The sequence below is a fragment of the Pseudomonas sp. ACN5 genome, from assembly GCF_002303975.1.
In the GTDB taxonomy this organism is placed as follows: domain Bacteria; phylum Pseudomonadota; class Gammaproteobacteria; order Pseudomonadales; family Pseudomonadaceae; genus Aquipseudomonas; species Aquipseudomonas laurylsulfatiphila.
In genome coordinates this window covers 403700-577636 of record NZ_MRCP01000003.1, presented here as the reverse complement: position 1 = coordinate 577636, position 173937 = coordinate 403700, and the positions used below count along the sequence as shown (strand labels likewise).

The 173937-nt window shown below is 60.8% G+C and carries 150 protein-coding genes, 2 tRNA genes and 5 pseudogenes (1 of these 157 running past the window's edge); 85 read left to right on the top strand and 72 right to left on the bottom strand.

Annotated elements, in window-relative coordinates; all coding sequences use genetic code 11:
- Positions 1–237: 237 nt before the first annotated feature.
- Positions 238–1731, bottom strand: coding sequence for a CoA-acylating methylmalonate-semialdehyde dehydrogenase (locus BSF40_RS08670; RefSeq protein WP_008021905.1), 1494 nt, complete (start codon positions 1729–1731; stop codon positions 238–240).
- A 177-nt stretch (positions 1732–1908) separates the two neighbouring features.
- Positions 1909–3258 carry an aspartate aminotransferase family protein gene (locus BSF40_RS08665; RefSeq protein WP_095964807.1) on the bottom strand — a complete coding sequence of 450 codons (1350 nt, stop codon included), beginning with the start codon at positions 3256–3258 and terminating at the stop codon, positions 1909–1911.
- Between the two features lie 139 nt (positions 3259–3397).
- Here BSF40_RS08665 and BSF40_RS08660 point away from each other — a divergent pair, with 139 nt between their 5' ends.
- From BSF40_RS08660 to BSF40_RS08635, 6 genes are all read left to right on the top strand, one after another.
- Positions 3398–4318 carry a LysR family transcriptional regulator gene (locus tag BSF40_RS08660; protein ID WP_015093347.1) on the top strand — a complete coding sequence of 307 codons (921 nt, stop codon included), beginning with the start codon at positions 3398–3400 and terminating at the stop codon, positions 4316–4318.
- 211 nt (positions 4319–4529) lie between these two features.
- Positions 4530–5180 (top strand): TetR/AcrR family transcriptional regulator, encoded by a 651-nt coding sequence (locus BSF40_RS08655; RefSeq protein WP_095964806.1) that lies wholly within the window; start codon positions 4530–4532, stop codon positions 5178–5180.
- Between the two features lie 18 nt (positions 5181–5198).
- A complete protein-coding gene (locus BSF40_RS08650) occupies positions 5199–5780 on the top strand; it encodes a YigZ family protein (RefSeq protein ID WP_095964805.1) in 582 nt (193 codons plus the stop codon).
- A gap of 581 nt (positions 5781–6361) precedes the next feature.
- The gene (locus tag BSF40_RS08645) at positions 6362–7927 is read left to right on the top strand and encodes an ABC transporter ATP-binding protein (RefSeq protein ID WP_095964804.1); all 1566 of its coding nucleotides are present in this window, start codon (positions 6362–6364) and stop codon (positions 7925–7927) included.
- 11 nt (positions 7928–7938) lie between these two features.
- Entirely contained in the window at positions 7939–9045 is a 1107-nt protein-coding gene (locus BSF40_RS08640) for an ABC transporter permease (RefSeq protein ID WP_095964803.1), read from the top strand.
- The gene (locus BSF40_RS08635) at positions 9045–9971 is read left to right on the top strand and encodes an ABC transporter permease (protein ID WP_095964802.1); all 927 of its coding nucleotides are present in this window, start codon (positions 9045–9047) and stop codon (positions 9969–9971) included. The genes BSF40_RS08640 and BSF40_RS08635 overlap by 1 nt, the downstream gene beginning before the upstream one ends.
- On the opposite strand, the gene BSF40_RS08630 is transcribed toward BSF40_RS08635, so the two are convergent.
- Entirely contained in the window at positions 9968–10438 is a 471-nt protein-coding gene (locus BSF40_RS08630) for a hypothetical protein (protein ID WP_095964801.1), read from the bottom strand. The two genes, BSF40_RS08635 and BSF40_RS08630, sit on opposite strands and share 4 nt — an antisense overlap.
- 109 nt (positions 10439–10547) lie before the next feature.
- Between BSF40_RS08630 and BSF40_RS32680 the strand changes: the two are divergent.
- The 3 genes and pseudogenes from BSF40_RS32680 to BSF40_RS08620 form a co-directional block, all read left to right on the top strand.
- Positions 10548–10676 (top strand): annotated as a pseudogene (locus BSF40_RS32680) (MerR family transcriptional regulator); the annotation flags it as partial.
- A gap of 19 nt (positions 10677–10695) precedes the next feature.
- Positions 10696–11385 carry an SDR family oxidoreductase gene (locus BSF40_RS08625; protein ID WP_095964800.1) on the top strand — a complete coding sequence of 230 codons (690 nt, stop codon included), beginning with the start codon at positions 10696–10698 and terminating at the stop codon, positions 11383–11385.
- A 254-nt stretch (positions 11386–11639) separates the two neighbouring features.
- Positions 11640–12998, top strand: a complete 1359-nt coding sequence (locus tag BSF40_RS08620) for an 8-oxoguanine deaminase (protein WP_095964799.1) — start codon at positions 11640–11642, stop codon at positions 12996–12998.
- Between the two features lie 198 nt (positions 12999–13196).
- Here BSF40_RS08620 and BSF40_RS08615 read toward each other — a convergent pair whose 3' ends face one another.
- Positions 13197–13442: a hypothetical protein gene (locus tag BSF40_RS08615; protein ID WP_095964798.1), complete on the bottom strand. Its 246-nt coding sequence runs from the start codon at positions 13440–13442 to the stop codon at positions 13197–13199.
- A gap of 101 nt (positions 13443–13543) precedes the next feature.
- Here BSF40_RS08615 and BSF40_RS08610 point away from each other — a divergent pair, with 101 nt between their 5' ends.
- The 3 genes from BSF40_RS08610 to BSF40_RS08600 all read left to right on the top strand — a co-directional run bounded on the left by BSF40_RS08610 (position 13544) and on the right by BSF40_RS08600 (position 16773).
- The gene (locus BSF40_RS08610; protein WP_095964797.1) at positions 13544–14626 is read left to right on the top strand and encodes a BMP family ABC transporter substrate-binding protein; all 1083 of its coding nucleotides are present in this window, start codon (positions 13544–13546) and stop codon (positions 14624–14626) included.
- A gap of 145 nt (positions 14627–14771) precedes the next feature.
- On the top strand, positions 14772–15737 hold the full coding sequence (locus BSF40_RS08605; RefSeq protein WP_095964796.1) for an isopenicillin N synthase family oxygenase: 966 nt from the start codon (positions 14772–14774) through the stop codon (positions 15735–15737).
- An 82-nt stretch (positions 15738–15819) separates the two neighbouring features.
- A complete protein-coding gene (locus tag BSF40_RS08600; RefSeq protein WP_095964795.1) occupies positions 15820–16773 on the top strand; it encodes an adenosine deaminase in 954 nt (317 codons plus the stop codon).
- 101 nt (positions 16774–16874) lie between these two features.
- On the opposite strand, the gene BSF40_RS08595 is transcribed toward BSF40_RS08600, so the two are convergent.
- Positions 16875–17609 (bottom strand): helix-turn-helix transcriptional regulator, encoded by a 735-nt coding sequence (locus BSF40_RS08595; RefSeq protein WP_095964794.1) that lies wholly within the window; start codon positions 17607–17609, stop codon positions 16875–16877.
- Positions 17610–17924: 315 nt separating this feature from the next.
- The gene (locus BSF40_RS08590; RefSeq protein ID WP_095964816.1) at positions 17925–18854 is read right to left on the bottom strand and encodes a LysR family transcriptional regulator; all 930 of its coding nucleotides are present in this window, start codon (positions 18852–18854) and stop codon (positions 17925–17927) included.
- A gap of 125 nt (positions 18855–18979) precedes the next feature.
- Between BSF40_RS08590 and BSF40_RS08585 the strand changes: the two genes are divergently transcribed.
- Together BSF40_RS08585 and BSF40_RS32675 are read left to right on the top strand one after the other, a co-directional pair.
- Positions 18980–19993: a zinc-binding alcohol dehydrogenase family protein gene (locus tag BSF40_RS08585; protein ID WP_015093332.1), complete on the top strand. Its 1014-nt coding sequence runs from the start codon at positions 18980–18982 to the stop codon at positions 19991–19993.
- Between the two features lie 237 nt (positions 19994–20230).
- The gene (locus tag BSF40_RS32675; RefSeq protein ID WP_007971850.1) at positions 20231–20404 is read left to right on the top strand and encodes a hypothetical protein; all 174 of its coding nucleotides are present in this window, start codon (positions 20231–20233) and stop codon (positions 20402–20404) included.
- 8 nt (positions 20405–20412) lie between these two features.
- Here BSF40_RS32675 and BSF40_RS08580 read toward each other — a convergent pair whose 3' ends face one another.
- Together BSF40_RS08580 and BSF40_RS08575 are read right to left on the bottom strand one after the other, a co-directional pair.
- On the bottom strand, positions 20413–21609 hold the full coding sequence (locus BSF40_RS08580) for a multidrug effflux MFS transporter (protein WP_095964793.1): 1197 nt from the start codon (positions 21607–21609) through the stop codon (positions 20413–20415).
- Positions 21610–21699: 90 nt separating this feature from the next.
- Complete coding sequence (locus tag BSF40_RS08575; protein WP_095964792.1) at positions 21700–21897, bottom strand: heavy-metal-associated domain-containing protein; 198 nt, start codon at positions 21895–21897, stop codon at positions 21700–21702.
- A gap of 148 nt (positions 21898–22045) precedes the next feature.
- Here BSF40_RS08575 and BSF40_RS08570 point away from each other — a divergent pair, with 148 nt between their 5' ends.
- The 3 genes from BSF40_RS08570 (at position 22046) to cueR (ending at position 25424) form a co-directional block, all read left to right on the top strand.
- Positions 22046–22429 carry a hypothetical protein gene (locus tag BSF40_RS08570; protein WP_095964791.1) on the top strand — a complete coding sequence of 128 codons (384 nt, stop codon included), beginning with the start codon at positions 22046–22048 and terminating at the stop codon, positions 22427–22429.
- Between the two features lie 191 nt (positions 22430–22620).
- Positions 22621–25014, top strand: coding sequence for a heavy metal translocating P-type ATPase (locus BSF40_RS08565; RefSeq protein ID WP_095964790.1), 2394 nt, complete (start codon positions 22621–22623; stop codon positions 25012–25014).
- The gene (cueR, locus tag BSF40_RS08560; RefSeq protein ID WP_095964789.1) at positions 25011–25424 is read left to right on the top strand and encodes a Cu(I)-responsive transcriptional regulator; all 414 of its coding nucleotides are present in this window, start codon (positions 25011–25013) and stop codon (positions 25422–25424) included. Before BSF40_RS08565 ends, cueR begins: the two co-directional genes overlap by 4 nt.
- A gap of 195 nt (positions 25425–25619) precedes the next feature.
- Here the strand turns inward: cueR and BSF40_RS08555 are convergent, their stop codons facing one another.
- Positions 25620–26513 (bottom strand): PA4780 family RIO1-like protein kinase, encoded by an 894-nt coding sequence (locus tag BSF40_RS08555; protein ID WP_095964788.1) that lies wholly within the window; start codon positions 26511–26513, stop codon positions 25620–25622.
- A gap of 344 nt (positions 26514–26857) precedes the next feature.
- On the opposite strand from BSF40_RS08555, the pseudogene BSF40_RS33475 reads away from it, so the two are divergent.
- Both BSF40_RS33475 and BSF40_RS33470 read left to right on the top strand, forming a co-directional pair.
- A pseudogene (locus BSF40_RS33475) lies at positions 26858–28048 on the top strand (cache domain-containing protein); the annotation flags it as partial.
- Between the two features lie 90 nt (positions 28049–28138).
- The gene (locus BSF40_RS33470) at positions 28139–28906 is read left to right on the top strand and encodes a methyl-accepting chemotaxis protein (RefSeq protein ID WP_371319548.1); all 768 of its coding nucleotides are present in this window, start codon (positions 28139–28141) and stop codon (positions 28904–28906) included.
- Between the two features lie 163 nt (positions 28907–29069).
- On the opposite strand, the gene BSF40_RS08545 is transcribed toward BSF40_RS33470, so the two are convergent.
- Complete coding sequence (locus tag BSF40_RS08545) at positions 29070–30347, bottom strand: acetyl-CoA C-acetyltransferase (RefSeq protein ID WP_095964786.1); 1278 nt, start codon at positions 30345–30347, stop codon at positions 29070–29072.
- A 263-nt stretch (positions 30348–30610) separates the two neighbouring features.
- Here BSF40_RS08545 and BSF40_RS08540 point away from each other — a divergent pair, with 263 nt between their 5' ends.
- Entirely contained in the window at positions 30611–31963 is a 1353-nt protein-coding gene (locus tag BSF40_RS08540) for a 3-oxoacyl-ACP reductase (protein ID WP_095964785.1), read from the top strand.
- Between the two features lie 2 nt (positions 31964–31965).
- Positions 31966–32820: a MaoC/PaaZ C-terminal domain-containing protein gene (locus BSF40_RS08535; protein ID WP_095964784.1), complete on the top strand. Its 855-nt coding sequence runs from the start codon at positions 31966–31968 to the stop codon at positions 32818–32820.
- Positions 32821–32906: 86 nt separating this feature from the next.
- On the opposite strand, the gene BSF40_RS08530 is transcribed toward BSF40_RS08535, so the two are convergent.
- The 3 genes and pseudogenes from BSF40_RS08530 to BSF40_RS32980 all read right to left on the bottom strand — a co-directional run.
- The gene (locus BSF40_RS08530) at positions 32907–33170 is read right to left on the bottom strand and encodes a DUF6124 family protein (RefSeq protein ID WP_095964783.1); all 264 of its coding nucleotides are present in this window, start codon (positions 33168–33170) and stop codon (positions 32907–32909) included.
- Positions 33171–33701: 531 nt separating this feature from the next.
- A pseudogene (locus BSF40_RS08525) lies at positions 33702–33878 on the bottom strand (LuxR C-terminal-related transcriptional regulator); the annotation flags it as partial.
- 49 nt (positions 33879–33927) lie between these two features.
- Positions 33928–34159: pseudogene (locus tag BSF40_RS32980) on the bottom strand (prepilin peptidase); the annotation flags it as partial.
- Positions 34160–34302: 143 nt separating this feature from the next.
- On the opposite strand from BSF40_RS32980, the pseudogene BSF40_RS08515 reads away from it, so the two are divergent.
- Together BSF40_RS08515 and BSF40_RS08510 are read left to right on the top strand one after the other, a co-directional pair.
- Positions 34303–34437: pseudogene (locus tag BSF40_RS08515) on the top strand (pilus assembly protein); the annotation flags it as partial.
- Positions 34434–37175: an ATP-binding protein gene (locus BSF40_RS08510; RefSeq protein ID WP_095964781.1), complete on the top strand. Its 2742-nt coding sequence runs from the start codon at positions 34434–34436 to the stop codon at positions 37173–37175. The pseudogene BSF40_RS08515 and the gene BSF40_RS08510, both read left to right, overlap by 4 nt.
- A gap of 136 nt (positions 37176–37311) precedes the next feature.
- Here the strand turns inward: BSF40_RS08510 and BSF40_RS08505 are convergent, their stop codons facing one another.
- From BSF40_RS08505 to BSF40_RS08490, 4 genes are read right to left on the bottom strand one after another with little or no spacing between them, the layout of a single operon-like run.
- Complete coding sequence (locus BSF40_RS08505; protein WP_095964780.1) at positions 37312–37875, bottom strand: DUF4136 domain-containing protein; 564 nt, start codon at positions 37873–37875, stop codon at positions 37312–37314.
- 37 nt (positions 37876–37912) lie between these two features.
- On the bottom strand, positions 37913–38515 hold the full coding sequence (locus tag BSF40_RS08500) for a DUF4136 domain-containing protein (protein ID WP_095964779.1): 603 nt from the start codon (positions 38513–38515) through the stop codon (positions 37913–37915).
- Between the two features lie 12 nt (positions 38516–38527).
- Positions 38528–39277, bottom strand: a complete 750-nt coding sequence (locus tag BSF40_RS08495; protein ID WP_095964778.1) for a methyltransferase domain-containing protein — start codon at positions 39275–39277, stop codon at positions 38528–38530.
- Complete coding sequence (locus tag BSF40_RS08490; protein ID WP_007971343.1) at positions 39277–39579, bottom strand: MazG-like family protein; 303 nt, start codon at positions 39577–39579, stop codon at positions 39277–39279. The genes BSF40_RS08495 and BSF40_RS08490 overlap by 1 nt, the downstream gene beginning before the upstream one ends.
- 261 nt (positions 39580–39840) lie before the next feature.
- On the opposite strand from BSF40_RS08490, the gene BSF40_RS08485 reads away from it, so the two are divergent.
- Both BSF40_RS08485 and BSF40_RS08480 read left to right on the top strand, forming a co-directional pair.
- Positions 39841–40134, top strand: coding sequence for a hypothetical protein (locus tag BSF40_RS08485; protein WP_007971346.1), 294 nt, complete (start codon positions 39841–39843; stop codon positions 40132–40134).
- A 178-nt stretch (positions 40135–40312) separates the two neighbouring features.
- Entirely contained in the window at positions 40313–41662 is a 1350-nt protein-coding gene (locus BSF40_RS08480) for an MATE family efflux transporter (protein ID WP_095964777.1), read from the top strand.
- Positions 41663–41673: 11 nt separating this feature from the next.
- Here BSF40_RS08480 and BSF40_RS08475 read toward each other — a convergent pair whose 3' ends face one another.
- The 6 genes from BSF40_RS08475 to BSF40_RS08445 form a co-directional block, all read right to left on the bottom strand.
- Entirely contained in the window at positions 41674–42474 is an 801-nt protein-coding gene (locus tag BSF40_RS08475) for a DUF4123 domain-containing protein (RefSeq protein ID WP_095964776.1), read from the bottom strand.
- On the bottom strand, positions 42471–43790 hold the full coding sequence (locus BSF40_RS08470) for a type VI secretion system Vgr family protein (protein WP_095964775.1): 1320 nt from the start codon (positions 43788–43790) through the stop codon (positions 42471–42473). The genes BSF40_RS08475 and BSF40_RS08470 overlap by 4 nt, the downstream gene beginning before the upstream one ends.
- Before the next feature lie 231 nt (positions 43791–44021).
- Entirely contained in the window at positions 44022–45935 is a 1914-nt protein-coding gene (gene speA, locus BSF40_RS08465; RefSeq protein WP_095964774.1) for an arginine decarboxylase, read from the bottom strand.
- A gap of 219 nt (positions 45936–46154) precedes the next feature.
- Positions 46155–46526 carry a translation initiation factor Sui1 gene (locus tag BSF40_RS08460; RefSeq protein WP_095964773.1) on the bottom strand — a complete coding sequence of 124 codons (372 nt, stop codon included), beginning with the start codon at positions 46524–46526 and terminating at the stop codon, positions 46155–46157.
- Between the two features lie 332 nt (positions 46527–46858).
- Complete coding sequence (locus BSF40_RS08450) at positions 46859–47416, bottom strand: NUDIX hydrolase (protein ID WP_095964771.1); 558 nt, start codon at positions 47414–47416, stop codon at positions 46859–46861.
- A gap of 3 nt (positions 47417–47419) precedes the next feature.
- Complete coding sequence (locus tag BSF40_RS08445; RefSeq protein ID WP_095964770.1) at positions 47420–48487, bottom strand: DUF2333 family protein; 1068 nt, start codon at positions 48485–48487, stop codon at positions 47420–47422.
- A 483-nt stretch (positions 48488–48970) separates the two neighbouring features.
- On the opposite strand from BSF40_RS08445, the gene gcbA reads away from it, so the two are divergent.
- The 14 genes from gcbA (at position 48971) to BSF40_RS08375 (ending at position 67664) form a co-directional block, all read left to right on the top strand.
- Positions 48971–50641, top strand: a complete 1671-nt coding sequence (gene gcbA, locus BSF40_RS08440) for a diguanylate cyclase GcbA (protein WP_095964769.1) — start codon at positions 48971–48973, stop codon at positions 50639–50641.
- Positions 50642–50693: 52 nt separating this feature from the next.
- Positions 50694–52640, top strand: a complete 1947-nt coding sequence (locus BSF40_RS08435) for a methyl-accepting chemotaxis protein (protein WP_095964768.1) — start codon at positions 50694–50696, stop codon at positions 52638–52640.
- Positions 52641–52812: 172 nt separating this feature from the next.
- Entirely contained in the window at positions 52813–54567 is a 1755-nt protein-coding gene (locus BSF40_RS08430) for a protein-disulfide reductase DsbD (RefSeq protein WP_095964767.1), read from the top strand.
- Between the two features lie 132 nt (positions 54568–54699).
- Entirely contained in the window at positions 54700–55155 is a 456-nt protein-coding gene (gene aroQ / locus BSF40_RS08425) for a type II 3-dehydroquinate dehydratase (RefSeq protein ID WP_007971361.1), read from the top strand.
- A 24-nt stretch (positions 55156–55179) separates the two neighbouring features.
- Entirely contained in the window at positions 55180–55644 is a 465-nt protein-coding gene (gene accB, locus BSF40_RS08420) for an acetyl-CoA carboxylase biotin carboxyl carrier protein (RefSeq protein ID WP_095964766.1), read from the top strand.
- A gap of 17 nt (positions 55645–55661) precedes the next feature.
- Complete coding sequence (gene accC / locus BSF40_RS08415) at positions 55662–57020, top strand: acetyl-CoA carboxylase biotin carboxylase subunit (RefSeq protein ID WP_095964765.1); 1359 nt, start codon at positions 55662–55664, stop codon at positions 57018–57020.
- Positions 57021–57293: 273 nt separating this feature from the next.
- Positions 57294–58172 carry a 50S ribosomal protein L11 methyltransferase gene (gene prmA / locus BSF40_RS08410; RefSeq protein ID WP_095964764.1) on the top strand — a complete coding sequence of 293 codons (879 nt, stop codon included), beginning with the start codon at positions 57294–57296 and terminating at the stop codon, positions 58170–58172.
- A gap of 30 nt (positions 58173–58202) precedes the next feature.
- Positions 58203–59456 carry a DUF3426 domain-containing protein gene (locus BSF40_RS08405; RefSeq protein WP_095964763.1) on the top strand — a complete coding sequence of 418 codons (1254 nt, stop codon included), beginning with the start codon at positions 58203–58205 and terminating at the stop codon, positions 59454–59456.
- Between the two features lie 184 nt (positions 59457–59640).
- Positions 59641–60651 carry a tRNA dihydrouridine synthase DusB gene (gene dusB / locus BSF40_RS08400; RefSeq protein WP_015093302.1) on the top strand — a complete coding sequence of 337 codons (1011 nt, stop codon included), beginning with the start codon at positions 59641–59643 and terminating at the stop codon, positions 60649–60651.
- On the top strand, positions 60648–60968 hold the full coding sequence (gene fis, locus BSF40_RS08395) for a DNA-binding transcriptional regulator Fis (protein ID WP_015093301.1): 321 nt from the start codon (positions 60648–60650) through the stop codon (positions 60966–60968). The genes dusB and fis overlap by 4 nt, the downstream gene beginning before the upstream one ends.
- Positions 60969–61050: 82 nt before the next feature.
- Positions 61051–62658 (top strand): bifunctional phosphoribosylaminoimidazolecarboxamide formyltransferase/IMP cyclohydrolase, encoded by a 1608-nt coding sequence (gene purH, locus BSF40_RS08390; RefSeq protein ID WP_015093300.1) that lies wholly within the window; start codon positions 61051–61053, stop codon positions 62656–62658.
- Positions 62659–62828: 170 nt separating this feature from the next.
- Complete coding sequence (gene purD, locus BSF40_RS08385) at positions 62829–64124, top strand: phosphoribosylamine--glycine ligase (RefSeq protein WP_095964762.1); 1296 nt, start codon at positions 62829–62831, stop codon at positions 64122–64124.
- 100 nt (positions 64125–64224) lie between these two features.
- Positions 64225–67002, top strand: a complete 2778-nt coding sequence (locus BSF40_RS08380; protein ID WP_095964761.1) for a hybrid sensor histidine kinase/response regulator — start codon at positions 64225–64227, stop codon at positions 67000–67002.
- 65 nt (positions 67003–67067) lie between these two features.
- Positions 67068–67664 (top strand): MarC family protein, encoded by a 597-nt coding sequence (locus tag BSF40_RS08375; RefSeq protein WP_007971378.1) that lies wholly within the window; start codon positions 67068–67070, stop codon positions 67662–67664.
- A 6-nt stretch (positions 67665–67670) separates the two neighbouring features.
- Here BSF40_RS08375 and BSF40_RS08370 read toward each other — a convergent pair whose 3' ends face one another.
- The 6 genes from BSF40_RS08370 to cobG all read right to left on the bottom strand — a co-directional run bounded on the left by BSF40_RS08370 (position 67671) and on the right by cobG (position 73854).
- A complete protein-coding gene (locus BSF40_RS08370; RefSeq protein WP_095964760.1) occupies positions 67671–68390 on the bottom strand; it encodes a hypothetical protein in 720 nt (239 codons plus the stop codon).
- Between the two features lie 54 nt (positions 68391–68444).
- Complete coding sequence (locus tag BSF40_RS08365; protein ID WP_256585597.1) at positions 68445–69260, bottom strand: hypothetical protein; 816 nt, start codon at positions 69258–69260, stop codon at positions 68445–68447.
- Between the two features lie 215 nt (positions 69261–69475).
- Positions 69476–71182, bottom strand: a complete 1707-nt coding sequence (gene cobJ, locus BSF40_RS08360) for a precorrin-3B C(17)-methyltransferase (RefSeq protein ID WP_095964759.1) — start codon at positions 71180–71182, stop codon at positions 69476–69478.
- Complete coding sequence (locus BSF40_RS08355; RefSeq protein WP_095964814.1) at positions 71182–71913, bottom strand: precorrin-2 C(20)-methyltransferase; 732 nt, start codon at positions 71911–71913, stop codon at positions 71182–71184. The genes cobJ and BSF40_RS08355 overlap by 1 nt, the downstream gene beginning before the upstream one ends.
- Positions 71913–72539, bottom strand: a complete 627-nt coding sequence (locus BSF40_RS08350; protein WP_007979603.1) for a precorrin-8X methylmutase — start codon at positions 72537–72539, stop codon at positions 71913–71915. Before BSF40_RS08350 ends, BSF40_RS08355 begins: the two co-directional genes overlap by 1 nt.
- Positions 72532–73854, bottom strand: a complete 1323-nt coding sequence (gene cobG, locus BSF40_RS08345) for a precorrin-3B synthase (protein WP_095964758.1) — start codon at positions 73852–73854, stop codon at positions 72532–72534. Before cobG ends, BSF40_RS08350 begins: the two co-directional genes overlap by 8 nt.
- 277 nt (positions 73855–74131) lie before the next feature.
- Between cobG and BSF40_RS08340 the strand changes: the two genes are divergently transcribed.
- From BSF40_RS08340 to ureC, 24 genes are all read left to right on the top strand, one after another.
- Positions 74132–74779 (top strand): hypothetical protein, encoded by a 648-nt coding sequence (locus BSF40_RS08340; protein WP_095964757.1) that lies wholly within the window; start codon positions 74132–74134, stop codon positions 74777–74779.
- A gap of 158 nt (positions 74780–74937) precedes the next feature.
- The gene (gene cbiE, locus BSF40_RS08335) at positions 74938–76149 is read left to right on the top strand and encodes a precorrin-6y C5,15-methyltransferase (decarboxylating) subunit CbiE (RefSeq protein WP_095964756.1); all 1212 of its coding nucleotides are present in this window, start codon (positions 74938–74940) and stop codon (positions 76147–76149) included.
- Entirely contained in the window at positions 76142–77239 is a 1098-nt protein-coding gene (locus tag BSF40_RS08330) for a cobalt-precorrin-5B (C(1))-methyltransferase (RefSeq protein ID WP_095964755.1), read from the top strand. The genes cbiE and BSF40_RS08330 overlap by 8 nt, the downstream gene beginning before the upstream one ends.
- Complete coding sequence (locus tag BSF40_RS08325; protein WP_095964754.1) at positions 77236–77964, top strand: cobalt-precorrin-6A reductase; 729 nt, start codon at positions 77236–77238, stop codon at positions 77962–77964. Before BSF40_RS08330 ends, BSF40_RS08325 begins: the two co-directional genes overlap by 4 nt.
- A gap of 376 nt (positions 77965–78340) precedes the next feature.
- Entirely contained in the window at positions 78341–78739 is a 399-nt protein-coding gene (locus BSF40_RS08320) for a DUF2946 domain-containing protein (RefSeq protein ID WP_015093286.1), read from the top strand.
- A 47-nt stretch (positions 78740–78786) separates the two neighbouring features.
- Entirely contained in the window at positions 78787–79266 is a 480-nt protein-coding gene (locus tag BSF40_RS08315) for a copper chaperone PCu(A)C (RefSeq protein ID WP_095964753.1), read from the top strand.
- A 21-nt stretch (positions 79267–79287) separates the two neighbouring features.
- Positions 79288–79731: a DUF2946 domain-containing protein gene (locus BSF40_RS08310; protein ID WP_095964752.1), complete on the top strand. Its 444-nt coding sequence runs from the start codon at positions 79288–79290 to the stop codon at positions 79729–79731.
- A 239-nt stretch (positions 79732–79970) separates the two neighbouring features.
- A complete protein-coding gene (locus BSF40_RS08305) occupies positions 79971–82040 on the top strand; it encodes a TonB-dependent copper receptor (protein WP_371918065.1) in 2070 nt (689 codons plus the stop codon).
- Positions 82041–82168: 128 nt separating this feature from the next.
- On the top strand, positions 82169–83548 hold the full coding sequence (locus tag BSF40_RS08300; protein ID WP_095964750.1) for a PepSY domain-containing protein: 1380 nt from the start codon (positions 82169–82171) through the stop codon (positions 83546–83548).
- Between the two features lie 180 nt (positions 83549–83728).
- A complete protein-coding gene (locus tag BSF40_RS08295) occupies positions 83729–84517 on the top strand; it encodes an ABC transporter ATP-binding protein (protein ID WP_095964749.1) in 789 nt (262 codons plus the stop codon).
- Positions 84514–85473 carry an ABC transporter substrate-binding protein gene (locus tag BSF40_RS08290; protein WP_095964748.1) on the top strand — a complete coding sequence of 320 codons (960 nt, stop codon included), beginning with the start codon at positions 84514–84516 and terminating at the stop codon, positions 85471–85473. Before BSF40_RS08295 ends, BSF40_RS08290 begins: the two co-directional genes overlap by 4 nt.
- On the top strand, positions 85470–86480 hold the full coding sequence (locus tag BSF40_RS08285) for an iron ABC transporter permease (RefSeq protein ID WP_095964747.1): 1011 nt from the start codon (positions 85470–85472) through the stop codon (positions 86478–86480). Before BSF40_RS08290 ends, BSF40_RS08285 begins: the two co-directional genes overlap by 4 nt.
- Positions 86481–86681: 201 nt before the next feature.
- Positions 86682–87104 carry a hypothetical protein gene (locus BSF40_RS08280; RefSeq protein WP_095964746.1) on the top strand — a complete coding sequence of 141 codons (423 nt, stop codon included), beginning with the start codon at positions 86682–86684 and terminating at the stop codon, positions 87102–87104.
- A 328-nt stretch (positions 87105–87432) separates the two neighbouring features.
- A complete protein-coding gene (gene urtA, locus BSF40_RS08275) occupies positions 87433–88698 on the top strand; it encodes an urea ABC transporter substrate-binding protein (RefSeq protein WP_007979634.1) in 1266 nt (421 codons plus the stop codon).
- A gap of 163 nt (positions 88699–88861) precedes the next feature.
- On the top strand, positions 88862–90364 hold the full coding sequence (urtB, locus tag BSF40_RS08270) for an urea ABC transporter permease subunit UrtB (protein WP_095964745.1): 1503 nt from the start codon (positions 88862–88864) through the stop codon (positions 90362–90364).
- Positions 90364–91443, top strand: a complete 1080-nt coding sequence (gene urtC / locus BSF40_RS08265) for an urea ABC transporter permease subunit UrtC (protein WP_095964744.1) — start codon at positions 90364–90366, stop codon at positions 91441–91443. The genes urtB and urtC overlap by 1 nt, the downstream gene beginning before the upstream one ends.
- Entirely contained in the window at positions 91440–92309 is an 870-nt protein-coding gene (gene urtD, locus BSF40_RS08260; protein WP_095964743.1) for an urea ABC transporter ATP-binding protein UrtD, read from the top strand. The genes urtC and urtD overlap by 4 nt, the downstream gene beginning before the upstream one ends.
- 108 nt (positions 92310–92417) lie before the next feature.
- Positions 92418–93116, top strand: a complete 699-nt coding sequence (gene urtE, locus BSF40_RS08255) for an urea ABC transporter ATP-binding subunit UrtE (RefSeq protein ID WP_095964742.1) — start codon at positions 92418–92420, stop codon at positions 93114–93116.
- 165 nt (positions 93117–93281) lie between these two features.
- Positions 93282–94121 (top strand): urease accessory protein UreD, encoded by an 840-nt coding sequence (locus tag BSF40_RS08250; protein ID WP_095964741.1) that lies wholly within the window; start codon positions 93282–93284, stop codon positions 94119–94121.
- A 157-nt stretch (positions 94122–94278) separates the two neighbouring features.
- A complete protein-coding gene (locus BSF40_RS08245) occupies positions 94279–94581 on the top strand; it encodes an urease subunit gamma (protein WP_015093271.1) in 303 nt (100 codons plus the stop codon).
- A gap of 9 nt (positions 94582–94590) precedes the next feature.
- Complete coding sequence (locus tag BSF40_RS08240) at positions 94591–95124, top strand: GNAT family N-acetyltransferase (protein ID WP_095964740.1); 534 nt, start codon at positions 94591–94593, stop codon at positions 95122–95124.
- A gap of 6 nt (positions 95125–95130) precedes the next feature.
- Positions 95131–95664: a GNAT family N-acetyltransferase gene (locus BSF40_RS08235; RefSeq protein ID WP_095964739.1), complete on the top strand. Its 534-nt coding sequence runs from the start codon at positions 95131–95133 to the stop codon at positions 95662–95664.
- Positions 95664–95969 (top strand): urease subunit beta, encoded by a 306-nt coding sequence (locus tag BSF40_RS08230; RefSeq protein ID WP_095964738.1) that lies wholly within the window; start codon positions 95664–95666, stop codon positions 95967–95969. The genes BSF40_RS08235 and BSF40_RS08230 overlap by 1 nt, the downstream gene beginning before the upstream one ends.
- Before the next feature lie 110 nt (positions 95970–96079).
- Positions 96080–97780: an urease subunit alpha gene (gene ureC, locus BSF40_RS08225; protein ID WP_095964737.1), complete on the top strand. Its 1701-nt coding sequence runs from the start codon at positions 96080–96082 to the stop codon at positions 97778–97780.
- A 66-nt stretch (positions 97781–97846) separates the two neighbouring features.
- On the opposite strand, the gene BSF40_RS08220 is transcribed toward ureC, so the two are convergent.
- Complete coding sequence (locus BSF40_RS08220; RefSeq protein ID WP_095964736.1) at positions 97847–103117, bottom strand: dermonecrotic toxin domain-containing protein; 5271 nt, start codon at positions 103115–103117, stop codon at positions 97847–97849.
- A gap of 248 nt (positions 103118–103365) precedes the next feature.
- On the opposite strand from BSF40_RS08220, the gene BSF40_RS08215 reads away from it, so the two are divergent.
- Positions 103366–104493, top strand: coding sequence for a sensor histidine kinase KdpD (locus BSF40_RS08215; RefSeq protein WP_095964735.1), 1128 nt, complete (start codon positions 103366–103368; stop codon positions 104491–104493).
- 167 nt (positions 104494–104660) lie between these two features.
- On the opposite strand, the gene BSF40_RS08210 is transcribed toward BSF40_RS08215, so the two are convergent.
- Positions 104661–104966: a chaperone modulator CbpM gene (locus BSF40_RS08210; RefSeq protein ID WP_007979663.1), complete on the bottom strand. Its 306-nt coding sequence runs from the start codon at positions 104964–104966 to the stop codon at positions 104661–104663.
- Between the two features lie 27 nt (positions 104967–104993).
- Complete coding sequence (locus tag BSF40_RS08205) at positions 104994–105941, bottom strand: DnaJ C-terminal domain-containing protein (protein ID WP_007979664.1); 948 nt, start codon at positions 105939–105941, stop codon at positions 104994–104996.
- Between the two features lie 297 nt (positions 105942–106238).
- Here BSF40_RS08205 and BSF40_RS08200 point away from each other — a divergent pair, with 297 nt between their 5' ends.
- Positions 106239–107504 carry an Hsp70 family protein gene (locus BSF40_RS08200; RefSeq protein ID WP_095964734.1) on the top strand — a complete coding sequence of 422 codons (1266 nt, stop codon included), beginning with the start codon at positions 106239–106241 and terminating at the stop codon, positions 107502–107504.
- A 110-nt stretch (positions 107505–107614) separates the two neighbouring features.
- Here BSF40_RS08200 and BSF40_RS08195 read toward each other — a convergent pair whose 3' ends face one another.
- From BSF40_RS08195 to BSF40_RS08185, 3 genes are all read right to left on the bottom strand, one after another.
- A complete protein-coding gene (locus BSF40_RS08195) occupies positions 107615–108628 on the bottom strand; it encodes an AI-2E family transporter (RefSeq protein WP_015093263.1) in 1014 nt (337 codons plus the stop codon).
- A gap of 257 nt (positions 108629–108885) precedes the next feature.
- A complete protein-coding gene (locus tag BSF40_RS08190) occupies positions 108886–109194 on the bottom strand; it encodes a PsiF family protein (protein ID WP_095964733.1) in 309 nt (102 codons plus the stop codon).
- A gap of 64 nt (positions 109195–109258) precedes the next feature.
- Positions 109259–110053 carry a helix-turn-helix transcriptional regulator gene (locus tag BSF40_RS08185; protein WP_095964813.1) on the bottom strand — a complete coding sequence of 265 codons (795 nt, stop codon included), beginning with the start codon at positions 110051–110053 and terminating at the stop codon, positions 109259–109261.
- Between the two features lie 97 nt (positions 110054–110150).
- Here BSF40_RS08185 and BSF40_RS08180 point away from each other — a divergent pair, with 97 nt between their 5' ends.
- Positions 110151–111038: a DMT family transporter gene (locus BSF40_RS08180; RefSeq protein WP_095964732.1), complete on the top strand. Its 888-nt coding sequence runs from the start codon at positions 110151–110153 to the stop codon at positions 111036–111038.
- 89 nt (positions 111039–111127) lie between these two features.
- Here BSF40_RS08180 and BSF40_RS08175 read toward each other — a convergent pair whose 3' ends face one another.
- The 3 genes from BSF40_RS08175 to BSF40_RS08165 all read right to left on the bottom strand — a co-directional run bounded on the left by BSF40_RS08175 (position 111128) and on the right by BSF40_RS08165 (position 113070).
- Entirely contained in the window at positions 111128–112018 is an 891-nt protein-coding gene (locus BSF40_RS08175) for a triacylglycerol lipase (RefSeq protein ID WP_095964731.1), read from the bottom strand.
- A 107-nt stretch (positions 112019–112125) separates the two neighbouring features.
- The gene (locus tag BSF40_RS08170; protein ID WP_095964730.1) at positions 112126–112431 is read right to left on the bottom strand and encodes a multidrug efflux SMR transporter; all 306 of its coding nucleotides are present in this window, start codon (positions 112429–112431) and stop codon (positions 112126–112128) included.
- Positions 112432–113070, bottom strand: a complete 639-nt coding sequence (locus BSF40_RS08165) for an FMN-dependent NADH-azoreductase (RefSeq protein ID WP_095964729.1) — start codon at positions 113068–113070, stop codon at positions 112432–112434.
- A gap of 109 nt (positions 113071–113179) precedes the next feature.
- On the opposite strand from BSF40_RS08165, the gene BSF40_RS08160 reads away from it, so the two are divergent.
- The 3 genes from BSF40_RS08160 (at position 113180) to BSF40_RS08150 (ending at position 115807) form a co-directional block, all read left to right on the top strand.
- Positions 113180–114094, top strand: coding sequence for a LysR substrate-binding domain-containing protein (locus tag BSF40_RS08160; protein ID WP_172435675.1), 915 nt, complete (start codon positions 113180–113182; stop codon positions 114092–114094).
- A gap of 199 nt (positions 114095–114293) precedes the next feature.
- Entirely contained in the window at positions 114294–115070 is a 777-nt protein-coding gene (locus tag BSF40_RS08155) for a hypothetical protein (RefSeq protein WP_095964727.1), read from the top strand.
- A gap of 74 nt (positions 115071–115144) precedes the next feature.
- Complete coding sequence (locus BSF40_RS08150; protein ID WP_095964726.1) at positions 115145–115807, top strand: hypothetical protein; 663 nt, start codon at positions 115145–115147, stop codon at positions 115805–115807.
- A gap of 52 nt (positions 115808–115859) precedes the next feature.
- Here BSF40_RS08150 and BSF40_RS08145 read toward each other — a convergent pair whose 3' ends face one another.
- Positions 115860–117929: an AsmA family protein gene (locus tag BSF40_RS08145; RefSeq protein ID WP_095964725.1), complete on the bottom strand. Its 2070-nt coding sequence runs from the start codon at positions 117927–117929 to the stop codon at positions 115860–115862.
- Between the two features lie 387 nt (positions 117930–118316).
- Between BSF40_RS08145 and BSF40_RS08140 the strand changes: the two genes are divergently transcribed.
- The 7 genes from BSF40_RS08140 to BSF40_RS08110 all read left to right on the top strand — a co-directional run bounded on the left by BSF40_RS08140 (position 118317) and on the right by BSF40_RS08110 (position 123652).
- Positions 118317–118829 carry a hypothetical protein gene (locus BSF40_RS08140; protein ID WP_095964724.1) on the top strand — a complete coding sequence of 171 codons (513 nt, stop codon included), beginning with the start codon at positions 118317–118319 and terminating at the stop codon, positions 118827–118829.
- A gap of 171 nt (positions 118830–119000) precedes the next feature.
- Entirely contained in the window at positions 119001–119633 is a 633-nt protein-coding gene (locus BSF40_RS08135) for a TetR family transcriptional regulator (protein ID WP_095964723.1), read from the top strand.
- 303 nt (positions 119634–119936) lie between these two features.
- On the top strand, positions 119937–120437 hold the full coding sequence (gene ureE, locus BSF40_RS08130) for an urease accessory protein UreE (protein WP_095964722.1): 501 nt from the start codon (positions 119937–119939) through the stop codon (positions 120435–120437).
- Positions 120434–121108, top strand: a complete 675-nt coding sequence (locus BSF40_RS08125) for an urease accessory protein UreF (RefSeq protein ID WP_095964721.1) — start codon at positions 120434–120436, stop codon at positions 121106–121108. Before ureE ends, BSF40_RS08125 begins: the two co-directional genes overlap by 4 nt.
- Positions 121109–121131: 23 nt before the next feature.
- Positions 121132–121746 carry an urease accessory protein UreG gene (gene ureG / locus BSF40_RS08120; RefSeq protein WP_095964720.1) on the top strand — a complete coding sequence of 205 codons (615 nt, stop codon included), beginning with the start codon at positions 121132–121134 and terminating at the stop codon, positions 121744–121746.
- Between the two features lie 26 nt (positions 121747–121772).
- Positions 121773–122345, top strand: coding sequence for a HupE/UreJ family protein (locus tag BSF40_RS08115; RefSeq protein WP_095964719.1), 573 nt, complete (start codon positions 121773–121775; stop codon positions 122343–122345).
- Between the two features lie 173 nt (positions 122346–122518).
- Positions 122519–123652: an AGE family epimerase/isomerase gene (locus tag BSF40_RS08110; RefSeq protein WP_095964718.1), complete on the top strand. Its 1134-nt coding sequence runs from the start codon at positions 122519–122521 to the stop codon at positions 123650–123652.
- 102 nt (positions 123653–123754) lie between these two features.
- Here BSF40_RS08110 and BSF40_RS08105 read toward each other — a convergent pair whose 3' ends face one another.
- From BSF40_RS08105 to BSF40_RS08060, 10 genes are all read right to left on the bottom strand, one after another.
- On the bottom strand, positions 123755–124660 hold the full coding sequence (locus BSF40_RS08105) for a cation diffusion facilitator family transporter (protein ID WP_095964717.1): 906 nt from the start codon (positions 124658–124660) through the stop codon (positions 123755–123757).
- Positions 124661–124832: 172 nt separating this feature from the next.
- Entirely contained in the window at positions 124833–125603 is a 771-nt protein-coding gene (locus tag BSF40_RS08100; RefSeq protein WP_095964716.1) for an SDR family oxidoreductase, read from the bottom strand.
- Positions 125604–125897: 294 nt separating this feature from the next.
- Entirely contained in the window at positions 125898–126146 is a 249-nt protein-coding gene (locus tag BSF40_RS08095; protein WP_083884527.1) for a hypothetical protein, read from the bottom strand.
- A 295-nt stretch (positions 126147–126441) separates the two neighbouring features.
- The gene (locus tag BSF40_RS08090) at positions 126442–127158 is read right to left on the bottom strand and encodes an ABC transporter ATP-binding protein (protein WP_007979701.1); all 717 of its coding nucleotides are present in this window, start codon (positions 127156–127158) and stop codon (positions 126442–126444) included.
- On the bottom strand, positions 127155–128027 hold the full coding sequence (locus BSF40_RS08085) for an ABC transporter ATP-binding protein (protein WP_095964715.1): 873 nt from the start codon (positions 128025–128027) through the stop codon (positions 127155–127157). Before BSF40_RS08085 ends, BSF40_RS08090 begins: the two co-directional genes overlap by 4 nt.
- On the bottom strand, positions 128024–129307 hold the full coding sequence (gene livM / locus BSF40_RS08080; protein ID WP_095964714.1) for a high-affinity branched-chain amino acid ABC transporter permease LivM: 1284 nt from the start codon (positions 129305–129307) through the stop codon (positions 128024–128026). The genes BSF40_RS08085 and livM overlap by 4 nt, the downstream gene beginning before the upstream one ends.
- 3 nt (positions 129308–129310) lie before the next feature.
- Complete coding sequence (locus BSF40_RS08075; protein WP_008048116.1) at positions 129311–130225, bottom strand: branched-chain amino acid ABC transporter permease; 915 nt, start codon at positions 130223–130225, stop codon at positions 129311–129313.
- 250 nt (positions 130226–130475) lie between these two features.
- Complete coding sequence (locus BSF40_RS08070; protein ID WP_095964713.1) at positions 130476–131609, bottom strand: ABC transporter substrate-binding protein; 1134 nt, start codon at positions 131607–131609, stop codon at positions 130476–130478.
- A 363-nt stretch (positions 131610–131972) separates the two neighbouring features.
- The gene (locus BSF40_RS08065; protein WP_095964712.1) at positions 131973–133256 is read right to left on the bottom strand and encodes an FAD-binding oxidoreductase; all 1284 of its coding nucleotides are present in this window, start codon (positions 133254–133256) and stop codon (positions 131973–131975) included.
- 142 nt (positions 133257–133398) lie between these two features.
- Positions 133399–134889, bottom strand: a complete 1491-nt coding sequence (locus BSF40_RS08060) for an aldehyde dehydrogenase family protein (protein WP_007973303.1) — start codon at positions 134887–134889, stop codon at positions 133399–133401.
- A gap of 174 nt (positions 134890–135063) precedes the next feature.
- Here BSF40_RS08060 and BSF40_RS08055 point away from each other — a divergent pair, with 174 nt between their 5' ends.
- The 3 genes from BSF40_RS08055 to nadE all read left to right on the top strand — a co-directional run bounded on the left by BSF40_RS08055 (position 135064) and on the right by nadE (position 138247).
- Positions 135064–135975 carry a LysR family transcriptional regulator gene (locus tag BSF40_RS08055; protein ID WP_095964711.1) on the top strand — a complete coding sequence of 304 codons (912 nt, stop codon included), beginning with the start codon at positions 135064–135066 and terminating at the stop codon, positions 135973–135975.
- A 207-nt stretch (positions 135976–136182) separates the two neighbouring features.
- Positions 136183–137415, top strand: coding sequence for a nicotinate phosphoribosyltransferase (gene pncB / locus BSF40_RS08050; RefSeq protein ID WP_095964710.1), 1233 nt, complete (start codon positions 136183–136185; stop codon positions 137413–137415).
- 4 nt (positions 137416–137419) lie between these two features.
- A complete protein-coding gene (nadE, locus tag BSF40_RS08045; RefSeq protein ID WP_095964709.1) occupies positions 137420–138247 on the top strand; it encodes an ammonia-dependent NAD(+) synthetase in 828 nt (275 codons plus the stop codon).
- Between the two features lie 174 nt (positions 138248–138421).
- Here nadE and azu read toward each other — a convergent pair whose 3' ends face one another.
- Entirely contained in the window at positions 138422–138868 is a 447-nt protein-coding gene (gene azu / locus BSF40_RS08040; RefSeq protein WP_015093240.1) for an azurin, read from the bottom strand.
- A gap of 344 nt (positions 138869–139212) precedes the next feature.
- Here azu and BSF40_RS08035 point away from each other — a divergent pair, with 344 nt between their 5' ends.
- Positions 139213–139800: a TIGR00730 family Rossman fold protein gene (locus tag BSF40_RS08035; RefSeq protein WP_007973290.1), complete on the top strand. Its 588-nt coding sequence runs from the start codon at positions 139213–139215 to the stop codon at positions 139798–139800.
- A gap of 68 nt (positions 139801–139868) precedes the next feature.
- A complete protein-coding gene (locus BSF40_RS08030; protein WP_007973286.1) occupies positions 139869–140048 on the top strand; it encodes a hypothetical protein in 180 nt (59 codons plus the stop codon).
- 233 nt (positions 140049–140281) lie between these two features.
- On the opposite strand, the gene BSF40_RS08025 is transcribed toward BSF40_RS08030, so the two are convergent.
- From BSF40_RS08025 to rnr, 11 genes are all read right to left on the bottom strand, one after another.
- Complete coding sequence (locus tag BSF40_RS08025) at positions 140282–141172, bottom strand: transglutaminase family protein (RefSeq protein WP_095964708.1); 891 nt, start codon at positions 141170–141172, stop codon at positions 140282–140284.
- A complete protein-coding gene (locus tag BSF40_RS08020) occupies positions 141172–143658 on the bottom strand; it encodes a circularly permuted type 2 ATP-grasp protein (RefSeq protein ID WP_095964707.1) in 2487 nt (828 codons plus the stop codon). The genes BSF40_RS08025 and BSF40_RS08020 overlap by 1 nt, the downstream gene beginning before the upstream one ends.
- 88 nt (positions 143659–143746) lie before the next feature.
- Positions 143747–147019, bottom strand: coding sequence for a DUF2126 domain-containing protein (locus BSF40_RS08015; RefSeq protein ID WP_095964706.1), 3273 nt, complete (start codon positions 147017–147019; stop codon positions 143747–143749).
- Between the two features lie 362 nt (positions 147020–147381).
- Positions 147382–149685, bottom strand: a complete 2304-nt coding sequence (locus tag BSF40_RS08010; RefSeq protein WP_095964705.1) for a YgiQ family radical SAM protein — start codon at positions 149683–149685, stop codon at positions 147382–147384.
- Positions 149686–149873: 188 nt separating this feature from the next.
- Entirely contained in the window at positions 149874–151271 is a 1398-nt protein-coding gene (gene dnaB, locus BSF40_RS08005; RefSeq protein ID WP_095964704.1) for a replicative DNA helicase, read from the bottom strand.
- Between the two features lie 133 nt (positions 151272–151404).
- Positions 151405–151851 (bottom strand): 50S ribosomal protein L9, encoded by a 447-nt coding sequence (gene rplI / locus BSF40_RS08000; RefSeq protein WP_007973276.1) that lies wholly within the window; start codon positions 151849–151851, stop codon positions 151405–151407.
- 19 nt (positions 151852–151870) lie between these two features.
- Complete coding sequence (locus BSF40_RS07995) at positions 151871–152764, bottom strand: hypothetical protein (protein ID WP_015093234.1); 894 nt, start codon at positions 152762–152764, stop codon at positions 151871–151873.
- Positions 152765–152800: 36 nt separating this feature from the next.
- The gene (gene rpsR, locus BSF40_RS07990; protein ID WP_002551829.1) at positions 152801–153031 is read right to left on the bottom strand and encodes a 30S ribosomal protein S18; all 231 of its coding nucleotides are present in this window, start codon (positions 153029–153031) and stop codon (positions 152801–152803) included.
- Positions 153032–153059: 28 nt separating this feature from the next.
- A complete protein-coding gene (gene rpsF / locus BSF40_RS07985; RefSeq protein ID WP_007973274.1) occupies positions 153060–153482 on the bottom strand; it encodes a 30S ribosomal protein S6 in 423 nt (140 codons plus the stop codon).
- 306 nt (positions 153483–153788) lie between these two features.
- Complete coding sequence (gene rlmB, locus BSF40_RS07980; RefSeq protein WP_007973273.1) at positions 153789–154556, bottom strand: 23S rRNA (guanosine(2251)-2'-O)-methyltransferase RlmB; 768 nt, start codon at positions 154554–154556, stop codon at positions 153789–153791.
- Positions 154553–157180 carry a ribonuclease R gene (gene rnr / locus BSF40_RS07975; protein WP_095964703.1) on the bottom strand — a complete coding sequence of 876 codons (2628 nt, stop codon included), beginning with the start codon at positions 157178–157180 and terminating at the stop codon, positions 154553–154555. Before rnr ends, rlmB begins: the two co-directional genes overlap by 4 nt.
- A gap of 224 nt (positions 157181–157404) precedes the next feature.
- On the opposite strand from rnr, the gene BSF40_RS07970 reads away from it, so the two are divergent.
- The 4 genes from BSF40_RS07970 (at position 157405) to BSF40_RS07955 (ending at position 160622) form a co-directional block, all read left to right on the top strand.
- Positions 157405–157491: transfer RNA gene (locus tag BSF40_RS07970), tRNA-Leu, on the top strand.
- Positions 157492–157659: 168 nt separating this feature from the next.
- Positions 157660–157746, top strand: a tRNA-Leu gene (locus tag BSF40_RS07965).
- Between the two features lie 309 nt (positions 157747–158055).
- Positions 158056–159066 (top strand): iron ABC transporter substrate-binding protein, encoded by a 1011-nt coding sequence (locus tag BSF40_RS07960; RefSeq protein ID WP_095964702.1) that lies wholly within the window; start codon positions 158056–158058, stop codon positions 159064–159066.
- The gene (locus BSF40_RS07955) at positions 159066–160622 is read left to right on the top strand and encodes an iron ABC transporter permease (protein WP_095964701.1); all 1557 of its coding nucleotides are present in this window, start codon (positions 159066–159068) and stop codon (positions 160620–160622) included. The genes BSF40_RS07960 and BSF40_RS07955 overlap by 1 nt, the downstream gene beginning before the upstream one ends.
- 120 nt (positions 160623–160742) lie before the next feature.
- Here the strand turns inward: BSF40_RS07955 and BSF40_RS07950 are convergent, their stop codons facing one another.
- The 11 genes from BSF40_RS07950 to tsaE form a co-directional block, all read right to left on the bottom strand.
- On the bottom strand, positions 160743–162677 hold the full coding sequence (locus tag BSF40_RS07950) for a methyl-accepting chemotaxis protein (RefSeq protein WP_095964700.1): 1935 nt from the start codon (positions 162675–162677) through the stop codon (positions 160743–160745).
- 138 nt (positions 162678–162815) lie between these two features.
- Positions 162816–164105, bottom strand: coding sequence for an adenylosuccinate synthase (locus tag BSF40_RS07945; RefSeq protein WP_007973267.1), 1290 nt, complete (start codon positions 164103–164105; stop codon positions 162816–162818).
- A gap of 54 nt (positions 164106–164159) precedes the next feature.
- The gene (locus BSF40_RS07940) at positions 164160–165347 is read right to left on the bottom strand and encodes an ATP phosphoribosyltransferase regulatory subunit (protein ID WP_007973265.1); all 1188 of its coding nucleotides are present in this window, start codon (positions 165345–165347) and stop codon (positions 164160–164162) included.
- Between the two features lie 312 nt (positions 165348–165659).
- Positions 165660–166529, bottom strand: a complete 870-nt coding sequence (gene hflC / locus BSF40_RS07935; protein ID WP_007973264.1) for a protease modulator HflC — start codon at positions 166527–166529, stop codon at positions 165660–165662.
- Complete coding sequence (hflK, locus tag BSF40_RS07930; protein WP_007973262.1) at positions 166529–167704, bottom strand: FtsH protease activity modulator HflK; 1176 nt, start codon at positions 167702–167704, stop codon at positions 166529–166531. Before hflK ends, hflC begins: the two co-directional genes overlap by 1 nt.
- A gap of 96 nt (positions 167705–167800) precedes the next feature.
- A complete protein-coding gene (gene hflX, locus BSF40_RS07925; RefSeq protein WP_095964699.1) occupies positions 167801–169102 on the bottom strand; it encodes a ribosome rescue GTPase HflX in 1302 nt (433 codons plus the stop codon).
- A gap of 12 nt (positions 169103–169114) precedes the next feature.
- Entirely contained in the window at positions 169115–169375 is a 261-nt protein-coding gene (gene hfq, locus BSF40_RS07920; RefSeq protein ID WP_003221112.1) for an RNA chaperone Hfq, read from the bottom strand.
- 93 nt (positions 169376–169468) lie between these two features.
- A complete protein-coding gene (gene miaA, locus BSF40_RS07915; RefSeq protein WP_095964698.1) occupies positions 169469–170440 on the bottom strand; it encodes a tRNA (adenosine(37)-N6)-dimethylallyltransferase MiaA in 972 nt (323 codons plus the stop codon).
- Positions 170440–172350, bottom strand: coding sequence for a DNA mismatch repair endonuclease MutL (gene mutL, locus BSF40_RS07910; RefSeq protein WP_095964697.1), 1911 nt, complete (start codon positions 172348–172350; stop codon positions 170440–170442). Before mutL ends, miaA begins: the two co-directional genes overlap by 1 nt.
- Entirely contained in the window at positions 172347–173777 is a 1431-nt protein-coding gene (locus tag BSF40_RS07905) for an N-acetylmuramoyl-L-alanine amidase (protein ID WP_095964696.1), read from the bottom strand. The genes mutL and BSF40_RS07905 overlap by 4 nt, the downstream gene beginning before the upstream one ends.
- Positions 173778–173937 carry the final stretch of a tRNA (adenosine(37)-N6)-threonylcarbamoyltransferase complex ATPase subunit type 1 TsaE gene (tsaE, locus tag BSF40_RS07900; protein ID WP_095964695.1) on the bottom strand. 311 nt of this gene lie beyond the right edge of the window, so the window shows 160 of its 471 coding nt (coding positions 312–471); its start codon lies off the right edge, out of view; its stop codon occupies positions 173778–173780.

The window sequence follows — 173937 nt, the reverse complement described above, 5'->3', positions numbered from 1 at the left end:
CACCTCTTTTTCAACTTCCCTGGCGCTTCGATGACCTGAAGCAACCTGCTGCCGAAAACTGCGTAACTCTTTGTTTACCAAGGAGTTTTCCGTTTCGACTGCGCCGGAAGTGGGGCGAATTATAGGCCTCCAGAATCTGCCGTCAACACCTATTTTCACAAATCTGTCATATAGGTCAAAAAAGCCCGAAAACGCGAAGGCCGACCCCAAGGGGTCGGCCTTCTTTTGCCCTTCTACTTACAAGCTGGGGAACGCGAACTGCGAAGCTTCATGGCTCGCACGCTGCGGCCAGCGCTGGGTGATGGCCTTGCGACGGGTGTAGAAACGTACACCATCCGGGCCGTAGGCGTGCAGGTCGCCGAACAGCGAACGCTTCCAGCCGCCGAAGCTGTGATAGGCGACCGGCACCGGCAACGGTACGTTGACGCCGACCATGCCGACTTCGATCTCGTCGCAGAACAACCGCGCCGCTTCGCCGTCACGGGTGAAGATGCAGGTGCCGTTGCCATACTCGTGATCGTTGATCAGCTGCATGGCTTCTTCCAGGCTGTTGACCCGAACAACGCACAACACTGGCCCGAAGATCTCTTCTTTATAGATACGCATCTCTGGCGTGACGTTGTCGAACAGGCAACCACCCAGGAAGAAGCCTTCTTCATGACCGGCCACGGTCAGGCCACGACCATCCACCACCAGCGTCGCGCCGGCGGCTACGCCGTCTTCTACATAACCGCTGACTTTGTCACGAGCCTGGCCAGTCACCAGTGGGCCCATGTCCAGACCGCAGGAAGTACCGGCACCGATTTTCAGCGCCTGGATTTGCGGAACCAGTTTGGCCACCAGAGCGTCTGCGACCTGGTCACCGACACACACGGCCACGGAGATCGCCATGCAGCGCTCACCGCAAGAACCGTAAGCCGCGCCCATCAGTGCGCTGACAGCGTTGTCCAGATCGGCATCCGGCATCAGTACAGCGTGGTTCTTCGCACCGCCCAGGGCCTGAACGCGCTTGCCGCGCTTGGTGCCTTCGGAATAGATGTATTCAGCAATCGGCGTCGAACCGACGAAGCTCAGCGCCTTGACTTCCGGCGCTTCGATCAACGCATCCACCGCAGTCTTGTCGCCGTGCACCACGCTCAGTACGCCTTTAGGCAAACCGGCTTCCAGCAGCAACTGGGCAATCAGCAGCGTCGAGCTCGGGTCACGCTCGGACGGCTTGAGGATGAAGCAGTTGCCGCAGACGATCGCCAGCGGGTACATCCACAGCGGCACCATGGCCGGGAAGTTGAACGGCGTGATACCGGCGACAACGCCCAACGGCTGGAAGTCAGACCAGGCATCGATGTTCGGGCCGACGTTGCGGCTGTACTCGCCCTTGAGGATTTCCGGAGCCGCGCAAGCGAACTCGACGTTCTCGATGCCGCGCTTCAATTCACCGGCAGCATCTTCCAGGGTCTTGCCGTGCTCTTCGCTGATCAGTTGCGCGATACGTGCTTCGTTTTGCTCCAGCAGTTGCTTGAAGCGGAACATCACCTGGGCACGCTTGGCCGGTGGCGTGTTGCGCCAGGCCGGGAATGCAGCCTTGGCCGCGTCGATGGCGCTCTGGATGGTTTCGCGGGTCGCCAGCGGCAACTTGTGAATAGCCTGACCGGTAGACGGGTTGAACACATCAACCGCGCGACCGTTCTCGGTCACCAGTTCGCCATTGATCAAATGCGGAATAACGCTCATGGAAGCTCCTGAAAAGTTGTCCACAGGCGCCTACGAAATGACGCCTGCTATATAGATGCTTTGTGTAGGAGCGAGCTTGCTCGCGAAGATAGTGAGGGCGCCGCGTTCATCCAGGCAGCCCGCATCATCGTTAACGTCCATCGCGAGCAAGCTCGCTCCTACGGGTGTGTTGTCAAATCAGTCGATCTTGCCCAGCACTTCGCCGACCGCGTCGAACAGGCGATCCAGGTCCTGCGGCTTGCTGTTGAAGGTTGGGCCGAACTGCAGGGTGTCGCCGCCGAAGCGGACATAGAACCCGGCTTTCCACAGCGCCATGCCGGCTTCGAACGGACGCACGATCGCGTCGCCGTCACGTGGTGCGATCTGGATCGCACCGGCCAGGCCGAAGTTGCGGATGTCGATAATGTTCTTGGTGCCTTTGAGGCCGTGCAGCGCATTTTCGAAATGCGGTGCGACGTCGGCCACGCTCTGCACCAGGTTTTCCTTTTGCAGCAAGTCGAGTGCTGCCAGGCCCGCCGCGCAAGCCACCGGGTGTGCCGAATAGGTGTAGCCATGGGGGAACTCAACCGCGTACTCAGGCGTCGGCTGATTCATGAAGGTCTGGTAGATCTCGGAGCTGGCAATCACCGCGCCCATCGGGATCGCGCCGTTGGTGACTTGCTTGGCAATGCACATCAGGTCCGGGGTCACGCCGAAGGTGGTGGCGCCGAACATGGTGCCGGTACGGCCGAAACCGGTGATCACTTCGTCGAACACCAGCAGGATGTTGTGCTGGTCGCAGATTTCACGCAGACGCTTGAGGTAGCCCTGTGGCGGAACCAGCACGCCAGCGGAACCGGCCAATGGCTCGACGAATACCGCCGCGATGTTCGACGCATCGTGCAGTTCGATCAGCTTGAGCAGTTCGTCAGCCAGGGCGATGCCACCCTGCTCCGGCATGCCACGGGAGTAGGCGTTGCTTGCCAGCAGAGTGTGCGGCAGGTGGTCGACGTCCATCATCGCCTGACCGAACAGTTTGCGGTTGCCGTTCACGCCGCCGAGGCTGGTGCCGGCAATATTCACACCGTGGTAGCCACGGGCACGGCCGATCATTTTGGTCTTGGTCGACTGACCTTTCAGGCGCCAGTAGGCACGGACCATCTTCACCGCGGTGTCAGCGCACTCGGAGCCCGAGTCGGTGAAGAACACGTGGTTCAGGTTGCCCGGGGTCAGGTCGGTGATTTTCTCGGCCAGCTGGAACGACAGCGGATGACCGTACTGGAAGGCTGGCGAGTAATCGAGGGTGCCCAGTTGCCTGGCGACCGCTTCCTGGATTTCCTTGCGGGTGTGACCGGCGCCACAGGTCCACAGGCCCGACAGCGAGTCATACACCTTGCGGCCCTTGTCGTCGATCAGCCAGCTGCCTTCGGCGCCAACGATCAGGCGCGGGTCGCGCTGGAAGTTGCGGTTGGCGGTGTAAGGCATCCAGTGAGCATCGAGCTTGAGCTGGCTGGCCAGCGAAGTCGGGGCGTTTTCAGGCAAGTTCATGGGCAAAACCTCGCAAGGCAATAGGCGGCGTAAAGATTGAAAACCGTTGTTGCAGCTAAATTGCCACGGGGATAAAGTCTGTGAAATGCAACTCTTCTAATGTTCAGTCAGCCAATCACTAAACTTTTGAGTAACCCGCATGAGCGCTCGCCGTCCCGATCCGCTGGCCCAGGTCAGCGACTTTGATATTCGCCTGCTGAGGATCTTTCGCAGCGTGGTGGAATGCGGCGGCTTCTCCGCGGCTGAAACCGTGCTGGGCATTGGTCGTTCAGCGATCAGCCAGCAGATGAGCGATCTGGAGCAACGCCTCGGCCTGCGCCTGTGCCAACGTGGACGCGCCGGTTTTTCCCTGACCGAGGAAGGTCGCGAGGTCTATCAATCGGCGTTGCAACTGTTGAGTGCGCTGGAAAGCTTCCGCACCGAGGTCAACGGCCTGCACCAGCACTTGCGTGGCGAATTGATCATTGGTCTGACGGACAACCTGGTCACCCTGCCCCACATGCGCATCACCCATGCCCTTGCACAGTTGAAAGAGCGCGGCCCGGACGTGCAGATCCAGATCCGCATGATCGCGCCCAATGAGGTCGAACAAGGCGTGCTCGACGGTCGCCTGCACGTCGGCGTGGTGCCGCAGGCAAGCGCACTGTCGGGGCTGGAGTACCAACCGTTGTATAGCGAACGCTCGCTGCTGTATTGCGCGGTCGGCCATCCGCTGTTTTATGTTGACGACAAACAACTGGACGACGAACGCCTGAACAGTCAGGACGCCATCGCCCCCACCTTCCGCTTGCCAGCGGAGATCCAGGCCCACTACCAGGCGCTCAATTGCACCGCCAGCGCCTCGGACCGCGAAGGCATGGCCTTCCTGATCCTGACCGGACGCTATATCGGTTACCTGCCGGATCACTATGCGAGTCTTTGGGTACAGCAGGGCCGGTTGCGAGCGTTGAAAGCCAAAACGCGCTTCTATGACCTGAGCCTGGCCTCGGTCACACGCAAGGGGCGTCGCCCGCATCTGGTACTGGAGAGTTTTCTCGAGAGCCTGGCCGCGACGCGTTGAAATTTTGGATTACAGAAACCTGTGGGAGCGGGCTTGCTCGCGAAGAGGCCGGTACATCCAGCATCAAAGTTGTTTGACACACCGTCTTCGCGAGCAAGCCCGCTCCCACATTAGATTGCGGGGCAGGGTTTTATTGTGTGAGGACTTGTCTGAAGCCGATGGGTACGTTATCAACGCACTGGCCGTCCCACCCACCAGTTCGGAAGTGCTTATGACCTTTGAAGTCCCAGCCCACGGCGGAAAACCCGTCAGCCGCATTCGTCAGAAGAACGAAGAGACCATCATCAAAGCCGCCGAAGACGAGTTCGCCCGTCACGGGTACAAAGGCACGAGCATGAACACCATCGCCCAGAATGCCGGGCTGCCCAAGGCAAACCTGCATTACTACTTCACCAACAAGCTCGGTTTGTACGTGGCGGTGCTGAGCAACATCATCGAGTTGTGGGACAGCACCTTCAACACCCTCACCGCCGAGGATGATCCGACCGAGGCCTTGACCCGTTACATTCGCGCCAAAATGGAGTTCTCCCGCCGCCAGCCGCAAGCCTCGCGAATATTCGCCATGGAAGTCATCAGTGGCGGTGAATGCCTGACCGAGTATTTCAACCAGGACTATCGCGCCTGGTTCCAGGGCCGTGCGGGCGTGTTCCAGGCCTGGATCGACGCCGGTAAAATGGACCCGGTCGACCCGGTGCACCTGATCTTCCTGTTGTGGGGCAGCACCCAGCATTACGCCGACTTCGCCACGCAGATCTGCCGCGTCACCGGGCGCACCCGGTTGACCAAACAGGACATGGAAGACGCCGGGGACAACCTGATCCGCATCATTCTCAAGGGCTGCGGCCTGCAACCTGCCATTTAAGTAGCCATTCAGGTACGTATGCCTTTTACCCTCAGCGGTTTTTGCGAATACCGCGAAGAGATTCGCAAGAGCCGCTTCATCACCTTCGCCGCGCCGATCTCCAGCCCGGTCGAGGCCCAGGCGTTCATTGAACAGCACAGCGACTTGAATGCCTCGCACAACTGCTGGGCGTGGAAGCTCGGCGATCAATATCGCAGCACCGATGATGGCGAACCCGGTGGTACGGCAGGTCGGCCGATTCTGGCGGCGATAGAGGCACAGGATTGTGATCAGGTCGCGGTGCTGGTGATTCGCTGGTACGGCGGCATCCAACTGGGCACCGGTGGTCTCGCCCGGGCCTATGGCGGCGGTGCGAACAAATGCCTGCAAGCGGCGCCAAAGGTTGAGTTGATCAGCCGGGTGCCGTTGCGATGCACTTGCGGGTTTGCCGAGCTGGCGTTGGTCAAGCTGCGGGTGGCGGAGGCAGGTGGACTGGTTGTGGATGAAAGCTTCACCGCCAATGGGGTCGAGTTGCAGTTGGCCGTGGGCGACGCGCAGATCGATACCTTGCAGTCACAGCTGGCCGATTTGAGTCGCGGACGTATTCTCTTGCAGCGCTGAAAACAAGAGCAAAAGATCGCAGCCTTCGGCAGCTCCTGCATGGGATCGTGCTGCGATCTTTTGGAGCACGCCGCTTTTCCACTTATTCCATATTTGCCCACATCTGCTGTGCACCCGGCTGTGGATAACCTGAGCACATACCGCTGTAACCCTTCTGTCATGCGGCTTTGCGGACTTTGCTCAATTTTCGTCCAATCTGCCATCAAGCGCATCAAATTCAAGCAAAAACAAACAGTTACGGCGGTTTATCACCTTTAGAAGAAAGCCACCCAGTGCTTATGCCCATGCCTTGAGCTTGCGCACAAATACTGTGGAGCAATCTGTGGATAACCCGTTCATGGCCGTCTCGGCACCCTGCACGGTATGGCCTGTGGTCGATTGATCATTTTTTGAGCAAAACCCCACGAGCAAAATCAGGGCTTGATTTGCACCCTTGCCCCCATGTGGTGCCGGGTTCTGCGTGGTTCATTTGAAAACTGCATACTCAACGCCTCTGCTCGAAGGACTTCGATGTTTTCCTGACCTAGTGGCCAGAAAATTGCTTTATCCACAGGCACAAGTCCAACAGCACCGAGCCTGTCATGCCCAATCACGCTCCAATCCCGGATCCGGTTCCGCGCCTGCAACTGCGCAGAATCAGCAAACGCTACCCCGGTTGCCTGGCCAACGATGCCATCGACCTGACCATTGCCCCTGGCGAGATCCATGCCCTGCTTGGCGAAAACGGCGCGGGCAAAAGCACGCTGATGAAAATCATCTACGGCGTCACCCAGGCCGATTCCGGCGAGGTGATCTGGCAAGGTCAGCGGGTAACCCTGCGCAACCCGGCCCAGGCGCGAGGTCTGGGCATCGGTATGGTGTTCCAGCACTTCTCGCTGTTCGAAACCTTGAGCGTGGCACAGAACATCGCCCTGGCCATGGGCGCGGCGGCAGGCACACCCAGACAACTTGAGCCGAAGATTCGCGAGGTGTCGCGACGCTATGGCATGGCGCTGGAACCGGAGCGACTTGTCCACAGCCTGTCGATCGGGGAACGGCAACGGGTGGAAATCATTCGCTGCCTGATGCAGGACATCCGCCTGTTGATTCTCGATGAACCGACTTCAGTGCTGACGCCGCAAGAGGCCGACGACTTGTTCGTCACCCTGCGCCGGCTCGCCGCCGAGGGTTGCAGCATTCTGTTCATCAGCCACAAGCTCGGGGAAGTCCGCGCGTTGTGCCAGAGCGCGACGGTACTGCGCGGCGGACGCGTGACTGGACATTGCGTGCCCGCCGACTGTACGGATCAGCAACTGGCGCGCCTGATGGTCGGTGAGGCGGCGCAGCTGAACGCAAACTATCCGAAGGTGACCGGGGGTGATGCGTTCCTTGAGGTACATGGATTGTCCTGGCACAACCCGGACCCGTTCGGGTGCTCGCTCAAGGACATCAATCTTGAAGTGCGCAGCGGCGAAATCGTCGGTATCGCCGGTGTCGCGGGCAATGGCCAGGACGAGCTGCTGGCTTTGCTCAGCGGCGAACAACGCCTCAATCGCAACGAAGGCGCAACCCTGCGCTTTGGCCAGGAACCGGTTGCCCATTTACACCCTGACGCACGTCGCAGACTTGGCCTGAGCTTTGTCCCTGCCGAACGCCTGGGCCATGGCGCGGTGCCAGCGTTGAGCCTGGCAGACAACGCGCTACTGACCGCTTTCCAGCAAGGACTGGTGAGCAAGGGTCTGATCCGGCGCAGCAGAGTCGAAACGCTGGCCGAGGAAATCATCCGCCGTTTCGGGGTCAAGACACCCGATAGCCAGACCCCGGCCCGCAGTCTGTCCGGCGGCAACCTGCAGAAATTCATCCTCGGCCGGGAAATCCTCCAGCAACCCAGGCTGCTGGTCGCCGCGCACCCGACCTGGGGTGTGGACGTCGGCGCGGCCGCCACCATTCATCGCGCCTTGATTGCCTTGCGCGATGCCGGCGCAGCGATCCTGGTGATTTCCGAAGACCTCGACGAACTGTTCCAGATCAGCGATCGCCTTGGCGCCTTGTGCGGCGGTCGCCTGTCGGCACTGAACGCCACGGTCGATACGCGCCTGAGCGATGTCGGCGGCTGGATGGCCGGCCAGTTCGCTGCCCCTCAATCACTCGCATCCGCCACGCGCTAACGGAGTGTCACATGCTGCTTTCTCTTGAACCCCGTGGCCAGCAATCGCGGCTGATGCTGTGGTGCTCGCCGTTGCTGGCGGCTGCGCTGACCCTGGGCTGTGGATCGTTGTTGTTCATCGCGCTCGGGCATGACCCGCTGCTGACCTTGCACACACTGCTGATCGCTCCGGTCAGCGACCTGTATGGCGTCTCTGAATTGTTGGTCAAAGCCCTGCCGATTCTGCTGTGCGCACTGGGCCTGGCCGTCGCCTACCAGGCGCGCATCTGGAACATCGGTGCCGAAGGTCAACTGCTGCTCGGTGCATTGGCCGGCAGTGCGCTGGCGGTCAACATCATTGATATGCAAAGCCGCTGGGCGCTGGTGGCGATTCTGTTAACCGGCACCCTGGCCGGTGCCGCCTGGGCCGGCCTGACGGCGTGGTTACGCACACGCTTCAACGCCAATGAAATCCTGACCAGCATCATGCTCAACTACATCGCGCTGAACCTGTTGCTGTTCTGCGTTCACGGTCCGTTGAAGGATCCCGCCGGGTTCAACTTCCCCGAGTCAGCGATGTTCGGGGATGCCAGCCGCTTGCCGCTCTTGCTGGAGGATGGCCGGGTTCACGCCGGGGTGTATTTCGCCCTGCTCGCCTTAGTGGCGATGTGGGTGCTGTTGCAGAAAAGTTTTGTCGGCTTCCAGATCAAGGTGCTCGGGCTGGATAAGCGGGCCGCCGGTTTCGTCGGTTTTCGCGAGAAGCGCCTGATCTGGCTCGCGCTATTGATCAGCGGCGGTCTGGCCGGCCTTGCCGGTGTGTGCGAAGTCACCGGGCCGATCGGTCAGCTGGTGCCGCAGGTCTCGCCGGGCTACGGCTATGCGGCGATCACCGTGGCGTTTCTCGGTCGCCTGAATCCACTCGGGATCCTGTTTTCCAGCCTGTTGATGGCGCTGCTGTACATCGGCGGCGAAAGCGCACAAATGAGCCTGAACCTGCCACAAGCGATCACCCAATTGTTCCAGGGCATGATGCTGTTTTTCCTGCTGGCCAGTGACGTGCTGATCCTCTACCGGCCGCGCCTGAACCTGCGCTGGACCCGTCGTGCCCGAGCCACCGCCGTACACGCAGGAGCGTTGTGATGGATATCGATCTGCTGAGCAATATTTTCTACGCCATGGTCCGCTGCGGTACGCCGTTGCTGCTGGTAGCGCTGGGAGAACTGATCTGCGAGAAAAGCGGCGTCCTCAACCTGGGCCAGGAAGGCATGATGCTGTTTGGCGCGGTGATCGGTTTCATCGTCGCGTTCAACACCGGGCACCTGTGGCTCGGCGTATTGCTGGCGATGTTCGCCGGGATGCTGCTGTCATCGCTGTTTGCGCTGGTGGCACTGGTGTTCAATGCCAATCAGGTGGCCAGCGGTCTGGCCCTTACGATTTTCGGCGTGGGCCTGTCGACCTTTGTCGGTGCGGCCTGGGTCGGCAAGCCGCTGGCGGGTTTCGAACCCTTGGCGATTCCCTATCTGAGCGAAATCCCGCTGTTCGGGCGGATGCTGTTTGCCCAGGACCTGTTGGTCTATCTGTCGTTCGCACTGTTTGCGCTGGTGGCCTGGGTCATTCTGAAAAGCCGTGTCGGGCTGATCATTCAAGCCGTCGGGGAAAATCCCGCTGCCGCCAGTGCCATGGGTTTGCCGGTGTTGTCAGTGCGTACGTTGGCGGTGTTGTTTGGTGGCGCAATGGCCGGGTTGGCCGGGGCCTATCTGTCCCTGGCGTACACGCCGATGTGGGCGGAGAACATGAGCGCAGGGCGCGGCTGGATTGCCCTGGCGCTGGTGGTGTTCGCCAGTTGGCGGGTGTGGCGCCTGCTGCTCGGCGCGTACCTGTTCGGGCTCGCCAGCATCCTGCACCTGGTGGCGCAGGGATTGGGGCTGGCGATTCCGTCGAGCCTGCTGGCGATGCTGCCGTATGCCGCGACCATTGTAGTGTTGGTGCTGTTGTCACGGGATGCGCTGCGGACGCGGTTGTATGCGCCGGTGTCGCTGGGGCAGCCGTGGCAGGCCGGGCATTAGGTGGTGACCGGGCCGGCCCCTTCGCGGGCAAGCCCGCTCCCACATTTGACCGGGTTCGGGCTTGCTCGCGAAGGGGCCCGAACAGGCAACACCTGAGCCACGCCCCACGCCAATTCAAACACCAGAAAAACCACCAACAATGAACTCGCACCCTGGATCAGGGCATAGGCCTGCCAGGCCGAGAACAGGAATCTGGCCACGGCGTCATACCGTCCGAAAACCTGCTGCGGATCACGAATCCGCAGCACCGCCCATACGCAGACGATCGAGCCCAACAGGTTCGCCATCAACATATGCACCGGTTCGAACGCTGGCAGCTCACCCGGCAAACTCAACGCCTGGCTCAGCGCAGTCAAAACCCCATGCAACGCCGCAAAACTCCACGGCGTGACAAACGCGACCGTCACAATCAGGTCGTACCAGGCACTGCCTTGCACCAACCGGCGATATTGCGTTGTAGTCCACATCGTCATTGCTCCATCAATTCAGGGAGCAACAAGGCTAAAGCCTGGAGTATGCTCCAGGGTCAAGCCCCTTCGAGACGTCATGATGCGCATCGGTGAATTAGCCCGGGCCAGCGCCGTCAAGCAACTGCTGCAAAACAAACTCAAACTGATCGAAGCCCGCATGGCCGAACTCGGCGCGCTACGCGAGGAGTTGCAACAACGGCTCGGGCAACAGTGTCCATTGAATCCACGATCCTGAATTTTCAAGGAAGCCACTCATGTCCAAGGCAAAATCCGCACTCATTATCGGCGCCTCCCGGGGGCTTGGCCTCGGGCTGGTGAAAACCCTGCTGGCCGATGGCTGGCAAGTCACCGCCACCGTGCGCGACCCGCAAAAAGCCGAGGCCTTGCAGGCCCTGGGCAAGGTGCGGATCGAACAGCTCGACATGGACGATCAGCCCGCGGTGTCCGCCCTGAGCCAACAACTCAAGGGCGAGGTGTTTGACCTGTTGTTCGTCAATGCCGGGGTCAAGGGGCCGGATGTCCAGACACCCAACGGTGGTGCGACGATGGCCGACGTCGGCCAGCTGTTTTTCACCAACGCCGTGGCGCCGATCAACCTGGCCCAGCGTTTTGTCGAACAGATCCGCCCGGACAGCGGCGTGCTGGCGTTCATGAGTTCGGTGCTGGGCAGCGTGACCATGCCCGATGCGCCGGAGCTGGCGCTGTACAAGGCCAGCAAGGCGGCACTGAATTCCATGACCAACAGCCTCGTCACTCAGTTGGGCGATACAACGCTCACTGTGCTGTCGCTGCACCCGGGCTGGGTGAAGACCGACATGGGCGGAGAAGGCGCGGACATCGACGTCGAAACCAGCACCCGCGGCCTGGTCGATCAGGTGAATGCGTATGTCGGCAAGGGCGGACACCACTTCATCAATTACCGGGGCGAAACCATTCCCTGGTAACCCCTCAGATCAAAATGTGGGAGCGGGCTTGCTCGCGAAAGCGTCGTGTCAGCCAACATCAACGTTGCAGTTGCACCGTCTTCGCGAGCAAGCCCGCTCCCACAGTATTACTCTTCGTCTGGTCGGGTTGGGCTTGCCCACCAGAGCGTTTTGATCGAAACTGCCCACCTCGCCTCCCCGGCGAACCTGGATCAGCAGACAGGGCAACACTGAGCTGGCAACCCTGAACCCAACTTTCAGAGGAGCCGGCCAACATGCCTGCGACCCGTACCTGGTTAAAAAATCCCCTCGCCATTTTCACCTCCAACGGTCTCGATGCCCGTGGCGGCCTGGTGCTGCAAGACGGCTTGATCGTCGAAGTGCTCGGCGCCGGCCAGCAACCATCCGCGCCGTGCAATGAAGTGTTCGATGCCCGCGAGCATGTGATCCTGCCGGGCCTGATCAACACCCATCACCATTTCTATCAAACCCTGACCCGCGCCTGGGCGCCGGTGGTCAATCAGCCGCTGTTCCCGTGGCTGAAAACCCTGTACCCGGTCTGGGCACGCCTGACCCCGGAAAAGCTCGCCCTCGCCACCAAGGTCGCATTGGCCGAATTGCTGCTGTCCGGCTGCACCACCGCCGCCGACCATCACTACCTGTTTCCGGAAGGTCTGGAAAACGCGATTGACGTGCAAGTCGAGAGCGTTCGTGAACTGGGCATGCGCGCCATGCTCACCCGCGGCTCCATGAGCCTGGGCGAAAAGGACGGTGGCCTGCCGCCGCAACAGACCGTTCAGGAAGGCGAAGTGATCCTCGCCGACAGCCAGCGGCTGATCGCCGAATACCACGAGCGCGGTGACGGTGCGCAAATCCAGATCGCCCTGGCACCGTGCTCGCCGTTCTCGGTGACCCCGGAAATCATGTCGGCCAGCGCCGAACTGGCCAACCAACTCGACGTGCGCCTGCACACCCACCTGGCAGAAACCCTCGACGAAGAAGATTTCTGCCTGCAACGCTTCGGCCTGCGCACCGTGGACTATCTGGACAGCGTCGGCTGGCTCGGCCCGCGCACCTGGCTGGCCCATGGCATCCATTTCAACCCGGACGAGATCGCCCGCCTCGGCGCCGCCGGTACCGGTATCTGCCATTGCCCGAGCTCGAACATGCGCCTGGCCTCGGGTATCTGCCCGAGCATCGATTTGACTGACGCCGGCGCCCTGCTGGGCCTGGGCGTGGACGGTTCGGCCTCCAACGATGCCTCGAACATGATGCTCGAAGCGCGCCAAGCCCTGTACATCCAGCGCCTGCGCTACGGCGCCGAGAAGATCACCCCGGAACGCGTGCTCGGCTGGGCAACCAAAGGCTCGGCCAGCCTGTTGGGCCGTACCGATATCGGTGAACTGGCGGTGGGCAAGCAGGCCGACCTGGCACTGTTCAAGCTGGATGAACTGCGCTTCTCCGGTAGCCATGATCCGATCTCGGCCCTGCTGCTGTGTGGCGCCGATCGCGCGGACCGGGTGATGGTCGGCGGCAAGTGGCGGGTGATTGACGGGCAGGTCGAGGGGCTGGACCTGAAGGGCTTGATTGCCGATCACAGCCAGGCGGCGCGACAGTTGATTGCCGGGACCTGACACAACACCGATTGAAACTGTGGGAGCGGGCTTGCTCGCGAAGGCGTAGTACCAGTCAATACTCATGTGACTGACACACCGCCTTCGCGAGCAAGCTCGCTCCCACATTGGTTTTGCGGTGCTCTTAGAGTCCCAACAGCGACAACATGATAAACGTCGCAAACAACACGAAATGAGTCATGCCTTCGATGGCGTTGGTTAGGCCGCGACGATGAAGGCGATCAACGCCAACAGCAGGAAGCCTTCTTGCTTGAGGGTGGTGAGCATGGCGAGCCTTTTTGCCGAGTGGTGCCGATGAGCTACGGACTGCGGGGTGACGTTAACGTTTCGTTTTACCTTAGCGCACCAGAGGGTGGCGTGAGGTTGGTCAGATGCACTGCGTTGGCTCTGGTGTTGAAAAAGATCGCAGCCTTCGGCAGCTCCTACAGAGCTACGCGAAGCCATGCAGGAGCTGCCGAAGGCTGCGATCTTTTGATTTTGTTGTCCGGTTGGTCAGCCATTTGCATTGCCCCTGCCAACCACAGAACAAAATGGAGCTCCAGTTCATGCACAACCGTCCGTTGAAGAAGCTGCTTTGCGCCGTTACCGCCGCCATCGGCCTGAGCGCGAGCCTGAGTGCCAGCGCCAACGACCCGCTGAAAGTCGGCTTCGTTTACATCGGCCCGATCGGCGACCACGGCTGGACGTATCAGCATGAACAGGGACGCAAGGAGCTCGCGGAAAAATTCGGCCCGCAGATCACCACCCACTATGTGGAGAACGTGGCCGAAGGGGCCGACGCCGAGCGGGTGATCCGCAACATGGCCAAGGACAAATACGACCTGATCTTCACCACCTCCTTCGGCTACATGAACCCGACCGTGAAAGTCGCCAAACAGTTTCCCCAGGTGACTTTCGAACACGCCACCGGCTACAAGCAGGCCAGGAACCTCGGCACCTACCTGGCACGCACCTACGAAGGTCGCTACGTCGGTGGCTTCCTCGCGGCGAAGATGACCAAGACCAGGAAGATCGGCTATGTCGCCTCGTTCCCGATCCCGGAAGTGATCCGCGACATCAACGCCATCCAGCTGGCCTTGAACAAGTACAACCCCGGTACCGAAATCAAGGTGGTGTGGGTCAACTCCTGGTTCGATCCGGGCAAGGAAGCGGATGCCGCCAACGCACTGATCGACCAGGGCGTGGACGTGGTGTTCCAGCACACCGACAGCCCGGCGCCAATCCAGGCCGCCGAACGTCGCGGCGTGTATGCCGTGGGCTACGCTTCGGATATGGCGCACTTCGGGCCGAAGGCGGTGCTGACCTCCATCGTCAACGACTGGGGGCCACACTACATTCAGGCAGCCCAAAGCCTGATCGACCATGACTGGAAGTCCCAGGACTACTGGGGCGGCTTGAAAGAGGGCACGGTTGAGTTGCCGATCAGCGACCTGGTGCCGGCTGCGGTGAAAAGCGAAGCCGAACAGCTCATCGCCAATATCAAGAGCGGTACGCTGCAGCCGTTCACCGGGCCGATCAAGGATCAGGCCGGCGTCGAAAAAATCCCGGCGGGCGTGAGCGCGACCACGGCGGAACTGGCGTCGATGAACTACTACGTGGAAGGCATGAAGGCGGAAATACCGAAGTAACACTTCAACCACCAAACAAACCCCCTGTGGGAGCGGGCTTGCTCGCGAATGCGGTCTGTCAGACAACGGAGATGTTGGATGTACCGGCCTTTTCGCGAGCAAGCCCGCTCCCACATTGGAAATTCATCGCTTTCAAGGATTGCGCATGACCAGCCTCCCCATCATCGACATCGCCCCGCTCTACAGCGACGACCAGAACGCCTGGCCAGCCGTGGCCGCACACATCGACCACGCCTGCCGCGAGTGGGGTTTCTTCTACATCAAGGGCCATCCAATCAGTGCCGCGCGCATCGACGCCCTGCTCGACCACGCCAGACGCTTCTTCGCCCAACCCACTGCCGAAAAACTCAAGATCGACATCACCCAGAGCCGTCACCATCGCGGCTACGGCGCCATCGCCACCGAACAGTTGGACCCGAGCAAGCCCAGTGACCTCAAGGAAACCTTTGACATGGGCCTGCACCTGCCGGCCGGCCACCCTGATGTACTGGCGAAAAAACCCTTGCGCGGCCCCAATCGCCATCCCTCCCTGCCCGGTTGGGAAGCGCTGATGGAGCAACACTACGTCGACATGCAGGCCCTCGCACAAACGCTGTTGCGGGCAATGACCATTGCGCTGGGGATTGAGCGCGATTTCTTCGACACTCGCTTCAATGACCCGGTCAGTGTGTTGCGAATGATCCATTACCCGCCGCGTCACACGGCCAGCTCCATCGAGCAGCAAGGCGCCGGCGCCCATACCGACTACGGCTGCATCACCCTGCTCTATCAGGACGCCGCCGGTGGGTTGCAGGTACGCAACGTCAAAGGCGAATGGATCGACGCGCCCCCCATCGACGGTACGTTCGTGGTCAACCTCGGCGACATGATGGCGCGCTGGAGCAACGACCGTTACCTGTCGACGCCGCACCGGGTGATCAGCCCGCTCGGCGTGGATCGCTATTCGATGCCGTTCTTCGCCGAGCCGCACCCGGATACCCGCATCGAATGCCTGCCCGGTTGTCAGGATGCATTGCACCCGGCGAAATACCCGGCCACCACCTGCGCCGGGTTCCTGCTCTCGCGCTTCGCCGATACCTACGCCTATCGACGGGAACAGGCAGCGGTGTGATGAACCGCCTGGTCAGGTTTTACCAATTGTTGCGGCAACCCTCTGTAGAATGGCGACCATTGCACCTGATGAGAAAAGAATCATGTATGACTGGCTGAACGCCCTGCCCAAGGCAGAATTGCACCTGCACCTGGAAGGTTCGCTGGAACCCGAGCTGTTGTTCGCCCTGGCCGAGCGCAACAAGATTGCCTTGCCATGGAGCGACGTCGAAACCTTGCGCAAGGCGTATGCCTTCAACAACCTGCAGGAGTTCCTCGACCTGTATTATCGGGGGGCCGATGTGCTGCGCACTTCCCAGGATTTCTATGACCTGACCTGGGCGTACCTGCTGCGCTGCAAAGAGCAGAACGTGATTCACACCGAACCGTTCTTCGACCCGCAGACCCACACCGACCGTGGCATCCCGTTCGAAGTGGTGCTCAACGGCATCGCCGCCGCGCTGAAGGATGGCGAGCAGCAGTTGGGAATCACCAACGGTTTGATCCTGAGCTTCCTGCGCCATCTGAGCGAAGACGAAGCGCAGAAAACCCTCGACCAGGCGCTGCCGTTCCGCGACGCGTTCGTCGCCGTGGGCCTGGACAGCTCCGAGATGGGCCACCCGCCGAGCAAGTTCCAGCGCGTGTTCGACCGTGCCCGTCACGAAGGCTTCCTGACCGTCGCCCACGCCGGTGAAGAAGGCCCGCCCGAGTACATCTGGGAAGCCATCGACCTGCTGAAAATCCAGCGCATCGACCATGGCGTGCGCGCCATCGAAGACGAACGCCTGATGCAGCGGATCATTGACGAGCAGATCCCGCTGACCGTGTGCCCTCTGTCGAACACCAAACTGTGCGTGTTCGATCACATGTCGCAGCACAACATTCTCGACATGCTGGAACGCGGTGTAAAAGTGACCGTGAACTCCGATGACCCGGCGTACTTCGGCGGTTATGTCACGGAGAACTTCCATGCCCTGCACACCCACCTGGGGATGACCCAGGACCAGGCCAGACGCCTGGCGCAGAACAGTCTCGATGCGCGGTTGGTAAAACCCTGAGCAACACCGCAAATCCAACTGTAGCTGGCTTGCCAGCGATGGCGCCCTCTCATTCAACAATGATGGCGAATGTGGCACCGCCATCGCCGGCAAGCCGGCGCCTACAGTGCCATTTCCAACTCGGTTTCCAGGGCAAAGCGATGAATTTCCCGTTGCCCGGAGGCCGTCACCTGCAAGGCTCGGGAATCGTTGGGCAGGCTCAGCCACCCCGACTGCAAGAACAGCTGCAACAAGGCGGCCCCCAGCGAGCCGCCCATGTGCGGGCGTCTTTCGCTCCAGTCAGGGCACGCGCAGGCAACCCTGCCGTTGTGATGGGCCAGCGCCTGGATGAACACTCCCCGTGCCGCCAACTCCGTCGCGCCCTTGAGCGTGACCGTAACCCGCTGATCCGAATGTTCGATCCAGCCCGCTTCCAGCAGTCGCTGATACAGGTCGGCGGACAGGGTACCCCCCAAGTGATCGTCGCACAGCCGGGCACTCAGCAGTGACGAGCGCACTGCCCGGGGTTTGACGAGTGGCGCATTACGCTTGAACACCTCCGGAATATCCTGGTGCGCGCTGGCGAAGGTCGCGCTGGCCAGCGCTTCGATTGCCGCCCCGACCTCGGGGGCAGCCATGCGGAAGAAGCGTTTGCGGCCACGGTTTTCAACCCTTAACAGACCTCCAGCGGACAAACGTCCCAGGTGTGCACTGGCCGAAGACGGTGACAGGCCGGCCAGCAATGCCAGCTCTTCGGTTGCTCGCGCCGAACCATCCATCAAGGCCCACATCATTGCGCTGCGCTTTGGGTCAGCCAGCAATGTGGCGATCTGGCTGATGCAAGGTGCATGTTCCATGTATTCACTCCCTGTTGAATCGTTTCGTCTTCTGACCAGAAACATCTTGACCAGTAATGTGTCGTCGGCCAATCCGTGGAAACTGCCATGAATCCGGCAACGCCTTGCTCACCCATTAGCGCTGCCTGGCCGATGCCGCGAAGGTCAGAAGGATGACCGTGCTGCCGGGCCGACTCGAACGTGGACCCGCCATTGGGGATCGACGCTACTTACATGATGAGAGCGCTAGTATATGCGGGTTGGTCGGCGGATCCTGTCCTCCGCCCGGCATAGGTGGTGATAGTTCCTGAGGGAAATTTCTCTTTTTTTGTGCGACTAATGATCGATATCCGAAAAGCCCGGAAATTGACTGCTCAATAGAGCGCATCGGCTGACAAGCATTTCGCGCAACAGGTTCACCGGCTTACTCAATTGCGCGCGATGGGCGCACAACAGATTCAACGGTGCGCGCTCGCAGAGCAGTTCCGGCATCAGCACCTTCAAGCGCTCGGCCAGTACATCGGCGGCGACATCGAGCCAGGATTTGTAGGCGATCCCGGCACCGGCCACGGCCCAAAGGCGAACGACATCCGCATCGTCACTGAAGCGATCGCCGCTGACGGTCAGGCTGACTTCGCGTTTGCCGTCGTGAAAACTCCAGTGATCGTGGACCCTGCTGCCGAGCATGTACAACAGGCAATTGTGCTGTGCCAGTTGCTCCAGATGTCGCGGTTCGCCGTGGCGAGCCAGATAGTCGGGAGCGGCGCACAACACCCGGCGGTTCTGCGGGGCGATGGGCAGCGCCACCAGGCTGGAGTCCTCCGGTTCACCGTAGCGCAGGGCAATGTCTACCGGCTGGCGGAACAGGTCGGCGATGCGATCACCCAGCAGCAGGCGCACGGTCAGTTTCGGATGCTCGCGCTGAAACTGGTCAAGCCAGGGCAACAGCAGATGGCGGCCAAAGTCCGACGGCGCCGACAGTTGCAGAACCCCGCTGACCTGGTCCTGACCGCTGGCCAGTAATCGCCGGCCCTCGTCGAGATTGCTCAAGGCCGCGCGGGCGTATTCGAGAAAGCCCTCGCCCTCGGCGGTCAAGCGCAAGCTGCGGGTCGAACGGGCCAATAGACGGGCGCCCAGTTGCTGTTCAATGCGCTTGAGCGCTGCACTGGCCACCGCCGCCGACATGTCCATGCCCCGCGCCGCGGCGGACAGACTGCCCAGGTCCGCCGCCCGGACAAACAACTGCAAGTCATCGAAACGCAGCATCAAGTGCACCGATTATCAAAAAAACATTGAAAGAGACTGCTCTTTTAGCCGGTTTTATCTTCCGGAGAAATAGCCAATCATCTACCCCATCGAATCGCTTCTTTATTAGTGTTCAGGAGTCGTCCATGAAAGCCATTGCCTACTACGCCTCGTTACCGATCAGTGATGACAAAGCCCTGCAAGACATCGAGTTGCCGGAGCCGGTTGCCGGCCCTCGCGACTTGCTGGTGGAAGTCAAAGCCATCTCGGTCAACCCGGTGGACACCAAGGTGCGCCAGAACGTCCAGCCCGAAGGCGGTGCAGCCAAGGTGCTGGGCTGGGACGTGGCTGGCGTGGTCAAGGCGGTGGGCAGTGAGGTGACGCTGTTCTCGGTCGGCGACAAGGTGTTTTACGCCGGCTCCATCGCCCGGGCGGGGGGCAACAGCGAATTGCATGTGGTGGACGAACGCATCGTCGGCCACATGCCCAAGACCCTGGGTTTCGCCGAGGCCGCCGCCCTGCCGCTGACCGCGATCACGGCGTGGGAACTGTTGTTCGAACGCCTGCAAGTGCGCGAAGGCAAAACCGACGAAGGCCAGAGCCTGTTGATCGTCGGCGCGGCAGGTGGCGTGGGCTCGATTCTTACGCAACTGGCTCACCAGCTGACGGCCCTGAAAGTCATCGGCACCGCTTCGCGTGCGCAGACCCAAAGCTGGGTGAAAGAGCTGGGTGCCGACCTGGTGATCGACCATGGCCAGCCACTGAGCGAAGCACTCAAGCGGGCCGGTGTGGATCAGGTCACCCACGTCGCCAGCCTGACCCAGACCGACCAGCACCTGGACCAACTGGTCGAGGCATTGGCGCCCCAAGGCAAGCTGGCACTGATCGATGACCCCAAGTCGCTGGACGTGACCAAGCTCAAGCGCAAGAGCCTGTCGCTGCACTGGGAGTTCATGTACACCCGTTCGCTGTTTGAAACCGCGGACATGATCGAGCAGCACAACCTGCTCAATCGCGTCGCCTGGCTGATCGATGCCGGAACACTGAAAACCACGGTGGGCGAACACTTCGGCACGATCAATGCGGCCAATTTGCGCCGTGCCCATGCCCTACTGGAAAGCGGCAAGGCCAAGGGCAAGATTGTGCTGGAAGGGTTTTGAAACGCTGTAAAAAATCCCTTTCCGGTTTCATCCTTTCTGCGTTTTTTCGTCTGCGACCGGAACGTCCCGGTCGCAGACAACCCCTTTGGACGCCATCGAAAAGTCGTGTTTTTTTTAGTTACAAACCGTCAGTCCGACAGTTGATCCTTGTCACAATGGTGCTCGTATTCAGGACTACAATCGAATCTCCTGCGAGGCAGTCTTTTGCGTAACGTCTTTTACAAGAGGAGTTCGGCTGTGAAGATCCTGATAAAAGAATTGGCAAAATCCCAGTGGCAAGTCCGCTTAGACCAGCATGCGGTGACGTTCCGCAGCGAAGCAGAAGCTCGCGCTTTCACGCGTACCCTCGAAGCCCGTATCCAGGCCCCTCACCAGATCCCCATCCTCCACCCGCAGCGTGCTGCCGGCTGATTCCGGCCTCAAACCTGGGCTTGCGCCAGCGCCCGGGCATTTTGCAAACGCCGGGTGAGCACCGCAGCGCTCACCACCAGCATTCCGCACAGGCTGATGACCATGGCCATCGGCACGGCGCTGCCATCGTGCAAAACGCCCACCAGCGCGGAGGCGCCGGCCGCCACACTGAACTGCAGGCAACCGAGCAGCGCCGACGCGCTGCCGGCCCGTGCGCCCTGCCCGCTCATCGCGCAGGCGGCGGCGTTGGGGCTGATGCAACCGAGGCTGGAAATACAGACGAACAATGGAATCAGCAGCGGCCACAGGTGGGCCGTATGCAGAGCGCTGACAGCGAGCAGGGTCAGACCGGCCGCGAGATAAACCCACACCGCGCGCGCCAGCAAGAAGGTCGGGCCACGTTTGGCCAGCAGCCGCGCGTTGACCTGCGCCACCAGAATGAAGCCCGCCGCATTGGTACCGAACAACCAGCCGAAATGCTCGGCCGGAACGCCGTAGAGCTTGATGATGATGAAGGGTGAACCGGCGATGTAGGCAAACATCCCGGCGATGGCGATGCCCCCGGTCAAGGCGTGGCCAAGAAATATCGGGTCGGCCAGCAACCGACCGTACTGGCGCAGCGCGCCCGACAGCGGTTGGCGCGGTATGTGGGCCGGCAAGCTTTCCGGCAATCCCGTGGCCACCGCCAGCCCCGCCAACGCACTGAACCCGGTCAAGGCCAGGAAGATCGACTGCCAGCCAGTGGTGTTGACCAGCAACCCACCCAGCAAGGGCGCGAGGATAGGCGCGAGCCCCATCACCAGCATCAACTGTGAAAAGACTTTCGCCGAGCCCACTGCATCACATTTGTCGCTGACTACCGCCCGGGAAATCACCATGCCCGCGCAGCCACCCAAAGCCTGGACGAAACGGGCACCGATCAGCCACTCCAGATTCGGCGCATAGGCGCACGCCACCGAGGCCGCGGTGAACAGGCCGACACCGGTGAGCAACGGAATGCGTCGCCCGAAACGATCCGCTACCGGGCCATAGGCCAACTGACCGATGGACAAGCCGAGGAAGTAGGCCGCCAACGTCATCTGGACGTGATTTTCGTCCGTGCCGAAAGCCAGCGCCATGGCCGGGAAGGCCGGCAGGTAGAAATCGATCGCCAGCGGACCGAAGGCGCTCAAGGCGCCGAGAATCAGAATGGTACGGAAGTTCATCAGGCATCCAGTGAGGCAGGAGTCGGCAGCCCGACAGTCTAGCCGCGCATGGACGCCTTGAACATTCCGGTAGCTCGCTAACTATCAAAATCAGGCCAGTTTGGCGCCATACCCCTCCTCGCTGATCGCCTCGATCACTTGCTGGGCAGTCAGCGCACTTTCGACACCGACTTCTTTAGCCGCCAGATCGACCCGCACACTGGCCGCCGGGTCCTTGGCCTGCACGGCCTGAGTGATGGCCTTGACGCAGTGGCCACAAGACATGCCTTCAACGTTGAACACTTGCATGGGATGACTCCTTTTCCGAGGGTTGAGTCCAGCTTCGAGCTTGCCACCATGGCAAGGTCAAGTTCTGAAATTAGCTGCCGGGCTGGCAATCGGCGCGACGCTCGGCCAAGCTGCGTCCATCAATGACTCGAACTCAGGAGATTCAGCCATGCGCTGGTCGGTTTTCAGCCTGTTTGGCTTTCTCAGCCTTTTCTCCGCCGTGCCTTCGGTCAATGCTGCCGGTCAGGATTATGGCGTGCTGATCATTTCCCGCGAGCGCCTGGAAGTCGCGACCAGCTGCGAGATCGGTGTGTACATCCAGGACCAATTGGCAGCGCGGCTGTTTCAGGAGCAGAGCACCTCGTTCAACCTGCCGCCCGGCATCGTCTCACTGCGCCTCAAGTTACTCCCGGGGCAGATGCCGGGTTGCAATCCGGGCATGCTCGCGCCGGGCTCTCAGGACATCCAGCTCAAGGCCGGGGATGTGCTCAAGTACCGGATCGCGATGACGCAGGAAGGGATGTACCTGAAACGCGCCGGTCTCGGCTACTGACCCACAACCCTTGTGGGAGCGGGCTTGCTCGCGAAAGCGGTGTGTCATGCAACATTGATGTCGACTGACACGACGCCTTCGCGAGCAAGCCCGCTCCCACATTCACTCAGTGGCACGTCTAAGATTGGCACTTGACCTTGCCAGCATGGCAAGGTTGATCCTGTGGTCATCTACTACAGGGAGTGCGACCGATGTCCGAATCCACCACGTTCGACCTGCCGATTGCCGGCATGACCTGCGCCAGTTGCGCCGGGCGTGTCGAGCGCGCCTTGAGCAAAGTCATTGGCGCCAGTGCCGTCAGCGTCAACCTCGCCACGGAACAGGCCCGGGTCCAGGCACCCAGCGACAGCCTGCCAGCCCTGATGGATGCCGTGGCCAAGGCCGGCTACAGCGTGCCGCAGCAAAGCCTGGAACTGAGCATCGACGGCATGACCTGCGCGTCCTGCGTCGGTCGGGTCGAGCGGGCGCTGGGCAAGGTGGCGGGCGTGAAAAGCGTCAGCGTCAACCTGGCCAACGAACGCGCCCACCTCGAACTGCTCGGTCAGGTCGATCCGCAAACCTTGATCGCGGCCGTGACCAAGGCCGGTTACACCGCCAGCGTATGGGAAGCCGAACACCCGCCGGCCGACAATCAGCAACAGCGCCTGCATCGCGAACGCCTGGCCTTGATCATGGCCATCGTCCTCGCCTTGCCGCTGGTCTTGCCGATGCTGCTGCAACCGTTCGGCGTGCACTGGATGCTCCCGGCCTGGGTGCAATTCGCCTTGGCCACGCCAGTGCAATTCATCTTCGGTGCACGGTTTTACGTCGCTGCCTGGAAAGCCGTACGCGCCGGGGCCGGCAACATGGATTTGCTGGTGGCCCTGGGCACCAGCGCCGGTTATGGCTTGAGTGTGTATGAATGGGCCACCGCCGCCGGGCGCATGCCGCACCTGTATTTCGAAGCCTCGGCGGTGGTGATCGCCCTGGTATTGCTGGGCAAGTACCTGGAAAGCCGCGCCAAGCGCCAGACCGCCAGCGCCATCCGCGCCCTCGAAGCCTTGCGCCCGGAACGGGCGATTCAGGTGCTCGATGGCCGCGAGCAGGAAGTCGCCATCAGCGCCCTGCGCCTTAATGACCTGGTGATGGTCAAACCCGGAGAGCGCTTCCCGGTCGATGGCGAAGTGATAGAAGGCCAGAGCCACGCCGATGAAGCCCTGATCAGCGGCGAAAGCCTGCCCGTGCCCAAACAGCCCGGCGACAAAGTCACGGGCGGCGCGATCAACGGTGAAGGCCGGTTGCTGGTGCGTACCCAGGCCCTCGGTGCGGAAACCGTACTGGCACGGATCATCCGCCTGGTGGAAGACGCCCAGGCCGCAAAGGCGCCGATCCAGAAACTGGTGGATAAAGTCAGCCAGGTGTTCGTGCCCACCGTGCTGCTGATTGCCCTGGCAACCCTGATCGGCTGGTGGCTGTATGGCGCGCCGATGGAAACCGCGCTGATCAACGCCGTCGCGGTGCTGGTGATCGCCTGCCCTTGCGCACTGGGCCTGGCCACGCCGACGGCGATCATGGCCGGCACCGGCGTGGCGGCACGCTACGGGATTCTGATCAAGGACGCCGAAGCCCTGGAGCGTGCCCATGAGGTCAGCGCGGTGGTGTTCGACAAGACCGGCACCCTGACCTCCGGCGCCCCGCGCATTGCTCATCTGAGTGCCATCGACGGCAATGAAGCGAGCCTGCTGCAACGGGCCGGCGCCCTACAACGCGGCAGTGAGCATCCGCTGGCCAAGGCTGTTCTGGATGCCTGTGCCGAACGCCACTTGACGGTGGCCGACGTCAGCGACAGCCAGTCCCTGACCGGCCGCGGCATTGCCGGCACACTGGAGGGGCGTCGCCTGGCCCTGGGCAATCGTCGCCTGCTGGAGGACAGCGGCTTGAGCGCCGGACCGTTGGCTGACTCGGCGATCGCGTGGGAACAAGAAGGCCGGACCTTGTCCTGGCTGATCGAACAATCCCCCGATCCCCACGTGCTGGGCCTGTTCGCCTTCGGTGACACCCTCAAGCCCGGCGCGCTGCAAGCGGTGCAGCAACTGAGCGCACGGAACATCAGCAGCCACCTGCTGACGGGCGATAATCGCGGTAGCGCCAAGGTGGTGGCCGAGGCGTTGGGCATCCAGGACGTGCATGCCGAAGTGTTGCCGGCGGACAAAGCCGCGACGGTCGCCGCACTGAAAGAAACCGGCGTGGTGGCGATGGTCGGCGACGGCATCAATGACGCCCCGGCACTGGCCGCCGCCGACATCGGCATCGCCATGGGTGGCGGCACCGACGTCGCCATGCACGCGGCCGGCATCACCCTGATGCGTGGCGATCCGCAACTGGTACCGGCTGCATTGGAGATCAGTCGCAAGACTTACGCCAAGATTCGGCAGAACCTGTTCTGGGCCTTTGTCTATAACCTGATCGGCATTCCGCTGGCGGCGTTTGGCTTCCTCAATCCAGTGCTGGCCGGTGCAGCCATGGCCTTGTCGAGCGTCAGCGTGGTGAGCAATGCGCTACTGTTGAAAACCTGGAAACCCAAGGACCTGGAGGACAACCGATGAACATCGGCCAAGCGGCCCGCCACAGTGGCCTGAGCGCAAAGATGATCCGTTATTACGAATCCATCGGCCTGCTCAAGGCGGCCCATCGCACCGACAGCGGTTACCGGGTGTATGGCGATGACGATCTGCACACGCTGGCGTTCATCAAGCGCTCGCGGGACCTGGGGTTTTCCCTGGAAGAAGTCGGCAAGTTGCTGACCCTCTGGCAAGACCGCCAGCGCGCCAGCGCCGATGTGAAGGCTTTGGCCCGTCAGCATATCGATGAGCTGAACCGGAAGATCCGTGAATTGGGGCAGTTGCGTGATACGTTGCAGGATCTGGTTGAACACTGCCATGGCGACCATCGGCCGGATTGCCCGATTCTGAAAAACCTTGAGTCGGGATGCTGTGCCGAACCGGTTCGCCCCTGAACCATTGATGCTAAATGCAGCGACGCCTTCGCGGGCAAGCCCGCTCCCACAGGGTTTGTGAATGTATGGAGCAGATGTGGGCAACTCGATCCTTGTGGGAGCGGGCTTGCCCGCGAAGGCGGACTGTCAGGCGACAGAGGTGTTGGATCTGCCCCCACAAAAAACCCGGCCGAAGCCGGGTTTTTCTTCAGCCGATCACTGCATCCACGGCGGAGGCGGTTCTTCGGTCTTGCCCGGCGGCGCATCGTCCGCCGCGCGAGCCGCTTGCTTGCGTTCTTCATCCAGGCGTGCGGCCTCGATTTCGCGCATGATGCCGCCCACATCGGCCAGCTCTTGCGTGTCGGCGAACTCGCCGGTCAGGACACTGGCCGGGTGCAAGGTGCCGGCCTCGTACAAGGCCCACATTTCCTTGGCGTATTTGGTCTTTTTCAACTCCGGCGCAAACCGCCCGAAGTAGGACGCCATGTTGCCCACGTCGCGCTCCAGCATGCTGAACGCGTGGTTGTTGCCCGCCGCGTCCACTGCTTGCGGCAGGTCGATGATCACCGGGCCGGTCGGCGTCAGCAGCACGTTGAACTCGGACAAGTCGCCGTGCACCAGACCGGTACACAGCATCAGCACGATCTGCGAAATCAGGAACGCGTGATATTCGCGGGCCTGGTCCGGTTCCAGCACCACATCGTTCAGACGCGGCGCGGCATCACCGTACTCGTCGGCCACCAGCTCCATGAGCAGCACGCCTTCAAGGAAGTCGAACGGTTTGGGTACCCGCACACCGGCATTGGCCAGGCGGAACAGCGCCGCCACTTCAGCGTTCTGCCAGGCGTCTTCGGTTTCCTTGCGGCCAAACTTGGAACCCTTGGCCATCGCCCGGGCCTGACGGCTGTTGCGCACCTTGCGGCCTTCCTGATACTCGGCCGCCTGACGAAAACTGCGTTTGTTCGCCTCCTTGTAGACCTTCGCGCAACGTAACTGGTTACCGCAGCGCACCACATAAACAGCTGCTTCTTTACCACTCATGAGTGGGCGCAGCACCTCGTCGACCAGACCGTCCTCGATCAGGGGTTCAATGCGTTTTGGAGTCTTCATCAGCTTTTATTGTGGGTCCTTTATTACCAAACACGCGAAAGTCATTCGTTATACGGCAATCCACTCACGGGGGGGAGGGGTTGCCGACTTATGATCATTGCAGAAGCACACAATGTGCCGATTTCATCGGATAAAACCGACGACCGCCACGGATCGTTCCAGATCATAGCCGAGCCTGCGTCACTTGTTGTGCAAGGGCAAAGAGGGCAATTGCGACAGAAGCTGACTCCACAGTTCGTACCTTCCGTAGGATTTTTCCCAACAGGCCTCAATTTCCTCCGACAACAGCCGAAGTCCTTAGTGACAAAGTGATTTGTCCGACAATCGCTGCCACAACAAAAGCGATGCCGCACTCAAGGACCCGGGTTGACCAAGAACGATTACGGCTGCCAATAAACCGCGAGTCATCTGCACTGCGTGGGCCTACAAGAAAATCTGGAGCGCGGATGAACATCAAACAGAAGTTGACCTGGGCGTTTGCAATCATCGCCTGCCTGCCCGTGGTGCTGGTCGCCACCCTCGTTGTGCTGAACCTGCGCAGTGATGCCAGAGACGAATTTATCGACGGCAGTGCCCGAGAGATTCGTCAGGTCAGCAACGCCATGCAATTGTTCTTTGACAGCATCAGCCAGAACGTCGATTACCTGGCCAAGCAGCCGCTGATCCGAAACTCCGACGACAGCCTCAAGACTTACATGGCCGCCAACGCCGAGAGTGTTCCCCAGGGCGAGATGGACAAGAAGGTCTTCACCCTGCTCCAGGACCTGGGCAACAGCCACCCGTCCTACGCCTATGCCATCCTTGGCACGGCGGCGGGCGGCTACGTGTCGTGGCCGGATGATCCGAAGCTGAACAACTACGACCCACGCCAGCGCCCCTGGTACAAGGCCGCCCAGGCCAAGCCGGGCAAGCCGTTTCGCACCGAGGCTTACTACTGGGCCCAGGACGACGCGACCTACGTCAGCACCGTGCGCACCATCGACAACAAGCTGGGCACCAACGGTGGCGTGGTCAGCATCGACGTGACGCTCAAGCAGCTCACCGAAATCGTCAAACAGATCAAGCTCGGTGAAACCGGCTACCTGATGCTGCTGGAAAACACCGGCACGGTCCTGGTGGATCCGAAACAACCGGAACACAACTTCAAACCGCTGAACAGCCTGGGCGAGGGCTACGCGCAACTGGCCAAGGCCGGCAAGGGCCTGGTGGAAGTGGAGTTGAACGGCGAGCGCTACATGGCCAACGTCTGGCCGTCGGAGCAACTGGGCTGGACCTTCATCGGCCTGATCAAACAGAACGACGTGATGAACTCCGCGACCCGGTTGACCTGGTTGATCGCCATCATCGCCGCCGTCCTGGCCGTCATCTTCGCCATCGTCGGCGCCAGTTTTGCCAGCCTCATCGTGCGTCCGATCCGCAGCGTGGCCAGCGGCCTGGAAGGCATCGCCCAAGGCGAAGGCGACCTGACCCAGAACCTGCAAATCCGTGGCAACGACGAAACCGCGCAGTTGGCCAACTGGTTCAACCAGTTCCTGACCGCGATTCGCAACCTGATCCAGAACATCGGCGGCGCGGCGGGCAAGATCCTCGCCACCTCCAAGAGTTCGACCCAGGTCTCCAGCGACATGGCCGAAGCCGCCGGACGCCAGCGCGAAGCGGTGGACATGGTGTCCACGGCGTTCCACGAAATGGTCGCCACCGCCAACGAAGTTGCGCGCTCTTGCAGCCAGGCGGCGGAATCCGCCGACAGTGGCCAGCGCCAGGCGCGCGAAGGTCAGCAACAGATCGATGCGGCGGTGAACAGCGTTGATCGCCTGAGCCAGGAAATCGAACAGTCAGCCCAGTCGATGCAACAACTGGAGCGCGACAGCAACGACATTCAGTCGATCCTGGGGACCATCCGTTCGATCGCCGAACAGACCAACCTGCTGGCGCTGAACGCCGCGATCGAAGCGGCCCGGGCCGGTGAACAAGGCCGCGGCTTTGCCGTGGTGGCCGACGAAGTACGAGCCCTGGCCAAGCGCACGGCCGACTCCACGGCGGAAATCGACGGACTGCTGGGCAACCTGGCCAAACGCACCAGCCAGGTGACCCAACAGATGCACGCCAGCCTGGAAGTGTCCCAGCAATCGGTGACGCGCATCGGTGAGGCGCGCAACAGCTTCGGGCAGATTCGCGAGTCGGTGGATGTGATCCGTGACATGAACACCCAGATCGCCACGGCGGCGGAACAACAGCATCAAGTGGCCGAAGACATCAACCGGCACATCAGCCAGATCCATGGCGATGCGCAACTGGTGGCGGAATTGGCCAACTCGGCACGCCTGGACTCCCAGAGCCTGGCCGGGCTGTCGAACGAGCTGGACGGGCTGGTGCGCAGGTTCCGCACCTGATTCGCAACAACACCACTGAAGGTCGTCTGTAAACACGACACTTGTGAACATAGGAGATCAATTGTGGGAGCGGGCTTGCTCGCGAAAGCGGTATGGCAGTCAACATTGATGTTGAAGCTGATGCCCTTTTCGCGAGCAAGCCCGCTCCCACAGTTGTTTTAACTCAGCGTTCGATGATCGCGGTCACACCCTGCCCACCCGCCGCACAAATCGAAATCAGCCCCCGCCCCTTGCCCGCCGTATCCAGCAACTTCGCCAGGTTGGCGACGATGCGCCCACCGGTGGCGGCAAACGGATGCCCTGCCGCCAGTGAACTGCCCTTGACGTTGAGCCGACTGCGGTCAATAGAGCCCAACGGCGCATCGAGCCCCAGACGGGTTTTGCAGTACTGCGGATCCTCCCACGCCTTCAATGTGCACAGCACTTGCGCGGCGAAAGCTTCGTGGATTTCGTAGTAGTCGAAGTCCTGCAAGCTCAGGCCATTGCGCGCGAGCAAACGCGGCACGGCGTAGACCGGCGCCATCAACAACCCTTCGGCACCGTTGACGAAATCCACCGCCGCCGCCTCGCCGTCACGCCAATACGCGAGAATCGGCAACCCTCGCGCCTTCGCCCATTCCTCGCTGCCCAGCAGCACCAGTGACGCCCCGTCGGTCAGCGGCGTGGAGTTGCCCGCCGTCAGGGTGCCCTTGGCGCTTTTCTCATAGGCCGGCTTGAGTGCGGCGAGCTTTTCCAGGGTCGAATCCGGGCGCAGATTGTTGTCGCGGGTGAGCCCCAGGAACGGCGTCATCAGATCGTTGTGCCAGCCTTCGGCATAGGACGCCGCCAGTTTCTGATGGCTCTCAAGCGCCAATTGATCCTGGGCTTCGCGCGGGATGTTCCAGGTCTGGGCCATCAGCTCGCAATGTTGCCCCATGGACAACCCCGTGCGCGGCTCACCGTTGCGCGGGAACTCGGGGATCAGATGTTTGGGGCGCAATTGCAGGAAGGTCTTCAGTTTGTCGCCGGTGGTTTTCGCGCGATTGGCTTGCAGGAGGATTTTGCGCAACCCTTCACTGACGCTGATCGGAGCATCCGAGGTGGTGTCCACGCCACCGGCGATGCCGCAGTCGATCTGGCCCAGGGCAATCTTGTTCGCCACCAGCAACGCCGCTTCCAGCCCGGTGCCGCACGCCTGCTGGATGTCGTAGGCCGGGGTGGCGGGCGACAACCGCGAGCCGAGCACGCACTCGCGTGTGAGGTTCATGTCCCGCGCCAACTTGAGCACGGCGCCGGCGACCACTTCGCCGATGCGCTGGCCATGCAGGTTGTAGCGCTCGATCAGACCCTCGAGGGCAGCGGTGAGCATCACCTGGTTACTGGCCGTGGCGTAGGGGCCGTTGGAGCGGGCGAAAGGAATCCGGTTACCGCCGATGATCGCGACGCGGCGCAGCTGGGTCATGAGGAACTCCTGATGAATTATCTGAACTGAACACTGCCCCTTGTGGGAGCGGGCTTGCTCGCGAAGGCGTCGTGTCAGTCGACATCAATGTTGCATGACACTCCGCTTTCGCGAGCAAGCCCGCTCCCACAGGGACTGCGTGCACCATAAGTCCTGCGACAAACTAATCTGCTGTAACCAAGCGTAGGCCTTATCTCGTGGATCGAACGACTGATCGCCATTCATGGTCCACACTTTGAACCTCAGCTTTCGGAGCGCGTTCCATGTCTGACCGCTATATCGACTTCGCCAATTCGTCCATCGGCCATCGCCTGGTCGGTGCCCTGGGGTTGCCGGCACCGACTCGACTGGAGCGCTGGCAGGCAGGCCGGCTGCGGCCCGTGGAAGGTGCGCTGCTGATCGGCGGCGGGCCATTGGCGGAACACGTCAGTGCCTTCGCCAACCGCCTGACCGACGCGATCTACAGCTACGGCACCGAGCCTTCGATGGCCACGGCCTGGATTCCCGGCCACGGACCGAAACTCAAGGCCGTGGTGTTCGACGCCAGTGACCTGCTGCACACCGATCAGCTCAAGCAACTGCGTGAGTTCTTCCAGCCGTTGATGAAGAACCTCGATCACTGTGCGCACCTGGTGATTCTCGGACGCGATCCGCAAACCCTGCGTGACCCGTTCGCCGCCAGTGCCCAGCGTGCCCTGGAGGGATTCAGCCGTTCCCTGGCCAAGGAATTACGCAGCGGTGGCACCCTGCAATTGATCTACGTCGGCGAAGGGGCCGAGGCGCAACTGGAAGGTCCGCTGCGGTTTTTTCTCTCGCCCAAAAGCGCCTTCGTGTCCGGGCAGGTCATTCGCCTGAATCCGTGCTCGACGCCCGTCAGCGACTGGACGCGCCCGCTCGCCGGGCGTAAGGCACTGGTTACCGGCGCAGCACGCGGCATTGGTGCCGCCATCGCCGAGACCCTGGCCCGTGACGGTGCCGACGTCATCCTGCTCGACGTGCCCGCGGCCAAAACCGATCTCGAAGCCCTCGCCGCACGCCTCGGCGGGCGCAGCATCAGCCTCGACATCTGCGCCGAAGACGCCGCCGCGCAGTTGATCGAACAATTGCCCGACGGCCTCGACATCGTGGTGCACAACGCCGGCATCACCCGCGATAAAACCCTGGCCAACATGACCCCGGACTTCTGGGACGCCGTACTGGCCGTCAACCTCAACGCACCGCAAGTGCTGACCAAAGCCCTGCTCGATAGCGGCGCCCTGCACGACAACGCCCGGGTGATTCTGCTGGCCTCCATCAGCGGCATCGCCGGCAATCGCGGGCAAACCAACTACGCCGCGAGCAAGGCCGGGCTCATAGGCCTGGCGCAAGCCTGGGCGCCGCTGCTCACCGAACGCGGCATCAGCATCAACGCCGTGGCACCGGGATTCATCGAAACGCAAATGACCGCGCACATCCCCTTTGGCCTGCGTGAAGCCGGACGGCGCATGAGCACCCTCGGCCAGGGCGGCCTGCCACAGGACGTCGCCGAAGCCGTGGCCTGGCTCGCGCAACCGGGCACCGGCGCATACACCGGGCAAGCGTTGCGCGTATGCGGGCAAAGCGTTCTGGGGGCTTGAGGATGATCACCGACTGGCACACTCTCAACCGCGAACCCAGCCTCCCGGGGTTGTACGCACGAGCGGCGACACGGCGAAAAATCACCGGCACCACCCTGCCCGATTCGGGTTTGCGCTGCTGGGTCGACGTCGATCCCAGACGCCTGGCGGCCTATCGCAAGGTCTGTGGCTTTGCCGACAACGGCCTGCTGCCGCCGACCTATCCGCATATCCTCGGCTTTGCCTTGCAGATGCAATTGCTCACGGCCAGGGACTTCCCGTTCCCGCTGCTGGGCCTGATTCACCTGAGCAATCGGATTCGTCTGCTACGCCCCATGGGCGGGGTGAATCGGGCGCGTGTCAGCGTGCAGGTGCAGAACCTGCAACCCCACGCCAAAGGCGCGACGTTCGATTTGCTGACCACCCTCGACGATCAACTGGGGCCGTTGTGGGAGGCACAAAGCCGGATGCTCTGCCGCGGCGTCAAACTCGAGGGCGAACCACTTGAGGAGAACCTGGTAACGAGTCTGGACATGAACGAAGTCGAACACTGGAAAGCGCCCTCGGACATCGGCCGGCAATACGCCAAGGTGTCCGGCGACTACAACCCGATCCACCTGAGCGCGGCCAGCGCCCGACTCTTCGGCTTCCCGACCGCCATCGCCCATGGCCTGTGGAACAAGGCGCGCACGTTGGCGGCACTGGCCGGGCACCTGCCTGTGGCGAACGTCGAGATCGCCGTGCAGTTCAAGAAGCCGGTGCGGTTGCCCGGTGAGGTGACGCTGCTGGCCAGCGAGCCGGGGGCGAGCGGGGACTTTCAGTTGGTGGGTGTCGGAGAGCTGGAGCATATGGTCGGGCATTGGCGGCCGGTGGCCTGACAAGGCCGATGCCTGTGGCGAGGAAGCTTGTCGGGCGGGCGCTACGCACCCGAGCGGGAGGACTCCCTCGCCACAAAGCTCCGTGGTCAGTCTTGCGGATCGAGATTATCCAACGCCCGGTTCACCGCCATCTCACCCAGCATGATCACCTGCGCAATCCCCAGCAGCGTATTGCGCTGCGAGCCCTGCAGAAAACCCGCGAAATCACTCGCCATCACACTCGCCGACGCCAGTGATTCACAGGCGTGGGCCAGCAGGGTTTCGGTGTCGATGTTCGGGGCGATGACGAACATCGTGCTGGGTTTGTGCACGGCGGGTTGTTTGGGTGGATTGGGGGTGGGTTTAATCATCGTTGCACCTCTGGGATGAAATGGAGCCACGTCCAAATTGCCGCGAAGCAAATTGGGGTGGCAGCTGTACGCGGGTTCGCGGACCGATCCCAGAGGCAGCTCGGCATACCCGAAGGTATCCCGCGCACAGTCGCCATGACACAGAACGACAGACACAAGAAAGTGTTGTCGTCAGGTGGAGCGATTATGCCTTAGGAATCGAGCCGCGACGCCCGGACGCTGAATTTTCAGCGACCGACAAAGGCTAGAGATCGCGCTTCCGACGGACAACCTGAAAAGCGTGTCAGAGGTGTCCTCGGGACTTGAGGAAAACTACACAGGATTGGTTGACTGTAAGACCGCCTTCGCGGGCAAGCCCGCTCCCACAATGGGCCGGGGTAAACCCACGCCTCTTACCACTCATCAGGCAGAGCGTTAGCTCGCCTGCAGCTCTTGATCTTGATCCAACCGCCCCCTCGGGAGGCCTCGTGAGTCGCCGTCAGGGCGAAACCATAAGCGGCCATTACCGCAGAAACGGATATGTACACAAAATCAGTGCGCCGCAAACCACTGCCGCATCCCGGAATTACTGGGCGACAAGGCCAACGCCAACTGCGTCCGCTTATGCATATGCGTCAACCTCAACACCTGCGACACATACAACTTCACCGTGTTCTTGATAATCCCCAACTCACACGAAATCTGATAATTGGTCTGTCCCTTGCCCGCCTGCCTGAAAAGTAGACGTAGTTTCCGGCTGTGAACATATAAGGGCCGACTAGTGGAGCCAGGTGAATGTCAGCATCAGCCCCACCCGCACGAACGGTGCAAATGACTGTTTCTTTGACATTTCAGGCGCCATATAAAAAAGCAGGTTCTAAGCCCCTGACTCACAGGAGCCAGACTCTTGACGCTAGCAGCAGCCAGAAAACACTGGCCAATCCAGCACCCGTAAACGTGCCGGGCACGTGCATACCGTCCGTCGCAAGACCCGGGGCGGCCATGAGTTTAAAGCTCTGCACTCGGTAAAAACCTCCGTTTTGGCGGAATGATTCTATGCTGACATTACTCAGTGATAGTCAGGGTAGACGCACTCATGAAAGCCAGACTCCCCCACAAACAAAAAGGTGCCGCCGCGATAGAGTTCGCCCTGGGATTGCTGACCGTCGCCATTCATTACCCCGCCAATAAAATCAGCGCCGTCATTCCGTTCCTGAACCTGCCCGGCATCGGTCGGGTACCCAATCTGCCGGCGACCCTCACGGCCAGTGCGAGCCTGCAATTTTGAGTGCCGGGGATAAATTGTTCGGGCGCCTGCTCCACCGCCACCCGCCGCCCCCACCGGAGCCGCCGGAAACACTGCGGGTGCACAGCTTCGGATTGCAGATGCAGCTCAATGCCGATGGGCGTGTCGTTCAATTGAGCGGTCCGCTGCGGCACTTGCTGGCCCAGCATCCCCCCGGCACACAGGAACCACACCTGCTCGACTTCCTGTTGCCCCACAGCGGCCTCGTCATCGAAGGCGCGCCGGCGCACTGGCAGGGACAAACCCTGGACCTGGACTTCTACAGTCTCAATGGTCCGCCCCTGCATTTGCGCGGCTGGGTGCAACCCTTGGCCGATGCCTGGCTGTTGCAGATGCTCGACATCGGCGACTTGTTGCTCGAACGCCGGCAATCGCGCAACCGCGAGCAATGCCAGGTGCTGGTGCTGCAAATCGCCGAACAGCTGCGCCTGTGCAGCCTGACACGTCTGCCCGAGATGCTGGGCGAACAACTGCAAAGCCTGGCCCAGCGTTTTCAGATCCCCTGCATTGCCCTGGCCTTGCTCGATGAGCAGGAGCAGGGTTGGCAGATTCACCAGCACTACACGGCTTTCGATGCACCGCAGCTATGGCAAAACGACCAGCGCCTGGGCACGGGGCTGGACAGTTTGAGCGGCTCGGCACCCCAGTACCTGATCCCGCGCGAACACCCGCGCCTGCAAGGCACGTTCGGCAATAACGATGGCTTCGCCGTGCCCTACCACGATGCGCAAGGGGTGGTCGCCTGGTTGCTGTGCGGTTTCTACACGCCGCAACAACGCGCCCCCGATGTCACCGAACGCGATTGGCTGCAAATCACCGCCGCGCTCGCCAGCCCCTTGCTTGAACGCTTGCGCGAGCACCGACATCACCTGCAACTGGAACGCCTGGAGTCGCTGCAAGCGTTGCTGGGCACAGGCTGGTGGGAAATTTTCAGCGACAGCGAAGAGGTGCAGTTGGCACCTTCGCTGGCGACGAACCTGAACCTTGGAACATCGCGTTTATCGGTACAGGACTGGCTCGACCAGGTGTATCCCGCCGACCGCGAAGAGCTGCGCATCCGTCTGCAGGACTTGCAGGTGTCGGGCATGCCACTGCTGTTGTGCGTGCGCCTGTATCGCCCCGACGATGCACTCGAACCCGTCTGGTATCGCCTGCAAGGCCAAGCGCTGGGCGTGGGCAAAAACCGTCGGCTGGTGGGTTTCATGCACGACATCAGCGACATCAAGAATCAGCAGCAGAGCGCCGCCGCTGCCCATGCACGCCTGGACAATCTGATCGCCAGTTCACCGGCGGTGATTTATGTACAGCGCTATGACGAAGGCGCTCTGCAACCGGTGTTCTTTAGCGACAGCCTGCTCCCGTTGCTCGGCTGGACCCTGGCCGACTGCGCACCCGGGGCGCTGGTGGAGCGGGTACACCCCGACGACCGCCTGCAGTATTTCGAGCGCACGCGACGGCTGCTGCGTGAAGGCTCGGTGCGCGCCCGCTATCGGCTGCGCGACAGTCAGGGTGACTATCACTGGCTGCTGGATGAAGCGAAATTGTTGCGCGACGACCTCGGCTTGCCGGTGGAAGCCGTGGGCTTGTGGCTGGACGTCACCGAAGCGACCCTGGCGGCCGAGCAGGTCAGGCAGAGTGAGGAACGCTACCGAATTCTGGTGGAAGACTCGCCGGCGATGATCTGCCGCTACCAGCCGGACCTGACCCTGACCTTCGGCAACCGCCCGCTGGCCACCTATCTGGAATTGGCGCCCGAGCAATTGCCGGGGGTGAATCTGGGCAACTGGATGTCCGGGGAACAGCGCGAGGCATTCACCCGGCGGCTGAACCAGTTGAGCCCGGAGTTTCCGGTCAGCACCGCCGAGATCAACCTGCAACTGCCCGGGCGCGAACACGCCTGGTGGGTCTGGTCCGATCGCGGGGTATTCGACGAACAGGGACGCTTGCTCGAGGTCCAGGCCGTAGGACGCGACAACACCGAGGTACGACGCTCGCAGCAGCAGCTCACACAAAGCGCGAAAATGGCCACCCTCGGTGAAATGGCCACCGGCCTGGCCCATGAGCTCAACCAGCCGTTGAACGTGATACGCATGGCCATCGTCAATGTCCTCAAGCGCCTCAGCAACGGCGACGTACAGGTCGACTACCTGATCGACAAGCTCACCCGCATCGACAGCCAGGTGCAACGCGCCGCGCGGGTGGTGGACCACATGCGGGTGTTCGGCCGCCGCTCGGAAATCGAGCAGCAACCGTTCAACCCGGCCCAGGCCATCGAAGGCACACTGGCGCTGTTGTCCGAAGGGATGCGCGGCAAAGGTGTCGACCTGCGCATCAGCGAGACCGGTTTTGATGTGCTGGTGCGCGGCTACGTCGATCAGCTTGAGCAGGTGCTGATCAACCTGATGGTCAACGCCCGGGATGCATTGCTCGGCAAGCGCGAGGCCAACCCCGATTTCAAACCGTGGATTTCGGTGTACGCCGAACGGGATACACACGCGGTACGCCTGTGGGTCGAGGACAACGGCGGCGGTATCGACCCGCGTTTGCTGGAGCGGATTTTCGAGCCGTTCTTTACCACCAAACCGGTGGGTGTCGGCACCGGTCTGGGGCTGTCGGTGAGCTATGGCATTGTCGAGAACATGGGCGGCAAGCTGAGCGTCAGGAACTCCGCCGAGGGCGCGCGTTTCTGCATCGAACTGCCGATTGTGCTGACGGACTAGATCACCTGGGCTGGGCGTCCCGTGTGACAACCGAGGTTGGCACCCACCTCGACCTGGTTCAGGTCGATCCCCAGGCTCGCAAGTGTCGAGCATAAAAACCCCTGTGGGAACACAGGGGTTGAGAGACTGGCTGATTCTAAGTGGCGTGCGGTGGATAGTTGGCCAATATCCGCGTGACTGTTTCCAGGATGGCATCACGACGATCCGACGGGTTCGGTGTGCGGCTGAGTATCTGTTCGTCACTGCCACGCCACACCAGTTTGCCGTCCTTGCCATCGAGCAGGTCGATCTGGATGGTCGCTACCTTGTAGCTGACATTACGGGTTTCGTTATACATGGGCGCGCCGTAGTAGCCATACCACGGGTACCCCCACCCGCCGCCGTAGTTGGTGGTCACCTGCTGTTGCCGCTCTTCGACAATCAGGTAGGTCTGCACATTCAAGTCACCCTTGGCACCCGCGGCGGCCGGGCGCAGACCGCGCTGGTCCAGTTGATCGGCTACCGCCTGACGGATGCGCTGTTCGGTCAGGTCGCTCTTGATCCGTGGATCATCGGGACGGTATTGCAGGGCGGGTTCTTTCCACGTCCAGCTGCGATAGGCAGCAAAGTCGCGGCTGGCGTCGAAGTCATGATTGACCTGGTTGGCGGCGCAGGCACTGAGCAGCGCGACCATGGCCAGTAGTATGAAACGGCGGAACATGATGGTTCTCCTGCGAAATGCTTCTTATCTACAGAAGCTAACTGGGAGGATACGCCGACATCGCCTTTTCCACAGCCTCCCGTATGGCATCGGCGCGCTCGCTTTCGCTGCCCCGGTTGCCGGTTTCAGCGCTGGAGCTCCATATCGGCTGACCGCTTTTGGCGTCAAACATGTCCACCTGAACCACCACGACCTGTTCCGAATAGGTGCGTACGATCGGCACGCTGCCGTACATGCCGTACCCCGGTCCGTAGCCACCGTAACCGCCGTAGTAACCGTAATCGTCCTGAACCTGGCGCAAGCGGGTTTCCAGGCGCAGGTCGGCGCTGACAAACAGGTCGGCCGGACGATTGTCGTGCAACGGGCGCAAGCCGCGTTGGTCCAGCGCATTGCTGACCGCTTCGGCAACCTGCGCCGAGTCCGCCCAGGCCGTGCCCGGTGGCAGATGCCCGTCGAGCCAGGCCCAACTGCGGTAGCGCCCATAGTCACGGGGTGCTGCCGGATAAGCGCTACGGTCGAAAGTCTTGGCGGCCTGGGGCGGTGCCGGAGGCAAAGGGTTGGACGTGGCGACATAAGGGTTGCTGCCCTGACAGGCGGCCAGCCCCAGGCAGAACAGCAGTACACCTGAATGACTTTTCATTGCGTGCTCCGATCAGACAGGCCGACAGATCCAGTGCAAGTAACGTCCAAGCCCGGCATAGGCTGGATGACGGCGGTGGGCCAGTTCCATTTCCAGCAGGTCCACCAACTCGGCGCGAGCCTGGAATTCCACCGGCATGTAATCGTGAAAAACCCGCACGCCACTCTGGGTTTCGACCCGCCATAGACCTTCAAGTTGCGCCGCCAGTTCACGCGGATCAAGGGGCTGCTGCGGGGTCAGGCTCTGTTTTTCACCGGCCATGTCGTTCTTGCGCATCTTGCGGAAATGGCCCTTGAGCAAGTTGCGGTAGATCAGCGCATCGCGGTTGTAGAACGCCAGGGACAGCCAACCATCGGCCTTGGTCAGTTGATGCAGCACCGGCAGGATGGCGTGGGGTTCGGCCAGCCATTCCAGCACGGCGTGGCACAGCACCAGGTCGTAGGGCTCGGTGAGCTGCCCTAGCAGTTCCTGCCAGGGTGCCTGAATGAAGGTGGCGCTCTGTCCGGCATCGGCGAAGCGTTGGCGGGCGCCTTCGAGCATCGGTTCGGCAGGTTCGGCGAGGGTCACCTGATGGCCACGCTGGGCCAGCCACAACGACATGTGGCCAAGGCCCGCGCCGATGTCCAGCACACGCAGCGGGCGATCGGGCAAGGCTTCGGCCAGATCGGCCTGCAACACCGCCAGACGGATCGCACCTTTGGCACCGCCGTAGATTTTTTCGGCGAAACGGGTCGCCAGTTGATCGAAATGACGGTCGCTCATCAGCTGAACCTCCGCTCGCTGTCCGCCAGTTTGCTGCGCACCACGGCCTCCATGTCCAGGCCCAGCTCGCTGCACAGCAGCAACAGATAAAGCACGATGTCACCGACTTCCTGCCCGGCATGGGCGAGTTTGTCCGCCGGCAACTGGCGTGACTGGTCTTCGGTCAACCACTGGAAAATCTCCACCAGCTCGGACATTTCCACGCTCGCGGCCATGGCCAGGTTTTTCGGACTGTGAAATTGCCGCCAGTCATTGCGGTCACGGATGGCGTGCAGGCGTTCGGTCAGTTCAACAAGGTTCATCGGGCTCTCCTGAAGGCGTATAGCTTCGGGGGGATGACGAGTGAAGGCAAGTGACAAAGATTGAGCGGTTGGCATTGTCTTTTTGTGGGAGCGGGCTTGCTCGCGAAAGCGGTTGTCCAGTTAATAATGATTCGACTGACACGCCGCCTTCGCGAGCAAGCCCGCTCCCACAGTTACGGTGCAACCCTCTATGCTGGTGGGAACTCGGCAGCATGATCGACAACCCAAGGCTCAATTCTCTTTAATCAGGACGTTCACTCCATGCAGGTAGAAGGTTTTTCCGAATGGCTCGGCCAGGTACTCGGCTCGATCATCCGCTTCATCGTTGATGGCCTCAGTGGGCTGTTCAATCTGTTGAGCAACGCCAGCAGCAATTTTGTCGAAGGCTTGTCCCAGGCGCTGGGCATGGAGACTTCGGTCGTCAGCATCGTGACCTTGATCCTCGGTCTGATTCTGCTGTGGACGGCGATCCGCGCCTTTCTCAATGCATCCTTCATCATGGGGATCATCTGGTTGATGCTGGGGCTTTGGCTGCTCAGCTGGATCATCCACTGACCCCACCGGACACTGTGGGAGCGGGCTTGCTCGCGAAGAGGGAGTGTCAGTCGAATCAATATTGACTGGACGACCGCTTTCGCGAGCAAGTCGGATCGCCGCACCGCCGCTCCCACAATTGAATACACGGCATGCTCTGAATCTGCCGCTACAATGCCCGCTCCCCCAAGGAGCCTGCATGTCCGACCTGACCGCCGACTGGCGCGACCGCCCTACCCATCGCCGGGTCTGGGCACTCGCCGCGCCGATGATTCTTTCGAACATTTCCGTACCGCTGGTGGCACTGGTCGACAGCACCGTCATCGGTCACCTGCCCCACGCCCATCAACTCGGCGCCGTCGCGGTCGGGGCCAGTCTGTATACCTTCCTTGCCTGGGCCATGGGTTTTCTGCGCATGGGCTCCACCGGGTTCGCCGCCCAGGCGGCCGGACGCGGGGATGGTGCGGCCTTGCGGCAGATTCTGTTGCAAGGCCTGTTGCTCGCCTTCGGCCTGGCCCTGGTCCTGGGTGCTGTGGGCGTGCCGTTGAGCACAGCGGCGCTGCACTTCATGCAACCGTCGGCGGAGCTCGATCAGCTGACCCGCGAGTTTTTCCACACCCGCCTGTTCGGACTGCCCGCCGCGCTGGCCAGTTATGCACTGGTCGGCTGGTTTCTCGGCACCCAGAATGCCCGGGCGCCGCTGGCGATTTTGCTGAGTACCAACCTGGTCAATATCGCCCTGAACCTGTGGTTCGTCCTTGGCCTCGAATGGGGCGTGGTCGGTGCCGCCCGGGCCTCGGTGATTGCCGAATGGACGGGGGCGCTGATCGGCTTGCTGATGACCCGCAAGGCCCTGCGTGCCTATCCCGGGCATATCGTCTGGGCGGCATTGGCGCTGTGGCAGAGTTGGCGGCCATTGCTGGCGGTCAACCGCGACATCTTCATCCGCAGCCTGGCGCTGCAATCGGTGTTTTTTCTGATCACGGTGCAGGGCGCGCGGCTGGGCGACGCCACGGTCGCGGCCAATGCCCTGCTGCTCAACGGTTTGCTGCTGACGGCCCATGCCCTTGATGGCCTGGCCCACGCCGTGGAAGCGCTGTGCGGGCACGCCCTCGGCGCCCGCGACCGCGATGCCCTGCGCCGATCATTGGTGGTGGCGGGCGGCTGGTCGTTGCTCGCGAGCCTGGGCTTTGCCGCGCTGTTTCTGTTCGCCGGGCATTTGTTCATCGAGATGCAGACCGACATTCAAAGTGTGCGCGACACCGCGTTCATCTACCTGCCCTACCTCGCCGTACTGCCGCTGATTGCCGTCTGGAGTTACCTGCTCGACGGCCTTTTCATCGGCGCCACCCGCGCCAGGGAAATGCGCAACGGCATGCTGCTGACCGTGGTGCTGGTGCTGCCTTTCGGCTGGGCACTGCAAGGCTGGGGCAACCATGGCCTGTGGATAACCTTTTTGCTGTTCATGCTGCTGCGCAGCCTGACCCTCGGCGTGATCGCCTGGCGCCTGCGCCGTCACGATGGCTGGTTTGCCGGCAGCACTCACTGAGTGGCTCGAGTTCATGGCCAGGGTTGGTCGTTCTGCCACCGGTGGCGCAGGCTATCGAGGCGCTCCTGCTGAGTCCTGCCCGGCAATGGCTGCATGGGCACGGCGTCGGGATACTGCAAACGTAGCCATATCCAGCCATCCAGTACCGGGCGCTCGCTGAAACCCAGCGCCAGTCCTTCCTGCACACGGGCCCACAGGCGGGAGAAATCGGCCCCGGTGGATCGGTTCCAGCGCCAGGCATGTTGTTCAAGCAGGCAGGTTTGCAGTTTTTCCTGTTGCCCGGCACTGAGGCTCTCCTCGACGGCCAACGGGCTGACCGCCAGCCCGGGGTTGGATAAACGCTGCCACCCCTCGCATCCCGTTGCGCGATCGGCCCAACTGCCGCCGAACCAACGCAACTGCTGGATGGGCCCTAGCCAGCGACTCAGTTCAGCGGCATCGCAAGCATCGAAAAAATAGCTGGCCGTGATCGGGTTGTAATAGTTCAAAAGGGCCCGGTGCAAGCCAAGCGTAACCGTAAGCATGCGCCGTAAATGCGCGAGCAACGGCGCAGCGCCGGCCTCGCTGACCATCAGCAATCCGGGCCAGCGTTGGCCGTCGACGATGCACAGATCGGCCAGTGCCGGGCAGGTGCGCAGATCGACCAGGACCGGCCCCTGCGCTCGCAGCGCATGCCACTCCGTCCTTTCGAACAACCCATACCACCGGGCTTGTGCAAACATCTGCCGAAGCGTGACACCCGCCTGCGGCGTGCCCGGCACATCCAGCAACAACCACTGCGGGGGCGCCTCGGGCGTGCGTGCGACGATCATGCTCCAGAGCTCTGGCCAAGCTGCGTCGCCAGACGACAGGTGCACAACGCCTGTGCGCAATGATTGAAACTGCCACCGCCGGGCAGCAGGCACAGCATCAGCAGCGGTTCTGCCGAGTGCAACCATTGCTCCAGGCCCTCATCAGGGGTACAGATGACCTGGGGAGTGTCCGCGCTCATCTCCTCGATCGTTGCCGGCGCATGCAACACCCCGGTTATCTGCGGCTGATCGGGATCACCTTCGACAAAACTCACGACCAGCTCGGTTCCTTCGCGCAATGGCGAGTACGTCTCGGCCTGCAACGGCCCGGCCAATGGCAGCCAACAGTGACTGGGCGCTGCCCCCTCGCCCTGGTAAAGCCAGTCGAATTGCACCGGTACCGGCCTTGCCGGGTCGGGGCCTTGCTCATCGACCTCGACGACCCACGCCCGCTGCAGGCTGTGCATCTGGGGTTTGCTCGTCGCGCAGGGCAGCTCGAAGCGGGCCGGCCATTGCAGGGCACGGGCCTGGTTGTAGTAGGGCGTCGCCGTATCCTGGCTGCCCCAATGTTCAACGTGGGTCACCAGCCAGAGCCGATTGCAATCGGCAACCGGATGACCGGACAGCGGCATCACCCGACCGCTGCGCAAGGTCGCCAGGTCTGTCCGGCACTCGACACATTGCGCCGCTGTCGCAGCGCTACGCTGGCGTTCGAGCTGCCGCACTGCCGGCCGATCGCCCTCGCAGCGCAATACCGCAGGCTCTGCGGTGCGAAAATGTTGCTGATCGTCGCTGAACACCACGCAGCCCCCTCCGACCCAGTTTTCGAAGTGGTAATGCAGTCCTTCCTGGGCGCACAGTCGCTGGACAAATTGCAGGTCCGACTCTTGATATTGCGTGCAGAAATCCCGGGGCGGGTGGTCGCCGCTCAGCGCCAGGCGTCGATCTTTACCGGTAATGCCGTGCTCCTTGAGCACCTGATCGAGGATTTGCGGCACCGAACGGGCACTGAAGATTCGTTGGCTGAAGCGCTGGGCCAGACAAGCCAGTCCTGGTCCCAGGCGCACCTGGCATAGTCGGGGCCCCGAGGCATGATCACGCTGGACGAGTTCATGCAATTGTCCATGCACATGGTTTCCGGCTGGCCCGAAATGCAAGGAGGCCGGGCGGTACAGCAAACTGGCAAGGTCAAGCACCGGGTCATCGATCAGCAGCTCCAGGTCGAACACGAACGGCTCGCTGATGGCTTCTCTACCGGTAAAGGCCAGGACCTCAAGGGAGTCGGGCAAACCTGCAACATCCAGACGAAATAACGGTTCGCTGACTGGATTGAACATCGGCGTTTCTCTACGGGAGGGGCGGCCGGGGATTCTCGCTGAGAGACATGGCCGAGTAGAGTGCCGAAATACAACTTAGGAAATAACCTACGCGAAAAGAAGACCAAATGCGCTAAGTAGTCGAAACGCAGGTAATTTCCCATGGAATCGGAGAATTGCCGCACCAGGTCATCTGAAATTTCCGAGGCAGAAGGAAAATTTTCAGACAACCTGATGAGCGTGGAACTTACCTCAGGAAGACAGGTAAGACGAACGGGTCAGACCCAGACGCAAGGCATCGAGGAACTGCGTGCGCTCGGTTGCGCTGATGCGGGCACTGGCGCACTTGTCGCGGTAGTGAGTCATCAACTCCTCCGGCGACAAGTGCACGTAACGCAGCATGTCTTCGATGGTGTCGTGGGTTTCGATACCGGCGTGGTACACGCTGCCGTCGGCGTTCTGGTAGATATTCACCGAGTCGGTGTCACCGAACAGGTTGTGCATGTCGCCAAGAATTTCCTGGTAGGCACCGACCAGGAACACACCCAGCAAGTAGTCCTCACCTTCCTTCAGCGCGTGCACCGGCAAACTGGTTTCGATGCTTTGCTCGTCGACGTACTGGTTGATCTTGCCGTCGGAGTCACAGGTCAGGTCTTGCAGCACCGCACGACGCAACGGCTCTTCGTCGAGGCGGTGCAGCGGGATGATCGGCAGGACCTGATCGATGGCCCAAGTGTCCGGCAGGCTCTGGAACACCGAGAAGTTGCAGATGTACTTGTCGGCCAGTTTGTCGTTGAGTTCGTCCAGCACCTGACGGTGGGAACGCTGGCGCGCCTTCAGCGAGTTGTGCAGGCGACGGCACACGGCGAAGTAGCATTGCTCGGCCAGGGCTTTCTCGGCCAGGGTCAGCTTGCCGTCGGCGTACTGGGAGGCAACATCGCTCATGTAGTGCGTGGCGCGCCAGTAGGTTTCGGTGACCATCTCGATGTCGGTCGGACCCAGAAGGTCCACCAGCCACTGTACGGTTTCCGGCAGCGCTTCCTTGTTCTCGATCTGTGGCACGTCGTCGTTGTGTTTCTCGACGTCGGTCACCTGGATCACCAGCATGGCGTGGTGCGCGGTCAGGGAACGGCCGCTTTCGGAGAAGATGTTCGGGTGCGGCAGGCTCTGCGCATCGCAGAACTCCTTGAGCATCCCGACCACGACACCGGCGTAATCGTCCATGTCGTAGTTGATCGAACTGGCGTTACGCGAGTGCGTGCCATCGTAGTCCACGCCCAGGCCGCCACCGACATCGATGTGGTCCACCGGCAGGCCGAGGTTGCGCAATTCGCCGTAGTAACGGATCGCTTCCTTGAAGCCGTGCTGGTAGTCCGCCAGGTTGGCGATCTGCGAGCCCATGTGGAAGTGCAGCAGGCGAATGCCCTGGTCCAGGCCGGCCGCGCGGAAACGCTCGACCACCGAAAGCAGTTGCGCCGCCGACAGGCCGAACTTGGATTTCTCGCCGCCAGTGTCTGCCCACTTGCTCGACGCCAGGGACGACAGGCGCACGCGCAGGCCGACCTGAGGCTTGACCTTGAGCGAGGCCGCTTCTTCGATCACCAGGCCGACTTCGGATTCTTTCTCGATCACGATGAACACGTTGTGGCCGAGCTTCTGGCCCATCAGCGCCAGGCGGATGAACTCGCGGTCCTTGTAACCGTTGCAGACGATGGTGCCGCCCTTCGGCGCCAGTGCCAGCACCGCCAGCAGCTCAGGCTTGGACCCGGCTTCCAGACCGATGGAAACGTTCTGGGTGGCGATGATGTTTTCGATCACCGCTTCCTGCTGGTTCACCTTGATCGGGTACAGCGCGGTGTACTTGCTCTGGTATTCCAGACGCTCGATGTTGGCGTCGAATGCGCCCGTCAGCTGACGCACGCGGTCTTGCAGAATGTCCGGGAAACGGACCAGCAACGGCAAGGACAGGCCACTTTTGCGCAGCTGGTCGACTTGCTCGAACAGGTCGATAGGCGAGCTGCTCGGACCGTTCGGACGAACTTCGACGCGACCGGCGTCATTGATCGCGAAATACCCGGCCCCCCAATGGCGAATCCCGTAAACACTGCGGCTGTCCGCAACTGTCCATTGGCTGCCATCGTCTTTGCGTGTGCGTCGTACGGACATCGAAGTCCCCTATAAAGAAGTCATAGTGCGTCGCCTGGATTCAGGCCGGCGCAGTCTAAAGAATGAAAATGACGGTTCGTCAACGAGGCAATAGACCCCGCCGACCGCAGTGAGTTTAGAAACCGGTCATGAACAGGCTCTGTGAAAACCATGTGGACGGCGCCAGGCCTGAATGCCATCAGGACCGGATCAAGCCGAGGGTGGTTTTCACAGAGGCTGCTAGCCGCCGGATTTCTTCGCCTTGAAACCGAGCTTGATCAGTTCTGCCAAGAGTAGCTCGACATGATCGCCCTGGATTTCGATGACACCGTCTTTCAACGCCCCACCGGTTCCGCAACGCTTCTTCAACGTCGTGGCCAGTTCCTTGAGCGCATCTTCAGCCAACGGTACACCGGTAATGGTGGTCACCGTCTTGCCGCCACGGCCCTTGCTTTCGCGACGCACGCGCGCAATGCCGTCGCCGGCCGGGATAACGGTCTGTTTGCAGATGCAGGCGTCCACCGGTTTACAGCATTCCGGGCAATGACGACCTGCGTCGGTGGAAAATACCAGGCCGCCCAGGGCGGCGAAGGATGCGGCTTTTTTGGCCACCGGCAATCCTCTTCGGAGGACAAAGACTGGTCGCAGCACTTGGGAAGGCTATCGACCGCGAAGCCCCACTCAGGCAGGGGCAGCGCTACTGAAACGGCAGAGCTTTTTCGAAACACGCTAACGTCCATCGGACAAAACGCGTCTTCTCTGTAGGAGCGAGCTTGCTCGCGATGAACTCAAGGACGACGCGTTCATTCTGGATGCCCGCGTTATCGTTGACGTCCATCGCGAGCAAGCTCGCTCCTACAGTTACAGCGATACCGTTACAGTTTAAAAAGGTCGCGCAGTGTAACGGCAAAAACGCCGATTGCTAAGAGCCAATCGGCGCCAATTTATAGCTGTTTTGCGACGTTGCTTTGTTGAGCCTTCAGATAGCGCTTCAACGCCGCCAGAGAGTCCGGGCAGTAAGGCTTTTCCGCGATCTCCAGCATGACCTGATCGATGGGGATAAAGCGTGCTTCGAGCACCTCTTCCGGTTGCAGGGTCAACGGGCCGTCCCACACCGCCGAGAACGCCGAGCACCACAGGCGATTGCCCGTGTCCTCGAAGAAGAAATGGTCATGGGCGGTCAGCTCCACGCCACTCACGCCCAGTTCTTCTTCCAATTCCCGGGCCGCCGATTCGGCGTAGGTTTCACTGGCGAGCACCATGCCCCCCGCCGCCACGTCCCAGTAACCGGGATAGATCGCCTTGCTCAGGGTGCGGCGATGCACGCACAGCTCGCCAGCGGAATTGAACAACATGATGTAGGTACCGCGCCCGATCAGCCCGCGCTCGCGCAAATCGGAACGGACCAGGGCGCCCAGCAGGTTGTCCTGCTCGTCTACCCAGGCGATCTGTTCGGCATCGGAAGCCGCGCGGTGTGCGGCTTCTCTGGTGTTTTCGACCATGACTCAGCCCTGATTGAGCAGTTGACGCAAATCGATCACCGCGGCGTTGGCCCGGGAAATGTAGTTGGCCATGACCAGCGAGTGGTTGGCCAGTACGCCGAAGCCACTGCCGTTAAGGATCATCGGGCTCCATACCGGCTCCTGCGAGGCTTCCAGCTCACGAATGATCTGACGCACGCTGACCGTGGCGTTTTTCTTGGCCAGCACATCGGCGAAGTCGACTTCGATGGCGCGCAACAGGTGCGACAGCGCCCAGGCCTGGCCGCGGGCTTCGTAGAACACGTTGTCGATCTGCAGCCATGGCGTTTCGACGATTTCCTCGTCGACTTGCGGCGCCACACCCGGTGTCACTACCTCGGTCTTCAGCGCAGTGTTGAGCTTGACCCGACCCACACTGGCCGACAGCCGTTGCGACAGCGAACCCAGGCGGGTACCGACATCACCCAGCCAGTTGTTCAGGTTGTCGGCACGGGCATAGAACAGCGCGCTCTTCTGGTTCGGATCGGACAGGCGCGCCTGATAGCGGCTCAGGGAGTTGATGCCTTCCTGGTACTCGGACTCACTGGACGGCAGCACCCAGCTCTTGTTGTCGAAGTTGAAACGCGGCTCGGCCTTGGCCAGGTCGGCGTCTTCGGCGGACTGCGACTGCGAACGGGCGAAATCTTTGCGCAACGCCCGGCTCAGGTCGCGGACCTGCACCAGCACGCCATATTCCCAGCTCGGCATGTTGTCCATCCACAGGCCTGGCGGGAAACGGTCGTTGGATATATAGCCGCCTGGCTTGGTCAGCAAGGTGCCGGCGACGGTCTTGAGGGTTTCCACCGTGGTGTAGCCGACGACCATCTGCTTGCCTTCTTTCTCGGCCGCCAGTTGTGCGGTCTGCTGGACCGGGAAGAGCGCCGGCTCCTGGCTCCAGTACCAGCCCAGGACACTCGCCACCAACAGGTAGATGCCCAGCAGAGTGGCCAGCGCCCGGCTGAACAACAGACCGCCCAGGTAACTGCGGGCCTCCGACTTCGGTTCAGCAGTACGTTCAGGCGCACTGCCTGTGCGGTTCTTCCAGTCCAGCATGGCGATATCCTTTCAATCTCTTGAGTTCAACGGTTCGACCACAACCATACAACAACGTGCCTTGGCCCGGCACCCGCCATTGCACCGATGCGGAAAATTACCAAGCTTGTGGATGAAAAATGTTCCTGGCCTCCCGACGACGCTACGACCTTCAAAATCCGGCTAATGCCCTGAACTACCGCCTAAGGGAATCCCCTACCCCCCGAAACCGAAAAAAAGGGCCACTGCGCAGAGGCTGGAAAATCATGAATCTCCAAATGCAGGTCACACTTCAATTGCCGCCCCACGCCCACCAAGTGCCCTGAATAAAGCGCTTCACACCCGCACACCGCGACTTTAAAGGCCAAAACCAGACTGATCGGTCACAAACTGAATGAGGTTGCATTGCAGATTATTGACGTACAGCACTCATGTAACGGAAAAGTGATGCTAGCATAGAGCCACCAGTCGACCTCAGTGTGCACCCTAACTAGTAGTCAGGATATGACCGAGCCAGAAGACCCCAGCCGCGAGCGCCTCAAGCACCACTTTGCCCAGCGGGTAATTCATCAGGCTCGTCAGATTCTTGAGATATGGCAGCGCCTGCAACGCAGCGAGTGGTCCACCGCCGACCTGTCGGAACTGAGCGAGGCCAATCTGCGCCTGCTGCGTTTCGCCGAGCGCTTCGAACAACCGGAACACACGCAACTGGCGCGTCATATCGGTCAATCCCTGGAGGCGGTCGACGCCAACCGCGGACGCCTGAGCAGCGGTCTGATCACCGACCTCAACCGCTTGATGCAGCGCCTGTCACGCACCGGCCTGCGCCATGGCGACCAACTCGATCAAACCTTCCTGCCGCCACTGCGCAAGCCCATCTATGTGATGCTGCAGGATCACGACCGCGCCGAGCGCCTGGCCAAACAACTGGAATTCTTCGGGCTCAGCGCCCAGTCCCTGGACAGCGTAGACGCGTTTCGTTCGTCGATGGTCGAGCGCTTGCCCGCGGCGATTGTCATGGACGTGGACTTCAGCGGCCCCGGCGTCGGCCTGAAGCTGGCCGCCGAAGCCCAGGAAGGCCTGGACCATCGCTTGCCGCTGCTGTTCTTCAGCCTGCACGAAACCGACACACCGACCCGCCTCGCCGCCGTGCGCGCCGGAGGCCAGGAGTTCCTCACCGGCACCCTCGAAGCGTCGAGCCTGCTGGAGAAAATCGAAGTCCTGACCTGCGTCGCCCAGTACGAACCTTATAAAGTGTTGATCATTGACGACTCCCGCGCCCAGGCCCTGCACACCGAGCGCCTGCTCAACAGTGCCGGGATCGTCACCCGGACGTTGATCGAGCCGATCCAGGCCATGGCCGAACTGGCGGACTTCCAGCCGGACCTGATCATCCTCGACATGTACATGCCGGCCTGCACCGGTACGGAACTGGCCAAGGTGATCCGTCACAACGACCGTTATGTCAGCGTGCCGATCATTTACCTGTCGGCCGAAGACGACCTGGACAAGCAACTCGACGCCATGAGCGAGGGCGGCGATGACTTCCTGACCAAACCGATCAAGCCCCGGCACCTGATCACCACCGTGCGCAACCGCGCAGCAAGGGCCCGCAACCTCAAGGCACGGATGGTCCGCGACAGTCTCACCGGCCTGTACAACCACACGCACATCCTGCAATTGCTCGAAGACTGCTCGTTCCGCGCCCGTCGCGAGAACAAGCCACTGAGCTTTGCCATGCTCGACATCGACCATTTCAAACGGGTCAACGACAGCCACGGCCACCCCATGGGCGACCGGGTGATCAAGAGCCTGGCGCTGTTTCTCAAGCAACGCCTGCGCAAAACCGACTTCATCGGCCGCTACGGTGGCGAAGAATTCGCCATCGTCATGCCGGACACCGATATCGAAGCGGCCTACAACGTGCTCGATGAAATCCGCCAGCGTTTTGCCGAGATTCATTACCCAGCCCAACCCAAGGACCTGTGGTGCACCTTCAGTGCCGGGGTGGTGGAGTTCTGCGAAAGCTCCGACAGCCTGATGATGGCCAGCCTGGCAGACGAGGCGCTGTACCGTGCCAAGGGCGGCGGACGCAATCGCGTACAGGCCGCCCGCACATCAAAGCAAAGTGCCACTTTTTCATCGGAATCGACCGATTCGGTCATAACCCTGTAACAGAAACGCAATAACTTCAGGCGCTTACCATTTCTGCCGTTGGTAGTCCTTAATGCGCCTGAAGCTGCTGACCAATCTCAATACCCTCCTTTTGGTGGCCGTGTGCGTGGCCCTCGGCGCTACGCTGTGGTGGTCGCAAAAAGCCCTTGAGCGTCCGTATCTATTAATGGAGCGCTACCTGGGCCTGTCGCAGCAGTTTCAGAATGAAGTCGCCCGCAGCGTCGAGGATTACCTTGGCAGCGGCGATGCCCTGCGCCTGAACAGTGCCGCCCAAGGCATCGACAGCCTGCAAAAACAACTCGGCGAATTGCCACCCGCCCTGGCCGAGGCCTTGCGCCCGAGCCTGTCGACCCTTGAAGAATTCAGCAAAACCGACCTGCTGGCCGCCGGCAAACTGGCCGGCGATCCGCAGGCCCTGCTGCTGCAGGCCGAACGGGAACTGGGTGCCAGTCTCGATCAGCTCAGCCAGTACGCCAGTGGCAATGCCGCCTATCTGACGCCGCTGCTCATCGCATCGCAGCACCTGGGCAAGTTGTCCCTGGCGCGGGACAAACTGGTCAGTAGCGGCCGCAGCGAGCTGGCCGCCGACGTCGAACGTGAAGTGACCAACATCCGCACCCAGGCAGAAAAGCTCGATGCCCTGCCCTTGCTGGGGGTGACCTCCAGCAGCGAATCGAACGCCGATGATTTCGCCGCGATGATGGGTCTTGAGCACCAGGAAAAAACCGTCGCCGAAGATGCCGGCGTCGGCCTCAAGCGAGAGCTCAACAGCCTGCTCACCCGCTACCCGGCCGAGCTCGCGCGCACCCGCGATCAAATCGGCAAACGCGCTGACCTGAGCAGCGCGACTCACCTGAAAATCGCCGACGTGCAACAGGCCATCGCCGGACTGGAACCGGTGATACGCGCCCAGCACGGGCAGATCCAGGGTGAAGTACGGCTGATGCAAGGCGTGATGATCGGCTTGATTCTGTTGATCGCGCTGCTGATCGACACCTTGCAGCGCAAACTGGCCCGGACCCTGACCAACCTCGCCCCGGCCCTGTCGACCTGGGCCGAAGGTGACTTCAGCCGCGACATTCAACTGGGCAACACCAACCGCGAACTGCATGACATTGAAGCCTCGCTCAACCGCCTGCGCGCTTATCTGGTGGACCTGGTAGGGACCATCCGCCTCAATGCACAGCAAGTGGCCGGCAGCAGCCGCACCCTGGCGGACCTGAGCAATGATTTGCATGACGGTGCGCAACATCAGGCCGGCGACACGGCGCTGATCCGCGACTCTCTGAGCGAACTGGAAGCGACCATTCAGCAAGTCGCCGGTGACGCCAGCCAGGCCGCCGACGCCAGCCGCCACGCCGGCCTGGCCGTGGAGCACGGACAGAAAGTCATCGGCCTGAGCCTTACCGGCCTGCATGCGCTGGTGGATGAAGTGCAAGGCAATGCGCAAATGATCGAACACCTGGCCGAGGAGTCGGCCACCATCGGCGGCGTGTTGACGGTGATCCGCTCGATCGCCGACCAGACCAACCTGCTGGCCTTGAACGCTGCCATCGAGGCGGCCCGGGCCGGGGAAATGGGCCGCGGCTTTGCCGTAGTGGCGGAAGAGGTGCGCTCACTGGCGCAACGTACCGCCGGGGCCACGGCAGAAATCCAGACGCTGATCGCCGGGCTGCAAACCGCCGCGCGGCAGTCGGTGGAAGGCATGCGTGCCCAGGTCGAACACGCCGAAGCCACGGCCAGCCAGGCCCAGGCCGCCGATGGCGCGCTGGATAAAATCGTCGGGGCGATCCAGACCATTTCCGACACGGCGGTGCGCATCGCCGATGTCACCGCCCAGCAAAGCGGCGCGGTCAGCGAGATTCGTGATCACAGCGAGCGGATTCATCAGTTGGGCGGGGATAACTTGCTGCGCATTGGCGAAGGTCGTGAGCAAGGGGAGAACCTGCTGGTGCTGGGTGGGCGATTGCACACCGCCGTTCAAGCCTTCCGCGTCTGACCGACCGCCTTCGCGAGCAAGCCCGCTCCCACATTTGATCTGTGCACGACACAAATCCCCTGTGGGAGCGGGCTTGCTCGCGAAGGCGCCAGATCAATCACCACAGATTCCCAGCCTGCACACCCCGCTGCTGTCCGCTATCATCCCCCCAATTCCGATACGCGAGATCGTCATGCGCCGTTTGCTCTGCCTGCTGCTTTTAGTGTTCGCCCTGCCGGCCAGCGCCACCGGCTTGCTGGAAAATCGTCCCAATTCGACCCTGGGCTCGATCAACAACAGCGCCGACTTCCTGCCCGTGCGCGAAGCCTTCCAGTTGAGCCTGGTAGAAAGCACGCCGCAATCGATCAAGCTGCGCTTCGTCGCCACTGAAGGCTATTACCTCTACCGTCACCGCTTCCAGTTTCGCGCCGATCCGGCCGAAGTCGTGCTCGGTGCGGCGAAACTGCCCGATGGCCAGAAAAAGCACGATGAGTACTTCGGCGACGTCGAGGTGTACCACGGCATTCTCGACGTCGAACTACCGCGCACCGATCAGCGGGCCTTCACCCTGGCCGTGACGTATCAGGGTTGCGCCGACAAAGGCCTGTGCTATCCGCCGGAGACCGAGCGCCTGAGCATCGACGGCAGCGGCGCGGCGACGACGACGACGACGGCATCTCAATGGAGCTGGCGCGAACTGGCATTGTTTTTCCTCGCGGGCCTGGGCCTGACGTTCACACCCTGCGTGCTGCCCATGCTGCCGATCCTGTCCGGGGTGGTGCTGCGCGGCCAGGTCGGTGGCTGGCGCGGTTTCAATCTGTCACTGGCCTATGTCCTGCCGATGGCCGCGTGCTTTGCCCTGCTCGGCGCGCTGATGGGCCTGTTCGGTGCCCAGCTCAATCTGCAGGCGCGGCTGCAATCGGCCTGGGTGCTGGTGCCTTTTGCGATGTTTTTTGCGCTGTTCGCGCTGGCGATGTTCGGCGTCTTCGAACTTAAGCTGCCGCACGCCATCAGCAGTCGCCTGGACCGCATCGCCGGTCGCACCGAAGGCGGGTCACTGTGGGGCGCCGCGGTGTTGGGCGTGGTCTCCAGCTTGCTGGTTTCCCCCTGCGTTTCGGCACCACTGGCCGGCGCGTTGCTGTACATCAGCGCCAGTGGCGATGCGCTGGGCGGCGGCCTGAAACTGTTCATGCTCGGCCTCGGCATGGGGGCACCGCTGTTGCTGGTGGCCACCGGTGGCGCAGCCTGGTTGCCAAAAAGCGGTCCGTGGCTGGTCTACGTGAAAAACGCGATTGGCGTGTTGTTGCTCGGGTTGGCCGTCGGCCTGCTCAGTCGCGTCCTGCCGGGCCAGGTCACCTTGCTGCTGATCGGTTTGCTGGCCGGCGGTGTCGGCCTGTTCATGGGGGCGCTGGAGTTCGTCTATAAACCACCACGCAAACGTCTCGGACAGCTGCTCGGCATGTTCCTGGTGTTTTACGGGCTGGCCTGCTGGTACGGCGCGTTCAGCGGCCAGACCGACCCGTTCAACCCGATAGGCCAGCCTCGCATCGTCGACAACCGCGGCCAGGAGCAAACCACCAGCGCCTGGCAAACCGTCAGCACGCCAGCCGATCTGGACCGCGCACTCGCCGACGCACGCTCCTCCGGCACACCGCTGCTGCTCGACTGGTATGCCGACTGGTGCATCAGTTGCAAAGTCATCGAGCGTGAGGTGCTGGACGACCCTGTCGTCATCGAACGCCTCAAGGGTTACCGGCTGATCCGCTTCGACATCACCGCCAGCAACGCCGAGCAACGCGCCTTGCTCGACCGCTACCAGTTGTTCGGCCCCCCGGCCCTGATGTTTTTCGGCAAGGACGGCGTCGAACGCGTCGATGTGCGGGTGATCGGCGAGATCAACGCCAGGGACTTCGCCGAACGTGTTACCAGGGCGAATGACCGCATTTAATCAAGCAGTCATATATTTCGCGCAAACATCGGTCATCGTGCTGCCTATTGCAGAGAACTGGACAGTCACAAAGGCTTTGCGGCATAGTCGCCGGGTTCTGACAATTGCTCACAGAAAATAAAGGAACAGCCGATGGCGACCCTACTGGTTCTGCACGGACCCAACCTGAACTTGCTCGGCACTCGTGAACCGGGCACCTACGGCGCCACGACGCTGGCGCAGATCAACCAGGACCTGGAACGCCGTGCCCGCGAAGCCGGTCACCATTTGCTGCACCTGCAAAGCAATGCCGAGTACGAATTGATCGACCGTATTCACGCTGCCCGCAGCGAAGGCGTGGACTTCATTTTGATCAACCCGGCAGCTTTTACACATACAAGTGTCGCATTACGTGACGCGCTGCTGGCGGTGAGCATCCCATTCATCGAAGTGCATTTGTCCAACGTGCACAAACGCGAACCTTTCCGCCATCACTCTTACTTCTCCGACGTAGCGGTGGGAGTGATCTGCGGCCTTGGCGCCAGCGGTTATCGACTGGCCCTGGAGGCCGCCCTGGAACAGCTTGAACAACAAGTTAACCGCCCCTGACCGACCCTTGGGAGTTGATGATTCATGGATATCCGTAAAGTTAAGAAACTGATCGAATTGCTGGAAGAGTCCGGCATCGACGAGCTCGAGATCAAGGAAGGCGAAGAGTCCGTACGCATCAGCCGTCATAGCAAGACCCCGGCTCAACAGTACTACGCGCCGGCTCCAATGCATGCTCCGGCTGCTGCGCCTGTCGCTGCCGCCGCTCCGGCTGCCGCTGCCGCACCTGCTGCTGCCGCCGCACCAGCGCTGAACGGCACCGTTGCCCGTTCGCCGATGGTCGGTACGTTCTACCGCAAGTCTTCGCCAACCTCGCCGTCCTTCGTTGAAGTCGGCCAGACCGTGAAGAAAGGCGACACCCTGTGCATCGTTGAAGCCATGAAGATGATGAACCACATCGAAGCTGAAACCAGCGGTGTGATCGAATCCATCCTCGTCGAAGACGGCCAGCCGGTTGAGTACGACCAACCGCTGTTCACCATCGTTTGAACCGCGGAGAGCCTTTGATGACTGCGAAGTTGGAAAAAGTTCTGATCGCCAACCGCGGTGAGATCGCCCTGCGGATCCTGCGCGCCTGCAAAGAAATGGGCATCAAGACCGTCGCCGTTTACTCCAAGGCTGACAAGGAACTGATGCACCTGGGACTGGCAGACGAATCCGTCTGCATCGGTCCGGCATCGGCCGCCCACTCCTACCTGCACATTCCGGCAATCATTGCCGCAGCCGAAGTGACTGGCGCCACCGCCATTCACCCGGGCTACGGCTTCCTTGCGGAAAACGCCGACTTCGCCGAACAGGTCGAGAAATCCGGCTTCGCGTTCATTGGCCCGAAAGCCGAAACCATTCGCCTGATGGGCGACAAGGTATCGGCCAAGCACGCCATGATCGCAGCTGGCGTACCGACCGTTCCGGGTTCTGACGGCCCGCTGCCGGAAGACGAAGAAACCGCTCTGCGCATTGGTCGCGAAGTGGGTTACCCGGTGATCATCAAGGCCGCTGGCGGCGGCGGTGGTCGCGGCATGCGCGTTGTGCACAAGGAAGAAGACCTGATTTCCTCGGCGAAACTGACCCGCTCCGAAGCAGGCGCGGCGTTCGGCAACCCGATGGTCTATCTGGAAAAATTCCTGACCAACCCACGCCACGTGGAAGTCCAGGTTCTTTCCGATGGCCAGGGCCAGGCTATCCATCTGGGCGACCGCGATTGCTCGCTGCAACGTCGTCACCAGAAGGTTCTTGAAGAAGCGCCGGCACCGGGCATTGACGAGAACGCACGTCAGGAAGTCCTCGCACGCTGCGTCAAGGCGTGCATCGACATCGGCTACCGTGGAGCAGGCACTTTCGAGTTCCTGTACGAAAACGGTCGTTTCTACTTCATCGAGATGAACACTCGTGTCCAGGTAGAGCACCCGGTTTCGGAAATGGTCACCGGCATCGACATCGTCAAGGAGATGCTCAGCATCGCCGCCGGCAACAAGCTGTCGTTCACCCAGGATGACGTGGTCATCCGCGGTCACGCGCTGGAATGCCGGATCAACGCCGAAGACCCGAAAACCTTCATGCCGAGCCCTGGCACGGTCAAGCATTTCCACGCTCCAGGCGGCAACGGCGTTCGCGTCGACTCGCACCTGTACAGTGGCTATGCCGTTCCGCCGAACTACGATTCGTTGATCGGCAAGCTGATCACCTACGGCGCAACCCGTGACGAAGCCATGGCGCGCATGCGCAATGCGCTGGACGAGATCGTGGTTGACGGGATCAAGACCAACATCCCGTTGCACCGCGACCTGACCCGCGATGAAGGCTTCTGCAAAGGGGGCGTGAACATTCACTACCTCGAGCACAAGCTGGCTGGCGAGAAGCACTAAGCTTTAGCTGGCACATGACAAAGCCGCCTCCGGGCGGCTTTGTTGTATCTGGACATTTCATCAGATAGGTGGCTTTGCACAATCCCTGTGGGAGCGGGCTTGCCCGCGAAGACGTCGGCACATCCAACATCAATGCGACAGACAGTACGCATTCGCGAGCAAGCCCGCTCCCACAGGCACAGCGGACTCCCACAAAACCCCCGCTCTCGCGTAAACTTGCGTCCTTCTCGCAGCCCGCCTGGCTGCAATCAACATTTTTCAAAGGTGCCCGCCATGCCTTGGCTGCAAGTACGTCTCGCCATCAGCCCAGAACAAGCCGAAACCTATGAAGACGCTTTCCTTGAAGTGGGCGCCGTGTCGGTGACCTTCATGGACGCCGAAGACCAGCCGATCTTCGAGCCGGAACTCAATACCACGCCGCTGTGGTCGCACACGCACCTGCTGGCCCTGTTCGAAGGTGGCACCGAGCCCGGCCCGGTACTGGCCCACCTGGAGCTGCTGACCGGCAGCCCGCTGCCTGAACACCACAGCGAAGTCATCGAAGACCAGGATTGGGAACGCAGCTGGATGGACGGATTCCAGCCAATGCGTTTCGGCCAGCGCCTGTGGATCGTGCCGAGCTGGCACGCCGCGCCGGAACCTGACGCAGTGAACCTGTTGCTTGATCCGGGCCTGGCGTTCGGCACCGGCACCCACCCGACCACCGCACTGTGCCTGGAATGGCTCGACGGTCAGGACCTGAAAGACTGCAACGTGCTGGACTTCGGCTGCGGTTCGGGGATCCTGGCGATCGCCGCGCTGTTGCTGGGCGCCAGGGAAGCCGTGGGCACCGACATCGACGTGCAGGCGCTGGAAGCGTCCCGCGACAACGCCGGGCGCAATAACATCGCTGATGAGTTGTTCCCACTGTATCTGCCGGAAGATTTGCCGCAGGTTCAGGCCGATGTGCTGGTGGCCAACATTCTCGCCGGCCCGCTGGTTTCCCTGGCGCCGCAGCTGTCCGGCCTGGTCAAGTCGGGCGGTCGCCTGGCGCTGTCGGGCATCCTCGCCGAACAGGGTGACGAAGTCGCTGCCGCCTACGCCAAGGACTTCGATCTGGATCCGATCGCCAATCGCGATGGCTGGGTGCGCATCACTGGCCGTCGGCGCTAGAATGTCCGCCTGCATAATCCGGAATGCCGCATGACCGATAGCTTCGTCACTCAGTGCCCGCATTGCCAAACCAGCTTCCGCGTCAGCCATGCCCAATTGAGCGTGGCTCGCGGCGTGGTTCGCTGCGGCTCCTGCCTGCAGGTGTTCAATGCCGCCAGGCAATTGCTTGAGCAGGCCGGCAAGGAACCACCGGTAGCGGCGCCGCTACCGCCTGTGCAGCCTGCCGAACCGCTCGAGCCATCGGCACCGCGCGCCATCAGCCAAAAGCAATGGAGCGTGACTGAACTGGACCTGGACAGTCTCGACCTCGACGAAGAACTCGCCCGGCTCGAACAGCGGGAAATCCAGCCGGCCACCGAGCTCGGTCGCCATCGCGACGACTCGCTGAGCGCCCGCCGCGACAGCACCGGGCAGGATGATGAGGAGCCGTGGTCCGACAGCCTGTTCAGTGAGTCGGCGGCCGATCGCGCGCAAGTCGACGAACCGTTAGACCACCCTGAATTGCCAGAGCCGACGGTTGAACCGGGCAAAGTCTCGCGCACCGAACCTTCGCTGTCCCTGGAACCGGTCGATCTCGACGACGAACTGCAGCCACCCCAGTTGCGCTTGCATGACCCACTCGATGCGCCACTGCACCACGAACGCCTGTCGGCCGCCGACGAGAACGAAATCGACGACAACCTGCCCTCGATCGAACCGTTGCGCAAGCGACGCGAACGCAGCGAGGCAGGCCCGCGTGCCGAAGTGCTGCAAGACCTGACCGACGACCCGCTGCAACTGGACTGGCAAAAACGCCGCTCGCCCTGGGGCCGACGGCTGTTGTGGTTGCTGCTGGTGCTGATTGCCGCTGGCGCGCTCGCCGGCCAGTACATCGCCTACCATTTCGACGAACTGGCGAGACAGGATCAATATCGCCCGTGGTTCCAGCAACTGTGCCCGCAAATCGGCTGCACGGTGCCCTCCAAAGTCGACATTGCAAAAATCAAAAGCAGCAACCTGGTGGTGCGCAGCCATCCTGAATTCAATGGCGCGCTGGTGGTCGATGCGATCATCTATAACCGTGCAACCTTTTCCCAGCCCTTCCCGCTGCTGGAACTGCGCTTCGCCGACCTCAATGGCCACCTGATCGCCAGTCGCCGCTTCAAACCCGGCGAGTACCTCAATGGCGATCTCGAAGGCATGGCGGAAATGCCTCCGCAGACGCCGATCCACATCGCCCTGGACATTCTCGACCCCGGCGCCAAGGCCGTGAACTACAGTCTGAGCTTCCACTCTCCGGAGTGAAACGCTTCATCGCTCCCCGATTGAAGTCGGCTTTCTGACTCCCCCTGGCCAACCAAACCACGGGTAATAACAGAATAACTGTTCAGATTTTGTTCAATTCAGCCTTTATCCAGTCATCGAGAGCGGGTATCATGCCCACCCTTTTTCGAACTCTCATGATCCGGCCCCACAACAGGGAAGTCCTATGTCGGCGGTACGCATCGGCCCATATACATTGCATAACAGCTTGATTCTCGCCCCCATGGCGGGTGTCACCGATCAGCCCTTTCGTCAGCTGTGCAAGCGCTTGGGCGCGGGACTGGTCGTCTCGGAAATGGTCACCAGCGACATGAGTTTGTGGAACACCCGCAAATCGCGCATGCGCATGATCCACACGGGTGATCCCGAGCCACGCTCGGTACAGATCGCCGGTGGGGACGCGCAGATGCTGGCGGACGCTGCCCGTGCCAACGTTGAAATGGGCGCACAGATTATTGATATCAACATGGGCTGCCCGGCCAAGAAAGTCTGCAACAAGGCTGCCGGCTCTGCACTGCTGAAGGATGAAACCCTGGTAACCGAGATCCTGCAGGCCGTCGTGGCTGCGGTCGATGTGCCGGTTACCCTGAAGATCCGGACCGGCTGGGACCGGGACAACAAGAACGGCCTGACGGTGGCGAAGATCGCCGAGCAGGCAGGCATTACGGCGCTGGCAGTGCATGGCCGCACCCGTGCCGACCTGTACACCGGTGTTGCCGAGTACGACACCATTGCCGCGATCAAGCAGGCGGTGTCGATTCCGGTCTTCGCCAACGGCGATATCGATTCGCCGGAAAAAGCCCGGTACGTGCTCGACGCGACCGGTGCCGATGGTTTGTTGATTGGCCGGGCTGCCCAGGGGCGGCCATGGATTTTTCGCGAGATCGACCACTTCCTGCGTACCGGCGAGAAACTCCCGGCGCTGGAACTGATCGAGGTGGAACGCATCCTGCTAGAGCATCTGGCTGCCCTGCACGCCTTCTATGGCGATGTCATGGGTGTACGCATTGCTCGAAAGCATGTGGGCTGGTATCTCGCAACCCTGCCGGGCGCCAGGGAGTTTCGCGCCCACTTCAATCGTTTGGATGGTACGGATACACAATGCGCCAACGTTCGGGCGTTTTTCGCCGAGCGTTACAAGAGCCTGACAGGGGACGGAGAGTGGGTGGCCGCATGACGATGATGACCGAGACTTTAGTGAGTGGAACAACACCCGTGAGCGACAACGTGAATTTGAAACAGCACCTCAATACACCGAGCGAAGAGGGCCAGACCCTTCGCGGGAGTGTCGAGAAGGCGCTGCACAATTATTTCGCCCACCTTGAGGGCGCTGCCGTCACTGATGTGTACAACCTGGTGCTCTCCGAAGTCGAGGCTCCCCTGCTCGAATGCGTGATGAACTACGTCAAGGGCAACCAGACCAAGGCCAGCGAGATGCTCGGACTGAACCGGGGCACGCTGCGCAAGAAACTCAAGCAGTACGATTTGCTGTAAGCATTCAATCAAACCAGAAAGGCGCCCGCGTAAAACCGGTCGCCTTTTTTGCTGACTTCCTTTGCTTTTGATGGAAATTGAGATGACCGACCAGACTACCCGCCTGCCGATCCGCCGCGCCTTGATCAGCGTTTCCGACAAGACCGGGATCCTCGAATTCGCCAAGGAGCTTGAAGCCCTGGGCGTCGAGATCCTCTCCACCGGCGGGACGTTCAAGCTGCTGCAGGACAACGGCGTTGCCGCAGTGGAAGTCGCGGATTACACCGGTTTCGCCGAAATGATGGACGGCCGGGTGAAAACCCTGCACCCGAAAATCCACGGCGGGATCCTCGGTCGTCGCGGTATCGACGACGCGATCATGAACGAACACGGCATCAAGCCGATCGACCTGGTCGCAGTCAACCTGTACCCGTTCGAAGCCACCATCAACAAGCCAGGCTGCGACCTGCCGACTGCCATCGAGAACATCGACATCGGCGGCCCGACCATGGTTCGTTCGGCCGCGAAAAACCATAAAGACGTAGCGATCGTGGTCAATGCCAGCGATTACGCCAGCGTCCTTGAAAACCTCAAGGCCGGCGGCCTGACCTACGCTCAGCGCTTCGACCTGATGCTCAAGGCGTTCGAACACACCGCCGCCTACGACGGCATGATCGCCAACTACATGGGCACCGTGAACCAGGCGGCCGACACCCTGAGCACAGAAGGCCGCAGCGAATTCCCGCGCACCTTCAACAGCCAGTTCATCAAGGCCCAGGAAATGCGCTACGGCGAGAACCCGCACCAGAGCGCGGCGTTCTACGTGGAAGCCAAGCCTGCCGAAGTCGGCATCGCCACCGCGACCCAGCTGCAAGGCAAGGAGCTGTCGTACAACAACGTGGCCGACACCGACGCTGCACTGGAATGCGTGAAGAGCTTCGTCAAGCCGGCTTGCGTGATCGTCAAGCATGCCAACCCCTGCGGCGTGGCTGTCAGCCCTGACGCCGAAGGCGGCATCCGCAAGGCCTACGACCTGGCCTACGCCACCGACACCGAATCGGCTTTCGGCGGCATCATCGCCTTCAACCGCGAACTGGACGCCGAGACCGCCAAGGCCATCGTCGAGCGCCAGTTCGTCGAAGTGATCATTGCCCCTAGCGTCAGCGAAGAAGCCCGCGCCATTGTCGCCGCCAAAGCCAACGTACGCCTGCTGGCCTGTGGCGAGTGGTCGGCTGACCGCGCCGCTGCCTGGGACTACAAACGCGTCAACGGCGGCCTGCTGGTGCAGAGCCGCGACATCGGCATGATCGGCGCCGACGACCTGAAAGTGGTGACCAAGCGCGCACCGACCGAACAGGAAATCAACGACCTGATCTTCGCCTGGAAAGTCGCCAAGTACGTGAAGTCCAACGCCATCGTCTACGCCAAGAATCGCCAGACCATCGGTGTCGGCGCCGGCCAGATGAGCCGCGTGAACTCGGCGCGCATTGCTGCCATCAAGGCAGAACATGCCGGCTTGCAGGTAGCCGGTTCGGTGATGGCTTCCGACGCATTCTTCCCGTTCCGCGACGGTCTGGACAATGCGGCCAAGGCGGGCGTGACTGCCGTGATCCAGCCAGGCGGCTCGATGCGTGATGCTGAAGTGATTGCAGCGGCCGACGAAGCCGGCATCGCGATGGTATTCACCGGCATGCGCCACTTCCGCCACTGATACGACGATCAACTGTGGGAGCGGGCTTGCTCGCGAAGACGGCGGCACATTCAATATTGATGTGACTGAAACACCGCTTTCGCGAGCAAGTCGAATCGTCGCACCGCCGCTCCCACATAAGAGCATCCCAGCGGTGCTATCAAGAATTAGCGTCATCCGAGGTTTTTGAAATGAATGTTTTGATCATTGGCAGCGGCGGCCGTGAACACGCCCTGGCCTGGAAAGTGGCTCAGGATCCGCGCGTGCAGAAGGTGTTCGTGGCGCCGGGCAACGCCGGTACCGCCATCGAAGCCAAGTGCGAGAACGTTGCCATCGACGTACTGGCGCTTGAGCAACTGGCAGACTTTGCCGAGAAAAACGTTTCCCTGACCATCGTCGGCCCTGAAGTGCCGCTGGTTGCCGGTGTTGTGGACCTGTTCCGCAGCCGCGGCCTGGATTGCTTCGGCCCGACCGCTGGCGCTGCGCAGCTGGAAGGTTCGAAAGCCTTCACCAAGGACTTCCTGGCTCGCCACAAGATCCCGACTGCCGACTACCAGAACTTCACCGAAATCGAGCCTGCCCTGGCTTACCTGCGTGAAAAAGGCGCTCCGATCGTGATCAAGGCCGACGGCCTGGCCGCCGGCAAAGGCGTGATCGTCGCCATGACCCTGGCCGAAGCCGAAGACGCCGTGCGCGACATGCTGGCGGGCAATGCCTTTGGCGATGCCGGTTCGCGCGTGGTCATCGAAGAGTTCCTGGACGGCGAAGAAGCCAGCTTCATCGTCATGGTCGACGGCAAGAACGTGCTGCCGATGGCCACCAGCCAGGACCACAAACGCGTCGGCGACGGCGACACCGGTCCGAACACCGGCGGCATGGGTGCTTACTCCCCGGCGCCAGTGGTCACCGCCGACGTGCACAAGCGCGTCATGGACCTGGTGATCTGGCCGACCGTGCGCGGCATGGCCGAAGAAGGCAACGTCTACACTGGTTTCCTGTATGCAGGCCTGATGATCGACAAGGCTGGTAACCCAAAAGTCATCGAATTCAACTGCCGTTTCGGCGACCCTGAAACCCAACCGGTGATGCTGCGCCTGCAGTCGAGCCTGGTGTTGCTGGTCGAAGCCGCCCTGGCCCAGGCGCTGGATAAAGTGGAAGCGCAATGGGATCCACGTCCGAGCGTCGGCATCGTTCTGGCCGCTGGTGGCTATCCTGGTGACTACGCCAAGGGCACAGCCATCAAGGGGCTGGATGCAGCCGCCGCACTGGAAGGCAAGGTTTTCCACGCCGGTACGGCGCTCAAGGACGGTCAGGTAGTGACCGCCGGTGGTCGTGTGTTGTGCGCCACAGCCATGGGTGCCAGCGTCGACGCTGCACAGCAGCAGGCCTACAAGCTGGCGGCAACGATTGACTGGGAAGGCTGTTTCTATCGCAAGGACATTGGCTACCGCGCCATTGCCCGCGAGCGCGGCGAAAGCCAGGAATAAGGTAGACACCGCACCAGGCAATGAACACGGTTCATTGCCTGGCTATTCCGGCGCCGCGCATCGTTATATTCTGGCATCAACCTATCGAAGGGATTTCGCCGTGCGCTGGCTCAGGATTGCCATAAGCTTAACCGTCACATTGCTGACCCTGCTCTGCATGCTACCGGCCCAGGCCGCGCAAGGCAGTGGCTGGGCGGTATTGCTCGACGAACAGGGCGACCTGCAACTGAGCGACATCCGTTCCGCACGCTACACCAATCAATTCAGCCCCATCGAACTCGATCGCATTACCGCGGCTGAACCCGATGGGGCGCTATGGTTGCGATTCAAGCTTGCACCGGGCAAGCACGAACAGGTGCTGCGATTGTTCGCGCCTGACCTGCGCCAGTTCAACATGTACGTACTGGACGGCGACAAGCTGATCGACCAATCCAGCACAGGCAACGAACAGCCCCAATCCGAGCGTCCATTGCCCAGCAGCGACTTCATGCTGCCGCTGCCGCAAAGTGACAGCCCGCTGGACGTCTACCTGCGACTGGCCTCCGACCACCAGTTACGACCCTACATCACCCTGCAATCGGCGGTCATCGCGGCTGCCAACCAGAACCAGACGCTGATCTATGGCCTGCTGTTCGGTTGCATCGCCATGCTGATCCTGCACAACCTCATCCGCTACGCCTACACCCGCTCGCACAGCGCCCTCTGGCTGGCAACGTGCGAAGGGCTGTTGATGCTCAGCCTGCTGCTGTTGCTGAACCTCGCCGGCCCCTGGCTACCGGACTGGCACGCACTGCAGACGCCGGGGGCCTACCTGGCATTGCTGCTGACGGCGCCCTGCGGCCTGATGCTTGCCTATCGTTTCTTCTCCCCGCTCGGGCCGCACCCGCTGAACCGGTTGCTGCTCGGCGAGGTCCTGCTCATCACCGCTTGCGGCCTGATGCTGCTATTCGTCAATACCTTGCCGCTGAACTTCATTACCTACGGCCTGGTAGCCCTGGCTGGCCTGACCATGCTGTTCATCAGCGCCTATCACTGGCAAAAAGGCTATCGCCCGGCGCGTCTCTTCGTGGCGGCCATGGTGGTGTTCAACCTCGGGACCCTGGTCATCCTGCCTGCGCTGTTGGGGCTGACCCTGGTCGAACCCCATGGCCTGATCACGACCTTGCTGGTATTCATCTGCATCAGCGGCCTGCTGATGAGCATCGCGTTGAGCGAGCGCCAGCGCCGCATCACCGAAGACCGTTTCAGCATCAGCCGCGACCTGGCGGCCAGCAATGCCGAGGTCAACGCCAAGGCCGAGTTCCTGGCGAAGATCAGCCATGAAATCCGCACCCCGATGAACGGCGTTCTCGGCATGACCGAGCTGCTGTTGGGCACCCCGCTGTCGGTCAAGCAACGCGACTATGTGCAGACGATCCACAGCGCCGGGAACGAGCTGCTGACACTGATCAACGAAATTCTCGACATTTCCAAACTCGAGTCCGGGCAGATCGAACTGGACGATGTGCAGTTCGACCTCAACGCGCTGATCGAAGACTGCCTGAGCATCTTCCGCGCCAAGGCCGAGCAGCAAAACGTCGAGTTGATCAGCTTCATCCAGCCGCAAGTGCCTCGAGTGATCAGCGGTGACCCGACACGCCTGCGCCAGACCCTGTTGAGCCTGCTCGAAAACGCCCTGAAAAAAACCGACGAAGGCGAAATCCTGATCGTCGTGGCGCTCGACGAGCGCAACACCAAACCGCGCCTGCGTATCGCCGTGCAGGACAGCGGCGAGCCGATGGACGCCGATGAACGCGACGCCCTGATGCACGCCGAACTGCACAGCCGGCATTTTCTGTCGGCCACCCACCTGGGCGGCAACCTGGGTCTGGTGATTGCCCGGCAACTTATACGCTTGATGCAAGGGGAATTCGGCATCAAGAGTGGCAGCAACCAGGGCAGCACCCTGTGGCTGACCCTGCCGCTGGATCCGGATCGCCTCGAACACCCGACCTCCGACCTCGATGGCCCGCTGCAAGGTGCACGGGTATTGGTGGTGGACGACAACGACACCTGTCGCAAGGTGCTGGTGCAGCAATGCAGCGCCTGGGGCCTGAACGTCAGCGCCGCGCCTTCCGGCAAGGAAGCACTGGCACTGTTGCGCACCAAGGCGCATTTGCGCGATTACTTCGATGTGGTCCTGCTGGACCAGAACATGCCCGGCATGACCGGCATGCAACTGGCGGCCAAGATCAAGGAAGACCCGAGCCTGAACCATGACATCCTGCTGATCATGCTCACCGGCATCAGCAATGCGCCGAGCAAGATCATTGCGCGTAACTCCGGGATCAAGCGCATCCTCGCCAAACCGGTGGCCGGCTACACCCTCAAGACCACCCTGGCCGACGAACTGACCCAACGCAACAAAGGCCTGGTCGTCACGCAATCACTGCCAAGCGGCCCGCCCCCGCCGGTCAAGGTCCCCAGCGATTTCCGCATTCTGGTGGCCGAAGACAACAGCATTTCGACCAAGGTGATCCGCGGCATGCTGAGCAAGCTCAACCTGCAACCGGATACCGCCTGCAACGGCGAAGAAGCCTTGCAGGCGATGAAAGCCCAGCGTTACGACCTGGTGCTGATGGACTGCGAAATGCCGATCCTCGACGGCTTCTCGGCCACCCAGCAATTGCGTGCCTGGGAAGTCGGCAACCAGCGGGTCCGTACCCCCGTGGTGGCATTGACCGCCCACATCCTGGCCGAACACAAAGAGCGTGCGCGCCAGGCCGGCATGGACGGACACATGGCCAAACCGGTCGAACTGTCACAACTGCGTGAATTGATCGAACACTGGGTCGCCCAGCGTGACCAGCAGAATCGCGCAACGACCCAAACGTCCTGAGCCGACAGACTGCGCAACCCCTGATAGACTCCCCCTCGACTTCCCTCGCCAGTGAGCCCGGCACCATGCTCCATGTGTTGTTCAGCGTTTACCTGAAGATGCTGGTGCTCTACAGCCCATTCTTCGTGTTGTCCTGCTTCATCAGCCTGACCCGTGGTTATTCGCGCAAGGAACAGCGTCGACTGGCCTGGAAAGTTGCAGTCGCCACACTGGTCTCCAGTGTGCTGCTGTACTTGTTCGGCCGAGTGATTTTCAGTGTTTTCGGCATTACCGTGGATGCGTTCCGCATCGGTGCCGGTAGCGTCCTGTTCATCTCGGCACTCGGGATGGCACAAGGTAAATCGGCAGTACAGACCGACAACGTGCAGCAGGATGTGACCATCGTCCCGCTGACCATTCCACTGACCGTCGGCCCGGGCACCATCGGTGCGTTACTGGTGATGGGCGTGAGTCAGCCGCACTGGGACGACAAACTCACCGCCATTGTCGGCATTGCCATGGCCAGTTTTACGGTGGGCGTGGTGCTGTTTTTGTCCAGTCGAATCGAGCGCATTCTCGGTGATCAGGGATTACAGATCGTCAGCCGTTTGATGGGGCTATTCGTATGCGCACTGGCGGCGCAGATTATCTTCACCGGGGTGAGGGGCTATCTGGTGCCTTAGCCCCCTCTAAGCAAGCTGCACCGCGTGTTCGCCGACCTTGATGCACAGTGCCTGCCGTTGCGGCCCTAGCCACCGCACTGTGTCTTCTCGGAATGCCGTGTATTCGTTGACAGCAAATCGGGCGTGAAGAAATGAAGTCATCACACCTCCCGCTACGCGATTCAAAGCGAAGTCTTGCCCGATAAACTGGCCTTCAATCGGCTGATCTGTTTCAAAGAACACGGTGGCCAATGTTAAAAAACCATCAGCCTCGACTACGCCTGCCAGCACTCTCACACGATGAGTACGCTTGAGATTGTCTTCGATACCGACTGAATGAGTCCCACTCTCCAATATCGATTGCTCACGGAAAACCCCAGCCCCCAGCGACTGTACCGGCAGTTGCGCAATCATGCGCAGAGCACTTCCCATCAGAAGGACTTGCTGAGCGGACAGCCTTGATTGAAAGGCTGCATGCACAGCGTCATACACGGAAAAAATCGTAACGCCTGATCGAGGGAACATTCCTGAGGTTGCCCCCTGGTCATGGAACTGCCAGCCACAAGCGCCCAGCGTATCCACGAATACTTCGGCCCATTTGACGTGGGCGTGACCATTCGGAAAATCTTCCTCGGCGGTGAGTTGCGCAAACAAGACAGTGTCAAGGCTGTCCTGCAGGGCCGCAGGCGACAACGCCTTCGACATCAGCAAAACGCTGCCTGAATTTATTACTACGGAGTACGTCATTCGCTTTCCTTGATTCAGGAAAGCCAAAGGCCGAAAACCTCTGGCCTCGTTCCTTCACTTGCGCCGGCTGAACCGCCTGACCAACACATCTTTTCGGTGCTCGCCAAGGTACTCTTCGATGTCCGACTTGATTTCCGCATAACGGGCAGGGTTGAACGTTACAAACGACTTTCCGTGAAAGATTTCCAGGGAAGAAGTCCTCCAGTCGACAAACAGCGCACCGCCATCATCACTACCACCCTGATGATCAACCGCGCCTACCGCGATCAGGATAATTCCGTTGGCCATTTGCTCGCAGGGGATAGTGGTCAGGCGTACGCCTTCCGTATTCTTCGCTTCAAGGTTGAACAGATTTAGTGCATCTGGCTCTTTCTTCAATGCATCCAGCGTGGAGTTGGTGATTGCACTGAGCACAGTTGCGCCAGGAATTGCGGCCTTTGCAGCCTCGATGGCAGCCTGGATAATATCGACCATGACATTATCCATCGTGATCTTCAGCGAAGTGGCACTGTACTTTGAGTAACCTTTATCTGGAACGAAACACCCCAACTCTTCCAGACACTTGGTAAAGGCGTGATACCAAGCCTTGGGATCCTTATTCCCGGGCACTTCGTAATTGGCTTCCATCTTCGACATGGTTATCAGGTTTTCAATGATCGCCATGTTCTCGATGCTGATCTTGTCACCGTAGCCAATCAGACTATTGCCCAACACCAGCGCGTCCAATTCCTTGGTAGGACTCGAAGCGACCGACGACATCAACGACATTGTGCGCGGCCGCTTGGCCATGGCACTTTTACGCATCTTAATGCATGCCCTTACAAAATCAGCACTTTTCGAAAAGCTTACAGAGCTTTCAAAATCATCCACAAGTAATACTCCTTTATTTATTAACAAGCGCTCCATCCAGAAGCGCCTTAAAACTAACGCAGTTCACTCCAACCATCAACCACAACTAAATACAACATATGTATATCAATCATTACAAACTAGCGAGACACGTATTCAACAACAAACAGACACCACCAACCAGGCCATTATTAATTAATAATGGCCTGGCGTTATTCAGCAGTCCGGAATAGTAACTATTGAATGGGGGTAAGCTTGTCGCCATAACTGCGTGGCGTGTACACCCAGGTACTACCGTCCAGGCGAGGGAACACACGAGTTGTCGAAGACCCGATGAGCACCATTGTCCGCATGTCCACCTGATCGACACCCAGTTGACCCAGCGTGGTCACCCGTAACGTCTGACCCGGACGGCCAATATCCCGCCCCAATACGACGGGAGTTCCCGGCTCACGGTGCTGGCTGACAATCTCCAGCGCCCGGCCCAATTGCCATGGGCGTGAACGAGAGATCGGATTGTAGAAAGCCAGCGCAAGATCAGCTTGCGCGGCCAGGTCCAGACGTTTTTCAATGATCGACCAGGGCTTGAGATTGTCTGACAGCGACAGCACACAAAAGTCATGCCCCAACGGCGCACCGGCCTGGGCGGCCGTCGCCAGCGAGGCTGAGACACCTGGCAGGATTTCGAGATCGACGTTGTGCCAGGCAGCATCGCTGGACTCGTGAAGCGCCTCCAGCACAGCCGCGGCCATGGCAAAGACCCCCGGATCACCGGACGACACCACCACCACCGAACGCCCTTGAGCCGCCAGTTCGAAGGCGTGACGGGCACGCTGCATTTCTTCGCGGTTATCCGTGCAGTGCAACACCTGGTCAGCCCGGAATGGCCCGGCCATGCGTACGTAAGTTTCGTAGCCGAGCACATCGTTGGCGCGAGCCAGTTCTGCCTTCACCGCCGGCACCATCAAGTCGGCAGCGCCTGGCCCGAGGCCAATCACCGCCAGCCGTCCGCGCGGTCGGCCGATCTGCGATGGCTCCAACGGCTGCTCGGCGACTGCAATGGCAACCACGTCATCGCCGACGATGGATACAGGCCTGATGGCATGATGCACCAGCTCACTCGCCGCACCTGCAGCGCTGACAAAACGCAACGGCACACCCAGCTCGAGCGCCGCTTCGCGCAACGTGGAGCCGACCATTTCACTGTCGGCGGCCAACAGGCAAGCCACCGATTGCACTGCGATTCCGGCCTGACGCAAAGCCTGGCGAATGGCGGCCGATGCATTGGCCACTTCGCCCGCCACGGCAACCAGCACGTTGCGTGGATAGATCCGCAATTCGTCGGCCGCTGGCGCTCGCTCGGCATGACCGACGTGAACGATCAGTCGCGCGTGTTCATTCTCAGGCAATTGCGCTTGCGCCAACCACGGTGCAGAACCTTCGATGCGCACCGTTTCACCCGCCAGCAAATCGGACACGAAACGCTTGCCCAATTCCAGATCGCCCAAGACATACCCACTGGGCGGATTGAGCAGGCAGGTGCCGAAACGCAGTTCACCGCTGGTGGTGATCGCCGCCGAGACTTCCAGTGCGGCGGCAATCTCGCGCGCCATCACATTCACGCCGCCAAGACCACCAAGCAGAGGCACCACCGCACTGCCGTCTTCGGCCACGGCCAGCACTGGCGGCTCGGCGCCTTTTTCCAGCAGCAACGGCGCCAGCGTTCGGATCACGATCCCGGCTGCGCACAAGGCTATGATCGGTGTGTCCTGTTGATAAAGCTCACGCAGGGTCGCACCGAATTCACGGTAGACGCGATCAGCGCCCTCCACCCGCCCGGTCAGGCCGTGGATCAACGCTCCCGGATAAAACTGCTGAATTTTCTGTGCGGTCGCGAGGCTGCCATTGCCGAGAATGACAATCGCCGGAACTGGACGGGTCATCAGCCTTGCCACCTTTCACCGGGAACGATGATCAACGAGAAGTACGGCGAAGACATCGGCTCGACCTGATCCAGCGGCACGATCTTCTGGTTGGCCATGGTTGCGCGTTCGACGTACAGCGCTCGCTCGGCCAGGCCGAGTTCCTCCAGCACCTGGCGGACCTTGGGAAAATTGCGTCCCAGTTTCATGATCACCGCCGCATCGGCATCGGCCAGGCGACGCTTGAGTTCGTCGTGCGGCAGCACACCGGACAACACCGACAGACTCTGATTGCGATACACCAGCGGCGCACCGAGCACCGAAGCACCGCCGAGCATCGAACACACCCCAGGCACGACTTCAGCCTGATAACGCTGGGCGAGCCGGTCGTGCAGGTACATGTAGGAGCCGTAGAAGAACGGATCGCCCTCGCAGATCACTGCCACATCGCGACCTGCGTCGAGATGCGCGGCCAGTTCTGCGGCAGCGTCATCATAGAAGTCGCTGATCACTTGCTCGTAGGACAACGGCGCTGGCAAGGCTTCAGTGGTCACCGGGTACACCAGTGGCAACAAATTCTGTGCGTCCTGCAGGTGGGCTTCGATGATACCGAAGGCGTTGCCCTTCTTGCCCTTGGCGACGAAGTACGCTACTACAGGCGACTCGCGCAGCAGTCGCAACGCCTTGACGGTAATCAGTTCCGGATCACCGGGACCGACGCCAAGGCCGATCAAACGTCCAGGTTGCTGCATCATTCGATCTCCGTGGCGAGGGCATTGACGGCGGCGGCAGCCATGGCGCTACCGCCCAGGCGACCCTGCATGATGACAAACGGCACGCCACGGCTGTCAGCCGCCAGCGCTGCCTTGGATTCGGCGGCGCCGACGAAACCTACAGGGAACCCGAGGATCAGCGCCGGTTTCGGCGCACCGGCGTCGAGCATTTCCAGCAAATAAAACAATGCCGTCGGGGCGTTGCCGATGACCACCACGCTACCTTCCAGATGGGGACGCCACAGTTCCAGCGCAGCGGCTGAGCGGGTGTTGCCCAACTCACGGGCCAGTTCCGGAACGCTTTCGTCGCGCAAGGTGCAGATCACCGGATTGTTCGCTGGCAACCGCGCGCGGGTCACGCCTTCGGAGACCATTCGCGCATCGCACAAAATCGGCGCGCCGGCCGCCAACGCATCACGCCCGGCCTTGCCCGCCCCTTCGGAAAACTGCAAACCGTCGATGGCCTCGACCATGCCGCAGGCGTGAATCACACGGACCGCGAGTTTCTCCAGATCGGCAGGAATTCGGTCGAGGTTGGCCTCGGCGCGAATGATCGCGAAGGAGTTGCGATAGATCTCCTGACCGTCGCGGATGTAATCAAGCATCAAGGGGGCTCCGTGAGCGAGCGTCGAGCAAGGCCGCGACCGCTTCAATAGTAAGGTTGTGTGCGTGCAGCGCGCCGATACCCGGCTGCGCTGCGTCGCGAAAATATAGATCGTAGTGACCGGGGGCGACGGCCAGCAACGTGACGGGCGCGATATGCGCGGCGGCGCAGGAACGCGGGCAACCGCTCAGGTGTATGTTCAGCGCCGGTCCGTGGCGGCGCAGCAGCGCGGCCAACTGCAGGGCATCGCCCTTGGTCTCGGCCAGGCCTTTGGCGCAACCGTTTGAGCCGGTGCAGGCGATCAGCCGGGACAATGGCTGATCGGCTTCGCACTGCAGACCCAGACACTGCAGTCGCCGAATGACCTCAGTGGCATTTTCCGCGCGAACATTGGGCACCAGCAGACTTTGCCAGGGTGTGAAGCGCAGACTCGAATCACCGAGCTCGCAGGCCACTTGCGCCACGCCCCGCAGCATCGTCGGATCGAGCCGTCCCAGTGGCGGGACAGCCCCCACATAGACAACGCCGGAGTCGGCCTGGGGATGGGCGCCGATGTGCAAATCGCTGCCAGCCGAAACCCGCTGCCAATCGACAACCGCTTGCATCGATACACACTCAGCCAGCCGAAGCAGAACGTGCTCGATGGAGTACTCGGTCAGCAAATGACGCATCCGCGTCTGCTCGGGGCGCGCCCGTTCAAGGAACAACTCAAGCACCGCGACTACCAGGGCATGGCCATCGTCGAGCGCGACCGAACCGGCCGGTTGGTCCGTCGGGCATCCAGCCAACCCAAACGCCAGCCGTTGCTCACCGTTTCGCTCGAAGGCCGCGAGCCACAGGTCGTGGGGATGCTCAAGCATCGCCAGAGCCTCGCCGCCATCGAGTTGCACAGCGAACTTGGCACTGAGATCGTGAAAGCGTTCCTGCTGTTGCACCGTGGCCAAAATCCGATCGGCCAGCGCACGGGTATCGAACAGCATCTGCCGATCGAACCCGGCGGCAGGGCTGAGCATCAGATTGCGAACATCATCACCCGCCGCATGGCTCGGGCCCAATCCTGCGGCAAGCAGGCAGTCGATCAAGGCGGCCTGTTCGTTGCCGATGCCACGAATCTGCAAGTTGCCGCGGTTGGTCGCCTCGATCACACCACCGGCATATCGCTCGGCTGCATCGGCCACCGCGAAGGCCTGCTGTACGCGGATGGAACCACTGCTGAGTTTGATTCGGCAAATGCCGCCGTCCAACGCCTGGACGATACGCAGCAACCCGGGACAGGCCGAAGGGCGTAAAGGGTTGGATTTCTGACGAGGATTCACTGGATGACCGGTACGAGGCGAAGGGCAGCATTATGCCTGCTTTGTCAGGCGGGATGAAAAGTCCAGGCAGATGGACGACGAAAAGCGCCTGGCTCCGGCGTCAGAGTGTTTGTTCTGGCGCACGGGTCGTACTGACTCATGTCAGGCATAAACGCCGCAAAAAACACTCACAACAAAAATCAACTTCACAACCCGCTCTTATTTCAACCCTCTATCGACTCCTGTACTTTTAATTCGCAAACAGCAATAGCAAACAGCTAACTATCAGGAGCAACCCATGAGCAAAAACAGCCTGTCTGGAGCATTAACCGGACACAGCCTTACTTCATGCATAGACGAACTTTCACTGCAAGATCACAACGACCTTACCGATTGCACACAAATAGCCACAAAATCCGCTGACATGCTTTGTAGTCGCTTCACTGATTCGTCAACGTGGCTGCATGAGTATGTAAATACGCTGGATTTCCTGGGTTGGTCTGTCTTTGAAGACGCGATTTTCACCCGCACCCGTAGCGTCATTTCACAAAGCGTTGCGCACTTTCTGGTGCAAAGCGCTGAAGGCATGCGGGACTCCCGACAAGGCAATGCCATGATAGACACGCTCGACGCGCTGAAGCCCGACAAATCGGCGCTGTTTTCACTGGATAAAGAGAGTCTTATGGGAGAAGGTTTTCAGGTAATACCTGCACGCTACGATTCAAGGGGGTTCCTTGAAATAGCCGTCTTTAATCTTGAATTGGTAGTAACCACAAGAAAAAGTGGTTTTTTGTTCTGGAACTGGGAAGATCAGGATGCACAAATCACCCAGCGACGGGCCAGCCTTAAACTGGACAGATACAAACTCGAAAATAAAAAACCGCTGATTGAAAAAAAGCTTCGCGAGATCACCATGAAGAGATTCGAACTGCGCAAGCCATCATAAGATTGAATATCCTGACACTTGAACGGTGTCATCACGGTCAAAAGCACGCCTTCACCCGATGACAACAGGCGAATGCCGCGCCGCGGTATGATGCGCAACCGCCAGCCCGGCACGGACCGGCTCCGTGATTTGGCTTCGATTGATAGATGAGGAACAGCATGACCCCCTGGCTGACAGTAGTAGGCATCGGAGAGGAAGGCTTCAAGGGGCTTGGAAAAAATGCCCGACATGCTCTGCTGAAGGCTTCGCGGATCATTGGCGGTCAACGACAACTGGATCTGCTGCCAGCCTGCATCCGTGGCGAACGGCAAGTGTGGCCAAGTCCCTTTTCCCTTGAACCGGTCCTGGCCCGACGTGGCGAGCCCGTCTGCGTCCTGGCCAGCGGTGATCCAATGTTCTATGGCGTCGGCGCCAGCCTTGCCCGACAACTCCCTGCCAGCGAAGTGCTGACGCTTCCCGCGCCCTCCTCATGCTCACTGGCAGCAGCGCGAATGGGTTGGCCCTTGCAGGACGTGGTCACCCTTTCGGTGGTGGCCCGGCCGCTCGCCGCACTCAACGCCCACCTGTCCAGCGGCGTGCGCTTGCTGGTATTGAGCAACGACGGCCGCAGCCCCGCGGCCATCGCTGCACTGTTGCGCGAACGAGGCTTCGGCCCCAGCCGTCTCACCGTGCTGGAACACCTGGGCGGCGAAGCCGAGCGGCGTATCGACAGCATTGCCAGCGACTGGAACGCCCCGCTGATCGCCGACCTGAACCTGGTCGCCATCGAATGTGTCGCTGAACCGAATACACCTCGCCTGTCCCGACTGGCCGGACTGCCGGACTCCGCCTTCAGGCACGACGGTCAATTGACCAAACGCGATGTGCGCGCCATCACCCTCGCACGTCTGGCCCCGATCCCCGGCGAACTGTTGTGGGATGTCGGTGCCGGCAGTGGCTCGATCGGCATCGAATGGATGCGCACCCACCCCGGTTGTCGCGCATTGGCCATCGAGGCGGATGACGGCCGCCAGGCGTTGATCGAGCACAACCGCGATGCCCTCGGCGTTCCCGGCCTGCAACTGGTTCGCGGCAATGCGCCGCAGGCCCTGGCCGGCCTGGAGCGACCGGACGCGATTTTCATCGGCGGCGGTGTCACCCGTGAAGGCGTGCTGGATACGTGCTGGGCCGAACTCAAACCCGGTGGCCGGCTGATTGCCAACGCAGTCACCCTGCAAAGTGAAATGACCCTGATGGCCTGGCGCGAGCAACACGGCGGAGAGCTGACGCGAATTCATATCGCGCAAGCACAACCGCTGGGCGACTTTGACACCTGGCGCCAGGCCCTGCCGATTACCTTGCTGGACGTGACGAAGCCTTTCGATGCGTGACGAAACCGCCGAACAACCCGCCCCGCTGCGCAGTGGCCTGACCACCGGCAGTTGCGCCACCGCTACCAGCCTCGCTGCCGCACGCTTGCTGTTGGCCGGTGTAACAGCCGACGCGGTGGACATCGTGCTGCCCAAAGGCAAGCACGTGCAGATGCGCCTGGAGTTCTGCCGCCTCACCGAGGACGGCGCCGAAGCGGGAACCCTCAAGGACGCCGGCGACGATCCCGACGTGACCCATGGCGCCCTGCTGTACTCCCAGGTGCGCCTGAGCGCCGAGCCGGGGATTCGCTTCCATGCCGGCCGCGGCGTTGGCACCGTGACCCGGCCCGGGCTGGTGCTGGGGGTCGGCGAACCGGCGATCAACCCGGTGCCACGCAAAATGATCGGCGATCACCTGGCCCGGCTGGCCGACGAGCTCGGTTATGCCGGCGGTTTCGACGTGACGGTCAATGTCGAGAATGGCGAGGCACTGGCATTGAAAACCATGAACCCGCGCCTGGGCATTCTTGGCGGACTGTCGATACTCGGCACCAGCGGCATCGTCCGGCCGTTTTCATGCGCGGCCTACATTGCCTCGATCCACCAGGGCATCGACGTGGCAAAAACCAACGGTTACCTGCACATCGCCGCCTGTACCGGCAACGCCAGCGAAGACACCATGCGCCAGGTCTACAACCTGCCGGAAATTGCCCTGATCGAAATGGGCGACTTCGTCGGTGCCGTACTCAAGCACCTGCGCAAAGTGCCCGTGGACAAGCTCAGCCTGTGCGGTGGTTTCGGCAAGATCAGCAAACTGGCAGCCGGGCATATGGATTTGCACAGTCGTCATTCGAGCATCGACCTGCCGCAACTGGCGCAATGGGCCGCACAGGTCGGTGCCGATACGGCATTGCAGCAAAGCATCCGCGAGGCCAACACCAGCCAGCAGGCACTGGCCATGGCCGCCGCAGCCGGGGTCGCCCTGGGTGATGCAGTCTGTCAGCACGCCCTGGACTTTGCCCGCAGCGTGGTGCCGGCGCAGGTTCAGGTGGAAGTCTTTGCCATCGATCGCCAGGGCGGGATTGTCGGCCATGCAGGCGCTTTTCAATGAAGCGCATCCTGTTGCTCGGCGGTGTGACCGAAGCCTTGGCCATTGCCCGCACGCTGGGGCCGCAGCACATCTATAGCCTGGCCGGTATCGGTCGGGTGCCCACGGACCTGCAATGTCAGATCCGCGTTGGCGGTTACGGCGGTGCCGAGGGTCTGGCGCAATTTATTCGCAATGAGGGTATCGGACTGCTGGTCGACGCCACTCACCCCTACGCCGCCCAAATCAGCCAGAACGCTGCGACCGCCGCGCGCTTGAGCGGTATTCCCTGCTGGGCGCTACGGCGTCCGGCCTGGCAAGCCCGGGCGGGTGATGACTGGCGGGAAGTCAGCGATTGGGCCGAACTGATCGAGGCCCTGAAACCCTTCCGCCGACCGCTGTTCACCCTCGGCCGCGAGCCCCTGCAACACCTGGATGAAATTCCTGCGGAGCAATTCTGGACCCTGCGCGCGCTGGATATCTATCCGGGCAACGAGCGCTGCGAAGTGATCGGCGCACGGGGACCGTTCCTGATCGACGATGAGCGCGCGTTGTTCGAACGTCGGCAGATCGACGTATTGATCAGCAAGAACAGTGGCAGCACGGCGACCGAGCCGAAGCTGGAAGTGGCGCGTGAGCGTGGGGTGCCGGTGATTGTTTTGAAGCGGCCGGTGTTGCCTGGGGTTGAGCGAGAGTTTGCGGCGGTGGCCGTGATACTGCAGGTAATGGCAGAGCAGCAATTGATCTGATTTTTGCGAACACGTCAGGACGCCTTCGCGGGCAAGCCCGCTCCCACAGTGGACCTCACTGAGCACAAATCCATGGCCAGACAAAGAAACCTGTGGGAGCGGGCTTGCCCGTGAAGGCGCCATCAGTGGTGACGCAAAGATTGGAACCTACCCGTCACTCCGACTTTACGTACAAACCTTTAAGGAACGACTGAATCTCTGAGATTCTGAACAATGTTTAAGCGGTGCTAGCATTCTGGAATTCGCGGCTATCATGAAATCAATGACCGCGGTGCAACGCACTGCGACACCAAACCGCACACCGCGTTTTTACTTATCGGCCCTGATCAGGCTAAATAGCCCGCGCCTGATCGCCCACCCAAACGGATTTTGTCCCATGTCCCGACAACGGCTCGCAATTGCCTGGATAGCCTGCTTCGCAGTGCTGTTCAATTTGCTCGCCATGCCGATGTCCGGAGCGATGGCGCAAACGTCGAAGTCACCTGCCGAACAGTTGTTGTGGGGCAGCTTCTGCAGCGCCAGCGGCACCAGGATGGTGGCGATTTCCATCGGCGACCTTGAACAGAAAGCCCCGCAGAACGACGATCATTCCAATATGCAGCATTGCTGGTGCTGCTCGGGTTCTGCGCCATTGGTGGCGTTGCCGGGACATTCGCCACAGCTGTATTTCGCGCACTTCGAATCCAACCGAAGCTTGCCTGCCACCTCGCTCGACAGCCCGTCACCGCGCCAGCAATGGCCGAGTCTCAACCCCCGCGCGTCCCCTCTGGTGTGATTTTTTCTCGCAATTGACCTGCGTTTAAATCGTTCCGGAGAACTGCCATGTTGAACAAACTCATCGTTCTGGCCGCGTTGTTGCTGCCTGCCTGCTTTGCCAATGCCCACGAATACAAGGTCGGCACGCTGGAAATCGCCCATCCGTGGTCTCAGGAGTTGCCACCCAATGCGCCCACCGTTGCGGCGTATTTCGTGATCGACAACGAAGGCATGACCGCCGACCGCCTGCTCAGCGTCGATACCCCCATTGCCGGCGAAGCGCAATTGCATGAGCACGTGATGCAAGGCGACATGATGAAAATGCAGCACGTACCAAGCGTGGAAGTGCCCGCCGGTGGCGAGGTCACTTTCGCACCGATGGCCTATCACGTGATGTTGCTGGGTCTCAAGGACCGCAGCCTGCTGGTTGACGGCAAGCGCTTCCCCATGACGCTGCACTTCGAGAAAGCCGGTGACGTGACGGTCGAAGTCGCGGTGCAGAAGCAGGCGCCGGACGGCATGCAAGCGCACATGCACAATCCATAATCGCCTGAACTGAAAACGCCCATGCGCCCGCTTAGCGCCAGGTCATCCAGGCCACGCAGTCAGGCATTGAGCCTGACACGCGGCAGCTGGATCAGCCTGTTCGCCATGCTGATGATCTTTATCGGTCCGCTGATTTCCCAGTCGATGCCGATGGATTCGCGCGCCATGTCGATGAGCATGCCTGCAGGTATGAGCATGGACATGTCGGCGATGGAGCATGCCGACCACGGCAAGCAAACCTCTGCCGAGCATTGCCCGCCTGCCCCGGGGCACCATGTGCTGTGGGAAAAGTGCGGCTATTGCAGCCTGCTGTTCAATTGCCCGGCGCTGACCGGCGGCGTGTCCTTCGCCAACTTCGTCATTGCACCCGTCAACACCTTCACCACACCCTCTCCGCGCCTGGGCCATGCCCGGCTAACCGTCTTCCCCGGCGCCCGCACCCGCGCCCCGCCTTCCGTCGCGTAAACACCCACCTCCGATCTCACACGGTCCGCAAGACAACCCAAGCAACCGGTGGGAGCGGGCTTGCCCGCGAAGAGGGAGTGTCAGTCAACGTTGATGTCGCCTGGCACACTGCTTTCGCGAGCAAGCCCGCTCCCACAGGGAAAGCTTCAGGCTGCCGGCCGTGTCGTTTACGACTGTTCGATGGAAATTTCATGTCCAGGTTTTCTGCTGACACAGGCTTGAGCCCAGCTCAAGTCTCCATGGCCCAAAACGAATCCGGCATTCGTTTCAGGCACGCCACTGCAATTTTGTGCAGTGCATTGCTGGCGCCTTCCGCGCTGGCCGATGAACACGCCGGTCACACTGAAGAACTGAGTCCGACGGTGATTACCGCCGTTGCCCCCAGCTCGCCATTGACCATCGTCACCAACCCCAAGGACCCGCGCCAACCGGTGCCGGCCAGCGACGGCTCGGATTATCTGAAAACCATTCCGGGCTTCGCCCAGGTGCGCAACGGCGGCACCAACGGCGACCCGGTGCTGCGCGGCATGTTCGGCTCGCGCCTGAACATCCTCACCAACGGCGGCATGATGCTTGGCGCCTGTCCTGGGCGGATGGACGCGCCGACCTCCTACATTTCGCCGGAAACCTACGACAAGCTGACCGTGATCAAAGGCCCGCAAACCGTGCTTTGGGGGCCGGGCGCTTCGGCCGGCACCATCCTGTTCGAGCGCGAGCCGGAAAGCTTCGGCGAACTCGGCACGAGGGTGAATGCCAGCGTACTGGCCGGCTCCAACGGGCGCTTCGACAAACTGGTGGACGCCGCTGCCGGCGGGCCACTGGGCTACGTGCGGGTAATCGGCAACACCGCACATGCAGACGACTACCAGGACGGCAACAACGACACCGTCCCATCGCGTTACGACAAATGGAACGGCGACGTCGCACTCGGTTTGACCCCGGATGCCGATACCCTGCTGGAGCTGACCGCCGGCAAGGGTGACGGTGAAGCGCGCTACGCCGGGCGCAGCATGGACGGTTCGCAGTTCCTGCGCGAAAGCCTCGGCCTGCGCTTCGAGAAATCCAGCATCGGCGATGTGCTGGATACAGTCGAGGCGCAGGTCTATTACAACTACGCCGACCACGTGATGGACAACTACACCCTGCGCACGCCGTCCGGCACCGGCATGATGGCCGGCCCCATGGCCTCCAACGTCGACCGCCGCACCCTCGGCGCACGGATCAAGGCCACCTGGCGTTGGGCTGATGTGCAGCTGATCAGCGGCATCGACGCACAGACCAACGAACATCGCCAGCGCAGCGCCATGGGCATCGACACCTACAAGGACCTGCCCTACACCAAGGATGCCGACTTCCATAACTACGGTGCGTTCGGCGAACTGACCTGGTACGCCACCGACCGTGACCGCTTGATCAGCGGCGCACGCCTGGACCGCGCCTCGGCCAAGGACTATCGGCAGACCATCGGCTCGGGAATGATGACCCGCCCGAATCCGACCGCCGACGACACCCGCGCCGACACCCTGCCAAGCGGCTTCATCCGCTACGAGCATGACCTGGCCGACAGCCCGACCACCTTGTACGCGGGCCTCGGTCACACCCAGCGGTTCCCGGATTACTGGGAGCTGTTTTCACCCAAGTCCGGCCCCGCCGGTTCGGTGAATGCCTTCGATTCGATCAAGCCGGAAAAAACCACCCAGCTCGATTTCGGCCTGCAATACAAGACCGAAACACTCCAAGCCTGGGCCTCGGGTTACGTCGGGCAGGTGCGCGATTACATCCTGTTCAACTACACCCCGACGATGATGGGCACGACCTCGCAAGCCGAGAACATCGACGCACGAATCATGGGCGGCGAACTGGGCGCCGCGTACAGCCTCACTGAACACTGGAAAGCCGACGCGACCCTGGCCTACGCCTGGGGCAAGAACAGCAGCGATGGCTCTGCATTGCCGCAGATGCCGCCGCTGGATGCCCGTTTCGGCCTGACCTACAGCGAAGACAACTGGAGTGCCGGCGCACTGTGGAGAGTGGTCGCCGCACAAAACCGTATCGACCAGAACAAGGGCAACGTGGTCGGCAAGGACTTCGGCAAGACGCCGGGGTTCGGCGTGTTCTCCCTCAACGGTGCCTATCGGATCAACAGCAACTGGAAGGTCAGCAGCGGCGTCGACAACCTGTTCGGCAAGGCTTACGCCGAGCACTTGAACCTGGCAGGGAACGCCGGTTTCGGCTACCCCGCCAATGACCCGCAAGCCATCAAGGAGCCGGGGCGCACGCTCTGGACCAAGGTGGATATGAGCTTTTAAGAGCATCGCGGGCAAGCCCGCTCCCACATGGACAATGTTGAACCTGTGGGAGCGGGCTTGCCCGCGATCGGTTGCGCAGCAACCGTAAAACAAACAACTAAAAAATCCAGCCAAGCGGAGCACACGTGATGAAACAGCCAAAAGTGAACTTCTACAACCTGGCCTGGCGCTGGCATTTCTATGCCGGATTGTTCGTTGCGCCATTCATGGTGATGCTGGCCCTGACCGGCACCATTTACCTGTTCAAGCCGCAACTCGACTCGCTGATGTACAGCAGCCTGCTCAACGTGCCGGCCGGTCATCACACTGTCCCGGCCGACGACCTGCTCAAGCGGGTAAAAGATGCGTATCCCCAGGCCACGATCAAACAGTACCTGCCACCGGTCAATGCCGAACGTAGCGCCCAGTTCGTCGTGCTCAACGACGGCAACGAGCTGAACGTTTTTGTCGATCCGTACCACGGCGACATCCTCGGCGAGCAAGATGCCAAGAAGAACCTGCAAGCCATTGCGCGCGCGATTCACGGCGAGCTGATGATCGGCACCGTCGGCGATCGGCTGATCGAACTGGCCGCCGGTTGGGGTGTGGTGCTGGTGGTGTCCGGGGTATTCCTGTGGTGGCCGCGCGGTCAGGCCGCCGGCATTCTGTGGCCACGCCTGAGCAGTCGCGGGCGGGTGCTTTGGCGTGACTTGCATGCCGTCACCGGATTCTGGGGCGCCTCCCTGCTGCTGGTGATGCTGCTCAGCGGCATGACCTGGACCGGCTTCTGGGGCCAGCAATACGCTGCCGTGTGGAACGTCTTTCCGGCGGCAATGTGGGACAACGTACCGAAGTCCGACGTCGAGGCGCGCAGCCTCAACAGCGCCACCCGCCAGACCGTGCCCTGGGCCATGGAAAACACGCCGATGCCAATGTCCGGCGACCACGCCGAGCACATGGCCCACGACGGTGCGCACGCCGGCCCCGCCGCGCCGACTATCAGCCTGCAAGACGTACAAAACATCGCTACGCAGAGTAAGGTCGAACCGGGCTACAGCATCACTTTTCCGAAATCCGCAACCGGCGTGTTCACCATCTCGGTGTTCGCCGACGACCCGCGCAATGACGCCACGTTGCACATCGACCAGTACACCGGCAAGGTTCTTGCCGATGTGCGTTTCGAGCACTACGGCGCCGTCGCCCGCGCCACGGAAATCGGGGTGATGCTGCACGAAGGCAAGATGTTCGGCACGCTCAATCAAATCATCGTTTTGCTGATCTGCCTGATGATCCTGCTCAGCGCGGTCAGCGGCGTGGTGATCTGGTGGAAGCGTCGTCCGCAAGGAAAACTCGGCGTACCACCGCTGCGCCACGACCTGCCGAAATGGAAAACCGCCATGGTGATCATGTTCGCCCTCGCGGTGGCCTTCCCGTTGGTGGGCGCTTCGCTGGTGGTGGTGTGGGTGCTGGATCGTGTGCTGCTGTCGCGTTTTACCCGGCAGACTGAGAACGCCTCATCTTCATCATGAAACAGCTGAGATGCGCGGGGCTCAAGGGGCTGTAAACTGCCCCGCACGTCACCCTCTAGCATCAAGGGTGTCCTTTCGGGCCTCTTCGCGGGCAAGCCCGCTCCCACAGGATTCACGCAACTCCTGTGGGAGCGGGCTTGCTCGCGAAGAGGCCATCAGCTTCACCTCAAGAGTAACGGCATGACCTCGCTGCACCTCACCAACCTCACCTGGTCCCCACTGGGCCACGGCCATTGCCACCATCAGTTCCAGCTGCGTGATGCCTCCGTGCACGTGGCCGCGGGTGAGTTCGTCGGGTTGATCGGCCCCAACGGCAGTGGCAAGACCAGCCTGTTGCGTTGTGCCTGGCGCTTCAGTAAACCGGAGCACGGTGAGGTCAGGCTCGATCACCAGAATGTCTGGAAGCAATCCTCGCGCTGGTGTGCGCAACGCATCGCCGTGGTCTTGCAGGAGTTCCCCGACGCCTTCGGCCTGACCGTCGAGGAAGTGGTCGCCATGGGCCGCACGCCGCACAAAGGCCTGTTCGATGGCGACACGCTCGAGGACTCGACACTCATTCATCAGGCGCTGGAGTCCGTCGGCCTCAAGGGCTTCGATGACCATGAGTTCGCCACCCTCTCAGGCGGTGAAAAACAGCGGGTAATCCTCGCCCGCGCCCTGGCCCAGCAACCGCAACTGCTGATCCTCGACGAGCCGACCAACCACCTCGACCCACGCTATCAGCTTGAGCTGTTGAAGTTGGTCAAGCACCTGAACATAGGCACCCTGGCGAGCATCCACGACCTCAACCTGGCGGCGGCTTTTTGTGATCGGCTGTACGTGATCAACCATGGCCGCATCGTCGCCAGCGGCACGCCGCAAGAGGTGCTCACCACCGCCCTGCTGCGCAATGTGTTTGGCGTCGAAGCGCTTATCGATGACCATCCGCTGCACGGCTACCCACGAATCACCTGGATAACCCAACCATGAATTTGCGTTCCCTGCTGCGCTCCGGCCTCTGCCTCGTGATGCTGTCGATCAGCGCCCAGGCCTTGGCCGAAGCCACCCATTACCCGCTGACAGTCAAAAGCTGCAACCGCGAAGTGACCTTCACGCAAGCACCGCAACATGCCCTCAGCCACGACATCAACATGACCCAGATGATGCTCGCCCTCGGCCTCAAGCCGCGGATGGCCGGCTACAGCGGCGTCAGTGGCTGGAAGGCCGTGACACCCGACATGCAGTCGCTGCTCGACGGTCTGCCGGAGCTGGCGGCCAAGTACCCGTCGGTGGAAACCCTGCTCGATGCCAACGTCGATTTCCTCTTCGCCGGCTGGGACTACGGCATGCGGGTCGGCGGCGATCTCACTCCGCAAACCCTGCAGCCGCTGGGCATCAATGTGTATGAGCTGAGCGAATCCTGCGCCTTCGTGATGAAGCGCCCACCAGCCAGCCTCGAAGACACCTACAACGACCTGCGCAACCTCGGCAGGATCTTCGACGTGCAGGACCGCGCCAACGCCCTGGTCGCCCACATGCAGGCGCAAGTAGCGGACATTCGCAAAACCCTGCCCGCGCAAAGACCGCGGGTCTTCCTGTACGACAGCGGCGAAGACCGGGCCATGACCTCAGGCCGCCTCGGCATGCCGCAAGCGCTGATCGACGCCGCTGGCGGGCGCAACATCCTCGATGATGTCGACGCAAGCTGGACCCGGGTCAACTGGGAAAGCGTGGTCGAACACAATCCACAGGTGATCGTGATCGTCGACTACAGCGAAATCACTGCCGAACAGAAGATTCAGTTCCTGCTGGCCAACAAGGCCCTGCAATCAGTGGACGCGATCAAGCACCGGCGCTTCATCGTCATCCCGTACGTACAGGCCACGCCGGGCATCGATAACGTGCTGGCGGTCGCCACCCTGGCCAAGGGCTTTCACAGCGAATGATCAACCGTCGCTACGCCCTGTTGCTGATCGTCCTCGGTACCCTGTTGCTGGTGTCGTGCGTAGTGTCCCTGGGTTTCGGCCCGGCGCGGGTACCGCTGGACGTGGTGTGGCGCATCCTGCTGCACAAGCTGTTCGGTTTCGGTGTGCAACACTGGAGCCCCGGGCAGGAGCATATCGTCTGGCTGATCCGCGTCCCGCGCATGCTGCTCGGTGCGTTGGTTGGCGCAGGGCTGGCACTGATCGGCGCGGTGCTGCAAGCGGTGACGCGCAACCCCCTGGCTGACCCGCATTTACTCGGCGTCACGTCCGGCGCGACATTGGGCGCGGTGATCGTGGTGTTGCATATCGGAGAAATCGTTGGCCTGCTGACCTTGCCGATCGCCGCCTTCATCGGTGCATTGCTGAGCATGCTGGTGGTGCTGATGATCGCCAGCCGCCACGGTCGCCTCGACAGTGATCGCCTGTTGTTGTGCGGCGTGGCGGTGTCGTTCGTGATGATGGCGATCGCCAATTTGTTGCTGTTCCTGGGCGACCATCGAGCCAGTTCGGCGGTGATGTTCTGGATGCTCGGTGGACTCGGGCTCGCGCGCTGGGAATTGCTGGCGGTACCGACCGCCAGTGTGTTGTTCGGGCTGGTGTTGCTGCTGGGCATGGCGCGACCGTTGAATGCGCTGATGGCCGGTGAGCAGACGGCAGTGACCCTGGGCCTGGATGCGCGCACCGTGCGCCTGCGGGTATTTCTGATTGCATCGCTGATGACCGGGGTGCTGGTGTCGATCAGCGGCTCGATCGGTTTTGTCGGGCTGATGGTGCCGCACATCGCGCGGCGTCTGGTCGGAGCTGAACACCGAAGAGTGCTGCCAGTGTGCGTGTTGCTCGGCAGCGTGTTTCTGGTCTGGGTCGACGTCGCCGCCCGGACGATGATCGCGCCCGAAGACTTGCCCATCGGGGTGGCCACGGCGGCGATTGGCGGGTTGTTCTTCATCGGTTTGATGCGACGTCGTTAACGCCATGTTTAATTAAAACAACATTCAAAACTGCATCTATGCCTGGAAAAACCTCGTATTGAGTTAGCACTTAACAAATCCATTACCACGCTCATACTCCGCTCCCGCGAGTTGAATAATAAAAAATACTCGCGCACTTCAACAACGATTGTTCCTACAGCTTAATCGTCACAACTCCTACAAGAGCGGAGAGAGGTAAACATGTTAAAAAAACTCATCATATCCACCGTACTTGTTTCAACGCCTGCATGGGCCGCCAAGCCACCCTTTACTGGCGTTGACTACAGCGGCCGATATCAATGCACCGGGATGGACAGCCATATCGGTGCGTTTGAAGGTGTTGTCGACATGAAATTCAATGCCGAACAAAGTACCGGCGAACATGGCGCCTACGGTATTACCCTGACGTTGCCCGACAACTCCCGGTATGACGGCTTTGCCGCCGCCAACTCGAGTTCCCTGGCGATTTACTTTGCCCATACGGATCCGTCGCTCAAGGACTACGGTGTCGGGATAGCGAACATCGCTTCCACGCCTGACGGAAAAACTTCATTCACCAAGTACTACTACGGCCCGGAGTACAAAGGTGGCGGACATGGTTTTGAAACCTGCATCAAAAGCTGAGCTGATGCGCCGCTGACCTTGTGGGAGCGGGCTTGCTCGCGAAGAGGGTGTGTCAGACAACATCAATGGCATCTGAAACACCGCATTCGCGAGCAAGCCCGCTCCCACAATCGATTGTTGTTGCTCACACAATCTGCGCCCCAATCTGGCGCAACGCTTCGCACCAACACGCCTGCCGCGATCCTTCCTGGTGCGCCATCAATCCGCACAACCGCTCTAAAACGCTATTCCCCTACCTTTCCCCGACCGGGCACAGCCCTTGCTAAAGACCCTTCAGTAGTCCGCATCTGCCAACCAAGAAAACTCATAAGTTCATGGAGATCGCACAATGAAGCGTCGCAGTTTGATCAAGGCTTTCACTCTCTCGGCATCCATTGCCGCAATGGGCATGACCTGGACCGTCCAGGCCGCCGAGACCATCAAGGTCGGTATTCTGCATTCGTTGTCCGGGACCATGGCGATCTCCGAAACGTCATTGAAAGACATGGCGCTGATGACCATCGACGAGATCAACGCCAAGGGCGGCGTGAACGGCAAGATGCTGGAGCCGGTGGTGGTCGACCCGGCGTCGAACTGGCCGCTGTTCGCCGAAAAGGGTCGTCAGTTGCTGACCCAGGACAAGGTCGCCGTGGTGTTCGGTTGCTGGACTTCGGTGTCGCGCAAATCGGTACTGCCGGTGTTCGAAGAGCTCAATGGCCTGCTGTTCTACCCGGTGCAGTACGAAGGCGAAGAGATGTCGCCGAACGTGTTCTACACCGGCGCCGCGCCGAACCAGCAGGCGATCCCCGCCGTTGAATACCTGATGAGCGAAGAAGGCGGCAGCGCCAAGCGCTACTTCCTGCTCGGCACCGACTACGTCTACCCGCGCACCACCAACAAGATCCTGCGTTCGTTCCTGCACTCCAAAGGTGTGGCCGACAAGGACATCGAAGAGGTCTACACCCCCTTCGGTCACAGCGACTACCAGACCATCGTCGCCAACATCAAGAAGTTCTCGGCGGGAGGCAAGACCGCCGTCATCTCCACCGTCAACGGCGACTCCAACGTGCCGTTCTACAAAGAGCTGGCCAACCAGGGCCTGAAAGCCACCGACGTTCCGGTCGTGGCGTTCTCGGTCGGCGAAGAAGAACTGCGCGGCATCGACACCAAGCCACTGGTGGGCAACCTCGCTGCGTGGAACTACTTCGAATCGGTCGAGAACCCGGTGAACAAGAAGTTCGTCGATGACTGGAAAGCCTACGCCAAGAAACACAACCTGCCGGGCGCCGACAAAGCGGTGACCAACGACCCGATGGAAGCCACCTACGTCGGCATCCACATGTGGGCGCAAGCGGCAGAAAAAGCCAAGTCCACCGACGTCGACAAAGTCCGCGAAGCCCTGGCCGGCCAGACCTTTGCTGCGCCGTCCGGTTACACGCTGACCATGGACAAGACCAATCACCACCTGCACAAGCCGGTGATGATCGGTGAGATCCAGTCTGACGGTCAGTTCAACGTGGTGTGGCAGACCGAAGGACCGATCCGCGCCCAACCGTGGAGCCCGTTCATCCAGGGCAACGACAAGAAGCCGGAGTATGCGGTGAAGAGCAACTAAAGCCATTGGGTGTCGGGGCCGAACATGGAGTTCAGACCCGACACGATTCCTGTGGGAGCGGGCTTGCTCGCGAAGACGGCGGCACATCCAACAACTATGTGACAGACACACCGCTTTCGCGAGCAAGCCCGCTCCCACATTTAGTCCGCGCAAGGCCAAGCATATGCCCACTGCCCTCTACCGCTTCCTCCTCGCCATCGCACTGTTGCTGCCGATGGCCACCCACGCCGGCGACGCCGAAGACTTCGTCGCCGCCAATTCCGTGCAGCAAGCCAAACTTCTGGAAGCCTGGGCCGCGCAACCCGATCCGGCCCGTATCGAGTTGATCGATGCCCTGCAACAAGGCGAACTGACCATCGACGGGCAACCGAAAACCCTGCGCCTGAACAACCGCCTGCGAGGCCTGATCGACTCGGCCCTGGCCAGTCATCAGTTGCTCGCCGCCGACGCCAAAATCCGTCTGGCCGCCGCGCAGCAATTGCAGAAGAGCGCCAAACCGGCGCAGTTGAAATTCCTCGACCAGCAACTGGCGGGCGAAACGGATGAAGGCGTCCACGCCGCCCTCAGCCTGGCCCTGGCCAATCTGCAACTGGTCGACGGCGATCCGGCCGTGCGCCTCGCTGCCGTACGCCTGCTCGGTGAAACCGGCGATCCGCTGGCCCGCACCCGCCTCGAAAGCCTGCTGGAGCCGGGCGTTGAAACCGACGCGATGGTGCGCACCGCCGCTGAAACCAGCCTCGCCCAGGTCAAGCGCAAACTGCTGGTCGGCGAGATGCTGGGCCAGGCGTTTAGCGGGATGTCCCTCGGTTCGATCCTGCTGCTCGCGGCATTGGGCCTTGCGATCACCTTCGGCCTGCTCGGTGTGATCAACATGGCTCACGGCGAGATGCTGATGCTCGGCGCCTACTCGACCTATGTGGTGCAACTGATGTTCCAGCGCTTCGCTCCGCAGGCCATCGAGTTCTATCCATTGATCGCGCTACCCGTGGCATTTTTCGTCACCGCCGCCATCGGCATGGCGCTGGAGCGCACGGTGATTCGCCACCTCTATGGCCGCCCGCTGGAAACCCTGCTCGCCACCTGGGGCATCAGCCTGATGCTGATTCAGCTCGTTCGGTTGCTGTTCGGCGCGCAGAACGTCGAAGTGGCCAACCCGGCCTGGCTGTCGGGCGGGATTCAGGTGCTGCCCAATCTCGTACTGCCCTACAACCGCATCGTCATCATTGCCTTTGCGCTGTTTGTGGTGGTGCTGACCTGGCTGCTGCTGAACAAGACACGCCTGGGCCTGAACGTGCGAGCGGTCACCCAGAATCGCAACATGGCCGCCTGCTGCGGCGTGCCCACCGGACGCGTGGACATGCTCGCCTTCGGTCTTGGCTCGGGCATCGCCGGCCTCGGTGGCGTGGCCCTGAGCCAGATCGGCAACGTCGGCCCGGACCTCGGCCAGAGCTACATCATCGACTCGTTCCTGGTGGTGGTGCTCGGTGGTGTCGGCCAGTTGGCCGGTAGCGTGCTGGCGGCATTCGGCTTAGGGATAGCCAACAAGATTCTCGAACCGCAGATCGGTGCGGTGCTCGGCAAGATCCTCATCCTCGCGCTGATCATTCTGTTCATCCAGAAACGTCCGCAAGGCCTCTTCGCACTCAAAGGACGGGTGATCGACTGATGAACCAACCCCTGCTCGTTACCGCGACCCAAAAAGCCGGCCCCAAAGTCTCGATTGCCATCGGCGCAGTGATCCTCATTGTGTTGCTGGCGTTACCGCTGCTGTCGTTGTTATCGGTGGACAGCACGCTGCATGTTTCAGCCTATACGCTGACGTTGGTAGGCAAGATTCTCTGCTACGCCATCGTCGCCCTGGCGCTCGACCTGGTCTGGGGCTACGCCGGTCTGCTGTCCCTGGGGCACGGCCTGTTCTTCGCCCTCGGCGGCTATGCCATGGGCATGTACCTGATGCGCCAGGCTTCGGGTGATGGCTTGCCGGCGTTCATGACGTTCCTGTCGTGGACTGAAATGCCGTGGTTCTGGACCGGCACCAGCAGCTTCCTCTGGACCCTGTGCCTGGTGGTATTGGCGCCGGGGTTGCTGGCATTGGTGTTCGGTTTCTTCGCCTTCCGTTCGCGGATCAAGGGCGTGTATTTCTCGATCATGACCCAGGCCCTGACCTTCGCCGGCATGTTGCTGTTCTTCCGCAATGAAACCGGTTTTGGCGGCAACAACGGCTTCACCAACTTCCGCACCATTCTTGGCTTTGGCATCACCGATCCGGGCACCCGCGCGGTGCTGTTTTTCGCCACGGTGCTGTTGCTGGTGGCGAGCCTGTACATCGGCTGGCGCCTGGCGCAAAGCAAGTTCGGGCGGGTGCTGACCGCACTGCGCGATGCGGAGAACCGCCTGATGTTCTGCGGCTACGATCCGCGCGGGTTCAAGTTGTTTGTCTGGGTGCTGAGCGCGGTGTTGTGTGGCCTGGCCGGTGCGCTGTACGTGCCTCAAGTCGGCATCATCAACCCGAGCGAGATGTCGCCGACCAACTCGATCGAAGCGGCTGTGTGGGTCGCGCTCGGCGGGCGCGGCACCTTGATCGGTCCGTTGCTCGGTGCCGGTGTGGTCAACGGCATGAAGAGCTGGTTCACCGTGGCGTTCCCCGAGTACTGGCTGTTCTTCCTCGGCGCGCTGTTCATCGTCGTGACCCTGTACCTGCCCAAAGGCGTGATCGGTCTGCTGAAGAAAAGAGGTGAATCATGAGAATCACGGCAACCGCTGAATTCATGCTCGAACCGGCGTTTTTCCCCGTAGAACCCAACAAGGACGCCGGCAGCAGCCGCGACGCCATCGGACTTGGCCAGCGCGCCGGCAAAGGCCTGAATACGCGCCACGGCACCATCCTGACCCTGGAAGACATCAGCGTCAGCTTCGACGGCTTCAAGGCGCTGAACGATTTGAACCTGTACATCGGCGTCGGCGAACTGCGCTGCATCATCGGCCCCAATGGTGCGGGCAAGACCACGCTGATGGACGTGATCACCGGCAAGACCCGCCCCAGCCACGGCAAAGCCTGGTTCGGCGAAACCCTGGACCTGACGCAGATGAGCGAAGTGCAGATCGCCCAGGCCGGCATCGGCCGCAAGTTCCAGAAGCCGACGGTGTTCGAAGCCTTGAGCGTGTTCGAGAACCTGGAACTGGCGCAGAAAACCGACAAGTCGGTGTGGGCCAGCCTGCGGGCGCGCTTGAGCGGCGAGCAGAAAGACCGCATCGCCGAAGTGCTGGACACCATTCGCTTGACCAACTCGGTCAATCGCCCGGCCGGCCTGCTGTCCCACGGCCAGAAACAGTTCCTGGAGATCGGCATGCTGCTGATGCAGGACCCGCAATTGCTGCTGCTCGATGAACCGGTGGCGGGCATGACCGACGCCGAAACCGAATTCACCGCCGAGCTGTTCAAGCGCCTGGCCGGCAAGCACTCGCTGATGGTGGTGGAACACGACATGGGCTTCGTCGGCTCGATTGCCGACCACGTCACCGTGTTGCATCAGGGCAGCGTGCTGGCCGAGGGCTCACTGGAGCAGGTGCAGGACAACGAGCGGGTGATCGAGGTGTATCTCGGTCGCTGACGCGACAGCTACAAGCTTTCAGCTACAAGCGGCAAGTTAAGAGCGAAAAGCGGTCCGGCTTTTTCTTGCAGCTTGTAGCTTGCCGCTTACAACTGCCCGGAGGGCCCTATGCTACAAGTCGAAAAACTGCACCAGTACTACGGCGGAAGCCACATCCTGCGCGGCCTGACGTTTGACGTGAAAATCGGTGAAGTCACCTGTCTGCTCGGGCGCAACGGCGTGGGCAAGACCACCCTGCTCAAATGCCTGATGGGCCTGCTGCCGGCCAGGGAAGGCGCGGTGAACTGGGAGGGCAAACCCATCACTGCGTTCAAGCCGCACCAGCGAGTGCATGCCGGCATTGCCTACATACCCCAGGGCCGGGAGATCTTCGGCCGCCTCACCGTGGAAGAGAACCTGCTGATGGGGCTGTCGCGGTTTCCCGGCGGCGAAGCCAGGGAAGTCCCGGCGTTTATCTACGAGCTGTTCCCGGTGCTGCTGCAAATGAAGCAACGCCGGGGGGGTGACCTGTCCGGCGGCCAGCAACAACAACTGGCCATCGGCCGCGCGCTGGCCAGCCGCCCTCGCCTGCTGATTCTCGACGAGCCCACCGAAGGCATCCAGCCGTCGGTGATCAAGGAGATCGGTGCCGTGATCAAAAAGCTCGCGGCCCGGGGCGACATGGCCATTTTGCTGGTGGAGCAGTTCTACGATTTCGCCGCCGAACTGGCTGACCAATACCTGGTGATGTCCCGGGGTGAAATCGTGCAACAGGGGCGTGGTGAAAACATGGAAACAGAAGGCGTACGCGGGCTCGTTACCATCTGAGCCGTCACGCTCCGCTTCTTTTGCCACGGCACCAATTTGTCGCGCCGAATTTGCGACTGCGCACGCTATTGGTGCATCACGACACTAAACAGCCACCTCCTGCCTGCAATGCCTTGCGGCACAGCCTTTGCAAACATCCTGATGACCTCTCGACAAGCATTGACTATGACTCTTCCGGCTTCAGGCGTTTTGTTTACCCCCAGTTGGCATGCCGAACTGGAACTGGGCTACGCCCGATTCGACAACACCACGCGCCCGGTCCAGCGCCGGCACAAAGGTCCGCTGCGGGTACAAAAACACCTGTATGCCGAGGGGCCGGAAGTCTGCCAGCACATCATCGTCCACCCACCCGGCGGAATTGCCGGCGGCGATCGACTGGACATTTCGGCCAGCGTCGAGGGCAATGCCTGGGCGCAAATCACCAGCCCCGGCGCGGCCAAGTGGTATCGCGCTGCCGGCCCGGCCTTTCAGCAACTGAAGTTGAAGGTGGCGGCCGGTGCGACACTGGAATGGCTGCCCCAGGAGACGATCATTTTCAGTGCGGCCCAGGCTGAACTCAGCACCTTCATCGACCTTGAAGGCGATGCGCGTCTTTTCTACTGGGACGTCGTGGCCCTGGGCCGTCCGGCCAGTGGCGAGCGCTTCGACCTTGGGCATTTCCAGGCACGACTGGATGTGCGCCGCGACGGCCAGTTGCTCTGGCATGAACGTCAGCGCATTGTCGGAGCGGACGGTTTACTTGATTCGCCCATCGGGCTCGACGGGCAACCGGTGTTTGCCACGTTATTGGTGACGGGTGAAATCGATAGCGAACTGCTGGAGTCCTGCCGCTCGCTGCCCAACGACGTGCGCGGGGATTTGACCCAGTTGCCGGGGTTGCTGGTTGCACGGTGCCTGGCGAGTGAGGCGTTGTTGGCGCGGGGATGGTTGATTGAACTTTGGAAGTTGTTACGCCCCGCCCTTCTGGGTCGCGAGGCCGTATCACCCAGAATATGGAGCACCTGAAATGCGATCGAATGTGGGAGCGGGCTTGCTCGCGAATGCAGTGGGCCAGTCAGCATTGATGTTGGATGACACTCCGCATTCGCGAGCAAGCCCGCTCCCACAGGAATTGTGTTCTCAAATTGAATGACTGTTTAACTGCCGATTATGGATGTCTACGATGGACCTGACCCCACGCGAAAAAGACAAGCTGCTGATCTTCACCGCGGGCCTGGTGGCCGAGCGGCGTTTGGCGCGCGGCGTGAAACTCAATTACCCGGAAACCATGGCCTATATCTCCGCGGCCCTGCTCGAAGGCGCCCGTGACGGCCAGACCGTGGCCGACCTGATGCACTTGGGCACCACCCTGCTGACTCGCGAACAAGTGATGGAAGGCATCCCGGAAATGATCCCGGAAATCCAGGTCGAGGCTACCTTCCCCGATGGCACCAAACTGGTCACCGTCCACCAACCCATCGCCTGAGGCCGCGCCATGACTTACCACATCCGCGATGCCGTGCCTGCCGACTTGCCGGCCATCTGTGACATCTACAACGACGCCGTGCTCAACACCACGGCGATCTGGAATGAACAGGCGGTCGACCTCGGCAACCGCCAGGCATGGTTCAGCGCCCGGCAATCCCAGGCTTACCCGATTCTGGTGATCGTCGATGGTGAAAATTCGGTACTGGGCTATGCCTCATTCGGTGACTGGCGACCTTTCGACGGTTTCCGCCACACCGTCGAGCACTCGGTCTACGTGCGCAGCGACCAGCGCGGTAACGGCCTCGGCCCACAACTGATGGAAGCGCTGGTCGAGCGCGCCAAAGGCTGCGGCAAGCACGTGATGGTCGCCGCCATCGAAAGCGGTAACGCCGCGTCCATTCGCTTGCATGAGCGCATCGGCTTCATCACCACCGGGCAAATGCCTCAGGTCGGCACCAAATTCGGCCGCTGGCTGGACCTGACGTTCATGCAACTGACCCTCAACCCCGGCGCGCAGCCGCCAGGCATCAACCAGGAGTAATACCCGATGAACGCCGCCCAACTGCGACGCGTCAACGTTGAAAGCTTTGCGCACTATCGTCAGGGCCTGATCGACCTGCTGCTCGATGCCGTCGGCTACGGGGCCAGTGTCGGCTTCATGGCCGGCCTCGATGCGACCCAGGCCCACGCCTATTTCGATGAGGTCCAGGACAACCTGAACAAGGGCAATCTGTTGCTGTGGGTGGTGGTCAAGGACGAACAGGTGCAGGCCAGCGTGCAGTTGGGCTTGTGCCAGAAAGCCAACGGTCTCAACCGCGCTGAAGTGCAAAAGCTGCTGGTGCGCGAACATGCCCGGCGTCGCGGTCTGGGCCAGCAATTGATGAACGCTCTGGAGGCCGCCGCCCTGCAGCACAAGCGCGGCATGCTGTACCTCGACACCGAGGCCGGTTCGCCCGCCGAAGCCTTCTACCAATCGCTGGGCTATACCCGCGCCGGTGAAATTCCCGACTACGCCTGCGACCCGAGCGGCCGCTACAAACCGACTGCCCTCTATTACAAGATTCTCCAAGGAGCCCAATGATGATTCCCGGTGAGTACCAGATCCAGCCCGGCGACATCGAACTCAACGTCGGCCGCCGCACGATCAGCCTGAAGGTGGCCAACAGTGGTGATCGGCCGATCCAGGTCGGCTCGCATTATCACTTTTTCGAAACCAACGACGCCCTGGCGTTCGACCGTGCCGCCAGTCGTGGCATGCGCCTGAACATCCCGGCCGGCACGGCGGTGCGTTTCGAACCGGGGCAGAGTCGGGAAGTCGAGCTTGTCGAGCTGGCGGGGTTGCGTCGGGTTTTTGGGTTTGCGGGAAGAATCATGGGCGACTTATAGGTCGACTTCAGCTGCAAGCTGCAAGGAAGAGCAGTTTGTGGCGCCCCCTATCTGTTTTTACTTGAGGCTTGCAGCTTGAAGCTTGCAGCTCAATTACGAGGAACGAGTAATTGAAGATTTCCCGTCAAGCCTACGCCGACATGTTCGGTCCCACCGTTGGTGACAAGGTGCGCCTGGCCGATACCGAGTTGTGGATAGAAGTGGAACAGGACTTCACCACCTACGGCGAAGAAGTGAAATTCGGTGGCGGTAAAGTCATTCGTGACGGCCAGGGTCAGAGCCAGTTGCTGGCCGCCGACGTGGTCGACACCCTGATCACCAACGCGCTGATCGTCGATCACTGGGGTATCGTCAAGGCCGACGTCGGCCTCAAGGACGGGCGCATCGCGGCGATCGGCAAGGCCGGCAACCCGGACATCCAGCCCAACGTCAACATCGCCATTGGCGCCAGCACCGAAGTCATCGCCGGTGAAGGCATGATCCTCACCGCTGGCGGCATCGACACCCACATCCACTTCATCTGCCCGCAGCAGATCGAAGAGGCATTGATGAGCGGTGTCACCACCATGATCGGTGGCGGCACCGGACCGGCTACCGGCACCAATGCGACCACCTGCACCTCCGGGCCGTGGCACCTGGCGCGCATGCTCCAGGCCGCCGACGCCTTCCCGATGAACATAGGCCTCACCGGCAAGGGCAACGCCAGCTTGCCGGAGCCGTTGATCGAACAGGTCAAGGCCGGTGCCATCGGCCTCAAGTTGCATGAGGACTGGGGCACCACACCCGCGAGCATCGACAACTGCCTGAGCGTGGCCGACCGGTTCGACGTGCAGGTGGCGATCCACACCGACACCCTCAACGAATCCGGTTTCGTCGAGACCACCCTCGCCGCCTTCAAGGGCCGCACCATTCACACCTATCACACCGAAGGTGCCGGTGGCGGTCATGCGCCGGACATCATCAAGGCCTGCGGCTTTGCCAACGTGCTGCCGAGTTCGACCAACCCGACCCGGCCGTTCACCCGCAACACCATCGACGAACACCTCGACATGCTGATGGTCTGCCATCATCTCGATCCGAGCATTGCCGAGGACGTGGCCTTCGCCGAAAGCCGCATCCGCCGTGAGACGATTGCCGCCGAAGACATCCTCCACGACCTCGGTGCGTTCTCGATGATCAGCTCCGACAGCCAGGCCATGGGGCGGGTCGGTGAAGTCATCACCCGCACCTGGCAGACCGCCGACAAAATGAAAAAACAACGCGGGCCGCTGCCCGGCGATGGTGAGGGCAACGACAACTTCCGCGCCAAGCGCTACATCGCCAAGTACACCATCAACCCGGCGATCACCCATGGCATCAGCCATGAAGTGGGTTCGGTGGAAGTGGGTAAATGGGCGGACCTGGTGCTTTGGCGGCCGGCGTTTTTTGGCGTGAAACCGACGTTGATTCTCAAGGGCGGTGCCATCGCGGCCAGCCTGATGGGCGACGCCAATGCCTCGATCCCGACACCGCAACCGGTGCACTACCGCCCGATGTTCGCCAGCTACGGCGGCTCGCTGCACGCCACCAGCCTGACCTTCATCAGTCAGGCGGCGCAGGAGGCAGGCTTGCCTGATGCGCTGGGTTTGAAGAAGAAAATCGCGGTGGTCAAAGGTTGCCGCGACGTGCAGAAAACCGACCTGATCCACAACGACTACCTGCCGAACATCGACGTCGATCCGCAGACCTATCAGGTCAAGGCCGATGGGGTTTTGCTGTGGTGTGAGCCCGCTGAGACGTTGCCGATGGCCCAGCGTTACTTCCTGTTCTGAACCGGCAACCACGACACGAGCAAAGGCCTCGCACACCCTGTGGCGAGGCCTTTGTTTTTTCCGTGATTACTGAACGGATTCAATCCGCAGCCGATCCAGCTTGGCCCGAATCATCGCTTCCCGTGTCAGTTTTTTCAGCAACTGCGTAATTTGCAGATCGATGTCATCCAAGGCTTGAACATATTCCTCGTCAGTCATCAGCTTGCCGTTCGCAAAGTCAGTTTCACTTTTGCCCAACTCACTGCACAACCCCTTGATTTCCGCCTCCACCGCCGCCTTTCCCTCGGCAGTGAGCCGCGTACCTTCGGCCCTGCGCTGCAACGCATCCTGTAAATCGATAGTGGCGTCGATCCTGCGCTTCAAGCCGTTCAATTCTTCGCGGTAAGTAGTCTCCAGCCAGGTTCGCCAGAGCGGTTGCTCGAAGACGCGATCAATCAGCAGATCACCTTCCTCCAGTGCCTTGATCCGCTGGAACGCTGCTTCGATCATCTCCTTGCTCACACCGGCGATGTTGCGAAACTGCATGCCCCGCGCCTGCCACGGCAGATCCAGACGCTCTGCCAGATCGGTCATGTAAGCCAGGTGCACTTCCACTTCATCGATAGTGCCGGTCGCATCGCCATTGGCGTCGTAGCGACGGAACCGTTCGCCGTTAGCCAACCGCTCAGACACCCGCTGACGGGCAATGGCGCCGAGTTCATCGAGCCGGGACTTGCCCAGGGCCAGTTCCAGCAATTGCGCCTCGATCAGGTCCGCACGCACCAGGGCGTAGGCTTCATGCACCATCACCTGCACGCCCATGGCATTGAACAGTTGCGTGCCGCCATCCACGCACTCGGTGGGCGTTGCCGCCTCGTTGAACAGTTTGCTTCGCAGTTCACTGTCGCTGGCCATGGCTTCGAGCATGCGCCAGACCTTGGTCGTCAGTTCCGTCTGATACTCACCGCCGGCCTTGAAGTCGGCGGACTGGGTGAGCTTGCGCAGTTCATTGAAAAACGGCACCGAACCAAACTCGTCTTCAACGTCGTTCCAGACTTCCTGTTTTCCCTGCCATTGCCGCTCGGTCATGCCCATATCCCAATCCGCGCTGTCGAGTACGCCTCGGGGCGGATAAGGACGCTCCGGGTCCATTCCGACCGACTCGATGTAAGACTTAAGGATCTCGAGATTCTCCGACGAGATCCAACGCGGGCCCCGGCTGATTACGGTGCGCGCCAGTAGCTCTGCGCGAAATGAACCGGGTGCGACCTCGGGTATCCGACTGATCGGGTTGCCGCTCAAGTCAAGGTAGATACTGCGCGGTCGCGATTGCGAAAACAGCCCGACGGGCCAGCTGTCCAGTCCGGTTTCGCCCAGCAACAACACCTGCAAATGCGGCATTCGGCTGATGTTCGGAATGAGCTTGAGCGGGTTGCCGCGCAAGCGCAGGACTGTCATGCGCGTCAGGTTTTTCAGGTGATCGAGCGCCAATGCATCCAGTTCAATGTTATTGCGGTCAAGAAACAGGTGAGTGAGATGACGCATGTCTTTCACCGCCTGCGGAAGCGTCGTCAGCAGGTTGTCTTGCAGATTGAGGTGGCGCACCTGATGGAACGGGTCGAGGAACGACAGGTTCCCGGAACGCAACTGCCCACCGCGCAGGCTCAGGCTGGTGACATGATCGAAGTTGGCCTCCAGTTTCGGCAGGGTTTCCAGCAGTCGGTTCAGTCTGGGAATGTTGTCCAGACTCAACGCCTGCGGCCGCACTACCCCGAAAGCCTCGATGCCCTCCGGCCCGGTGCGCTGCCAGCTTTGCCTGAGCGTTTTGTAGATGTTGTTTCGCGCATGCCATTCCGCCACGCCCGCCGGGGTAAAACGAGCGGATTGCGTCGGCGAATTCATCCAGCGTTGCAGGGCGCGGTTCAATTGGTTGAACTCGGCCTCCAGCACGGTCAGCCGCGCATGCACCGTCCCTTCGCCCTGACCGAAACCCGCCAGCAGTGTCTCCACTTCCTCCGAGGTAAAATCCGGATACAGTGCATGAGCCCGTTGTCGCAGCCCCACGCCTTGCGATGCTTGTCGGGCATAGCCACGCATGCCGCCACGCAAGCGCATGACGCTCGGGTCGTAAGCCGGCCTGGTGATCGGGTTGTCCCGCAGAATCAGCTCAAACCGGGATCGATCCAGCGGCTGCGTCCTGACCGCTTGCTCAAGGCGTGAAGACTCATGGATTCCAAAGCCAAGCGCTGTGCGCTCGGAGTCGGGCAAGGCATGCAGCACCGCCGCGTACAGATTGTCCGCACCGTGCAGCTGTTGATCGCTGCCGTCCCGTGCCTCGTATTGGCCATCCTCACCCAGGACCAGCACTTTGCGGGTCGTCGCGTCGACGGGGCCGAGACTGTCGGTCAGCGATCCCGTGAATGAATACTCACGGATTTCCAGACGCAGATCCGCCGGCCAGCCCGGCAATGCGGCCAGCGAGTGCAGCTCCAGGCGTGCGGTATCGCGACTGTGCAGTCCGTCGAGGTACAGGCCTTCATAAGCCCGTGTCACACGCAGTTGTTCCGCCGCCTCCCGAGCTTGTTGAGCCAGTCTCAACGGAACACGTTTTTTTTCGTTCAAATGCTGCACATCCGAGGGATGCGCTTCACTCAGCAACTCCTGCGCCTGACTGACAGAGATATCAGCCCCATCATCCTTGAGCATGTTCACCAACGGGTCGTCCGACCGGGTACGGCGCTTGTACAACAGGTCGAACAACTGACTTTTGCGCTGACGCGCCAGCGCCGCCCATTGATCACACAGTGCCTGTGCACGTTTCGCCTGGTCACCGGAATACCCTTCTCCAAGCAGTTCGCGTAGCGCTGTTTCGTCAAGGAAACCGACCACCCGTTCAGGCAACTCACCCGCAAGCAGTTCAGACCAGGTCATCTGCAAGGTATTGGTCGCTGAAGCATTGGCGTAGCCTTCCTTGATCGATACACCGGTCAGGCCCGGTCCCTGGAAGACTTCAATGGCCTTGTCGCCGGGCCAGCCGCGCAATTCCGTCATGAGTCGAAGCGAGTAATCCGCCCAATCGTTACTGATCCGATGGGCCAGAATCTGTTGCGCACCGGCTTCGGCATCGGCATGGGCCTTGAAGCGCTTGAGGGTATCGGCCAATGACGCGGGCGGGGTTTCATGTTCGACATGAAGTCGGCGCAGCACGTTTTCATGTACGCCGCTGGCAGTCAAAACCTGCTCCAGGGTCTCATCGGACAGCCCCTCCACCGAAGCGCCCAGACGCCTGAGCACTACACGCCGATCCCATTCGAGCGGTTGATCGAGTTCGGTCTTCCAGCTGCCGGCACCGTTGTGCTCCAACAGCGGCTGATAGGCATCGGCGCGAGTCGGGTGTTGCAGCCGGTGCTGGCCGGTTTCCGGGTCTTGCCTGACGGCATAGCATTTGTCATCGAGGCGCAGCAGGTCTTGCTCCTGATAACGGTACAGCCCTGTGTCACCGGCCTTCGCCCCATCGGGCAATGTGATCGATTGCTCATAGGGCGCAAGGTCAGGGTTCCACAACCGCTCCTTGCCGCCGACTTCCACTGGCTTGAGCCCCTCGACAAACGGCGACACCTTGATCGGTACGACAGCGGTGCCGGGCAACACATGTCCGGCGCCCATCAGTGTCAGTTGCGCGAAGTTGATCAAGACCCCGTTGAAGTACGCCGAAGCCTGTTCCTTGTCACCCTTGCTCCAGTCCTCGACGCCTTCGGCAACCTCGGCGAGCATTTGCGCGACCATGATGCCAAGCATGGCTTCACCCAGGCCCGGCACCAGCATTGCGGCGAAATTGAAAACATTCCAGCCGATCGACAGGTAACCGGTCAGGCGCTTGAAGCGTGCGTTGGCATCTTCGTCGCCGGTCGGTACGGCGATCAGCCGGGCATCGGCGATGGCCTTGTTCCGCCGCGCCACAAACAGGGTGATCCACAGATCATCCGCGATCTGGTTGGTCACCGGTTCTGCATCGGGATTTTCGACCGCCGTTTCACGCCACCACGGGCCCATGTCCAGCGGTTCGCGCTCATGCCAGGTGTAGGTCGTGAGACGTTCTTTGACCCGGGCGAAAAACAGCCCCTTGTCCTTCTGCGCCACAAACCGGCTGAAAAACGCCTGGTAATCCGTATTTCTCAACTGCCCCAGGAGCGCCTTCATGAACGCGGTCAGTGAGGGATACTCCTTCAACGGATGGTCAGGATCATCGGGCACATAGGCGATCAACGGACCGCTTACACGACTCTGTTGATAGATATCGTCGCGGCGCAACAGTTCATCGCTCAACCCCTGCGGCCCATTGGCGAAGAAGGCTTGCAGCAGTTTGAATTGATCGTATTCCCGGCCCGGCAGAACAGGAATGCGGCGCGACCAGTCGATCCAGAATCTCAACAGGGCCGGCGTCAACGCTTCAACTTCGCGCTTTATTTGCGATGGCTCGCTGACCGCGCTGAACAACACGATGCCGGTCAACCGAAAACCCATCAGCGACAAGCGATGAGCATGCAACGGCCGGTCGTACAGCGTGACGTTTGCCTGCCCCTCACGCACCTGGCCCAGTTTGCCGTAGGCATAGTCACTGATATCGCCCTTCAATCGGGCAATCAGTGCGGCCACATGAAAGGCCGCTTGTTCACTGGCCACCGAGTCTTGTTGCAAGGTTCGCCGTGCTTGCGGGGTATCGGGCAACAGGACGGACTTGATGTGCCGCTGGTATTGCCCGCCGATGTCCAGGCTGCGGCACAACGCGGCAAAATCCGGCAGGGCAATGGCCGATTCCAGGCTGAGACTGCCCCGGCTGTCCTTACGGTAAATACCGGAGCTGTTTCGGAACGCCCCTTCGACGGTTTCAGCTTCCTCGAAGTTGTGCAGCGCCGCCTCCAGCAAGGTGGACTGGCGGACGCGACTGGCGCCGGTGTCGATGCCGAATATGATCGTACTGGGCACCTCGAGCTGCACGCTGAGTTCGTCGACGCGTTCAACGGAGCTGAAATTCGCCTGCAACATCTCACTGACCAGTGGTTCGGCGAAGGCCTCAATGTCGTGTTGCAAGCTGCCCAGGGTTTTGTCCAGTACGCCCTGCAAACGCCAGCGTTCCTCGATCAATTGCTTCAAGTACTGGCGGTCGATGACCCGTGCTCCGCTGTACCATTCGGGCATCGCCGGCCTCAGGGTTTCAAGGGATTTGAGCCTTGCAAGCGGGGCATTTTTCAGGGCACCCGGTATCCCGTCGAATACGCGACGGTAATGCACGCCCTGGTGTTCGACGCCTGTGGTTTCAATCGTTTGCTGTGAATGGCTTCCATGCAATTCAGACACTGTTACATCACCTTGATGGCTGGATTTGAACCCACAGCTTCGCCAACCCGCCCGCCAAACAAAAGCCCAAATAACCGTTGGGCCGCCCCTGGAAAAAGGCTTCCACCGTTCGAAATTCAAAGAGCCTTCAATACATAAGTACCGCCACAGTGGCCTGGACTTATGCCACCGAACGAGCGGTCGTGTTTTTTCCGGCAAAGGGACTACTATTCGATTCGCTGCCCCCGATTCATGCTCAGGTAACCGCCATGCGTCTTTCCGAATTCATCGTGCTACAGGTTGATCGCATCGTCGATGAGTGGGAGCAGTTCGCCAAAACCATCACCCCGGCCGCCGAGTCCATGGACAGCGCCGCCTTGCGCGACCATGCCCGGTCGATCCTGCTGGCCGCGGCCCGGGACATGTGCAAGCCCCTGACACCCTCCGAACAAGCGGCCAAGGCACGCGGCGAAGGCCCGGAGAAAACCCCGAGCCTCGACGAGGCCGGTGCCAGCCATGGCGAGTTGCGCCATACCGTGGGTTTTGATCTGGTGCAGATGACCAGTGAATTCCGTCATTTGCGCGCCTGTGTCATCCGCCTGTGGGTCAACAGCCTGCAATCGCCTGACCTGGCCTACTTCCAGGACATGATCCGCTTCAACGAAGCCATCGACGAAGCCCTGGCCGAATCCACCGCCGCCTATGCCGAAATGGTCAACCGCTCCCGTGACATTTTCCTCGCGATCCTCGGTCATGACCTGCGCGCGCCCCTGCAGGCGGTGAGCATGTCCACCGAAATCCTGCTGCGCAAAGCCGCACTGGAAGGTGATGCGCTCAAGTGCGCGATCAATATCCAGCGCAGCACCGGACATCTGGCAGTGATGGTCGGGGATTTGCTGGAACTGGTGCGCAGTCGCCTGGGCAAACATCTGCCGATCGAACCGGCGCCCATGGACCTGGCTGAAGCGGCACGGGACGCGATTGCGCGGGCCTGTGCCGGTCAACCGGAGTGCGATCCGACCCTGACGGTACAGGGTGACACCCGCGGTACCTGGGACCCGCGCAGGGTCGATCAGATGCTGCAAAACCTGATCGGCAATGCCTTGCAGCATGGCTCGAGCAAACGTGAAGTGACCTTGACCCTCAAGGGCGAGGCCGACGGCGTTCGGCTGACGGTGCAGAACGACGGAGTCCCCATCCCCTGCGATGCGATCCCGACCATTTTCGACCCGCTGGTGCGCAGTGCCAGCGAAGAACTCGGCGAGCCCACTACCAGCCTTGGGTTGGGGTTGTTTATCGTCAAGGAAGTGGTCGACGCCCATCAGGGGACGATTGAAGTCAGTTCCAGTGAGAGGGATGGCACGACCTTTACCGTGGTGTTGCCGAGGACAATATAGAGCCATTGTGGCGAGGGGGCTTGCCCCCGTTGGGCTGCGCAGCAGTCCTGAAACCAGACACTGCAGTTTTGTCAGTTGTACCCAGTCGTTCGATTGGCGGGCGCTTTGCACCCGAACGGGGGCAAGCCCCCTCGCCACAGAGTTAGTGTTGGTTACTACTTGAGGAACTACTCCACCAACAACCGCCCCAACCGCTGCTTGAGCATGCGGTTCTCGGCGCGCAGCTGCTGCACTTCTTCGAGCAGGTCCAGCGCCAGGGCGACGCCTTCCCACTCCAGGTCAAGGTCGCGCCGCAGCTTGGCGGCACGCTTGGCCAGGGTCAGCTCATAGTCGTTGAAAACCCAGTCCTTGGGCTGAGCGCCCTGAGGTTCGAGGATGCCGTGCTCGACGATTTCGATCACGTAGACGTCCGACAGCTCGGTCGCCTCACAGAATTCTGCCATGTCCAGTTGAACGATCAGGGGACTGCTCATTGTCAGTGACTCCTTGGTTCTAAGGGATCAAAAATGCTCTCGCGGGTCGAACGCGGCTTTTTTCGCCAGTTCCTGCCACAGGGCCTTGATGTCATCGTCGGATTTCTTCGGCATCACGGCCTTCAATTGCACGAACAGGTAACCGCGCTCACCGGCCTTGTTCATCAGCCCATGGCCCTTGGCGCGCATGCGCTGGCCGTTCTGGCTGCCGGCCGGCACCTTGAGGTTGATCTTGCCGGTCAGGGTCGGCACGGCGACTTCGGCCCCCAGCGCCAGCTCCCACGGAGCCAGTGGCAAGGTGATGATCAGGTTATCGCCTTCGACGTCGAATTTCGGGTGCGGTGCGAAACGGATCGTCAGGTACAGGTCGCCATTGGCGCCGCCACCCACACCCGGAGCGCCCTGCCCCTTGAGGCGAATGCGCTCGCCGTCGGCCACACCGGCCGGAATCTTCACGTTCAGGCTTTTGCTGGTGTTGCTCACATGCTGGCCGGCCGCGTTGTACTGCGGTACCTGGAAGGTGACCTTCTTCGACTCGGTCGACAGTGTTTCTTCGAGAAAAACCCCAAGCTCCATTTCCACGTCCTGCCCTCGACGTCCGGTGCTGCGACGCGACTGTCCACCACCACTGAAACCAGGCCCACGGTTGCCGAAGATCGAACTGAAGAAGTCCGAGAAATCGCCCGTGTCCTGACCACCGCCACCGAAACCGCCACGGCTCTGCCAGCCCGGTGGCCCCTGGAACGGTTGGCCGTGCTGGCCATAGCGGCGCAGATCATCGTATTCGGCGCGCTTGTCGGCGCTTTTCAGCGCTTCATAGGCTTCCGAGGCGTCCTTGAACTTGGCCTCGGCGTCCTTTTCCTTGCTGACGTCGGGGTGGTATTTGCGCGCCAGCTTGCGATAGGCGGCCTTGATCGCCTTATCGTCTGCGGTCGGCTCCACACCGAGAATCTTGTAATAGTCTTTGAAGTCCATCGCGGGAATCACCATCCGTTATCAAATCGCGCCACGGGCCACAGCATGCGCTTGTTTGCAGCCGTTGGTTTGACCGATCTCAAATTTGTGACCGGGCGGCGCGGCAGAAGTTTATCGGCAGCCGGCGGGGCTTCTTGCGAGCACGCCCGCGGCTGTCCGGTTGATGCAGGGTAGTTTGGGGGGGATGCCCCATCTTTCAAGGCATTGTTTGCGAAGAATTAGCAGATAACCGGCCTTCGAATCTGGCGCGCACTGGCATACACTGCGCGGCCGTTTTTTAACCGGAACCTGAAAGACATGAACAACGCATCTCCAGCCCGTGCCGTGGGTATCGATTTTGGCACGTCCAACTCCACCGTCGGCTGGCTGCGCCCCGGCGTGGAAACGCTGATCGCGCTGGAGGACGACAAGATCACCCTGCCGTCAGTGGTCTTCTTCAATATCGAAGAACGTCGCCCGGTGTACGGTCGGCTGGCGCTGCACGAGTACCTGGAAGGCTACGAAGGCCGCCTGATGCGCTCGCTCAAGAGCCTGCTGGGCTCCAAGCTGATCAAGCACGACACCAGCGTCCTGGGCACGGCCATGCCGTTCAAGGACCTGCTCGGACTGTTCATTGGCCAGCTCAAGAGCCGTGCCGAAACCGCCGCCGGTCGGGAATTCGAAGAAGTGGTGCTGGGTCGTCCGGTGTTCTTCGTCGACGACGACCCGATGGCCGACAAGGAAGCCGAAGACACCCTGGTCGACGTGGCGCGCAAGATCGGCTTCAAGGAAGTCTCGTTCCAGTTCGAACCGATTGCCGCGGCATTCGACTACGAGTCGACCATCGAGAAAGAAGAGCTGGTACTGATCGTCGACATCGGCGGTGGTACGTCCGACTTCTCCCTGGTGCGCCTGTCACCGGAGCGGCGCGCTGTGGATAACCGCCAGGACGACATCCTCGCCACCGGCGGCGTGCACATCGGCGGGACCGACTTCGACAAACAACTCTCGCTGGCCGGCCTGATGCCACTGTTCGGCTATGGCAGCCGGATGAAGAGCGGCGCCTACATGCCCACCAGCCATCACATGAACCTGGCGACCTGGCACACGATCAACTCGGTGTACTCGCAGAAATCGCAACTGGCCCTGGGCAGCATGCGCTACGACATCGAGGACACCGGCGGCATCGATCGCCTGTTCAAGCTGATCGAACAGCGCGCCGGCCACTGGCTGGCGATGGAAGTGGAAGAAACCAAGATCCAGCTGACCCACGCCGACAACCGCCACGTGCCGCTGGACCGCATTGAAGCGGGCCTGAGCGTGGACTTGAGCCGTGCGCTGTTCGAGTCGGCCATCGACAACCTGCTGGAGCGGGTGCGCAACAGCGTCACCCAATTGCTGACAGACGCCGATGTCCGGGTCGATCAGGTCGACACGGTGTTCTTCACCGGCGGCTCGAGCGGCATCCCGGCGCTGCGCAACAGCGTCTCGGCGATGCTGCCGAAAGCGCGGCATGTGGAAGGGAATATCTTTGGCAGTATCGGTAGTGGTCTGGCGATCGAGGCTGCGAAACGTTACGGTTGAAAAGCAGCTGTGAGCTTCAAGCTGCAAGCTTCAAGTAGGAGCAGGTGCGGTGTTCGCTCCTGGCTTTGACTTGCAGCTTGCAGCTTGAAGCTTGAGGCTCGTAGCTGCTCTTAAACCATCCCCACCTGCTTCAACTCACTCTTCAGATACGCGTAGTAAATCGGCCCCGCCACTACCCCCGGCAGGCCGAACGCGGCCTCGAACACCAGCATCGCCAGCAGCAACTCCCACGACTTGGCACTGATCTGCCCGCCGACGATGCGCGCGTTGAGGAAGTATTCGAGCTTGTGGATAACAATGAGGTAACCCAGCGCCGCGACGGCGACCCAGATCGACAGCGACAGACCGACGATGGTGATCAGGGTGTTGGACATCAGGTTGCCGATCACCGGCAGCAAGCCGAGCAGGAACGTCAGCACGATCAGGGTTTTGGTCAGCGGCAGCTTGATGCCGAACATCGGCAGGATCACCGCCAGGAAAATACCGGTGAAAATGGTGTTGAGCAGGGAAATCTTGATCTGGGCGAACACGATGTTGCGAAACGCCTGGACCAGCAGGTGCAGACGATCAAACAGCGCCGCCGCCAGCGGTTTGCGCTTGGTCAGATCCGGTACACGCTGCAACGCAATGATCGCGCCCAGCACCATGCCGATCAGCAAGGTCACGAACATGTGTGCCGCATCCTTGCCCACCAGTTGCAATTCGCTCAGGTGCTTGCTGACCCACTCGCCAATGGCCACACGAAACTCGGCGGCACTGGCCGGCAGGTAGGCGTCGATGAACGGCGGCAGTTGCCCGCGTGCGCGGTCGACCACCCCCATGAATTTGTCGAGGGAGGCGCCGGGGTTTTCCGCCTCGTGCAACAGGAAGCTGAAGGCACCGGCAAAGATCAGCGACAGTACGCTGACAATCAGCGTCCCCAGCAATGCCACCGCCAACCAGCGCGCACGCCGGCCTTCGATCAGCCGTTGCAGTTGCGGAGTGAGCATGTTGACCAGTTCGAACACCAGCAATCCGGCGAGCAGGCTCGGCAGCAACCGCAGCGGCAGGACCAGCAGCAGCCCGCCAAAAATGATGACCCAGCTGATGACCAGCAAAACTTGACGCTGAGAAAACGTTGGCATACAGCCTCAAAAACGAACGGCGTAAAAAGGATTGGCAGTCTGCCAGCGATCCGGTGCGAGCACTAGGGATTGTGTGGCTCGACCTTGGTCGGGGGCTGGGCAAATTTTGACATTCCCCAGACAGCCCATACATCGCCGATCACCTGTGGGAGCGGGCTTGCTCGCGAAGGCGCCATCACCTTCAACATTGTTGTGACAGGTACACCGCCTTCGCGAGCAAGCCCGCTCCCACACTCGACTGAGTTGATCCCTGTGAATTATTTTTTCTTCAGGCAATCACTCATGAACGCCTTGCGCTCATCACCCTTGAGGGCTTTGGTGGCGGCGTCGGCGTTGCAGGTTTTCATTTTCTCTTGCTGCGGTGTCAAGGCCTTGCCGGCATCGTTTGCCGCCGGAGTAGCCTTCAGGCAGGTACTCATGAAGGCTTTGCGCTCATCGCCCTTGAGGCTTTTGGCCGTGGCGTCGGCATTGCAGGTAGTCATCTTTTCCTGTTGGGCTGTGGCGGCGAAACCCTGGGAGCAGAGCAGCAAACCGATCATCAACAACGGGACACGCAACATCGTCATGGAGTTTTCTCCTTGTTGCCACACCGAGGTGGGCGGCCTCGTACTGGAGTGTAGACAACCCCTGTTACACCTTCCTGTTCTCCAGATGGCTGCGCCGGTACTGCTCCGGCGTACACCCGGCCTGGCGCTGGAACATCGCGATAAACGCCGAGCCGGTGCTGTAGCCCATGTCGAAAGCGATTTCCTGAATGCTGCGCTGGCTGTCCAGCGCTTCGATCGCCGCCAGAAAACGCAGGCGCTGGCGCCACTCACCGAAGCTCATGCCCAACTCCCGCATGAACTGCCGTGCCAGGGTGCGTTCGCTGACATGGATGCGTGCGGCCCATTCCGCCAGCGGCCGGTTATCCCCAGGCTCGGCCTGCAATGCTTCCAGAATCCCCAGCAATCCGGGGCTGCTGGCGTAGGGCAGATAGCACTCGTGCACCGGGGCCTGTTGCAGTTGATCCACCAATACCTGGGCCAGACGCTGGTCCGCATCGCGCTCGGGAATTTGCACGTCCCGGGCGGCGAAGTCCTTGAGGATCGCCTTGAGGATGTCGCTGATGGCCAGGGTACAGGCTCGCGACGGCAGATCAGCGCACACCTTGGGCGCCAGGCACACGGCGCGGTAGTTGACCGGTTGGTGGCTATAGAAACTGTGCTCGATCTGTGGCGGCACCCACACCGCGTATTGCGGAGGCGACATGAAGCGGCTGCCCTCGACATCCATGTGCAGCACGCCGTGGGCTGCATACTCCAGCGTCCCCCAGGGATGCCGATGGGGGGCGGCGTATTCGTGGGCGTCAAAATCGGCGTAGCGGAAGTACACCGCCGACGGCAGTTCGCTGAAATCCAGCAGGTCGATGTGTTTACTGCTCATGCTGTCCGTCATCAGGGGCGAGTTGTCCGGATCGAAGTATAGGCTTGTATCCAGACAAGCGGATAATTGCTCTTCATTAACGTTCTGGTTTTTCCCGATGCAATACGCTTACCCCCTGCTGGCCATTTTCATCTGGGCCGGCAACACCGTGATCACCAAAATGTCGGCCGGGGCGATCTTCCCCGCCGAGATCGGTTTCTACCGCTGGCTGCTGGCCGGGTTGCTGTTCACGCCCTTCATGCTCAAACCAGTGCTCGCCCATTGGCCGCTGATCCGCCCGAAACTGGGCAAGATCTTTGTCCTCGGTGTTCTCGGCATGGCGGTCTATCAAAGCCTGGCGTACTTCGCCGCGAGCCTGACCTCGGCCACCAATATGGGCATCATCCTGTCGCTGATGCCGCTGATGTCGCTCGCGATGGCGATCATCAGCCTCGGCCAGCGCCTGACCATGGGAGCCCTGGCCGGAGCGGTGCTATCGTTCGCCGGTGTCCTGGTGGTGGTGTCGTCCGGCAGCCTGGGCACATTGCTCGAACACGGGGTCAACCTGGGCGACGCGATGATGCTGATCGCCACCCTGGCCTACGCGGTCTACAGCACCCTGTTGAAAAAATGGCAGCTGAAACTGCCGCCGCTGGTGCTCTTGTATCTGCAGGTGCTGGTGGCCGTGGTGGTGCTGTTTCCGCTGTTCCTCGCCTCACCGAAAGTCGGCCCGACCCTGCAGAACATCCCGCTGGTGCTGTACGCCTGCCTGCTGGCTTCGATGGTCGCGCCGTTGGCGTGGATGCAGGCGGTGGTACGTTTGGGTCCGAGCCGGACCACGCAGTTCTTCAATTTGCTGCCGTTGATTACCGCATTGATTGCAGCGGTGGTGCTGCATGAACAACTGGCGATGTACCACTTGGTGGGCGGGGTGTTGACCTTGGGCGGGGTGATTGTTTCCGAGCGCTGGACGACAGTGTTGGGGCGTAAGGTCAGCGTTGCCTGATCCAGCGCCTTCGCGAGCAAGCCCGCTCCCACATTTGGAATGCATTCCCATGTGAGAGCGGGCTTGCTCGCGAAGAACGATAACGCGGTCTAAAGTCCAGCCGCGCTTAGCCGCGCCGCATGCTCGACAAACAACCGGACCGGCACAGCCCCCTTGCCCACCAGCCCCAGCGACTGATTGACGATATCGAAGTGATCCAGTGGGTACTCATCGCCAATCACCGTGCCCAGGTGTGAGCTGTAGCGCCCGACCAAGCCGTCGCAATGCCCGGCTTCACGGATGAAGGTTTTGGCGAATAACCGACAACTGCGGTTGGTACCGTCCAGCAGATTGCGTCCGCGATCGGTAATGCCCGGCTGCAAAGTGCCGGACCAGGAGTAATAGCGCACACCGTTGACCTCCTCCGGCCCGTGACCGCCCCAGGTTTCAGGCAAGCCCTGTGGATAACGCTGGTTGAACAGCGCGACGCCAGCGGTGGTGAGGGCGTGATGGGAGGCATGGATATCCACCGGCAACTTCGGCCCGTGGTAACCGGTATCCAGCCACCCCATCAGCGTGCCGACCATTCGCAGCAAAAAGCACAACAGACGGCCACGCACGCTGTCATGGGGATAGTGTTGATGCAGGTAGTCGGCGAGCTCCGAACCATGGTTCGGCCCCGCCACAGAGGTCACCGATACCACCAGGTCCGGGCGTTTGGCCGCGGCGTAACGGGCGGTCAGCGAGCCCTGGCTATGGCCGATCAGGTTGACCTTGTCGGCCCCGGTTTCCCGCAGGATTTCGTCGATACGTGCCAGCAATTGCTCGCCGCGTACTTCGTTCGAATTAAGCGGCGAGACCTGCACAGCGAACACCACAGCCCCACCACGGCGCAGTGCCTCGACAATCCCGTACCAGTACGGATAAAGCACCAACCGGATGAACCCGAGCATTCCCGGGACCAGCACCAGCGGGTAACGCGGGGCAGAACCTTGCGACATGGGTGGACTTCCTTGTGGTCGGGTGGTGACGCAAGGCGGTAGGCAAGACATCCGCCAAGCTACGCCTGCGAAGATGACAACTCGACGACAAGTCTATGTCATTCGCCCTACTTCAACCCCGCTACGCCCGCCACGATCAGCCCGACCGAGACCAGTTTGATCACGCTCAGGCTTTCCCCCAGCAGCGCGAACCCGAGAAACACCGTGCCCAGCGAACCGATGGCGGTCCAGATCGGGTACGCGATGCTCACGGGTAACTCGCGCATGGCCAGGGTCAGGAAGTAAATCCCGCCCACAGCGGCCACCACCGTGATCAGCGAAGGCCAGAGCCGGGTGAAGCCCTCGGCGTACTTCATGCCCATGGCGAAGGTGACTTCGAACCCGGCGGCGACCAGCAGAAAAAGCCAGGCCATCTAGAACTCCCCGGCCAGCGCCAGCAAGCGCTGCTCAGCCTCGGCGGCAGAGATTTCAAAGCTGCGTTCGGCGGACTCCTCGCCCTCGGCAGCGACCACTGTGACATCGGTGATGCCGATGAATCCGAGCACCGTGCGCAGCAGCGTATCGGCATGGTTCATGGCTTCCAGCTCGCCGCCCGGACCAAAACCGAAGCCGCCACGGCTGGTGATGATCAGGGCTTTTTTGCCTTGCACCAACGGTTGGTACTGGGCCACGCCATTGTCCAGGGTGTGATCGAAGGTCACCCCTACCCGCACGATCTGATCGATCCAGGCCTTCAAGCCACTGGGTACGCTGAAGTTGTGCATCGGTGTGGAAATCACCAGCACATCATGGCCGAGCAGTTCGCCGACCAGTTCGTCGCTGAACGCCAGGTCGGCCTGCATCGACAGCGGCCGAGCGTCGGGCTCGGGGTAAAACGCGGCGGCCACGAACGCCTCGTTGACCGGCGGGATCAGCGCCCGGCCGACTTCGCGCCGGGTCAGTGGCGAGTGCGGATGACGGGCCTGCCAGGCCGTCAGAAACACTTCGGCCAAACGCCGGGAGTGCGAACGATCGCCACGGGGGCTGGCATGAACAGCAAGAATTCTACTCATCTGTCTCTCCTCAGGGCTAAACTCAAACGGCTTGTGGCTTGCAGCTTGAAGCTCGTGGCTGCACCCCTTCAAATGAGTAAAAATCAGCCAAGGTGAATCTATTTCACCTGTGGAGTTTCCGATGTTCGCCTCGCTGCCCTTGACCGCCCTGCGCGCCTTCGAATCCGCCTCACGACTGTTGAGTTTCAAGGCCGCCGCCGAAGAACTGTCCGTCACCCCGACGGCGGTGTCCCATCAGATCCGTTCCCTGGAAAGCTGGCTCGGCGTGCCGCTGTTCGAACGCCTGCCACGCCAGGTGCGCCTGACCGAGTGCGGCGAACGGCTGTTCCAGAGCCTGCACGGGGCGTTCCTCGAGGTGGCGCAAAGTGTCGATACCCTGCGCCCGCAACGCAGCGGCGCCAACCTGACGGTCTCCACTACCGCAGCCTTCGCCGCACTGTGGCTGGTACCTCGGTTGGGACGCTTCTACGCCCGACACCCGAACATCAACGTGCGCCTCGACACCCACTGCGAAGTCATCGATTTGCATCAGGACGCCAGTGTCGATCTGGTGCTGCGCTACAGCCTCGACGATTACCCCAACCTGTACGGCCAGTGCCTGTTCGATGAGTCCTTCGGTGTCTACGGTTCGCCCGAACAAGTGGCGCTGGCGGTCAATCGTGCCCCGACGCTGATCAGCGTGCGCTGGCACAACTCCAGACTCTATGCCCACGGCTGGGAGGCCTGGTGCGCGCAATCGGGCGAAACCTGGCTGAGCGGTCGGCCAGCGGTGCGCGAATACGACGAAGAGCATTACGCCCTGCAAGCGGCCATTGCCGGGCAGGGTCTGGTGCTGGCGAGCAATATTCTGGTGTCCGAGAGCGTGGCCAGTGGATTACTGGCGCCTTATCGCGGGGACGTTCAGGTGGATGGCGCCGGATACAGTGCGCTGTGTGTTCCGGGACGCGAACGCCATCCACCGGTGCGGGCGTTTTTTGGGTGGTTGCGTGAGGAGGCATTGGCATCCGGTCATTCGTTGCGATGAACGCTCATCGAGCGACGAAAATAACGACATTAGTTACCAGACATACTGTTCACAAACTTAACCCGACCAACTCCCCACACCAAAACAGCAAGGCACGATATTTATCAAGTTACAACCACACCATGGACTAAACTCTCCCAGCCCTTATATTAAACTGACAGACAAGAAGTCTGCAAAACATATTAAGGACTAAACAACCATGCACTTTGAACAACAACTTGAATTTCTGGACAGCCTGCCCGCCCTGCCTGCTCGACGTGCTCGACGTGCTGCCTATGCTCAAACTCAAAGCGTCTCAGACGAACTTCCAATTGATCCAAACAAGGAAAGTGGCACCGTCGGCCCGGACATGATGAACATCTATGTACCCGGTGTATCGGTGCAAAACCGTGAAGATGTAGACAACTGCAAATTACTGATGCAAAACGCAGCATCGCAAAAATACGACATGATTAAAGAGTTGCATCAGTGGTACAACTTTTACACAGAAGGCCTGCGTAACCTCGGATGGACGATCAACAAGATTTACGCTCAGGACATAATCATTGAAAGAACCGGCCTTACCATGGATGCCGTCGCTTTTGACATACTTCAGAAGCTGGTCGGGGTAAACGCTCCTCGCTTGGCAGAACTGACTGGCAAAGCCGTGGAGGGAGTGAAAGGTGAGGACGGCCTGATCCAGATCTACAATCGTAACGCTCAAAAAGGTTCTCAAGCGGTATTTGATATTTCCCCAGTCTGGCAAACCCGGGAAGGCTCTCCGATGATGATCCTCAGCTGTACAAGTGTGGATGTCAGGGAAAGTACTCGCGGTATTCTTTGGTGGAAATCGACAACTAAATCCACCACCGTAAAATCGCAGGCAACACCGGTTTACCTCAACACTCAAGTCTATTCAAAAGTACGAAACAAGGTTCTTGAGAAACTGGGAAATGCGGCCGAAGAGTTCCTCGATGGAATTCCAGGTTTCCAATAACCAAAAGCTTTCAAATTGGCGTTGAGGTCGAATCGAGACCTCAACCCAACCGCCCCAATTGATCCGAGGCCTACATGGAATCTTTAAAATCCGATACTTACATCGTCAATGGCAATATCACGATTTTTTTTGGTACTCATGCCGAGCAATTCAAAAAAGATATTTTACACTCCAGCTTGCTGGGTCAGTTGATTGCGGACCATTCCCCCAACACCTGGCTCTCTTCCTATATAACCACACTGGGCAAATTTTACTGGGCAATCAATAAAACCAACCCCCACAATTTTCCCAACGAAACAACCAGCCTGCTAAATATCGCATCCACAGCCTTGCCTGATGCAATACAAAAAGAACGATTACAGCAACTGAGCGATGCATTATCTTCCATCGCACAGTTAGCCGCTGATACACCTGCAGGTGAAACGCTCCTGAACAGGGTTCAAAAGCAAAATGCACCCGTCGACGGTGAAGCACCCACGTTCACCGTGAGCACACTGTTCACTCTGGTTTGCGAAAATAAAAAAATCCTTTCACTCCAAATATCGCTCGAAACTACTCGCGCAGTAGGACTTGCCGTCTTTGAACAACCAATCTCTGACAAGATCATCCTGGGTGATATCGAATCCGTTTTGTGGACAACCTATCTGTCGGAAGGCAACTACGCCAAGATTCGGGATCAGGTCATTAGTAAGCTTGGAAGCAAGCCTCACACCTGCCTGTTTCCCATCGAAGCGTAACCGCTCATCACGCTATTGGCTCTCTGGTCCAATAGCGTGCACACAAACTCTTCTATTGCTTGACCGTCTTCGGCGCCTTGCCCGACTTCATCTGCTCCAGCAACGGCGCGCATTGATTCGGCTCACCACCGCTCGGTGCCACCAGCGCCAGCAACCCTGCCGCCGGTGCGGCAATCACACCCAGCGCCACCATTCCGGCGCCGCGCAGCATCAACGGCACGGCCTTGACCCCGGCATCGGGCTTCATGAACTTGCCGCGCACATACAGCGGCGAACGCAATGAAATCAGGCGCCAGCCCTTGGATTCCGGGGTGATGGTCAGGTCCAGTTGTTCCGTCGCCATGTTAGCGGTGCCGTCGATGTAGACGATGGCGTTCTCGGTGTCGAATACGAACAGCCGGGTGGTTGCCAGGCCGGACTGGATACCGAAGTCGGCGGCCGCGCAGTTGATCTTCACTTCCTTGTCGCCAAAGATCTTGCCAACCACGTAGTTGCCGACGTTCAGGCCCGCCAGTTCCATCAATTCGCGACTGATGGCGCCATCGTTGATCAGCATTTTCAGATTGCCATTGGCGCTGCCCAGCAGCCTGGCCACCGAATTGCCGCGCCCGCTGATATCAGCGTCGCCATTGAGCTCGCCAAAACTGGTTTTCATCGGCTCAAAGCCGGGGAACAACTGTTTGAGCTTGAAACCCCGCGCCGTGAGCCTGGCGTGGCCTTCCAGGGGATCGGTGTGGCCGTTCAGGCGAATCTGCGCGTCCAGCTTGCCACCGGCCACGCCGAAGCGCAGCGGTTCGAGGCTGAGCACGCCATCGGTTAGCACCAGATGGGTATAGAGGTCATTGAATGGCAATTTTTCGCTGTGCACGATGCGCTTGCCGGTGAACTCGACATCGGCGTCCATATCGCGCCAGCGGTCTGTCTTGAACTCTTCGACCGGCAACACTTTGTCCACCGGTTGTTTGCTGTCACCGCCACGGGCCTTCTGTTTGGCGTTGGAATCAGCGCCAATCAGCGGCGCCAGGTCAGCGAACAGCAATTGATTGGACAGTAGCGAGCCGCTGAGTTTTGGCCGTGGCTGGCTGGCTACGTAGGTCAGACTGCCGTGGATGTCACTCTCGCCGATCTTGCCGTTGAATTCCTCATAGCGAAACACCGCGCCACCTGGCTCGTGCAACTTGGCGATCAGATGGCCGTCGGTGGCATAGGGTGGGGTGTCCGGCAGGATTACGCCGGTCAGTGGGTAGAGGTTGCCCAGGCTGGTGCCGGCCAGTTTCAGGCGCAGGTCCAGGGCGCCGAGATTCAGCGGATCGGTCAGGGTGCCAGCCAGTTCGACGCTGGAATCGGCGATCTTCACCTGCGCCTGAAGCGGAAACGGGCGTGCCGCATCCTGCAACGCCAACAACCCGCCAATCTTGCCCTGGCCCGCGAGTTTCTGGCCGTGGTACTGGCCGTTGACCTTGAGGGCGAACGCATAATCCTGGGGGGACGAGCCCTTTTCCTGCACGGCTTTCGCCGCTTTGTCGCCGACGATATCGCTGAACGGAATCGGCTTGCCCAACGGATCGATCAGCACGTCGAGCTGCGTCTTCAGGCTCTGGTCGTCGAGGGTGACGTGGCCCTTGTCGAAACCGATCGCACCGATATCCACCACCCAACTGGAAGGCTCGGCGTTCGGGTCCTTGGGATCGAATTTGAACGTCCAGTTGGCGCGCCCGTCAGCCAGGCGTTGCAGCTGCGCATTCGGCTCGGCGAGGTCGATACGCGGGATCACCACCCGCTGCGCCAGCAAAGCCAGGGGTGAAATGCGCAACTCGACACGCTTGAGAGTGGCCATCTGCGGTTGCTTGGACCAGTCCGGATTGCCCAGGCTGATGTCCTCGGCCACCACATGAGGCCATGGCACCCAAGCGCGCCAGCCGCTTTCATCGGGCTCGGTCTGCCAGACCACCGACAGATTGCCGTTGATGGCAAAAGCGCGGTGCAGTTCTTCGGAAACCTTGGCATTGAGCGGCGGTTTGATCCGGTTCCAGTCGAAGAACACGATGATCAGCACCAGCAACGCCAACAAGGTAAGGAAGGTGGAAAGGGTCCAGACAAATGTCTTTTGGGTGCGCGTCATTGCACAGGGCTCCTGATACGACTGTGTGCCCCGACTGCGACGCACAGGTGAAACGGTGAGCCGGAAGCGGCTCGCCATGAAGTCTACGACTGATAAAGACCCGGCAGGTTTAATCGATAGACCGATTTCGCCGAATTCAGCCAGTCCAATACTGACCCATCAGTCATTCAGCGTTACCGACCCCGCACTTTTACACGTCACGAGTGAGTCGAAAATACCCAAACCAGTGCCAGACAACTCGTCGGAAACGCCCGGCCTAGAGCCTCCCCAGCAAACAATCAATTCCGTTGATTATTACCATTGCGTTTATGAACTTTTATATCGACTTATCGAGAGTAGCATTGCCCTCGTACCCACTTTTTCGCACCCCCGAGGAGCACAACAATCATGAAACGCCAATTACTGCTTAGCCTTTCACTCTCGATGCTGGCCAGCACTGCTTTTGCCCTGCCAGCAGCTGACCAGGCCACCCCACAAGTGAAACAAGACCACTCGGTGTTCAGCCAGACCGTCGCCGCCGATGGCTCCGACCGTACTCCTCAGGGTCAAACCCTTGCCGAAGGCGGTAATGATCGCCTGAAAGAAAAAGGCCTGATCACTCAGGATGGCTCGGACCGTACTCCACAAGGCCAGACCCTGGCTGCCGATGGTTCGGATCGCACCCCACAAGGCCAGACCCTCGCCGCAGACGGTTCGGATCGCACCCCACAAGGCCAGACCCTCGCTGCCGACGGCTCGGATCGCACTCCACAAGGTCAAACCCTCGCTGCCGACGGTTCCGATCGCACTCCACAAGGTCAAACCCTCGCTGCCGACGGTTCCGATCGCACTCCACAAGGTCAAACCCTCGCTGAAGGCGGTGGTGACCGTGTGATCGAACGCAACAGCGCTCTGAGCTAAGCCCCATGGCCGCCCAGAAAAAAAGCCCAATCCCCGGATTGGGCTTTTGACTTTTCAGCACTGCGCTTTATAGATGCCGCACTTCCCCGCTTGATCCCTCACAGCCGTTCGACGCCGGCAAAGCCGATTTGCTAGAGTGCGCCGCGTCCTTGTCCAGAAAACGCCCTTGCGATGCTGCCCCGCGCCGAACAGAAACAACAGACCCGTAATGCCCTGATGGACGCTGCCCGGCGCCTGATGGATGGCGGCCGAGGATTCGGCAGCCTGAGCCTGCGTGAAGTCGCGAAAACCGCCGGCATCGTTCCGACCGGTTTCTACCGCCATTTTGCCGATATGGACGAACTGGGCCTGGTGCTGGTCCGCGAAGTCGGCCAGACCTTCCGCGAAACCATTCGCCTGGTACGGCACAACGAATTCGTGATGGGGGGCATCATCGATGCCTCGGTGCGGATTTTTCTCGACGTGGTCAGCGCCAACCGCTCGCAGTTCCTGTTTCTCGCCCGCGAGCAATACGGCGGTTCGCTGCCGGTGCGCCAGGCCATTGGCCGTCTGCGCGAAGGCATCAGTTCGGACCTGGCGGCGGATTTGTCACTGATGCCGAAACTGCAGCACCTGGACATCGCCGACCTGAGCGTCATGGCGGATCTGATCGTCAAAAGCGTGTTCGCCACCCTGCCGGACATCATCGATCCGCCCGCCGAGGCCTTGCCTGAGCACCTGACGCCCCAGGCCAAGATCACCCAGCAACTGCGTTTCATCTTTATCGGCCTCAAGCATTGGCAAGGGCTCGGCAGCACCGAGTAACCTCTTGAGCAAGCCCATATCCCTGTGGGAGCCGGCTTGCTCGCGAAAGCGCCGGCACATTCAACATTGATGTGACAGGTACACCGCCTTCGCGAGCAAGTCGAATCGTCGCACCGCCGCTCCCACATTGAACCTCAGCGCCTCAGCTTGGTGCGCAAATCAAAATAAACGCACCAACTTCAACCAAAAAACCCACTTAATCGATCCCCCTCCTACGTCTCCGTCAGCCATTTCCTACGCATCATGTCGATTGGCAAGCCCCTTGCTCTAGCCTGAGCATCGTCCATTGCTGGAAGCCTTCCGATGCTGGTGATTCATCGCAGAATCGACCCTCAACCCGTCTGGGCCGCGGAACTGCACCTGACGTTCGAAGCCCGCAGCAAAAGCCGTTTGCGCTGTTTCAGTGCCGAGGGCGAAGACGTCGGGTTGTTTTTGGAGCGCGGCCAACCGCCCCTGCATGACGGCGAATGCCTGCAAGCCGAAGACGGGCGAATCGTGCGTGTCTGCGCCCGCCCCGAACAACTGCTGCACGTCACCTGCGCCAATGCCTTCGAACTGACCCGCGCGGCCTATCACCTGGGCAACCGCCATGTCGCCTTGCAAGTCGGCGACGGCTGGTTGCGCCTGCTCGACGATTACGTGCTCAAGGCCATGCTCGAACAACTCGGTGCCATGGCCTCGAACATCGAAGCGCCATTCCAGCCGGAACATGGCGCCTACGGCGGTGGCCATCATCATTCGCGCCACGGTGATGAAGACTTCAACTACGCGCCGAAACTGCACCAGTTCGGCGTACGCCCATGAACCCGGCCTGGGCGCTGCTGCGCCTGGCCAGTCCGCAATTGCCGATTGGCGGCTACAGCTACTCCCAAGGGCTGGAAATGGCTGTGGATAACGGCCGGGTAAACGACCCCGACAGTGCGCGACGCTGGATCGGCGATCAGTTGCTGTTGAATCTGGCACGCTTCGAAGCGCCCTTGCTGCTCGCCCATTGCGTGGCCGCCAGCGAGGACAACTGGGGCCAATTACTGCAACACTGCGAGGAACACCGCGCCAGTCGCGAAACCCGCGAGCTGCATCAGGAAAGCCGGCAGATGGGTTACTCGTTGCAGCAATTGCTCAACGGCTTGCCGGAACTCGACTCAGCCGCCCGCGCCTTCCTCGAACAACGCAGCGAGCCCCATCTGGCCCTGGGATGGGCCTTGGCCGCGCGTGCCTGGCAGATCAGCCCGCAGGACGCCTTGGCTGCGTGGCTATGGAGCTGGCTGGAAAACCAGTTGGCGGTGCTGATGAAGACCTTGCCACTGGGCCAGCAAGCCGCCCAGCGCCTGACCAGCGAACTGTTGCCGCTGCTTCAACAGGCGCAACAGAACGCCACTCGAATCGATCCCGATCACTACGGCAGCGCCGCTTTCGGCCTGTCCCTGGCGTGTATGGCCCATGAGCGCCAGTACAGCCGTCTGTTCCGTTCCTAGGGCCTGTTATTTTGGAGAATCACATGAACACTCAACCCCTGCGCGTGGGTATCGGCGGCCCGGTCGGCTCCGGCAAAACCGCCCTGACCCTGGCCCTGTGCCTGGCCCTGCGCGAGCGCTATAACCTGGCCGTGGTGACCAACGACATCTACACCCGCGAAGACGCCGACTTTCTGGTGCGCAACGAAGCCCTGGCGCCGGAACGCATCATCGGCGTGGAAACCGGCGGCTGCCCGCACACGGCCATCCGCGAAGACGCATCGATCAACCTTGAAGCCGTGGATCAACTCAATCGCCGTTTTCCGGGCCTGGACCTGATTCTCGTGGAGTCCGGTGGCGACAACCTCTCAGCGACCTTCAGCCCGGAACTGTCCGACCTGACGATCTACGTGATCGACGTTTCGGCCGGCGACAAGCTGCCGCGCAAAGGTGGGCCGGGGATCTGCAAATCCGACCTGCTGGTGATCAACAAGATCGACCTGGCGCCACTGGTCGGTGCCTCGCTGGAGATGATGAACAGCGACACCCAGCGCATGCGCAACGGCAAGCCATTTGTCTTCAGCAACCAGAAAACCGGCCAGGGTCTGGAACAGATCATCGCCTTCATCGAACGCCAGGGCTTGCTGAGCGCGGCCTGATCACCCCTTCAACAAGGAAGCTTTCCATGACACTGAAACACATTCTGGGCGCCCTGGCCCTGCTGCTGACGCCAGCCCTTGCCCTCGCCCATCCGGGGCACGGCGACAATGGCTTGATCGCCGGTATCAGCCATCCGCTTGGCGGTCTCGATCACCTGCTGGCGATGCTCGCGGTCGGCCTGTGGGCCGCACAGCAACAAGGTGCTGCACGCTGGGTGCTGCCATGCACCTTCGTCGGGACCCTGCTGATTGGCGGGATGCTGGGTTTTGAAGGAATCAACCTGCCTGCCCTGGAGAGCGGGATTGCCGCTTCCGTATTGGCCTTGGGGCTGGCGGTGGCGCTGGCTGTGCGTCCACCGTTGGTGATGGCGGTAGGTGCGACAGCCTTGTTTGCACTGTTTCATGGTGTCGCACATGGGCTGGAACTGCCGGACATGTCGAGTCCATGGACCTTTGCCGCAGGCTTTGTCGCCGCGACGGCGGTGTTGCATGCGGCGGGTTATGCGCTGGTGCGGACATTGCCGCAGGCGGCAGCACCGCTGATTCGACTGGCGGGCGCGGCTTCGGCGGCGACCGGGGTGTGGTTGCTGGCGGGTTGATTCTCTAGCGCCTTCCACCGCCTCTTCGCGAGCAAGCCCGCTCCCACATTGGAATGCGTACACCTGTGGGAGCGGGCTTGCTCGCGAAGGCGGCCTGACAGACACAACCTCTCTCAAGTCAGCCTCTCTGCTAACATGTCGCGCAATCGCCCTTGCCGTGACGACGCCAGCCAATGCCACCTGTTCCCCGCTCCGCCTCCCAGCCCGAATTGACCGCCCTGTTCGCCTCGGTGCAGCAGCATTTCCTGAACGTCATCGTGCCGCTCTGGCAAGGTCCGGGCTGGAATGCCGACATGGCGTTGCCTTATGAGGCGCTGGATGCCGGACACCACCCGCTGCCACCGCAACGCTACCGGGCCATGGCCTGTGCGCGGCAGTTGTATCTGTTTGCCAGCCTGATCGGTCAGGTGCCGGGCGCCGAAGAGCGTGCCGCCGCCTTGTTCCGCTCGTTGCAGCGGCACTTCCACGATGCAGAGCACGGCGGCTGGTTCTACAGCGTCGATGCTCAAGGGACGCCGCTGGATCAGCGCAAGGACCTCTATACCCATGCGTTCATCCTGTTCGCCTGCGCCCATTACTGGGACAAGGTCCGCGAGCCGCTGGTCGAGTCGGTACTCAACGCCTCGCTGGAAGTGATCGCGCAGCGTTTCGCCACGGATGACGGTCTGTATGAAGCCACGCTCGACCGCGACTGGGCATCGCTGGGCAGCGGCCCCTTGCAAAACCCGCTGATGCACCTGGCCGAAGCATTCCTCGCCACCCTGTCGGTGCGTGAAGACCTCGATGTGCAACAAGCACTCACCGAGTTATGCACAGCCATGCACGCGCGTTTTATCGATCCGCAGCACGGCGTGTTGATGGAAAAGCCGCTGGGGTCTGTGGATAACTGGTTTGAACCGGGGCATCAGTTCGAGTGGTATTTCCTGCTGGAATCCTCGGCACTGCTGCGCACTACGACCCTGCATGCCGATCTGGAAAGGGCCTTCGCCTTTACCGAGCAGTTGGGCGTCGATCAGCAGACCGGTGCGGTGCGGGCCATGCTCGACCTCGAACCAGGTGGTGGCGTCCGGGATGCCACACAGCGTATCTGGGCCCAGGCCGAGTACCTGCGCGCCCTGACGCTGCGTCCGGACAGCGAAGCGGATGTATTGCGTCAGTTGCAGGCGTTGCAGCAGCGTTCGCTGCATACCGGCGGCTGGTATGAATGCCGTGACGCCCACGGTGAAGTCAGCCGCCGCGACATGCCGTCGACCACGCCTTATCACCTGGCGACCTGTTATCGCGGGTTGGCTGAATATCTCGGCTGACTGTTTGGTTGCTTTCGCGAGCAGGCTCGCTCCCACAGTAGATCGCATTTCAATGTGGGAGCGAGCCTGCTCGCGAATGACCTCAAAGAGGTCACCTAACTGTCACTCAATCCACTTGCGATCCCCGGTAAAGCTGATGGTCAGCCATCGCGCGGCATCCGGCTCGCCAAGCTTCGCGGAAATTTCCTCGCGTAAGCTGTCCAGTTGCCCCACGCCGTCCAGCCAGTAATCCTTCGGCAATACGATGTGGATCTCGATAAAACACGCCCTGCCGTGCTTCTGCACATAGGAAATGTAGTCGTCGAAACCATGCTCGACCTTCGCCACCTCCATCACCTGACGCACCTTGTCGTCCAGCTGATCCGGGACGATCCCCAACACATCGCGCAAGGCCGGTCCGAGGATTTTGAGCGCAGGGGGGAGCATGCCCAAGGCCAGCAGAATCAGGATCATCGGGTCGACATACACCGCCCACTTGTCGTAACCCTGAGTCTTGAGCAGCAGCGCGATGAGGAAACTCACCAGCAAGCCCGCCGACAGCATCGCGTCCACCAGCCAACTGATGTTGTCGAACTGGATCAGCGATGAGTTGAGCGTGCGGTTGCGATGGCGGACGTAGAAAAAATAAATGAGCTCGACGACCGTGAACACTGCCGCATAGACGATCACCAGTCCGAGTTCGACCTCGCGGCCACCATTGATGATGCCGAACACGCCGTTGAGAAAGGCGTAAATGGCGACCAGAAAAATGAAGCTACCCTCGATCACCAGCACCATGGGTTCCAGGTGCCAGGAACCGAACTGGAAGCGCTGGTTGCTTTCCTTGGCAATCAGCCTGGCGGTGATCAGCATCAGGACCTTGATGAAGGCCGCGATCAACGAAAAGAAGCCATCGAACAGGATGGATTGGGCACCCGACACAAAACCGGTGATGATCCCGGCGAATGTCACGGCGAGCATCAGGAAGGTCGATTGTTTGAGCAGCGCCTGCTCGCCTCGATTACTCACTGGATCTCCTCTGGAACCTCTAGACCGCAGGGTGCGGCGGGGTTGTTGGGAGAGGAGTCTAGCTGATGTCCTGATTTGTCTGTTCCGGCCCCTTCGCGAGCAAGCCCGCTCCCACAGGTTTCATGTGATCCCTGTGGGAGCGGGCTTGCTCGCGAAGAACGATGACTCGGTATTAAGCCTTGCCACCACTGCGATCAATAGCAAACCCGGCCCAGGTCTGGCTCACCGGCATCAGCTCCAGGCTGTTGATGTTGATGTGCGCAGGCGCATTGAGTACCCAGAAGATGGTCTCGGCGATGTCTTGCGGCTGGATCGGCTCGGCACCGGCGTAGGTGGCGTTGTAGCGCTCCTGGTCACCGGCAAAACGCACCAGCGAAAACTCGCTCTCGCACAGGCCCGGTTCGATGTTGCTGACCCGTACGCCTGTGCCCTGCAGGTCGCAGCGCAGGTTCAGGGAGAACTGTTTGACGAACGCCTTGGTCGCGCCATACACATGGCTGCCCGGGTACGGATAGTTGCCGGCAATGGACCCCAGATTGACGATGCCGGCGCCACGACCGTGGGCGATCAGGCGTGGCAACAGCAGACGGGTGCTGTACATCAGGCCTTTGACGTTGGTGTCGACCATGGTGTCCCAATCGTCCAGGTCGCACTTGGGTGCCGGATCGACGCCCAGGGCCAGCCCGGCGTTGTTGATCAACCCACGCAGCTTGGCAAAGGACGGCGGCAGATTGGCAATCGCCTCCTCCATGGCCTTGCGATCACGCACATCGAGCACCAGGCCATGGACTTCGGTCTGCTTCGACAGCTCGGCGCACAGCGCATTGAGGCGCTCTTCACGACGGCCTGTCAGCACCAATTTCCAGCCTGCGTCGGCAAAACGACGGGCACAGGCTTCACCAAAACCGGAGGTCGCGCCGGTAATAAACAGGGTGTTGGACATCGTGTTCTCCTTGCTTCGGCTGATCGCCAGCCATTGGAATGGTAAGTCAGCAGGCAGAATGCCCGGCCTTGCCCATAGCGGCAACCGCACTTTCTGTACAAAAAACGAACAACCATCGCAAGCCCTTGGCCAGCCTGGCTTGCAGCCATGTGCGCGCACGTTATCCACAGGCCGGTCCACAGTCTTTGGGGGCAAGTGGAAAAGCTGCAAGCCGCTGTCCACAAGGCTTTGCGCGGATTTTTGAAACTTTTTTGCTTGACCCTCAATAGCCTGCCGTGTAGCCCCTGGGGATTTTCATGACTGACGGGTCAATCCAGCGATGGCGCCAAGCCAGTAACCACGGCCTTCAGCCGGGTCTTTCCAGAGTTTAATCACAGACTTATCCACAGGCTTGTCCACGCTGATTCCACCCACTTTCATCTCGAACAAAAAGGTTGACAAAGCGCTCTTCAAGTTGCGCAAAAACACTTGATCAAAAACTGAACACGCCTCTGCAGGCCACGGTTTAAAAGGCCTGCAGCCAGCTACTCCCACGTTATTCACAGCCGGCTCCACAGCAAACGGGGACAAGTCAAAACCGTGACAAAACAACTATTTGCAGCGGCTTTATGTCGCGCTTCGGGAGCTCTTGAATATTGTTTTCCACAATTTCCTGCGATCCCTGTAGAAGCGAGCTTGCTCGCGATGTTCGTGAACGATAACGCGGGAAACCAGACACCCCGCAGCGTTCTCCGGTTTATCGCGAGCGAGCTCGCTCCTACAAGGAAATTGGCGGTGTTTGGAGTGTAAAAAAGCCCCGGCGATTGCGCGCCGGGGCTTGTGCATAACCCACTGAAACTCAGTGGCCGCCGAGGTAAGCGTTACGCACATCCTCGTTGACCAGCAGCTCCTTGCCGGTGCCGGTCATGCGGATTTCGCCGTTGACCATAACGTACGCCCGGTCCGACAACCGCAGGGCGTGGTTGGCGTTCTGTTCTACCAGGAAGATGGTCATGCCGGTCTTGGCCAGTTCTCGCAGGGTCGCGAAGATCTGTTTCACCACGATCGGCGCCAGCCCCAGGCTCGGCTCATCGAGCAGCAACAACTTGGGCCGGCTCATCAGGGCGCGGGCGATGGCAAGCATCTGCTGCTCGCCACCGGACATGGTCATCGCCCGCTGGGTACGCCGCTCTTCCAGCCGCGGGAACAGCTCGAACATGCGTTGCATGTCTTCCTTGGCGTACTTGTCACCGATAGGGATGGTACCCATCAGCAGGTTTTCTTCGACTGTCATGTCGGGGAACACCCGCCGCCCTTCCGGCGATTGCGCGATGCCGTTGGAGGCGATGTAGTGGGACGACTTGTGGGTAATGTCCACGCCCTGATAAAGGATCTGCCCGTCGGCGGCCCGTGGCTGGCCGAAGATCGACATCAGCAGGGTCGATTTGCCGGCGCCGTTGGAGCCGATCAGGCTGACGGTCTCCCCTTCGTTGATATGCAGCGAGACGCCTTTCAGGGCCTGGATCGGGCCGTAGAACACGTCCAGGTCCTTGAGTTCGAGGATGGGTTTGCTCATACCACCTCCTCTTCGTCGGCGCCCAGGTACGCGGCAATCACTTTCGGGTCGTTGCGGATGTCGTCGGGACCACCCTCGGCGATGACGATGCCGTGGTCCAGCACCACGATGTGATCGGAAATGCTCATTACCATGCCCATGTCGTGTTCGATCAGCACCACGGTCAGATCGTGCTCATCGCGCAGCAGCCGGATCATCGCGCTCAGCGCTTCGGTTTCCTGAGGGTTGAGGCCGGCGGCCGGTTCGTCGAGGCAGATGATCTGCGGACGGGTGCACATGGCGCGGGCGATTTCCAGGCGGCGTTGCTGGCCGTAGGACAGTTCACCGGCCAGACGGTTGGCACAGTCCACCAGGTCCACCACTTCCAGCCAGTAGAAGGCATGGTCCAGCGCATCGCTTTCGGCCTTGCGATAGCCCTTGGTGTTGAGGATGCCGGCCAGCATGTTGCGGTTGACCCACATGTGCTGGGCCACCAGCAGGTTTTCCAGCACCGACATTTCCTTGAACAGGCGAATGTTCTGGAACGTCCGCGCCAGGCCGGCACGGTTCACCAGGTGGGTGCCGCCGAACATCTTGTAGCGCAGCCGGGTGATGAAGCTTTTTGGCGACACGAAATCGGTCGGCTTGAACGATTCGCCCAGCAACTTGATAACGTTGGTCTGTTGCCCGCGCACGTTCAGTTCGATCTTGCCGCCGGAGGCCTTGTAGAACCCGGTCAGGCAGTTGAACACCGTGGTCTTGCCGGCGCCGTTGGGGCCGATCAGGGCGAAGATCGAGTTGCGCTTGACCTTCAGGCTCACATCATTCAATGCCTTGATGCCGCCGAAGTGCATCATCAGCTTCTCTACGGAGAGTACGACTTCGCTCATGGCGCTACTCCTTTACGCGGCGTCACACCGGTACGGCTGATCCGAATCAGGCCGCGCGGTCGCCAGATCATCATCAACACCATCAGGATGCCGAACAGCAGCACGCGGTACTCGGCGAAGCCACGCAGCAGTTCCGGAGCGACGGTCAGCACGAAGGCTGCAATCACCACGCCTATGGTCGAACCCATGCCGCCCAGTACCACGATGGCGAGGATCAACGCCGATTCGAAGAAGGTGAACGAGGTCGGGTTGACGAAGCCCTGATAGGTGGCGAAGAACACCCCGGCCAGACCGGCCGTCGAGGCACCGATGGTGAATGCCGAGAGCTTGACCAATACGTGGTTCAGACCCATGGAGCGACAGGCGATTTCGTCTTCACGCAGGGCTTCCCAGGCGCGGCCGACCGGCATGCGGGTCAGGCGATGCTTGATGTACAGCACAGCCAGCACCACCAGGAACAGCACCGCGTAGATGAAGTAGTACTTCACGTCGGGGTTGTAGGCGATGCCGAAGAACTCATGGAACGGCACACCGCCGTCCTTGGCTCGCTTGCCGAACTCCAGGCCGAAGAAAGTCGGCAGCGGTGCCGGCATGCCGTTCGGGCCTCCGGTCAGCGACAACCAGTTGTTGAGGATCAGGCGGATGATTTCACCGAAGCCCAGGGTCACGATCGCCAGGTAGTCGCCGTGCAGGCGCAGCACCGGGAAACCGAGGATGCAACCGGCCAGGCCGGCGATGATCGCCGCCAGCGGCAACACCGTCCAGAAGCCCAGCCCGAGGTATTGGTAACCGAGTGCCAGGCCGTAGGCGCCGATGGCGTAGAACGCCACGTAACCAAGGTCGAGCAGGCCGGCCAGGCCAACCACGATGTTCAGCCCCAGCCCCAGCAGCACGTAGATCAGCCCGAGGATGACCACGCCCAGCAGGTAGGAGTTGGAGAAAAACGGAAACACCAGGGCAATCAAGATCACCAGCGGGATGATCCAGCGCAGCCGCGACTTGTAGTCAGGCGCCAGCACATGCACCCCGGAGCCTGTCGTTTCAAAGCCTTCGAGGATTTTCAGGCCCTGGGCTGTCTGCAGGAACATGCTCAGGGCAAAACGTCCGGCCATGACGATCGCCACGATCCACGCCACCCGGGTGGTTTCCAGGTTGAAGCCATAGCCATCGAGAACGACACCGACAATCGGCCCGAACACAATCAGGGCAATGAGACCGGCAAGAATCGCGTCAACCAGGCTTTTTTTGATATCGATTGTTTTATGAGTGGTTGAAGACATCGCTTACACCTTCGACACAAGAGGACGGCCGAGCAGGCCTTGAGGCCGAAAGACCAGAACGAGGACCAACAGCGAGAAGCTGAAAACGTCTTTGTAGTCCGAGTTCACCAGGCCGGAAAACAGCGACTCGGAAATCCCGAGAATGATCCCGCCGAGCATCGCGCCAGGCAGTGAGCCAATCCCGCCGAGCACCGCGGCGGTGAACGCCTTGATCCCGATGATGAAACCGGCATAGAAGTCGAATGTGCCGTAGTTCATGGTGATCAGCACGCCGGCCAGGGCCGCCATCGCTGCACCGATGATGAACACGTAGGAAATCACCCGATCGGTGTTGATCCCCAGAATCGAAGCCATCTTGCGGTCTTGCTGGGTTGCACGGCACATGCGGCCGAGCTTGGTGTACTTGATGATGTAGGTCAGCGCGGCCATCCCGACAAACGCGGCGACCAGAATGAAGACCTTGGTGTAGGTCAACTGAACGAAACCGGTACCGATATCAACGCGCCAGGCACCCGAGAGTAAAGTCGGAACGCCTTGTTGCTTCGCGCCTTGGGAGATCTGTGCGTAGTTTTGCAGGATCAGGGAAATACCGATCGCACTGATCAGCGGTGCGAGTCGAGTGGAGTTGCGCAGGGGCTTGTAGGCGACACGCTCGATGACCCAGCCATACACCGCCGTGACGACGATGGTGAAGATCAGCGTGCCAAGCATCAGCAGCGGGAAGGATTCGATACCGAAGTAAGCCAGCAGAGCCAGACTGATTGCCGCGAGGTAAGCGGAAATCATGTAAACCTCGCCGTGGGCGAAGTTGATCATGCCGATGATGCCATAGACCATTGTGTAGCCGATGGCGATCAGGCCATAGACCGACCCGAGGGTCAGGCCGTTGACCAGTTGCTGCAGGAAAATACCATCCATAACGCAATCTCACGCAATGAGAACCTGCACAGGTGGCTGTGCGGTTCTTCTAAGGAAAATACAGATATACGTCGGAGCAATGACAACCACGATCAGGCTGGCCACCACCGCCCCCTGTAGGAGCGAGCTTGCTCGCGAAGAACCTGAGGACAACGCGTTGAACCAGCAAACACGCGTTATCGTTGACGTTTTTCGCGAGCAAGCCCGCTCCCACAAGGGATCAGTGGGGTTCAGGTGATCGAGTCAGCCCTTACTTCTGTTTTTCCAGCTGGTGGTATTTGCCGTCCTTGTCCCACTGGTAAACCACGTAGTCGGAGACTTTCAGGTCGCCCTTGCTGTCCCAGGTCTTCTCGCCCATGACGGTCTTGACCGGGTTCTTCTTCAGCCATGCGGCCGCTTCTTCACCCTTGTTGGACTTGGCGCCGTTGAAGGCTGCGGCCAGGGTCTGGACCGAAGCGTAAGCGTACAGGGTGTAGCCTTCAGGCTCGGTACCGGCCTTGCGGAAGGCGTCTACCACGGTCTTGCTGTCTGGCAGCAGGCGTGGGTCGGCGCCGAAGGTCATCAGCACGCCGTCAACGAATTGCGGACCGCCAGCGGTGGTCACCAGTTCGTCGGTCACGATGCCGTCGTCGGACATGAACTTGACGTCTTTCAGGCCCTGTTCACGCAGTTGACGCACCAGAGGACCGGCTTCCGGGTGCAGGCCACCGAAGTAGACGACGTCAGCGCCAGCGCCGCGGATCTTGGTCACGATGGTGCTGAAGTCTTTCTCGCCACGGGTCAGGCCTTCATACAGCACAGGCTTCACGCCACGCTTCTCAAGCTGAGCCTTGGTGGCATCCGCCAGGCCCTGACCGTAGGTGTCCTTGTCGTGCAGCACGACCACTTTCTTGCCCTTGAGCACGTCGACGATGTAGTCGCCGGCCACGATGCCTTGCTGGTCGTCACGCCCGCACATACGGAACATGGCGCTCAGGCCGCGCTCGGTCACAGCCGGGTTGGTGGAGCCTGGAGTGATGGCGATGATGCCGGCTTCGTCGTAGATCTCGGAGGCCGGGATGGTCGACGAGGAGCAGAAGTGACCGACCACGCCGGCGACTTTCTGGTTGGTCAGGTCCTTGGCGACCGTCACAGCCTGTTTCGGTTCACAGGCGTCATCGCCCTTGACCAGTACGATTTTTTCCCCGTTGACCCCGCCCGACGCGTTGACCGCATCGGCCGCCGCTTGTGCACCCTTCATGTACTGTTCGCCAAATGCCGCGTTGGCGCCTGTCATTGGTCCCGCTACGCCGATCTTGATGTCAGCCTGAGCAAACGCAGAAACACCCAGCGCAGTTGCCACTGCGAGGGCCAGAAAGCCTTTCTTGTAAAACGTCTGGGACATGAGGTGGTGCTCCATGGTTTTTTTAATTGGCACTGCGACTTCAATGAATGCTCAGAGCAAGGGCCGTGCCATCGGTTTTTTATTCTGAAAAAAGTCGCTGCTTTCTTGTTATTTCGACTGTTTCGATCCCATTTTCATTGGGCGTGCAACCGTCTAAACCGCGGAAGGTAAAACCATTATTTTTTTGAGGCGCAACCCGCCTGCGCCATCATTGCAACCGCGGCTTTAAACGACGTGCAACCAGCCTGTAACAACGTGCGTCACCGAAGTGCACACTGCTGGTGCGAGACTGCTACAACCCGCACCACTACAGGCTAGCTGCAGATCGAAAAAGCGCCGCTTCCCCACTGCAAAAATCAACATTCAGATCACGATCCGCAGGCACTGGCCTGCGTGATACAGCGAGAATCCCGCCTCATACAGACAGCTGCGCAACCCCACCCCGGCCAATGGCTGCATGGGCGCGAAAGGAATCGGTAGCGCTTGAGGATTTCCGTTACACAGGTAATCGGCAAAGGCCTTGCCGACCACCGTTCCCGTGGTCACGCCCCGCCCGTTGTAACCGGTGACTGCCACCAAACCGGGCGCTGGCTCGAACAGGCGCATCAGATGATCGGGGGTGAAGGCGATGCGGCCGGTCCAGGTGCACTCCCATTCCACCGGTTTGAGGTACGGGAAATAGTGCTGCTGCACGCGGTCGGCCCAGGCCTTGAGGAACCAGGTCGGCTTCTGATTGCCATTACCCAGGCTGCCCAGCAGCAGGCGACCGTCTTTATCCCGGCGGATGCTGCTGAGCACCTGTCGGGTGTCCCAGGAGCCCTGGCCACCGGGCAGAATTTGCCGGGCGGCTTCTTCGGTCAGCGGCACCGAGGCCACCTGATAGTAATAACCGGGGAAGAAATTGCGCCGCAGTTCCGTCCAGTCGCCTTCGGTGTAGGCATTGGAGGCAATCACCACTTTCTCGGCCATCACCGAACCCTGGGCGGTTTGCACCGACCAGCGCTGGCCCTGGCGTTCGAGGCGGGTGACCGGGGAATGATCGAACAATTGACCACCCAGGCCGATAGCCGCCTTGGCCAGCCCGGTGGTGTAAGCCATCGGGTTGAGCGTGCCGGCGCGGCGATCGAGCAATGCCGCGGCGATCTTTTTCGTGCCGGTGGCTTGCTCGCAGGCCTGACCGGTGAGCAGCTCAACCGGCGCACCGCGACGTTTCCATTGTTCTTTACGACTGCGCAAGTCGGCTTCGCCACGGGCGTTGTGCGCCATGTGCAGCGTGCCTTCGCGGCGCAACTGGCAATCGATGTTGTATTTGTCCACAAGGCTGAACACCAGGGATGGCGCCGCGCCCAGCATACGGTTGAGCTGGCTGCCGACCTCAGTGCCGAACCCGGCTTCGATCTCGTCCGGGGGAATCCACATCCCGGCATTGACCAGCCCGACATTGCGCCCCGAGCCACCATGGCCGGCACGATGGGCCTCCAGCACACAAACGGTCTTGCCTTGCTCCAGCAGATGCACCGCCGCCGACAAACCGGTAAACCCGGCGCCGATGACGCAGACATCCACCGTGACCTCCCCCTTGAGGGCCGAATTGTCCGGCCTCTGTGGCGTCAGTTTTTCCCACAGACACTCTTCGCGTAACGGCATTGCCAGACTCCAACAGAAACCTAACCAACACACAAATCACTGTAGGAGCGAGCTTGCTCGCGAAAAACGTCATGGCAACGCGTTTTAAACAGCAAGCCCGCGTTATCGTTGACGATCATCGCGAGCAAGCTCGCTCCTACAATTAATCGAAGGTGATGCCCTGCGCCAACGGCAACTCCAGCGAATAGTTCACGGTGTTGGTCTGGCGGCGCATGTAGCCGCGCCATGCATCGGAACCGGACTCACGACCGCCGCCGGTTTCTTTCTCACCACCAAACGCGCCACCGATTTCCGCACCGCTCGGGCCAATGTTGACGTTGGCGATGCCGCAATCGCTGCCCACCGCCGACATGAACTGCTCGGCTTCACGCACATCGGTGGTGAAGATGCACGAGGACAGGCCTTGTGGCACGGCGTTGTTCAGGCGCAGCGCTTCCTGGAAGTCGGTGTAGCCGACCACGTACAGGATCGGGGCGAAGGTTTCGTGGCACACGACGTCGCTCTGCTCCGGCATTTCGACGATGGCCGGCGAAACGTAGTAAGCGTTCGGGAACTGGTCTTCCAGCTGACGCTTGCCGCCGAAGACCTTGCCGCCTTCGCTCAAGGCCTGCTCCAGCGCATCCTGCATGTTGTCGAAGCTTTGCTTGTCGATCAGCGGGCCGACCAGGTTGCCTTCCAGCGGATGGCCGATACGTACTTTCGAGTACGCGGCTTTCAGGCGGGTGACGATTTCTTCTTTCACCGATTCATGAGCGATCAGTCGACGCAGGGTGGTGCAGCGCTGACCGGCGGTGCCGACGGCGCTGAACAGAATCGCGCGAACAGCCATGTCCAGGTCGGCGCTCGGGCCGAGGATCATGGCGTTGTTACCGCCCAGTTCGAGAATGCTGCGGGCAAAGCGCGCGGCCACTTTCGGTGCCACTTCGCGGCCCATACGGGTGCTGCCGGTGGCGCTGATCAGGGCTACACGCGGGTCGTCCACCAAGGCTTCGCCGGCATCGCGACCACCGATCACTACCTGGCACAAATTCGCAGGTGCATCGCTGAAGTTCTTCACGACGCGGTCGAACAGCGCCTGGCAGGCCAGCGCGGTGAGCGGGGTCTTTTCCGACGGTTTCCACACCACAGGGTTGCCGCACACCAGTGCCAGCGTGGTGTTCCAGGCCCATACCGCAACCGGGAAGTTGAAGGCACTGATCACCCCGACAACGCCCAGCGGGTGCCAGGTTTCACGCATATGGTGGCCAGGGCGCTCGGAGGCGATGGTCAAACCGTACAACTGACGGGACAGGCCGACGGCGAAGTCGCAGATGTCGATCATTTCCTGAACTTCACCCAGGCCTTCCTGAGTGATCTTGCCAGCTTCCCAGGACACCAGCTCGCCGAGGTCGGCCTTGTATTCGCGCAGCACTTCACCGAATTGACGCACCAACTCACCACGGCGCGGTGCCGGAACCTTGCGCCACAGTTCGAACGCATGATCTGCGCGACTGATGTGCTGCTCGACTTCAGCGGCGCCTTCCCAGTTCACGGCGGCGATCCTGCTGCCATCGACCGGCGAATGCACCGGCACTTTGCCGTTCTGGTACAGGGCCGGGTTCACACCTAGACGATCAAGCAATGCGGCAACCATGGGTCACTCCTCAAGCAAAAGACAGAACACGTGCAGCCGGAAAATCACGGCTGATCAGGCCTGTAGTTTTAGCTGCCCGGAGGTTACTCAACAAACGACCTTTAAGAGAGATATCATTCCGTTTATTCATGCTGTGCATTGCTGGCAATAAGAAACAAGAACCAAGGACCGCCCATGCTGAATAAACGCTACCTGCCATCGATCGCTGCGTTGCAGTGCTTCGAAGCCGTCACCCGGCACTTGAGCTTCACCCGGGCTGCCGAAGAGCTGAACCTGACCCAGAGCGCCGTGAGCAAACAGGTCGCGCAACTCGAGGAGCTGTTGCAGCACCTGCTGTTCCGTCGGGTGCGCCGCCGCCTGCAGATGACGCCGGCCGGCGATCTGTACCTGGTCGAGGTGCGAAAAATCCTCACTCAGGTCGAGATGTCGACCCACTACTTGCGTTCCTACGGTGGCGAAACCGAAGTCCTGCGGGTTTCGACGCCGCCCACCTTCGGCGCGCGCTGGCTGGTACCGCGCCTGAAAGGCTGGCGTCTGCGGCACCCGTCGATCCATCTGGACCTGTGCAGCGAACAGGAAGCCGACGACCTGCTGCAAGGTCGCAGCGACCTGGCGTTCTACTTCGGCCAGGGCTCGCGGCCCGGCACCGAATGCCTGAAGCTGTTTGGTGAAGAGCTGGTGCCAGTGTGCGCCCCGGGTAGCCTGCCGGATACGCCGTTCACCGACCCGACGCAACTGACCGACCTGGTCCTGCTGCAAAACGCCTCCCGCCCCCAGGCCTGGCATGACTGGTTCGACCACCAGGGCTACCACACCGAGCACAGCTACCACGGCCCGCGTTTCGAAACCTTTTACATGTGCATCCGCGCCGCCCAGGTTGGCTGCGGCGTGGCGCTGCTACCGCGCTTTCTGGTGGAAGAGGAACTGGCCGACGGCAAGCTGGTCATTCCCTGGCAGCATGCAATGCCCAGCAGCGATGCCTATTACCTTGCGTACCCGGAGCACTCGGCGGAAGTGCCCAAGGTGCGGGACTTTGTGAAATGGATGCTGGAGCAGATTGATAGCCCGGAGGCGGTGCCGCATTAGGCCCTTGCACACCCCCTGTGGGAGCGGGCTTGCTCGCGAAGGCCGAGTGTCAGGCAACATCATTGTTGGATGTGAAACCGCTTTCGCGAGCAAGCCCGCTCCCACAGGGATCAGTTTTGATCCAAGAAATCGCTGGCAATCCTGCCCCCTGATATGCGCCACTAGCGCCATTGATCAATACCGCTGCAACGCTGGAGACCCCCCGTTATGAGCGAGAGTGTGTTTGCCGATCGCATCGTGCAGAACCTGCTCGACACCGACTTCTACAAGCTGACGATGATGCAGGCGGTGCTGCACAACTACCCCAACGTCGAAGTCGAATGGGAGTTTCGTTGCCGTAACGGCGAGGATTTGCGCCCCTACCTGGCGGAGATCCGTTTCCAGATCGAGCGCCTGGCCGAACTGAGCCTGAGCGCCGATCAATTGAGCTTTCTGGAACGCATCAGCTTCCTGAAGCCGGATTTCCTGCGCTTTCTCGGCTTGTTTCGCTTCAACCTGCGCTACCTCCACACCGGTATCGAAAACGGCGAGCTGGTCATCCGCCTGCGCGGCCCCTGGCTGCATGTGATCCTGTTCGAAGTGCCGCTGCTGGCGCTGGTCAGCGAGGTACGCAATCGCTATCGCTATCGCGAAGTCGTGCTGGAGCAGGCCCGCGAGCAGCTCTACCGCAAGTTCGACTGGCTGAGCGCCAACGCCAGCAGCGATGAATTGTCCGAGTTGCAGGTGGCCGATTTCGGCACGCGCCGCCGGTTCTCGTATCGCGTACAGGAAGAAGTGGTGAATGTGCTCAAGCACGACTTCCCCGGACGCTTTGTCGGCACCAGCAACGTGCACCTGTCCCGGGAGCTGGACATGAAACCGCTGGGCACCATGGCCCACGAATGGATCATGGCGCACCAGCAGCTCGGCCCGCGGCTGATCGACAGCCAGATCGCCGCACTCGATTGCTGGGTCCGCGAATACCGTGGCCTGCTGGGGATTGCCCTGACCGACTGCATCACCATGGATGCCTTCCTCGGCGATTTCGATCTGTTTTTCGCCAAGCTTTTCGACGGTCTGCGCCACGATTCGGGCGATCCGGTGGTCTGGGCGGAAAAAGCCATCGCCCACTATCACAAGCTCGGTATCGACCCGATGAGCAAGACACTGACCTTCTCCGACAGCCTGACCCTGCCCAGGGCCCTGGAGATATTCCGGGCGCTGCGCGGTCGGATCAATGTCAGCTTCGGCATCGGCATCGGCACCAACCTGACCTGTGATATTCCGGGTGTCGAACCGATGAGCATCGTGCTTAAAATGGCCGCCTGCAACGGCCAGCCGGTGGCGAAGATCTCCGACGAGCCTGGCAAGACGCACTGCAAAGACCCGAATTTCGTCGCGTACTTGCGACACGTTTTCCAAGTACCTGCCGCCCTTTCAAGTCCATCAAGCAAGGAGTGAATTCATGCAAGCCGTACAGCGTGAGATTGCTGAACAGCTCAAGGTCCAGCCGCCATTCGCCGACGAAGCCGCCCTTGAGGCCGAAGTCGCCCGGCGGGTGACTTTCATTCAGGACTGCCTGGTCAACTCCGGGCTCAAGACCCTGGTCCTGGGCATCAGTGGCGGTGTCGACTCCCTGACCGCCGGCCTGCTGGCCCAACGGGCCGTGCGTGAACTGCGCCAGCGCAGCGGTGATGCCGCGTACAAATTCATTGCCGTGCGCCTGCCCTACGAAACCCAGTTCGATGAACACGACGCCCAGGCTTCGGTGGACTTCATCAAGCCGGACGAGCGCCACACCGTGAACATCGGCCCGGCGGTCAAATCCCTGGCCAGTGAAGTGGCGGCCTTCGAAGGCAAACATGCGGTGTCGGTGGACTTCGTGCTTGGCAACACCAAGGCGCGCATGCGCATGGTCGCCCAGTACACCATTGCCGGCGCGGCCCATGGCCTGGTGATCGGCACCGATCACGCGGCGGAAGCGGTGATGGGGTTCTTCACCAAGTTCGGTGACGGCGCCTGCGACCTGGCGCCACTGAGCGGTCTGGTGAAAAACCAGGTCCGCGCCATCGCCCGCAGCTTCGGCGCGCCGGAATCGCTGGTGGAAAAAGTCCCGACGGCGGACCTTGAAGACCTGTCGCCCGGCAAACCGGACGAAGCCTCCCACGGCGTGACCTATGCCGAGATCGACGCGTTCCTGCACGGCCATCCGGTGCGTGAGGAAGCGTTCAAGATCATTTGCGACACCTACAACAAGACCCATCACAAGCGTGTGATGCCATTTGCGCCTTGAAGCGTGAGTGAATGAAAAAGCCCGCTGAAGTGTTGAGCTTCAGCGGGCTTTTTCTTTGGCCAACATATGTCGATGCTTCTGGCCCCTTCGCGGGCAAGCCCGCTCCCACATTTGATCGCGGTCTAAATGTGGGAGCGGGCTTGCTCGCGAAGAACGATGACGCGGTGTACCTGATTACTTCAGGGTCACGGTGCCTTTCATCATCGAGATGTGGCCCGGGAACGAGCAGAAGAACCCGTACTTTTCACCGGCCGCGAGCTTGGACACGTCGAAGGTCACCGAATCGGTTTCCTTGGCGCCGATGATCTTGGTGTGGGCGATCACACGAGCGTCGCCTTCTTTCAGGTAGTTCTTGTCGATGCCGGCGCTCAGGCCATCGGTGGCGATCGGCTGCATGTCGGCTTCTTTACTCAGCACCCAGTTATGGCCCATGACGTTCTTCGGCAAGCTGCCGGAGTGCTTGAGTTCCACGGTAAACGTCTTGCAGCTCTTGTCGATTTCGATGGCCTTCGTGTCGAAAGACATCTGGTCGGTGGAGTCGACAGTGACTTTGCACTCGGCAGCCATCAATTGGCTGCTGGCCAGTGTCAACAGGGATACCGCAACAAGTTTGGCAAACATGGTGAATCTCCAAGGCAGGGTTAACGAAATCGCGAATAAACAGAAGACTGCCTGAAAACTTCGCAAGTTCATATGACTTGAATCAAAAATTGTATACAACTTTCGCGCTATGGCACCGATGCGAAATATCTAACGGCCAAGTGTCTGGCCCGGGCCTATCATCAGGCCGTCCCCCTTCAAATGGAATGCCTGTCATGTCGATCAACAGCCTGTTGTGCAGTTTGCTGGCCGCCTACGCCTGCGGCGCCAGCGGTACGTACGAAACGCCAAAACACCAAGTCTAGCCCTTGGAGTGCCGCGCGCCTGCCTTTACTCTGTGGCCCTGATTGACCATGGAGCAAGGCATGTCTTTAACATCCGTTTGTGTATTTTGTGGCGCCAGCACCGGCACCCACCCGGCTTACCGCGAAGCAGCCGTGGCCCTTGGCCGGGCTCTGGCCGAACGCAAGCTGACCCTGGTGTATGGCGGTGGCGCCGTGGGGCTGATGGGCATCGTCGCTGATGCGGCCCTGGCGGCCGGCGGAGAAGTGATCGGCATCATCCCGCAAAGCCTCAAGGACAAGGAAATCGGCCACAGCGGCCTGACCCGCCTGGAAGTTGTCGATGGCATGCACGCGCGCAAGGCGCGGATGGCCGAACTCAGCGATGCCTTTATCGCGCTGCCCGGTGGCCTTGGCACCCTCGAAGAACTGTTCGAAGTCTGGACCTGGGGCCAGCTCGGCTACCACGGAAAACCGCTGGGATTGCTGGAAGTGAACGGTTTCTACAGCAAATTGACGTCTTTTCTTGATCACATCGTCGGCGAAGGCTTCGTTCGCGGCCAGCACCGTGACATGCTGCAGGTGAGCGAATCACCGCAAAACCTGCTCGATGCGCTGGATGCCTGGCAACCGTCCGTAGCGCCAAAGTGGGCCGAGCAAAAACCCAGCTAACGGCTCGGCACCGATACAGGGCAGAATATGCGCCGCTCAACCTCACCTTCGACCCCAGAGGATCGCCCATGGCTAAACCTAATTATTCCTTCGCCAAACGTCAGAGAGACTTGGCCAAGGAGCAGAAGAAAGAGGAAAAGCTTCAGCGCAAGAAAGCTACAGCTGAAGAAGCGGCACTGAACCCTGAGGGTGAAGTGGCGGCAGAAGACGATGTTGATGCACCAAAAGACTCGGCGCCCGACGCCTGAGAACCTCCGGCCGGTTGATCTGATCTGGCCCACCGGATCTGTGTAATGGATTGGCAGCTTGGCTGCCGATCCTCACAGGCCGATCTAAAACCCCACCCCAAAGAGCTGCACATACCGCCCCCTGTAGGAGCGAGCTTGCTCGCGAAAAACTCCAAGACAACGCATTTTTCCTGACAGTACGCGTCATCGTTCACGCCCATCGCGAGCAAGCTCGCTCCTACAGTCGATCGTTGTTATTCCAGTGGCATCACGGTTACCCGAACTTCCGGGTCGTGGTTCCCTCCTCCCAGGATCACCCCCCGCAACGGCGACACATCGGAAAAATCCCGGCCCCAGGCCAGGGTGATGTGCTCCAGCGCCGGCTGCACATTGTTGGTCGGATCGAAATCCACCCACCCCGACACCGGACAAAACACCGAAACCCAGGCGTGGGACGCATCGGCGCCGATCAGCCGTGGCTGGCCCGGTGGTGGCTGGGTCAGCAGGTAGCCGCTGATATAGCGCGCCGCCAACCCTCTGGAACGCACGCAGGCGAGCATCAGGTGAGCAAAGTCCTGGCAGACCCCGCGTCGGCGTTCCAGTACTTCCACCAGCGGCGTCGCCACCTGGGTAGCTTCAGCATCGAAAGTGAACTCGCTGAAGATTTTCTCCATCAGCGCCTGCACGCCTAGCAACAACGGTCGACCGGGTGGAAAACAGCTTTGCGAGAACTCGACGAAGTTTTTCTTCAAATGCACATACGGCGATTCGAACCGGTATCGACAGGCTTCGAGCAATTCTGGCGACAACGGTTGGCTGCTGTAGGTCAGTGCGCTTCGTGTGTGTTCCCACGCCGCAGACTTACTGAAGTCCAGCACAGGTCGGGGCAACACTTCGATCGTGAGGCTGGCGTTGACCAGCAACTCATCGTGGGGACGCTCGAACGCCAGCCGGGTCAGCGGATTGCCGAATACATCCAGCTCATCGCGACGCGAGGTGGGCTGCGGACTGATCTGCAATTGGCGGTCGGTGCAACGCTGCCAGGCACAAGGGCGCGGCCACAAATGCGCCAGTTGCTGGGCCAGGGACACCGGGCTGTCGTAGTGATAATGGGTGTCGTGGAAAATCTGGTAACGGGCGCTCATCAGACGGACACCGTGCGCTGGCTGACATCGTCGACATGGGCGAAATGCCGCAGCGCCAGGCGATCGGAGACTTGCCCGCTGGCGTCAGCGATCTCCTGCAACAGTGCGGCCAGCCCTTCGATGGCGGCGCGAACACTGGCGTCGCCGAACAGCGGGTTTTCCAGGCAACCCAGATCGAATCGCGCCAGACGCTCGACCAATTGCGGCAGTATTGTTTCACGCGGTACGCCAAAGTCGTCGTTGAGACGCTTGAGGGTGCGTGTCACCAGTTTCAACTGGAACAACACGGCGTGAGGGTTCTGCTCGTCGAGCAACAACAGGTCGAGTACCGGGATCAACTGCGCGACCGCCAGATAGCGCGACCGGTAGGTGATGCTGCTGTTGCCCAGCTCCAGCAACCATTCCAGCCCGGCCTGATCGAAAACCCCGGCGCCCCGCAGGAACGCCGCCAGGCTGCCGCTGAGAAACTGCAAGCGTTCGATCCGCCGGCCAATCATCAGGAAACGCCAGCCTTCGTCCCGGGTCATGTCGTCCAGGGCAAAGCCGGACAGCGCCGCCAGGGACATCACCAGACGGTTGAGGAAATCCAGCAACTCACCGAAATCCGGCTCTTCGGTTTCCAGCTCCGTGGCTTCGCGCTGCAACTCCACCAGCGCCTGCCAGTTTTCCCGCGAGAGCTTGCCGCGCACCTGCGAAGCGGCCCACTGCAAGCGTTGCAGGTTGGAGCGCAGGCTGAACGGCCAGTCGTCGCCGAGCAGCGCCGCCAACAGGCGTTCAGGCAATTCACCCTCATCGGGCAGCAGCATCAACCGTTCGCCGAGATCGACTGCGGCCTGCAGGGCTTGCGGGTCGTCGCCGTCGACATAGCGCGCCAGCATGATGCGCAGCAAACGAGCACTGTCATCGCAACGTTCGCAGTAACGGCCAAACCAGAACAGGTTTTCCACCACCCGCGATGGCAGATACGGATCGCGCCGCACCAGATCATGCACGCCGATGTTGCGCTGGGCCTTCCATTGCTCGCCACTGGGCGCTCGATCGCCTAGCACCCAGGTGTCCTTGCTGGCGCCGCCACGCTGCATCGACACCACTTCGGCATCGGCTTGCGCGGCGACCCGGGTCAAGCCACCGGGCAACACCCGATATCCCTCGCGGCTGGCCACCGCATACACGCGCATGCCGATGGCCCGGGGTTGCAGTTGACCGTCTTCGGCTTGCCAGATCGGCGCCTGGGACAATTGCGCAAGTTCTTGCGCTACATAAGCGTATGGCCGGGCCTGCATGCGCTCGGCGAGCTCCTGGCGCTTTTTTTCACTCAAGTCGCGGCCAAATACCGGTGCAAAGCTCTGGGACGGAAACGCCGGTTTGATCAGCAGCTCCGGCAGTTTTTCCAGGGCCTGGGCCAATACCGGCGCTTCGCCGCACCACCAGGTGGCGATGGACGGCAGGATCAGCTCTTCGCCGAACAGGAACTGATTGATCTTCGGCAGGAAACCCAGCAAGCCCGGCGATTCCAGCACACCACTGCCGAGCGCGTTGGCCACCAGCACACGCCCCTGCCGCACCGCTTCCAGCAGACCAGGGACTCCGAGGGCCGAATCAGTGCGCAGTTCCAGCGGGTCGCAGAAGTCATCGTCGAGCCGACGCATGATCGCGTGCACCCGGCGCAGTCCACTCAGGGTCTTCAGGTAGACCGTGGCGTCGCGCACCGTCAGATCGCCGCCCTCCACCAGCGGATAACCGAGCTGACGCGCCAGGTACAGATGTTCGAAATAGCTTTCGTTAAACCGCCCGGGTGTCAGCAGCACCACCAAGGGTGCGTCCTCGTCACTGGGGGCCTGACGAGCCAGTGTTTCCTGCAAGGTTCGGAAGAACCCGGCCAGGTGTTGCACCTTCAAATCACGGTACAACTCGGGAAAGGCCCGGGACACAATCGTGCGGTTTTCCAGCGCATACCCGGCACCCGAAGGCGCCTGGGTGCGGTCCGCCGTGACCCACCAGCGGCCATCGGGTGTGCGCGCCAGATCCACGGCATACAGATGCAGAAAGGCTCCGTCAGGCGGACTGATGCCCTGACAGGGCCAAAGGAAGTTGTTGTGACCGAACACCAGTTCGGCGGGCAGCAGGCCTTCGGCAATCAGCCGTTGCGGACCGTAAAGGTCAGCCAGTACGGCATTGAGCAAACGCGCCCGCTGCGCGATGCCGGCCGACAACTGTTGCCATTCATCGGCAGCGATGACGTGGGGTAGCAGGTCCAGCTCCCACGGCCGGTCAGCGCCCTTGGGGTCGGCATAGACGTTATAGGTAACGCCGTTTTCCTGGATTTGCCGGGTCAGCAGGGCCTGACGCTGCACCAATTGCGCCGGCGTGCTGCGTTGCAACTGCTCGAACAGCCGGCGCCAGTGCGGGCGCACGGCGCCACTGTCGTCGAGCAGTTCGTGATAGGTGCCCGCCGTCAGCGGGTAGCGGTCTAGCAGGTCAGGCATGGAAAACTCGGCAGACAGCAATGATCGGTCAGACTAGCGCAGGCTCGTGACGCCCGGATATACGAAAAATCCGGGCGTCGCGGACGGTTTAGAAACGTCGCAAATCGAGCGTCATCGGTAGTTCATCGTTAATGTCCAGATGGGGTACAGGCAGTGTCCCCGGCGTGTGCCCGACACGGAAGAAGCGTGCCATCCGCCGGCTCTCGGCCTCGTTGGCATTGATCGGCAAGCTGTCGTAATTGCGCCCGCCCGGGTGGGCGACGTGGTACTGGCAGCCGCCCAGCGAACGCTGCATCCAGGTATCGAGCAGGTCAAATACCAGCGGCGCGTGGACCGGGATGGTCGGCTGCAGGCAGTTGGCCGGTTGCCAGGCACGAAAACGCACGCCCGCGACGAACTCGCCGACCCGCCCCGTGGGTTGCAATGGCACCGGGACGCCATTGCAGGTCAGCAGATAACGCTGGGGCGGCAAGCCGCTGAGCTTGACCTGCAAACGCTCCAGCGACGAATCCACGTAACGCACCGTGCCGCCCATCGCGCCCTCTTCACCCAGCACGTGCCAAGGCTCGAGCGCCTGGCGCAGTTCCAGGGCAATACCACTGACGGCGTAATCGCCCACCTTGGGAAAACGGAACTCCAGATGCGCGGCGAACCATTCGGCCCGCACCGGATAGCCGGCGGCGTTGAGGTCGACGATGACATCGGCAAAATCCTGCTCGATAAAGTGCGGCAACAGGAAGCGATCGTGCAGCTCCGTGCCCCAGCGCGCCAGCTTCGGCGGTGCATAGGGCTCGCGCCAGAACCGCGCGACCAGCGCCCGCAGCAACAATTGTTGCGCCAGGCTCATGCGGGCATGGGGCGGCATCTCGAACGCACGCAGCTCCAGTAATCCGAGGCGCCCGGTGGCACCGTCCGGCGAATAGAGTTTGTCGATGCAGAACTCGGCGCGGTGGGTGTTGCCGGTCACATCGATCAGCAGGTTGCGCAGCAGTCGATCCACCAGCCATGGCGGACACTCCTCACCCGGTTCAGGCATCTGCGCGAAGGCGATTTCCAGTTCGTACAAGGCATCGTTGCGCGCTTCGTCGACGCGGGGCGCCTGGGACGTCGGGCCGATGAACAGCCCGGAAAACAGGTAGGACAGGGATGGATGGTTATGCCAGTAGCTGATCAGGCTGCGCAGCAGATCCGGGCGACGCAGAAACGGCGAGTCCCCCGGGGTCGCGCCACCCAGCACGAAATGGTTACCGCCGCCCGTACCGGTGTGCCGGCCGTCGATCATGAATTTCTCGGTGGTCAGGCGGGTCTGGCGCGCTTCTTCGTAGAGGAACTCGGTGCGCTCGACCAATTCATCCCAGGTGGCGGACGGCTGCACGTTGACCTCGATCACCCCCGGGTCCGGGGTGATGCGGAAGTTGCTCAGGCGTGGATCGCTCGGCGGCTCATAGCCCTCCAGCAATACCGGGCACATCAGTTCTTCAGCGGTGGCTTCGATGGCCGCGACCAGTTCAAGGTAGTCCTCGACCCGCTCCAGCGGCGGCATGAACAGGTACAAACGGCCTTCCCGCGCCTCGGCACAGAAGGCCGTGCGGGTCAGCCAGTTGGCGGACTCATCGATTTTTGGCGCGCGCTCTTCTGTGACGGCTGCGCCCTGGCTCTGCAGCTGGCCGGTGTCAGGCAGCGGCGGGAACGCCTGATTCGGGTCTTGCGTATGGATGAATGGATACTCCGCCGCTTTCACCCAAGGTTGCGACCCCAGCGGCAAGCGATAGCCCAGCGGCGAGTCCCCCGGCACCAGTCGGCAGTGCTCGTCGCGCAGATACCAGCGGCCGCTCTGCCACTGATCGCCCTTGGCGGTGCGCGCCAGCGGAAGGACCTGGCCAATCACCTTGTCCAACCCCTGGCTGAACACCTTGCGCAGACGCGCCCGCTCCAACGGCTCCTCCAGACGCGAATCTTCGGCGCTGACGTTTTGCGGCAGCATTCCTTCGCGCCAGAGGTAATAGAAATTGTCTTCGTAGGCTGGAAAAACGAAGCGAGTCGGAATTTTCAGGCGTTCGGCAACACTCGCCAGAAAACGCCCGGCCAGCGCACCATCGGCGCCGTAGTCTTGTTGTTCGTCGGCGATCAACGCGCTGTTGTGCCAGATCGGCACGCCGTCGCGGCGCCAATAACAATTGAGCGACCAGCGCGGCAGTTGCTCGCCGGGGTACCACTTGCCCTGCCCGAAATGCACCAGTCCATTGGGCGCGTAGTGTTTACGCATGCGCTGGAACAGCTCGGCGGACAACCGTCGTTTATCCGGCCCCAGTGCCGCGGTATTCCACTCGGCACCGTCCGGGTCATCGATGGACACAAAGGTCGGCTCGCCGCCCATGGTCAGGCGCACATCGCCTTCCAGCAAGTCGGCATCGATCTGTCGGCCCAGGGCTTGAATCGCCAGCCACTGGTCGTCGGTGTAGGGCCTGGTGACCCGCGGCGCTTCCCAAATCCGCTCCACGGACATTTCGTGGCTGAATTCGCACTCGCAGGGTTCCACCAGGCCACTGATCGGTGCCGCAGAAGACGGATCGGGACTACAGGCCAACGGAATATGTCCTTCACCGGCAAACAGCCCGGAGGTTGCGTCCAGGCCGATCCAGCCGGCACCGGGCAAGTACACCTCGCACCAGGCGTGCAGATCGGTGAAATCCACTTCGGTGCCGGACGGACCATCGAGACTTTTCACGTCGGCGGTCAGCTGGATCAGGTACCCCGACACGAAGCGCGCCGCCAGTCCCAGGTTGCGCAGCAGTTGCACCAACAACCATGCCGAGTCGCGGCAGGAACCGGAGGCGTGTTCGAGGGTGTGTTCCGGCGTCTGCACGCCGGGTTCCATGCGAATCAGGTAGTCAATGTCTTCGCTCAGGCGCTGGTTGAGCGCGACGAGGAAGTCCACGGCCGGTAACGGTGTGCGGTCGATGCCGTCCAGATAGGCCTTGAATTTCGGCGTCAGCGGCAGGGTTTCCAGATACGGCGCCAGTTCCTTGCGCTCATCTGCGGCATAGGTGAAGGGGATCTTTTGCGCGTAGGGTTCGAGGAAGAAGTCGAACGGATTGAAGATCGCCATCTCCGCCAGCAGATCGACCTCGATCCGCAGTTCTTCGGTTTTCTCCGGGAACACCAGCCGCGCCAGGTAATTGCCCTGAGGGTCCTGCTGCCAGTTGATAAAGTGCTGCTCGGGCGAGACTTTCAGCGCATAAGACAGAATCCGCGTGCGGCTGTGGGCAGCGGGACGCAGGCGAACAATCTGCGGGCCGAGCTCGACAGCGCGGTCATAGCGGTAATGCGTGACATGGTGCAATGCGACATGAATCGACACGGCGTGCCTCCTGCGAACCTTGAGCGTATTGGAAAGCGCGCAAGACTTATGCCATCGCGCATTGCTGGCGCTTTCTTCGATTGCCTGAGGCAGTACAGCACCAAAAACGGGCGATGCGGAGAATTGGATTGCACGAGTTGCACGTATTTGTGGCGTTCCGTTGCATAGACGCCGCCAAAACCGGCCTCTTCGCGGGCAAGCCCGCTCCCACAGGTTTAGAGGCGTTCGCAAAATTTGTGTTTGACTCGGACACTGTGGGAGCGGGCTTGCCCGCGAAGAGGCCAGCAGCCCTGCACACCCTCCAAGCCAGGAATGCAAAACGCCAACCCGAAGGTTGGCGTTCTGTTCAGCGCAGGCGAGGCTTAGCGCGGTACGACGGGTTTGCGAGCCGGCTTCGGCCCCTTGCCCTTGGCCGCGTCCTTGCGTTCCTTGGCCGCCTGCTGGTTGCGGGCGAACGCCGCCGCCTTGGCCTGTTCGCGCTTGTCCCACGGGTTGCCGCCATCGCTGGCACGCGGTGGCAGGCCGGTGTGCTGGGTGAGGATCTTGGTGGTCTTTTCCTTGGCCACCTTATGGCTGCCGGCCGGCGTCGAGTTCTTGCGACGGGCGCTCTGGTAGCTGTCAGTCGACGGCTGGTGCAAAGGAATCAACTGGTTCTTGCCCGGCCCGATCAGGTCGGCGCGACCCATGCGGGTCAGTGCCTCACGCAGCATTGGCCAGCCTTTCGGGTCGTGATAACGCAAGAACGCCTTGTGCAGACGACGCTGCTCCTCGCTCTTGACGATGGTCACCGCGTCACTCTTGTAGGTGACCTTGCGCAGCGGGTTCTTGCCCGAGTGGTACATCGCGGTGGCGGTGGCCATCGGCGACGGGTAGAACGCCTGCACCTGGTCGGCACGGAAACCGTTGCCCTTGAGCCACAGGGCCAGGTTCATCATGTCTTCATCGGTGGTGCCCGGGTGGGCGGCGATGAAGTACGGGATCAGGTACTGCTCCTTGCCCGCTTCCTTGGAGTACTTCTCGAACATGCGCTTGAACTTGTCATAGCTGCCGATGCCCGGTTTCATCATCTGGTTGAGCGGACCTTCCTCGGTGTGTTCCGGGGCGATCTTCAGGTAACCACCGACGTGGTGGGTCACCAGCTCTTTAACGTATTCCGGCGACTCGACCGCGAGGTCATAACGCAGGCCGGAAGCGATCAGGATCTTCTTCACACCCGGCAATTCACGGGCACTGCGATACAGCTTGATCAGCGCCGAGTGGTCGGTGTTCAGGTTCGGGCAGATACCCGGGAACACGCAGGATGGCTTGCGGCACGCGGATTCGATTTCCGGGCTCTTGCAGGCGATGCGGTACATGTTCGCGGTCGGGCCACCGAGGTCGGAGATCACGCCGGTAAAACCGGGAACCTTGTCGCGAATTTCTTCGATTTCGCGAATGATCGACTCGTGGGAACGGTTCTGGATGATCCGCCCTTCGTGCTCGGTGATCGAGCAGAAGGTGCAGCCGCCGAAGCAGCCACGCATGATGTTCACTGAGAAGCGGATCATGTCATAGGCCGGGATCTTCTCCTTGCCGTACGCCGGGTGCGGAATGCGCGCATAAGGCATGCCGAACACGTAGTCCATTTCTTCGGTGGTCATCGGAATCGGTGGCGGGTTGAACCAGACGTCCACTTCGCCGTGCTTCTGCACCAGCGCGCGGGCATTACCCGGGTTGGTTTCCAGGTGCAGCACGCGGTTAGCGTGGGCGTAGAGCACCGCGTCGTTGCGGACCTTTTCCACCGACGGCAGACGGATCACGGTCTTGTCGCGGGTCATGCGCGGGCTGGCCAAAATCTGCACGACCTTGGCTTCTTGCGGATCGTCAACCGGACCTTTTTCCTGCTCGATGGCGCAGGCCTGGGTGTCCTGGGTGTTGACGTACGGGTTGATGATCTTGTCGATCTTGCCCGGACGGTCGATGCGCGTGGAATCGACTTCGTACCAGCCTTGCGGCGTATCACGACGGATGAACGCGGTCCCGCGCACGTCGGTGATGTCTTCGATCTTGTGACCGTAGGACAGACGCTGGGCGACCTCGACGATCGCGCGCTCGGCGTTGCCGTAGAGCAGGATGTCGGCGCTGGCGTCGATCAGGATCGAGTTGCGCACGCGGTCCTGCCAGTAGTCATAATGCGCGATGCGGCGCAGCGACGCTTCGATGCCGCCGAGCACGATTGGCACGTGCTTGTAGGCTTCCTTGCAGCGCTGGCTGTAGACCAGGCTTGCGCGATCCGGACGCTTGCCCGCCAGGCCACCCGGGGTGTAGGCATCGTCGGAGCGGATTTTCTTGTCCGCGGTGTAGCGGTTGATCATCGAGTCCATGTTGCCGGCCGCGACACCGAAGAACAGGTTCGGCTCGCCGAGCTTCATGAAGTCGTCTTTGGACTGCCAGTTCGGCTGGGCAATGATCCCGACGCGGAAGCCCTGGGACTCCAGCAGCCGGCCGATGATCGCCATGCCGAACGACGGGTGATCGACGTAGGCATCACCGGTGACGATGATGATGTCGCAGGAATCCCAGCCGAGCTGATCCATCTCCTCCCTGCTCATGGGCAGGAACGGCGCTGGCCCGAAACATTCGGCCCAGTACTTGGGATAGTCAAATAACGGCTTGGCTGCTTGCATGTCGATAACCGGTGTTGGCTTTCATTGAATTTCGCGGGCGCGGAATATAGCACAAATTTTGACCAATTCCGACGGCCGTGGTCGGAAATTGCGGCGACCCCTTTCGCGAGCAAGCCCGCTCCCACATGGGCGGCGCTGTACCTGTGGGAGCGGGCTTGCCCGCGAAGGGGCCAGCCGAGACAACAATGTTACTCGTCGTCGTCGAAGTTGTAGCTACCCGGCGCCAGGTTCTCGAATCGGGTGTACTTACCGATAAAAGCCAGGCGGATAAAGCCGATCGGCCCGTTCCGCTGCTTGCCGATGATGATCTCGGCAATGCCCTTGTGCTCGGTTTCCGGGTGATACACCTCGTCGCGATACACGAACATGATCACGTCGGCGTCCTGCTCGATCGCCCCGGATTCCCGCAAGTCGGAGTTCACCGGGCGCTTGTTCGGCCGCTGTTCCAGGGAACGGTTGAGCTGCGAGAGCGCCACCACCGGGCAGTTGAATTCCTTGGCCAGGGCCTTCAGGGATCGGGAGATCTCGGAAATCTCGTTGGTCCGGTTGTCACCGCTGGAACCCGGGATCTGCATCAGTTGCAGGTAGTCGATCATGATCAGGCCGACATCACCGTGTTCGCGCACCAGGCGGCGGGTCCGGGCGCGCATTTCCGACGGGCTGATGCCCGCGGTATCGTCGATGAACAGCTTGCGGTCGTTGAGCAGGTTGACCGCCGAGGTCAGGCGCGGCCAGTCGTCGTCTTCCAACTGACCGGAACGCACCTTGGTCTGGTCGATGCGGCCGAGGGAAGACAGCATACGCATGATCAGCGATTCGCCTGGCATCTCGAGGGAGTACACCAGGACAGCCTTCTCGCTGCGCAGCACGGCGTTTTCCACCAGGTTCATCGCAAAGGTGGTTTTACCCATGGACGGACGGCCGGCGACGATGATCAGGTCGGCCGGTTGCAGGCCGCTGGTTTTCTCGTCGAGGTCGGTATAGCCGGTGGACAGGCCGGTGATGGCGTTGTCGGTGTTGAACAGGGTGTCGATGCGGTCGATGGCCTTGGTCAGCAGGTCGTTGACGCCCACCGGGCCACCGGTTTTTGGCCGGGCCTCGGCAATCTGAAAGATCTGGCGCTCGGCTTCGTCAAGAATCTCGGCGGCGGTACGGCCTTCAGGATTGAAAGCGCTATCGGCGATTTCGGTGCTGATGCCGATCAATTGACGCAATGTCGCCCGTTCGCGAACGATCTGCGCATAGGCCTTGATGTTGGCGACGGACGGGGTGTTTTTCGCCAGCTCGCCCAAGTAACCGAGGCCGCCGACCTGTGAAGTCTGACCTTCCTTGTCCAGTTGCTCGGACAGGGTCACGACGTCGATCGGCATGTTCTGATCGGCCAGTTTGGCGATCGCACGGAAAATCAGACGGTGGTCATGCCGATAGAAATCGCCGTCGGAGACTTGATCGAGCACGCGCTCCCAGGCGTTGTTGTCCAGCATCAGACCACCGAGCACGGCCTGTTCGGCCTCGATGGAATGCGGCGGCACCTTCAGCGCGGCGGTTTGCAGGTCGTATTGCTCGGGAGCTAAGATTTCGTTCATGGCCACTTGGTTTTTTTTGGAAAGCAGGAATGTAAAAACTGGGATGCCAGAAAGACAAAGGGCACGACCTGTAAACAGGATCGTGCCCGATGTTACCGGCAAGCACCCGAGGGTGCCAGCCGACAAGTACTGCTTAAGCTGCTACCACGACAACGCGTACGGTGGCTTCAACTTCGGCGTGCAGGTGCACGGCTACGTCGAATTCGCCTACGTTGCGGATGGTGCCGTTCGGCAGACGAACTTCGCTCTTCTGCACTTCAACGCCGGAGGCGGTCAGTGCGTCAGCGATGTCGTGAGTACCGATCGAACCGAACAGCTTGCCTTCGTCGCCAGCGGTGGCAGTGATGGTCACTTCCAGCTCGGCCAGTTGGGCAGCGCGGCTTTCAGCCGATGCTTTGCGATCTGCTGCAGCTTTTTCCAGCTCAGCGCGACGCTCTTCGAACGCAGCCAGGTTGGCTGGGGTCGCAGCGGTAGCTTTGCCGTAAGGCAGCAGGTAGTTACGACCGTAACCAGCCTTAACGTTCACTTTGTCACCCAGGTTGCCCAGGTTGGTGACTTTTTCCAGAAGGATCAGTTGCATGTGAAAATCCTCTTAACTTTTAACCTTCACCGTTCGCGTTATCGGCATCTTTCGGTGCCGAACGACCGCGAAAATCAATCAGGCTGTCGACGATGGCCAGGACCACCAGCAACGGATAGATCAGTTGCATGAACAGCAACAGCGTCACGTACAACCCCACCAGCCAGAACCTGGCCAGTCGCTTCTGCGCCACCAGCCCGTGAATCAGGGCCAGCCCGGCGAACACCAGCGGTACGCTGCACAACGGCGTCAACATGGCCAACTGCGGACCGATGTTCGGCCCCAGAAGCATGCACGCCAGCAGCAACATCGCCGGCAACAGCGGGATGCGGATGGCGCGAAACTCGCGACCAAAACCGCCCGGGTTGTACAACAACGCCTGCCAGTAGCGCCCGACAAGCAGGCTCAGCAAGCTGACGATTTGCAACAACGCCGCAATCAGGCCGGTCAGGACCGGTGCAATCAGGGACGCGAAACGCGCTTGTTCGTCTACCGACAACTTCTGGTAGACATCACCGAGTAGCGACGGCATGACTTTGATCAAAGCCTGCGCCAGCATCTCGATCTGGGGAGCAAAAGCTGTCCCCAACACCACTGAAAACACCACTCCCATCGCTATGCTGACCAGCAGCACGCGGTTCCAGGACTCGCTTGCGCGCAAAACCAACGCAAGGCTCGCAGACCCCAGCAGCACCAGAAGTGCCCGTGGGTCGTCGGAGTAAAGCCACCAGGCCAATGCCGGCAGCAGTCCCAGAGCAAGAACGCCCAGGGCGTCCCTCAATCCGCGCCGCAGGAGCACAAGGCATCCGGCGGCAGCACCCAACCAATACAACAACGGCATCGCCGCGCATCCAGCCACTACCAGAGTGGCCTGCATACGGCCGCGCATGATGAACTCAGCTATGGCCCGCATGCATTCAATCCTTTGCTACGTGTCGACTGCCCGGTCTCAGCGGCCGTGGCTGTCGGTGTAGGCCAGCAGGGCCAGGAAGCGGGCGCGCTTGATAGCGGTGGCCAGCTGACGCTGATAACGAGCTTTGGTACCGGTGATGCGGCTTGGAACAATTTTGCCGGTCTCGGATACGTAGGCTTTCAGAGTGTTGAGATCTTTGTAATCGATCTCTTTCACGTCTTCAGCGGTGAAGCGGCAGAATTTACGACGACGGAAGAAACGTGCCATTTGATAGGCTCCTTAAAAGGTCCGTGGATTACTCGTCAGCGTTATCGCTGTTGTCGCTGTCATCACTGTCAGCGCTTTCAACGCCTTCGTGCTCAGGACGGTCGCGACGCTCACGGCGCTCACTGCGGTTTTCTTCAGCCTTGAGCATCTCGGACTGGCCGGTAACGGCTTCGTCGCGACGGATGACCAGGTTACGGATCACTGCATCGTTGTAGCGGAAGTTGTCTTCCAGCTCGGCCAGGGCCTTGCCAGTGCACTCAACGTTCAGCATCACGTAGTGAGCCTTGTGAACATTGTTGATTGCGTAGGCCAGTTGACGACGGCCCCAATCTTCCAGACGGTGGATTTTGCCGCCGTCTTCTTCGATCAGCTTGGTGTAACGCTCAACCATGCCGCCGACTTGCTCGCTTTGATCCGGGTGGACCAAAAAGATGATTTCGTAATGACGCATGAATGCTCCTTACGGGTTGTAGCCTGCCGCTCAAAAGCGGTCAGACAAGGAGTGAATGACACTTATGGACTTGCGTGGGTAAGGCACATACGTGCCTGCCGTCACAGCAAGGGGCGCAATTGTAGAGAAGGGCCGAGGGAGGCGCAAGGTAATTGGTGATTATTTGAACAGCCACCAAATTCATGCCACACCGCAAAACACTGTGGGAGCGGGCTTGCTCGCGAATGCGGTACGACACTCAACATCTTTGCTGAATGTTACTCCGCTTTCGCGAGCAAGCCCGCTCCCACAGGGACTGCAACCGGATCAGGATTTCTTGGCGGCAGCCTTGGCTTTGACGCTGCGCTGGCGCTGCGCTTCGAACAGGCAAACGCCAGTCGCTACGGAAACGTTGAGACTGCTGACGCTACCGGCCATCGGCAGATTCACCAGATAGTCGCAATGCTCACGGGTCAGGCGACGCATGCCCTTGCCTTCGGCGCCCATGATGAGGATGGTCGGGCCGGTGAGATCCTGGTCATACAGACTGACCTCAGCCTCGCCGGCCGTACCGACAACCCACAAGCCACGCTGCTGGAGCTTTTCCAGGGTGCGCGCCAGGTTGGTCACGGCAACCAGCGGAATCACTTCCGCCGCGCCGCAGGCGATTTTCCGTACAACCGGCGTCAGGGTCGCCGACTTGTCCTTCGGCACGATCACGGCCAGCGCGCCCGCCGCATCGGCGGAACGCAGGCAGGCGCCGAGGTTGTGCGGATCGGTCACGCCGTCGAGCACCAGCAACAACGGTGCGCCGTCGGTGCGATCGAGCAGTTCGTCGAGCATTGCCTCACCCCAGACCTGGCTCGGACTCACGTCCGCGACCACGCCCTGGTGCACGCCCTCAACCCAGGCGTCCATTTCGCGGCGCTCGGCCTGGCCGACCTGGACCCGGTTTTCGTTGGCCAGCTCAATCAGCGTCTGGACCCGAGGATCATTGCGGCCTTCGGCCAGCCAGATCTGCTTGACGCGTTTCGGGTGGTGACGCAACAACGCTTCTACAGCATGGACGCCGTAGATCTTTTCCAACTGACTCATGGCTTGGCCTTAGGTTTACGCGCCCCGCCACTCTTGGCTGGAGCCGAGCCCGCTTTTGGCGGGCCTTTACGATGTTTGCTCGGTTTGGCTGGCTTGCCGCCGACGGCCTTGTCAGGCGCCGACCGGCTGGTCTTTCCCCCAGACGCCGCTTTACCGCCGCTTTTCGCACCGGCCAGCAACGCCTGTTTCATTTCACGACTTTTGCGCACTTCGGCGTTTTTCGCCGCGGCATCGCTCGGGCGATAGGCTTCCACAGCCTTTTCCTTGGCAGGACGGCGACCGGTTTTCGCCGGGGCCGGTTCTGCTTCGACTTTCGCTGCAGGCGCTGCACTTTCGGTACCGCGTTTTTTGCGGCCGATCGGCGCGCTGATGGTTTTTTCGGCCATCTCGAAGTCGATCTTGCGCTCGTCGAGGTCGACGCGCATGACTCGCACTTCCACGGTGTCGCCCAGGCGGAAGCTGCGACCGGTGCGCTCACCGGCCAGGCGGTGGTGCACAGGATCGAAGTGGTAGTAATCGCCCGGCAGCGCGGTGACGTGCACCAGGCCTTCGACGTAGATATCGGTCAGCTCGACGAACAGACCAAAACCGGTCACGGCCGTGATCACACCCGGGAACGACTCGCCCACGCGATCTTTCATGAACTCGCACTTGAGCCAGTTCACCACGTCGCGGGTTGCTTCGTCGGCACGGCGCTCGCTCATCGAGCACTGCTCGCCGAGCTGCTCCAGGGCCGCTTCGTCGTACGGATAGATGCGCGCTTTCGGAATGGTCATCGCACCGGCACGGCGAACGTGCGGGGTGTTCTGCTTCGAATGGATCACGCTGCGGATTGCGCGATGCGTGAGCAAGTCCGGATAGCGGCGGATCGGCGAGGTGAAGTGGGTATAGGCTTCGTAATTCAGGCCGAAGTGGCCCTGGTTATCAGCGCTGTACACCGCCTGGCTCAACGAACGCAGCATGACGGTCTGGATCAGGTGGAAATCCGGACGATCCTTGATACCGGCCAGCAATGCCTGGTAATCCTTCGGCGACGGACCGTCCTTGCCTTTGTGCAGGGACAAACCAAGTTCACCGAGGAAGGCGCGCAGTTTTTCCAGACGCTCCGGTGGCGGACCATCGTGAACGCGGTACAACGCAGGAATTTCATGCTTTTTCAGGAATTCGGCAGTGGCCACGTTGGCCGCCAGCATGCATTCCTCGATCAGCTTGTGTGCGTCGTTGCGTACGGTCGGACGAATTTCGGCAATCTTGCGCTCGGAACCGAAGATGATCCGGGTTTCCTGGGTCTCGAAATCGATCGCACCACGAACGTGACGGGCCGCCAGCAATACCTTGTACAGCGAGTACAGCTGCTTGAGGTGCGGCACGACGTCGGTGTATTCGCCGCGAAGCTTGCGCGCCTCGGTGGCTTTCGGCGTTTCCAGCATGGCGCTGACTTTGTTGTAGGTCAGGCGCGCATGGGAGTGGATCACCGCTTCGTAGAAGCAGTAGTCGGTCATTTCGCCGGACTTGGAGATGGTCATCTCGCAAACCATGGCCAGACGATCGACTTGCGGGTTCAGCGAGCACAAACCGTTGGACAGCTGCTCAGGCAGCATCGGGATCACGCGCTCGGGGAAGTACACCGAGTTGCCGCGAACCTGCGCTTCGGCATCCAGCGCCGAACCGAGCTTCACGTAGCTGGATACGTCGGCAATCGCCACGTACAGCTTCCAGCCGCCGGAGAACAGACGCAGCTTGCCCGGACGGGCTTCGCAATAGACCGCATCGTCGAAGTCGCGGGCATCTTCGCCGTCAATGGTGACGAACGGCAGATGGCGCAGGTCGATGCGCTTCTCTTTGTCTTTCTCTTCGACTTCCGGCTTGAGCTTGCCGGCTTCCTTGAGCACGGCGTCAGGCCAGACGTGAGGAATGTCATAGGTACGCAGGGCGACGTCGATTTCCATGCCCGGCGCCATGTAGTTGCCCACGACTTCAACCACGTCGCCTTGCGGCTGGAAGCGTGGCGTCGGCCAGTGAGTGATCTTCACTTCGACGAACTGACCGATCTGCGCGTTGGCATTACGGCCCGGCGTCACCAGCACTTCCTGCTGGATCTTCGGGTTATCCGCGACGACGAAACCGATACCGCCCTCTTCGAAGTAGCGACCGACGATGGTCTCGTGAGCACGGGACACCACTTCGACGATCATGCCCTCACGGCGACCACGACGATCCAGACCGGAAACACGCGCCAGGGCACGATCACCGTCGAACACCAGACGCATCTGCGCCGGGCTCATGAACAGATCGTCACTGCCGTCGTCCGGCACCAGGAAGCCGAAGCCGTCACGGTGACCGCTGATGCGGCCCAGGATCAGGTCAAGCTTGTCCACCGGCGCATAAGTGCCGCGACGGGTATAGATGAGTTGAGCATCGCGCTCCATGGCGCGCAGGCGGCGGCGCAGGGCTTCGACCTGGTCTTCTGTGGTCAGACCAAACTCTTCGACCAGTTGCTCGCGGTTAGCAGGCGAACCCCTATCAGCAAGGTGCTGAAGGATCAGTTCGCGGCTAGGAATAGGGTTTTCATATTTTTCCGCTTCACGAGCGGCCTCGGGATCGAGGGACTGCCAATCGGCCATTAGAGAGTTTTCACCTTGTCTATATGCGGGTTAGTTTGGCATAGGCGTAATGAAACGGGAAATTTCAGGCTAAGACGACCCATCTAAAGCCCTGTATCGACACCGCAAAGCTGTTTTGAAGACCGCTGGCGAAATTTTCCAGGTTTTTTTGATTCCGGGGGTTTACAGTTAAAAAGACGCTCCGTATAGTGCGCGCCATCGACGACGGAGACGTTGCCGATACTGCCCAGATGGTGAAATTGGTAGACACGCCAGCTTCAGGTGCTGGTGACCGCAAGGTCGTGGAAGTTCGAGTCTTCTTCTGGGCACCAATTTCGAGCTTGAGATTAGATCAATTTCAAGGCTCACACAAAAACCCGCGAAAGCGGGTTTTTGCATTCTGGACCACTGGTTTATTAATTTTTAAAATCAGGGGTTTACAGATCAAAACGCTCTCCGTATAGTGCGCCACATCAACAGCGGCAACGCTGAAGATAAATGCCCAGATGGTGAAATTGGTAGACACGCCAGCTTCAGGTGCTGGTGACCTTACGGTCGTGGAAGTTCGAGTCTTCTTCTGGGCACCAATTCAAGTTCAAGGTTACGGCCTTTAACTTCACAGAAACCCGCGAAAGCGGGTTTTTGCGTTTCTGGCATCCAGAAATGTTCTCTACCGCCCTTCTGTAGGAGCGAGCCTGCTCGCGATGCACGCCCAGACAACACTGGCATGCAGGCACCCCGCGTTATCGTTGTAGACCATCGCGAGCAGGCTCGCTCCTACAGGGTCATCGGCAGCCCGTACCAAAAGCAAATCCAACCTGCAAGGCGCATTTGAGAAACAATATCGTTTATCATTGTTACAAGTTTTTGCAATGCGACAGTGAGGAACCCTGCGAATGATGTTTCGAAATACCCTGCGCCGCGGCTTGACCATTACCCTGCTCGGCCTGGCACTTGCCACTCCCCTCACCCAAGCCGCCGACCCGGTTTCCCTGACGCTCTACAACGGCCAACACAAAGAAGTCGGCGACGCGGTCGCCAAAGCCTTCGAAGCCAAGACCGGGATCCACGTCAATGTACGTAAAGGCAGCAGCAACCAGCTCGCCAGCCAGGTCGTCGAAGAAGGCGATCGCTCCCCTGCCGACGTGATCTACACCGAAGAATCGCCGCCACTGAACAAACTTGGCGAACAAGGCCTGCTGGCCAGGGCGGATGACGCCACGCTGGCCGTTCTGCCCAAGGAATACGTCGCCAGCAATGGCACCTGGATTGGCGTGACTGCCCGGGTGCGCGTCGTCGCCTACAACCCCAAGCTGATTGATGAGAAAGACCTGCCGACCTCAGTGATGGAATTCTCCGATCCAAAATGGCAAGGCAAGGTCGGCTTCGTGCCTACCAGCGGCGCCTTTCAGGAACAAGCCGTCGCCATCATCAAAGTGCACGGCATGGACGCTGCCGAGGAATGGCTGACCGGGCTGCGCGCATTCGGCAAGACTTACAGCAACAATATGGTCGCGCTCAAAGCCGTGGAAAATGGCGAAGTGGCCACCGTGCTGGTCAACAACTACTACTGGTTCGCCCTGCAGCGTGAAAAGGGCCAGCTCGATTCGAAACTGCACTACTTCACCGGCGGCGACGTCGGCGGGCTGATCACCGTGTCCAGCGCAGCCGTCCTGAAATCCAGCAAACACCCTAAAGAAGCACAGCAATTGCTCGCCTACATGGCCAGCGAGGAAGGCCAGCGCGTGATCACCCAGACCACCGCCGAATACCCGCTGCACAAAGGCATGGAGTCTGATCGCGGACTCAAGCCATTCAACGAGCTGCAAGCACCGAAAGTCACGCCAGCCGACCTGGGCAATGCCGAAGAAGCCCTGGACCTGGAACGTGACGTTGGCCTGAACTGATGAGCGCATCGCTTTCCGCGCATGGCGGGTACATGCCACGACGCAAGCGGCCGTCAATCTGGCTGGTCCTGCCGGTTTTGCTACTGGTGGTGCTCAGCCTGCTGCCGCTGGCCTATGTCGGGCTCAAGGCCTGGCAAGCAGGCTGGGCCGAGGCGCTGCACTTGCTGTGGCGCCCCTATGTGTTCGGACTGCTGCGCAACACTCTGGCGTTGATGGTCGGCGTGACGCTGGCCTGCGGCGTGATCGGCCTGTCGCTGGCGTGGTTGCTGGAGCGCAGCAGTCTGCCGGGGCGACGCCTGTGGGGGGTGATCCTGTGCCTGCCCTTCGCCGTACCGGCGTTTGTCAGCAGCTTCACCTGGGTTTCATTGAGCGCTCATTTCGAGGGACTCGGCGGGGCGATTCTGGTGATGACGCTCTCTAAATACCCGCTGATTTTCCTGCCGGTGGCGGCGACCCTGCGCAATCTCGACCCATCGCTGGAAGAGTCGGCGCGCACCCTGGGGCAGAACCGCTGGGGCGTATTCTTCAAGGTCACCCTGCCCCTGCTCTGGCCGTCGCTGCTCGCCGGTTCCTTGCTGATTGCCCTGCACATGCTGGTGGAATTCGGCGCGTTGTCGATCATCGGCCTGCAAACCTTCACCACCGCGATCTATCAGCAGTTCGAGCTGGAATTCAGCAATGCCAATGCGGCGATGCTCTCCGCCGTACTGCTGATGTTGTGCCTGGCGTTGTTGTGGCTGGAGCTGCGCGTGCGCGGCAAGGGTCGACACGTGCGCACCGGCCAGGGTGCGGCGCGACGCGCGGAACAGGTTCACCTGGGACCCTGGGCTGTGGCGGGACAGCTTTATTGCCTGCTGCTGGCAATCATTGGCAGCGGGATTCCGTTGGGCATGCTGGCTTACTGGCTGGCAGTCGGATCATCGGCAGCCTTTCCAATGGCAGCCATCGGTGAAGCATTGCTGTCATCCCTCGCGCTGTCGCTGGGTGGCGCTGCGGTGTGCCTGGTGCTGGCGGTGCCGGTCGGCCTGCTGGTCGTGCGCTACAAGGGTCAACTGGCAATCTGGGCCGAGCGCTTGCCGTATCTGCTGCACGCCCTGCCGGGACTGGTCATTGCCCTGACCCTGGTGTATTTCGCCCTGCACTATGTGCCGATGCTTTACCAGACTTCGGCATTGCTGCTGATTGCCTATGCGCTGCTGTTTCTGCCGCTGGCCCAGGCGCCGATTCGCACCGCCCTGAACAAGGCGGCACCGCAGCTTGAAGAAGCGGCACGTACACTGGGCGCCTCGTCTTTCAGTGCGTTCTGTCGAGTGACACTGCCGATCATTTTCCCGGCACTGGGCGCGGCTTTTGCCCTGGTGTTCCTGGATGCGATGAAAGAACTGACGGCGACCTTACTGCTGAGTCCGACGGGGCTTAATACATTGGCAACGGAAGTCTGGGCGCATACCGCGAATGTGGAATTTGCCGCGGCGGCGCCTTTTGCGGCGCTATTGATATTAGTGTCAGGGTTGCCGGTCTATCTGCTGACGACCCGGATGTATCTGAGCCGCTAAAACCGTATTCGCGAGCAAGCCCGCCCCCACAGTGGCCCTTTGTGAACATCATATTTGTGCTCGACAGAGGACCACTGTGGGAGCGGGCTTGCTCGCGAAGGGGCCGGCACCAACAACCAATCAAGCCCTGAACTGCCCCAGGCTCGCCTTCAACTGCGCCGCCAACCCATCCAGCACCTTGCCGCTGGCCGTGGTTTCCACCACCGCCTGAGCCGCTTTCTCAGCCTGGGCATGAATGGTCTGGACCCGCCCTCGCACCGCTTGCGCTCCTTGCGCCTGATGCGCCGCGGCCTGGGTCGCCAGACCGATCGCCGCATGCACCTGCTCAACCGACGCCTGCACCGACTGCTGCAACCGTGCACTGTCACGCAGCACCACCAAACCTTCGTTGGCCTGGCGTCCGGCCTGACCGATTGCCGCGACCGCCTCGCGCGCGCCCTGCTGCAATGCCACGATATGCGCCTGGATATCGCCAGTGGAGCTCTGCGTCTTGCTCGCCAGTGCCCGCACCTCATCTGCCACCACCGCAAACCCACGCCCGGTCTCGCCGGCACGCGCCGCTTCAATAGCCGCGTTCAGCGCCAGCAGGTTGGTCTGCTCGGCGATGCCGTGAATCACCGTCAACACCACTTCAATCTGCTGGCTTTGCTGCGCCAGGCGCTCGATCACCTGGGCGCCGGTATTGACCTGCCCCGCCAGTTCCTCGATCAGGCTGCCGACTTTCGCCGAGGTCCGGGTGTTTTCATCGGTGGCCTGACGAATCTCCACCACCTGTTTCAGCGCCGCCTGCATGGCGTGGCTTTCCGACTGCGCCTCATCCGCCATTTGCGACAGGGCACGCAAACTCTCCGCCACTTCGTCACGCTGCATGCCAGCCGCTGCGTCCGCACCCGCGTTGCGCAGGGTCATGGCACCAATCTCGACGCCGGTACGCTGAGCCACATCGCCCGCCTCGCGCACGATCGGCTGCAACTTATCCACAAAGCGATTGACCGCCGAGGCCATGTCGCCGATTTCGTCCTTGCTGTTGATCTGCACACGCTTGGTCAGGTCGCCCTCACCCGCTGCCAGGTCATCCATGGCAACGATCAGCATCTTCAGGCGATTGACCACTCGACGACCGAGCACCACCGCCAGCAACAGCAGGACACCAAAACCCACGACGGCCAGACACACGCCGATGCGCCAGCGCAATGTTGCAGCGGCTTCCTGTACCGTGCTGGTGGTGTTGGCTTTCATTTCAGCCGCGGTGGACTGCGCCGACTGCAGACGCGCGCGCATCGCCGTTGCACTGTCGGCAGCCGCGCCTTTGAGGCTGTCGCCGACCAGTTGGTCGCTGCTGGCGATCAAGGCCGAGAAGCGCTTGTCGAGGGCCGCAAGGTCCGTCTCCACGGAAGCCGTCGAGACCCCCATCAGGACCTTGCCGATTTCCACGCCATTGGGGTTGATCGAGGCCTCGATGTAGAAGACCGAAGGATCGTTCTTCGCCGCATCCAGCACCTTGTCGAGCGCCCGCTCGCCCTGGCCTTTTTCCAGCAGTGCCTTGTTGATCGGGTTTTCCCGGTTGAGGTAGCGCGTCAGGTGCTGACCGGTAGCGTCGTCATACACCACGAACAGCACATTGGGATTGCGCTGGGCCCGGCGGGCGAATTCAGACAGTGTCGGAATGTCGTTGTCCCACATGGCGCGGGGCGCGACCGAAGCCAGAAGCTGCGCCATATCGTTGGCGGAGTCCTTCAGGTCCTTTTCCAGGGTCGAACGCAATTGCGCCTGCTCTTCCTCAAGACGCGAGGACAAACCGGCCGTGAGGCGCTGACGTGTACTGGTAGAAAGGCTGTCCAGACTGGACGTGACTTCACGCCCGGCCTGCTCGAGCTCGGCGGAAAGTTTTTGACTGTCCGCGCCCAGGCGCGTGCCCAGATCGGCTTCGAGCGCGGTCACCGTGCTCCGGGTCAGAGCAACAGCCACCAGCACCTGCACCAAAAGGGCGATACCCAGGGTAACGAACACAGGCCGCAACAAACGGCTTTGTAACAGTGAGAGAACGGCCGACACTGTGAATCCCTCTACTTGGACGCCATTATTTTGATGGCATTCTTTTGAGGATATTTACAGCAAAGGTCATGCCGTCCTGCAGACAAATACGACAAAGGCCCCGATTAAGGAGCCTTTGTGTTTTACATCAACGACTTATCAAGCAAACGGATGACGCAGAACGATGGTTTCGTTGCGGTCCGGGCCCGTCGAAATAATGTCGATCGGTGCACCGATCAACTCTTCAACACGCTTGATGTAAGCACGGGCGTTAGCTGGCAGCTCTTCCAGGGTTTTGGCACCCACGGTCGACTCGGTCCAGCCCGGCACTTCTTCGTACACAGGCTGCAGGCCCACGTAGCTGTCAGCATCAGTCGGGGCAACGGCCTTGCCTTCTGCGTCTTTGTAGCCGACGCAGATGTTGATGGTTTCCAGACCGTCGAGCACGTCCAGCTTGGTCAGGCAGATGCCCGAGATGCTGTTCACATCGATAGCGCGGCGCAGGATAACAGCGTCAAACCAGCCGCAACGACGAGCACGGCCGGTAGTCGCGCCGAACTCGTGACCTTGTTTGGCCAGGTGCGCACCGACTTCGTCGAACAGCTCCGTCGGGAATGGACCCGAACCTACACGCGTGGTGTAAGCCTTGGTGATGCCCAGGATGTAGTCCAGGAACATAGGGCCGACACCCGAACCGGTAGCAACGCCGCCAGCGGTGGTGTTGGAGCTGGTCACGTACGGGTAGGTACCGTGGTCGATGTCCAGCAGGGAGCCTTGGGCGCCCTCGAACATGATGTCTTTGCCAGCGCGACGCAGGTCGTGCAGCTCGGCAGTCACATCCAGCATCAGCGGCTTGAGCAGCTCAGCGTATTCCTTGCACTCGGCCAGGGTCTTGTCGAAGTCGATGGCCGGCTCTTTGTAGTAACCCACCAGCATGAAGTTGTGGTAATCCACCAGTTCACGCAGCTTGTCTTCAAAGCGCGGCATGTTGAGCAGGTCGCCCACACGCAGGCCACGACGTGCAACCTTGTCTTCGTAGGCCGGGCCGATGCCGCGACCGGTGGTACCGATCTTCAGCTCGCCACGGGCCTTTTCACGCGCCTGGTCCAGCGCAACGTGGAAGGACAGGATCAGCGGGCAGGACGGGCTGATACGCAGGCGCTCGCGCACCGGCACACCTTTTTCTTCCAGCTTGGTGATCTCGCGCAGCAGGGCGTCAGGTGCTACCACCACGCCGTTGCCGATCAGGCACTGTACGCCTTCGCGCAGCACGCCCGACGGAATCAGGTGCAAGACGGTTTTTTCGCCATCGATCACCAGAGTGTGGCCCGCGTTGTGGCCACCCTGGTAGCGCACTACGGCGGCAGCATGTTCGGTCAGCAGATCAACGATCTTGCCTTTGCCCTCATCACCCCATTGGGTGCCCAGGACTACGACATTCTTACCCATAACACTTGTCCTCATTCGCGCAAACTTGGTGCCGGCGGCAGCCGGCAGGAAAACTCAAGAAGCCAGTGGCGATACTTGCCAAAGCCCGTTCTGCTGAATCAATTGCCGGTCGCAGTCCGCTTCACGGGCGGCGGCCAAAGGTTGTCCAGGCAAGGCCTGAACGACACGCTGACCCTCACTGCGCAACTGGCAAACCTGCTGCCAGAGTGCCGCATCCGTACTGTCAGGCATCCAGATACCGCCAGACGGTAGCTCGATCTCAGCACGCCCCAGGGTCACCAGGGTTTTCAAATCGGTGGAAAAACCGGTCGCCGGACGGGCACGACCGAAGTCGGCGCCGATGTCGTCGTAACGACCGCCCTGGGCAATGGACTGGCCAACACCCGGGACGAACACGGCGAACACCACACCGGTGTGGTAGTGGTAGCCACGCAGCTCGCCCAGGTCGAAATACAGCGGCAGCTCAGGGAACCGCACGGACAGCCGCTCGGCAATTGCCAGCAGGTCGTCCAGGGCCGCCAGAACCGGGGCAGGCGCCTTGGCCAGACGCTCGCGGGCCGCAGCCAGCACTTCACGACCGCCACACAGGTCGACCAACGCCCGCAGCATGCCCGACAGATCGGCAGGCAAACCTTCGGTCAAGGTAATGACCTCATCGATGGCCTTGCGTTGCAAGGCATCGAACAACTGCTGCTCGACTTCACCGGACAAACCGGCCGCGCGGGCCAGGCCGCGATAGATGCCGACATGACCGAGGTCCATGTGCACATCCGGCACATCGGCCAGTTGCAGCATGGCCAGCATCAGGCTGATGACTTCGACGTCGCTGCTCGGGCTGCCGTCGCCGTACAACTCGGCACCCAGCTGAATCGGGCTGCGCGAGGACGACAAGGCACGCGGCTGGGCATGCAGCACGCTGCCGGCATAGCACAGGCGGCTCGGACCTTCGCGACGCAGGGTGTGCGCATCGATGCGCGCCACTTGCGGCGTGATGTCGGCACGGAAACCCATCTGGCGGCCCGATTGCGGGTCGATGACCTTGAAGGTGCGCAGATCCAGGTCCTGGCCCGCGCCGGTCAGCAGGGATTCCAGGTACTCGATATGGGGAGTCACGACAAACTCGTAACCCCAGCTCTGGAACAGATCCAACACCTGACGACGCGCGACTTCAATACGCGCAGCTTCCGGTGGCAGTACTTCTTCGATGCCATCTGGCAGAAGCCAGCGGTCTACCGTTGCCATTACGCCTTCCCCTATCTCCGGGCGACCAGCCTGTCGGCGAGCCTTGAGTGAAGCAGAAAATGATCGGCTTGCGCACAAACCACGCGCATGAGCGACGGAGCGAAAAGCCCTTCTACCGGCTTCGCCAACCACTTTCCTCGAAAAACTGTCGAGCCAATCGGCCCGGCATCTGCTTTAAAACAGCAATCAAACATGCAGACGCAAAAAAGCCGGGAATTTCCCGGCTGCCGCATCATACACACGTTTTCCCAAAGGATCACCCCGCCAGAGGTTTTAGCCGCCCGGCGGGGGATAAATCAGGTCAACGTCGTATCAAGGCTTGGCTTTTTCCAGGTAGTGGAAGAAGTCGCTGCTTGGGTCGAGGACCATGACGTCGGATTTGTTCGCGAAGCTTTCACGGTAGGCACGCAGGCTACGGTAGAACGCGTAGAACTCCTGATCCTGACCGTAGGCCTTGGAGTAGATCGCAGCGGCCTGGGCATCGCCGTCACCGCGAACCTCTTCGGACTCACGATAGGCTTCAGCCAGCAGCACGCGGCGTTGACGATCGGCGTCGGCACGGATGCCTTCGGCCAGCTCGTTACCCTTGGCGCGGTGCTCGCGAGCTTCACGCTCACGCTCGGTGCTCATACGTTCGAACACGCTGCGGTTCACTTCTTTCGGCAGGTCGATGGTCTTGACCCGTACATCGACCACTTCGATGCCCAGTTCCTTTTCAGCCATCTTGTTCAACGAAGCAGTAATGTCCGCCATCAACGCATCGCGCTCACCGGAGACCACTTCGTGCAAGGTGCGCTTACCGAACTGGTCACGCAGGCCCGATTCCAGACGACGGGACAGACGCTCGTCGGCGATCTGCTTGAGGCCGGAAGTCGCGGTGTAGTAACGCTCTGCGTCCTTCACGCGCCATTTGGCGTAGGCATCGACCATCACGGCTTTCTTTTCCAGCGTCAGGAAGCGTTGCGTCGGTGCATCCAGCGTCATCAGGCGTGCGTCGAATTTACGCACCTGGTTAACGTAAGGCACTTTCACATGCAGGCCTGGCTGAACATCGGTCTGGACCACGCGACCGAACTGCAGCAACACCGCACGCTCGGTCTGAGCCACGATGTAGAAGCAGTTCCAGGCAGCGATCGCCACGACGACGCCGACAATAAGGGCGATCAGCGATTTATTGCTCATCAGCGACTCTCCCTGGTACGTGCTTGCTGTTGCTGCAGATCAGCTGCCGCACGTGCATTCGCTTCATTGCTGGTGGCTGCCGCACTGGTCACCGGAGTGCCGGTGTTGCGACCACTTTCGACCATCTTGTCCAGCGGCAGGTACAGCAGGTTGCTCTGGCCGTTCTTGTTGCCGGTCACGAGCACCTTGCTGGTGTTGCTGAAGACTTCCTGCATGGTGTCCAGGTACAGACGCTGGCGGGTGACTTCAGGCGCCTTGCGATACTCGGCAACCAGCTTGGTGAAGCGATCGGCCTCACCCTTGGCGCGCGAGACGGTCTCGTCACGGTAACCATTGGCATCCTCAAGGATGCGCTGGGCCTGACCACGGGCTTCCGGCACGACGCCGTTGGCATAGGTTTCGGCCTGGTTGCGCGAACGCTGCTCGTCTTCCCGGGCACGGATCACGTCATCGAAGGCTTCCTGGACTTCGCGCGGTGCCGCTGCGCTCTGAACGTTGACCTGGGTAACGGTGATACCGGTGCGATAGGTGTCCATGAAGCGTTGCAGACGCTCCTTGATCTCGCTGGCCATCAACTCACGACCTTCGGTCAGTACCTGGTCCATTGCGGTGGAACCCACCACATGGCGCAAGGCGCTGTCGGTCGCGTGCTGCAGGCTGATTTCCGGCTGATCGACGCTCAGCACGAAATCCTGCAGGTTGCTGATCTTGTACTGCACGGTCAGCGGCACTTCGACGATGTTCTCGTCTTCGGTCAGCATCTGGCCCTGCTTGGTGTAGGCACGCTCACGCGTGACGTTTTCCATGTACTTCTTGTCAATCGGCGGGAAATAGATATTCAGGCCCGGCCCCACGGTTTCGTAGTACTTGCCGAAGCGCAGCACCACGGCCTGCTCCTGCTCGTCGACGACATAAACCGCGCTGTACAGCCAAACGGCGGCCAACACGACCAGGCCGATGCCGAGCAGGCCGCCAAAGCCGCCACTCTTGCCCGGACCACCGCCGTCGTCGCCACCACGTTTTTTACCACCACCGAACAAACCGTTCAGGCTTTCCTGCAGCTTTCGGAAGGCCTCGTCGAGATCCGGTGGCCCCTTGCGGTCGCCGTTGTTACGACGCTTGCCACCCCAAGGATCCTGATTATTCGAGTTGCCACCCGGCTCATTCCAAGCCATAGCGCTCTCCATCTGATAAAGCAAAGACGCACCCACGGCGCGCCGACCAATGCTACAGAATGCCTGTCACCACGGCACAACCGCTTTCTCAGGCTTTTATTGCAAAGTGTGTTGCTCGATAAACTCCGTCGGCACAACGCCTTCACGGCTGACCAGTCGATTGAGCTCCGAGCGCGGCAATCGAACGGCCAGCAAGCTGACACCTTCTTCGTCGTATTCTTCTTTCTGTACCGCGCCCAGCTCGAAAAACTGTGCACGCAGACGCGCAAAACGCTGAGGCAAGCGCAAGGTACCGACAAACAATTCACTGCCCAGCAACTCGGCAATGGCTTGCTCAAGCAATTCCAGACCTGTGCCATCACGTGCCGAGAGCCAGACCCGTTGGGGCCTGCCGTTTTCGTCGCGCTGGATTTGTGGCTCAACGCCTTCAAGCAAATCGAGTTTGTTATAGACCTCGAGGATCGGCAAGTCCTGGGCACCAATCTCACCCAGCACCACCATCACCTGCTCGATCTGCAACATGCGATCCGGTTCGGCCGCATCGATCACGTGCAGCAACAGGTCGGAGTTGCTCGACTCTTCGAGCGTAGACCGAAATGCCTCGACCAGCTTGTGGGGCAAGTGGCGAATGAAACCCACAGTGTCGGCCAGGACAATCGGCCCCAGGTCGTCCAGTTCCAGACGGCGCAAGGTCGGGTCCAGCGTGGCAAACAACTGGTCAGCCGCGTACACGTCGGATTTCGTCACGTTATTGAAGAGCGTGGATTTACCGGCGTTGGTATAGCCCACCAGGGACACGGTAGGAATATCCGCACGGGAACGGCCGCGTCGCGACTGTTCACGCTGACTGCGCACTTTTTCCAGGCGGCCCTTGATCTGCCGCAGGCGAACCCGGAGCAGACGACGGTCGGTTTCCAGCTGGGTTTCACCCGGGCCACGCATGCCGATACCGCCAGCCTGGCGCTCAAGGTGGGTCCAGCCACGAACCAGCCGGGTGCTCATGTGGTCAAGCTGGGCCAGTTCTACCTGGAGCTTGCCTTCATGGGTGCGGGCGCGTTGCGCGAAAATATCGAGAATCAGACCGGTGCGGTCGATCACGCGACACTCGAAGACCCGTTCGAGGTTACGTTCCTGACTGGGTGTGAGGACGTGATTGAAGATGACCAGGTCTGCTTCTTCGGCATGGACCAGATCGCGTAGCTCCTCGACCTTGCCACTGCCAATCAGAAATTTGGCGGTTGGCCGATGACGCGGCACGTTAAAAAACGCAACGGTCTCGGCGCCGGCCGAATTAGCCAATTCCTGAAACTCCTGCGGATCTTCGCGCGCCTCAGGGTCCTGTCCATCCAAGTGAACGAGGATCACTCGCTCACCACCACCGTGGCGCTCAAAGAACAAAGGAGACTCCTATCAGGCGTTACCTGGCTCAGCGTCACCTGCATCGGATTCGGTTGCGCTAGGCAGACGAATTGGACGCACCGGTACCACTGTAGAGATAGCGTGCTTGTAGACCATCTGGCTTACGGTGTTTTTCAGCAGGATGACGAACTGGTCGAACGACTCGATCGTTCCTTGCAGTTTGATACCGTTGACCAGGTAGATGGACACCCCAACTTTCTCTTTACGTAAAGTATTCAAGTAAGGGTCTTGTAGCGAATGCCCTTTTGACATGTGCCGCACTCCTTTAAGGATTCAATATAAAAAATAGGTAAACAGATGGCTTTAGCCGCCACACCCCCAAGGATAGACGGCAATTGCAAGGACTCAGCTCAATATGGAGATGGTCCCCAGGTATTTCAAGGCGCGCGGCAGATTGTCGCAATCCAGACTGTCCAGCCAATGCAGGTCAGTCCAACTGCGCAGCCAGGTGAACTGGCGTTTCGCCAATTGGCGCGTGGCAATGATTCCACGCTCCTGCATCTCGGCTGACGTCAGCTTGCCATCCAGGTAGTCCCAGACTTGGCGGTAGCCTACTGCACGTATAGACGGCATCCCGGCATGCAGGTCACCTCTATTACGCAGGGCTACGACCTCGTCAATGAATCCCTGTTCCAACATTAAAGTGAATCTTTGTTTAATTCGCTCGTGCAGTACCTGGCGATTTGCCGGGGCAATAGCCAAGTTCGCGACAGTATAGGGCAATTGTTGCTGTCCCGAAGCGGCTGCTTCGGTACTTTGCGCAGATTGTTGCAAGCGTAGCGCAGTCATGCTCTGACCGCTTACCCGATAAACTTCCAGTGCTCGACTCAGACGCTGCGGATCGTTCGGATGAATACGCGCGGCAGAAACCGGGTCGATCACTGCCAACTGGTCGTGCAGGGCTTGCCAGCCAAGGCGTGCAGCCTCTTCTTCGATCTGGGCGCGCACGTGCGGATCGGCGGCCGGCATCTGCGCCAGGCCTTCAACCAAAGCCTTGTAATAGAGCATCGTGCCGCCTACCAGCAGCGGAATTTTTCCACGCGCGGTGATCTCGGCCATGGCTTGCAGGGCGTCACGGCGGAAATCCGCAGCCGAATAACTCTCGGCCGGGTCGAGAATATCGATCAGACGGTGCGGATATTGCGCCAGCAGCTCTTTGGATGGCTTGGCGGTGCCGATGTCCATGCCACGGTAGACCAGCGCCGAATCGACGCTGATCAACTCGCAAGGCAGGACCTTGGTGAGTTCGATGGCCAGGTCGGTCTTGCCGGCGGCGGTCGGGCCCATCAGGAAAATCGCAGGTGGGAGCTGGCTCATCAACGACCGCGCAAGAACAGTTTGTCCAGATCGTCCAGGCCCAGTTGGGTCCAGGTCGGTCGGCCATGGTTGCATTGACCGCTGCGTTCGGTGTTTTCCATGTCACGCAGCAGGGCATTCATTTCCGGCAGGGCCAGACGCCGGTTCGCCCGAACCGCACCGTGGCAGGCCATGGTCCCGAGCAACTCGTTCAGGTGCGCCTGAATGCGGTCGCTGGTGCCGAATTCCATCAGGTCAGCCAGGACGTCCGCGACCAGCCGGTTGGCTTCGGCCTGCTTGAGCAGTGCCGGGATCTGCCGGATGGCCAGGGTTTCCGGGCCCAGGCGCTGCAACTCAAAGCCCAGGCGCTGGAACCAGGCGACATGCTCCTCGGCGCAATCAGCTTCACGCTGACTGACGGCCAGGGACTCCGGCACCAGCAACGGCTGACCACTCAGGCCCTCGCTGGCCATCGCCACCTTCAGACGCTCATACATGATCCGCTCGTGGGCGGCGTGCATGTCCACCAGCACCAGGCCCTGGGCGTTTTCCGAAAGGATGTAGATGCCCTTGAGTTGTGCCAGCGCATAACCCAGCGGCGGGATGTCGTCCTGCCCGGCCGGTAGCGCGACGGCATTGGCCTCGGGCAGCGGCGCAAAAAACTCGCGGTAGGCGGCCTGCGCTTCAGCGACCGGAACACCGGACTGCGGACGTGGTGTGTACTGATATTGATAACCGGCGCCAGCACCCGAACCTGCCGGTGCATTGAACGACGGCTGGGCCTGAGGCTGTTCCAGCAGGGCATTGGCGGCCAGGCGCATTTCGCCCTGGGGCCCGAATTCACCGGCTTCGAGGCCGGTAGGCCGGACGATGGCCGTGGCAACCGGTGCAGCCAGATGATCATCGGGGCGCACATCGCCCAAGGCGCGGTGTAAGGTGCCGTAGAGGAAATCGTGAACCATGCGCCCTTCGCGGAAGCGCACTTCGTGCTTGGTCGGGTGCACGTTGACGTCGACGCCGGTCGGATCGACCTCGAAAAACAGCACGAAGGTCGGGTGCCGACCGTTGAACAGCACGTCGCGATAGGCCTGGCGTACCGCGTGGGCCACCAGCTTGTCGCGCACGGCACGGCCATTGACGAAGAAATACTGCAAGTCGGCCTGGCTGCGGTTGAAGGTCGGCAGGCCGACCCAGCCCCATAAATGCAGGCCGTTGCGCTCGATTTCGATCGGCAGGGCCTGCTCCAGGAAGCCCGGCCCGCAAATCGCCGCCACGCGCCGGGCACGGGCCGCATCATCATGGGCCTCATGCAGGCTGAGGATGGTTTTGCCGTTGTGGCGCAGATGGAACGCCACATCGAAGCGCGCCAGGGCCAGACGCCTGATGACTTCCTGCAGGTGATCGAATTCGGTTTTTTCGGTCTTGAGAAACTTGCGTCGTGCCGGCGTGTTGAAGAACAGGTCGCGCACTTCAACCGAGGTGCCCACCGGATGCGCCGCAGGCTGCACGCGGGGTGCCATGTCACGGCCTTCGGTCTCGACCTGCCAGGCCTGATCGGCGTCGCGGGTGCAGGAGGTCAGGGTCAGGCGCGCGACGGAGCTGATCGATGCCAGGGCCTCACCGCGAAAGCCCAGGCTCATGACCTGTTCGAGGTCTTCCAGGTTGCGGATCTTGCTGGTGGCGTGACGGGCCAGCGCCAGCGGCAGGTCATCGGCAGAAATGCCGCTACCGTCGTCGCGCACCCGCAGCAATTTGACGCCGCCCTGCTCCACATCGACGTCGATGCGCCTGGCACCGGAGTCGAGGCTGTTTTCCAGCAGTTCCTTGATCACCGAAGCCGGACGCTCGACCACCTCACCGGCGGCAATCTGGTTCGCCAGTCGCGGGCTGAGCAGCTCGATGCGAGCGCCGTTGTTCACGAGCTGATTCATTCTTTGGCCGCCAGCTCAGTGCCCGGAATGGTCAGGTGCTGACCGACCTTGAGCTCATCGTTCGACAGGTTGTTGGCACTGCGCAGGGCCGCGGGCGACACCTGATAACGCACGGCGATCATCGCCAGGGTCTCGCCCGGGTTGACGCGGTGGTCACGTGGCCCCTGCACAATCTTGCCGGAGTCGCGCAGCCAGGCAATGTAAGTGCCCGGCGGCGGGTTCTGCTGGAAGAACTGGCGCACGCCGCTGCTGATCGAGCGCGCCAGCGCCTGCTGGTGGCCAGACGCGGCCAGCTTCGAGGCTTCGTTGGCGTTGGAGATGAACCCGGTTTCCACCAGGATCGACGGAATATCCGGCGACTTCAGCACCATGAAACCGGCCTGTTCGACCCGCTGCTTGTGCAGAGGCGTAACCCGGCCAATGTTGCTCAGCACCTTCTGCCCAACGTTCAGGCTGGACGTCAGGGATGCCGTCATCGACAGGTCGAGCAGCACGCCGGCGAGCATGCGGTCCTTGTCATCGAGGCTGACGTTGCCCGCACCACCGATCAGGTCGGAACGGTTTTCGCTGTCAGCCAGCCAGCGGGCCGTCTCCGAGGTCGCACCACGATCGGACAGGGCAAACACCGAGGCACCGAAAGCGGCGGTAGAAGGCGCGGCGTCGGCGTGGATCGAGACGAACAGGTCGGCGCCTTTCTTGCGGGCAATTTCGGTACGGCCGCGCAAAGGAATGAAGTAATCGCCGGTACGGGTCAGTTCGGCACGGAAACCTTTCATGCCGTTGATCTGGCGTTGCAATTCGCGGGCGATCTGCAACACCACGTCTTTCTCACGCTGACCGCGAGAACCCGATGCGCCCGGGTCTTCGCCACCGTGTCCGGCGTCGATCACCACGATGATGTCGCGTTTGCCGGCCGGGGCCGGCGGCAGTTTGATTGCAGGCTCCACAGGCGTGACCGGGACGGCGGGCATCGTGGCCACAGTCGGTGTCGGCGCCGGAGGAGGCGCGGCATCCGCGGCGTTATCGAACAGATCGACCACCAAGCGGTTGCCGTACTGGGCGTTCGGCGCCAGGGAGAAGCTTTTTGGCGTCACCGCCTTTTTCAGGTCGATGACCACCCGCAGGTCGGTCGGCGTGCGCTGAGCCGAGCGCATGGCGGTAATCGGAGTATTCGATGTGTTGACGTTGAGTGGCGCACCGAGGGTCGCACCATTGATGTCGATGACCAGGCGATCCGGCGCGGTCAGGGTAAAGACGCTGTGTTGCACCGGGCCGGTCAGGTCAAACACCAGACGTGTGTTGTCCGGTGCCCGCCACAGACGAACACTGTTGACCTTCGAATCGGCCACAGCGTCGACGGTCACCGCCAGAAACAACACCCCTACGGCAGCAACCAACGCGCGAAAGCGCATACCTAACCCCATCATTTATTTGGATTCCAATGCCAAAGCGGCACACCAGGCCTTGCCACGCGAGCCCTGGGATAAAATTTTCAGCGAACGCCCGCTGTCTTGCGGGCTAATGGTAATGGTCAGGTCCGGCTTTGGCAAAAAGCCTGCACCTTTGTCGGGCCACTCGATCAGACAC

Coding starts and splice junctions, on each gene's coding strand:
- BSF40_RS08670 (WP_008021905.1), bottom strand. CDS start 1,731: ATGAGCGTTATTCCGCATTTGATCAATGGCGAACTGGTGACCGAGAAC.
- BSF40_RS08665 (WP_095964807.1), bottom strand. CDS start 3,258: ATGAACTTGCCTGAAAACGCCCCGACTTCGCTGGCCAGCCAGCTCAAG.
- BSF40_RS08660 (WP_015093347.1), top strand. CDS start 3,398: ATGAGCGCTCGCCGTCCCGATCCGCTGGCCCAGGTCAGCGACTTTGAT.
- BSF40_RS08655 (WP_095964806.1), top strand. CDS start 4,530: ATGACCTTTGAAGTCCCAGCCCACGGCGGAAAACCCGTCAGCCGCATT.
- BSF40_RS08650 (WP_095964805.1), top strand. CDS start 5,199: ATGCCTTTTACCCTCAGCGGTTTTTGCGAATACCGCGAAGAGATTCGC.
- BSF40_RS08645 (WP_095964804.1), top strand. CDS start 6,362: ATGCCCAATCACGCTCCAATCCCGGATCCGGTTCCGCGCCTGCAACTG.
- BSF40_RS08640 (WP_095964803.1), top strand. CDS start 7,939: ATGCTGCTTTCTCTTGAACCCCGTGGCCAGCAATCGCGGCTGATGCTG.
- BSF40_RS08635 (WP_095964802.1), top strand. CDS start 9,045: ATGGATATCGATCTGCTGAGCAATATTTTCTACGCCATGGTCCGCTGC.
- BSF40_RS08630 (WP_095964801.1), bottom strand. CDS start 10,438: ATGTGGACTACAACGCAATATCGCCGGTTGGTGCAAGGCAGTGCCTGG.
- BSF40_RS08625 (WP_095964800.1), top strand. CDS start 10,696: ATGTCCAAGGCAAAATCCGCACTCATTATCGGCGCCTCCCGGGGGCTT.
- BSF40_RS08620 (WP_095964799.1), top strand. CDS start 11,640: ATGCCTGCGACCCGTACCTGGTTAAAAAATCCCCTCGCCATTTTCACC.
- BSF40_RS08615 (WP_095964798.1), bottom strand. CDS start 13,442: ATGGCTTCGCGTAGCTCTGTAGGAGCTGCCGAAGGCTGCGATCTTTTT.
- BSF40_RS08610 (WP_095964797.1), top strand. CDS start 13,544: ATGCACAACCGTCCGTTGAAGAAGCTGCTTTGCGCCGTTACCGCCGCC.
- BSF40_RS08605 (WP_095964796.1), top strand. CDS start 14,772: ATGACCAGCCTCCCCATCATCGACATCGCCCCGCTCTACAGCGACGAC.
- BSF40_RS08600 (WP_095964795.1), top strand. CDS start 15,820: ATGTATGACTGGCTGAACGCCCTGCCCAAGGCAGAATTGCACCTGCAC.
- BSF40_RS08595 (WP_095964794.1), bottom strand. CDS start 17,609: ATGGAACATGCACCTTGCATCAGCCAGATCGCCACATTGCTGGCTGAC.
- BSF40_RS08590 (WP_095964816.1), bottom strand. CDS start 18,854: ATGCTGCGTTTCGATGACTTGCAGTTGTTTGTCCGGGCGGCGGACCTG.
- BSF40_RS08585 (WP_015093332.1), top strand. CDS start 18,980: ATGAAAGCCATTGCCTACTACGCCTCGTTACCGATCAGTGATGACAAA.
- BSF40_RS08580 (WP_095964793.1), bottom strand. CDS start 21,609: ATGAACTTCCGTACCATTCTGATTCTCGGCGCCTTGAGCGCCTTCGGT.
- BSF40_RS08575 (WP_095964792.1), bottom strand. CDS start 21,897: ATGCAAGTGTTCAACGTTGAAGGCATGTCTTGTGGCCACTGCGTCAAG.
- BSF40_RS08570 (WP_095964791.1), top strand. CDS start 22,046: ATGCGCTGGTCGGTTTTCAGCCTGTTTGGCTTTCTCAGCCTTTTCTCC.
- BSF40_RS08565 (WP_095964790.1), top strand. CDS start 22,621: ATGTCCGAATCCACCACGTTCGACCTGCCGATTGCCGGCATGACCTGC.
- cueR (WP_095964789.1), top strand. CDS start 25,011: ATGAACATCGGCCAAGCGGCCCGCCACAGTGGCCTGAGCGCAAAGATG.
- BSF40_RS08555 (WP_095964788.1), bottom strand. CDS start 26,513: ATGAAGACTCCAAAACGCATTGAACCCCTGATCGAGGACGGTCTGGTC.
- BSF40_RS33470 (WP_371319548.1), top strand. CDS start 28,139: ATGGCCGAAGCCGCCGGACGCCAGCGCGAAGCGGTGGACATGGTGTCC.
- BSF40_RS08545 (WP_095964786.1), bottom strand. CDS start 30,347: ATGACCCAGCTGCGCCGCGTCGCGATCATCGGCGGTAACCGGATTCCT.
- BSF40_RS08540 (WP_095964785.1), top strand. CDS start 30,611: ATGTCTGACCGCTATATCGACTTCGCCAATTCGTCCATCGGCCATCGC.
- BSF40_RS08535 (WP_095964784.1), top strand. CDS start 31,966: ATGATCACCGACTGGCACACTCTCAACCGCGAACCCAGCCTCCCGGGG.
- BSF40_RS08530 (WP_095964783.1), bottom strand. CDS start 33,170: ATGATTAAACCCACCCCCAATCCACCCAAACAACCCGCCGTGCACAAA.
- BSF40_RS08505 (WP_095964780.1), bottom strand. CDS start 37,875: ATGTTCCGCCGTTTCATACTACTGGCCATGGTCGCGCTGCTCAGTGCC.
- BSF40_RS08500 (WP_095964779.1), bottom strand. CDS start 38,515: ATGAAAAGTCATTCAGGTGTACTGCTGTTCTGCCTGGGGCTGGCCGCC.
- BSF40_RS08495 (WP_095964778.1), bottom strand. CDS start 39,277: ATGAGCGACCGTCATTTCGATCAACTGGCGACCCGTTTCGCCGAAAAA.
- BSF40_RS08490 (WP_007971343.1), bottom strand. CDS start 39,579: ATGAACCTTGTTGAACTGACCGAACGCCTGCACGCCATCCGTGACCGC.
- BSF40_RS08485 (WP_007971346.1), top strand. CDS start 39,841: ATGCAGGTAGAAGGTTTTTCCGAATGGCTCGGCCAGGTACTCGGCTCG.
- BSF40_RS08480 (WP_095964777.1), top strand. CDS start 40,313: ATGTCCGACCTGACCGCCGACTGGCGCGACCGCCCTACCCATCGCCGG.
- BSF40_RS08475 (WP_095964776.1), bottom strand. CDS start 42,474: ATGATCGTCGCACGCACGCCCGAGGCGCCCCCGCAGTGGTTGTTGCTG.
- BSF40_RS08470 (WP_095964775.1), bottom strand. CDS start 43,790: ATGTTCAATCCAGTCAGCGAACCGTTATTTCGTCTGGATGTTGCAGGT.
- speA (WP_095964774.1), bottom strand. CDS start 45,935: ATGTCCGTACGACGCACACGCAAAGACGATGGCAGCCAATGGACAGTT.
- BSF40_RS08450 (WP_095964771.1), bottom strand. CDS start 47,416: ATGGTCGAAAACACCAGAGAAGCCGCACACCGCGCGGCTTCCGATGCC.
- BSF40_RS08445 (WP_095964770.1), bottom strand. CDS start 48,487: ATGCTGGACTGGAAGAACCGCACAGGCAGTGCGCCTGAACGTACTGCT.
- gcbA (WP_095964769.1), top strand. CDS start 48,971: ATGACCGAGCCAGAAGACCCCAGCCGCGAGCGCCTCAAGCACCACTTT.
- BSF40_RS08435 (WP_095964768.1), top strand. CDS start 50,694: ATGCGCCTGAAGCTGCTGACCAATCTCAATACCCTCCTTTTGGTGGCC.
- BSF40_RS08430 (WP_095964767.1), top strand. CDS start 52,813: ATGCGCCGTTTGCTCTGCCTGCTGCTTTTAGTGTTCGCCCTGCCGGCC.
- aroQ (WP_007971361.1), top strand. CDS start 54,700: ATGGCGACCCTACTGGTTCTGCACGGACCCAACCTGAACTTGCTCGGC.
- accB (WP_095964766.1), top strand. CDS start 55,180: ATGGATATCCGTAAAGTTAAGAAACTGATCGAATTGCTGGAAGAGTCC.
- accC (WP_095964765.1), top strand. CDS start 55,662: ATGACTGCGAAGTTGGAAAAAGTTCTGATCGCCAACCGCGGTGAGATC.
- prmA (WP_095964764.1), top strand. CDS start 57,294: ATGCCTTGGCTGCAAGTACGTCTCGCCATCAGCCCAGAACAAGCCGAA.
- BSF40_RS08405 (WP_095964763.1), top strand. CDS start 58,203: ATGACCGATAGCTTCGTCACTCAGTGCCCGCATTGCCAAACCAGCTTC.
- dusB (WP_015093302.1), top strand. CDS start 59,641: ATGTCGGCGGTACGCATCGGCCCATATACATTGCATAACAGCTTGATT.
- fis (WP_015093301.1), top strand. CDS start 60,648: ATGACGATGATGACCGAGACTTTAGTGAGTGGAACAACACCCGTGAGC.
- purH (WP_015093300.1), top strand. CDS start 61,051: ATGACCGACCAGACTACCCGCCTGCCGATCCGCCGCGCCTTGATCAGC.
- purD (WP_095964762.1), top strand. CDS start 62,829: ATGAATGTTTTGATCATTGGCAGCGGCGGCCGTGAACACGCCCTGGCC.
- BSF40_RS08375 (WP_007971378.1), top strand. CDS start 67,068: ATGCTCCATGTGTTGTTCAGCGTTTACCTGAAGATGCTGGTGCTCTAC.
- BSF40_RS08370 (WP_095964760.1), bottom strand. CDS start 68,390: ATGACGTACTCCGTAGTAATAAATTCAGGCAGCGTTTTGCTGATGTCG.
- cobJ (WP_095964759.1), bottom strand. CDS start 71,182: ATGACCCGTCCAGTTCCGGCGATTGTCATTCTCGGCAATGGCAGCCTC.
- BSF40_RS08355 (WP_095964814.1), bottom strand. CDS start 71,913: ATGCAGCAACCTGGACGTTTGATCGGCCTTGGCGTCGGTCCCGGTGAT.
- BSF40_RS08350 (WP_007979603.1), bottom strand. CDS start 72,539: ATGCTTGATTACATCCGCGACGGTCAGGAGATCTATCGCAACTCCTTC.
- BSF40_RS08340 (WP_095964757.1), top strand. CDS start 74,132: ATGAGCAAAAACAGCCTGTCTGGAGCATTAACCGGACACAGCCTTACT.
- cbiE (WP_095964756.1), top strand. CDS start 74,938: ATGACCCCCTGGCTGACAGTAGTAGGCATCGGAGAGGAAGGCTTCAAG.
- BSF40_RS08330 (WP_095964755.1), top strand. CDS start 76,142: ATGCGTGACGAAACCGCCGAACAACCCGCCCCGCTGCGCAGTGGCCTG.
- BSF40_RS08325 (WP_095964754.1), top strand. CDS start 77,236: ATGAAGCGCATCCTGTTGCTCGGCGGTGTGACCGAAGCCTTGGCCATT.
- BSF40_RS08320 (WP_015093286.1), top strand. CDS start 78,341: ATGTCCCGACAACGGCTCGCAATTGCCTGGATAGCCTGCTTCGCAGTG.
- BSF40_RS08315 (WP_095964753.1), top strand. CDS start 78,787: ATGTTGAACAAACTCATCGTTCTGGCCGCGTTGTTGCTGCCTGCCTGC.
- BSF40_RS08310 (WP_095964752.1), top strand. CDS start 79,288: ATGCGCCCGCTTAGCGCCAGGTCATCCAGGCCACGCAGTCAGGCATTG.
- BSF40_RS08305 (WP_371918065.1), top strand. CDS start 79,971: ATGGCCCAAAACGAATCCGGCATTCGTTTCAGGCACGCCACTGCAATT.
- BSF40_RS08300 (WP_095964750.1), top strand. CDS start 82,169: ATGAAACAGCCAAAAGTGAACTTCTACAACCTGGCCTGGCGCTGGCAT.
- BSF40_RS08295 (WP_095964749.1), top strand. CDS start 83,729: ATGACCTCGCTGCACCTCACCAACCTCACCTGGTCCCCACTGGGCCAC.
- BSF40_RS08290 (WP_095964748.1), top strand. CDS start 84,514: ATGAATTTGCGTTCCCTGCTGCGCTCCGGCCTCTGCCTCGTGATGCTG.
- BSF40_RS08285 (WP_095964747.1), top strand. CDS start 85,470: ATGATCAACCGTCGCTACGCCCTGTTGCTGATCGTCCTCGGTACCCTG.
- BSF40_RS08280 (WP_095964746.1), top strand. CDS start 86,682: ATGTTAAAAAAACTCATCATATCCACCGTACTTGTTTCAACGCCTGCA.
- urtA (WP_007979634.1), top strand. CDS start 87,433: ATGAAGCGTCGCAGTTTGATCAAGGCTTTCACTCTCTCGGCATCCATT.
- urtB (WP_095964745.1), top strand. CDS start 88,862: ATGCCCACTGCCCTCTACCGCTTCCTCCTCGCCATCGCACTGTTGCTG.
- urtC (WP_095964744.1), top strand. CDS start 90,364: ATGAACCAACCCCTGCTCGTTACCGCGACCCAAAAAGCCGGCCCCAAA.
- urtD (WP_095964743.1), top strand. CDS start 91,440: ATGAGAATCACGGCAACCGCTGAATTCATGCTCGAACCGGCGTTTTTC.
- urtE (WP_095964742.1), top strand. CDS start 92,418: ATGCTACAAGTCGAAAAACTGCACCAGTACTACGGCGGAAGCCACATC.
- BSF40_RS08250 (WP_095964741.1), top strand. CDS start 93,282: ATGACTCTTCCGGCTTCAGGCGTTTTGTTTACCCCCAGTTGGCATGCC.
- BSF40_RS08245 (WP_015093271.1), top strand. CDS start 94,279: ATGGACCTGACCCCACGCGAAAAAGACAAGCTGCTGATCTTCACCGCG.
- BSF40_RS08240 (WP_095964740.1), top strand. CDS start 94,591: ATGACTTACCACATCCGCGATGCCGTGCCTGCCGACTTGCCGGCCATC.
- BSF40_RS08235 (WP_095964739.1), top strand. CDS start 95,131: ATGAACGCCGCCCAACTGCGACGCGTCAACGTTGAAAGCTTTGCGCAC.
- BSF40_RS08230 (WP_095964738.1), top strand. CDS start 95,664: ATGATTCCCGGTGAGTACCAGATCCAGCCCGGCGACATCGAACTCAAC.
- BSF40_RS08215 (WP_095964735.1), top strand. CDS start 103,366: ATGCGTCTTTCCGAATTCATCGTGCTACAGGTTGATCGCATCGTCGAT.
- BSF40_RS08210 (WP_007979663.1), bottom strand. CDS start 104,966: ATGAGCAGTCCCCTGATCGTTCAACTGGACATGGCAGAATTCTGTGAG.
- BSF40_RS08205 (WP_007979664.1), bottom strand. CDS start 105,941: ATGGACTTCAAAGACTATTACAAGATTCTCGGTGTGGAGCCGACCGCA.
- BSF40_RS08200 (WP_095964734.1), top strand. CDS start 106,239: ATGAACAACGCATCTCCAGCCCGTGCCGTGGGTATCGATTTTGGCACG.
- BSF40_RS08195 (WP_015093263.1), bottom strand. CDS start 108,628: ATGCCAACGTTTTCTCAGCGTCAAGTTTTGCTGGTCATCAGCTGGGTC.
- BSF40_RS08190 (WP_095964733.1), bottom strand. CDS start 109,194: ATGACGATGTTGCGTGTCCCGTTGTTGATGATCGGTTTGCTGCTCTGC.
- BSF40_RS08185 (WP_095964813.1), bottom strand. CDS start 110,053: ATGAGCAGTAAACACATCGACCTGCTGGATTTCAGCGAACTGCCGTCG.
- BSF40_RS08180 (WP_095964732.1), top strand. CDS start 110,151: ATGCAATACGCTTACCCCCTGCTGGCCATTTTCATCTGGGCCGGCAAC.
- BSF40_RS08175 (WP_095964731.1), bottom strand. CDS start 112,018: ATGTCGCAAGGTTCTGCCCCGCGTTACCCGCTGGTGCTGGTCCCGGGA.
- BSF40_RS08170 (WP_095964730.1), bottom strand. CDS start 112,431: ATGGCCTGGCTTTTTCTGCTGGTCGCCGCCGGGTTCGAAGTCACCTTC.
- BSF40_RS08165 (WP_095964729.1), bottom strand. CDS start 113,070: ATGAGTAGAATTCTTGCTGTTCATGCCAGCCCCCGTGGCGATCGTTCG.
- BSF40_RS08155 (WP_095964727.1), top strand. CDS start 114,294: ATGCACTTTGAACAACAACTTGAATTTCTGGACAGCCTGCCCGCCCTG.
- BSF40_RS08150 (WP_095964726.1), top strand. CDS start 115,145: ATGGAATCTTTAAAATCCGATACTTACATCGTCAATGGCAATATCACG.
- BSF40_RS08145 (WP_095964725.1), bottom strand. CDS start 117,929: ATGACGCGCACCCAAAAGACATTTGTCTGGACCCTTTCCACCTTCCTT.
- BSF40_RS08140 (WP_095964724.1), top strand. CDS start 118,317: ATGAAACGCCAATTACTGCTTAGCCTTTCACTCTCGATGCTGGCCAGC.
- BSF40_RS08135 (WP_095964723.1), top strand. CDS start 119,001: ATGCTGCCCCGCGCCGAACAGAAACAACAGACCCGTAATGCCCTGATG.
- ureE (WP_095964722.1), top strand. CDS start 119,937: ATGCTGGTGATTCATCGCAGAATCGACCCTCAACCCGTCTGGGCCGCG.
- BSF40_RS08125 (WP_095964721.1), top strand. CDS start 120,434: ATGAACCCGGCCTGGGCGCTGCTGCGCCTGGCCAGTCCGCAATTGCCG.
- ureG (WP_095964720.1), top strand. CDS start 121,132: ATGAACACTCAACCCCTGCGCGTGGGTATCGGCGGCCCGGTCGGCTCC.
- BSF40_RS08115 (WP_095964719.1), top strand. CDS start 121,773: ATGACACTGAAACACATTCTGGGCGCCCTGGCCCTGCTGCTGACGCCA.
- BSF40_RS08110 (WP_095964718.1), top strand. CDS start 122,519: ATGCCACCTGTTCCCCGCTCCGCCTCCCAGCCCGAATTGACCGCCCTG.
- BSF40_RS08100 (WP_095964716.1), bottom strand. CDS start 125,603: ATGTCCAACACCCTGTTTATTACCGGCGCGACCTCCGGTTTTGGTGAA.
- BSF40_RS08090 (WP_007979701.1), bottom strand. CDS start 127,158: ATGAGCAAACCCATCCTCGAACTCAAGGACCTGGACGTGTTCTACGGC.
- BSF40_RS08085 (WP_095964715.1), bottom strand. CDS start 128,027: ATGAGCGAAGTCGTACTCTCCGTAGAGAAGCTGATGATGCACTTCGGC.
- livM (WP_095964714.1), bottom strand. CDS start 129,307: ATGTCTTCAACCACTCATAAAACAATCGATATCAAAAAAAGCCTGGTT.
- BSF40_RS08075 (WP_008048116.1), bottom strand. CDS start 130,225: ATGGATGGTATTTTCCTGCAGCAACTGGTCAACGGCCTGACCCTCGGG.
- BSF40_RS08070 (WP_095964713.1), bottom strand. CDS start 131,609: ATGTCCCAGACGTTTTACAAGAAAGGCTTTCTGGCCCTCGCAGTGGCA.
- BSF40_RS08065 (WP_095964712.1), bottom strand. CDS start 133,256: ATGCCGTTACGCGAAGAGTGTCTGTGGGAAAAACTGACGCCACAGAGG.
- BSF40_RS08060 (WP_007973303.1), bottom strand. CDS start 134,889: ATGGTTGCCGCATTGCTTGATCGTCTAGGTGTGAACCCGGCCCTGTAC.
- BSF40_RS08055 (WP_095964711.1), top strand. CDS start 135,064: ATGCTGAATAAACGCTACCTGCCATCGATCGCTGCGTTGCAGTGCTTC.
- pncB (WP_095964710.1), top strand. CDS start 136,183: ATGAGCGAGAGTGTGTTTGCCGATCGCATCGTGCAGAACCTGCTCGAC.
- nadE (WP_095964709.1), top strand. CDS start 137,420: ATGCAAGCCGTACAGCGTGAGATTGCTGAACAGCTCAAGGTCCAGCCG.
- azu (WP_015093240.1), bottom strand. CDS start 138,868: ATGTTTGCCAAACTTGTTGCGGTATCCCTGTTGACACTGGCCAGCAGC.
- BSF40_RS08035 (WP_007973290.1), top strand. CDS start 139,213: ATGTCTTTAACATCCGTTTGTGTATTTTGTGGCGCCAGCACCGGCACC.
- BSF40_RS08030 (WP_007973286.1), top strand. CDS start 139,869: ATGGCTAAACCTAATTATTCCTTCGCCAAACGTCAGAGAGACTTGGCC.
- BSF40_RS08025 (WP_095964708.1), bottom strand. CDS start 141,172: ATGAGCGCCCGTTACCAGATTTTCCACGACACCCATTATCACTACGAC.
- BSF40_RS08020 (WP_095964707.1), bottom strand. CDS start 143,658: ATGCCTGACCTGCTAGACCGCTACCCGCTGACGGCGGGCACCTATCAC.
- BSF40_RS08010 (WP_095964705.1), bottom strand. CDS start 149,685: ATGCAAGCAGCCAAGCCGTTATTTGACTATCCCAAGTACTGGGCCGAA.
- dnaB (WP_095964704.1), bottom strand. CDS start 151,271: ATGAACGAAATCTTAGCTCCCGAGCAATACGACCTGCAAACCGCCGCG.
- rplI (WP_007973276.1), bottom strand. CDS start 151,851: ATGCAACTGATCCTTCTGGAAAAAGTCACCAACCTGGGCAACCTGGGT.
- BSF40_RS07995 (WP_015093234.1), bottom strand. CDS start 152,764: ATGCGGGCCATAGCTGAGTTCATCATGCGCGGCCGTATGCAGGCCACT.
- rpsR (WP_002551829.1), bottom strand. CDS start 153,031: ATGGCACGTTTCTTCCGTCGTCGTAAATTCTGCCGCTTCACCGCTGAA.
- rpsF (WP_007973274.1), bottom strand. CDS start 153,482: ATGCGTCATTACGAAATCATCTTTTTGGTCCACCCGGATCAAAGCGAG.
- rlmB (WP_007973273.1), bottom strand. CDS start 154,556: ATGAGTCAGTTGGAAAAGATCTACGGCGTCCATGCTGTAGAAGCGTTG.
- rnr (WP_095964703.1), bottom strand. CDS start 157,180: ATGGCCGATTGGCAGTCCCTCGATCCCGAGGCCGCTCGTGAAGCGGAA.
- BSF40_RS07960 (WP_095964702.1), top strand. CDS start 158,056: ATGATGTTTCGAAATACCCTGCGCCGCGGCTTGACCATTACCCTGCTC.
- BSF40_RS07955 (WP_095964701.1), top strand. CDS start 159,066: ATGAGCGCATCGCTTTCCGCGCATGGCGGGTACATGCCACGACGCAAG.
- BSF40_RS07945 (WP_007973267.1), bottom strand. CDS start 164,105: ATGGGTAAGAATGTCGTAGTCCTGGGCACCCAATGGGGTGATGAGGGC.
- BSF40_RS07940 (WP_007973265.1), bottom strand. CDS start 165,347: ATGGCAACGGTAGACCGCTGGCTTCTGCCAGATGGCATCGAAGAAGTA.
- hflC (WP_007973264.1), bottom strand. CDS start 166,529: ATGAGCAATAAATCGCTGATCGCCCTTATTGTCGGCGTCGTCGTGGCG.
- hflK (WP_007973262.1), bottom strand. CDS start 167,704: ATGGCTTGGAATGAGCCGGGTGGCAACTCGAATAATCAGGATCCTTGG.
- hfq (WP_003221112.1), bottom strand. CDS start 169,375: ATGTCAAAAGGGCATTCGCTACAAGACCCTTACTTGAATACTTTACGT.
- miaA (WP_095964698.1), bottom strand. CDS start 170,440: ATGAGCCAGCTCCCACCTGCGATTTTCCTGATGGGCCCGACCGCCGCC.
- mutL (WP_095964697.1), bottom strand. CDS start 172,350: ATGAATCAGCTCGTGAACAACGGCGCTCGCATCGAGCTGCTCAGCCCG.
- BSF40_RS07905 (WP_095964696.1), bottom strand. CDS start 173,777: ATGATGGGGTTAGGTATGCGCTTTCGCGCGTTGGTTGCTGCCGTAGGG.